Here is a 230,686-nt window from a genome sequence, read left to right on the forward strand (position 1 = left end):
TTGCGGGAGCGCTCGATATGATCCCTCATAGCCGCCTCGGCCCCTTTAGGATTCCTGTCTTTGATTGCGGCTAAAATCCGCGCATGCTCCTTGTTTGCATCGGAAGTCGCCCGCGTGTGAAAATAGAGGCGGAAAAGATGCACGTGGGTGTGAAGACGTGCCAGCGCCTCATGAATAAGTCCGTTCCCGCTGCCGACAGCAATTGCATCATGAAAGGCGCCGTCGCTTTGCGCGAAGCGGCTGTAGGCTGAACGCGCATCCTCGTTGCGGATTTGACGCATATCCGAATCGATGGCTTCGAGCGATGTGATGGCCTCGTCAGACATAAGCTTCGCCGCCTGGGCTGCCGCAAATGGCTCCACCAGCATGCGAAGGTCGTAAAGCTGCTCCAACCCCGAAAGATCCATCTGCGGCGCCGCGCTGTACCCGATGAGGTGCGTGTTTACCACCAGCCCCTGAGCTTCAAGCCGTGAAAGCGCTTCACGGATGGGTGTTTGCGAGACGCCGAGTTCCCGCACCAGATTGTCCACGGCAATGCGACCACCAGGCGGGATCTTCAGTGACATGAGCTGTGAGTAGATTGCCCCATAGACCTCATCGGCGAGACGGGTGGGTCGCCGTAGCAATCCTGTGTCGCCGTTCTTCAACTCACCATTCCGATTCGTCATTTTCAAAATTCCTTCTTGACGCAGCAATTTCTTATCAACATAGTGCGGAAAATGCAATCAGATATCCGATCGGATTTGATCTATGATTACGGTTTCCGTGGATAATATTCGTGAAGTTGCCCGGCTGGCTCTCCACCGCGCCGGCGTACCGGAAGAGCACGCATCAGAACAGCTTGATCTCTTGCTGGAAGCCGATTTGAGGGGGGTACCCTCCCACGGACTGTTGCGCCTCAGGCGCATCATTCGCCGGATTGAGAACGGCGTTACGGACCCGCACGCCCGGGGTGAGCATAGATGGCGCAAGGAGGCGTTTCTGGCCGTCGACGGTCAGCGCGGTCTAGGGCCTGTCGTCGCGAACCGGGCGATTACTTCGTTGATAGAGCGTGCGAAGGTCACCGGCATTGCCGTCGCTGCCATCCGCAATTCCAATCACATAGGGATGCTCGGCTGGTACGCAGAGCGTGTCGCAGAACACGGTTTATCGATTATTGCACTGTCAACGAGCGAGGCGCTTGTTCATCCCTGGGGCGGGCGCAAGGCCATGATCGGGACCAATCCGATCGCAATAGGCGTGCCGACGGGTGGCGCTTCCTTCATGATGGATACGGCGACGAGTGTTGTTTCGATGGGCGAGATTCACGATCACGCCAACAGGCGCCAGCCAATCCCCTCTCATTGGGCGCTGGATGAAAACGGAAATCCCACCACAGACGCAGCCGCCGCGAAGAAGGGGGCAATCGCTCCCTTCGGTCAAGCAAAAGGATACGCCTTGGGCCTCGCCTTTGAACTGCTTGTGACAAGCCTGGCCGGAGCCGCGATCGGACGAGACGTCACGGGAACGCTCGACGATACGACGGTGTGCAACAAGGGAGACCTATTCATTGTCATCGACGGTCCGCAGCGGGACCTGCAGGCCTATCTCGAGGCACTCCGCGCGTTGGAGCCAGCAGATGGTTTCCCGGCCGTCGTGATACCTGGAGAGCGGGGGCGAGCTTGTCGCGACCAGCGCCTGAAGGAGGGCGTGCCGCTTGCTGAGGAAGTCTGGCAACAAATTCAAGTTCTAGCCGGCCTTGGTGCTGCTGAATGAAACAGGAGGTTTTATTGACCCTATTTGGAGCCCTGCGCACCCCGCGCAATCTCGTGTTCGGGGCCGGCCAACGCGCCGCCCTACCGGGCTATGCCGCAAAGCTCGGTCGTCGTGCGCTAGTTGTCACGGACGCTCGTTTGAGCAACGAGGCAGATTTTCGCAAGATGGTGGATGCTCTGGCGTCGTCAGGTGTGGCAGTGCACGTATTCGACGGCACCATTGCGGAACTGCCGCTTGAGTGCATCGCTCAGGGTGTGGAAGCCGGCCGCAAATTTGGTGCAGACCTCGTCATCGGCATCGGCGGCGGCAGCTGCCTGGACGCCGCCAAGGTTTGTGCACTGCTTATCGCACACAAGGGTAAGCCCAGCGACTATTATGGCGAGTTCAAGGTCCCCGGTCCCATATTGCCGCTGATTCTTCTGCCAACCACCTCCGGGACCGGCTCTGAGGTAACGCCGGTGGCAGTCATCACAGATCCCGATCGAGCTGTGAAAGTCGGAATTGCAAGTCCGGAACTGATTTGCCACACGGCGATTTGCGATCCAGAACTGACGTACTCCTGTCCGCCCAGCCTCACCGCAGTTTCCGGCGCCGACGCGCTCACACATGCAATCGAGGCCTACACGACCATTCGTCGCACACCGACCGATACGATCGTGCATGATCATGTTTTCCTGGGCAAAAACGCCCTGAGCGATGCCTATGCGCTGATGGCCATATCCCACATCTCTTCCAGCATTAAAAGTGCTTATGATCATGGCGACGATCACACAGCGCGCGAACGCCTGATGCTGGGGGCGACGACAGCAGGTCTTGCTTTCGGGACGGCCGGGACTGCGGCGGCTCACGCCATCCAGTATCCGATTGGAGCCATGACCCACACGGCCCACGGCGCGGGCGTCGCTGTCATGATGCCCTACGTAATGGAGCTGAATCGCAATTTTTGCGAGCCGGAATTGGTCGAGATTGGCAAGGCCATGGGACTTGATCTTCAGGGCCGATCCTCGTTCGACGCTGCCAGCGAGACGATAGATGCGGTTGCAGCACTCTTCGCGTCGATTGGAATCCCGAAGTCGATTGCCGACTTGGGGATCGTGGAGGCTCAGTTGCCGCAAGTTGCCGAACAGGCGATGGGCAGTGCCAGACTGATCAAGAACAATCCGCGCCTCCTCGATCCAACAGTTATGACCAGTCTGGTCGGCGCTGCCTTCACGGGTGATCGAATTGGACTGAGGAACGATGCAAAAGCATGGAAGGTAAATTGACAATGACGCCGACAATCACGTCCCAGATCAGCTTTGACCTCAAACAAGTCCCTACTGACCTCTATATTGCTGGAAAGTGGCGCCCTGGAGCCTCGGCTAGGCGGATTGACGTTCTTGACCCGTCTACCGGTCTTGTCATCTCAGACGTTGCCAATGCAACGATCGAAGATGCTCTAGACGCTGTTCAGGCGGCGTACGATGCGGGACCCGCCTGGGCGGCGACCCCGCCGCGGAGGAGATCAGAGATTCTGCGCCGATGCTTTGAGCTGATGGTCGAGCGAAAGGACATGTTGGCAGAGTTGATCAGCCTCGAAAACGGCAAGGCCTTGAGTGACGCCTACGGTGAAGTGACCTACGCCGCTGAGTTCTTTCGCTGGTTCTCGGAAGAAGCAGTTCGCCTGAACGGCGAAATCTCGACCGCCCCCTCAGGGGCGAACAAGATCGTGGTTCAACATCAACCAATTGGCGTTGCAGTCCTGGTGACACCCTGGAACTTTCCCGCAGCGATGGCGACGCGCAAAATCGCACCGGCCCTTGCCGCCGGCTGCACCTGCGTGCTTAAACCGGCGACAGAGACGCCGTTGACCGCCTATGCGCTTGCCGCACTGTATGCTGAGGCGGGGGTGCCAGATGGCGTTGTCAATGTGATCACGACTGAACGGTCAGGCGCCGTGGTCAGCAAGATGTTGCATGATCCGCGTGTCCGCAAATTGTCATTTACCGGTTCTACTGAAGTCGGTCGAAAGCTCCTGCACGAAGCGGCCGACACAATCATCTCCTGCTCAATGGAACTTGGTGGCAATGCACCATTCATTGTTTTCGATGACGCTGACCTGGATGCCGCCATCGAGGGCGCGATGGTTGCTAAGATGCGCAATGGCGGCGAGGCCTGCACGGCGGCCAACCGCTTCTATGTGCAAACCGGCATCGTCGAGGCTTTCTCGCAAAAGCTTACTGAACGCATGGCGGCACTGACGGTCGGAGCAGGCTACTCCAAATCCACCCAGTGCGGACCGGTCATCAACAGGAAGGCACTTGATCGAATTGGTGGCCTGGTGACGGACGCGACCGAGCGCGGGGGGAAGGTGCTGACGGGAGGCACTGCCCTTGATCAAGACGGCTTCTACTTCCCACCCACGGTTATTCGCGACGTCCCAGCTGATGCGGCGATCGCCAACGAGGAAATCTTTGGGCCGATCGCCGCCTTGAGCACCTTCGAAAGCGAAGATGAGGTTATCGCTGCGGCCAACAACACAGAATACGGCCTGATTGCCTACGTCTTCACGCGTGATCTTGGCCGCGGCCTCCGCGTTTCGGAGAGACTCGAGGCTGGAATGATTGGTCTCAACCGTGGCCTGGCATCAGATCCAGCCGCGCCGTTCGGCGGCGTGAAGCAAAGCGGACTTGGGCGAGAAGGGGCTCATCATGGCATCCTGGAATTTTGCGAGACCAAGTACATTGCTGTGACCTGGTAATAGCTTGAGAAACTCCTGATCCGGGAACAACAAACAAACCGAGGTAAAGATGTCGCTGACAAATCCTATCAGATCTGAAATCGCCGACGAGGTGTTCCGAACGCGTGGTGTGTTGACAGAAGTCGTGCCCTTTTCACAGCGGTACCCTCATTTCGAGCTGGCGGACTCCTATTGGGTGGTGGAGGAAATGCGTCGGAGGCGAGAAGCAAATGGGGAGAAGATCATCGGTCGGAAGATCGGCTTCACCAACTCCGCCGCTTGGGCAGGCTACGGCATCGCGGGGCCGCTCTGGAATTATCTCTATGATACGACGACGTTTGAGCTCAGCGAGACGAGCACCCTTGAGGTCCGCAATTGGCCGAATGTCCGTATGGAGGCGGAGGTTGCGCTGGGTCTCAAGGCTGCGCCCAATACTCAGATGAGCGAAGAAGAGCTGCTGGACTGCGTGGAATGGGCGGCACTCGATTTCGAGGTCTGCACGTCAATCTTTCCAGATTGGCAGTTCAAGGTCGCCGACGGCGCAGCCACTGGTGTGCATGTCGCATTGCTTCTCGGCAAGCGACACCCGATTGCTGGCGACCACGGGAAGTGGGCAGCGCAACTTGAGAGTTTTACTGCCACGTTGTCCAGCGACGAAGGTTCTTCCGCGACCGGAGGCGGAGCTCAAGTGCTTGGGGGCCCGATCAAGGCCTTTCGCTATCTGGTGCGTGAGCTGGAGCGCTTTGGTGGCCAGCCGTTGGCTTCCGGCGACATCGTCACCACTGGTACATTAACGGTCGCTCTGCCTGCCCAATCTGGCCAACGATGGAAGGCGACGACGTCCGGAATCGCATTCGAGGAGATCAGCCTGGATCTTGTCTAGCAGGCACAACCGCCCGCCTGATCAAACAACCGGAAATCAAGAAAGGAAATGAGGGGATGACCTATTTTTCAAGATCCGAAATGTCCCGCCGTATCGAGTCTCTTCGGAAGAAACTCGCTGCCGCAAACATCGACTTCGCGTTCATGCATACGGCTGACAGCGTCTTTTATATGAGCGGTGTCCCGCTGCTTTCGGAGTGGGGCCGACCCATGTGGGCGATACTGCCCGTATCCGGCACCAGCGCCGTTTGCGGGGCAGCGCTCGAACAAGAGACCATGGAAGCTCACAGCGTTTTCGACGAGGTGCTCGCTTATGGGGATGACGAGAATGTCGTCCATACCAGCCTCAGGATGTGCGCCGATTTCATTGCCCGACAGAGTTCAGGCACAGTTCGCATCGGGATCGAGGAAGCGCTGATGCCGGTCGGCATCCATCGCGCTCTGACTGCCAGGTTCTCACAGGCGGAATTTGTTGAGATCAGCCCACTGATTGAGGACCTGCGTCTCATCAAATCCGATGAAGAGGTCCGTCTTCTCGAACTCGGCGGCCAGTTGGCAAAAATTGGCGCAAATGCGTTTCTCGAAGCTCTTCACGAGAACGTCACCGAGCTTGCGGTGGCAGCGCACGCAGTCGCTGAGACGAACAAGGCAATGGGAGCATTGTCCATCAATGGTCTCACGAGCACCTATGCCTACGCCCAGTTTGGCGATCACACACTCACGCCGCATCTGCATCCGACCAGTCGGCGGCTGAAACGTGGCGATCTGATTGCACTGAACATCTTCCCCGTGATGTGGGGCTACTGCACGGAACTTGAACGCACTTTTGTGTTCGGTGAGCCGACGCAGGCTCAGAAGAAGCCGCTCGACGCGGTGAATGAAGCCTTCGATGCCATCAAGCTGGCGCTTAAGCCGGGCGTCACCATGTCAGACATGGCGCTTATGGAACGCGAGATTTTCCGAAAGGTCGATCTTGCCGACTACGTGCGCCACGGAACCGGACACGCGCTCGGTATCATGATCGGTGCTGGCGGACGCGAAGAGCGTGGAGAGTTGCGGATCTACAATTCCGGAAAGCTCATGGCCAACATGGTCAATTCGGTCGAGCCTGCGGTCTACATACCGGGTGTCGGCGGCTTCCGACATTCTGATGTGATGCTCATCACCGAAGACGGTGCCAGGAACACTACCGACTTTCCGCGTAACATCGGTTTTTGAGATGTGGTGAGCGCGGCGCCAGGAGGAATTGCGCCCCATCTAAGAGCAAAGAAGGAGGCAGGATGACGCCGCCCAAGGCGTCTGTCGCAGTGCATCTTAATCAGCATAAATTCAACAGAGGGAACTCAAAAAATGACAAATGCAGAGATGAAATCCACCGGCTGGGCAATGTCTTCACGCCGTCTCTTCCTGGCAGCCTGCGTCAGCGCAGCCGCCATTGCCTCTTTGCTGGGTCCGAGCCCAGCTGCGGCAGACGACAGCGAGATCGTTTTGGGAGCGTTGATGCCTCTTTCTGGCGCGGGCGGTCCATTCGGTCAGGAAATGCTCGCTTCGGCGAAAGTTGCACTCGAGGAGATCAACGCGGCTGGCGGACCCTTGGGCCGTAAGATCAGACTTGTTGAGGAGAACGACGAGACCAACGCTGAGGCTGGCGTTCGCGCTGCGCGCAAGCTCGTTGACGTCGACAAGGTGAGCGCAATTTTCGGAACCTGGGCAAGCAGTGTCACGCTTGCCGTTGCACCCATTGTCCAAGAGAAGGGCTTGATCCTTTTGTCCAATTCGGGTGCGAGCCGCATCACAGAAGTCCAGAAGAAGGGACATGTGTTCCGGCTTGAACCGGACGACCTGCTGTTCGGAAAGGCTTACGCCGAATACGCCGCCCAGCAAGGCTGGAAAAAGGCAGCGGTCCTCGGCTTGAACGTACCCTTCACCCAGAGCACAGTTGACGCTCTGAAGCAGCGCTTCGAAGAGCGCGGCGGCAAGATCACGAGCTTCGTCACGTATAACGAGGAGCAAACGACTTTCACCACGGAAGTTGCGCGCGTCCTGTCTGACCAGCCCGACTTCGTCCACATTTCTGGCTACGAACCGGACACGATCGCGATCCTGAAGGCTGCTTACCAGTCAGGCTTGACAACCCGCTTTATCGTCCCGGGCTTTTCTGTCAGTGCCGACTTGATCAAGAATGCCGGTCCTGCAGCGGACGGCCTGCTTCTGGTCGAAGAGGGCGTTTCCGAGGACTCGCCCGCCTATCAGCGGCTCGCGAAACAGCTAGGCTCTGATCGCTACTACTCCTTCGGCGCGCAGGCCTATGACGAAATGGTCATTCTTGCGCTTGCGATCGAAGCGGCAAAGTCGACAGACGGCAAGGCGCTTGACAAGGCGATCCGTGAGATCACCGGCACTGGCGGCACCAAGGTCACGTCGTTTGCTGAAGGGGTGGCAGCGCTGCGAAAAGGTGAGCGCATCGACTACGACGGTGCGTCGGGACCGCTCGACTTCGATGCCAACGGCAACATTGCAAAGGCGAACTTCCGCGTTTCCGAGGTCAAGGACGGCAAGACCGCTCCTGTCGGGAAGATCAGCGAAGTGCAGTTTTAATCGCACCGATCAAGGCGCCGCATTGGTGCGGCGCCTTCAGCCGAAGGTAACGCCACGATGGAATTCAAGATCTACCTCATCTCGGCGCTCGTGATGGCTGCGATATGGAGTCTGCCGGCGGCAGCCATTTCGCTCATCTACGGTGTGCTGCGCTATCCCAATTTTGCAATCCCCGAGTTCATGACGCTCGGTGCCTATCTCACGCTTCTTCTCTGCGGTTTCTCATTGCCGCTGTGGACGGCTGGGCTTCTGGCGGCGGTCGTTACAGGCCTTATTGCGCTTGCAGTCGACCAGACGGCTTTCCGTTTCGTGCGCAAGGCTGGAATTCTCCCGCCGGTGCTGCTTTCCTTGGGGCTGATGCTGGTCCTGCAAAATTTCGTCCGTTTCGGATGGGGCAACGGAAATCTGCAGTTCCCGATCCTGCCGATGCGACCGTTCATCATTGCCGGCTTCATCATCACCCCGGTGCAAGCAGCAATTATCGGGCTTGTCATCGTCATTCTCGCAGGGATTTTCCTGGGCCTGCGCTACACCGAGTTTGGTCGCGCGGTACGAGCAACGTCGACCAATCCCGAGCTTGCCATCGTAACAGGTGTCCAGCCTGAACGGGTTTATGGCGCCGTCTTGTTTGCAGCCGGCTTCCTCGCTGCCGTCGGCGGAATTGTGCTGGCGACCGAGACGTCTCTTAATCCGCTTCTTGGCTGGCGCGTCCTGATACCCCTTTTCGCAGTCGCGATCCTGGGCGGTCTTGGGAGCGTTGTCGGTGCAGCACTTGCCGCGGTACTGGTGGGCCTGACGTCAGAGTTCAGCCTCTTCATCCTGCCATCGAGCTACAAAACCGCGCTGGCATTTCTCGTACTTACCCTCGTCTTGCTGGTTCGCCCAAGCGGCCTTGTGAAATCCAGGAGCTAAGCCATGATCGACTATCTCATCGCGATCCTGATTTTTGCGGGCATCTACGGATTTGTGGCGCTAGGTCTCAACATCCAATGGGGCCTGACCGGGCTTATCAATCTGGGTCAGGTCGCATTCTTCGCAGTTGGCGCGTACACGTTTGCCCTTCTTTCGAAAGCGGGCGTCCCCTTTCTGCTGGCGGTCGGAGTGGCGACGGCCTTGAGCGGCGTCTTCGGTGCTGCCGTTGCAATGTTCACACCGCGTCTGCGCGAGGATTACCTCGCCATTGTAACACTCGGTTTCAGCGAGTTCGTCAGGTTGGTCCTGCTGAATGAGAAATGGCTGGCGGGGGGACCTGACGGGATTGCAGGCGTACCGCGTCCCGCATCATTCCCCGGACTTGGATCGGAGACTTCCTTTCTGGTCGTCACGGCACTCGCGCTTGCGCTCGCCTTCTGGTTCACCCGGCGTATCGAGCGTTACCCCATCGGGCGGACGCTCAAGGCGATCCGGGAAGACGAGGGCGTTGTCACCTCCGTCGGCAAGGTCGCACTGGCATACAAGACAAAAGCATTCCTGTTGGGCGCAGCTTTGGCTGGCTTGGGTGGTGCGTTTTTTGCCAGCTACCTCAGCTACATCTCGCCGGATATGTTTGGTCCGAACGTGAGCATTTACGTCCTTGCGGCCGTCTTGATTGGCGCACAGGGCTCGAGCGTGGCAACTCTCCTGAGCACGGCTCTGGTTGCTGCGCTTCTTGAAGGGACGCGCCTGCTCAAGGACTACATCACATTTGTCGATGGTGTGGAATTGGCGGCTCTGCGCCTGATGGTGCTCGGACTTGCACTGATCGCGATCGTAATGGTTCGCTACCGCCCGGGGAGGGCATGATGAAACAGATACTCGAGATCAAGGACGTCAGCCGGCGTTTTGGAGGCCTGCAGGCCGTCAACAAATGCCGGTTCTCCGTCCGCGCCGGCAGCATAACCGGGCTCGTCGGGCCGAACGGAGCCGGAAAGTCCACCCTTTTCAGTTTGGTCAGTGGTTTCGTTCGCCCCGACAGCGGCGAGGTCCTGTTCGATGGGAACCACATCGAAAAGCTGAGCGCGCACGATATCGCCCGGCTCGGCCTTCGCCGCACGTTTCAGATTCCGCGCGAACTTAAACAGATGACCGTGCTTGAGAACCTCCTGCTGGTGCCCGAGGGGCAGTTCGGCGACCAGGTGCGGTCGGTCCTCTTGCCCGGCAAGCGCGTTCGCGACGAGGAAAGGATCAACCTGCAGAAGGCGCAGGGGGTCTTGGATATGGTCGGCTTGGGTGAAAAGGCTCAACACCCGGCAGCCCTACTTTCGGGTGGTCAGAAAAAGCTTCTTGAACTTGCCCGCTGCCTGATGGCTGACCCAAAGCTGTTGTTGCTCGATGAGCCTACCGCCGGAGTCAATCCGACCCTCATACGACATCTGATGGCGGTTCTCAGGCGCATTCATGCCTCTGGTGTGACGCTGTTGATCATCGAGCACAACATGACGGTCATCATGGAACTGTGCGAGCGGGTGATCGTCATGGACAGGGGGCAGGTAATTGCCGCAGGCACGCCTGTTGAGATTCAATCGAACAAGGAAGTGCTGGACGCCTACCTTGGAGGGGTGAGCGCATGAACAAGAAGATCATTTTAACAGCCGAGTCCCTTGTCGCCGGTTACGGCGAGATGCAGATCTTGCATGGAGTGAGCCTAGAGTTGGCCGCAGGTGAGATCGTCACCATTATCGGTCCGAATGGTTGCGGTAAGTCAACTTTACTGAAGACACTTGCGGGCCTGTTGAAGCCCAAAGGGGGAACCATCAAGCTTAAGGGGATCGATATCACCCACGCTCCGACGCGTGATCGTTTGCGCTCCGGTCTGGGATATGTCCCTCAGGTGCGCAATGTCTTCGCCACGATGAGCGTCGAAGAAAACCTGCGTATGGGTCTTTTTGCCGTCCCGGGTTCGGTCAAGGAGCGGCAGGCGGTGGTGCGTGAAATTCTGCCCAACCTGGCCGATTACTGGACAGCGACCGCTGGTAAGCTAAGCGGTGGCCAGCAGCAGGTCGTGGCGCTCGGCAGAGCGCTCATGGCTGGACCCTCGGTCTTGCTGCTTGACGAACCAAGCGCTGGCCTGTCGCCAAAGGCAACAGACGAAGTATTCCAGCACATACGCGAGATAAGTCATAGACAAGGCGTCGGCGTGCTGCTGGTTGAGCAGAATGCTCATAAGGCGCTGGAGATTTCCGATCGCTGCTACATTCTTGCAGAGGGAAAAAACCAGATTGATGGGAGCGCCGAGAGCATCATGAACAATCCCGTCGTCGGAAAGATCTATCTCGGCGCCCACGCTGAAGCAGTTTGAAGGACGGTCAGGTGCGGCCGCAGCCGCCAGCTTCTGAAGTTTTCGACTTTGTCGAGAAAGCGGAAGCAGCGCGATCCGTTGACTGCTCAAGCGGCTGCTAACGGTAGCCGCTTGATAGATTCTCTAAGACGAACTCTCTTTGGACACCAGCGGACTGCAAATCTGGACGCCCAGCGCCCAGCAAGCTCTAAAGGAGGATCGATTACCTAAATCAGTCTTCCGCTGAACCAGGGATATCACCGGACAGGAGCTGTTTCGAAAGCCCGAAGCGCAATTTCATGAAAGCGCCTGCAGATAGCGGGGGACCCTTCCGTTGCTGGCAGCTTGAGCCGCGTGCATGATCGCATTTGTATCAAGACCATGATGCCGATAAAGGTCTGCAATTGTGCCGGTCTGGCCGAAATGTTCGACCCCCAGCGACTTGACGCGGTGACCATTGACCCCCCCAATCCAGGAGAGCGTGGCTGGGTGGCCATCGATCACCGTGACGATCCCGCAATCCCGTGACAAAGGCGCCAGCAGGCGTTCAATATGGCTCATCGCCCCGGGACGCGACCTAAATAAGCTGGTGCAAGGTGTGCGAGTGCTCGGGGAAGTAATGGCTGATTGATTGCGCCCGCCCGGTAAGCGGCTGAGGGGGGCGAAGCCCGGAAGGGGTTGTGATTGGCTGCCAATCCATGGTGATGCTCCACTTTGGCAGATACTCTATACTGATTGTCAGTCCATTGAAGTACAGCCAAACGTCTTTACGCTAACTTACCCTCACAGAGATCAATGCTGCGCTCATATCCGCGCCTTGTGACGGAGTACCGGCCTTTTCCAGCAACTTTGCCGCAAGCAGGCAAGCAAAATCGGTATACGCAATTGGCAAGGCCAACCGTGCGCTCAGTGTTTGGTCAAACATCCACACCGGAACTTGGAGCAACCGGCATGACATCGAACCCGGTAAGCTGCAGCGGAACACAGCAGACCCCTTGTCCACCAGTCCATGGGTATGGACATGCCGCCCAGACCAAGGGTGCCACGGATATAGAAGCTCTCGAACCTCGGTCCCGTGGGTGTTCAGTCGCCCTGTTGTACAACGAGGTTCGCCCTCACAGCGCCATCGGGAACAAACCGCCGATATCGCTCATGAACGGCTCCCGCGCACCCGGTCCGCCATGAGCAATACCCTACGGGAAATCCCAGCCGGGTGGTCCAAAATCGGGTTCCACTTCATGAAAACCCAAGACTCTCCCGAAAGCTGGAGGGAATATAGGTCTCAGGTCAAAGACGTCAGGCTTACACCTTGGCTGAGATGCTACACATGCGTCGTGTTTGTCGGCTCTCCGCCGCACGGATAGACTTACGTGTCTTGGGCAAACGGCTGATATCAAAGCAAAAATCCTCTTCCTGCTCTCAGTCTCACGCGTTGGCACAAATCTTGAAGTATATGGTGAGCCGATCGGCGGTGCGCCGATCACAACAAGGAAAAAAACGGGAAACAGTCACGACCGTTTCCTCCCTTTTGGTCATTCATCGGAGATAAGTCAATGGTCAGGATCTCAGATAACTCCAACCCCACTGAAAGAATCGACAGCCGTTCCCCTGAAGCGACTGGATACCCTCGCGTCGCTGCCACGAGCCCAACCGCAAGCCTGGAGGGCGGCATTCAGACCCTCACCTCAAGCGCTCGCGCAGGTCAAGAAATGCAGAAACAGATCTCAGAAATCACAGTTCGGGCTAACAATGAACTATCGTTGCGATCAACAGCAGCCCTGCAAGCGACTATCGAGGCCGATCTAGGTCACCTTCAGGCGTTAGCTGCAGCAAAAACGCCCTCTCAGATTTTCGAACTCCAATCGAAGTTCGTCCGGGAACGACTCGAACTAACCTTCGGCCATGCGAGAGATTTTCAGGCCATAGCGTCGAAATTTCTAATAGACATAAACAAGTCATTGAGAGGAATGTTCGACACATCCTCCCTACCTTCGGAATAGCCGCGCGGGTTGCCCGGCACTTAGCCGCCTGTCATGCCGTCCGAATCTGCTCGGCATCCAGGACAGGGCAGAGAACGCAAACAGCGAGGAATGAAATCGGTCATTCCTCGGGCTCCCACAATGCGCCTCCGATCGGGGCAGATCGGATGTTGCTGCAGTATTGGAGGCTGTCATGGAAAGACTCAAGGCGACCATTCTGACCGGCTTTCTTGGGGCTGGCAAGACAACGCTGCTCAACCGAATTCTGGCCGAGCGGCATGACGAACGCATTGCCGTGGTCATCAATGAATTTGGTGACGTCGGTATCGATGGCAGGCTTCTCATCGAAACAACGGCGCACGTTGTAGAACTGAACAACGGCTGCATCTGCTGCACGGTTCGTGACGACCTGATCGGCGCACTTCACGATATCCTCGCATCCGATCGCGTCTTCGATCGCATTGTCATCGAAACCTCGGGTTTGACCTGGCTCGCGCCTGTTATCGAGTCCTTCGTAGTGGACGAGGTCTTGTCGAAGTATGTTCAACTCGATGCGATTGTCGTTGTGGTCGATGCTCATCATGTCAGTCGGCAGTTCGGCCACGACGAAGCCACTCTGCAGATTAGCCTTGCCGATGTCATCCTACTCAATACAACCGACCGCGTCTCCAGCAACGAGCCTGCTGTGGTTGAGAGACGCGTCCGACAGCTTAATCCGCTGGCTCGGCTCCTTCGGACGAAGGATTGTGAAGTCTCTATGGGCGCTGTTTTGGACATTGGCGCTTTCGATCTCAAGAACGTCTTGTCGAAAGTGCCATTCATCCTCGAGAACCATTATCATGAACATGACCAAAACCTTTCTTGTGTCGCGCTGCGGCAAGCGGAACCGCTGGATCCGACAGCCTTCGATAGCTGGCTGAAGCACCTCGCGCAGGTGAAGGGAACCGACATGCTGCGTATAAAAGGGGTGGTGAATTTCCCTGGCGCAGCCTACCGTTATGTCTTGAACGGCGTTTATCTGATGCGCGAATTGCGTGCTGGAAAACCATGGAGGGAACATCCCCGCCTCACCGAGATCGTCTTGATTGGTCGAGATCTCGATGAGTCAGAGCTGCGCCGTGGGCTCCAGAGGTGCTCCCCTCAAGGGATTGCAACCTTGACGAATTGAAGAACTGCGCCCTCACTGGTTTGCGGTCGCGTTAGTTTCAAGCGCCGCTCCGACCTGATGCAGAGGCCGGAGCGGCGCTTTTCGAGAAGGTAGCTGTCGCCGCGGATGGTATTCAACGTTGATTGGTGCAGCAGGCGATTGAATATCGCGGTGACGATCGCATTCTTCCGCGGAGTTGTTTGAGGTGTCGATGCGTGCATCGGTACAAGACGTGACTTTCTGAACTTCGTTCCGCGGATCGTCAACACCGCAGCGTCGAAATCAACATCCGCGAGCTTGAGGTTGCGCGCCTCGCCGAGCCGAAAACCGGAAACGCTCAGCAGCCCGAACAGGCAATAATATGTCCATGGCCTGAGGTTGCAGCGGGTATATCGACGGCATCTCCAGAGCGGCCGACAGGAGGCGTTGGATGTCTTCCTCGAATAGAGATATGGTCGAGCCCGCTTCGGGCGAGAGGAAGCAAGCTGCTTGGGGAATCTGAGTTCGCGGATCGGCGGCGGCTCGAGGAAGCGCTCGATGCCGTTCGCAAGGATTGCAACATTGGCGTTGTGACACGCGCCGAAAGAGGATCATTGATCGTTTGCGGGAAGGAGACAGTGATCATCAAGGCGACGGACATCACAGAACTGGTCGACACGACAGGGGCCGGGAACTTCTACGCTGCCGGCTTCCTCTACGGCTATACGAGCGGGCGTAGCCTCAAGGTTTGCGGTGATCTGGGATCCTTGGCGGCAGGACTCGTTATTCAACAGATCCGTCCGCCCTCGGCAAAATCTCCGCCGCGAGGCTTGAGCAGGCAGGGTTGCTGTAACGCCAGCGAACCTGCTGTTTTCTTTCGTGGGTGAGGAGAATAGCATAGCACCATTTGGGCAGTTCTTGCACGCCAGTGACCTGACCGCACGGGGCGGCGAGTTAATTTGTGTCATGACTGGATCATTCTGCAATTGAAGCGTGGGAGGATTGGACCAAGCCGCTGAGGGGGGAGTCGGCGCGTGCGGGGGCTTCGTCGCGGCATCGAAGGCGCCGATCCGTTGATCGAGCTGAGTAAATGCTTGCAGCATGTCGCCAACTAGATGCCGTAATGGGCCGGCGTCTCATGAGTAGCCAGTTGGGTGGCTGTCCCTCAGAATGATGATGTTTGGAAACGAGGTCCGAGCGATCGGCCTCAAGCATCATGAGAGGAACAGCCATGGAATATTATGCAGGAATCGACGTCTCGCTGAAAGAGAGCAGCGTGTGCGTGGTCGACGCGACGGGCAAGTTGGTTCGCGAGGTCAAGGTAGGCAGCGAGCCTGAATGCCTGGTCGGGTATTTTGATCAACTGGACTTTCCGGTAGAGCGCATCGGCCTTGAAGCGGGGCCGTTGTCCCAATGGCTACACGCGGCTCTCGTTGCTGCGGGTCATGAGGTGGTTTTGCTGGAAACGCGGCATGTGAAGGCGGCGCTTTCGGCGATGACGGTGAAGACCGACCGCAAGGATGCACGGGGGATCGCGCAACTGCTCCGCATGGGGTGGTATCGTCCGGTCCACGCCAAATCGTCGCCGGCCCAGGACACTCGGGCTCTCCTGGTTGGCCGCAAGCTTCTGCAATCCAAGCTGCTCGACGTCGAGCTCAGCATCCGGGGTATCCTGCGTGGCTATGGATTAAAGGTCGGCGAAGTCAGCCGAGGGCGTTTCGAGGCGCGCATCCGCGAACTGATTGCAGGGCATGCGATATTGTCGATGGTGATTGACGCGATGCTGACGGCGCGAGCAGCGCTGTGGAGCGAATTTACGAAGCTGCACCGCGAGATGCTCAGGATCGCCCGCGCCGACAGAGTTTGCCAACGGCTGATGAGTGCGCCGGGTGTCGGTGCCTTGGTTGCGCTGACCTACCGCTCCGCGGTCGATGATCCAGCCCGGTTCGAAAAGTCCAGCACAGTGGGTGCCTACTTCGGGCTGACGCCGAAGAAATATCAATCCGGCGAAACTGATCGCGATGGCGGTGTCAGCAAGGTCGGCGACGCGATGGTGCGAACCGCATTGTTCGAGTCTGCGCACATAATGCTGACGCGGGCGACGCGCTTTTCCAGTCTAAAGCGCTGGGCGCTCGATGTGGCCAGGCGTCGCGGGATGAAGCGCGCGAAGGTTGCCCTCGCACGCAAACTGGGTGTCGTACTTCACCGCATGTGGATGGATGCGACGGACTTTCGCTGGAGCGCAAACCCTATGGCGGCATGAAGAGAGCTACGTGATTGACGCGGGCAAGTGCAAGGCTTGCGTCTGATGAGGTCCGGTAATCCCCCCGCCAATTAACGGGCTTCAAAAGTAGAATTTTCTCGGGCTTTATGAACGAGGAGATTTTGATGAAGACGAGCAGATTTAGCGAACCCCAAATCCTTGCCATCCTGCGCCAGGCAGAAGGCGGCGTTCCGGTGCCGGAGTTATGCCGGGAACATGGAATGAGCACCGCCTCCTTTTACAAGTGGCGTTCGAAGTATGGCGGTATGGACGCCTCTATGATCAGCCAGATGAAGGCTCTGGAGGATGAGAACCGTCGGCTGAAGAAGATGTATGCGGAGATGAGCATGCAGGCGGAACTGCTGAAGGAGGCTTTGGGAAAAAAATGACACGGCCATCTCAACGCCGAGAGATGGCCGGGAAAGCTGTGGCGTTGCGCGGGGTGAGCATTGCACTTGCCTGCCGCACCTTCGAGGTCAGCGAGACCTGCTATCGTTACAGCGCCAAGCTGAACGACGAGAACGAGCAGATCGCCGATCTCCTGATCGGGCTGACGCGGGCAAAGAAGACCTGGGGCTTTGGCCTGTGCTTTCTATACCTGCGGAATGTCCGAGGACATCGCTGGAACCACAAGCGCGTCTACCGCATCTACCGCGAGCTGGAGTTAAACCTCAGGATCAAGCCACGCAAGCGTTTGAGGCGGGACAAACCCGACGCTCTGACTGTGCCGGATGCGCCTAACCTGGTCTGGTCAATGGATTTCATGGCGGATCGTTTGGAGGATGGTCGGCAATTCCGACTGTTGAATGTCCTGGACGACTTCAACCGCGAGGGACTGGGCATCGAGGTGGACTTTTCGCTGCCTGCTGAACGCGTCATCCGCAGCCTGAACCAGATCATCGAATGGCGAGGCAGACCATTCGCCATTCGTGTGGATAACGGACCTGAGTATGTCAGCGGCAAACTGATGGAATGGGCCGAAAAGCAAGGAATTGCCTTGAGCCACATTCAGCCCGGAAAGCCGCAACAGAATGCCTATGTCGAGCGCTACAACCGCACCGTCCGACATGAATGGCTTGATCAACACATCATCGAAAGCATTGAGGAGGCGCAGGAATTCGCCACGCAGTGGCTATGGACCTACAACAACGAACGGCCCAATATGGGCATCGGCGGCATCACACCCGCCCAGAAACTGAAAATGGCCGCGTGAATTCTACTGCGAAGCCCCGTTCAAAACGGGGGGATTACCGTCCCGTCGCTGGGACGCAGGCTTGGCAAGGTCGTGTGTAGTGCTGTGACCGCTTCGGCGAAGCACGCTTTCTAGATTGACCTGTCGGCTTGTTGATCTGATGGCATAGTGTGGCGGTCTTCGTGCTGACCACGGACAGAAGCATGGCCTCAGCGACGAGATAATCATTCAGAGGGACTTGACGAACAAAGGCCCATTACAGAAGCATTACAGTTGCATTTTAGTTTTCAGATGAGCTCGTCGAGCGGCGGCCTGATGGGCTCGCCTCCAGCATGACCATGCGATGATGTAGGCTGGCTTTATGCGACGCTTGGCAAGCCTGGTGGCAATGCGCCGGATTTCCTGGACGGACCAGCGGATCAGATCTTGATGGTCGGCATCCTCGGTCTTTTTTGGGGTGTCGCGTCGTTGGCGCGGTACCGGATCACTGCCAGCATGGCGAATGCGAGCATGACGAGGGAGACGTGGCGATGCCAGCCATGCCATGATCGGGTCTCATTGTGATCGAGACCAAGCTCGTTTTTGGCAGTCTCGAAGCTGTCTTCGATCGCCCAACGATGGCCTTCCACCGTCACCAGCTTTTCCATGGACGTGCCAACCGGGCACCATGTGGAGAAGAAAGCAAGATCGCCATCGGCGATGCTGCGGCGGATCAGCAGTCCGCGTGTCCAGATACCGGGGAATGCCGCGTCGAAAACATCGGCGTCGAGATCGGCCAGTTCGAGATATGCCCAATCATGCAACCGTGCGCCTTTTGTGCCATCGCCTGCCGACAGGCGTCGCCAGAAATTCTCAGGCAGGGCTTCAGCGATGTCCTTCGCCGTGCCGGCCACAGCAAGCGGCTTACCCCAGGAGCGGAAGGGATGGTTGGCGTTCACGCCCAGCACATAGCCCTTGGCGGCTCGCTTGAGTGCCATTTCGATGTCGCCCACGCCATAAACACTATCGGCAGCCACCCAGGAAAACGGCGCATCCGAAGCGATCGCCCGCTCGATCATCGTGAGCGCCAATGCCGGCTTGGTCAGAAAGCCGATATTGTCCGGCACATGGGTCCTGGCCATACGTTCCCGGTCATCCGTCCAGGCTTTCGGCAGATAGAGTGCCCGGTCGATGAAGGCATGACCATGCAGGGAGACATACGATGCGAACACGCCGATCTGGCAATTGGTGATCTTGCCCGCCGAACCTGTATATTGCCGACCGACCCCGCAGGACGCCTTGCCTTGCTTGAGAAAACCAGTCTCGTCGATCACCAGGACTGCATCAGGATCAGCCAGTGTCTCAAGGACATAGCCACGAACGATGTCGCGCAAAGCATCCGCATCCCAGTGTCCCCGGCCCAAAATCGCCTGTTGCCGCCACGGGCCGGGATCGCCAGCCGCTTCCGCGCGCATCCATCCCGTCTTGCGCCGCTCGTCACCCAGCAAGCCGTCCAGAAAAAGGTTTGCCGATGCGGCAACGCGCTCCTGCGTAAACAATCCGCTCATACGACCCTTCACCTCGCGCAGCGAGGATGCCCAAAGCTCCAGCGTCGTCTCTATCGATGCACCAATCATCCATGACCTCCGAATCATGGAGACCTATAGATTCAGGCAATGCAAATAAATGCAACTGTAATGTTAGGCCCCTCGGCTAACACTCTTCTGACGCGAGAAGAAATTCTCCCTGCCTGAAGCAAGGCATGACGAAACGGCGCGCCGCGTAATGGACGGAGCTCGCCGTAGCGATTGGTGATGCGCAACCACCTTCCGGCGCGGTCGCGATCTCGCTGCTTGGTCAGGTTTTGCTCCGCGCGGATGACCAGTAAGTGCGCAGTCTAGTACCACGAGCGCGATCTGTGTAAATTTCGTAGCGCCGCCGATTGTGCAGTTCCGCTTTGTCGTGGTCCGCCCGTCATCGACATGTCCGATACTCCTGTCGCCTTTGTCTGTATTGAGACGCAGGCGTATGTGATACGCGCTCCCTGATTATTGAGCCAACCGGCCGAAAAGTAACCATAAAGCGTTCGATTTGACTAAAGCAGCCGTAATTGGCACGAGCCTTGAATCTTCCAATCGGCGGCGGCGAGTTGCCGAGCTGTTTTATATCGCCGAACTCCAAGTGATGGGCCGAGGAGGGGAGGAACATGTGAGTGCTACGTGAGATCGGGCTACGGAAAGAGGCGATCGGCGAGTCCACCGCCTCGCGAATTCTGAACGACCTACAGTCTCACTGGAATACACACGTCACCACGCAGCTAGTGCTTCAAACGGTGCGTAACTGATTATATACTGTGGTCACCTTGGAACAACGCGATGGAGCTCAAAGTGAACGGAGAAATCTCGGCGATCTCAAATGTAATGTCGGATTTTTTTTCAGAGACATCTAGCGCGACAAGCAAGGACGCCCTGTTGTTATCATTTGGCAAGATTTCACGATACTTTGGATTTACCAGCTTTGCGATCTCCGGGATACCATCGCCTAACGAGCGTATCGATCCCTATTTGTTTTTCAGCGATTGGTCAGGGGAGTGGTTCGACCGCTATTTGGAAGGCAACTTCGTACACATCGACCCAGTGGTCCACCTCAGCAAAACATGCGATCGCGCATTTATATGGTCGGAGGTTCTGATAAATCAAAAGCTCGATCGACAGGGCCGGCGGGTCATGAACGAGGCTAGCGAATTCAAGATGATCGATGGCTACACCATTCCTTTGCATACCGCCGCTGGATTTCAGTCGATAGTCAGCTTTGGAGCTGAAAAGGTGGACTTATCGAACACCGCTAGAAGAGCTCTGTATGTGTTATCAGCTTACGCGCATAGTTTGCTTCGTGATCAGATCGTGAAAGACGCGAAACAAAAGGCTAAAGAACTTCCTAGGATTACAGCAAGAGAGCGCGAGATCATACATTGGTGCGCCGCTGGTAAGACGGCGATAGAGATCGCTAAGATCCTGGGGCGATCGCATCGAACAATTCAAAATGAGGTTTTCAACGTTCAACGAAAGCTCGATGTCGTAAATACACCTCAGATGGTCGCCGAAAGTTTTCGGTTCGGAATAATTCGCTAAAGTCAATGCCAGAGGCACAACTGCTCAAATGCGGCGATACCCAAGGCGCTATATGGAGTGACGCTTAGTTTTGACGCTATCAGTGAATCTGTGCGCAATTGATGGAGCAAGTTCCGGGCTGGCCTATATTAAACGGCGAGTAGATGCCGACTCCTCTGAGGTGGATCCGCCTACTAAGGACCAGAGCAAACAGGAGTTCAGTTGCCTGTCGGATCAGGGCACATCCACACTACTAGGAGACAGGATGTGCCCGGACGCTGTTGCGTGCCGCGCGGGGTTCGCGAGTTATTGCTTATCGCCAGACGGCACCTCTAAATTGGCCCGTTGCATCCTTCGGAGTGATGCCGGAGAGATCGCAGTGGTTGGCATTATCCGGTCGCGAGGCTTGAATGAGTCTCGCGCTCTTAACCGGTGCCTGGATCATGCAATAGGCGTTGAACCGTGCGGGCAGTCCAAGCAGTGTATTGGCAAGATTGCCGTTTGGCCTGCAGTTGACGCTTGCCCCTTCCATGCGCCCAGACGGATCCACAGGCTCACCGCTGAAGTCGCATGTCTTGCCTGTTGGCGTGCCCGGAGCACCGACCGGGCCGGCGAGGGTGACGCCGCGTATAACCACTCCCGTGGTCACGGGATTTACGCCGATCTTTGCCTTGTGATGGTCTGCTGCTGCGACTGTCTGCGCTGCGGTGACGGCCAGCCCAAAAACCCAAGCGAATCCTAGCATTCTTACTGTCGGAAACATTACAATTTCTCCTCTTTACGGATCGGTCGAATGCGATCCATTGCCACTTACGCTTCGTGAAAAGGAAAGACTTAGTGAAGTCTTATCGCGATTTACCGAAACTTGATGAGGTAATTGACGGCAACATTCCTGGGGCGCGTTTCAGAAGCTGTACGCGCGCGGGATTCCGGTGAGCCTGTAGACTTGCTGGAAATGGATGTTCCCGCGGCACTCCCCTGCTGCGAAATTCCCGACGGCGTCGTCACCCCGTAGGAATGCGAATGGGTCTGCATTGCATCGCACTGAAGCGACCCAACAATGTTTGAGACATTGTTGCCGGTCGGATCCAGTCGCTGTTTTGCATCAGGGTCTATTCCCGCGCCGGCATCAAAGCCACGTAGGAACAGCCCGCGATAGTCCGGGATACGAAACTCCAGACCCGTCCCCGAATTCCGTTCTCCATAGAGACCCCCGATCACGGAATAGAGTTCCGGATAGGCGAGCGTACTAAGATAGCGCCCGTCGCAAAGCATCCAGCCCTGAGCCTCGACGTAGTTGAGAGGAGCGTTGGCCTTTGTTCCCGCCGTTGCGCCCGAGCTTGCGCAGGCCGCATTTGCCCAGATCGTGTTCTGCGAACCCGACACCGGATCGACTTGGCCTGCAAAAGGGCACACAGTACCGATAGGAGGTCCTGAGAACATTGTTCCGTCCTTTGATTAAGATGCTTGTTCGGAAGCGAGTGCCTACGCCAATTGCATCAGGAGCTGGCACTCCCTTCCCTGGGGCTCCGTCCAATTTACGGAGCGACACCTAACCGCAGCGGCCGTCAGGCCGGACTGATATCCCAGGTATTGGTTTCATCCAGAACCCCTACAAGATTGAACACAGCGGAGGGAAATTTGGCCTCCTTTGTTTGGGTAATGGTGTCGATGCTGAGAACTGTGCCGACTTTGACATTCGTTCCTGCGGCGATCCAATAGCTCGGAGTCGGCGTAAAGGTGTGTTGCAGATTGGTACCTGCTTGAACGACATACGTTCCCGTTCCGGACATTCCGATGCCGACTGAGAACCGACTGTTTGGGACAGTTGAGTCGTCGTTGATGAGTAGGGATCCGGAAGGCGGACCCTTGACCGAATTGGAGAGGCCGGGGCCACCCTTCAAGGAAAACGTTGTCGTGTTCTGACCGTCGGGGCTGCAGTCCTGAACGCCGGAAGCGAGAAAATCCACCCCGGCTATCAGTTCCCCAGTGTCGCTCCAGACGAAATTATATGCGATTTCCCAGGTAAACTTGATCTGGTTCCCGACGCGGATCTGGTACGGAGAGCAAAACCAAGCCAAGGAGAAAACGTCGGCGGACGGCTGCGGCATTTTTTGATATACGTAGAAGGTCCATGGCTGGGCCGATTGGTTCTTGAGTAGCAGAGAGTATTGCGTGCCCTGGGCGAGCGCTGCACTTGCGGACTGCGATGCACGAGCTTGATCGGTTATTTCTTTGTTGGCATAACTGACGTGCAAGGTCATTTCATTGTCCTTTCTGTGTGGATTGTCCGTTTGACGCTGGGCCGATCAAGTCGGCTCCATATAAATTGACATTAGCGCGTCACTCGACTTCAACTCTGTCGAGCGCTCATTCTCTGTAGCCACAAGCTATTTGCTATAATCATTGCTGCATGAGGTAAATGAGTAGATTTACTCTCTGGCGGCGACAGCATCGTAAGCCCAGATTTCATCTGGTGGACGCTCATGCAGGCTACGTTGTCGGTCGTGCAAAATTCATCAGACTCTGAAACTGAGTAGTTCTACTCATTTTTCAGCGGAAAGAGATCATACACACTGACTTCCGATGTGAGGTGGAGCGATGATCAAGATTTGCATTGGGCAGTCGGATGCGAACAGTGCCTTGATGGAGGAAATCTGGCGATTCCGGCATCAACAGTTCGTCGAACGACGGGGCTGGGAAGCACTGCGTAAGAGTGATGGGCGAGAAATCGATCAATTTGATCACGACAGCGCGATACATTTTGCGCTCCTCAAGAACGATACGATAATAGGGTATTCTCGATTACTTCCTACTATTCAGCCGCACCTTCTTTCAAACGTTTATCCCCAGATCATGAAAGGTCGGAACTGGCCACGCTCGCATGATGTTTTCGAATGGACGCGATGTGCCGTCACAGATGCGAAGGAGATGATTGACGGCGTTTCCGCGTCACGCGTCCTGATGGTTGGGGTGCTGGAATTCTGCCGTGCCGCCGGCATTTCATCGCTCATCGCACAAACGCACCCGAAGCTGATAAACTCACTCCTCGCTAGCGGTTGGCAAGCTCAGATGCTCTCAGAGGTCACAGTTTTCGATAATCAATTGATCGTGCCGATTGAAGTCAAACCGTCCCCATCGCAACAAACGCTGTTGGCGACTTGAGACGGCCGCGACTGCATTTTGCAGAAACTCACCTCCATGGAGGCAGCCTGCAATGTCCTTGCGCGCCGGGCGTAGCAGATCGCCTCCCTTCAGCGAAAGAGGAGGTTCGCACGCTCCGCAAGCCCCATGCTGCGCCCAAAGCTGCTGCTGTGACGTCTGTCAGTCCAATCGCGAAGTAGACCCGCGCCCAGGAAAGAAAACTGCAGCGGCGAAGGCGCAGCCAAGCGGCCACGCGAGGTTGAATCGGCACCGCTTGAGGTCGATGCCTTTACTGATCTGTTGAAGCTCGAAGAAGAAAATCAGAAGCTTCGCAAAGCCCTCGACGATCTCTAGGCGCGCCAGTGGAAAGTGCCGGTCGGCTTACCGGGGGCGGCCGTGCTCGACGCGGCTTGATCGCCATCGAGCAATCACAGCCAAGCGAGAAAGCGGCCCGCACTAGGCCATACACGGGAGTTGCGGAGCCGCCATTGGCTTTGATACCAAAAGATCAATCCAGCTTAGCAGTGAAGACGTAGCCCACGCCGCGCACGGCTTTGATGAATTGCGGCCTCTTCGGATCAGTCTCGATCTTTCGCGCAGCCGGACAATTTGGGCATCAATCGTCCGATCGAAAGCTTAGGTCTCAGCCCCTGGTTAAAGCCACCAGCAGGTCGCGGCCGAGAACCCTGCCCGTATGCCGAACAAAGATCGTCAGCGTCTCGAATTCGCCGGTCGTCAGTTCTACCTCCGCACCCTCGGGTCGAGTAGCTGGCGGCGATTGAGATTGAGCTTCTAACCCGCGAAACCGATGACTTGGTCGCTGACGGGCTCGGCATTGCGTGCCGACGATTGCCGCTGACGCAGGATCGACTTCAAACGCGTGGACTTCCCCGAGGTGGAAGGGTTTCGTCATGTAATCGTCCGAGCATGTCAGCATAATAATCGGGACATCGGACTGGGCGCAAATTTCTCCGGCGAGATCAAAGCCGTCCGAATCGCCGGGAAGGACGAGATCGAGCAGGATGGCATCGAAATTCTGATGACGCAGATATATCCGCATCTCGATCCCGTCGGAGGCGGAAGACACAGCGTAACCCTCTTCTTCGAAATTGTGCGTCAACATCATTCGAATGCGCGGATCGTCGACGACGACGAGAAGATGTGCACCATGCTGAGGTATTGCCATCGTCCATCCATCACGCCAATGCCTGTTACAGACCGTTTCCCAACTTGGTGACGCCGCAATGCCACCCATGTTAAACATCGTGCGAAAAGCAGATTAATTGTCCCCATCCAAAAGCGGGGAGCAAAGACTGTGCCGCGGGAAGAGGATTTTCGCCCCGATCAGGAATCACCAATGTCGCGCTTTTCGGCTCGGAGCCGAATTGCCTGCTGGTGCTGGGGTTTTCAGCAATTTTGGCCGAGTGAATGGCGTCCGCGGCGACGACCCTCAGACTTCAAAGTCGAGGGTCTTCTTCGGGTGCCGCCGCCGCAGTCGCTTACGGATCGATGGCGGCCGCTCGGACCAATTGCCCGCTCCGTTAAGTGCTGTTGATGCCAACAATTCCGTTGGTCGCAGCCCTGGTTTCGTCACTTTCGGACCCGGACCAAGCAAAGAGGATCGAGTTCACAATCGGCAGAAATAACGATCCCGCCAACTTCTTCGATTGCTGCGCGGCGACAGTTCCATGTCAGCTAATTGGAGAGCTTTCGGTCGGCTTTTTGACGATGGCCAGGAATGGTGACGACCGGCGTGTTCACACCGTCGCAAATGCGGTCGAGGCAGTTTTCAGAACGCTGGGGCCGGGATCGACGAGCCTTCCATCAATTAACCTATTAGAGTTCAGACAAGGATTCAGGAAACAGAGAATTTGCGCTTGTGGCTCATCTTACAGCCGGTGGCGGATGGCAGGCGAGCGCCGCCATCCGCAGTGCCGATATAGTTACTGCGTGATCTGCGCAAGGCCGGCATCAAGCCGCTTGCGCACCATATTCGGCACTTTCGCGTTCTTGATCACGTCGAGGTTGGCCGGGTTATCGCCAACCTGGATCAGCGCGACCATACCCATGCCGACATGCGGAGTGCATTTCAGCACGTAAGCGCCCGGAATATCGAACTTCGCCTGGTACTGCTCGCTCGACTTGGACTTAAATTCAGGGACGCCGTCGGGAATGAGGCCCTTGAAGGTCTCGACATTGTGGCCCTTGTCCTTGGGAATGAAGGTTACGGTGTCGCCGGGAGCGATCTTGAGGAAGCCCGGCTCGAACACCATCGCGCCATCCGCACCTTTGTTCAGCATCTGAATCTGATGGTCGGCCGCCATCGACGGCGCGGCCGAAGCAATCAAGACTGCCGTAGCTGCGATCGGACAGAATTTCAAACGCATTGCATGTCTCCTGTTTCTTAAGTCGGTTTAGCCCCTTGAACACCTTTTAAGACATGCTGCGCCCGCTTCTTTGATGCGCGTCAAATCGAGAGGAAAAGCAGCCGGAGGATGATATTTGTCAGCGACCGGGCGGGCATGCAAAAGGGTAGGGAATCGAAGCACCAGGAACAATTATTCTTCTTCCCATTACGGCAAGCGTTTTCGCGCGTCTCATCTTGCGGTCGCGCATGGCGTCAAACTCGCCTCGGCGACATGGGCGCTCAACCTTGCTATTCGGCTCTCGGGCACTGGATCGGCTTCTGTCGCGGCTGCGGAAGTCCGGCTGTCGGCCTTAACTACTTTGCAGTATCTCAAGGGGCTGATCATCGGACTGACGATGATTCCTCCCGTACAGCAGTCATCGGCGACAACACCGGTCGCCCATTCGTTGGGGAAGTTGAAGCTGCGACAGTAATGGTCAAGGACGCTGTTAGTCACTTGCCCGTAGAGGTTCATGTCTTCGAACGCAGGTCAGCTCCCGGGATTAGCCGCGGGTTATTCTTCATTTTTGTCTGCCGTGAATGTCCTGTATTTGGCAACTGGTGCGGCCGCGCGCTCGCCGTTGCTTGCCTTGATAACTTGATTGTCGAACAAATCCCGCGGATCGTTTACCATCACCGCGAGGTTATGGCGCGTCGAACAGCCCAGCGGCTGGTCAACGTCATTGGGCAAAGTGCTGGACAATGACGGGCAGTCAGAAGGTCTCGCATCATAGACGATCGCCTCTATTCGCGCTGAATGGCCGCCCTCGTGTTGGTTAAATAACTGAATATTGGAAGCGTAGATGCCCATCTGTTTTGCCTGATGCACTGCCTCTGTGCTGAGCGGGGGCGACCCGCTGATTAGCAGATGAAGTGCGTCGCGCCGACCACCGCTGGCCCTCCCAAGGAAAATACGCAAGCGCTGCAGTTCGGAGGCGCGAAGGCTCTCTAGAATCAAGACGCTGGTCTCCTGCTGGATTATGGTGGGTGTCGATGGCTCAACATGGATCGGCGGGCTTGCGCAGCCACTCAGGCTTGCTGTTAGAGCGACTAGGTGAACTTTGCCCCGGAACGTCATTCGATGATAAAGCCGACACTGCTCTTGCCGCTTGGCATGCCAGTGCGGCCAGTAGCGCGGCTCTGCGGCAGACGTAGCGAATTCGATCCAGTGGCCCCCCCATCCAAGGGCGACGCCATCGTGGGTGCGCTCATCTGGTCCGGGTTTGACCCCGGTCTGACGATGTAAGGAGTGACCAGAATGACCAATTCCGACTCCTCTTTTTGAAACGACGACGAACGGAATAGGACGCCAAGGATCGGCACCTGACCGAGTCCGGGAAATGCACTGATATCATTGGTTACGGTATGCCTGATGAGCCCACCAATTGCAAAGCTCTGCCCACTGGCGAGTTCGACGACTGTATCGGCTCGGCGGGTAGAAATTGCGGGCACGGAAATTCCGCTGAATTGAACGGCACCTTGTGACGTGAGTTCACTGACTTCCGGCTTTACGCGAATATTTATCTGGTTGTTGCTGAGAACGGTGGGTATGAATTCCAGGCTAACGCCGAAGCGACGAAATTCAATTGAGACTTGCCCATTTTCCTGTGGGACAGGAACGGGGAATTCCCCGCCAGCGAGGAAGCTGGCGGTTTCGCCGGACATCGCAGTGAGATTCGGTTCCGCTAAGATGGAAGCGACGTGCTCCTTGGCCAGCGCGTCGAGAACCCCGCCGATGTTGATATTACCATCATTGTATCCAATTTCTGCTGTACCACCACCACTAGCGGCACCAGAGCTGGCGCCTCTACCGCCGCCGCCTAACAAACCCACCTTGAAACTTCCGATTTGCCCGAGGGCCGACAGGTTAATCCCAAGCTCCTTCATCGCGCCACGGGAGACCTCCGCTACCCGCACACTGAGATTCACCTGCAGCGACCCTGCGACCTTGATCTTATTGACCACCTGCGCACCGTCACCGAGAAATTGCTCGGTAATTCTTTTCGCAGTGTCGACGGCTTCGGCATCGGGCGCTGTACCACTAAGGATCGCGCCGCGCGGGGTGTACTTGACACGGATCGGATAGTCTCCGACCTGATCCCTCAACATGGCTCGCAGCTCGCCGATTGGATCCGTAACGACGATCTGCATCTGGGCGAGAGCCACGCCTCTGTCGTTCAAGGCGAACAGGGTAGTCCGCCCGGGTTTCTTGCCAAAGACGAAGATGGTTTCGCTCGAGGGTGCCTGGTAGTCCGCAATCGTCGGGTCGGCAACAAAGATCGTAGCGGCTGGCGCGGGGAGACGGACTGTCTGGCCGAGCGAAGAGGAGAGGTTTAGCGTGGCATTGATACTACTGGAAGTGGCACGCAGCGCCCCTTCATCCCCGCTGGTTTGGGCCGCGGTAGAGAGCGGAGATAACAGCATGAGCGCGCAGATGAGAGGGCCCAAGTAAAGACGACTAGGGGGCCTCGGTCCTCCGATGAGAGCCAGCGGCCGATGGGTGTCAGGATGATGAATTGGAACAATCTTCAAGGCAGTCTTTCTTTCACATTCGACCAATCATGCTGATACCGCGCCAGGCAATTCAAGAATGTAGCCAATGCCACGAACAGTCTTTATCTGTGGCGTCGCACCTGACCTACTCAGATGTCCACGTAAGCGATAAATCCCGACTTCGAGCGCGTTGGTAGTCACCTCCTCGTTGAACGAATAGAGGTGACCTTCCAGCTGCGCACGCGGCACGATGCGGCCGGCACGCTTAAGTAGATGCTCAAGAATACATAGCTCCCGACGTGCGATCGTCAGCCGATCACCTGCAACGGTAAGCGCTCGACTGATTGGGTCGAAGTTGAGATTTCCAAATACAAGGATGGGATCGGTCAACTGTATCGCCCGGCGCTGAATGGCCCGCATTCTAGCGATGAGCTCAACAGGAGAGACGGGCTTGCGCAGGAAATCGTCCGCGCCACCATTGAAAGAGGCAATTCGCTTCTCGCGATCGTCGAAGCAGCTCATAACGACGGCGGGAACTGAGTGGCCCTCGCTTCTTAGTTGCTTCAACCAGCCTAAGCCGTCGCCATCGGGCAGAACCAACTCCAGCAGGAGAATTTCATAGCTCGCGCAATGAAATGCACACGAGGCCTCCTCGAGAGTGCAAGCTACATCAACGGCAAACCCGCTATCCGCGAGCGCAGCAAGTACCGCGCGTGCAAGTTCCGCATGATGATCAACGAGTAGCGTTCGCATTTCGCCTCATAATCAAACTAGAAGAATCGGAGCAGGTCGCCGCCGGCTATTGAGCTAAGGTGACAGCAGAATTCACGCAACTCGTTGCCTTGGCACGAGCATGCAAACGCCGAAAAGCTCGCGGGCAGCAGCATGTGAAGACTATTGGATCGGAACCGTCGGTCGGCGGGCCCAAAACACTACCAACCTCCCTGATGATTTTTTCTAGCATCGATTCTCCTCAGTGCGGCCCAAGGTCTACGAGCTCCGGCATTGTCCAGGTGCCCATCGTTCGGATGGTTGAAAGGGTTATCTTCGAGAAGCGGTTTAGAAAAATCCATTCTTTCAATCAGTTACATTCAGGGGGTGGATGCATGCCGCAGGCTCTATCCCAGCGTGAGCTGCTGTCCACACGCTGCTCGGGGCTGAACGCCAGTCTTCTGGTCAGCGGGATCGATCCCGACGGGATGCGGCCGCTGGTCGAAACCGGCTGAACGGAAAGGGCTATTTGGAGGCCGGGCGAACAAATCGTCCGCAACAGCGCGCCATACCGTCGCCGGCAATACGAAAGCCATTCGCCCCATGGCGACGGGCATTGTTGCTTAACGACCGGCACTTGGCGCGTGGCTTGGCCTAGTGCTGTATCAGCAATTAAGTCCGTCTATTCGACGCAAACGCGATGAACATATTTGCGCAGGTTAGGCGCGCGCGCAGTTCCGGGATTGTCGGCGAGCAAACCAAGATTCGCCAAACCTTTAGCCGCAAGTTAAGGCACGGGCGACGTCGCGGCGGTCTGACCAATAAAGCGGGACTTCTCTCGCCCATGCTCTGAGCAAACTGGGCCGCACGCGCGTCATCGTGTGGAAGTCTGCCTGGCTCCGCATTGTACTCCATCAGGCCACACTACAGTTGCACACCGGCTGGCTAATCGATACCACGATCATGCACATGCACATGCACATGCACATGCACCTGCAATCGCAGATCGCTCCCGTGCAACTCAAGGCTAGCCCGCAGGCGAACGGGTTCGAAGCACCCGTCGGGGAAATCCTCCCGCGTCAGAACGGGCATGTTCGTCCGCTGGCAACCTCCATAGACGACGTTTTCCCGGCATTCATCTCGACGGACGAAGCTGTAATGTTGAGCAAGGGGGCGGCAGCTCGAGCCAGAGCGCTGCGCCGATTTGGAAGGGGTCTTAGAGAGGCTATCGGAGTTTGCGTCGGTGTCGCACGGTCTGCTCGCAAAGCTAAGCGACCACCGAACAACTGCCGACCTCCATTAGATCTGTTGGGCCAGATCGAAGACGGTGCGTGGATCACTGCGGAGAGGTCGTCCACCTCCTAGAACTGCAGCCGGAGTTGCCAGCCATCGCTCCATGGCCGGCCTCGGCGGAGACCCTGGGCCAGCTACTCGCGCGCTTGGATGAACTTTTGCAGATCGATCTTGCTGATGAACAAAGGGCCGTCTTCCAAGGGCGTCAGTCGAAATCCCACCGCGGGCGGGCCGATGCATGCCCGTCAGCTGACAACGCTGTATGACGCCGCCTTCACCGCCTATCACGTTAAGTCTAATGAAAAGCGGGGCTACAATCGGAAGCGGCAGGACGCTTGCGTTGCAATTTACCGCGTCAAGCTTTCCCCAGCGTTCACCCGCGTCATCCGTTTGCCCACACGGAGCACCGGCAAATGCTGGCTGCTCGACAAGGAAGGTAGTTCAGGCAAGCCGGTTTGGCAAAGAGCTAGTGCGCTTCTATCTGATAAATAAGGGCCCGTTTCAACCACTTTCGACATGCGCATCGAGGGTATCCATCCGAGGTGGGCCGCGGGACTTGGGGTCTCGCGCGTGGTAGCATAGCAGAATGGAGATCGACGAGGACAAAATCGATGACGCGGTCCTGTGTGATCCGTTGAACAAGTCGAAGTCGCTGGTCCTGACGGACGAAGGTCTACGGCGTTCGGAAGAACTATTCCGCCGGTTGTTTACACGGTAAAATCCAGTTTCGGCTTTCACCCACAGCCCGGTGTTCAGGTTTTGCGTCGCGCTTTTCGGACCCATTTTGCGGCGAGGTCATCGACGGCTTTGTTGAGCTGCGAGAAGTTGGCGCTGTTGGGATTGTAATCGCTGCTGCCCCACCATTCTAGGATTTCGGCATGTCGCTCGTGCGCCGGGTCTGCAAGCGCCTCGCGGAACTCCTGATAACCCCATGGACCACCAACGTCTTCAGGCGGGCAGTGTCCCGTTGCTTCGAGGAGCATCGGTCCTTCCGTGCCGACTGCAGGAAAGGTGCGCTCGATCTTGATGCTGTGTTCCCAACCGTCGCCAAAGTCGTAAAGGTATTTGAACGATTTCGCACCGGTGTCCTGGACTGCCGACAGCAGCGAGACCCTGCGGGCATCGATCGGACCATCCCCCCATTCCTCGTCTGGCAAACCAAAGCCGACGTCACGCATGCGGAATTCGTAAAGGTGGCTGTTGGTCCAGCCCATCGCCGCCTGCAATACCTCGTGCAGCCGACTGAGCCTGATGGTGAACGGTACGACAACGCGCCGCATCACTATCGGCTCGACATGATCGAGGGTGACCTTCAGGCGGACGGCAGAAGCCACCATCGTCAGGCCGCCAGCATTACGGTTGCCGGCGATGCACGTTTCCACTCCCAGGGCAGCAGTTCGTGCAGGCGCGTCACAGGATGGTCGGCGATGCGAGCCAGGACATCGGCAAGCCACGCCTTTGGGTCGACATCGTTGAGGCGGCAGGTGGTGATGACGGTCAGCATGACAGCGGCACGATCGGCCCCACGCTGGGAACCGGCGAAGGTCCAGTTCCGTCTTCCCAATGCGACACTTCTCAGCGCCCGCTCGGCTGCGTTGTTCGTGAGACAAACTCTACCGTCTTCGAGGAAGAGGGCAAAGCCCTCCCAGCGCTTGAGCATGTAATCGATCGGCTCGATGACCTCGGACGATCTGCTGAGCGTGGCGCGTTCCTTCGTCAACCACTCGTGCATGTCATCGAACAGCGGCTTGCTTCTCTCCTGCCGCGCAGCCAGTCGTTCTTCGGCACTCAATCCGTTGATCTGCCGCTCGATCCCGAACAATTCGTCGTAGCGCTTGACGGCCTCAAGCGCGATCGGCGAGATCGGCTTGCCCTTGCGTTTGCGATCCCGCGCATTCTTCTGGATATCGGCCAGCTCAAAGAATTTACGCCGCGCATGCGCATGGCAAAAGGCGAAGGTGATCGGCACCTCTTTCGTTGCGGCAACAGCGATCGGCTCGAAGCCATTGTAGCAATCGCTCTGTAGAATGCCGCCGTATCTGGCCAGGTGCTTCTGCGGATGTTCGCCGCGCCGGTCACTCGACGCATAATAGATTGCGGCTGGCGGCGCTGTTCCCCCGAATGGCCGGTCATCGCATACGTAAGTCCATATGCGTCCGGTCGTGCATTTGTCCCTGGCCTGAATGGGAATGGTGGTGTCATCACCGTGAAGACGCTCGGCCGCAAAGACATGCGCCTCGATCAGATCGAAGACAGGCATGAGAGCGGCTGTTGCGTACCCGACCTGGTCGGCCAGCGTCGAGGTCGAAAGATCGATCCCCTCGCATTTGAACCGGGCACTCTGCCGGTTGAGCGGGCTGTGCATGCCGAACTTGTCGAACAGGATCGTCGCCAACAGATGAGGACCGATGAAGCCGCGCGGCGTGGCATGGAACGGTGCCGGCGTCTGACTGATCGCCTCACAGTCACGGCACGTGAACTTTTCCCGCACCGTCTCGATCACCTTGAACCGGCGCGGAATCTCTTCCAGCGTCTCGGTGACGTCCTCGCCCAGCTTCGACAAGCGTGAACCACCACAGCAGGCGCAAGTCGTCGGCGGCTCGATGACGATACGTTCGCGCTCGATATCGTCCGGCCATGGCTTGCGCACCGGTCGTTTGCGCGTGAACGAACGTACGCTCGAGGTTCTGGCGCTTGCTGCCTGTGCCGCGACCTCGTCCTCCGTCGCCGCCGTCACGAGTTCCTCGAGCTGCAGTTCCAACTGGTCGAGCAGGCGCGCCGTGCGTTCAGAGCGCTGGCCTCGCAACTCGCGCCTGAGCTTCTCGATCTTCAATTCCAGAGCAACGATCAGCGCCTCGTTGTCAGAGAGCATCGCCTGCGCATTGGCCGCTTCCGCAACTGCGATAGCGTGTTTAGCCTGCAAGGCTTCATGCTCGCCAAGCAGCGCCAGGTAAGCGCCAACAACATCCACAGGAAGATCGACAGGCTTTGAGATCATGAAGCCATTCGATCAGATTTCCCCTGTATTTTCAATTGAATAATGCTAGCCGACCTTCGTCGGCCGCCAGGTTTCTTGAGGGTGCCTCCAGTCGATCCCGGACAGAAGATAACTCAGCTGCGCGGGTGATATCGCGATCGCGCCGCCTTCCGCAGACGGCCAGACGAACCGGCCGCGGTCCAACTTTTTTGTAAAAAGGCAGCTCCCCTGGCCGTCACTCCAGATCACTTTTATCAGCGATCCGCTACGACCGCGGAATACAAAAAGATTGCCGTCCAGAGGGTTCAGTTTCAGCACCTCCTGCACCCGCAACGCAAGCGATGGAAACCCACACCGCATGTCGGTATGGCCCGTTGCAATCCACACCCGCACATTTTGACCGGAAGGAAGCGTGATCACCGCAACGTCTCCAGACCCCGCATGATCCGCAGCAGCGCCTCAACGTCGACGCTGCCGTCCACGACCACACGACGGCCGTTCGCCGCGACAATCTCCATGCGGCCGGAAGGAGGCGCTACCGGATGCTCCATCGCAGCAGGTGGAGTGACCTGCTTCACCGGCACAAAAGTTTCCGGCATGACGAACGCCGGCACAAAACCATCGGTTTGTTTCTGGCTGTGCAAACCCTGGCGAACCGATTTGCGCCAACGGTTTAACAGCGAGCGGCTGATGCCGTACTGACGGGCCGTGGCCGACGCCCGGCCTCTCCCCGCAAAGCTTTCTGCGACAATCCGCAGCTTCTCATCCTCAGTAAATCGACGCCGCCGTCCGGTGTTGATCACCTCAAGACGGCTCACCCGAGACCCGCTGTCCCCTTCAAAAATCTCCATCTGCCCAACTGTCCTTATGCCTGGGAATAAGGACAGGGTCTGAACAGTTTTATCCAATATTCAAAGGCGGTCTCGCTCGGACGGATACCATCGAGGCTGTGCTGCGCACAGTTATGCTACGGTGCCAACGCACGTGGATCGGACTTCCCGTCTGTATCCAAGGACAGGTTCAAATTGTGTTGCAACATCTGATTGTCTGGCTCTGCTTTGAGAGCTTGCCGATATAGCACTTGTGCGGCGTCATGCCGGCCCTGAAGATCCAAGACAACTCCTTTCGCGTTCAATACACGCAGATTACTTGGATCCGTAGCAAGCACTCCGTCGAGTACCTGAAGCGCCTCATGTCCTCGTTTCTGCGCCAGCAATATCTTGGTAAAACTGATTGCCGCATCAATATTATCTGGATGCTGCTTCAGATTGTGTAACGCTTGCTCTTCAGAAATTTTGCCAACTGCGCTCAATATGCGTTCGCGCATTGCCGGGTCGATATGATTGGCGCCGAGCAACGATGGGGGCGACGTCTCCTTCACCGAAAGAGCTGGCTTATTCCAGCTGGCGCAACCTCCGAGAGGCAGGATGGCGAGTACTGCGAAGAGGACTGAGTTCAATCGATATGAAACTAATGTTGCAGCGACTGTATTCTTATGCGAAGTCATCTTCAGTTCTCACCTATCATCGAGGTCTTGGCTATCAACTTGCGGCAATGCGGAAATCGCGAGCCCCTGACGGTCCACTGTTGTTTCAAGGCGGAGCTTAACGGATCCGGCGGGCTGGATGGTGAAGTCGGGCGCGAGGTCCTGGTAAGACAGCACAGCAAGATCAATCTGATTTCGTGCGAGAAAGCCGCGGACGAAGCGTCGGATATCCGTTGCAGTTAATACGACAGGCCGGGTCTGATCAGGCGCTGTGCTGGATAGGATCTGACGCATCTGTGACAGTAGTGCTTCGCTTTGCCGATCCTCTAGGGCGAGGTAGGGCCCCGCGGCCGATTCCCGAACCGCGCTGCGCACCACATCCTCAGTCTCACGTTCGATAATGAACGCGGGCACGATTCCGTGTTCATTGGCATAGCGGTGACAGATCTGCCGCTTCATATCAGAACGAACGTACTCGGTGAGAAGGGCGACATTTTGCTCACGTTCGCTCCGTTCGGCCAATGCCTCCAAGACAACGCGGGTGTTGCGGATCGGGATACCTTCATCCAGCAGACGGCGCAGTACGTCGGCAATCCGAGGAATCGGTGTCGTGCGCAGCACCTCCTTTACCAGATCAGCATATTCCTGCTCCATCCGCCCCAACAATTGGCTGGTCTCCTGAATGCCGACCAAGCGCGGTGCATAGCGGGTTAACGCCCCTTGCACACGCAACGCGAGGAGTTCGCTGGGGCGATGATGTCGGATGCTGGCAGCCTTAAGAGCCTGCGCATGGCATTGTTCGACCCAGATTATGTCCTTTTTAGAATCTTGGCGAAAGGGGATGCCGCTCAACTGAATGTTCGCCCGATCGTCTTTAAGCATTAGCTGTGTCGAATCAATCAGATTCTGTTCTACCGGCACGCCCTCGATATCTATTCTGAATTTCGACTCGGGCAGCCGCTGATCGACCGCAACAGGGATGCGGGGAACAATGATGCCAAGATCGGCTGAGACCAATTGCGACACGCGTGCAATATGCTGTTTTAGTTCGACCTGGTCGATGGCTTGCATAACGTTCGGCGCAAGGAAGAGAGCGATTGGACATGCCTCCGCAGGCATCGTTTGGTTTTGAGGCTCCACTGGAGCTGCAGGTGTAGCATCGACACCGCCGGCGCCCAGCACATCACCCTTTAGAAGGCTTGCCGCGGCGAATACCGCGGCCAAGATAAAAAAGACGGGTAGAGGGAAGCCAGGAATGAACCCCATCGCAACCAAGACGGAAGCCGCCAACCGTAATGCTCGCCTGCTCGCCGTGAGTTGATTGACTATGTCGGTCCCAAGGTTGAGGCTCCCGGCCCCAGTTACACGAGTGACGATGGTCGCCGCGGTAATTGAGAGCAGCAGGGCCGGGATCTGCGAGATTAGCGCATCACCGATGGTGAGAAGGGTATAATGTCGCAACACCTCGCCGAAGGGCATACCTTTCGAAAGCAAACCGATCGAAATCCCACCCAGCATGTTGATGAAAATAACGACGAGCCCCGCGATCGCGTCACCCTTCACGAACTTCATCGCGCCGTCCATAGCGCCGTAAAGTTGGCTTTCCTTCTCCAATGCGCCGCGCCGCCTGCGAGATTCGCTGGCATCTATATCGCCGTTCCTTAACTCTGCGTCGACCGCCATCTGCTTGCCCGGCAGGGCGTCGAGCGTGAAGCGGGCGGCCACTTCTGCTACGCGTTCAGCGCCCTTCGCGAGGACCATGAACTGCACCATGGTCACGACTAGGAATATGACGATACCTACGACGATATTGCCTGAGATTACGAAATCGCCGAACGTGTGGATGATGCTGCCCGCCTCGCCTTCGGCCAGGATCAATCGCGTCGTTGCGATGGTGAGCGCCAGACGGAAGACCGTGGAAATCAAGATGACGCCTGGCAAAGAAGAGAATTCAAGGGGTGTGCTGATATACAAAGCAACCATTAGCAGCAGTATGGCCAAACCCATATTGAATCCAATCAGTGTGTCGATCACTGCGGTTGGTACTGGCATCACCATCATAGCCACTGCCATAAGCAGCATCAGCGCAACCATTAAGTCCGGGCTGGCCGGCGCGCGCTCGATGAGGTTACGAATGATATTTCCCATGGAGGCCCTTTTTATCGTTTGAGAATTGCTCTGCTTTTACGCAGCTTTCGAAGGTCCACCAGCGCATGGCGACGCTCGAGACTGAGACTGCGAAAGCGGTGGCCCCGGGTGTATACAGCGTGTCCAGGCCCGTCAGGCTCCACCGCCAACATCGGCCGTTACGAGCGCAGAGGCGAGAAGTCGCAGCAGTTGAACATCCCGAAAATGATCGGATGTAGGTGCCGCAACCGGGGCAAGTTTCCTGCGCTCTTTTCACATGCGAGGCAGACGTAAAAGAGGGAGCACAGGAAATCGCGCCTTGCCTGGGGATAAGCGCGCGACACCACCTGCTTCGGAGACCTTCGTCGTTCACGCTGGGTCCTGTGCCGCTATCGTCTCGCCCTTGATTAAGCTGGTGGCCGATCTGCTGGAGCAGGAGCAGCCGCCGTAACGGGACAACAATTTACTCCTGCATCTCCGGATGATACCGAGTGCAACAGGGCAGGTGGGGCAGCTTGAGCATTGGAGTTCTCCTATGGCCTGCGAACCGGAAAGCACTTAATAGGGGAGAGAAGCAACGTGGCCATTCCGGCTCAGCAGCACGCGGCTGTCTTCGATCCGATCGATTGTCCATCCATCATCCAAAAGGGCCCCGACGAAGTACTTCTCGTCATCAATGACAACATACGGCGAGGACCCGCGCCACACTGCTTCAATCGCGATTGCCGACGGTGCCTTCTCCTCTTTGGTGATCACTTTATTGACCAGTGTTAGAGCTCCATTTGTGCGATGATCGAACCACTCCTGAACCTTCTGCCAACTGGTGGCCGATGCAGACGAGACGGTGCCTTCAGCTGTAACAACCCCCTTGGCCCAGTCGACCTTAATATTGAGCAGGCCTGCTCTAGCCGCTTCCCGTTGCAGATCTCTGGCCGCTGCAACGGCCGTCTGATTGTCAGCGTGGTTTTCGGTCAGCTTGGGTTTAGGGATAGCAGCAGGTGAATTGGCGCTCGATACATCGGCGCTAACGTAGTAGGAGAAAATCATTGCGAGCGCGCCGATCCCGACGGAGCCCAATAGTACGAAGGCCAGTATGCGGATCGAGAGGCGTGGTGTGTCGACTGATTCAGCGGGCGCTGCACCCTCTGCCGACCAGAGCATGGACATCGCGCCTACGTCGATCACGACCGGAATAGGAAGCACAACACGCTCGCCGGCGGCAATATTCCCTTTGCCCTGAACGCTAATTCCGGCTCCAAGGGTTTCGACTTCGATCGAATCTGCAAGAAAAGTGATGCGAAGATGTTGAGGCGCTAATCCTTGCTCGATAAAGATTATGTCGGCGTCGAGGCCACTACCGATTACTTTCGCTTCTGGATCCAGCACACCGGTCAGCCCGCAATAGAGGCCAGACAGGATTTCGAAATGAAGAGCAATCGTGTCATTCAAGGATATTCTTCCGCACAAGGATAGAAGCCGCACGGCAATTGCCGTGCGACTCATTTCAGTTCCACATCGCGTCACCAAATGCTGCGACCGAGACTACGTGAGTCACGCTTCAAACATTATTGAACGCGCTCGTCGGCGACCTTCTTGACCGTCGAGAGTTGCGTTGTAACAGTGCGTAGCAACATACTCCTATTCGTAGCCTCGGTGCTAACCGCCGCCAGCTCCTCCATTTGCGCTTTGAACGCATCAGCCCCATCATTCTTGGCCTTTGTATTTGTAGATCCCGTGGCTCCTGAACTACCTTTGCTACTATTGGACCCAACTTTACTTGACATATTGCTTTCCTTTCTCCAATTGTGCCGTCATCAACGACACGCCGACTCCTGACGAGGACCTCTATCCAGCATCAGGTATCCTCTTCTGTCTCTGCCATAGCCTCCTCGGCATCAGCCATGACATCGTTCATGATAGTTAACGCTACGGCGTTGAGAGCCAGCTGAAAGGCTTCTTGTTGAGATGCAGTTTGCGAGCCGTCGCCAGAAGTAAGCGGAATGTCCGTCCAATCGTGCCCCCTTTCGGACCTCTTGGGGTCTGGCTGCGTGTTAGGATCGGCCGGCCTTTTATGATCAGGTACGTCCGACGGTTGTCGGTTCGAACGCTCATGACCCCCTGTACGGGCCAAGAGAGCACCGAAGCTGCCAAAACTTCCATTTACTGCGACCATCAGGTACTCCGGCGTTTATCTTATTTGTCAATGGGCGGCGATGCCGTCTTCTGCATCCACCTCCTCAAGCTAAGCTCGTCACCTTTCGACAAGCTGACGAGCTTAGAAAAAAATCGCGCCCTGCATAAATGTGAGCGCGACAAACACCCCACCTTTCCTTTTGAGATTGAGGCCGCGAGATAAGCTTCTTCATCGATAGGAGCGGAATGGAATGGTTGGAGATCGCGCTGATGCCATGCTTGAAGGCATGCATGAAGCCAGGCATGAGGGAAAGGTCGGATCGAGGTGATCACCGGTCGGCGGCAGCGGCGGAATTGGACTGACGAGGAGAATGCGCGGATTCTTGCGGAAAGCGCAGAACCTGACGTGAACATCTCGGCCGTTGCCCGGCGCTGGGGCGTCAATCGCGGCTTGCTGAACGTCTGGCGTCGGGAAGCTGGCCTGACCTCTCTTCGCTCTGCCAAGACCTGCGCGCAGCAGGCGATGTTCGTGCCGGTGACGGTGGTTGGCGATCGAACGCCTCCCGAGAGCTCGCCGTCGGATTTTGCCCACTTCGCCGCGGGTCGGATTGAGATCGAGCTTGCTGGCGCGCGCATGACGGTTATCGGCTCGGTAGCGCCTGAGCTGGCACAAGCGATGGTGGCGGCGTTGAGAGGGTGCCGGTGATCGGAGTTTCGCCAAATGGCGTGAAGATCATGGTTGCGACGCAACCTGTCGACTTCCGGCGCGGCATGAATGGCCTGGTGGCTTTGGTGGCGTCAGCTCTTGCGGCCGATCCCTATTTATGTGTCGGGCGAGATTATGTGGCGGATCCGTCCCGGCGCCAGCCGAGGCCCGTCTAATCTGGAATTCTCCGCTACATAATATTTTGTGCCTCTTGAGATGGGTGCGGGATCCCCCGCGCCGCTATTCGGAGGGACAACATGCTCGAGTTCTATTTCTCGTATCGTGGGGTGCTCAAGCGCCTGCGTAGTGGTGCGCTTGGTGGCGAGATGGATCGCCTCGCGGAGCATTTTTTCGCGCTCGGTTATAAGCGAGCGTCCGCCAAGATTTTGAACCGCGCCGGGTTTGCCGGAGGCTGTTTGGTTTAAGTTATGCAGCCATGGCTGGTTCGTCCAGCATGGCGTAATACTGCTCCTCGGCTTCGGCGGGGGGAATGTTGCCGATGGGCTCCAGAAGCCGTCGATGGTTGAACCAGTCGACCCATTCCAGAGTGGCGAATTCAACCGCTTCGAAGCTGCGCCACGGTCCTCGCCGATGGATGACCTCGGCCTTGTAGAGGCCGTTGATCGTTTCGGCGAGGGCGTTGTCGTAAGAGTCGCCGACGCTTCCGACGGAAGGCTCGATGCCTGCCTCCGCCAATCGCTCCGAATACTTAATCGACACGTATTGAACGCCCCTGTCCGAGTGGTGAATCAGGCCGCCACCATGAACGGGACGCCGCTCATGAAGCGCCTGTTCCAAAGCATCGAGGACGAACCCGGCATGCGCCGTCCGGCTCACCCGCCAGCCGACAATCCGGCGCGCGAAGGCGTCGATGACGAAGGCCACGTAGACGAAGCCTTGCCAGGTGGCCACATAGGTGAAATCCGAAACCCAGAGCCTGTTCGGCGCAGGAGCCTTGAACTGGCGGTTCACCCGATCGAGCGGGCTCGGAGCCGTCTTGTCCGGGATCGTCGTGCGGATCGGCTTGCCCCGGATGATACCCTGAAGTCCCATCGATCGCATGAGCCGGGCGACGGTGCAGCGGGCTATATCGAAGCCCTCCCGCTTCAATTGCCGCCAGACCTTGCGCACGCCGTAGACGCGGAAGTTCGCCTCGAACACACGGCGTATCTCGATCTTCAAGGCAATGTCGCTGCGGGCGCGGACCGATAACCGGTCCACGTCCAGGCGTTTGGCAACGTTCTCGTAGTAGGTTGATGGGGCAATCGGCAGCAGCCTGCAGATCGGCTCGACCCCGAATACGGAGCGGTGTTCGTCGATAAAGGAGATCATCGCTTCAATGGGCGGTCGAGCTCCGCCATCGCGAAATAAGCGGACGCTTTGCGCAGTATCTCATTGGCCTGCCGAAGCTCGCGGTTCTCCCGCTCCAGAGCCTTCATCTTCTCGGCGACTTCGCTTGGGAGTCCAGGCCGGGAACCATCGTCCACTTCCGCCTTCTTCACCCATTCATTGAGCGTCTGCGCCATGCAGCCGATCTTGGCGGCGATCGAGGAAACCGCCGCCCATCGCGAGGAATATTCCCCTTGGTGATCCAAAACCATCCGCACTGCTCGGGCGCGGACTTCAGGTGAAAATTTGTTTGTTGTCTTGCTCATATCGGCTCCACTTTCTCAGAAGTTGGAGCCTCCGGCAAACCCGGCGCGGTTCATTTACCTGAGCCGGATTGCGCGTTTTAGCCAGTTTGCCTTGACGCACTGTGGTCCGATGCCGATCCATCAAGATGTAATTGACAGCTATTTGGGCGCGTTTACTAGTGATACTCCGCGCATTGGGGCAGTATCGGCTCTGGCTCATGCACGGCGAGTGGCTCCGGAGCGGTTTATTATTTCCGTTTCAGGTGAAGAGAATGATCCGGATGCTCCGCTTCTGGCCTCCTTTTCGGACTATCTGCGCAGGGTACGGGGCCTGGAGCCGAAGACCCGCGAAGGCGTTCTTCTGGGCGGCCGCCGTTTTCTGGATTGGTTCCGCCATCACCGCCCCGGCCAAAGTCTTGAGGCGTTGACAGCTGAGCACGTGCTTGCTGCTGTCGAGTATCGGCTGTCGCTATCGGCGACCTCCGGCACCCGCACGGCAGCGACTTCTCACATTCAAACATTTCTTCGGTTCTTATGTTGGGCTGGCCACCATCACCAAGATCTTGCCCGCATCGTGCCGAGAACGCCGTATTGGCGTTTGGCGCATCTGCCGCCACGCCTTGCATGGGGTGACGTTCGGCGCGCAATCGATGCGATCGACCCAACGACGCCGGTCGCTATCCGCGATCGAGCCGTCCTGCTGCTGCTCGCCACCACGGGCATTCGCAACGGCGAGTTACGTGCCATTCGACTGCAGGATATCGACTGGCGTACTGGCGAGGTTTTTATCCGGCGGACCAAAGGCAAGCGTGATCGGGTGGTGCCACTCCTCGAGGAGACCGGCGCGGCGCTCGTCGACTACATCCTGCGCGCTCGACCGAAGGTGGACAGTCCGTATCTGTTCCTGTCGTTCACGCCGCCGGTGGGAGCGTTCAAGTCTGCGGCGCCTGTTTCAAGAATCGTGAGGAAGCGGTTGCGGCATGGCGGGGTCGAACTCGGGCGGGTCGCCGGTGCACATCTCCTGCGCCACAGCCTCGCCACCCAGCTTGTCGGGCAGCGAAGGCCAATCAACGAGGTCGCCGATCTTCTTGGTCACCGGAGTATCAACACAACGGCGCTGTACGTGAAGGTTGCGGCCTCGCAGCTCGCCGAGGTCGCACTCCCCTTTCCCGGAGGCGCTGCATGACCGCCTTCGCCCGATTCCTCGGCGAGAAGGTCGAGCGTTACATCGAACTGCGCCACTCGCTCGGCTACTCTTTCAGCAAACAAGCCGGTACGTTGCACGCCTTCGTCCGCTACGTTGAACGCGCTCAATTCGATGCGCCCGCCACCCGGACGATGGCGCTGGACTTCGTCCTGTCGTTCGGCGGCGCCGCCAACAGCCGCGCTACTCGTCACGGCGTGCTCCGCCGCTTCTACGAGTATCTCGCGGTCTATGACGCCCAAACCGAATCCTTGGAGCGCAGAGCCTTTCCTAGATCCAGGGCGATTCCACCTCCACGTATCCTCAGCGAGGCAGAGTTGGCGTCGCTCATCGACGCATGCACCCGCATTTCGCCAGGCATCCCCCTCAGGGGGCGGACGATGGAGACGCTGATCGGATTGTTGGCAAGTACGGGACTGCGATCGGGCGAAGTGGTCAGGCTTGATCGTTCCGACGTCGATCTGACCAACGGGGTTCTTCTCATTCGGAAGACGAAGTTCCGCAAGGACCGTCTCGTTCCAGTTCACACGACGACCCAAACAGCGCTTCGCCGCTATGCCCGTGCGCGCGATGCCGCTTTTCCCAGTCCCAAGGACCAGGTTTTCTTCCTCAGCTCTCGTGGCAACCGCCTCTCGGCGACTGGCTTGCAAAGCGGATTTGCTCAGGTCCGCAAGTTCGCAGGGCTTGATGACGGCAAGCCGTTGCGGCCGCACGATCTTAGGCACCGGTTTGCCGTGACCCGCATGAGCCTTTGGCATCAACAACGCGCCAACGTCCAGGCGCTACTCCCGGTGCTCGCCACCTATCTCGGCCACGCCAACTACAGTGACACAGCCTACTACCTCACTGGCTCGGTGGATCTTCTCGCCATGGCGGCGGAGCGCGCCTTCCTCGATGGAGGCGCAGCATGAGTGAACACTTACTCCTGGCACCGCTCTTGGAGTCCTACTTTCGCCGACGCCTGACCAAGCAACGCAACGCGACTCCCGCGACCATGGCCAGCTATCGCGACGCCTTGCGCATGCTCATCCTCTTTGCCGCCACGCGGTTGCGGAAGAAGCCGGCGGCGTTGGTGCTCGAGGAGCTCGATCGAGACCTCATTCTCGCCTTTCTCGACGAACTCGAGGAGAAGCGGAACAACACCATCTCCACGCGCAACGCCCGCCTAGCGGCGATCCGATCGTTCTTCCACCATGTCGCAGCCTCCGATCCAGCGTCCTTCGGTGTCGCCCAACGCGTGCTGACGATTCCCATAAAACGGGCGCACGTCGAGGTGACGCATCACCTCATCAAGGCCGAAGTGGACGCCCTCATTGAAGCGCCTGATCCAAGGTCGCCCCGCGGTCGGCGTGACCGCACGTTTCTACTGTTCCTGGCACGGACCGGCGCGCGGGTCTCCGAAGCTACCGGCGTCAACGCAAACGACCTTCAGTTGGAACGGTCGCACCCACAAGTACTGCTGCGCGGCAAAGGGCGCAGAGACCGCATCATCCCCATTCCTCGGGATCTGGCGCGAGCACTGACAGCCTTGTTGGCCGAACACGGATCGCGAGCCACGAGCCGCGACCGATATTCGTCGGCGCCCGCAACGAGCGCCTGACGCGCTTCGGAGCAACCCACATCGTGCGGCGAGCGGTGGCCCAGGCCGTGAACATCAGGCCGGCCTTGGCCCAAAAGCCTATATCGCCGCACATCTTCCGACACTCACTGGCCATGAAGCTTCTCCAGTCGGGCGTTGACCTTCTGACGATCCAAGCCTGGCTCGGGCACGCACAGGTCGCTACAACCCACCGCTATGCCACTGCCGATGTCGAGATGATGCGTAAAGGTCTCGAGAAGGCTGGAGTCGCCGGCGATCTTGGCGTCCGTTTCCGACCAAATGACGCCGTGCTCCAACTGCTGAACAGTATCTAAATATTATGTGGCGGAGAATTCCAGATTAGACGGGCCTCGGCTAGCGCCGGGACGGATCCGCCACATAATCTCGCCCGACACATAAGAACGGATCACTGCCGGCATCCCGCACGAGCGACAGCAAGCTGTCCGGGCCCTTGCGCTTATGCGGAGCTCCGCATAACCGCAATTATGTGGAGTGGCGGATTATGCAGAGTCCGCAGCAAGCGTGCCAATTTACTCCATCCATTTCAGTAAGTTAGAGAAGTCAGTCGGCTTTCTCGGGCGACATAATTGTTGTCATCTCTCGTCGTTCATTTGACCTTGAGAGGAGACCACACATGTCAAAGTCGAAGGAAGTTTTACCAGAGTGCATGCAACTGATGGACCCGGGCGTCTTACGGTCGTTCGTGAAGGAGTTCACGATTCGCTTGTCGAACCTGGGACACACGCGCCTGACGGTGTCAGGCTACGAAGCCTCGGCCCGTCACTTCGGGCAATGGCTGCAAAACACAAGGATTGCGGTCGGTGAGATCGATGATGGTGTAATGCGCCGTTTCGCGCGACATCGATGCCGTTGCCCTGGCACCCGACGCGTCAGTCGCCTATCCACCAAATACCTGAACAGGGCGCAGCGGTTCGTGGATTTCCTGGCAGAATGCGGGGTTGTGACGCCGTTAAAGCAGGAAGTGGAGTGCGCCCACGACGACCAAGTCCTCGGCTTCCAGACCTGGCTGAGACGGCACCGGGGCATTTCTGAGCACACAATCCGTCGCCATTGCCTGATGGTCATGCGGCTGCTTCCCGCCTTGGGACCCGATATAAGGCACTATGATTCCGGTCTCGTTCGGCAAGTGATTTTGGATGAGGGCAAGCAAAGTTCGCCAGCCTACCTCAAGACCATGACGATGGCGCTGCGGGGCTACCTGAGGTATCTGGCAGCCCATGACTTGTGTCATCCGGGGCTCGATCAAGCCATACCGACGATCCCGCAATGGCGACTGTCGGCGTTGCCGCGCTACATCTCTGCGGCAGAAGTCGAGCAGGTCATCGCGTCGTGCGACGTCACGATGCCAATGGGTGTTCGCGACCGCGCGGTGCTACTGTTGCTTGCGCGTCTCGGCCTGCGCGCCGGCGACATCTCTGGCATGCGCCTCGACGACATTGATTGGCGCGAAGGGACCTTGTGTGTCCGCGGGAAAGGTCGCCGTGAGATACGGCTTCCGCTGCCCCAGGAAGCCGGTGACGCGATCATCGACTATTTGCGAGACGCCCGTCCACCTGCCGTCTGCGACCGCATTTTCCTGCGGACCATAGCACCGTTTCGGCCATTGGCCGGCGCGAGCGTTTCGGGCATCGTCAGTCTTGCGCTCACGAGAGCTGGCATCGATGCACCATCGCGAGGTGCAAATCTTCTCCGCCATTCGGCCGCGACTAGCATGCTGCGGGCTGGCGCTACGCTGGACACCAACGGAGCCGTGCTGCGCCATCGGTCGGTCGACACGACCGCCCATTATGCGAAGGTTGACGTCGACATGTTACTTGACGTCGTTCAGCCCTGGCCGGGGAGTGTCGCATGCTGAGCCGGGACCTCGCACGCCATGCGGAACTGCAGCATCAGCTCGGCTTCAAATTCCGCGTCCAGCATACGCTGTTGAAGAACTTCGTTGCCTTCGCTGAGCGGCATGGTGATCGACATGTCCGAAGTGCGCGCGTGCTTGAATGGGCGACGCTCGCTCCGTCGCCGCAGCAGAGCCGCAACCGCCTGCTGGTGGTCCGTCGTTTTGCTTTGGCGCTATCCGCCGAGGATCCATACCACGAGGTCCCGGCTGCCGATGCCTTGGGGCGCGGCCTTTTTGAGCGCCGGATTCCACATATCTACACCGCCGATGAGATCACTGCACTGATGCAGGCTGCCGCCTCGCTCAAGCCGGCTGGTTCGATCAGGCCGCTGATGTACGAGACCCTGTTTGGTTTGCTCGCCGCCGCCGGCATGCGCATCTCCGAAGCCCTCGCGCTTCAGCTCGATGACGTGACCGACGATGGTTTGATCATCCGACAAACCAAGTTCCAGAAGAGCCGATTGCTACCGCTCCACCGCACGACATGGGATGCCTTAGATCGATACTTGGCGGCCCGGCACCGGGTCGGGACTTTGAGCGGCGCGCTGTTCATCTCCCTCGCAGGCACGCCGCCGTCCTATCATACTGTGATCGCCATCTTTCTCCGCCTCGCACGGTCGATCGGCTTGCGCGGAGGCCTCGGTCAACCGGGACCCCGCATTCACGATTTGCGGCATACCTTCGCCGTGCGCTCGCTGGAGCAATGCCACCACGATCGCGATGCAGTTGGCCGCCATATCGTCGCCCTAAGCACCTACCTCGGCCACGCGCACGTCACCGATACCTATTGGTACCTGCAGGCGACGCCGATTCTGATGACGCAAATCGCGGCCGCCGGCGAAGCGCTGCACCAAGGAGCCATAGCATGACTACGCTGGCTCCGCATCTCACTGCCTTCCTACGCAGGCACCTGCCGCATGAGCGGCGGGCAAGCCAACATACCTGCGCGGCCTACGCCTACAGCTTTCAACTGTTACTCACCTTCGCGGCCGCTCGATTGGGGATCACTCCGTCCGGAATTGAGGTCGAGCAGATCGATCCGCCGCTGATTCTTGCCTTCCTGGAACACATCGAGGAAAGTCGTGGCAATTCGGCGCGCACTCGCAACGCCCGTATTGCTGCCATCAAAACCTTTTTCCGCTTTCTCGAGTACCGGCTTCCGTCCTGTCTGGATCAAGCGCGCCGGGTCCGGGCGATCCCGATGAAGAAGGTCGATGAGGCCCTCGTCAGCCATCTCAGCCGCCAGGAGATGCAGGCTCTGCTCGATGCACCGGATCTCCGTCAGGCGTCCGGCATTCGCGATCGGGCGATGCTGCATCTGGCTTTCGCCGCCGGGCTGCGCGTGTCCGAACTCGTCAGCCTTCGCATCGACCAGATCGATAGGCAGACGGTCGCCAGTATCCACGTGATGGGCAAAGGACGCCGGGAGCGGGTGCTGCCCTTGTGGAAGGAGACCGCAACGACGTTAAAGGCTTGGCTGGCGGTTCGACCAGCAAGTGGTGACCCAGAACTTTTTCTCAATGCGACGGGACGCGCGCTGAGTCGGTCCGGATTTGAATACATCCTGGCCAAGCACGTCACCACAGCGGCACGGAAGCAGCCCTCCATCGCCAGCAAGCGGATCACTCCTCACGTCTTGCGGCACACTTGCGCCATGCATACGCTGCAGGCGACCCGAGATGTTCGCAAAGTGTCGCTCTGGCTCGGCCACGCCAGCCTTCAAAGCACCGAGATATATCTCCGGGCCGATCCGACGGAAAAACTCGAGGCGCTCGCCACAATGGTGCCGCCAACACTCAAGCCTGGCCGCTTCCATGCTCCCGATAAGCTGCTGGGCATGCTGAAGTCCGTCAGTCGATCAGGAGATTATGTCGATTAATCGCCTCTTAAACACCAAGGCGGCAAGCATTTGCCGCTGCGGACTCTGCATAATCCGCCACTCCACATAATTGCGCTTATGCGGAGCTCCGCATAACCGCAAGGGCCACGATGGCCTAGCGGCGCTGGTCAAAAACGAGTTGCACAGGGACCCTTTTACAGGGACGGTCTTCGTATTCCGGTCACGGAAAGCAGACCGGCTGAAGCTGATCTACTGGGATGGCAGCGGCTTGGTGATGGCCTACAACGATCTGCATTCATACTGCATCTCTCTTTCGCATTCAGTTGAAGGTTTTGGCGTGTCCGGCATTTTGCTTACGGGCGGCGACGCGATCGATGAGCTGGTTCCATCGACTGCATTGCTTTTGCGGTAAATCCGTCTTCGGAAGCTCGTACAGGTAGTAGTGCCCGTTGTAGGCGTGGCTGGTGACGAGGCCGTGTTCAGCCCATCTGGCGAGTGTATGTTCATGGATATTGAGGTGTTCAGCCGCCTCCTTTTTTGTCAACATCCCGCGATCCCGGAGCCGGTCATAGCGTGATCTCAGCCTATATTCGCGAACGAGATAGGTGACGCGTTTGGTTGTGAAGCGTGCATTGCGCTGGTCACGGCGCGTCACCGAGCCCGGACGATATCCCTGATCGTTGAGAATCTCTGCGATCTCGGAAAAAATATGATTGTCGAGGAGGTTATCGATCAGTGCGATGATATCGGGGTTCGTCTTGATCTGCTGGCTGGGAGATTTTGGGCTCATGGTGACGAGTGTCTCGGTTTTACCGCCCTTGAAGCGAATATGAGCCTTGGTTGTGCCTCTTTTCGGTAGTTTGAGGAGGGTGACGTCCTCGATGATGTGGGCAAGCAGGCGCTTTCGTTCGCGGTTCGGGGTCTCTGGATTGGTCCAGAGTTTTTTGAAGTCCGCCGTCATTGCGACCAACCGCTCGTGGACGGCCTTATCGAGGATGAATTCGTGCTCCCGGGCGCGCTCGCGCTCTTCGCGGGCATTGGCCAGGATGCGGAGCTTCTCGTTCCATTCGCCTTCGAGCGTGTCGGCGACGAGGCGGTTATTGGGATCGACGAGCATGAAACGGCGCTGGGCGAGATCGGCTTCAGTTTGCGCGCGCTCGATCGCGCGACAGCGCAGCCGATCCGCCTCTTCATGTCGCGCTTCGATCTCTTTGCGGACTTCAATCGCCAGTTCGATGGCTGCCGGCGTCATCTGCTCGGCGATCAGCATACCGATGGCTTCGTCGACAGGAGGTGCAGCGATCGCCTGGCACAGGGGTTCACCGCGATCGCTACGGGCGCGATCACAAACGTACCAGGCTTCCTGCCGGCCGCGTCGGGCAGCGTAGCGCATGCGAAAATGCCTGCCGCATTGCCCACACACGGCCCGCCCCTGCAGCAGTGCCGGACCTTCGCGCGGAGGTGATGCGACCCCCGCGTTCCATTTATGGCAGATGTTCGACTTCAGAATCCTCAGGTTCTCCTGATGCTGCTCCCAACTGATGTAGCCGGGATGGGCATCTGGAATACATGCCGTCCAATCATCATTATCTTGTTCACGCACAATCCTCTTGCCATCAATGGTGCGTCGATAGCGGCGGCGGCCATAGGCATAGGCTCCGGCGTAACGTGGATTGTGCAGCACACGCATCGCCGTCGAAGTCGTCAGTGGCCGGAATACCGTCTGGCTGTCGTGCAGGCGTGAGGGAAAGAGAATGCCTTCCTGACGAAAGGCCTTGACGGTCTGGGAGGCGGATCCGACGCGAGAGAACGTCTCGAAGAAATGGACGATCGTCTCTCTGACTTGCATGTCTGGTTCAAGTGCCACATTGCCGGAATGGTCATAGACCAGCCCGGTTGGCAGGGGGCAGCGGAACTCGCCGCGCCGCGCCTTGTTGAGGATGCCGCCGCGCAGCCGGGCCTTGATCACATGCAGTTCGGCCTCACTCATTGTTCCCTTGAGGCCGAGCAAGAGGCGGTCGTTGAAGCTTGCCGGATCGTAGACGCCGTCCTCATCGAGGATCAGGGTGTCGGCAAGGGCGCAGATCTCCAGCAGACGCTGCCAGTCGGCATTGTTGCGGGCCAGACGGGAGACCTCCAGGCCCATGACGATCCCGGCATGCCCCATGCCGACATCGCTGACCAGCCGCTGAAATCCCTCGCGCCAGACCGCCGATGCGCCGGATTCACCCTGATCGTTATCGATGACGATAATCTGCTCCTCGCGCCAACCAAGGGCGATAGCGCGCCCGCGAAGCGCATATTGCCGCATGGCGCTCTCGGTATTGTCGATGACTTGCCGCATCGAAGATTGGCGGATGTAGAGGTAGGCGCTGCGTTCGAGGTGATGAGGCTGGACTTTGAGATGTACATTCATCGTGATCTCCGATCGTTGATGCTCATGGCGATTGTCGCAAGGACGTGGACGACGGCGCTGTGTCCGCGGTGCAGCGGCCAAGCAATTGACGATGGGTAATTCTGCTCTCGCGGGGTGCTTGCTGTTGCGGTCAGCGTCTGAGCCCATCCCCACATGCCCCGGCGCAAAAAGAGCATCAGGCCGCTACGGGCCATAAGCGGCAGCGCTGCGCCGAGAGCAGCCTTGCGCAAGACCTCGTACTGGGAGGCGATGGTCGACGGTAGGATCGGGCATGCCGCCGTCGCGGCAATGTTTACCTGCCGCTTTTTTTTAGAACCCGCTCGATCGATCTGGGATGAAGCTCGATGTCGAGTTCCTGGCGAAGCAGCTTGGCAAGTTCCCGGGCGCGAACGGGTTCTCCTGGAGCGAGCTGCGCCTGCAGAAATGCCACGACCTTGTCGTCGATCTTGTGGGGACCGCGGGGCCCCGGCTTCGTCGGCACCAGTCCGGCAATGCCGGCCATATCGAAGTTCACCTTGGCCTGGTAGTAGGTCGGCCTGGAAACACCGTACTCGTCGGAGGCCTCCGTCACCGACACCTTGTCGATGGAGACGCGACGCAGCATCTCGTATTTGACCTGCACGGCGTCGTGCGGATCGAAGAACTCGCTGCCCCGAAACTTTGGATCGCGCACCTTCTCGGGGGTGGGATTGAACGTACCCTCTTCGATGAGGGCATCCGTCTTTGTGCGCTTGCTGTCGTACTTCGCAGACATCGATGGCTCCGAGGACATGAAGCGACGTAATCGTAATGTTAATTATGACGTATTTTTCTGCCTCGTCAAGGTGGTCCTCATGGTTTAGCATCATTCAGTCCTGTAATTGCGGGAATAATTCCACAAAAATAAGACATATGCGGCATAATCCGCTTTACAGATGCGGCATATTTATCTTTACACATCCGCACATCATCGTGTTCTGGAAAGGCGCTCTACCAGGGCGGCCAATTCCATTAAGTCGGCGACCCGCAAGAGCGACCGTCCGTTGCCCATGACAACTTCAGGATCTGGGCTCACAAGGTCAGTCCATTGCGGGGGAACGGACCAAACGGTGGCATCCTCTGTCTGCAGTAAAAGACGCTCCCCATGCGAATTGCAGCGCCTGCCGACACACGGCAACTGCTGTCCAAGTAGTGGATGAAACGGATGTGTGACCCGCACTAGCTGCTCATCTGCGCTGGTCGCGGCTGCATTCTCTTGTGAGGTACAAGCGGCTGGAAGAGCACACCTTCACCTGGCCCAGCATACGGGATGGATTGATGACGCTGACCCACGCCCAGTTCGAAGCCCTGTTTGCGGGCCTCGATTGGCGGCGGGTTCATGCCGTCAAGACGAGAACGCCGGAGACTGTCGAATAGCTGCGGCACGATGACTCAGCGCGAAAGATTCCGAAGGCAAAACGGGCCGGGATTTGGTAACTTCTGGGCATGCTTGATGCCGCCGATCTTCCCGATGATGTTGCCGCCCTGAAGGCGATGCTGATCGCGGCGCAGGCACGCGAGGCAGGCAAGGACGCGCAGATTGCTCGTAAGGACGAGCGGATCGAACGGCTTGAGAGGCTGGTCGCGGCCTTCAAACAGGCAGCTTTCGGGCGCAAGTCCGAGAAGACCGATTCCGAGCAGTTCGATCTGGCACTGGAAGACCTGGAAACGGCGATGGCAGCGATCCATGCCGAGGAAGAAGCCGACGTCGTTCAAGGCAACAAGGTCTCAAGATCACGAGCGACCAATCGCGGCTCCCTTCCTCAACATCTTCCCCGTGTGGAAGAGGTAATCGAACCGGAAAGCCTAGTCTGTGCCTGCGGCGGTTGCCTGCATTGCATCGGCGAGGATGTCTCCGAGCGGCTGGATGTAGTCCCGGCGCAGTTCCGCGTCATTGTCACCCGCCGCCCCAAATATGCATGCCGTGCCTGCACCGACGGCGTCGTTCAGGCCCCGGCTCCAGCGCGGCTGATCCAGGCAGGAATGCCGACGGAAGCGACCGTCGCCCATGTGGTGGTCACCAAATATGCCGATCACCTTCCGCTCTATCGGCAGGCTCAGATCATGAGCCGCCAGGGCGTTGATCTTGATCGCTCCACACTTGCCGACTGGGTCGGGCGAGCAGCGTTCGAATTGCGCCCCGTCTTCGATGCATTGACCACCGACCTGAAGCGCTCGACCAAGCTCTTCATGGACGAGACCCGTGCCCCGGTTCTCGATCCCGGCTCGCGCAAGACCAAGACCGGATACTTCTGGGCGCTGGCGCGGGATGATCGCCCTTGGGGCGGCGGTGCTCCGCCGGGCGTCGCCTTCACCTACGCTCCCGGTCGCGGGGGTGTTCATGCCGAACGAATATTGCAGGGCTTCTCCGGCGTTCTGCAGGTCGATGGCTATGCCGGATACAACAGGCTGATCGCACCGGACAGGGTCGGTCCCGACATTCGGCTTGCCTATTGCTGGGCACACGCTCGCCGCAAGCTGGTGGATATCACCCGCAAGGCTACAGCACCCATTGCCGAGGACGGCGTCAAACGGATCGGTGAACTGTATCGGATCGAAGCCGAATTGCGTGGCCTTGATCCGGAGGCTCGCCTTGCCGGACGGCAGGAGCGGTCAGCGCCGCTGATCGCCGACATGCAGACCTGGCTCATCCATCACCGTGCCCGTGTAGCGACCAAGTCCCCTCTCGGCGAGGCTCTGGCCTACATCGCCAAATATTGGGACGGCCTGAAGCTCTTCCTGACCGACGGCCGCATCGAGATCGACAACAACAGCGTCGAGCGAACCATCCGGCCCATCGCCCTCAATCGGAAGAACGCACTCTTTGCTGGGCATGACGCTGGAGCAGAGAACTGGGCGATGATCGCCTCGCTCATCGAGACCTGCAAACTCAATGCCGTCGATCCGATGGCCTATCTGACCAGCACACTTACCGCCATCGTCAGCGGCCACAAGCAGAGCCGGATCGGTGAGCTACTGCCGTGGAATCTGAAGTAATCAATTGCTTAGACTGAGATTACGCATTGCTCGTCGTGGATAAATCGGTCAGTCATTTAACGTAGTTGATTGAGGACACCACATGCTTCGCTTTTTCGGTATGATAGTTTTGTCTTTTTTTGCGCTAACAGAAGCTCATGCAGAACCCCCACGTTTTTGTAGAACCAGCTTTGCGCCTGGCGAAAAGACTGAGACCCGTTTCATGGGCATTAGCTACGCGATTATGATGCATGCACTCGCGGAAAAGTATTGCGGTGCCAAGCCCGTCTCTATGGGGCAAAAGTTTTTAGGATATCTGAATAGGCAAGGCTGCGGTTCCAAAACAGAAATTTATCAAGATGTTGCAGTTTCAATCGATAAGCTGGAAAGCGCGACCTTAAAGCTGATGGCATCAGGTGGTGATAAAACCCTAGCCCTTTCCGAACAGCAGGCGAAGAGTTGGGCCAAGGAGGCATCCGAACAACTTGGTGGGTGCGAGCGCCTCATAAAACTGCATGACAGCAAACCAGACTCTTGGAAATAAAATCCCCAGTGTGACTGGCACACCGCTTACGGCTTGGATCTCTTTTCGGGCTCCAATTGCAGGTTCGACGGCCGCCGGCGTCATTTGCTCAGCAATCAGCAAACCGATGGCTTCATCCACGGGAGGCGCGGCAATCAACTGACACATGGGCTCAGGCCAGAGACAAATGCACGACCGGACGCATATGGACTTACGTATGCGATGACCGGCCGTTTGGGGGAACAGCGCCGCCAGCCGCAATCTATTATGCGTCGAGTGACCGGCGCGGCGAACATCCGCAGAAGCACCTGGCCAGATACGGCGGCATTCTACAGAGCGATTGCTACAATGGCTTCGAGCCGATCGCTGTTGCCGCAACGAAAGAGGTGCCGATCACCTTCGCCTTTTGCCATGCGCATGCGCGGCGTAAATTCTTTGAGCTGGCCGATATCCAGAAGAATGCGCGGGATCGCAAACGCAAGGGCAAGCCGATCTCGCCGATCGCGCTTGAGGCCGTCAAGCGCTACGACGAATTGTTCGGGATCGAGCGGCAGATCAACGGATTGAGTGCCGAAGAACGACTGGCTGCGCGGCAGGAGAGAAGCAAGCCGCTGTTCGATGACATGCGCGAGTGGTTGACGAAGGAACGCGCCACGCTCAGCAGATCGTCCGAGGTCATCGAGCCGATCGATTACATGCTCAAGCGCTGGGAGGGCTTTGCTCTCTCCTCGAAGACGGAAGGGTTTGTCTTACGAACAATGCAGCGGAAAGAGCGTTGCGCGGTGTGGCGTTAAGAAGGAAAAACTGGACCTTCGCCGGTTCCCAGCGTGGGGCCGACCGTGCCGCCGTCATGCTGACCGTCATCACCACCTGCCGCCTCAACGATGTCGACCCAAAGGCGTGGCTTGCCGATGTCCTGGCTCGCATCGCCGACCATCCTGTCACGCGCCTGTGCGAACTGCTGCCTTGGGAATGGAACCGTGCATCGGCGGCAACCGTCATGCTGGCGGCCTGACGATGGTGGCTTCCGTCGTCCGCCTGAAGGTCACCCTCGATCGTGTCGAGCCGATAGTGATGCGGCGCGTTGTCGTGCCGTTCACCATCAGGCTCAGTCGGCTGCACGAGGTATTGCAGGCGGCGATGGGCTGGACCAACAGCCACCTTTACGAATTCCGCATGCGTGACGTCGGCTTTGGTTTGCCAGACGAGGAATGGGGGGATGGTCCGATCGATGCCCGCAGGGTCTCGCTGCTGTCGGCAGTCCAGGACACCGGTGCGAAATCGTTCAAGTACCTTTACGACTTTGGCGACGGTTGGGAACACAGCATCAAGATCGAGCGCACCTTTCCTGCAGTCGGCACGGAAGGACCGATGCTCCTCGAAGCAACGGGACACTGCCCGCCTGAAGACGTGGGTGGTCCATGGGGTTATCAGGAGTTCCGCGAGGCGCTTGCGGATCCGGCGCACGAGCGACATGCCGAAATCCTCGAATGGTGGGGCAGCAGCGATTACAATCCCAACAGCGCCAACTTCTCGCAGCTCAACAAAGCCGTCGATGACCTCGCCGCAAAATGGGTCCGAAAAGCGCGCCGCAAAACCTGAACGCCGGGCTGTAGGGGAAGGCCGAAACTGGATTTTATCGTGTAAACAACCGGCGGAACAGTTCTTCCGAAGGCCGTAGACCTTCGTCCGTCAGGACCAGCGACTTCGACTTGTTGACCGGATCACAGATCAGTCCCTTCTCATGCAACCGGTCCGTCGTCGCCCAGTCAAATCCCTTCCAGGCGCAACGTTCGTTGTGGAGCGTCAGCCATAACAGGGCCAGGACCGCGTCATCGATTTTGTCCTCGTCGATCTCCATTCTGCCATAATATCACGCGCGAGACTTCAAGTCCCGCGGCCCTCCTCGGATGGATACGGTATACTTTACCCGCTGGCAGTTTGGAACTCGGTGATATCGGTAAGCCATTTCTCGTTTGGCTTTCAGCGTGGAAATCACGATTGAGCAAATTTTCCGGCACAGGATCTAGTTCGCCTTGGTAACACGTATACCGCCGCCGCCTGGCAGTGGTCACGATGAGCTGCTCCTGCTTCATCAAGCGGCGTACTACCTTTTCGGAGACCTGTTCTGCGCCTCTGGCCAGTGCAACATGAATGCGTCTGTAGCCGTAGCAGTTACGGTTGGTTTCGAAGAGCACCGCAATGGTGTGGCGAAGATCTGCGTATCGGTCCTCGAGAGAAAGCAGAGACCGATGATAAAGACAGGAGCTGCGGGCGAACTCAAGCTGAGTGAGGAGTTCCGGTAATGCATATGTCGGTCGCAGGGCATCAACCAGCAGTGTCTTTTCCCGATTTCCCAGGAGCCGCAGATCGATGCCCAGATCTTTTTTAATGAGTTCGTTAGCCTTCGTAAGCAAGTCATGTTCAAGTTGAAGGCGCTTCACATCACTGCGCAGTGCCTCGAGTTCACGCTCGAGTTCGCCTCGGCTGGCAGTCGGTGGTAGTTTGCGACGGCGTGTCATGGATGCAGGGACCTCACGACCAAGTTGCTGGTTCTTCCAGTCGTACAACGTCTGCCGGCTCACACCTACCTTCTGAGCCACCGAACGGGCACTCTCACCTCGAGAGTACAAGCCGATCACGGCTGTTCGCTTCTGCTGCTCCGATCTCGTGCCAGCGCTTGAGTTGCCGGTGAGAACTCGCCGCCTGCCGCCGGGTTCATATTCATCGATCCAAGCCGAAGCTTTCCACGGCAAGCGGAAGCGCATCGGTGATCTGCAGGGGTTGCGGCGGGAGGCGGATTGCGGCTTCGCGCCGCAACCCCTGCAGATCACCGAGGCAGAGCAGACGCCGTGATCGAGCGCTTCCTGGCAGGCGGCCTCAACGGCGGCGAGACCATCAGCAGGCACACATCCGAGTATGGCGACCATCTGTCGATAACCGTCATCGGCGCTCTTCAACCGTTTGCGGACCTTCTCCCTCGCAGTTGGCAAAACCCATTCCCGGAATGGAACGCCGTGCGCAAGGCACCGGGTTTGCGAGCGAGAACGGCAACATAGTGCCAGGGATTATAGACAGTCTCGCCGCGGCCGAAGTTGCGCTGGTGTTCGGCAACCGTCACATCATCCTGCTTGATGACAAGCCAATCAGCATAACCGTGGCGTCAATCGCCATTTCTTCTCCTCTCAGCGTGACCGCCCTGCTTCACCAACTCGTCCCGTGATAGAGAGAGTGTCGTGGGCACCTCCTTTCCCGGGTGGGGCCTTGCGAACTCGACTTCGGACTCCCTTCAGAAATAATGAGTAGCTGGCTCTGCGGCCGTATGTCACGTCGAGCTCACGGAGCAATTCTTGAAGTTGAATTTCATCCCGCCTGGGGACGATGTAATCTCGACGCCGTATTGAACGCTGTCGACGTCTACGTCGCCAAAGTGGCCCTTCGACTTGAGCCAATCTAGGATACTCTTTATGTCCACCGTCCCGGTATCGGTCTTGGAAGTGAGCAGCAGTGAGATGACCTTGTGACCATTATAGCCTTCGAACACGTTCCAACTCGCTCCGCCTACATTGACATTGTGGTAGATCGGAACCGCCGCCCCGGAAGCGTCATAATGTTTTGAGATGGGCTTGACATTGCCGCTGCCGTCCGGATGTCCGGTATAGTTTGTCCAGAGCATTATCTCATTCTGTTGTGAGCTGTCCCAGATGTCGTAGGCGGTGTTCCAGGCGCCACCAGCAGGAACTTTCTGATTGAAGCTTGACGTCAGACTGTTGATTGAACTGAGCGGCTTCCCAATATCGACAGCCTGATGGGGGTAGCTCTTGATGCCATCAGTGTTAGGCTGGTTCGACCACACGCTCCACTGGTTGTCTGCATGGACTGAAAGCGTCTGAGGTCCAGCGCTCTTACCATATATGTCGTTGTTCCAAGCATAGCGACCGTGTGAAAAGCCTGCATATGGAGCGCTCGATCTCCAAATCGGAGCATTCGATAGAAGCGCGTCAGTCGGTGATTTGGTTTCATTCACAGCGTGCCTGAATAGTTTATCATCCTGTGTGTCGACATACCCCAGCGGGGAGGGCAAGGACCCTGTACCATCTATCCGATTGGAAGACATAAGGCTCTCCTTCTGTTACGAGAACAAAGATCTGGCGCTTGTGCGAGGACACTGACATTGATACTGGGCACTGGGAAATTGTGTTTTTGCATGTCACCATTCAACTAACGGATAACGGAGCGATCTCTGAAGTGTGGCGTCGGGGCAACCGCTGGCGAGGGGTATCCATCCGAGGTGGGCCGCGGGACTTGGGGTCTCGCGCGTGGTAGCATAGCAGAATGGAGATCGACGAGGACAAAATCGATGACGCGGTCCTGTGTGATCCGTTGAACAAGTCGAAGTCGCTGGTCCTGACGGACGAAGGTCTACGGCGTTCGGAAGAACTATTCCGCCGGTTGTTTACACGGTAAAATCCAGTTTCGGCTTTCACCCACAGCCCGGTGTTCAGGTTTTGCGTCGCGCTTTTCGGACCCATTTTGCGGCGAGGTCATCGACGGCTTTGTTGAGCTGCGAGAAGTTGGCGCTGTTGGGATTGTAATCGCTGCTGCCCCACCATTCTAGGATTTCGGCATGTCGCTCGTGCGCCGGGTCTGCAAGCGCCTCGCGGAACTCCTGATAACCCCATGGACCACCAACGTCTTCAGGCGGGCAGTGTCCCGTTGCTTCGAGGAGCATCGGTCCTTCCGTGCCGACTGCAGGAAAGGTGCGCTCGATCTTGATGCTGTGTTCCCAACCGTCGCCAAAGTCGTAAAGGTATTTGAACGATTTCGCACCGGTGTCCTGGACTGCCGACAGCAGCGAGACCCTGCGGGCATCGATCGGACCATCCCCCCATTCCTCGTCTGGCAAACCAAAGCCGACGTCACGCATGCGGAATTCGTAAAGGTGGCTGTTGGTCCAGCCCATCGCCGCCTGCAATACCTCGTGCAGCCGACTGAGCCTGATGGTGAACGGTACGACAACGCGCCGCATCACTATCGGCTCGACATGATCGAGGGTGACCTTCAGGCGGACGGCAGAAGCCACCATCGTCAGGCCGCCAGCATTACGGTTGCCGGCGATGCACGTTTCCACTCCCAGGGCAGCAGTTCGTGCAGGCGCGTCACAGGATGGTCGGCGATGCGAGCCAGGACATCGGCAAGCCACGCCTTTGGGTCGACATCGTTGAGGCGGCAGGTGGTGATGACGGTCAGCATGACAGCGGCACGATCGGCCCCACGCTGGGAACCGGCGAAGGTCCAGTTCCGTCTTCCCAATGCGACACTTCTCAGCGCCCGCTCGGCTGCGTTGTTCGTGAGACAAACTCTACCGTCTTCGAGGAAGAGGGCAAAGCCCTCCCAGCGCTTGAGCATGTAATCGATCGGCTCGATGACCTCGGACGATCTGCTGAGCGTGGCGCGTTCCTTCGTCAACCACTCGTGCATGTCATCGAACAGCGGCTTGCTTCTCTCCTGCCGCGCAGCCAGTCGTTCTTCGGCACTCAATCCGTTGATCTGCCGCTCGATCCCGAACAATTCGTCGTAGCGCTTGACGGCCTCAAGCGCGATCGGCGAGATCGGCTTGCCCTTGCGTTTGCGATCCCGCGCATTCTTCTGGATATCGGCCAGCTCAAAGAATTTACGCCGCGCATGCGCATGGCAAAAGGCGAAGGTGATCGGCACCTCTTTCGTTGCGGCAACAGCGATCGGCTCGAAGCCATTGTAGCAATCGCTCTGTAGAATGCCGCCGTATCTGGCCAGGTGCTTCTGCGGATGTTCGCCGCGCCGGTCACTCGACGCATAATAGATTGCGGCTGGCGGCGCTGTTCCCCCGAATGGCCGGTCATCGCATACGTAAGTCCATATGCGTCCGGTCGTGCATTTGTCCCTGGCCTGAATGGGAATGGTGGTGTCATCACCGTGAAGACGCTCGGCCGCAAAGACATGCGCCTCGATCAGATCGAAGACAGGCATGAGAGCGGCTGTTGCGTACCCGACCTGGTCGGCCAGCGTCGAGGTCGAAAGATCGATCCCCTCGCATTTGAACCGGGCACTCTGCCGGTTGAGCGGGCTGTGCATGCCGAACTTGTCGAACAGGATCGTCGCCAACAGATGAGGACCGATGAAGCCGCGCGGCGTGGCATGGAACGGTGCCGGCGTCTGACTGATCGCCTCACAGTCACGGCACGTGAACTTTTCCCGCACCGTCTCGATCACCTTGAACCGGCGCGGAATCTCTTCCAGCGTCTCGGTGACGTCCTCGCCCAGCTTCGACAAGCGTGAACCACCACAGCAGGCGCAAGTCGTCGGCGGCTCGATGACGATACGTTCGCGCTCGATATCGTCCGGCCATGGCTTGCGCACCGGTCGTTTGCGCGTGAACGAACGTACGCTCGAGGTTCTGGCGCTTGCTGCCTGTGCCGCGACCTCGTCCTCCGTCGCCGCCGTCACGAGTTCCTCGAGCTGCAGTTCCAACTGGTCGAGCAGGCGCGCCGTGCGTTCAGAGCGCTGGCCTCGCAACTCGCGCCTGAGCTTCTCGATCTTCAATTCCAGAGCAACGATCAGCGCCTCGTTGTCAGAGAGCATCGCCTGCGCATTGGCCGCTTCCGCAACTGCGATAGCGTGTTTAGCCTGCAAGGCTTCATGCTCGCCAAGCAGCGCCAGGTAAGCGCCAACAACATCCACAGGAAGATCGACAGGCTTTGAGATCATGAAGCCATTCGATCAGATTTCCCCTGTATTTTCAATTGAATAATGCTAGCCGACCTTCGTCGGCCGCCAGGTTTCTTGAGGGTGCCTCCAGTCGATCCCGGACAGAAGATAACTCAGCTGCGCGGGTGATATCGCGATCGCGCCGCCTTCCGCAGACGGCCAGACGAACCGGCCGCGGTCCAACTTTTTTGTAAAAAGGCAGCTCCCCTGGCCGTCACTCCAGATCACTTTTATCAGCGATCCGCTACGACCGCGGAATACAAAAAGATTGCCGTCCAGAGGGTTCAGTTTCAGCACCTCCTGCACCCGCAACGCAAGCGATGGAAACCCACACCGCATGTCGGTATGGCCCGTTGCAATCCACACCCGCACATTTTGACCGGAAGGAAGCGTGATCACCGCAACGTCTCCAGACCCCGCATGATCCGCAGCAGCGCCTCAACGTCGACGCTGCCGTCCACGACCACACGACGGCCGTTCGCCGCGACAATCTCCATGCGGCCGGAAGGAGGCGCTACCGGATGCTCCATCGCAGCAGGTGGAGTGACCTGCTTCACCGGCACAAAAGTTTCCGGCATGACGAACGCCGGCACAAAACCATCGGTTTGTTTCTGGCTGTGCAAACCCTGGCGAACCGATTGCGCCAACGGTTTAACAGCGAGCGGCTGATGCCGTACTGACGGGCCGTGGCCGACGCCCGGCCTCTCCCCGCAAAGCTTTCTGCGACAATCCGCAGCTTCTCATCCTCAGTAAATCGACGCCGCCGTCCGGTGTTGATCACCTCAAGACGGCTCATCCGAGACCCGCTGTCCCCTTCAAAAATCTCCATCTGCCCAACTGTCCTTATGCCTGGGAATAAGGACAGGGTCTGAACAGTTTTATCCAATATTCAAAGGCGGTCTCGCTCGGACGGATACGGCGAGGGCGGCCATTGAGCGGAGGACATTCCTGAGTCTCGATTATCAGAGCGCCGGCCCTGCATGACCGAACTGAACGCCGAGCAATTCTTTCGAGAGCCAATATTCGATTCAGCACCGGCGTCGCTGCTGTCATGCCGGATGGTCTTTGTAAGCTTCTCCCGCGTCCCGGCAAGAAACGGCTTTTCTTCGAGATAGGCGACTCCGTGTTCGAGCGTCTCAAAACCGTTGAGGGAGCGGATGAGCGTTGTCTTGCCTTAACCAGAGGGTCCGATGATCGAGACGACTTCGCCAAGGTTGACCGTAACCGGTGTTTTGATCCCACGTTGCCCGCTGTTGCTGGATCTGTGATCGAGTTTCTGTCAAGCGAAGCGAAGAATTGAAGAACTGACCCCCTCATTGATTTGCAGTTTCATTGGTTTCAAGCGCAGTCGATAGCTGTCGCCGCGGATAGTGATCACGGTCGAGTGGTGAAGCAGACGGTCCAATATCGCCGTTGCCACGACAGGGTCGCCAAATACGCTTCCCCATTCCCCTACAGAACGGCTCGAGGTGATCAGGATCGAGCCCTTTTCGTAACGGCGGGACACCAGTTGGAAGAACAGATGGGCGGCGTTGGCCTCGAAGGGCAGGTAACCCAGCTCGTCAATAATCAGCAGCTTCGGTCGCGACAGGATGGTCAACTGCTTATCGAGTGAGCCGTCGCTATGGGCCTTCGCCAGCATTGCCACCAGCGTCGCCGGCGTGACAAATTGGACGTTGTAGTTTTGACGGATGGCTTCCCGGCCAAGGCTCACGGCCAAGTGGGTCTTGCCTGTGCCCGGCGGCCCAAGGAATAGCACCGTGTCGCCATGGGCAATCCAGCGGCAGGTCGCGAGCTCCCGGATCTGGCCCTGATCCAGTGATGGCTGCGCCTCAAAGTCGAAGCCATCCAATTCCCGAACGAACGGGAATTGCGCCAGTTTGCTCGACATCGATATTCGTCGCTCGTCGCGCCGGGCAATCTCGCGCGATACAAGGAAAGCCAGCGCCTCGCGCAGGTTCATCTTTGAACGAGCTGCTTCGTTCAGCAGAGTGTCGAGCTGGTCGCGGATCGCCGTAAGCTTCAACCGATCGAGCGTCGCGATCAACAGGTCATGATCAACATTCGCCATCACCAGCCCCCTCCAACAACTGCCTCGTATTCCGCAAGCGGACGCAAGAGGCTGGGGGGCGAACGCTCGATCGGTGCAGCGGCTCGCACGAGACCCTCGGCGCCGGCAACGCCGACAAAATGCGCTCGGTCCACAATCCGTTGTCGTCGTCCCTCGCAAACGGCATGGTCGGCGACCACTTAGCCGGCATGCCGTATAATGACACGGCCAGCCAAGACCACCACCTGGACACTCTCACCGATCAGGCGCCAAGGGACCGAATAGCTGTTTGTATCGAGGTCAACGGCACAATCCGACTGAACCTTGCGGACCAAATCGCGCAACTGTCCAAATGGTGCCCGGCCGGCCAATGGGCTTAACGCCTTCGCCTCTTCAGCAAAACGATCAGCCGGTTTTATGCCGGTGATCCCGTGTTCACGCTGATCAGCAACCTCACGCGTCCACCGATCCAGATGTGCCTCGAATGCAGCCCAGCTTTCAAAGCGGCGGCCGGCAATGGCGTTCTTCTTGACGAAGCCGACACCCCGCTCGTCCTTGCCTTTCGTACGTGCCCGATAGGGTGCGCAGGCCCGCGGCATGAACCCCCAGTACCGTGCGAAAGCATGCAGACGCGGGTTGAATCTTACCTCCCGTGTCACACGATCATGGTGCTCGACGAGCGCCTTCGCATTATCGATCAGCACTTCTGCCGTTACTCCGCCGAACCGTAAGAAGGCGCCTTCCATCCCCTCGAACCAATCCGTCTGACGCTCGCGTAGCGATACGCGGGTGTGCGAACGCCGCGAATAACTTAGTGTCCCGACAAAAACGTGGATGCGAATGGTTGCGCGGTCCGTACCCGATGCGATCCTGACGATCGCGCCACCGACTTCCAGCTCGATTGCCGCTATTGGACGAGAGCTTCTCGCCGTCTTTCTCAGCGTTGGGGGTAGCTCTGCCGGACGATCAATTACCGCTGGCACAAACATAGGCGGTGCTTCTTGCTTCGCCTGACTTCGCACCTGGGCGCCAGGTAAACAATTGGCCGGGCGGCAATCCATGCCGACGCGCAACAGCACTGACCGACATCTCGCCGCTATAACTCTCGGCGACAATGCGGTCCTTCTCCTCGTCGCTCCAGTCGCCGCGACGCCCTGTTCCGGTGAAAACTGCGTATTCCGACGAAGCCGGCCATCGATTCCGATTTGAAGCCGGCCAGTCATTCCGATTTCATTCCGGCCGGCGTTCCGATTTGAAGGCGGCCATTTCTCGGACTGATCCTGGGTCTGTCTGATGTTTGGATCTGGTTTCGTTTCAGGTCAAGCTTTGGTGTTTTCGGGTGCGACTGGCGAGCGCTGTTTTCGCATGCTTTCGCCGGTGAGATCGATGCGATAGGCGTTGTGAACGAGGCGATCCAGGATGGCATCGGCAAGCGTTGGGTTTGCGATGATTTCGTACCAGCGATCCAGGGGCACCTGACTGGTGATGATCGTCGAGCGCCGCTCGTAGCGGTCTTCGATGATCTCGAGGAGATCGCGCCGCTGATCATCGTTGAGTTTTTCCGGTCCCCAGTCATCAAGGATCAGCAGGTCGGTCTTGGCCAAGGATTTGAGGATCCTGCCGTATCGCCCGTCGCCTCTTGCAAGTGCGAGCGTGGCGAACAGCCGAGGAACCCGGTGATAGGCGACGGAGAAGTCTTCGCGGCATGCTTTGTGACCAAGCGCGCAGGCAAGCCAGCTTTTGCCGATGCCGGCTGGCCCAGTGACGAGGAGACTGTGATGCTTTCTGATCCAGTCGCAGCCGGCAAGCGCCATGAACAGGTTGCGATCGAGGCCGCGAGCGGCCCGAAAGTCGGCATTCTCGATCTGTGCATCATGGCGTAGTTTGGCGGCCCTGGCACGGGCTTCGAAGCGCTTCTGTCGGCGCATGGTGGCCTCCCGTTCGAGCAGTATGGAAAGCCATTCTCCATGCTCAAGACCGCGGGCTTCGGATTGTGCGTCAAGCTCCTGGAAGGCTGTTGCCATGCCGTAAAGGCCGAGTTCGCGCAGCATGTCGATGGTGGGATTGCTCAGCATTGGTTTGTCTCCTCAATGAAAGTAGTCGGGGCCACGCAGATTTGCGTGATCAACGATGGCCGTCGGTTCGGTGGAATGGCGCGCGGCCCTGTGGTTGGCCAGGAGCGAGGCGATGCTCTTGCAGTTCAGACCGCCGATCTCGACAGCGCGAGCTGACACCGCCTCGGCCCGATCTCGCGTGATATCGCGAAACAGGCGCAGAATGCCCAGGCATGTTCGAAAGCCCTGTTCAGGATGCGGACGACTGGCAAGAACAGCAGTGATCAAACCTTCGGTCTGCGGCCCAATGGATGCAGCCCAGCGCCGAAAGCGATCGGGTGTCCACTCGGCATATCGCCGATGGGAACTGGGCATATGATCCGGGTCGGTTCCATGCCGAGTGCCGCCATACCGCCGCTGATGAACGGCGACGCGCTTGCCGCGGTGGAAGATCTCGATGGTGCGTGCCGTCGCTCTCAAATCAACCTGCTGGCGAATGAGGCCATGCGGTACGGAATAGAGGAAGGTCTTGAACTCGACGTGATAATCGGTCGACACGCGGACCAAACGCCATTCGGCGAATTCGTAGTCTTCACCGGGAAGATTGGCGAGCGCGGCGCGCTCGACACTCTCAAACAGCTGCCGGCGACTGACGCCGAGCCGGCGCATGACATGATCATTGATGCGATCGAGTGCCTGGCCAATGGCAGCATTAGCCTCAGCAAGCGAGAAGAACGTGTGATTGCGCAGACGCCCTAAGATGCACGATTGGGCAAAACGGACCCCGTTCTCAACTTTAGATTTGTCCCTGGGCTTTCGTGGCCGTGCTGGAAGAACGCCGACGCCATAGTGAGAAGCCATCATGCCGTAGCTGCGGTTGATCTCGGGATCATAGAAACTGGCGCGACTGACGCCTGACTTCAGATTGTCGGGAACGATCAGCCGGGGAACGCCGTCAAAGAAGCGGAACATCCGGACATGTGAGCCGATCCAGTCCGGCAGTGTTTGCGTCCAGGTCGCCTCCGCATAGGTGAAGCTAGACGCGCCCAGCACCGCCACGAATATCTCCGCTTCGCGGATCTCGCCGGTCTTGCGATCAACGATCGGAATCTTCTTGCCGGAATAGTCGACGAAGACCTTGTCGCCGGCCGCATGCTCCTGGCGCATCGTCGGCGAAAGCCGTTGCTCAAAGCCACGGAAGAGCTCACAAAAGCGACTGTAGCCGTAACCCTCTGGATGCGACCCACGATACTCCTCCCAGAGGATAAGCAGGGTGACGCCGGGCTTCTTGAGCTCGACGGCAAGCTCGGCCCAGTTGGGTTCGACGCGTCGTCTCGTGCCCTGTTTGACGCCATTGCGCGCAAAGAGCTTGTTCTCGAGCGCGTCATCGGTCAGTTCCCCCGGTAGGGGCCAGCTCAACCCAACTGCTGCTGCGCGCTGAAGATTATCCTGCACCGTACTGCGGGCTATTCCCAATACGACGGCGATCTCGCGGGAGCTCGTCCCGCTTCCGGCAAGCCGAAGCATTTGTCTTAATTGTCTCATGGTCAGCCTTCTCTTTGCCGGCATCAAAATGTCCTCGTTCATCGCGAGGTGATTGATGCCAAAGTTGCTGACCCAGGGGGTATCTTCAGTGTCGAAAACTGGCCGGATTTTGATTGGAATGGTGGCCGGCTTCAAATCGGAATGGTGGCCGGTCTTTGGTCGGATTGGCGGCCGGCTTCACGTCGGAATCCGCACAGTGCGGATGGTTTTGGATCACCAAGGGGAATATTCCTCGCGATGGGCGGCGGTTTCCTCGATCGCCGCCAAGATCGGCTGCATGGCGCAGACGCTCAATGAATGGGTGAAGAAGGCGGAAGTGGACGATGGTTCCCGGCCTGGACTCCCAAGCGAAGTCGCCGAGAAGATGAAGGCTCTGGAGCGGGAGAACCGCGAGCTTCGGCAGGCCAATGAGATACTGCGCAAAGCGTCCGCTTATTTCGCGATGGCGGAGCTCGACCGCCCATTGAAGCGATGATCTCCTTTATCGACGAACACCGCTCCGTATTCGGGGTCGAGCCGATCTGCAGGCTGCTGCCGATTGCCCCATCAACCTACTACGAGAACGTTGCCAAACGCCTGGACGTGGACCGGTTATCGGTCCGCGCCCGCAGCGACATTGCCTTGAAGATCGAGATACGCCGTGTGTTCGAGGCGAACTTCCGCGTCTACGGCGTGCGCAAGGTCTGGCGGCAATTGAAGCGGGAGGGCTTCGATATAGCCCGCTGCACCGTCGCCCGGCTCATGCGATCGATGGGACTTCAGGGTATCATCCGGGGCAAGCCGATCCGCACGACGATCCCGGACAAGACGGCTCCGAGCCCGCTCGATCGGGTGAACCGCCAGTTCAAGGCTCCTGCGCCGAACAGGCTCTGGGTTTCGGATTTCACCTATGTGGCCACCTGGCAAGGCTTCGTCTACGTGGCCTTCGTCATCGACGCCTTCGCGCGCCGGATTGTCGGCTGGCGGGTGAGCCGGACGGCGCATGCCGGGTTCGTCCTCGATGCTTTGGAACAGGCGCTTCATGAGCGGCGTCCCGTTCATGGTGGCGGCCTGATTCACCACTCGGACAGGGGCGTTCAATACGTGTCGATTAAGTATTCGGAGCGATTGGCGGAGGCAGGCATCGAGCCTTCCGTCGGAAGCGTCGGCGACTCTTACGACAACGCCCTCGCCGAAACGATCAACGGCCTCTACAAGGCCGAGGTCATCCATCGGCGAGGACCGTGGCGCAGCTTCGAAGCGGTTGAATTCGCCACTCTGGAATGGGTCGACTGGTTCAACCATCGACGGCTTCTGGAGCCCATCGGCAACATTCCCCCCGCCGAAGCCGAGGAGCAGTATTACGCCATGCTGGACGAACCAGCCATGGCTGCATAACTTAAACCAAACAGCCTCCGGCAAACCCGGCGCGGTTCAGTAGACCTGTGTCGTCGATCACCAGAAAAGCATCTGAAGCCCCGACAATCTTGTCGGCCTGCACCGCCAGTTCCGCCTCAAGAGGACCGGCATCCCAAATCCCATCCGAGATGAAATGATGCAGGCGGTCGTAGCGATCAGGTGCCAGACGTTCCGCCATCGGCTCGATACTCTTGCGATCGCCAGGTCCGATGAGGCCCGAAATATAGACCGGGCACATCTGCCGCCGCTTCTTGTGACCAAGCTTCTCGACGAACGGCTTCAGCCAATCTGCCAGCGCAACATCCAGTTCCGACATCTCGCACACCCCTGTGAAAGTGCCCAAGATGGCCCATCATCGTAAATGGCCGGTTAATCTGCCAAAGTAGTGCTTCTGTAATGGGCCTTTGTTCGTCAAGTCCCTCTGAATGATTATCTCGTCGCTGAGGCCATGCTTCTGTCCGTGGTCAGCACGAAGACCGCCACACTATGCCATCAGATCAACAAGCCGACAGGTCAATCTAGAAAGCGTGCTTCGCCGAAGCGGTCACAGCACTACACACGACCTTGCCAAGCCTGCGTCCCAGCGACGGGACCTCATCAGACGCAAGCCTTGCACTTGCCCGCGTCAATCACGTAGCTCTCTTCATGCCGCCATAGGGTTTGCGCTCCAGCGAAAGTCCGTCGCATCCATCCACATGCGGTGAAGTACGACACCCAGTTTGCGTGCGAGGGCAACCTTCGCGCGCTTCATCCCGCGACGCCTGGCCACATCGAGCGCCCAGCGCTTTAGACTGGAAAAGCGCGTCGCCCGCGTCAGCATTATGTGCGCAGACTCGAACAATGCGGTTCGCACCATCGCGTCGCCGACCTTGCTGACACCGCCATCGCGATCAGTTTCGCCGGATTGATATTTCTTCGGCGTCAGCCCGAAGTAGGCACCCACTGTGCTGGACTTTTCGAACCGGGCTGGATCATCGACCGCGGAGCGGTAGGTCAGCGCAACCAAGGCACCGACACCCGGCGCACTCATCAGCCGTTGGCAAACTCTGTCGGCGCGGGCGATCCTGAGCATCTCGCGGTGCAGCTTCGTAAATTCGCTCCACAGCGCTGCTCGCGCCGTCAGCATCGCGTCAATCACCATCGACAATATCGCATGCCCTGCAATCAGTTCGCGGATGCGCGCCTCGAAACGCCCTCGGCTGACTTCGCCGACCTTTAATCCATAGCCACGCAGGATACCCCGGATGCTGAGCTCGACGTCGAGCAGCTTGGATTGCAGAAGCTTGCGGCCAACCAGGAGAGCCCGAGTGTCCTGGGCCGGCGACGATTTGGCGTGGACCGGACGATACCACCCCATGCGGAGCAGTTGCGCGATCCCCCGTGCATCCTTGCGGTCGGTCTTCACCGTCATCGCCGAAAGCGCCGCCTTCACATGCCGCGTTTCCAGCAAAACCACCTCATGACCCGCAGCAACGAGAGCCGCGTGTAGCCATTGGGACAACGGCCCCGCTTCAAGGCCGATGCGCTCTACCGGAAAGTCCAGTTGATCAAAATACCCGACCAGGCATTCAGGCTCGCTGCCTACCTTGACCTCGCGAACCAACTTGCCCGTCGCGTCGACCACGCACACGCTGCTCTCTTTCAGCGAGACGTCGATTCCTGCATAATATTCCATGGCTGTTCCTCTCATGATGCTTGAGGCCGATCGCTCGGACCTCGTTTCCAAACATCATCATTCTGAGGGACAGCCACCCAACTGGCTACTCATGAGACGCCGGCCCATTACGGCATCTAGGCCGTCGACTCATAAACTTTGGCACCAGATTCTCGTGGCGACGAGCTTTACGGCAGCGAGGTAGTTTTCGGGGCGCTTGTCGTATCGGGTTGCAATGCCTCGGAACTGTTTGATCCTGTTGAAGAACCGCTCAACGAGGTTGCGCTGCCGACGAAGCGGTTGTAGCAGGTGGTCGACGGACCGTAGCGCTCTGGGATTTCCGCCCAGGGCGAGCCCGTCCGGAACGGCCAGAGAATGCCATTTAGCACCCGCCGATCATCGACGCGGGGAACGCCGCCGGCCTTGTTGGGCAACAGTGGCGACAGGATCGACCATTCGTGGTCGGTGAGTTCGTAGCGGCGACGCGTCATAGAGGCTCCCTCTTTCGGAAGCCTTGAATCACGACAGCCGGTAAACACCAAGCAATTTTATGAGTTTACGCCCTAGGACTAGCTATAGGCGCAGACATAGATGCTCGCAGTCTGTGAAATCGTCTCTCCGCCATACCGTACCCAACCCCGATGCTGATAGACGGGGTCTCCTTGTCGCTTACCGAGTTCCTGGGCGAGCCCGATGAGAAGGCCATCAGCCCACGGAGCCTACAAGCTTCGCGCCCGTCTGCGGGCCTTTCAAGCGTCTCGTTAAGGTCGTATACGGTGAACATGGCCCGGAGGTACTCTCGCGCGGTGACCGGCATTGGCCACCTAACACGCCCGCAATGTCAGCCCGGCCCCCCTGGCTGGCAACGGCCGCGGCTTGCACAACTCAGGCGGCAAGCCGTTCTTGCAGGTTGTTTAGATAATCTTCTGCGTAGGTTTGCGCCATCGTAATCGGCAGATTGATCCCGGCCGTGGCCGCCTCTTCCAGTGCCTTCTTTACGAGCCCATTGCGAATTGCCAGCTTGACCTCGGGGCCTGCGACCAGGCTGAGCGCCTGCGCTCCAATACTGATGCCAGCTTGTTGCAGCGCCTGCTTCATATTGCCTCCGGTAATGGCTGTACGGAGAAGATTTGCCGCTTGCGCTTCGCACGCAAGAGCCATTGAAGCCGCGTCGGCCACTTGGCCTAAGACAGGAACGAAGCTCAACAAACCCACCGCCGTCGCAGCCCAATCGAGCACCGGCGAGACCACCTTGAGCACATCGCCGACTGCGTGGACAAAGGCTCCTCCGTTTTTTTTGGGCGTTTTGGCATTAGGCTGGTCCGTCCGACCCATCATCATATCTGAGACGGCGTCCTGTTGTGCAGCGGTTTGGGGAGCATGAGCCTTCCACTGCTGAACGGTGCGGTTCGCTGACGACATGCTGTCGCAAAAATGTGCAAAGTCCTTTTTGCTGATGTCACCGGAGTCCACCGTGTGTCCGCCGCCGAAGTCGAAGAACGAATTATGGGTCTTATACCCCGTAATCGTATTGTTTAGCAGACCAAATAATAGAGGATCTGAGAGTAGTTGCGAGGCTGCTTTCTGTACTTTCGGATCACAGCGGTTATCCTCTGCCATGCTCGCGAGCTTGTCACGAGTGAGATCACCACTTCCAAAGAAGGCGTCCTGATTGCCTTTTATCGATTCAATTGTGTCCAGCTCGGTTTGCGTGAGACTCATTGCCGATGAAGCAACCTGCAGAAAATCCTCTTTGTGCACCTGGTCTATCGCACCACCGTATAACTGCTTCCATTCGTCCGGGCGCTCGACGAAGTACTGAGCCGCCGCAATGACCTGAGGCGGACATTTGCCCGTTTTCGCTTCGCCTTCGACGATCCGCTTAAACTCAGCGACACTGAGGTTTTTGGGCAGGTTTTCGGAGTACCGGTAAAGCTCGCGTAACGCATCGTTCCGTGTCATGGCCGATGGATCGGGATTCCCAATGCTGTCGGATGGAATGTAATTCTGCGTATAGCTTTGCGCCTGATTCTCCAGAAATTCAGTAATTTGTGAATGGTGGTCACAGAATGCTGACAAGTCTTGAGCCGTAAATCTGCCGCCGCAGCGGCCATCACCCTGCGAGCCGATAGCATAAAAGAGCTCTGGATCCTCCTGCAATCCCTCGATAGCCGCTTTCAGATCCGGCGGCGTTGAGGGATCATTCGCTTTGTCTCCCAGCGATTCCCACTTGAGCGGACATTGGTCCTTATGACGGTTTAGCACTGCTACAATCTGTAACTCGACTGAGGTGAGCGTCCCGCCGTCCCACTTGATTCTCTCGCTTTTTACGGGCGTCGTTGCGACTGACGAAGATTCGATCGATGAAGTTTCCGGGCGCTGACCCATTGATTCTAGTGCCGCCTTCATATGTGGCGGCAGCAGGTCCAATGGGTGCCGCGTCAATTCCTCCAACGACGACCCGGCTGTCGGCGACAGCGATTCCGACGCATGCTGGCACAACCGTTCCAAAGGCAATGCGAGGCTCCGGAGCGCGAACTGACCGGTCCTTCCTTCAGGCCGGCAAATGGAAAGCATCGCATCGAAGTTCTGCTGAGTCTTACCGAGCGCGGGTACTGAACCATACCAACCCCGTGCCGACTGCGAAAAAACCTTGGCGATATTGTTTGACATTGTGGCTCCTCGGACGAGATTGCAATCCCCTGGGAGATGCAAGATTAGTTCACGAACGTTGGCAAAACCGGGCATTGAAGAGGTCGCTGCATTTTCGCCGCGCCGTGCTTAGTTGCCCCGCCATTTTAGGGCTCTCAGTTCATTCTGGCACTCAATGGCCAGGATTGTTGGAGATCCTGAATTGGATCATGAGCGGTTCAGCTTTCGAGAACCTGACGAATCCATGCGAATTCACTTAGGACCGCTGTCGGTTACGTTTTCTCCAGACACCGGGGCATGTTCATCGATGTCATTTCCGCTTCAGCTGAGGCTTCTCGGCAACACCATCCTGTTGCGGCACGTCAGAAGAATAAGACGATTCGGGTCGTCCACCTCGCACGACCATGGTCGAGGAGCCCCGAAACAACAACAGCAAGGGTTCCTCACTCGGTGCCGGCGCGACATGCGGCTGCGCTTGCGCCTCCGCAAGCAGCCCGTTGAACGTCTCCTCCACGAGCGCGAGGAACCGCGGTGGACCAGAAACCAAAACGAGGTCACTTCCCGCCGCGGATTTCACGACAAAGCGCTCATCTGAGATGCCGAGCTCATCGAGGGCCGCCTTGAACGCATCGAAGCGAATCGGGGTCAATACAAACATCTTAGATCGCGCTTCTTTGGCGGCAGATACATAGAGTACAAGCCCATCATAGTACCATTGTAGATCGTACAGCTTACTCAAGCGATCGAGGAACTCCCGCGGTGGCAAATCGGGCATACGTCCGCGAATCCGCCCCCTCACCTCGGCGCTGATACTGACCCTGATATTTAGGTTGTTTCCGAATTGCTGCAGCGCGGCAGCGAGATCCTGGTCCAACACCGTATACCTATAGGGTGTAGAGGGGAGCGACAGAGGGGCGCCGACGGCTGTATGTATTCCGGCCGAGAGAAAAATCCCGACGCAGAGAACTCTGGTCAGGTTGTGCAGGATCGTGGATAGAATGAACGATGTGGACATCTCGTCCTGATAATCGAACGGCCGAAACTCTCACAAGTACAAAAATCGCTAAGTTGAGTTTTTAGATAATGATGCGCTCTCGTCAGCTTACAGTCAGCTCACCTCTCTAGGTACAGGCGCAACAGCTGGTGATCGCCGGCTAAACGCAATCCGCGAGACGCAAACAATCGAGTCGTTGCATTATGCTGCCTGTTAACTCAATCTCTGCCAGTCTGATTGACTTTGTACCCAAGGTTGCTTCCCCCTCATTGGGAGAGCAGGCTCAGTTTGAGCGCGCGCTAGCGCAGGCGGCCGCCTCTACAAAAAATGATACCGGATTGTCGCCAGCTACGGCAGCGCCAGTTCCTCCGCAGTTGGATGTCCAGCGCGCAACTCCACAGCCAAGCTCGCCCGGCGACCGTGTGCTCCAAACTCTTTCTTCCATGTACCGCGAACAGACGGTTGGTTCTGTCGCGCTTGACCATCAGGTAGACCTTGCAAAAAACGCTCCACTCCGGGCGGCACAGAGGCTCCCTGTCGAAGGTGGGACGCCGGCAAGATCGACGGGACCCGATTTCGGGTCGACAATCTCTAATCTACGGGATCTCTACAGTGGCGTCACTACAGTTTCTCTAATTTCTAAAGGTGTCAGCGGCATCACCTCATCTGTGAACACGCTAATAAAACAAGGATGAACCGCTCGTATGATTGGCTCAGCACTTGGCGAAATCCGGCATAGCCGCCTGTCGGGTCTTCGTTCGCTTCGTTTGGTCGTTCTGCCACTTCTCTTCACCTTGAGTGGTTGCAAGACCGATCTGTATACGCAACTGCAGGAGCGCGAGGCGAATGAGATGCTCTCGCTTCTAATCGACAACGGGGTTGATGCGGTCCGGGTTGCCGCGAAGGATGGGACCAGCGCGATCCAGGTCGACGAAAAGCTGCTTGCGTTGTCAATCAACCTCTTGAATGCCAAGGGGCTACCCCGCCAGTCGTTCAAAAACCTCGGGGATATTTTCAGCGGATCAGGCCTGATCGCCTCGCCGACCGAGGAGCGTGCTCGTTACATCTATGCCCTAAGCGAAGAGTTGTCGCGTACTATCAGCGACATCGACGGCGTCTTGTCAGTACGTGTTCATGTCGTTCTGCCGAATAACGATCTGTTAGGTTCGGATGGCACGCCATCCTCGTCCTCGGTCTTTATACGGCACGACGCCAAATCGAATCTCCCAGTTCTCCTGCCGAAGATAAAGTTGTTGGTCGCCGACAGCATCGAGGGCCTGTCCTACGAAAAGGTGGAGGTGGTTTTGGTGCCAGTGGAACCGTCCGGACCTGACTACCGGCGCGCTCCGGCGACTGTTTCGGCCCAAACATCCAGCTCTTTTCCACCGCCACTTCTGCCAATCGTGATGGGTGTTGCCGCAGCTGCATTCGCAGCGGCGTGCTATCAATTAGTCGGTGGTCTAGTGCGTCGGCCCAAGCAATCATCGGGCCAACTATCCAAGGTCGAAGGTTCCTCCGGGGCTTCCGCTGTCGAGGCCATTCGCAAAGAGATCAGCGCATAGGTAATAATCCCAATGTCGATACCGATACAGGCTGCCGGACTCCATCGGTCCCTCCAACTGAATTCCATGTGGCTAAACGACCTTGCTGCTATGGCTCACCCGACTCGTCTTGCCGCTCGTCTTGACCCGGCGTTGTCCGCTGCGACGTTGGAACAGTTGCAGAAGCGTCCCAGGCTGCAGCCAAGACTGGCGGAGTTGCTGTTTGATAATGAATTGCATTCGGACGGAACCGGCCTTGGGCCAGATCTGCTCCGCGGACATGATCCGCGTCAGACTGCTATCCTTGCCGGCAGTATCTGGCATGCCCGTTCGCTGTTGAAGCTTGTCTCAAAGCCCCACCTGACTGCGCTTATTGACCATATCGGCGCTGATGCCCACGCGTTCGGAATTCGGCATCTGGCGCAGGCGATCGCAACCAGCTTGATCGCTGATCCGAACAGGCTCGCGCAGCAAATCGAACACGATGGACATGCCTGTCTTGGAGCTTGGCTCAATGACAGTTCCGCGCTTGAGCGTAGCCATGTGCTTCTTCGATTGCCGGTCGGGACCGCTGCGGAGAATCCTTTGCCCGAACACAGTAAAGCCTCCGGGCAATTGTTTGCGCTTGTCCTCGCCCATCTTGATACGGAGAACCCGACGAAATGACGGGAGATTATTCCGCCAAGCTCGTCGCGCCGCAAATGCGCCCGGTTGGGCCACTGATCCCGGCGAGTGAGCTTGAAATCTGGCATATCGCCGCAAAAGCGCGTGACGCAGCACAACGGTATCAACAGCGGGTTCGGAGCTGGGCACGCGAGGCCTACGAGCGTGAGCGGGCGCTCGGCCATGCCGAGGGCTTGAATGCAGGGGCCGAGGAAATGGCTAGCATAATTGCGCAGGCAGCCTCCGATGTGGCGCGACGAAAGGCGGTCCTCGAGCAGGAATTGCCGCAGCTGGTGATAGAGATACTAAACGATCTTCTGGGCGCTTTCGATCCGGGCGAGCTGTTGTTGAAAGCTGTTCGCCACGAGATTGAGCGCAAATATACCGGCGCGGAAGTTTGCCTCCACGTGTGTCCCACGCAAGTCGATATGCTCGCGCGCGAATTTGCGCGTTGCGATGGGCGGGAAGGTCGGCCGAGGGTGCGGATCGATCCAGATCCGACTTTATCGCCCCAACAATGCGTGCTGTGGAGCGAGTACGGCAATGTAGATCTTGGACTTGATGCACAGATGCGCGCGCTCCGCCTCGGCTTCAGGCCGTATTCTGAAGAAGGAGAACTGTGATCACGCCGCTATCACAGCATAAAAATCTCGCCGGCAAGCGGAGTCTCGTTTCTGCGATCTCATCTTTGAGGTCCACAGCAAAGCAGATCGACACGCGTGTCGTGCGCGGCCGGATCACGCGGGCTATCGGTACACTGGTCCATGCCGTCTTGCCAGACACTCGGATTGGGGAACTTTGTCTTCTGCACGATACGCGAACCGGCCTGTCGCTCGAAGCCGAGGTGATCGGCTTTTCGGACAATGGCGTGTTGCTCACGCCGATCGGTGACCTGGTAGGCCTGTCCAGCCGCTCAGAAGTCGTGTCCACTGGACGAATGCGTGAAGTGCCAGTCGGGCCCGATTTGCTTGGCCGTGTGATTGACAGCCGTTGCCGCCCACTTGACGGCAAGGGTGAAATCAAAACCGTCGAAACTCGACCGCTGCACGGCAGGGCGCCCAACCCAATGAACAGGCGCATGGTTGAGCTCCCATTCCCGCTCGGGGTTCGTGTTCTGGATGGTCTCCTCACATGCGGCGAGGGCCAGCGAATAGGGATTTATGGCGAGCCTGGCTGTGGCAAATCGACGTTATTGTCGCAGATCGTAAAAGGTGCCGCCGCCGACGTTTTCGTAGTCGCGCTCATAGGCGAGCGTGGACGTGAAGTTCGTGAGTTCATCGAGCGTCATCTTGGAGAGGCGGGCCTCCGTCGTACGGTCGTTGTGGTTGAAACCTCCGACCGCTCGGCAGTGGAGAGGGCGCAATGTGCTCCTATGGCGACCGCGCTCGCGGAGTACTTTCGCGAACAAGGGCTACGCGTCGCCCTCATGTTGGACTCGCTGACGCGCTTCTGCCGCGCCATGCGCGAAATTGGCCTTGCTGCGGGCGAGCCACCGACCCGGAGGGGCTTTCCTCCCTCCGTGTTTGCCATGCTGCCAGGTCTCCTTGAACGTGCCGGTATGGGTGAGCACGGCTCAATCACGGCCTTTTATACTGTGCTTGTCGAAGGTGATGGCACAGGCGATCCAATCGCGGAGGAATCGCGGGGCATTCTCGATGGCCATGTCGTCCTCTCACGCGCTATCGCTGCGCGGTCGCATTTCCCAGCTATTGATGTGCTGCAGAGTCGCAGCCGAGTCATGGATGCGGTCGTTTCTGGGACACATCGCAAGGCAGCATCTTTTTTCCGTGATCTCCTCTCGCGCTATGCCGAGTCCGAGTTTTTGATCAAAGTCGGCGAGTACAAGCAGGGCGGCGATCCGTTAACTGACCGAGCTGTCGCTTCGATTGGCGACCTGAGGGAATTTTTGTGTCAGAGCGAAGGCGAGGCGTCGGATTTTGAGGAAACGGTCGCATGGATGTCGCGTCTGACCGCGTGACTCGTGTTCACACTTCGAGGTTGCGGCTTCTTAAGGATATGCAAGAGCGTAGTGCCTTTAGAGAGCTGTCCGAGAAGCAAGCCCAACACGATATGGCCACCTTAGCCTTGCAGAGTGCCTCCCAGGAGCTTGCAAACGCACAGCAACATTTTGCACGGGCCGAAGCGGCGCTCTACGAGGAGCTGATGTCCCTTGACAAATGGTCTAGCGCAGCACTCGACCATCACCACCTTCAAATTGAGCGGCTTGCCGCTGAGGTCTCTTCGAAACGTCAGATGCTCGACGATGCGCACATCGCTCAAAAAGAGGCCGAGGCAGTGTTATCTAAGATGAGAACCGTGTGGGTCAGACGTTCGGCCGCAAGCCACAAATGGCAACAAATCGAGGACGAAGTCAGGCGCGCCGTCGAAATACAGTCCGAGGCGGCAGGCGAGATAGAGGGCGACGATGAGATATCGCTTCGATATGGCAGTTTTGCTCGCCCAGATGTCGCGCGATCAGACCCGATGATGGGAGCTTCTGTGGAAACGCTATACCCCAGCCTTGAGTCGCCTTGGTAACCACAGTGGTCAGACCTGCTATATTCGAACCTGCGCTAACACTGTCCCACGTGGTCGTCTCGTGGCTCAATGATGTTGCCGCTTTCCGCAGCCCCTTTCAGAGCTGGATTAGCGAGAAGCCGCTGTCGGTGCGTATACAAGGGCTTATTTGGCAGCAGAAACCTTCTGCCATTCCGATGCTTGACTGTGTTTGGCGCTTGGGAACTGAAACGATCGTCTTATCGCTGTCACGAGGCCTTGTTGAGGCGCTTATCGCGACGGTGCAGAGCGGTCTTGCATTCCCTTCCGACCCAACTGCTTCACTCATTCTCGAGCTTGCACTTGAGCCGCTTGTCGCTCGATTAGAGGATCAGACGCAGCTGGATGTGCAGCTCTTGAAGGTGCGTGAGGCTTTGACAAAGGCTCCTTGTCTGGAACTTGATATCGCCTTCGGCTCAGTCAATGGCAAGGGCCGTCTATTCCTGTTTTCTCCCCTTGATGGCTTGGTCCCGCCTGCATTCCACGCCTTAGGCGAACTGCTTGGCCAATTGCCCCGACAGCCGCGCGAGCACTTCCCAGAGCTACCGGTTGCAGTTGCAGGAAGAATCGGCACGCTTTCCGTTCCGGCAGTGGTTCTTCGCAAGGCATGTGTCGGTGATGCTCTGTTGCCAGACATATCGCCGTTCGGCCACGGCAAGATAACGCTATCCGCGGGCCAGCTATGGGCCTGTGCAGATATTGAAGGCGACGACCTCATCCTGCGGGGGCCCTTCCGCCCACTATCATCCCCCTTGGAGACTGTGCATATGACGACACAACCCGAATTACAGCAGGATCCCTCGGAAGCCGATCTCGATGATCTCGAGATCGTGCTTGTCTTTGAATGCGGCCGCTGGGCTATGCCTCTAGGCGAATTGAGGAGTGCGGGCGAAGGGCATGTTTTCGAACTTAGTCGGCCGATCGATGGTCCGGTCGACATATTGGCCAACGGGCGGCGTATCGGGCGTGGCGACATCGTGCAGATCGGAGATGAACTGGGCATTAGGCTGCGCGGCAGGTTGGCATGCAATGACTGAGATTCAACCAGCGATTCTGTCGCTTCTCGCGATTACAGCCGGAATCGGCCTGCTTGTTTTAGCGCTCGTCACAACCACGGCATTTATAAAAATCTCAGTTGTTCTCTTCCTGGTCCGCAATGCGCTGGGGACCCAGACAATCCCACCGAACATCGTGCTTTACGCTGCGGCACTCATCCTAACAATTTTCATCAGCGCACCTGTAGTCGAACAGACCTATGAACGGGTGGCCGATCCAAAGTTCCGCTACCAAACGTTCGACGACTGGGTAAATGCCGCCAAAGAAGGGCGTGAACCGCTGCACGATTACCTTAAGAAGTTCACAAACGAAGAGCAGAGCCGCTTTTTCCTATCTTCGACGGAAAAAATTTGGCCAGGGGAGATGCGCGACAGAACCACCCCGGATGATTTTGCCATTCTTGTGCCGTCTTTTCTAATATCAGAACTCAAGCGTGCGTTCGAAATAGGTTTTCTTCTCTACCTTCCCTTCATCGTGATCGATCTTATTGTAACGACAATCTTGATGGCGATGGGCATGTCAATGGTATCTCCGACAGTCATATCTGTCCCGTTCAAGCTCTTTCTATTTGTCGCTATTGATGGTTGGTCGAGATTAATGCACGGACTTATTTTGAGTTACGCCACACCTGGAGGTTGATCATTACTCAGTCCAGCATTGTTACTTTTATGAACCAGTCGTTGGTGGTTTTCATGATCTGGATTCTCCCACCGCTCATTGCATCAGTGATTGTTGGCCTGGTCGTCGGGATCATCCAGGCGGCAACGCAAATCCAGGATGAAAGCTTGCCACTTACCGTGAAGCTTTTGATCGTTGTGGCGGTGATCAGCCTGTTTGCCCCTGTTCTGAGCGCTCCGCTCGTAAGGTTGGCCGACCAGATCTTTGCGGAGTTTCCCACAATGACCCCAAGCTACCAGCCTAGATCGTGATTGCGTCCGAAATTCAATCCCTGATCCATGGGGCTATTGAGCTCGTCCTCGCAGCCGGCATAGGCGCGGCCCGCGCAATGGGCCTCATGATGATTCTTCCTGTATTTACACGGGCTCAAATAGGCGGGCTCATCCGCAGCTGCCTGGCTGTAGCCTTCACGCTCCCGTGTTTTGCACACGTCAGTCACTGGTTGCAGACGCTGGATCCTGAGACACGTCTGATTCAAGTAACACTACTTGGAGTTAAGGAGATCTTTGTCGGCTTGCTACTTGGCATTTTTCTTAGCATCCCGTTATGGAGCCTTCAGGCCGCCGGTGAGCTTATCGACAACCAACGCGGCATTAGCAGCCCATCAGCTTCGTCAGACCCCACAACGAACAGTCAGGCTTCCGCTATGGGAATTTTTCTCGGGATCACGGCACTGACGATCTTCGTGGCGTCGGAAGGCCTAGAAGGTGTGGTCAGTACCCTCTATGGAAGCTTTCGGATCTGGCCTGTGTATCGATTTCACCCCACGTTCACCGCGCAGGCAGCTATGGAGTTATTGAGGCTCCTGGATCACACAATGCTCACGACCTTGCTGGTCTCTGGACCCGTAGTGTCCTTCCTTCTGTTAGTTGACATATCAATGATGATATTGCGGCGCTTTGCGCCGCAGTTCAAGTCCAGCCAACTGTCACCAATGATCAAGAATATCGGGTTTCCGATTATTATGATTGCCTACACTGCCTATCTCATCGAGGGGATCAGCCTGGAGATCACACAAGCGAATGGCGCGCTTGAGTGGATGGACAAGCTGCTGAAATGAGTGACACGAGTGAAGAGAAGACACACGCCGCCACCCCGCACAAGCTAAACGAAGCGCGCAAAAAAGGGCAGATTGCGCACAGTTCCGATTTCGTCCGTGCGGTCGCCACTTGCGCTGGGTTCGGCTACCTTTGGCTGAGAGGGAGCGTCGTACAAGACAAATGCCAGGAAGCGCTACTAGTAGTCGACAATCTGCAGAATCTGCCCTTCAATCTAGCGGTCCGGCAGGCACTGGTCCTCCTGATCGAACTCACATTCGAGACGGTTGGACCACTGCTTGGAACTCTCGTCGCCGCGGTGATTTTGGCCGGGCTGATAGCCAATGGTGGATTTGTCTTCTCACTGGAGCCGATCAAGCCCAACCTCGAGAAAATTAACCCGTTTGAAGGGCTTAAGCGCGTGGCCTCTGCACGTTCTGCTGTGGAAGCCGGCAAGACGCAGTTTAAAGTGATGGTCCTGAGCGCGAGCTTTCTCCTCTTCCTTCTCGGAACGTGGAAAACGATGGTCTATTTGCCTATCTGCGGCATCGGCTGTATCGGTCTCGTTTTTACGCAGGTGAAGCTGCTGAGCGCGATTGGCGCCGCTGCACTTTTGATCGGCGGACTTATCGATCTGCTGTTGCAGCGTGCTTTGTTTCTGCGAGAAATGCGCATGACAAAGAGCGAAGTGGCGCGCCAGCTCAAGGAACAGGAAGGCACGCCGGAGCTGAAGAGTGAACGACGTCGCCTACGCGAGGAGTCCGCGCACGACCCTCCCCTTGGCGTGCACCGGGCCACGTTGGTGGTGAGGGGGAAGGGCATACTCGTTGGTATGCGTTACGTTCGCGGCGAGAGCGGCGTGCCCGTCTTGGTTTGCCGCGCCGCGGGCGAGGCTGCTTCAGAATTGTTGAATGAAGCGCGGGCGCTACGCGTCTATGTTGTCGATGATCATGTGCTTGCGCATCAGCTCATCAGCACAACGAAGCTGGGCGACGCCGTTCCTGCGCAATGTTTCGAGTCTGTCGCCAAAGCACTCTTTGCCGCAGGCGTGGTATAGGTGTGACCACCGCCTTGGCCGGCCAATGTCGGCCGCATGATTTCGCCGCGATACGGCGCGCGATGGGCCGATCCTAGGCCATCGACTCATAAACTTTGGCACCAGATTCTCGTGGCGACGAGCTTTACGGCAGCGAGGTAGTTTTCGGGGCGCTTGTCGTATCGGGTTGCAATGCCTCGGAACTGTTTGATCCTGTTGAAGAACCGCTCAACGAGGTTGCGCTGCCGATAGACCCAGCGCGAGAATACGAAGGAGCCCTTGCGGTTTGACTTCGGCGGAATGTTGGCCCAGGCCTTTCGCTCGGCCGCCTTGGCCCGAATGACATTGCTGTCATACCCGTTATCGGCCAGTAGGATGTCTCCCTCGCCGAGCTCGTCCGTCAACGCGTCGGCCTCGGTGCAGTCAGCGATCTGCCCGCCGGTCAGGCGGAGGGTGACGGGGCGGCCGTCTGCGTCGACGAGCGCATGGATTTTGCTCGTAAGTCCGCCGCGGGAACGTCCCATGCCGCCATTGTCTCCATCCCCCTTTTTCCCGTGGCCGCATGCTGGTGAACGCGGACACAGGTCGAGTCGATCATGACGATGTCGCCATCGTAAGCCTCCGAAACCGCCTCAAAAAGCCGATCCCAGACCCCGGCTTTCCGCCAGCGGACGAAGCGGTTGTAGCAGGTGGTCGACGGACCGTAGCGCTCTGGGATTTCCGCCCAGGGCGAGCCCGTCCGGAACGGCCAGAGAATGCCATTTAGCACCCGCCGATCATCGACGCGGGGAACGCCGCCGGCCTTGTTGGGCAACAGTGGCGACAGGATCGACCATTCGTGGTCGGTGAGTTCGTAGCGGCGACGCGTCATAGAGGCTCCCTCTTTCGGAAGCCTTGAATCACGACAGCCGGTAAACACCAAGCAATTTTATGAGTTTACGCCCTAGTCTTGCAAGGCGCGACCGTATCTACAGCCGCGCCCAGCCGCGCATGCCGTCAAGATCGAAAAAGGCCTTTGCAATGTTGCGCGCTTCAACGGTCCGGTCCTTCTCGACGTGATCGAGCGGTGCCCTCCAGAGGACGTCAGCGGTCCGTGGGGATCCGAGCAATCCCTGTGGCCCTTGCCGTCAGCAACCATGAACTGCACGACGAATTGGTCACACTACGATCCCACAGTGAGCGCGACGAACAGCCCACCTTTTCTTTGCTGATTGCGACCGCGAGATAAGCTTCCTCCTCCATCAACAGACGAAAGCCGTGGGATGCTCGTCGCGCACACATCCCATGAAAGTCCATGTTGCGAAACTCAGCGACAACGGCGACTCAATAGCCGCAAAATGGAAACGCCGATCACGCAAGAGAACTCGAGCCTGCGTCCCTCGGCGAATGCTTACAGTCTGGCCGTCACCCTCGCTGGCTGTGGATACGAACGAAATTCAAGGGAACGCTCTCGCTCAAGCAGCTCGTCAATCTCGCGCGCGTGCAGATCGAGACAGCGACATCTACGAGCTCTATTGCGCCACGTAGGACCTTGGTACCGCCTTCCTCGTGCGGGCGCAGACGAACAGGCTGCCCGAGTGTCGCCCCAAGATCCTGGCGTTCGCGCCTTCGCCCAGTGCTCTTGGACGGGATGTCATCGCATCACAACGACCCGACTTGGCTGCAGGTGAAGTGCTATCAAAACCTTGACCGGTTTGCACGACATCGCTTTCGGCATCTCTATTGGATCAAGCTCGACGATGTGGGTCAATCGGCAGCCCTGCCGGATGGATGACCGTGCATCCGGACAACGCCTTCGTCAGCCAGTAGTCAGCCAAGTCGTCTATCTAGGGCTGCCGCGCCAAGCAACCTAAACTCACGTCAAAACACAGGAGCGAATCGTCATGTATGGTCGAATTGGTGACTCTTCTGATATCCAATACACGCGTAGGGGGAGGCGGCAAACGGATGCAGGAAGCTAAGAGTTCGCGGCCACGTTTGCCCGGATGCACATAACCGCATTGGCTTCCAGCGGCGGCTCATCGTCAGCGGCTACGCAAGCTTACTCCCTCCAAGCCAACCCTCCGGTGGTGCAGATCGACAGATCTACTTTCTGGAAGGAGGCGAGGCAATTTCACGGCGCTGAGATCACGCGCATTGCAGACAATCCACAAGAGTATTCGGAATTCATATCATCACGCGCCAGACGCACTGCGGACGTTGCTAGTCAATACGGCGTGAGTCGAGACTCGGAGCACGCGCGCCGGAAAGTTCGGCAGCTTCCCGGCCTGGCTGTGCGTGGCGGTCACTCCGATCGATCTCGTGGTGAAACTCGCGCCGCAGGCAGTGCAACTTCCAGAGCGTCCGCTGGCCTAAACCCGCTCAGGCGGGATGGGATGGGATATTGGCGATGAGATTTACGTGTGCATCTGGGCGATTGCACATGTCAGCCAAACCCTGGCCAACGAGCGCTGAACGACACCAGCCCGCAAAATGATAGGCACGGCATTTTCGCCGTTTCGGAGATGGAATATGACGGTCATTGGCCCACCTGGGAACTCGCGTGTTAGGAATGCTGGGGCCGACAATATTTCGGGATCAAGCAGTTCGCGCTCGCAATCAGGCCCTCCCCTGCCGGAGGGCCGCGAAAAGTTCAATTCCATCCTGGAGGTGATGCACTCTGGGTCTCAAGGCACAGGTGCGTCCTGCGCACGCACTGCCGACGAAGACCCTGGGGAGAGGTCGTCCGGCCCTTCCGCGGGCGCACGGCGAGTGCTGGCCGCTGTTGTTCGAGCAACCGCGCTGACAAGAGCAGGCGCCGTGCGGCGGCGCCGTCTTCCCTCAGTCCCGGAGGGTGATGCCACAGTTCTAGTCGCTGACCAGCCATCCAACTCGTACATGGCAGTCCCGCTTTGTATAACCGCCGGACAAATCAAGGCAGAAGATCAACAGATGAAAGGCTTGCTTGCAGAATTTGAGTCTAGCCGCCTTGAAGCTAGCCTAACCGCCAACCGAGGCCCTACCCTGGAGGAGAAGCAAGAGGCGCTCGATCGAATCGTCGATGCAGGCTCAACAGTTCTGGAATATCACGCGAGTCTGGCCCCAGGGAGCGATAGCATTCTGTCCAATGATCATGCGCGTCTAACCCGGGATCTGGTGCTCGATGCGGCATCGGAATGCATGGAACTCGCCAAGGACGGCATGCAATTGCTAGAGATTCGTAACAAGGCGCGCGCCGTGCTCGCCTTGGTCCTCCGATCCAACCCTGGCCCCGCCAAGCTGAGCCAAGCGGTTTCCAGTGTGGCAAGGCACTATATAGCTTGCGTGGAGTTTTGGGAAAAGAAGACATGGCGCGCGGAACGCATCCAGTTAGCCTATGCCGTCACTGCCAACCTACCAAATACAAATGCCGAGATCCAGCAGGCCGAAGAGGCCAAATTGCGACTGCATACCGGCTCGACACTGATGTCGAGGTTCATGGTTCTGCAATCGCGGATCGAGCTGGCGCAGTTGTTAATTGAGCCACGAGCGAGCAGTTTCCAAGCGCCACTGAGGGAAATGCTTATCGGTGAGAACGGGCGAGTACCGCTGTTGGATGCCCTCAGCGCCTCAGTTTTGCCGGCGGTGCATCGGACGCGCGGCGCTCTTCAGGCCAAGGCAGGGCGCCCACTCGACTCGATAGACTGCTCCGTTCTGCAAGGCGTCATGCAAAGGCTTTTGGATTTTGCATCGGCGTTGCCCGACTTGCTTGGCAGGCTAAGCGATGACCGAACAGGTGCCGACCTCCCGTTGGAATTGTTGGGTCAGATAGCGGAAGGCGCGCGAGGCACTGCGGACCAGGTCCTGCAACTCTTGGACCTGCAGCCAACGAGATCATCCATCAGCGAATGGCCGGCTGCCGCTGTGACTGCGACCGACACTACCGGCCAGGCTGTGACGGAGAGGGCTGCACCGGCCGAAGGCACTTCGACCCGCAGGAAGGGGAAAAGCAGGCGCAAGCCCTCCGCTGGCGCCCCAAGTTCGGCCCCCGGGCGACCGGAACCGCAAGTCGTTTCGGGCAAGAGCGGCACGGCGCAAGCAACCGAGGTTCTCTCCCTTGGCAACAGTTCATCGGGCCCCTCCATTAGTCCACATCGAATTGCGGACGCTGCGCCCCGTGCAGGCATTACCGCGGGGCGTGTTCTTCCCTCGTTGTCGGTTGATGGAGTGCGAGCTCGAGAAAAAAGCTTCGTGGGCGAACCCCGGCCCGGCGATCAAGGACCCGGAACATCGCAACCGGACGCGCTCCCAACTGGTAGCCAGACTGTGGGCATTGGGGAAGCTGGATCAAGCAGCTCGCCCCCGCAATCAAGTCACGACGTTGGACAGAGCAGCCAATCGTCCGATGTCGGCGTGCAGCGGACGCTCGCTGGCTCCCAGTATAAACGAATGTCCTATGCTCGCGTTGTGCTAGGGGCCGACGAAGCCCTTGGCGGCAAATCCGCCGATTCATCCATAGGTCCCGCCCGAGCCCTCACGACTCCGCGACGGGCAGCCAGTGGGCCTCAACATCATTCTACCCAAGGTCCGCAAGGCGAAGTAACGGCCAGGGAAAAAAAGTCTTTGCGTTTTCATGAGAACTGGCGGCTCCGCGATCCAAAGCCGAGTCGCTCGCAACCAGACACGCTCCCACCTCAGGAGCAAAGCGAGCCCAGGCCAGCGGCAGGAGCGGGACGGCGGCGTTTCGACAATGTAGCCGCACAGAGCTACAACGAAGCACTACTTAATGACGCTTTACATGAGATTTCCTTCGCTCCCGGCATCACTGAATTCTCGTGCGCTGTGGTGAAATACGACAAGAGTCTGCAAGGCCAGGCACATCATGCAACATTCCTCCAAAGGGCCGCTTCCGAGTTCACTCGTCAATTTATTCCAAGATGGGAGCAAGATGTCCGCGTCCGCAATACCTGGGGGTACGCCACCTCCTGCAACTCGATCAGCCGGGAAACTGGCGGTCAGGCAGGCATGGAAGCTTGCCGCGCCATGGCAGCTCAGGTGTCGAGACTCGGCAGCGCGCTGAAAGACGTTGAAAGTAAAACGCTTTCACTGTTCGTATTGTCTTTCAGTCGCTATCCCCGAGTAGCGGAATGTCGCAATGGAATGATTGGTATCGCCAAGGTTTTTCATGAGCAACGCGGAGCGCTTTCGGAGCTCAACGGTCAAAGTCTGGCACTGCTGGTCAACGGCTTTAGCAAATGGCCGGAACACGAGAACGCTCGTAAAGCCGCGATAGCAGTTGCCGCCGAGATTCGCCGCCGCCCCGCCGGGCTGTCTGATTTTGGTCCGCAGAACTTGGCTAACGTTGTGAACGGTTTGAGCAAGTGGCCGCAAGAGGCGGAGTGTTGCGGCACTATCAATGCAATCGCCGATAAGGTCTGTCACCGCGCCGATAAAGACGCCAATCTATCCGGGTTTAATCCGCAGGCTCTGGCAAACCTGGTGAACGGCTTCAGCAAAGCGCCGGAACTGGTACACTCATGCCAAGCAACCGTCGTCATAGCCGATGCGGTCTGTCGCCGCGCCGATAAAGACGCCGATCTATCCGGGTTTCATCCGCAGGATCTGGCGAACCTGGTAAACGGCTTCAGCAAGTGGCCCGAGGACTGCCGCGGAGCTATCGCTGCGATCGCGCGTGCGGTGCCTTGCGCCGCCGGTGAGCTGTCGTGTTTCATTGGGCAGGATCTGGCGAACCTGGTGAACGGCTTCAGCAAGTTGCAGGCGGCGGAGTGCTCACGCGCTTCCGTCGCAATTGCCAGTGAGGTCTGTCACCGCGCAAGCCGCCCCGAGGTCGGGCTCTCTGATTTCAATCCGCAGCATCTGGCGAACCTGGTGAACGGCTTCAGCAAATTGCAGGCGGCGGAGTGCTCACGCGCTGCCGTCGCAATTGCCGGTGAGGTCTGTCATCGCGCCAGCCGCCGCGAGGTCTGGCTTTCTGATTTTGATGGGCAGCATCTGGCGAACCTGGTGAACGGCTTCAGTAAATGGCCGCAAGAGGAGAATTTGGGTCACGCCACCAACATCGTCGCTGACGAGGTGCTTCGCTGCGCCGACCAGCTGCCTATGTTTGATGCGCACCACCTGGCGAGCCTGGTGAACGGCTTCAGCAGGTGGCCGCAATCGGAAAACTCCTATCAAGCCACAGTTGCGGTCGCAGGTGCCGTGGTTAGCCGCCCCGGGCGCCTGCAGGGATTCACTGGGCAGGATTTGGCGAACCTGGTGAACGGCTTCAGCAAGTGGCCCGAGGACTGCCGCGGAGCTATAGCCGCGATCGCGCGGGCGGTGGCTCGCGCCGCCGGCGAGCTGTCGGGATTTAATGAGCTAGATCTGGCGAATCTGGTAAACGGCTTCAGCAAGTGGCCCGAGGACTGCCGCGGCGCCATCGTTGCGGTCGCGCGTCAGGTCGGTGGCCGGGCCGACCAGCTGCCTGTGTTTGGTCCGCAGGCACTGGCGAACCTGGTGAACGGCTTCAGCAAGTGGCCTGACGAGGCTGGCTGCTGCGACGCCGTCGTTGCCATCGCTGCGGAGGTGGTCAGTCGCGCCAGCCCCAGCGACCTGCTGCCTGGATTCGATCCGCAGGCACTTGCGAACCTGGTGAACGGCTTCAGCAAGTGGCCGCAAGAGGAGAAATCACGCCAGGCCGCCGCGGTAATCGCCGGCGAGGTAATTCGCAGCGCTAACCAGCTCCCTGATTTTACATCGCAGCACCTTGCGAACCTGGTGAACGGCTTCAGCAAGTGGCCGCAAGAGGAGAAATCACGCCAGGCCGCCGCGGTGATTGCCGGCGAGGTGATTCGCGACGCCGATCGGCTCTCTGGTTTTAGCTCGCAGCAGCTGGCAAATCTGCTCAACGGCTTCGACAGGTGTGCGGAAGAGGAGGCATGCAGCCAGGCGGTTTTGGAGATCGCCCGCAGACTTGGCCCGGCCGGTCGACCATACCGTCATTTTACGACGCACGGGCTCTCCAGTATCGCCAACAGTTTGGCGCGTGGGGTTATGAGGAGAGAGGACGCCGGAGAGATCGCAGAGGCCGCGCTGCTGAAAGATCGACTACACAAACTGGCTCATTATCTTCATTATGCGAGCGATCGCATCGGCGAGGCCGACGCGGTGGCCGTCACGAGCATCTTGAAGGCGTTGGCCAAGGCCCAGTTGCATGACGATCTTAGCTTGCTCGCAGCCCCTGGAATAAATCGACTGAGGCAATTGCATCAGGCCCCTGGCTTTGCCGTTGAGAACAACCTCGAAATTATGGGAAACATTTGCGCCGTTCTGCTGCCGCTGGCGCGCAGCCCGCGCAAGCAGCTGCGTTGGCACCGAAGGCAGGCTTTGAACTTGCTTAATGATATCCAACCTATCGTGGAGCACAAGATCGAGGCCCATCTCAGGGCAAGCAATGCCGAGCGGAACCGGGGGCCGAACTCGACACGCCGTCCCGCGCTGTCGATTTATCAAGTGCTCAAGGCCCGTGCGAACCTGGCAACATTGCTGCGGCGGCCGTATGTTGAGGGCAGCAAGTCTGATTTGCGTGTGAGGCGCGACGAGCTGCAGTCCAAGACCAAGGAAATCCTGGACAGCACGCGCGAGCTCATCGAAAGCGACCTTTCCAGCATGAGTTGGAACTTGATCGCGCAAATCGAGGCTGAACGTCCGATCGATGCGCTCGACACGTTCGTGGCGCAGAATGCCGCGACGGTCCAAGCCCAACATTCGGCGTCCGTCTTCGACGTCCATCAGGTTCTGCGAGCCATGGACCATGAACCAAAAGCGCCGCAGGGTGAGGCGGGATTGATGCGATTGCCGGTAGTCGACATGCAGGGCCGGCAACTGGCCACGGACCCCGAGACGCGCTATTCGATCTTTCATCGCCTGACCTCGGGGGCAGTGAAGATGGTTGCGGTGCAACTGCCAGGAAAGCCGAGCCCGTTTATGCTGGCACGCATGTTAACCGTCGAGGGCGTGCCATACCGCATGGATCTGTTCGGCGGAAGCAAGTTAAAGCCGCCGCGAAAAACCCTTTCCCAGATCGCGGCCAAACTTCCAGGTCGGGGGGAACCAGAGCCTTCCGGCGGGAAGCTGCTGGCGATTCCCTATGCCGAAACCGCACCAGGCACTTCCTTTGAGAAGCTGTCGCGCGCCTGGGCACCTTTCAAAGAGGCATATTATTACACTCAGCGCCGGGGTTTTGCCGCGCCGCCGGCTCTCAAGGACTTAGGTCCTCACGATTATGCGCTGGAAGGCACATTCAAACTGTCGTTGCTGCCGGACCGCCCTGCCAGTGAACATCCCTTCAAGCTAACTGGACGGGAAGGCCCGATTGCGTTGCGACCGCATGACGGCTGCGGCTTCATCAAGGCTTCGCTGGCCACTCGTATGAAGGCTGTTCGCCTGGCCGGTGGGCAGGAAGGTGCTGCTCGGGTGCCTGCGTTTGGTGAAGGAAGGAGATCGTCCCTGCCTGCCACGGCGCTGCAACATTATCCGCGAAGCGAGATGGTGGCAAATGAGGTGCGAGAGAAAGCTAAGATTTGGCTCGATAGTCGACAGGGGCAACGACTGACGGCCGAGGAGTTGTTTCGAACCCTGACTAGCGGACATATCGACGGTCCCGGCGCGATTGCGGTACCGTCCGGTGATGAATGTCTCCATGTGCCGACGCTCAAAAGCGAGACCTTGACGGGGACGAACGGCGTGCTGATCGGGCGCTCGCCGTACGATAAGCCCAACCTGCGGCCAATCGCCACCGACCTGGTCAGGTCAGCCGCTGGTGGGGACCCGACAGCAGTGTTCCTAGGCGCGTGTGTGGCCATGCAATACAGCTTTAATGTCGCCCAGAAATCGGGCGAGGAACTCGCGGCCGACGATCCGACTTTCTTTGCTAAAGGCATTCTGATCGTCGTGCCGGACAAGATGTGGCCGGCGAACTACGCCGATCGTGCGCTGGTGATGTCTGCGGAGGACGTTAAGTGCCATTCGCAGTGGACGACAGGCAAGGACCGCGTCAAGGAGGATACGGCACTCGACTGCCTCGGCGTCCTGCAGGCCACCGAGGTGTTTGCCCCGGGGTCGTTGATCGCCGTGCCGACCGGTGAACAGAAAAAACTTGACGGTGACTTCGACGGCGACACCGTCATCATCATCGGGGACCGGCCGCAGCTTTATGAGCATGTGCGTGAATTCGATGAAAAGGAGCAAGCTCTCGGACTTCCATCCCTTAAGCCGCCAAAGTCGCATACCCCAGCACTTGACGGCGACACCTACCAGTTTGGTCGCGCCAGCCAGATTCTCGCTGCCACCCAGGATGTCTTGGAAACTTACAGCGGTCTACAGCGAAACTTTCTGGCTCAGTCTCATGAATCACGGCGCTGGTTTGCGGAGCGAGCCATCTTTGGCACCTACGAGGGCGTCCACCATGAACTCCGACGCGACATTGGTCAGTTGCTAGGCCGGGAAGAGGTGAGCGGCCAGGATATCGAGAACCTGTTTGCGAGAGCGCGGCGCGAGATCGAGATCGCTCAACATCCGGTTGCTCGCGAAATGGCCGAGTTGCTCGTTGCCGACCTTGAAGCATGGGCAGAGGGGCATGAGGTGGAGCCAATTCCCGAGACAGTCGAACACGCGGAGGGCATCGAAAGAACGACGCTCAGCGCAGCTGTCTCGGATCTTCTCCCGGATTTGGCGGATGCCTATCCGGCAACTTCTCAACCAAGAGACCGCATCCGGGCTTTGATCGACAACTATCCGGCGCGGATCGATCCTCGCCCGGACGGTTACAATCCGGATGACCTGGTGCAAAGCGCAAACAACCTCCTGAGCCTCGGAATCAAGGTCGGCACCGACGCCTACAAATCCAATACTGGCGCTCAGCTGTTTTCGAAGAAGAGCCGGGACCTTCAGCGGCTGCTGCATACAACGCCTGGCTTGAGGTCCGTGCCATACGTCAAGAGCCTGGCAACGTCTCTCAACCATGGAAGTTTTGACTTCAGGGCAGCCTTGAAGGATCTGGAGGACAATCCCACGCTGACGGCTTCAGTCATGCAAACCTCGATCAGTCTCGCTGTGGACGAGCGCATCTTGCGCGAGCCCTCGGGCTTACCGCCCGCAGCAGCGAATTCCGATGAGACGATTACGCTGACCCGCGAGGAGGCCTCAGAGCACGCTAGAAGTGAGGTTGCCCGCGCAATGAAAGAAGAGGGCAAAATCACCGCAGCGGCACTCAACGTCGCTGCGAGCCTCAGAAAAATGGGCATTCAGGTGAAAATGCCTCATTTGGAGCGCCGGCTGAGATCGGAACGCTCCATACGAGAGCAGCTCGCCGGAACGAGCGTTTCATCCGACAGCACCCAACAGCTGATCAGCAGTGCGGTACGCCACGTCTTCGAAATTCCTGACAAGGATTTTACACGTGCCTTCAAGGCAGCCATTCTGGCGTTCGAGGAGCAGGATTATACCGAAATCGAGGTGACCAACTGGTTCAAGTTCGAGCGTCCCGCTTATCTCGGCATCCACGCGGTACTTGCCACAGCAGCAGGCTATCGCTTCCAGATGGAGTTCCACACCCCGGCCAGCTACAGCGCCAAAGTTGACAACCACGATACTTATAAAGAGCTGCAGCAGCTGAAGCGCCGCGATGCGCCTGAGAAGACAGAGGAACTCGAGCAGAAGGTAATGGAGAGCTACAAGGCCGTTAGCAGACCCGATGACGTGCTGAGCATAACACACTGGAGCGATGGTAAGGGTAGCGTCGCAGTAGCTGGATTGCGAGCTGCGGGACAATCAAGAAAGTCGGAGATCGCCAGGCCACCGGAGGCTACGGACATTGTCGCTGCCCTCGGCGGGCGGCCGATCGTGCTCGTCGGAATGTCGGGCGCTGGCAAATCCACTATTGGCCCAGGTCTCGCGGGTCGGTTGGGGCTGCCCTTCATTGATACCGACAGAAGAATCGAGCAGAAAATCGGCAAATCGATATCGGAGATCTTTAGGGAGCACGGCGAGGATTATTTCAGGAGGTTGGAGGCAGGTGAGATCGCGAAGTTGCTCGAGGCCGGGACAGGGGTGATCGCGACCGGCGGCGCCGCGGTCTTGAATGAGCAGACCCGACACCTCATCGGCAGCAAAGGGCTCTCGATCTGGTTAGATACCGACCTAGACGCAATCCGAAAGCGAACAAGAAATGACCCCAAACGCCCCCTGCTGCAAGGCCCCGATCCGGACCAGAAGCTCGCCCGGCTGATGAGCGAGCGCCGGCCGCTCTATCAACAAGCCAACCTCAGGTTTGTCCCACCCCACAGAAACGATCGAAAAAACGCAGACCCATGCTTGAAGGCGCTCCACACGTACCTGTGCGCGCCCAACGCAGACCGCAGCCCCCCAGGTACCGCATTGCGCGACGATATCCATTCTGGGCCGACGCCGACGCCCCCCACCTTCGAGGCTCGGATCGGGAGGTCCGATGCGCCAGCTTCGAAACGCTCGGAGGCGTCGGTGCTCGGGACCACCGAGTGGCTGAGCGATGCCCATATTCAGAGGGATTACGATTTCCTCGAGCAGCAGCTGCAGGGGATCGATCCAACGCTTGCCGCCAGCGTAAGGCTGGTGGATCCGTCGGTATCCCATCTGCTGCGCCACATGGAGCTGCAACACGCGCGAGGCATGCTGCGGTCGATCTATAATCGAAACGCCGCCCCGGCCGACTTCCTGTTCCTTCCAGTGAACAATGGCGCTCTTGATGGCCGCGGCACCCATTGGTCGCTGCTGCTCGTCGATCGCCGCGATCCGGAGCGGCAGGTCGCCTATCATTACGACTCCCTCCAGCAAAGAAGATACAACGATGAGGCCGCAACACAGCTGGCAGAACGGCTGGACGCCACCTTGGCGCCAGCCCGCATGGCCGCACAGCCGAACGACTACGATTGCGGCGTCTTTGTCGTGGACGGCACGCGGGCGTTGGTCAAGCGATTGGTGGACGGGGAGCGGCCAGCCCACGAGCCACTGCACCTCGACACCCTCATCGCCGATCGGCAGGCGCTGCAAAGCCGACTGACGAGGTATTGATACGTATGCTGGAAACATGCACACCAAGCCAGTCGAATTTGCAAACCCTGGTCTTTGCGACAGGATTGAACGAAGCAGCCGCTGGCGCCAGTCGCGCCGAGCTAAGGGCAGTCGAATGAGCCAAGATCTGCCAGCAATCATGCGGTGTTTCGTTCACAGCACCAGAGCAAGCAAACCAGTGCAGTAGCGAGCGGTACATCGACTGAGCTGGTCGGCGAAGGGTAAGCGGCAAGGAGACCCCGTCTGGCGTAGGGGGTTGGCTGTCGGATATCGATAGCGCACGTTGTGAGCCGATGTGAGCTTCTATGTCTGCACCTAGTTCTGGAACTAGAACCTTCCACATGATCGAAGCTGTCGCCGAGCGCCTCGAGGGTGCGCCACGGCAGCTTCGCCGACGGTGGTCGGATGAGTTCAAATCGCAGGTGGTGGCCGAGGCGCTGTAAGCGGTGTCTTGACCCCACCTTCCGGATCAGTGCGCGAATGTTGATGTTGTCGCCGAATGAGGCTTCGACATATGACGATTACAGGGTTTACGCATGGCACCAGTGAAGATGTGCCGTTGCAGCGGTTTGAGGTTTTCTGCGGATTCCGACGTGAAGCCGGCCGCCAATCCGACCAAAGACCGGCCACCATTCCGATTTGAAGCCGGCCACCATTCCAATCAAAATCCGGCCAGTTTTCGACACTGAAGATACCCCCTGGGTCAGCAACTTTGGCATCAATGGTAATCCCCCCGCCAATTAACGGGCTTCAAAAGTAGAATTTTCTCGGGCTTTATGAACGAGGAGATTTTGATGAAGACGAGCAGATTTAGCGAACCCCAAATCCTTGCCATCCTGCGCCAGGCAGAAGGCGGCGTTCCGGTGCCGGAGTTATGCCGGGAACATGGAATGAGCACCGCCTCCTTTTACAAGTGGCGTTCGAAGTATGGCGGTATGGACGCCTCTATGATCAGCCAGATGAAGGCTCTGGAGGATGAGAACCGTCGGCTGAAGAAGATGTATGCGGAGATGAGCATGCAGGCGGAACTGCTGAAGGAGGCTTTGGGAAAAAAATGACACGGCCATCTCAACGCCGAGAGATGGCCGGGAAAGCTGTGGCGTTGCGCGGGGTGAGCATTGCACTTGCCTGCCGCACCTTCGAGGTCAGCGAGACCTGCTATCGTTACAGCGCCAAGCTGAACGACGAGAACGAGCAGATCGCCGATCTCCTGATCGGGCTGACGCGGGCAAAGAAGACCTGGGGCTTTGGCCTGTGCTTTCTATACCTGCGGAATGTCCGAGGACATCGCTGGAACCACAAGCGCGTCTACCGCATCTACCGCGAGCTGGAGTTAAACCTCAGGATCAAGCCACGCAAGCGTTTGAGGCGGGACAAACCCGACGCTCTGACTGTGCCGGATGCGCCTAACCTGGTCTGGTCAATGGATTTCATGGCGGATCGTTTGGAGGATGGTCGGCAATTCCGACTGTTGAATGTCCTGGACGACTTCAACCGCGAGGGACTGGGCATCGAGGTGGACTTTTCGCTGCCTGCTGAACGCGTCATCCGCAGCCTGAACCAGATCATCGAATGGCGAGGCAGACCATTCGCCATTCGTGTGGATAACGGACCTGAGTATGTCAGCGGCAAACTGATGGAATGGGCCGAAAAGCAAGGAATTGCCTTGAGCCACATTCAGCCCGGAAAGCCGCAACAGAATGCCTATGTCGAGCGCTACAACCGCACCGTCCGACATGAATGGCTTGATCAACACATCATCGAAAGCATTGAGGAGGCGCAGGAATTCGCCACGCAGTGGCTATGGACCTACAACAACGAACGGCCCAATATGGGCATCGGCGGCATCACACCCGCCCAGAAACTGAAAATGGCCGCGTGAATTCTACTGCGAAGCCCCGTTCAAAACGGGGGGATTACCCAATCACCTCGCGATGAACGAGGACATTTTGATGCCGGCAAAGAGAAGGCTGACCATGAGACAATTAAGACAAATGCTTCGGCTTGCCGGAAGCGGGACGAGCTCCCGCGAGATCGCCGTCGTATTGGGAATAGCCCGCAGTACGGTGCAGGATAATCTTCAGCGCGCAGCAGCAGTTGGGTTGAGCTGGCCCCTACCGGGGGAACTGACCGATGACGCGCTCGAGAACAAGCTCTTTGCGCGCAATGGCGTCAAACAGGGCACGAGACGACGCGTCGAACCCAACTGGGCCGAGCTTGCCGTCGAGCTCAAGAAGCCCGGCGTCACCCTGCTTATCCTCTGGGAGGAGTATCGTGGGTCGCATCCAGAGGGTTACGGCTACAGTCGCTTTTGTGAGCTCTTCCGTGGCTTTGAGCAACGGCTTTCGCCGACGATGCGCCAGGAGCATGCGGCCGGCGACAAGGTCTTCGTCGACTATTCCGGCAAGAAGATTCCGATCGTTGATCGCAAGACCGGCGAGATCCGCGAAGCGGAGATATTCGTGGCGGTGCTGGGCGCGTCTAGCTTCACCTATGCGGAGGCGACCTGGACGCAAACACTGCCGGACTGGATCGGCTCACATGTCCGGATGTTCCGCTTCTTTGACGGCGTTCCCCGGCTGATCGTTCCCGACAATCTGAAGTCAGGCGTCAGTCGCGCCAGTTTCTATGATCCCGAGATCAACCGCAGCTACGGCATGATGGCTTCTCACTATGGCGTCGGCGTTCTTCCAGCACGGCCACGAAAGCCCAGGGACAAATCTAAAGTTGAGAACGGGGTCCGTTTTGCCCAATCGTGCATCTTAGGGCGTCTGCGCAATCACACGTTCTTCTCGCTTGCTGAGGCTAATGCTGCCATTGGCCAGGCACTCGATCGCATCAATGATCATGTCATGCGCCGGCTCGGCGTCAGTCGCCGGCAGCTGTTTGAGAGTGTCGAGCGCGCCGCGCTCGCCAATCTTCCCGGTGAAGACTACGAATTCGCCGAATGGCGTTTGGTCCGCGTGTCGACCGATTATCACGTCGAGTTCAAGACCTTCCTCTATTCCGTACCGCATGGCCTCATTCGCCAGCAGGTTGATTTGAGAGCGACGGCACGCACCATCGAGATCTTCCACCGCGGCAAGCGCGTCGCCGTTCATCAGCGGCGGTATGGCGGCACTCGGCATGGAACCGACCCGGATCATATGCCCAGTTCCCATCGGCGATATGCCGAGTGGACACCCGATCGCTTTCGGCGCTGGGCTGCATCCATTGGGCCGCAGACCGAAGGTTTGATCACTGCTGTTCTTGCCAGTCGTCCGCATCCTGAACAGGGCTTTCGAACATGCCTGGGCATTCTGCGCCTGTTTCGCGATATCACGCGAGATCGGGCCGAGGCGGTGTCAGCTCGCGCTGTCGAGATCGGCGGTCTGAACTGCAAGAGCATCGCCTCGCTCCTGGCCAACCACAGGGCCGCGCGCCATTCCACCGAACCGACGGCCATCGTTGATCACGCAAATCTGCGTGGCCCCGACTACTTTCATTGAGGAGACAAACCAATGCTGAGCAATCCCACCATCGACATGCTGCGCGAACTCGGCCTTTACGGCATGGCAACAGCCTTCCAGGAGCTTGACGCACAATCCGAAGCCCGCGGTCTTGAGCATGGAGAATGGCTTTCCATACTGCTCGAACGGGAGGCCACCATGCGCCGACAGAAGCGCTTCGAAGCCCGTGCCAGGGCCGCCAAACTACGCCATGATGCACAGATCGAGAATGCCGACTTTCGGGCCGCTCGCGGCCTCGATCGCAACCTGTTCATGGCGCTTGCCGGCTGCGACTGGATCAGAAAGCATCACAGTCTCCTCGTCACTGGGCCAGCCGGCATCGGCAAAAGCTGGCTTGCCTGCGCGCTTGGTCACAAAGCATGCCGCGAAGACTTCTCCGTCGCCTATCACCGGGTTCCTCGGCTGTTCGCCACGCTCGCACTTGCAAGAGGCGACGGGCGATACGGCAGGATCCTCAAATCCTTGGCCAAGACCGACCTGCTGATCCTTGATGACTGGGGACCGGAAAAACTCAACGATGATCAGCGGCGCGATCTCCTCGAGATCATCGAAGACCGCTACGAGCGGCGCTCGACGATCATCACCAGTCAGGTGCCCCTGGATCGCTGGTACGAAATCATCGCAAACCCAACGCTTGCCGATGCCATCCTGGATCGCCTCGTTCACAACGCCTATCGCATCGATCTCACCGGCGAAAGCATGCGAAAACAGCGCTCGCCAGTCGCACCCGAAAACACCAAAGCTTGACCTGAAACGAAACCAGATCCAAACATCAGACAGACCCAGGATCAGTCCGAGAAATGGCCGCCTTCAAATCGGAACGCCGGCCGGAATGAAATCGGAATGACTGGCCGGCTTCAAATCGGAATCGATGGCCGGCTTCGTCGGAATACGCACGCACTGCTCGGGCGCGGACTTCAGGTGAAAATTTGTTTGTTGTCTTGCTCATATCGGCTCCACTTTCTCAGAAGTTGGAGCCTCCGGCAAACCCGGCGCGGTTCATACCGAAGAAAGGCGACCATTCTGTTGGGGTCGCGCCGCAGTACGCGTCGATGCTCGGCAAAGCGCGCCAATTGCCAGACGCTGGTGTCGTTGACGCTGGCCCGCGACGAGGTTCCCGTCCCAGTGGGCTTACGATTGTTCTTGCCCGACAGTTGGACCAGTGATCAGGATCGGATGGCGAAGGCTGGTGTTCCCGAGGAGATGCGTCTACCCCGCACCAAACCGGAGATCGCGCTCGACGAGATCGATCGGCGGATGGCCGCAGGCGTGCGGTTTGGCACCGTGCTTGCGGATGCCGGCTATGGTCTGTCGGCTGCGTTTCGCCAGGGGCTCAGTGCACGCAATCTCACCTGGGCTGTCGGTATTCCCAAGCATCAGAAGGTTTATCCTCATGATGTTGCATTGATCTTTCCTGTCGCCGGCCATGGAAGGCCGCGCAAGCATTCAATCCCCGACACCCTTTCGACCGCAGCCGAAATGATCCTGGAAGGAACCACCTGGAAGAAGGTCAGTTGGCGTCACGGCACAAAAGGTCGACTGACCGCACGCTTCGCTGCCCTGCGCATTCGGATTGCTGATGGCAACCCGCAACGCATCCTCGACAAGGGACAGCAGCATATGCCGGGCGAAGAGGCGTGGCTCGTTGGTGAATGGCGCTCAAACGACGAGCGCAAGTATTATCTCGCCAATCTACCGGCCGAGGCGACCTTAAAAGCGCTCGCGGCGGCCATTAAGGCGCGATGGGTCTGCGAGCAGGCCCATCAGCAGATGAAGGAAGAGCTCGGCCTCGATCACTTTGAAGGCCGATCATGGCAGGGCCTCCACCGACACGCGTTGATGACGATGATTGCCTATGCCTTTCTTCAACATCAACGCCTCAAGAAGGCAAAGCGGGAAAAAAAGGAAGAGGCACGGCCCGCCTAAGCCGACACTGCCGGCCATCCGACGCGCTGTCATAGCCGCGCTCTCAAACCACTATCCACCACAACGATGTCCTCACTGCCGTATCAGGTTCCTAATGACCCCAAATTCAATTCTGCCAAAGTAGTGCTTCTGTAATGGGCCTTTGTTCGTCAAGTCCCTCTGAATGATTATCTCGTCGCTGAGGCCATGCTTCTGTCCGTGGTCAGCACGAAGACCGCCACACTATGCCATCAGATCAACAAGCCGACAGGTCAATCTAGAAAGCGTGCTTCGCCGAAGCGGTCACAGCACTACACACGACCTTGCCAAGCCTGCGTCCCAGCGACGGGACCTCATCAGACGCAAGCCTTGCACTTGCCCGCGTCAATCACGTAGCTCTCTTCATGCCGCCATAGGGTTTGCGCTCCAGCGAAAGTCCGTCGCATCCATCCACATGCGGTGAAGTACGACACCCAGTTTGCGTGCGAGGGCAACCTTCGCGCGCTTCATCCCGCGACGCCTGGCCACATCGAGCGCCCAGCGCTTTAGACTGGAAAAGCGCGTCGCCCGCGTCAGCATTATGTGCGCAGACTCGAACAATGCGGTTCGCACCATCGCGTCGCCGACCTTGCTGACACCGCCATCGCGATCAGTTTCGCCGGATTGATATTTCTTCGGCGTCAGCCCGAAGTAGGCACCCACTGTGCTGGACTTTTCGAACCGGGCTGGATCATCGACCGCGGAGCGGTAGGTCAGCGCAACCAAGGCACCGACACCCGGCGCACTCATCAGCCGTTGGCAAACTCTGTCGGCGCGGGCGATCCTGAGCATCTCGCGGTGCAGCTTCGTAAATTCGCTCCACAGCGCTGCTCGCGCCGTCAGCATCGCGTCAATCACCATCGACAATATCGCATGCCCTGCAATCAGTTCGCGGATGCGCGCCTCGAAACGCCCTCGGCTGACTTCGCCGACCTTTAATCCATAGCCACGCAGGATACCCCGGATGCTGAGCTCGACGTCGAGCAGCTTGGATTGCAGAAGCTTGCGGCCAACCAGGAGAGCCCGAGTGTCCTGGGCCGGCGACGATTTGGCGTGGACCGGACGATACCACCCCATGCGGAGCAGTTGCGCATCCCCCGTGCATCCTTGCGGTCGGTCTTCACCGTCATCGCCGAAAGCGCCGCCTTCACATGCCGCGTTTCCAGCAAAACCACCTCATGACCCGCAGCAACGAGAGCCGCGTGTAGCCATTGGGACAACGGCCCCGCTTCAAGGCCGATGCGCTCTACCGGAAAGTCCAGTTGATCAAAATACCCGACCAGGCATTCAGGCTCGCTGCCTACCTTGACCTCGCGAACCAACTTGCCCGTCGCGTCGACCACGCACACGCTGCTCTCTTTCAGCGAGACGTCGATTCCTGCATAATATTCCATGGCTGTTCCTCTCATGATGCTTGAGGCCGATCGCTCGGACCTCGTTTCCAAACATCATCATTCTGAGGGACAGCCACCCAACTGGCTACTCATGAGACGCCGGCCCATTACGGCATCTAGGGAGAAGTACGATATGAGCAGCATACTTGCAGATCCCGACCGAGACGAGGTTCTCGAAACTGGGCTTTTTATCAACAATCAGTTCCGAGGCGCGTCGAACGGTGCAGTCTTCGAGCGGGGTAACCCCATCAGTGGGGAGATAGTGAGCACGGCGCCTGCCGCGACCGAGGCGGATGCAATCGCTGCAGTGAGGGCCGCGCACAGCGCGTTTGCGCGTTGGGCCAAGCTCGGACCTCACGAGCGGCGCAACATGCTGATGAAGGCTTCGGCCGGCATCCGCGCTCGGCATACTGATTTTGCCGATGCGATGAAGGCTGAGATCGGCGCGACCCAGGTCTGGGCCGATTTCAACGTGCATCTCGCAGCTGACATGTTGGAAGAAGCCGCGGCTATGACGACCCAGATCGGTGGCGAAGTCATTCCTTCGGACGTGCGCGGTTCGCTGGCGATGGCAGTACGGGTGCCTGCAGGTGTTACTGTGGGCATTGCGCCCTGGAACGCGCCGGTCATCCTCGCTGTCCGGGCGATTGCGGCGCCGCTCGCTTGCGGCAATACTGTTGTTCTCAAAGGTTCGGAGCAGTGCCCCCGCACCCACGCCTAGTCATCGAGGCGATGGCCGAAGGTGGACTGCCTCCTGGGGTTGTCAATTACATTACCAACGCACCTGCCGACGCCAGCCGCATCTTTGAGGCGATGGTCGCTGATCCGGCGGTGCGGCGGGTGAGCTTCACCGGTTCAACGAAGATCGGTCACGCGGTTGCCCTGACCTGCGCGAAATATCTGAAGCCCGTTGTGCTTGAGCTCGGTGGCAAGGCCCCCCTTATCATTCTCGACGATGCCGACGTGGATGCTGCGGTTCAGGCGGCAGCTTTCGGCGCATTCATGAACTCGGGCCAGATCTGCATGTCCACGGAGCGGATAATTGTCGACGAGAAGATCGCCGACGGCTTTGTTGAGAAGCTGGTGGCGAAGACGAAGACGCTGCCTGCGGGCGATCCCCGTCGAGGGCCGGTCGTCCTAGGTTCGGTGGTCAATCACTCGACGGTGGAGCGCTGCAACGAGCTAATCCACGATGCAGTCGCCCGTGGGGCTACGGTGATTATTGGCGGTAAGAGCAATTCGACGCTGATGCCTGCGACCCTCATCGACCATGTCACGCCGGACATGCGTATGTTTCGGGAGGAAAGTTTTGGGCCAGTCAAACCGATCCTACGGGTGAACGATGTGGAAGAGGCGATTGCGATTGCCAACGATTCTTAGTACGGCCTCTCGGCTGCTGTCTTCGGTGCTGACATTGCACGGGCCTGGCAGGTGGCGTTGCGGATCGAAAGCGGTATTTGCCATATAAACGGTCCGACCGTTCACGACGAGGCGCAGCTGCCACTCGGCGGTGTAAAGTCATCTGGCATCGGCCGTTTCGGCGGACGGGCAGGCATCGCTGAATTCACTGATTTGCGTTGGATGACGGTACAGACGTTAGAACGTCATTACCCGTTTTGATTGCACAATACGGCCAGGTCAATGGTACTAACTGCTGTGGCCCATGCCAATAATGCCTTCACATAACCTCTTGCCAAGAGATTACAGAGCGCAATTCAATGACCGCGCGGCCGGATACAAGAGGTGGCTCGGTGCTCACGCTGAAGCAGTTTCGTAACACCATCTAGAGGCAGTTGCGGGCGTGCTTCTGAAGCATGAACCGATCACCGACAACACAAAACTCTCGAACCGGCGACCGATCAAGTGGCTGCTTTTCACAGCCGCTTGATTATTTCCCTTCAGACGATCTGGTCCTTTGGCTGATGAACAATTCCTTACGGCGATTGAAGAGCAATCGCAGGCGATCCCATCCCGACCAAGACGTCTCTGAGACAGAAGGTTGCCAAGCAGCCGGTTCAGCTTCATGAAAGGGCTTGAAGATAACGAACGGTCCGTCCGCCGCTTACGGCTTGAGCTGCGTGCATGATCGCATTTGTATCAAGACCATGATGCCGATAAAGGTCTGCAATTGTGCCGGTCTGGCCGAAATGTTCGACCCCCAGCGACTTGACGCGGTGACCATAGACCCCCCCAATCCAGGAGAGCGTGGCTGGGTGGCCATCGATCACCGTGACGATCCCGCAATCCCGTGACAAAGGCGCCAGCAGGCGTTCAATATGGCTCATCGCCCCGACCGCTCCACGTTGCCGGGCGCGTTCAGCAGCTTGCCAGCCGGCATTGAGCCGGTCCGCTGAGGTGATCGCCAACAATCCAACGTCCCGTCGATCTTCGGCGAGCAGACCTGTTGCGGCGATCGCCTCGGGCGCGATGACTCCCTGATAGGCAATGATCACACTGGCGTTGGGACCTGGCCGACGCAACCAGTAGCCACCATTGATAATGTCTTGCTCCAGATCAGGCGCCATTTGGCGTGCTGGCTGCTCGAGCGGGCGCGTCGACAGGCGGAGATAAACGGATCCACCGGTCTGATCGCGCAACCACGTTGTTTCATCGGGGTCACCTTCGCCGTCGCGCTGCATGTAGTCGAAGGCAAAGCGCATGATGACCGAAAGCTCGTCGACGAAGGCAGGCTCGAACGAGCACAGCCCGTCCTGTGCCATACCTATCAGTGGCGTGCCGATCGACTGGTGCGCGCCGCCTTCCGGAGCAAGCGTCACGCCGGACGGTGTTGCGACCAGCAGGAAGCGCGCATCCTGGTAACAGGCGTAGTTCAACTGGTCGGCCGAGCGGTAGATGAACGGATCATAGACAGTGCCGATGGGCAGGAGCCGGGCGCCGTTGATCGAATGGGAAAGGCCGAGCGCACCAAGCATGATCATCAGGTTGGATTCGGCAATCCCCAGTTCGAGATGCTGGCCTTTAGGACCGAACTCCCAGTTGTAGGTCGACGGAATCCGCTCCGCCTTGAAGAGGTCGGACATGCCCTCACGGGCAAACAACCCGCGCCGATTGACCCAGGGGCCGAGGTTGGTTGACACAGTCACGTCCGGAGAGGTCGTGACGATGCGCTCGGCGAGCAGCGTGTCGTCACGCGCGATATCGTTCAGAATCTGGCCAAAGCCCATCTGGGTTGAAAGCAGTTTGCCTGGCTGCCCAGGGGAGGGAAGCGTAGGAGGAATCGGGATCGCCGGCGAAGACAGTCTGCGGCGGCCCTCGCTGAAGAACGATACTTGAGCAAGGAAGGATTCGAGCTCACCAGCCGGCAGTGTAGCCGCCGCCCATTTCTCCCATTCCTGTCCCTGCTTTACGCCCATCTGCTGGCGGAAGCCCTCGATTTGCGTCGGGGTCATCTGACCGGCGTGGTTATCCTTGTGGCCTGCAAGCGGCAAGCCATATCCCTTTATCGTATAGCAGATGAAGCAGACCGGGCGGTCGTGCTGCGAAGCTTGTCCAAAGGCTTCGAGCAGGCTCGGCAGATCATGTCCTCCGAGATTGCCCATAAGCACTTGCAGTTGCGCATCGGAACGTCGCTCTATCAAGGCAGTCACAGGCCCCTGATCACCGATCTCGTCCAGCAACCGTTTGCGCCATGCCGCGCCACCCTGGAAGGTCAGAGCGGAATAGAGCTGGTTCGGGCACGCCTCGATCCATTGCCGCAGCTTGTCCCCGCCGGGCTCGGCAAACGCGGCTTCTTGCAAAGAGCCATGGCGTAGGATAACGACGTCCCAGCCGAAGTTTCTGAATATCTGTTCGAACCGCTCCCAGAGGCCTTCGCGGACCACAGCGTCCAGCGACTGGCGATTGTAGTCGACGACCCACCAGCAGTTTCTCAGGCCGTGTTTCCAACCCTCAATCAGGGCCTCATAGATATTGCCTTCGTCCATCTCGGCATCGCCGATCAAGCTGACCATGCGTCCTTCAGGCCGGTCGTTCATCCAGCCGTGTGCCGAGACATAGTCCTGAACCAATGAAGAAAACAGCGTCTGCGCCACACCGAGACCGACCGAGCCGGTGGAGAAGTCGACGTCATCGACATCCTTGGTCCGTGATGGATAGCTCTGTGCGCCCTTGAAACCTCGAAAGTTTTCGAGCTTCTCCCGGGTCTGGTTCCCTGCCAGATATTGGAGAGCATGAAATATCGGTGCTGCATGGGGTTTGACCGCGACCCGATCCTCAGGACGAAGCGCCGAGCAGTAGAGCGCGGTCATGATGGTGCTAAGCGACGCTGACGAAGCCTGGTGCCCGCCAACCTTCACCTCGTCTGCTTCGCGGATATGGTTGGCGTGGTGGATCGTCCAGGCGGCAAGCCAGGAAACGCAGCGTTCAATTTCGTTCAGATAGCTGATCTTGGAGTTCATCACTCCCCCTCTTTTACAAGTCGAGTTTCAGAACGCCCGTCGCGCGTGATACGCATGGGATAAACCGACGGTCACGCGCGTCGTTTGAAAGCACTGCATCGCGATGAATTGGCTGTCCTTCCAAATACCCGCACTCGCAGGTTCCGCAGACGCCGTTCTCGCAGGACGCCATCAGCAACACGCCGGCGGCGCGAATGGCCGATAGCGCTGACTCGTCTGCAGGTACCGGAACAACCGTCCCGTTACGAAGCACAATCGTGAACGGTTCGGGTGGAGCATCATCCCGGGCCGGCGGCTGAAAGGCTTCGAAATGGACCGTGCCATCCGGCCAGTGCCTTGAAGCCTGGGCAACGGCTGCCATGAAGCCGGGAGGCCCGCAGTAATAAAGCTGCGCACCATCGGGCCGCGCCAACAACAGGCTATCAATGTCCTGCCGGGTTTCGACTTGATCGTCGAAGTGGGGCCTCAGGCTTTCGGAGCCGATGATCTTCTCTAAAGTTCCCAGCAACGGTGTCAGGCTTCGGCTCCGCGAAAAATAATGGAGCTCAAAAGCCTTGCGCTGCCGACAGAGAGCCCGCGCCATGGCAAGGATAGGTGTGATCCCTATGCCTCCTGCCAGCAAAAGGACCGGCCCGTCACACTCCCTGAGCGGGAAATGATTGCGCGGGGCGGATACGGGCAGCTCGGCGCCTGCTGCAATAGTATCGTGGATCCATGCCGAGCCGCCCCGGCCATCGGTTTCGCGCTTCACCGCTATCGTGTAGCGGCTGAGATCTTCCGGGTCACCGCAGAGCGAGTATTGGCGTACCTTCCCGTCGGGGAGGTGGACGTCGACATGCGATCCTGGTTCAAAGGGCGGCAGAAGAGGCTTGCGTGGGTGTCTCAGCTCAATCACGCGGACGTCGCCCGGCTCGTCGTGGACGCCGGCAACGATCAGTTTCATGATGATACGTGGAGATCCCATGTCGCGTCACTCGTCGATTGGCAGGATCGGGTCGCCAGGGCGGATTATACCACCGACCTCGATCGAACAGTTGAGACCGGAACGGTTCAGCAGTCCTTCGTAGAGGCCCGACATGCCGAGAAGCTCCTCGATGTATTTGCAGGGAAAGTTCATCCGTGCCGCTCGCAAGATCGTTTCGCCGACCCGGAAGCGCTCGCCGACCAGATGATTGAGCGGAACGCCGCGGGTCGTCAGGTTGCGCCTGTGATCTTCGGGTTTAAGCATGCCTTTGAACCCGGGAATCTTCGGCTCTCCCTTGGCAATCGCCTCGAGAACCTCAACCTCGATCAGCGTGACTTCGCGGACGTCAGGCTTGGGCGAATAAGTCCCGGTTCCGAGATAATAGCGGTCGCCCGCAATGCCGCGGCCAGCGATGAGTTGCGCCTCGGCGAGTTCTTCCATTTCGTAGGAAGCGGCCGGCGCAATGTGAATGTGGAGCAGACTCCCCCGCCAAGTCATGTATCGGCTCCCGCAATGCCTTGCCTTTGATCGAAATGGATCTCCGCGCCGGCGGCCTGGTGCTCTCATCATGGGATCATCCCATGTCTCACCGGTCCCGGCTGATGGGGAAATCTGCCGTGAAACTGGCTTCGTCAACAGTGCCAGTTTACCAGCATGTTCCTAGTCCAGTTTGGCGAAGGTTGGAGGCGTGCCAGGAGAGGATGCAATAAGATGCTCGGCGAGCCGGGTATTGCTGTCAGCCCGAACCCTTCACCGCATCGACGGCCGAGGCGACAAGTTGAATGCCCTTCTCGATCTGCCTTCCTGTCAACGCGGAATAGCCCATTACCAATCCGAGCCGCTCTCGTGGCGCCTCACTTGCTTCTGGTGCAGAATCGTAGAGCGGTGAAATACCGTAGAGGCCGACGCCGCGTTCGCGAGCAGCATCCATCAGGGCGATCTCAGCTGATCCCGGCAGGTCTTTGAACCAGACGACGACATGCAATCCGGCATCCGCACCCTCGACCGTGACGCGGTCGCCGAATGCAGTCCCAAGAGCGCTCAATAATATCTCCCGGCGCTCCCTATTCAGTCGTCTGACGCGACGCACATGGCTCTCATAGGCGCCACTTTCGATCAGAGAGGCGAGCGCTTCCTGCTCGGTCATGGGTGTATGGCGGTCGGTCAATTGCTTGGCGGTTGCGAACACCTCCTGCAATTGTTTTGGCACGACGAGGTAGCCAATGCGCATCATCGGCGACAGTGTCTTTGAAACGGTGCCCAGATAAATGACGTTGCGCCCGTCCGCCAGGCTCTGGAGGGGCGGAACCGGGCTGATGTCGTACCGGTACTCACTGTCGTAGTCGTCCTCAACCACGTAGGCGTCTCTATCCCGAGCCCAAGCGAGAAGCTGGTGGCGTCGGCTGATCGGCATGACACCGCCCAAGGGAAACTGATGGGATGGTGTGACATAGGCCATCCGGGCGTCGATTCCTGATAAGTCCGGGGTCTTCAGGCCGCCCGCATCCGCGTCCACTGCCACGGCGCAAGCCCCGGTGCTTGAGAAGATCTGGCGAGCCATTCGGTAGCCGGGATTCTCCATCACAAATGCGCTGTTCGCGTCGAGGAGGATCCGCGCGCAGAGATCCAGCCCCTGCTGGGAGCCGTTGACGATGATGATTTGCTCAAGATCGCATTGCAACGTCCGTGCCCGCCAAAGGTAACCCTGAAGGGCTTGCCGCAGGCGCCGGGATCCTCGTGGGTCCTCATAGGCCAGCCGCCCGGGTCTTTGGGCAATCACCGAATTGATAGCGCGCTTCCACGCCAGTGCCGGAAAGTCAGATGGGGCAAGGTCTCCGTACCGAAAATCAACCGCCAGGTTGGTTGGCAGATAGTCGAGCCACGGCGAAAGCGCCCGAAGTCTTTCGCCGTAAGCAGAAAGCGGCCCGAACGCCTCCTGTGTGGTGTCGGATTCTCGCGGCCGCTGTCTCGGCTCCAGCGCTGTCACACGCGGGCGAGCGCCTTGGCGCAGTTCCACAAAGCCTTCAGCGGCAAGCTGTTCATAGGCAACGGTAACTGTTGTCCGCGACACATGCAGTTCATTCGCCAGGCTGCGTGAAGACGGCAGTTGGCTTCCCGCTTCATAGACACGGCTAAGGATCTGACTCTTGAGTGCCTCGTAAATCCTGCGTGCGCCCATTCTGGGTGCGTGCACTGCCGCCGCTTGGTTTTCCGACTGGACCATATTCTTTCTGCCAAACTGGATGTTTCATGCCAACCAGTATGATGCCAGTCTGGGCCAAAGCAAAGAGGATACGATCCAGCTATGACAGGCGGCAGCGAGCATGACGACCAATTTCACGCGGCAAGCTACGCATTCGACACGCGAGCCATTCATCATGCGTTCAGCCCGGGGGACTACAAACGGGCAGTCCAGCCGCCAGTCTTCCTGACCTCGACCTACGGCTTCGAGAGCGTCGAGGCCAATGACGCCGCAGCAGCGCTTGGCGGCCGACTTTACGCGCGGGAATACAATCCGACCACAGAGATCCTCGAGCAGAGGCTTGCGAACCTGGAAGGGGCGGAGGCGGGCCTTGTCGTATCGACCGGTATGGCCGCCTTCGGCACTCTGATCCTCTCCTTGCTGTCGCAGGGCGACGAGCTTGTCGTTCACAAAACGCTTTACTCGAATACTGTGGCAATGGTGGAGCAGGGGCTGCCGCGCTTCGGCATCAAGGTCGTTCCCGTGGACCTCTCCGATCCGTCAAACCTCGACGCGGCGATCACGGAAAAGACCAAGCTTGTCTATTTCGAGACGCCCGTGAACCCGCTCAGCAGCATTCTCGACATTGCGGCAATCTCAGAGCGCGCGCACGCGCGTGGGGTGAAGGTCGCAGTGGACAGTACCTTTGCTTCTCCCGCGCTCCAGCGGCCGATCGAGCATGGCGCCGATATCGTGCTTCACTCTCTTACGAAATACATCAACGGTCATGGCGACACGTTGGGTGGGGCGCTACTCGGCGACGCCGAAACGCTCCACCGCCTGCACGAAACGGGTCTGCGTTACATTACCGGCGCCACCTTGGCGCCACACTCCGGCTTCCTGATCATGCGCGGTCTGAAAACACTTTCGCTTCGAATGGATCGGCACAGCGCCTCTGCTCTGGCGATCGCCCGTATGCTCGAAGCGCATCCCGCCGTGTCCTGGGTGAGCTATCCCTTCCTGGAATCGCATCCCGATCAGGCGATCGCGCGCATGCAAATGGCGCAGGGGTCGGGCATGCTCGCCTTTGGGCTTCACGCCGGGTTTGACGGAGCAAGAAATATGCTCGATCGCTTGCAACTAATGACACGCGCGGTGAGCCTCGGCGACACCGACACCCTGATCTATCATCCGGCCAGCATTACGAGGGCGCGGCAATCGATCCGAAAAGACGCCCATATGGTCTCGGGCGTTGGTGACGACCTCATCCGTCTTTCTGTCGGTCTTGAGGACGTAAATGACCTGATTGGCGACCTGAGGCAGGCGCTCGCGACCCTGTAACGCCCGCATTGACGACTGCGAATATAGAAGCACAGAACCGGATCCGGAGCATCGAATGGCTTTCCTGAGCGGGCTTTCCGCATTTCCCATGACGCCGAGTGACCTGGACGGTCGCGTCGACACTGCCGCTCTCAAGAGGCTTGTGGCGCGGCTTTGCATCGCAGGCGTCGACTCCATCGGCCTTCTCGGGAGCACCGGAACCTACATGTATCTGTCCCGCGAGGAGCGGCGACGAGCCTTAAGCGCGGCCATTGAGGAAGCCGGCGGGGCGATACCGGTCGTGGCAGGCGTCGGCGCCTTGCGGACCGACGAGGCGGTCAGGCTGGCGCAGGACGCCAAGGCCGCAGGCGCGACCGCAGGTCTTCTTGCCGCCGTTTCGTACGCGCCGCTGACGGAGGATGAAGTCTTCGAGCATTTTTCCACCGTTGCTCGAAAGAGCGGCCTTCCCATCGTGATCTATGACAATCCGGGGACGACCCATTTCCGCTTCACGGCGGTCCTGGTGGAACGGTTGGCTCAGGTGCCTGGCATCTTGGCGATCAAGAATCCGACGGAAAAACCCGAGGAGATCGCGAGCCACCTGGGGCAGCAGAGATCCGCCACACCCAAGAGCTTCTCGATCGGCTATAGCGGCGACTGGAATGCTGCCGAAGCCATGACCCGTGGGGCCGATACCTGGTACAGCGTGCTCGCCGGCATTCTTCCGGACGTGTGCCTGCGCCTCGTGAGAGCAGCTCAGAACGGCGATACTGAAGAGGCACTCCGGATCGATGCAAGTCTTGCCCCTATCTGGGAGCTCTTCAAGCAGTTCTCCAGCCTGCGAACCGTCTATACGATGGCCGATCTGCTTGGCGTCTGCCGGGCCGAGCCGCCCCGTCCCATCCTCCCAATACCGCCGCTTGCAAAAGAGAAGGTAGCACACTGCCTGACCTTGCTCGAGCAGGATCTGGCGTGACGCTTAGCTAGGTCAGACGCCGACGGAGGATCACGACGGCATTGCTTTACATCGTCTGGGCATTGCCCGCGCTCATCGTCATCGGCCTGCTGGCAAGCGGTCGGGCTTCCACGCTCGTTGCCGCAAGCATCAGCCTGCTGGTGGCAATCGTTGTCGCGCTTGGCGCGGCGCCCGGCGAATTTCAGTTGCGCGACGGCGCCAGCGCGCTCTTTCGCGGCGCATGGATCGGGTGGATCGTCGTACCATATATACTGGGCGGGCTGTTATTCTGGCAGATGGCTATTCGGCCCGGGGATGCAGCGATGCCGGTCGAGAGTCTCCGGCAGAACAGGCAGTCCAAGCGACGTCTGCTGTTTGCTGCGTGCTTCCTGATCGGCCCGTTTTCAGAATCCGCGACCGGCTTCGGCGTCGGAATCGTCGGGACGATGCTGTTGTTGCGCAGGCTCGACCTGCAACCGGTCTATCTCATGGCCTTCAGCCTGCTCAGCCAGACAATGATCCTGTGGGGCGGCATGGGCAACGGCGCGATCGTCGCTGGCGCCTTCTCTCGAAGCGATCCGACCATGCTCGCTGTCAATGCCAGCTTTTTTCAAGTCGCCCTGAATGCGCTCTGGTTGCCGCTCTACTGGAGGATGGCCGAAAAAGCAGGCGTCGGGGCTTCATCCAGCGAGTGTCTCAGCGAGGTCGTCTGGCTCGGCGGAAGCCTGTTTCTGCTGATTGCGGCAACGCGAGCACTGGGGCCTGAAGTTGCGATGCTCTGCGCCTATGGACCGGTCATCGTGCTGCGTTATCTTGTCGATGAGCGCCCCAATGCGGGCCGACTCCTTGACGCCCTGCGGAGAATGGCGCCGTTCGCGATCCTCATCACATGGCTCATGGCGACCCGGCTGATCTCGCCCCTGAGCGAATTCCTGCTGCAAACTGGGCGGCTCGAGCCGTTCGTCGGAGCCCCGGCCTGGTCGCCGCTGTTTCATGCGGGCACGTGGTTGGCTTTAGGCGCTGTCATCTGCGCATTCGTCTATGGTCATGTTTCCAGCTTAGGATCGCAAGTCCTGACAGCCTGGAGAACCGGACGGCTCGCAATTCTTGCCATCATCATCTTCTCGATGATGGCAGAGCTGCTATCCAGCTCCGGGATTGCCGCGGCATTGGGAGAGGGGATACATTCCGCAGCCGGCGGAGGCGCGTTGACATGGCTTGCTCTTGTCTCGGCAGTGTTCGGAGCCCTTGCAAACAGTGGTAACGCCGCAAACGGCCTGTTCATGAGTTCGCAGGTCAGTCTTGCGAAGGAAGCGGGCCTCAATGTCGCGGCCGTGATTGCCCTGCAACATACCGCCGCCCTGGCGCTGAACCTGATTTCACCAGTTCGCATGTCCATTGTTTGCAATATGGCAGGTTGTCGCGGACAAGAGCGCGCAGTCTACCGGGCCATGTTGCCTTTTGGCGCCGCGGTCATAGCCGTTTTGCTGATAGGCTCGCTGATGATCACGTATCGTGTACTTTAGCGGGACCCGGTCCTTGTTGCGGATCAAATGCAGCCCCTGTGGCACGAGATGCCAGCAAACTTCTCCATTTCTGAACGAGCCCCAATAAAAGGAGGTCGAGCATGTCCGAATTCAAACTGCATTGCTTTGCAATGTCAGGCAACTCCTACAAAGTGGCTCTGTTTCTCGCCTTGGCGGAAATGGATTGGACGCCGGTGTTCGTCGACTATTTCGGTGGGCAAACGCACCGAGAGCAATGGCGACAGGAGGTTAATGAACAGGGCGAGGTTCCGGTCCTCGAGCACAAGGGGGCAAGGCTCAGCCAGTCGGCGCTCATTCTCGACTATCTGGCTGAGGCGACTGGAAAATTCGGTCCCGAAAACGTCCGTGAGAAACAGGAAATCTGGCGGTGGATGTTGTTCGATAATCACAAATTCACCAGCTACTATGCCACCTTGCGCTTCCTGTATGGCATCAAGAAAACTGGGGAGACGGCGGTGACGCAATTCTTGAGGGAACGTGCAATTGCGGCCTACCGCATCGTGGATGATCACTTGCGGCAAACACCGTTCCTTGTGGCTGCTCGGCCCACCATCGCGGACCTGTCTCTTGCAGGCTACGTCTACATGCCCGAAGATGCGGGCCTGCCTCAGGAGGAGTTTCCTCACATCGCCAAGTGGAAGGACAGGATCCGGGATCTGCCAGGATGGCGACACCCCTACGATCTAATGCCCGGTCCGACATCGCTATAGTCGTATTTTTTCAGATCGCGACCGAGCGTTTCAATTTACTGCTATCGGCGGGCTTATACGCGCTCCTTTGACCAAGCCAAGGTCCTGCCAATTATACCTCTGGGTCTATCAGGCCTTTCGAACGACGGAGGAGAGCGCGAATGCCGTAAGCGTGTCGCGTACCCCTGGAAGTTCGGATATTTGCTGCCAGATCTGGCGAATACGATCGGCTTGCGAAGACTCGACCCTCACCACCAGGTCGAAATCGCCGGTCATGACGTCACAGGCGACAACCTCCGGGATTTTGCGTAGGACGTTGATGACGTCACCGCCCCTCATGCGGTCATGGCGATAGACGAACATGAGTGCGGTGGTCACCTGCCGGTCGTTTCCGCCCTCACCGGTGACGATCGTGTAGCCTTTGATGAAACCTTCTCGTTCGAGCCGTTCGATGCGCACCCGCACGGCGTTTCGGGACAGGTTCACCTTTGCCGACAATTCCGCGTGCGAAATGCGGGCGTTGTTTTTGAGTTCGGCAAGTACCAGTTCATCTATTCGGTCCAGAAGATATTTCATCCCGTTGCCGCCTCTATTGGTCGAAGATATCTGGCGTGACCGAATGATAGGCGACAAGGGCACACTCAGGGACCGAACTCCTTCTCGCGTCCGCGGCGGCGCGCTTGGCTGTTGAGGCAAGAACAAACGCAGGCAGAGCTGCTTTTTCTGCTGCCGAGAGCTTTCTGATGGTTTGATAACCGCTCAAGAGCGCATGGGCTTTGCGCCGGTCCAAACCGCCGCCGGGCACGCCTGTCCAGTCAACGAGAACGTCGGCGATCTCGGCGATGAGGGCGTCATCATGGCGAAGCCTGAAATTGATGACACCGCTGACTTCATCGCCAAGAAAAAAGACATTCGCGAAGACCAATGCACCATGTACGGGTCCCGATGGTAAGTCAGGCTGGCGGTTGAGCCCACTCTGAAAACTCATGTGTATCTGGCCCATAAGGCAGCCCACACTGCCACATTTGGCTGGCGAAGGATCACTTGTCGATGACCCGGACACGAAGCTTACAATGGCCACAAGCCGACCCGCAGCCTGAAACGTGGCATTGCCGTCGACGGTGCGCCTGGGTTCGGGGCAGGGGACGCCCGCCCGATGCAGCGTTTCCATCGTCGTGAAAGCGCGTTCGAGATCAAGCGGCTCGGCCCCGTTTTCAAACAGGGTCACGATGAACTCGCCTTCGGCAGACCGGAACAGATAGGTCGTTTCACGATCGCCGTCGGCGATGCCGATCACCGAGGACAGACCTGTCAAGCCGTATGCTTCCACGATCGCGTGGCGGTCTTCGTCAGACAGTTCGGTAAATACCGCCATGACTTCCCCTCAAGCGGGCGTGCGCTGCGGGACGTTTGCAAACGCCGCGTAGTCGCTGAAGATTTCCTCGATCTGCCGTTTGGTCAGGCATCCGTCTTCCTCGACGATGGAGCGCAGAGTTCTCTTTTCAGATAGTGCTCTCTTCGACAGCCAAGCCGCCTTGGAGTAGCCGATCAGCTTTGCTAGCGGGGTAGCCAGAACGAGAGACTGGTCCAACAAAGCCTTACAACGATCCTTATCGACCTCGATCCCCGCCACACACCGGTTGGCGAAGATTTCCATCCCTCTGGTCAGCATGCGTATTGACAGCAGGATGTTCAGGACAATGACCGGCTCCATCGCATTGAGTTGCAGTTGTCCGGCACTTGCGGCAAGCGTCACCGTCAGGTCATTGCCGATCACCTGAAATCCGATCTGATTCATCATTTCCGGAATGACCGGATTGACCTTGCCGGGCATAATCGAGGAGCCTGCCTGCATCGCCGGCAGCCGGATCTCACCCAGTCCCCCGATTGGGCCACTGCTCAAGAGCCGCAAATCGTTGCAGATCTTCGTCATCTTGACGGCAATTCGTTTGAGAATGCCTGAAAAGGCGACAAACCCGCCTGTATCCGATGTCGCTTCCACCAAGTTACGAGCTGTGATGAGCGGCAGACCGGAGATCTCGGAGAGTTTTCTGCACGCAACGCTCGGAAAGGCCGGCGGCACATTGATCGAGGTTCCGATTGCAGAGCCGCCAAGATTGACCTCCTGAAGAAGTTTCTTGGCAGACTGCACTTGGATGATGTCCTCGTCGATCAGTTCCGCAAAGGCTTCGAACTCCAGGCCGACAGTCATGGGCACGGCGTCCTGGAGCTGCGTGCGTCCAACCTTTATGACATCCACGAATTCAGCACCTTTCCGACGGAAAGTGTCCCGAAGATTGACCTGCGCGGCGATGAGCGCGTCGCAGGTGCGCAACAGGGTCAACCGGATCGCTGTCGGGTAGACATCGTTAGTCGACTGCGAGAGGTTGACGTCGTCGTTTGGGTGAAGCGTGGAATAGTCTCCGACGCTGGCGCCCAGCTTGAGAAGAGCAAGATTGGCCACGACCTCGTTGACGTTCATGTTGGTGGAGGTGCCCGCTCCGCCTTGCATCATGTCCACGGGAAAATTGTCATCAATCGCTCTTAGTTCGATGAGATCGTCGCACGCCTCTGCGATCGCAAGAGCTTTCTCAGAAGACAGCAGTCCGAGTTCCATATTGGTCAGCGCTGCGGCTTGCTTCACCATCGCCATCGACTGGATGAGCTCGGGAAAGTCTCTCAGGCGGAAGCCTGTGACGTTGAAATTCTCCTCCGCGCGCTGGGTATGCACGCCAAACAGCTTACCCGCGGGAATGGAGAGAGGCCCGATGAGGTCAGTTTCTATGCGATCGATCTTCATCGGTGACCTCAACTCAAAACGCCAGCGTGGAGCATCGCCCGATCGATCTGTTCGCGAACCGAGCTGCTGACGGGAACAAGAGGCAATCGCAGGTCCCCACGGATGCGGCCCAGCCGCTCCAGGGCATATTTCGGCCCAGCGGGGTTTGTTTCCAGGAAGAGCGCCCGGTGCAATGGCATCAGACGATCCTGGATCTCCAAGGCCGAGGTGAAGTCGCCCCCAAGGCAGGCGCGCTGGAATTCAGCGCACAGGCGCGGTGCAATGTTGGCGGTCACAGAAATGCACCCGTGCCCGCCCTGGGCCATGTAGCCGAGGGCGGTGCCGTCTTCCCCGGTCAGCAGGTTGAAGTCCTTGCCGCAGGCCATGCGCTCCAGTGAAGGTCGCAGGAGATTGCCGGTGGCGTCTTTCACACCGCTCACATTCTTGCAGTCGCTAAAAATGCGCGCCAACGTCTCGACCTGAATGTCGATCACACTGCGACCTGGAATATTGTAGACGATGATCGGGAGCTCGGCCTCCGCATCTATGGCTTTGAAATGCTGATAGATGCCCTCCTGCGTCGGCTTGTTATAATAGGGTGAGACGACCAGCAATCCATCGGCGCCGGCTTCCTGTGCATGGCGGACGAAGTCGATTGCCTCCGCCGTGCTGTTTGAGCCTGCCCCTGCAATGACCGGGATACGGCCGCCGACCGTTTTGACCGTAATCTCGACAACTTGTTTGTGCTCGGCATGCGTGAGTGTCGGACTTTCGCCTGTCGTTCCACATGGGACCAGTCCGGATGATCCCTCCTCGATCTGCCAGTCGATAAGGGCGCGCAGCGCGCCTTCATCGACACGCCCATCAGCAAAGGGTGTAACAAGTGCGGTGATGGAACCTTTGAACAAAATGGTACTCCTGATGTTGCTGATGGGCTTGTTGGCTGGTGATCTATTGCCGTTTGAGCCTGTTGATGCAGACGACCTTTGGTTGGGTCATGTCTTCAAAAGCAAAGCGCACCCCTTCGCGGCCCATGCTGCCATACTTGAAGCCGCCGAACGGCATAGCGTCGAACCGGTAGTCGGAAGAGTCGTTGATCATGATCCCTCCGGCATCAATCCCGCTGGCCGCCTCGAGGGCTCCCTCGAGGTCATTAGTGAATATACCGGCGTGCAGACTGTAGTCTGGCGCATTCGCAAGGCGGATGGCATCGCAGAGCGCATCGAAGGGTTCGAGGATTACGATCGGGGCGAACACCTCTTCGCTCCATAGGTCGCAACCAAAGGGAACATTTTCCAAGACCGTCGGTGGGTAAAGGTTGCCCGCCGGGCTGTGGCCGCAAAGGAGGTCGGCGCCAGAAGCAATGGCGCGGTCGACCATCGCCGTTGCGCGTTGAACGGCACGTTCCGAAATCATCGGGCCGACATCAGTGTCAGGCTCAAGTGGGTTTCCAGTCTTGAGCATTTTTGTGGCTGCAACGAACTCCGACTTGAACCGCTCATAAATGGAGCGCTGGATCAGGATCCTCTGGGTGCCAATGCAGTTCTGACCGGCCGCCCAGTAGGCTCCAGACAGGCAGCCGTCGACCGCAGCGACAAAATTGCAGTCTTCCATGACGATGACTGGTGCATTGCCTCCCAGATCCATCGCCAGCTTCTTGATGCCTGCAGCCTTGGCGATTGCCTCCCCCGTGGCAAACCCGCCCGTGAACGAAATCATTCGCACGTCTCTTGCCACGACGAGTGCCTTGCCAAGATCCGCGCCACCGATGACAACCGTAACAATCTCTTCCGGAAGGCCGCTTTGCACCAGAACGTCGACCAGTTTGAGCGCCGACAGGGGAGCAAGCTCAGACGGCTTGAGGAGCACGGCGTTTCCACCGGCAATCGCCGGCCCAAGCTTATGGGCGACCAGGTTCAGCGGGTCATTATAAGGGGTGATGGCCGCAATGATCCCGAGCGGCTCCCGGGTGTACCAACCCTGCCGGGCTTCGGACCCAGCATAGGACTCGAACGGAATGACCTCGCCGGCGTTGCGTTTGGCCTCATCGGCCGAGAGTTTTAGCGTGTTGACGCATCGGGTCGCCTCTTTGCGGGCCTGGTTTACCGTTTTGCCGGCCTCTTTGACGATCAGAAGCGCGAATTCTTCATGCGCCGCCTCGATGGCGGCGGCTGCCTTTTCAAGGATTGCAGCTCGCTTGTGGCGCGGCAGAGCTTTGGCGGCCTGCGCTCCGCGGCCGGCACGTTCGATAAGGCTGCCCACGCAAGAAGCATCGCTGCTGGGAACAGTTCCGACGACCGATCCGTCGAAAGGGTTGCGCACGACGATCTCATCGCTCGGCATGGGGCTGGTCAGGGCGAGGCTGTGCATCATGCAGCCTCCCTGGCAATGGCGGACGTGCTTTGCGCGTGAATTGCCACGATGTCGGACAATAGAGCATACGCAGTCTCAATTCGTCCCGCACCGGGTCCGGTAACCGTCACGGAGCCGAGCAGCTTCGTGCTGAACGAAACGGCATTGGTTGGACCGTTGACGGCGGCGAGAGGATGCTCCAACGGCAGTTGCTTCGGCATGACGCTTCCGACGACGCGGCCGTCTTCCCCCCGGGAGGCGGAACCAATGAGTTTCCAGCGGCTGTTGGCCTTGGCTGCATCCCTGATGTCAGAAGGCGAAAGCTGCGAAATGCCCTTGCAGGAGACATCATCCGGTTTGAGTTGTGCGCCAAGCAGCTCATTGGCAAGGATGACGACCTTCAAGCGGACGTCGAAGCCTTCGACATCCGCCGTGGGATCGGCTTCCGCGTAGCCGAGCTCCTGTGCTTGCCTGACGGCGGTATCGAAATCCAGGCCACTTTCCATCCGTCCCAGAACGAAATTGGAAGTGCCGTTCAGAATTCCCTCGAAGCCATCGACCTCAGCGCCCGCGAGCGTCTTCTCGGCCATCCGGATCACCGGCGTTCCGCTCATCACGGAACCCTCGTACTCAAATCGGACGCCATTTGCCTCAGCGAGGGCCTTCAGCTCCGACGCCGCAAGTGCCACCGGACCCTTGTTCGTCGTGACAACATGCTTGCCGCTTGCAAGCGCTGAGCGGCAATGGGAGACTGCGGGCTCGCCGTCCGTCGGGTTGGTGAACGTTGCCTCTACAACAATGTCTGCCGGTGCGGTCCTGATGATCGTTTCGTTGTCCGCTTCCGCACTCCCGCCTGAGAGTTGGCCGAACCCACCCTTGGTGAACTTGGCTTCAATCAGCGTCTTCGCGTCGAGCCCGTTTGGTGAGATCACGGAGCCGAGATAAAGATCGCTCACAGCGACAATATTCAGACGGAACCCAAGCTCCCGCTCCCACAGCGGGTTCCTTGTCGCGATAAGCTCGGCCAAAGCGCGGTTTACGCCGCCAAAGCCGATGAGAGCAATGTTGTAGACGGTCATGACAATCCTCCAATGACACCAATGACGTTCTCTGCTCGCCGAAAATGCGAGGCAGACCGCTCAGTGGGAACGGCGCAAATCGGCCAAAGGAGGAGGCATTTCGCCCAAAATGCCAGCGTCACGACGCTTGCGCTCATTGCTTCTTTTGCGAGCAATCCGGCGAGCTGCTGGAGGTCCTGCAACAACACTGACATCTATGAAATTCCATCGAGTTCAAGGCTTTGCTGCGCAAGACGAACGATGGCCGCGGTCAGCCCCTCCAGCTGGTGGACTGCTACGCGATGAACCTGCCATCGCACCGGCAAGTCGACACCTGTCCCTTTGATCAATTCTGTCAGAGTGCCGGACCTGAGATGGGCCGCAGCAAGGTGAGCCGGGACAACGCCCCATCCGATGCCTGCGAGGGCTGCATCGAAGATGCTTGCGCGCGAGGGCAGCCGATGCACCGGAAACTCGACATCATCGCCGAGCGCAACTTTGACCCATCGCTTCGGAAAGGGGTCCGTCGACCCCATGGCCAGACCAGGCGCTTTGGCCATCGCCTCGGCGCTTGCCCCTTGTGGAAAATGGCGGCTGCTATAGCCCGGGGTTGCCACGGCTACCAAGCGAAGGCTGCCCAACGAACGGCTGTCGTGATCCTCAAGCAGTTCCTCGCCTAAGGTGACCGCAGCGACAACCTCGCCGGCTCGCAGCCTTTCTAGCGTCCGAATGGTTTCATTCAGAACCAGGTCGACGAGAAACGGTGCGGATCGTACGAAGTCGGAGACGGCATCCAGGATCCAGCTCCCGAGCCATTCCGGATTGGCGGCAATCCTGATGGTCATGCGTTCAGGCAGTGAGCCAGGACCGATGAGACCGGGCATTCTGGAGGCCAATTGGCGCTCGAGCAGTTCGACGCGCTCGAAATGGTAGACGAGCTGAGCACCCGCCGTGGTGGCGGAACACGGGCTTCCTCTGACGATCAGCGCGACGCCGAGGCGTTGTTCCAACTGCTTGACCCGCTGCGACACAGCTGATTGCGTAACCTTCAGTTCGCGAGCAGCTCTGTCGAAACTGCCCAATCTGATGACAGAAACGACGGCCTTGACTGCCTGGTAGTCTATCATGGCTCGAGTCCAGTCTGCATGTGACGGTTGGCGAAGTTTGTTCTTGTCTGGGCTTGGCGCGCAAAATTGCTGCCACCGGAGCGCGCGAATGACCGTCGCTAACCTTCTTTCATCCGGCGTTCGACAGCTTCATCATCAGAAGACCGGAGAGTATCATGGCGCCGGCGAGAATGCGCATTGGGGCAGCTGGCTCGTTCAAGACCAGGACGCCAAGCAGGAACGACCCGACGGCTCCAATGCCAGTCCAGACAGTGTAGGCCGTGCCAAGCGGAAGAACGCGCATCGAGAATGAAAGCAGCACACCACTTGCAATCATTGCGACGACCGTGATTGCCGACGGAACAAGCAGTGTGAAGCCTTCGGACTTTTTCATATAGAAGGCCCAGACCACTTCGAGCAGCCCGGCGATGAGCAGAATAATCCAATGCATAGTGTGTTTTCCTTGAGAACGTCGCTGACATAGCGGGAAGATCCCGACGAGAGGGCTTCCCGCTGCACCTGGCGTCGGAACTCGCGTCTTCAGGACCGGTCGAAGGTCTCGTCGAGAGCGTTATTGATATCGGCGATGAGATCCTCGGGATCCTCCAGGCCGATGGAAAGACGCAGATGTCCATATTTCTGGAAATTCAGCGGATAGCGTTCGGCGCCTCCGCGGCCGCTTCCCCCGACGTGCACGATCAGGGTCTCGTCGTGGCCGAGCGAGACCGCCGAGGTGATCACCTTCAGATTGGAAACGAAGCGGTTTTGGGCGTCCGGGTCCCCCTCGACCGCGAAGGCCATGACGCCGCCATAACCCTTGCCTGCAAATTGAGCCTTTGCCAGTTGGTGCTGGTCGTGGCTTTCGAGCCCGGGATAAGTGACGTAGGCAACCCGCTCGTCGCCAGCAAGGGAATTCGCAACGACCTGTGCGGTGGCGAACTGCTGTTTGAGGCGCAATGGAAGCGTGACCGAGCCGCGGGTAATCAGCCAGGCATTGAAGGGGGAGATTGTTCCGCCGAGATCGACAAGGGCGTCCGCCTTGACATGATGGATGAGTTCCTTGGAACCGACCACCACACCGCCCATCGCATCACCATGGCCATTGATGTACTTGGTCAGGGAGTGGATGACGAGATCGGCGCCGAGCGCCAGCGGCCGGAAAAATGGGGGAGGCGTAAAGGTGGAGTCGACCGACAGAAGCGCGCCAGCCTTCCTGGCTATGGAGACCAGTGTCGCGATGTCGGCAACCTTCGTCGTCGGATTGGCGATCGTTTCCGTATGGATAAGCTTCGTGTTGGGCCGGACGGCAGCTCTGACTGCCTCCATGTCGCCCATATCGACGAAGGTTGCCTCAATCTTGTAGCGCTGAGGCAAGAGCTCGGCGAAGAGCCGCCAGACGGCTTCATACGTGACATCGCCGACGATCACATGATCGCCGCTTTTCAGGAAGGTGAAGAACACGGCGTGGAGGGCAGCTACACCGGTTGCGAAGACGGCTGCGTCCTCTCCACCTTCCATGGCCGCCAGCTTGCGCTGCAGGCAGATCTGGTTATGACCGGAATTGCGTGTATAGGAAGGCGCCTCCGTGTCCGACCAGTCCATGGTCGAGGGGTCGTAGGGCAGAAGATAGGAATTGGCCATGACGATCGGTGTGCGGATCGCGCCGGAGGTCTTGTCGATCTCGTTGCCGCCATGCACCGAAAGCGTGTTGAAGGAGAGCGTCGAAAGCTCGTGTTTGTCTGGTCTGGACATGTCGTGGGTCTCTGGTTGTTCGGGGTTTAGGGGCCGCGCTAGCGGCGCGTCGGCACAGCATTTTCGAGCTTCTGGAAGGCCTGGGTGATGAGAAAGGTCAGACCGACATAGAAGAGGGTGACGAGGAGCAGCGGTTCATAGACGAGCAGCGTGTCCTGGCGGATCTTGTAGGCGGCGCCATAGAGGTCCATGACCGTCACCGAAAACACGATCGGTGTGGCCTTGAGCTGAAGGACCACTTCTCCGGCAAAGGTGGGCAAGCCGATGCGGATTGCACGGGGAAGCCAGATCCGGCGCAGGATCATGGCGGGCGACATGCCAACGGCGCGAGCAGCCTCTAGTTCACCCTTCGGAACCGCCAACATGGCGCCTCTGAGGATCTCACCTTGATAGGCTGCAAAATTCAGCGTCAAAGCAAAGGCGGCGAAGAACAGGCCTTCTCGCAATATCGGCCACAGGAAACTTGTTCTCAGTCCCGGTACGTAAGGCAGATACGTGCCCAGGCCGTAGTAAATGAGCCAGAGCTGAATCAGAAGCGGTGTGCCGCGGAAGAACGTGCAGTATCCCTTCGCAACCCAGCGTGCGCCGGGGCTCTTGCCCACCTGGGCAATCGCAAGGAAGATCGCCAGGCCAAAGCCGCAGGTCACCGAGATCACAAGCAGCAGGCAGGTGAGGAAAGCACCTTGCAGAATGAGATCGCGGTAGGGGAAAATCCAGCTGAAATCCATGTCCGCTTCCCTTACGCATTCGGTCTTTGTCCGCGACGGAAGTAGGCTTCCAGCGCAGCGAAGAGCATGTTCGAGACTATGGTGATGACGAGGTAGAGCACCGCAGCAGCTAGAAAGAACACCATGTATTCCTTGGTGTTGCTTGCTGCGACGCGCGCGGCAAGCGCCAGTTCCTGGTAACCAACGACGGCGATCAATGCACTGTCCTTGATGACCGACATCCAGAGATTGGCAAAGCCCGGCAGCGCGTTCGGGATGAGGCCTGGCAAGACGATCCTGCGGAAGCGCAACGCCGGACGCATTCCGAACGCTTTCGCGGCTTCCAGTTGCCCGACAGGGATTGCAACGATTGCGCCGCGCAGCACCTCTGTCATGTAGGCACCCTGCACAAAGCCAAGGACCGCAATAGCCGCGACAAGACCGTTGATTTCGATAGGTCCCAGTCCCGCCCAGGCAAGGATACGGTTCACGCCGTCTGTTCCGGCGTAATAGAGGGCAACGATCAGTATCAGCTCGGGTACGGCACGAATGATCGTGGTATAGGCATTAAGCAGGAGTTGGAGCGGCCGAAACCCACTCAGTTTTCCGAGCGCGCCGAACAGTCCGATTAGCATCCCGACCAGATATGCTCCGGACGAGATCAGGACAGTGGCCAGGGCACCCGCAAGGAGCACGCCTCCCCAGCCGGGAGGCGCGATGGACAGAAGATCCAGCGCTGAATGTGTGGGGTTCATGGGAAGCCTTCCAGTCAAGGCAGGGATCGCCGCACAGCTGTGTGGCGATCCGCAACCGCCTTGGTCTCAATAGGGGTCGTAGTCGAAGTACTTCTTGCTGAATTCGGCATACTTGCCGCTGTCCCTGACGGCCTTGATGGCGGCGTTCAGTCTTTCGCGCAGCGCGTCGTCGCCCTTGCGCACACCACCGCCGACCCCCGCGCCGAGGATGGTGTCGTCCGGCTCGACATTGCCCTTATACTCGCAGCACTCTTCTCCGAGGTCTGTTTTCAGGAATTCCTTGAGCGGGCCGGTGTCGGCAAAGACGTAGTCGATGCGTCCGGAGGCAAGGTCCTGGAAGGACTCATCGACCGTCGCATAGCTCTTCTCGCTCGCGACGTCGGCGAAGTGTTTCTTGAAATAGGCGGATTGGGTGGTCGAGACGGCAATGCCCACCGTCTTGTCCTTCAGCTCCTTGGCCGCAACCCCCATGGCGCCGTCCTTCGGGCCGATCATCCCCGCCAGCGCTGAATAGTACTTGTCGGTGAAGTCGATCCGCTTCTTGCGCTCGTCGGTGATCGACATGGAGGACCAGATCACGTCGATCTTCTTGCTTTCCAGCGCCGGAATGAGGCCATCCCAGGCAACGTCGACGATCGCGCATTTTTCCTTCAGCTCCTCACAGACGGCGTCCATCAGGTCGATCTCCCAGCCGATCGCCTTGCCGGAGGCGTCCTTGGTCGTGTAAGGCGGATAGGCCTCGTTGACGATGCCAAAGCGGATGTCGGCGTGCGCATTTGCCGCCATCATGATCATGCCGATGGCCAGAGCTTTTCCCAGATGCTTCATTTGCATTCCCCTTTTTGCTGTTGAAAAGATTGATTGGTCAGTGCGAACCGGCTGCAACGAATTCTTTGCAGCGAGCGCTCGTGGGCGCGCCGAAGACCTGTGCGGGGGAACCTTCCTCCTCAACCTGGCCTTGGTGCAGAAACATGACGCGTGTCGAGACATCCCGAGCGAACTTCATCTCGTGGGTAACCATGATCATGGTGCGGCCCTCCTCGGCGAGGCCGCGGATGACCTTCAGCACCTCCCCGACAAGCTCGGGATCAAGAGCCGATGTCGGCTCATCAAACAGCATGACAGCGGGATCAACGCAGAGTGCACGAGCGATGGACGCGCGCTGCTGTTGTCCGCCTGACAGGAAGGCGGGGTAGGCGTCCTTTTTGTCGTAAAGACCGACCTTGGCCAGCAGTGCTTCGGCCTTCTCGATGGCTATGGCCCGCTCGACCCCGAGCACATGTACCGGCGCTTCGATGACGTTCTGAAGGATGGTCATGTGCTGCCAGAGGTTGAAGCTCTGGAAGACCATGCCCAGGCCGGTTCTCAGCCTTTCGATTTGGCGCCAGTTGGCGGGTTGCGATTTTCCGCCGCGCCCACTTCGCAACGCGACTTCTTCGCCATTGATGCGGAGGGAACCACAATCCGGAATCTCAAGGAAGTTGATGCAGCGCAGGAAGGTGCTTTTGCCCGAACCTGACGATCCAATAATCGAGACGACATCGCCCTTCTCGGCCGACAGGGAAATGCCCTTCAGGACCTTGTGGGCTCCATAGCTCTTGTGAACATCACTCACGACCAGAGCGGGCGGGTGTTTCTCAGTGCGCATTGTTCCTCCTTTACGATGCGACGAGTGCCCGCTCCTCCGGGCAAAGCTTCGCCGCCGCCGCGACGCCGCGACGCAATTTTTCTTCCGTGTGGCGAGTGACGCCGGTTGTCAGCTGCTTTCCACCCCCAGCCAGCGGCCACCGGTCAATATCTTGACTTTCGCCACTTGCTCCGTAGGCGCCAGCTATGTTGGGAGAAGGTTCTGCCTATAGACGTCGCACCCCGGCGCCAGTTGCCGAAGACCACTGACCAGCATGTCGGCGGCCGCCTCAAGTGCCTCCTCTGGCATCGTTTCGAGGCTCTCCAGGATGAACCACATTCGACCACCGATTGAATCCAGGCGCGTGCGCGTTCCCTGTCGCCAATTCCACCGGCGGCATGTCACGCCGATATCGTCGCGCCAGATCACCTCACCAACGGACGGATGTTCGACGATTGCCTCGCCATTCGCGACCGTGTCGAACGCTTCCGTACCGTCGGCAATCGCCAGCCGCGGCTTGCCGACATAGGCATCAAAATTCTCGCCCCCGACGGGCACGGCAAAACGCAGGCTGACGGCATTGTAGAGGTCGACCAACGGATTAATGGTGGGTAGGCGACCGTCCTTTTCAACCCGCTTCTTCAGCGCCTGTGCAGAGCACGGCGTCCGGTTGGGTTTGGCCCCGAAACGGCTATAGACGTCCGCCCAACTGGCAAGATGGGCGTCGCCCCATTGTGGTCCACCGGCGCGGACGAAATCACAGGCTTCCCCAAGCACGTCGCGCGCCATTGGCCCGCGGGTCGGATCGCTGGCATCAACCAAGATGCTGATCGCACGGAAATCCGGCGCTATTTCTGCGACAGACCTGTCGATGAGCGGAAAATCCAACATGCCCTCTAGCTCCCATTGACCAATTTAGTCTATAATACCGACCATGGAAAAGAAAGTCAATATATCGACCGACACGGTCGCCGATGTCGAGCGCGTCAGCGCAACCGTCTCCCAGAACCTGAAAACCTTCAGGCGCCAGAGCGGCCTGACGCTGGACGAACTGTCCCGGAAGTCCGGCGTGAGCAAGGGCATGCTGGTCGAGATCGAGAAGGGAACAGCCAATCCGAGCATCGCCACACTGTGCCGGGCCGCTACCGCCTTGGGCGTGTCGGTTGCGGATTTCGTCGGGGTGGCGTCGAGTGTTCCTGTTCGCATAGTCCCGGCACAGGACGCATCGACCCTGTGGCACGGTCCGAAGGGCGGAAGCGCAACACTTCTCGTTGGAACCAACGGGCCGGACGAGATCGAGCTGTGGCGCTGGACGCTTTTCCCGGGCGAGATATTTGAATCTCCCGGCCATTCGCCCGGCACACTCGAGCTCATTAACGTCGAAACGGGTGAGCTCACCCTGAAGTTTGCAGACAGCGAGCACTTGGTTCACGCGGGTTCATCCGTTCTGGCGCGAACCGAAGACAAGCACGCCTACATGAATTGTGGAAACGATGAACTACGGTTCGTAATGGCTGTGGCGGAACTGCAGCGACCTCGGGTGAGGACGGGTCTTTAGCGATCGACGATCGGGGCGCAGATGAGCAGCAAGATAACGACAAATCAGCCAGTTTCGGCCAAGGCCTCGCCTGACGTCAATGATCTCGGCTTTTCGACCCGCTCCATACATGAGCCGTTCCCGTCTACTGCGATTGCCTCCCTTCGGAGTAGACCATCGGCTTCTGTCTGCGGTCGGACCACCCTTGTCCAGCCAGGCGGGGCGGACGGGGATCGGTCGGCGACATGGCTGCTCGAGCACAAGCTTGCCCGTCTTGAAGGGGCGGAGGCCGGTCTTGTCCTCTCCTCAGGTCTGGTTGCCTTTCGCACGCTTGCCCGGTCATTTCTTGCTGCCGGAGACGAGATTATTGTTCACAGGCCGGTCTGCACCGACACAGCGTACCTAATGCTGGAGATTGTTTCGGCGGTCGGCGCAAGGCTTGTCGCGGTGGATCTTTCGGAGCCGGACGTGATCGGCCGTTCGATAACCGAACGGACAAGATTGGTGTATTTCGATACGCCCACCAATCCTTTGAACAGCGTTCTGGATGTCTCGGCCATTTCTGAACACGCTCACGCGTTCGGCCTCAAGGTGGCAGTTGATAGCACATTTGCAACGCCGGCCCTTCAAAGGCCGCTTGAACATGGGGCGGACATCGTGCTGCACTCGCTGTCGAAATACATGAACGGGCACGGTGATACGGTCGGCGGCGCATTACTTGGGACGGCGGCGGATATTCGAAAATTGCGCCACGAAAGCCTGCGCGAGCGCCATGACACCACCATCTCGCCGCAAGCTGCGTTCCTGATCCTGCGCGGGCTCAGTACTCTGGCGCTCAGAATGAATCAGCATTGCAACACCGCGCACGTCCTTGCTCTGACACTGGAGGCCCATCCCTCGGTTGCCTGGGTGAGATATCCTTTCCTCACGTCACATCCCGATCATGAAATTGCGCGCCGTCAGATGTCGGGCGGCTCCGGGATGCTCGCCTTTGCGCTTGAGACAGGCCCGGAGGGCGCCACGGCAATGATCAAGAGACTGAGCCTGATCAAGTCAGGCGGAGATCTGGCGGAGGTTGGTAGTTTCATTTGTGGCTCAGCTCGGCTCACCGGTGCCCGTCATCTGTCCCTTGTCGGCAGCCAGTTCTGCGTCAACCTCGGCGAGGACGCAATTCGATGCTCGGTCGGTCTCGAGGACGCCGAAGATCTCGTTGAAGATCTTCTGACGGCGCTCGAATTTGCATAACCTGGTTCCGACCAGCCGGACCTCAGGCTCAATATCGCATTCGGCGGCTTAAGCCTTTCGCGACTAAAGCGCTCCTTGCTAGGCGGGGCCTTGTTCTTTCAACAGCCGATAGAGTTGCGCCCGGCTGATGCCGAGCATCTCGGCTGCACGTTGCTTGTTGCCTCCGGCCTGCTGGAGGGCGGCGCGCAGGGCTGCATGGGCTTCGGATTTCATGCGACTCTTCAAGTCGCTCTTCGCATTCGCAGAGGGTGACGGGCGACGACTATCGAGCGATGCAGTGGATAGATGCCCCGTCACGATCATGCGCGTGAGGGCATTCTCCAGTTCCCGGACGTTACCCGGCCACGTATGAGCGACAAGCCGCTCATGATCCTCAGCTGTCAATACTGGCGCCGGGACGGACAGCCGCGTGGCGATGCGTGCAAGGAGGTGTTCGGCAAGATGAGCCAGATCGCCCCTTTCTCTCAGGACCGGGACCTCGATCGGCAGAACGTTGAGCCGGTGATAGAGGTCCTCGCGAAAACGCCCTGTCTGCACCAGTTCGACGAGTGGCTTGTTGGTAGCGCAGATGATGCGAAGATCGATGCCGACCGGGTTGGTGCCGCCGACGCGGACGATCTCGCCGGTCTGGAGCACGCGCAGAAGACTGCCCTGCAGGGCCAGCGGCATGTCGCCAATCTCGTCAAGGAAGAGCACGCCGCCAGTCGCCAGTTCGAACTTGCCAGGTTTACCTTGGCTGCGCGCACCCGTGAAAGCCCCGCCCTCATAGCCGAAAAGCTCTGCTTCGATAAGTTCGCTGGGAATGGATGCGCAGTTGACCCACACGAATGGCCCGGTAGAGCGGTCCGACAAGGAATGGATTGCCTGCGCGGCCAGTTCCTTGCCGGTGCCTGTCTCACCGCAGATGAGAACCGGCAGATCATACGCGGCCGCCAGTTTAAGTGCGTCGCGATGCGCTTCCATCAACGGATCAGTCCCGATGACATCGTCGAGACCGAACTTCGACTGCCAAGCTTTCGGCTTCGAAGGAATGGCGAGTTCCGCCTTCGAAATCCGGCCGTAGGTTTTTTTCAGGGCATCGTAGTCGGAGAACAGCGCCAGACCCACGGCGCCGATGATCCTTCCGTCCTTGTGCACAGGGACCTGCTTCGTCACCAGCTTATGGCCGCGCACTTCGAGCGGATAACCAATATGAGTGCCAATACCCCGCGCGACGAAATGAAGTCTAGTTTGCGGCCCCACCACATCGGTGATGTGCCGCCCGAGAAATTCCTCGGCCTCACCGCCAAGGAGGCGGCAATAGGGGTCGTTGATCAGGACGATCGTTCCTTCCGTGTCGACGGCGACAAGGCAATCGGAAACGTGATCGAGGACAAGCCGGAGGAATCCGGCTTCCTCGGAAGAACCTGCTAGCCATTCGGGAAGGGTCATATCAGCTGCCTGACTACTACTGAGATATCGCAAATCGCATGTTAGCGGGTTTTGTCTCAGATGCGAGAATTTTTGTGCCGCAAACGAGACAAAGAGATGGAGCTCACCTGGTCAGCAAGACAGTGGGAATCCACCTTCCATTCCCAATAATCGTTTGTCTTGAGGGTGTTAGATTGAGCAAGACTGGCATACGTGGAACTGGCCCATGGCTTGCGATGCTCCTTGGCGTAAAAACCGAAAGGGGAGCAGATATCATGCATACAGAAACAATAGAGATAGGCGATACGATCGTCCGGGTGTCGGGCGCGGGCCAACCGCTCGTCTTCGTGCACGGATTTACGACGACCGCGGAATTCTGGCGCGGGCAGGTCGAGGCCTTCTCATCCCGCTACAAAGTCATCCGTATCAACCTGCCGGGGCACGGCGTGTCGCCAAGACCTGCCGGTCGCAGCTATACCATCGACGCCTTCGCAAACGACGTGCTCCAAGTCTTCAGCAAGCTCGACATCCGCCAGGCCGTCCTTGTCGGCCTCTCGATGGGCGGAACCATCGCACAGAGCTTTACGCTGGCGCATCCGGAGCGCGTACAGGCGTTGGTGCTCGTCGGAGCGACGCCGCATGGACTTGGAGAGGACGTCAATGTCGATAATGTTCTGAAGGCGATTGACGACCTCGGCGTTGTCCAGGCCAGCCAGAACGTCATTGATCGGTCGTTCGGCAGCGCGGCCAGTCAGGAACTCCTGAACTTTGCCAGGCAGGAGGTCGCACAGACCCCCGATTTCGTGGCGCGCGAAGCGATCGCGTCACTAAATGCATCCGACAGTCGTTCGCGTCTTGGCGACATCAGGGTCCCGACCCTGGTGGTCGTCGGAAACGAGGATATCATCACGCCGCCGGCGGAGTCGGTGATCCTGGCTGAGGGCATACCGGACAGCAGGCTGGAGGTGGTCGAGAATGCGGGACACTTCCCGATGCTCGAGCAGCCTCACAAATTCAATGAAATGCTGGCAGCATTTCTGCGGGCCTGTGAAGATCCGGTTTCTCAGACGAGCGGCCAAGGCCTCTCGCAACATGCCATCTAGGGGAGGGCTCGAAATGTCTGTTCATGAACTTTCGTCTGGAACCGTAGCAAAGGCCGAGGGCCTCGACCGGAACACAAAACGCACGGTCTTCGCTGCTGCGCTCGGGACCGTTTTCGAGTGGTACGACTTCTTCATCTATGGGTCGCTTGCCGCATTCTTCAGTACGCTGTTCTTCCCCAAGGGTAACGAGACCGCGGCACTTCTTGCGGCACTTGCGACCTTTGGCGCCGGCTTTGTCCTTCGGCCCTTCGGCGCGGTCGTCTTTGGACGGCTAGGCGACCTCGTCGGCCGGAAAAAGACCTTCCTCGTCACCATGCTGGTCATGGGCCTTGCAACGGCTGCAATTGGTCTCTTGCCGACCTACGAATCGATTGGCTGGGCTGCCCCTGCATTGCTGGTGGCCTTGCGTCTTCTCCAGGGATTGGCTGTGGGTGGCGAGTTCGGCGGCGCCGTGACCTATGTTGCCGAGCACGCCGATCACAATCAACGTGGTTTAACGACCAGCTGGATCCAGATCACGGCGACGCTCGGTCTCTTCCTGTCGTTGCTCGTGATTGTGCTGTGCCGCAGCTCGATGTCGCCCGAAGCCTTTGCAAGCTGGGGCTGGCGCTTGCCTTTCGTCGGCTCGATCGTGCTTCTGGTTCTTTCGCTCTACATCCGACTGAAGTTGCATGAGTCGCCTGTGTTCCAAGAGATGAAGGCACAGGGTAAGGGCTCGAAGAATCCGATCGCCGAGACCCTCGGTGATAGCCGGAATCTTCGGCTGATTATGGTTGCGATCTTTGGTGTCGTCGCAGGCCAGGCTGTGATCTGGTACACGGGCCATTTCTACAGCCTCTACTTCATGACGACGACGCTGAAGATGACGCATGATCAGGCCAACTTTTACCTCCTGATCGCGCTGACGCTCGGTACGCCCTTTTTCCTGTTCTTCGGCTGGCTTTCCGATCAAATCGGACGCAAATGGATTGTCGTGACAGGTTGCGCACTGTCGGCGTTCCTGATCATGCCACTCTTCCAGGCGCTGGGGACCTACGGCAACCCCACCCTTGCCGAGTTCCGTGCAAAGACGTCGGTCACGCTCGTTGGAAACGACTGCGACCACGATCAGTCATTCATCGGGCAATTGTTCAGTCCCCAGGCGACGACTGATTGCCAGAAGGCGAAGGCGCTTCTGACAGCCCGGGCGGTCCCCTACACGGTCAAGACCGACGCAGAACCCCTGCGGGTTCAAGTCAACGGCGGCGAGGCGAAGCCGTATAACGAAGCCGAACTGCTCGCGGCTTTGACTGCAACTGGCTTGCCTGATCCGAAAGCACCCGTTCAACCGAACGGACCCGCAGTGATCGGCATCTTGTTCTGCCTCGTGTTCCTGGCCACGATGGTGTACGGCCCTCTCGGAGCGCTTCTTGTGGAGCTCTTCCCTGTCCGTATCCGCTATAGTGGTGTTTCCGTCGCCTTGCAGCTCGGGAACGGCTGGATCGGGGGATTCGCTCCCTTTGTCGCGACGGCGGTGGTGATCGCCACCGGCAACATCTTCGGTGGACTTTGGTACACCGTCGCGTTTGCCGGACTGACGGCCGTGATCGGTGCGCTTCTCCTGCCTGAAACGCGAGGCCGCGATCTGAACAGCTGACGCGGCGAAGTGGTTCACTCGGCAAGTCGACTGTCAAGTCGCCTGGTTTCCTGAGCCGCCAACAGATCGACGTAGACGAAGTCCGGGCAACTCGCCCGGACTTCTCTTAGGGGTCCGCGGAACGCCCCGTCAAAAGAGTCTGATCAACTCACAAATTAGGCGGACCACGAGTTGAGCTCTGGCCGGTGCAGCCGCGGGCCCTGAAATGCTTGAATATCTGCGAGGACATCCTGCGGCGGTCTCGTGCAGCGACCACAAAAAGCAAGCTGCAGGGGGCTCCTGAGATTCACCCTCCAATGAAGTGCCTGATGCTTCAGGAAAATCGCTAATTTATGAGGAGGAGTTCATGTCAGCCAAAACCTATCCGGTGCTGAAATCGGCAAAAGTTCGTGCCCTGATCGATGACGAGAAGTACCAGAAGTGGTATCAGGAGAGCATCGAGGATCCCGAGAAGTTCTGGGGCAAGCACGGCAAGCGGATCGACTGGTTCAAGCCCTATACGAAGGTCAAGAACACGTCCTTCAAGGGCAAGGTCCCGATCAAGTGGTTCGAGGACGGCCTGACCAACGTCTCCTACAACTGCATCGATCGTCACCTGAAGACGCATGGCGAACGCACCGCCATCATCTGGGAAGGCGACAACCCCTATATCGACAAGAAGATCACCTATAACGAGCTCTACGAGCACGTTTGCCGCATGGCGAACGTCCTCAAGAAGCACGGCGTGAAGAAGGGTGACCGCGTCACCATCTACATGCCAATGATCCCGGAAGCGGCTTATGCCATGCTCGCCTGCGCCCGCATCGGCGCGGTGCATTCGGTGGTCTTCGGCGGCTTCTCGCCAGAAGCCCTCGCAGGTCGCATCGTCGACTGTGAATCGACCTTCGTCATTACCTGCGACGAAGGTGTTCGTGGCGGCAAACCGGTTCCGCTCAAGGAAAACACCGATATCGCGATCGAAATCGCCGCCAAGCAGTATGTGATCGTCAACAAGGTCCTGGTCGTGCGCCGCACCGGCGGCAAGATCGGCTGGGCACCGGGCCGCGATATCTGGCACCATCAGGAAGTGCACACGGTCAAGGCCGAATGCCCGCCGGTGAAGATGAAGGCGGAAGATCCGCTGTTTATCCTCTACACCTCGGGTTCGACAGGCAAGCCGAAGGGCGTCATGCACACGACCGGCGGCTATCTCGTCTATGCCTCAATGACGCACGAATATGTCTTCGACTATCACGATGGTGACATCTACTGGTGCACGGCCGATGTGGGCTGGGTGACCGGTCACTCCTACATCGTCTACGGGCCGCTTTCGAACTGCGCCACGACGCTGATGTTCGAGGGTATCCCGACCTTCCCGGATCAGGGCCGCTTCTGGGAGGTGATCGAGAAGCACAAGGTCAACATCTTCTACACCGCACCGACCGCGATCCGCTCGCTGATGGGTGCCGGCGACGAGTTCGTGAAGCGCTCGGACCGTTCGTCGCTCCGCCTTCTCGGCTCCGTGGGCGAACCGATCAATCCGGAAGCCTGGGAGTGGTATTACAACGTCGTCGGCGAGCAGAAGTCGCCCGTCGTCGATACCTGGTGGCAGACGGAAACCGGCGGCATCATGATCACGCCGCTGCCGGGTGCGACCGCGCTGAAACCCGGTTCGGCCACGCGACCTTTCTTCGGGGTCAAGCCGGAGCTGGTGGACAATGAGGGTCAAGTGCTGGAAGGCGCGACCGACGGAAACCTCTGCATCACCGACAGCTGGCCGGGCCAGGCCCGCTCCGTCTATGGCGATCACGATCGCTTCGTGCAGACCTACTTCTCCACCTACAAGGGCAAGTATTTCACGGGTGACGGCTGCCGCCGCGACGAAGACGGCTACTACTGGATCACGGGTCGCGTGGACGACGTCCTGAACGTCTCCGGTCACCGCCTGGGCACGGCCGAAGTCGAATCGGCGCTGGTCTCGCACCACCTCGTCTCCGAAGCGGCCGTCGTGGGTTACCCGCACAACATCAAGGGCCAGGGCATCTATTGCTACGTCACCTTGATGTCGGGCCACGAAGGCAATGACGCGCTGCGGGCGGACCTGGTGAAGCATGTCCGTACGGAAATCGGCCCGATCGCCACACCGGACAAGATCCAGTTCGCGCCCGGTCTGCCGAAGACCCGTTCCGGCAAGATCATGCGCCGTATCCTGCGCAAGATCGCCGAGGATGATTTCGGCGCGCTCGGTGATACCTCGACGCTCGCAGATCCGGCTGTCGTGGATGACCTGATCGCGAACCGACAGAACAAGGTGGCACAGTGAACCCAACGTCACTGGTACGTAAGGGAGAAGGGTAGTCACTATTGGCTCTTTTCATCCGACAACTTCCAAGACGCATTTGCACCTCCTATGGCTTTGCAGAACAATGCCTCGCAATTTGAGCGCTGTGTTGCCCCGGTGGGGGTCCACTGCCTCCGGCGGCACGAAGCCGTCGAAGGCAGTGAAGTTTCATTTGCGGTAAAAGCAGTTCATTCACCGAACGCGCTCGCGCGTTACGCAGCCTCAGAAAGAAGAGTGTCACGATTGCTGGCTTCGGTTTTGAAGTTGGCAATCAAGCTGAGCAGGCCTTCGGTATCAGTTGCCAAAGCCGCTGCAATTTCGGTCGATGCCTGCGCCATGGCAGCATTTTTCTGGGTTGCCACGTCAAGTTCATTGATCGAGCTTGCCACGCTGGAGAGTGTCGTGTCCTGTTCTTTGGCGCTACGGGCGATACTTGCTACGAATTCATCGGCTTCTTCTATCTGTCTCGATATGCGCTGGAGCGCCTGACCGGCATTGCCAACATGGCTCACACCTTCGGTGACCTGAAGCGTCGACTTGGAGATTTGATCCTTGATCTCTTTCGCAGCAGAGGCTGAACGCTGTGCCAGCTCGCGCACTTCCTGGGCAACAACTGCGAAGCCCTTACCGCTCTCACCTGCTCGAGCGGCTTCGACGCCAGCGTTTAGTGCAAGGAGGTTGGTCTGGAACGCAATCTCATCGATGACACTGATGATATTGGAGATCTCTCTCGCAGAATGTTCGATTCCAGCCATCGCGCTGATTGCTTTCACGACAATTGCTTCGCTTTGGGTAGCTTCCTGGCTGATGGCGCTAACCTTGGCTGCTGCGCTATGCGCTCCCTGCGCTGTTTCCCGGACGGTAACCGCCAGTTCATCAATCGCAGCTGAAGCCTCTTCGAGGTTCGCTGCCTGAAGCTCGCTTCGGCGTGCAAGATCGGCTGACGCGCGATAAATTTCATCCTTGCTCATCGAAATGACCTGGCCTTTCTGGTTGACGACAGCCAAGGCCAGTTCGAGTTTCTCTATCGCAGTGTTGAAGTTCAAGCGCAGGGCAGCATATTTCTCGCCTAGATCAGCGCATCTGACGGTAAGGTCGCCGCGGGATAATGCTTCCAGTGCCCCACTGATCGTGGAAACAACATGCGCTTGGACCGATCGCTCAGCCTCTTCGAGCTGCAATCGCTGCTCCCGTTCGGCTTCTAGGGCGAGTTTGTTCTCGGCATCGCGACGCTCCAACTCCAGCCGCCTTCTCACTCTGTCTTGAAGGGTCTTGATCGAAGTGGCCATCATGCCGATTTCACTTGGCTGATCAGTGTAGGGAATTTGATAGGAGATGTCCTGTGCGGCTATTGCACCGAGCGCCTTGCGGATCTCCGAAAATGGCACCGTGATGCTTCTCAGCAAAGCAACTGCAATAGCCACGCTGACAGCAAGTACTGATAGGCCAATAATCGCAGCATTCTTGTAAATCTGGTAGTTCTTGCCGTCGATATCGTCCATATAGGTACCTGTCCCCAGCACGATCTGCCATGGCGCAAAATCCCGCGCATAAGCCGTTTTCACGACTTGTTCCTCGGCAGGACGTCCCGGCTTTGGCCAGTAGTACTGCAATGATCCGCCCCCATTGCGAGCAAGCTCTATCAATGTTTTGACGACGGGGACCCCGTTTTTGTCCTTGGTGCCAATAAAGTTCGTCCCGACGTCCTTTTTGTCCGGCATCAATACGCGCACCCCATTGTAGTCGTACCCGAATATGTAGCCGGTTGGTTCAAAGCGGATCGCTTCAATTGCGTTGGCAGCCGAGGACAGGGCCGCTTCATGACTTAACGCTCCGGATTTCTCGGCTTCGTAGAAGTGATTCATGATCGAATAGGCAATATCCACTTGGCTCTTCAACGCCTCGATCCGCTCACCTGAGACATTGTCCATGGCGGTCTTGACCAGGCCGGCCGCCGTTATGGACAACGCGAATGCCAGGCCACAGATGAACAGAACCAGCTTATTCCGCATTGAAATATTACGCATCCTTCTCTCCGGGTATTGAACGGGTTTTAAGACTCTCGGGGCCTTACGATTATTGTTTGCCGCGCATTCCCTACTTGGATGCGTTGTCAACAGATCGAGCCCGACATGTTGTGGATTTGAGTCGCTAAGTATTAACAGTGTCATAGAGACGAGATCGACGTGCATGGTTCGCGGCGTTATCTGGACAATGTTCGCAATATGGACAGAGATGGCGTGGATTGAGCCAGTGAGCGTTGACCGGTCGCATTTGCATCGTCATTTCAAAGAAATGGCTGTCGCCAGGTCGTATTCTTCGTCGAGCGGAATGAGTGGCGAGCTCCCCCGCCGGCTCGAACCGGCGGAGTTTCACTTGACGCTCCCGTTCGACGACGGTCGCCCGGCCGCAAACTCCAGGATCGGCTTGTGGGGATGCTTCCTCCAGCATCTTGCCTGAATGTTTCAGCGATGATACCGCGCGTCTCAATTGTGGGACATTCTGTGAGGAAACTGGATCCCGGAGAGGCGCTTTCCGACTCGATAAGGCAATTATTTCAAAGTATTAATAAACGGTTTCGAACTGGCCTGAGGATTGCTGACCGATCTTCGACTGATTGATGGTTGGGGGTGGAAGGCTGTGCGTCGCCTACCTCCGCGACTATCTGCTTGGCGGAGGGCGATTGTGCGGCTTATTGAGATTGCTGCTACCGGATGTGGGCAGCCTGGGTTTCATGGTCGGTCCGGTCTAAATCAGGGCACACTCAAGCTGGGAGATCAGGACCACGCGATCGCAGGGCACAGATTCTTGATTGGCCGAACGGGTTCGGCCGGCGAAGACCGTGTTTCAGAAATCATAAATGCTCTGAGTAAGATGTCCGGGCTTTGTATCCTGTGCCTGCCAATAATCGACGCGGATAAAGCAGCCAGCGGCGTCGGATCCGCTATGAAGACTCAAGCCCGCGGTTTCCTTTCAAGTAGCTGGAGCGCCACCAGAGAACGCCTGCTGGTCGACGCGGGCAACCACTTGGTTTTTGCGTTCGAGGCGGCCGCATTAGGGAAAGCCTTGAGTGTGCTCCTCGGGAAGTCTGCACTTTCAGGTTCCGAATTGGATGAGGAAATCGACCTGGACTTGCCGACCGGATCACACTTGGCAGGGCTTGTCGATCTCATCTGGGATTGTATCGACGCCCCGGAAGCACATCGGCTTGGGTGCAAGGCTGTCCACTGCCTCGTCCAGTCCGTTGTTACCGCCCTCTGTTGGGCAATCGTCGCAAGTCCTCTTCGACGAAAGGGGCGATCTGCGTCGCCGGCAATGCCTTGGCACGTAAAGCGCGCTATCGGATATATGCGCGCCAATCTCGGGCACTCCATGACGGTGGCATCCATTGCGCGCGAGGCTGGGATAAGCGTCAGGGCCTTGCAGCTCGCGTTCAGGCGGTTCAAAGGAACTACACCTCTCAGCTATCTCCAAGCGATGCGGCTCGCGGCTGCACGCGAGGAGTTGCTAAACAGCACGTCCCCTCCATCGATTTCTACCGTGGCGCGGAAGGCTGGATTCACGCACATGGGACGGTTCGCTGCAGCCTATAGTGAAGCGTATGGGGAGACTCCGTCGGAGACGTTTGCTTCGTCAGGGCGCATCGTCGCGAGAGGCGATCGACAAGCTCGCGAAAATCGACTTCGGTGAACGCCGGCTCCCCAAGATGTACCGATACCGACGCTTCAAGTCAGATGGCGCGATACTCCAGCGTCCGTCGACGTTCTTTGAGGGACGCCTCCGTGAATCGGGTTTGGGCAGAGCGGCGAACGACGACAAAGCGGGTTGATCTCGCAATCCACCTACTCCCAGAGTTTATCGGCATGCTACAGCGCATTGGCAGTTGGGTAACAGCATCTCCAGCCAACGCCCACATTTTGCTCATATGCTCAATTATTAGCCGTGTATATATTTTGGGCGCAGATTGGCGTATTCTGCATGTGATTTGGCTGAAACTGCATTCATGGACCCATTGTGAGCCGGGCACCTTCGTAATGTAATGATGGCCAATACTGCAATCCAGACAGGCTTACTGACCCCACCATCTGAAGCCATTCTCCGGATCTCACGGGATCGGGCTGGTCGAGTGTTGTTTTGAACTGGAGACAAAAATGAGAAAAATCAACGCGACCATTCTCACCGGCTTTCTGGGCGCGGGCAAAACAACGCTGCTCAACCGTCTTCTGACCGAACGCCCCGATGAGCGTATCGCGGTCGTCATCAATGAGTTTGGTCAGGTCGGTATCGACGGCAAGCTTGTCATCGAAACGACGGAGGACGTCGTCGAACTGAATAACGGCTGCATTTGCTGCACGGTGCGCGACGACCTGATCGGCGCCCTTCGCAATCTTCTTGCGTCAGATCGCGCCTTCGATCGCATCGTCATCGAAACGTCGGGTCTCGCCGATCCGGCGCCCGTCATCCAATCCTTCGTTCTGGACGAGGTCTTGTCGAGCCATGTTCAACTGGACGCGATCGTCACGGTTGTCGATGCCTGTCACGACGATCAGCAGCTCGGTCAGGATGAAGCCGTCGAACAGATCAGCTTTGCCGATCTCATCCTGCTCAACAAAACCGATTTGGTGTCCTTGGATAAGTTGGCCGTGGTGGAGAGACGTATCAGGCAGCTCAATCCGCTGGCTCGGGTCGTTCACACCAAAGACTGTGCTATTCCGATGAGCTCGGTTCTCGACCTTGGTGCCTTCGACCTCAAGAACATCTTGTCGATCGATCCGGCCATCCTCGAAGATCATGAGCATGAACATGACCAGTCCATTTCCTGCGTCGCATTGCAGCGTGCAGAACCATTGGACCCAGCCGCCTTCAATAGCTGGCTGAACCGCCTCGTACAGGCGAGCGGCGCCGATATCCTACGGATGAAGGGGGTGGTGAACTTCGCCGGCGAAGCCCGCCGCTATGTATTCCACGGCGTCCATATGACGCTCGAGGGCCGTCCGGGAAAGCCATGGATGGGCGATCCCCGCCTGAGCGAGATCGTCTTTATCGGCCGCAATCTCGACGAGGCAGAGCTTGGCCGCGGTCTCGAAAGTTGTGTTCCTTGCGCCCTGGCCGTGGCCACATGAGAAGTGCCTCACCACAACAAGGAGAAGCCTCATGCCACCTCTTGTCGCTGCAATGATCAGTCTCGGTGTTCTGGGTGCACTCGACACCTATATCACGGCGACCCTGTTTCCGGTTCCGGTCTGGGTCACCTTTATTGCCTGGGCATCGTTCTTCGCTTGTGGAGGCGGCCAGGCAGGACTGATCAAATCGCTCGCCTCTAACTGGGCGGGTGTCACGATTGCCTCAATCACCCTGTTGATCGTCGAGTTTGGCCCCGCCCATCCCCTGTTCGCAGCCATCCTTGTCGGTGCTGAAACTTCGCTCGTGGTTCTCACCTCCGCAGTGCCAATCTTGAATTTCACGCCTGCTGTCGTGTTTGGCTATGCCTCCCTCGTCGGCACGTCGGCGGCAACCGACACCACCATCGTCACGTCAAGTCTGTCCCATCCAACTCTCGTGACCATGGCCGCCATGCTGATTGGAGCGATCTTTGGTTTCGTCTCGGAGCTTGGCACGCGCCTGCTCGCCGGCTCAAAGGCGATGGCGGCCTGACTCATCGTCTGCTCTAACTAGGATAAGATCATCATGAAGATCCAACATTATCTTGGCGGACTGGAAGGACTCGGTCCGGTCAACACAGAAACAAGGGTCTTCGTTGAACCCTGGGAAACGCGAATCTTCGGGATCCACACGGCGATGATGGCTCTGTCGGCTCAATTGCCGCTTCCCCAAACGCCATCGGCCTTCCATACGATCTGGACCTGGGCCGATCTGCGCAAGGGGGCCGAAAGCCTCAATCCCTTCGACTATTTCAGGTATCGCTATTACGAGAAGTGGCTGGGCGGAATTTCGGGCTACTTTATTCAGCATGGCTACATCACTGAGGAGGAGCTCGACGCTCTGACGGAGGAGTATTACGCCGACCCCTCGAAGCCCCTGCCAAGCGCAGGCGACGCTGCAATCGATGACCGTGTCGTCCAGTATCTGGTCGAAGGCGACAGTCCAGCACGCGACGTGCCGGTGGCGGCTAAGTTCTCCGTCGGCGACGTGGTCCGGATCGCGAATGTCCCGAGCGTCGAGCATACTCGTCTGCCTGGCTTCTTGCGGAATAGGACGGGAGTCGTCGAAACCGTGTATCCCGGCGCTTACACGTATCTCTGCGACACCGGCCCCGACGGTATCGGCGAAGCGATGACCGTCTACTGCGTCCGCTTCGATCCGAACGAACTGTGGCCGGGCAATGCTGAACCGAACTTCAGCCTCTATGCCGACCTTTACGCGCGCTACGTCGCCCCGGCCGATGTTCCGCTATCGGTCAAGGCCGCCTAATCAATTCATCGGGGAGAAACAAATGACTGAACGTTTCAAGTATCGCGATGACCGCGAAGCTTACAGTGCGGCGCGCGTGCGGGCTCTCGAAGCCTTGCTCATCAAGAAGGGCATTATCACCGACCGGACCGTCGATACCGTGCTCGAGTTCTTCGAGACCAAGATGGGGCCTTTCAACGGCGCAAAGATCGTCGCCCGCGCCTGGGTGGATCCAGCCTTCAAGGAACGGCTTGTCGCGGATACGCCAAAGGCGATCGCTGAACTCGACCTGCCGGACGGCATGGCCGGCGCGGAAGGCGAGCACATGCGTGCCGTCGCAAATGCTCCGGGCGTCCACAATCTGATCATCTGCACGCTTTGCTCCTGCTACCCTTGGCCGGTTCTTGGGCTGCCGCCCTACTGGTACAAGGATCCGACCTTCCGTAGCCGTGCTGCCCGCGAGCCGCGTGCGGTGCTTGCCGAATTCGGCTTGCCGATCTCGGAGGATGTTGAGGTCAAGGTATGGGACTCGAGTGCTCAGATCCGTTGGTTTGTCGTGCCTGAGCGGCCAGCAGGAACCGAAGGTTTGTCGGAGACAGAACTTGAAGCTCTCGTCACACCGGAAGCCATGATGGGCGTTGCCGTCGCCAAGGCAGCCTGAGGTCCCGATGCTGACGCAGTTCGAACACTTTGCCGTCACCGAAATGCTGGGCCAGCCGGACAGTCCGCCTCGGGCCAATGGCACTCTTTGCTTTGGGTCCGACTGGGAACGTACGTCCTTCGGGATTGCGCTCGCGCTCGCAAAGGAAGGTTATTTCGAATGGGACTATTTTCGCGATGAACTGATTGCCTCGATCAAGAGGTGGGAAGATGAACATCCCGCCGATTATTCATCGTGGAATTATTACGATCAATTTCTGACGGCGCTTGAGAGCGCCGTCGTCAAGACCAACCTTTTGACCGCCTCGGAACTGCGTGAGTTCTTCTCTCTCGGCGATCAAGTCAACCAGTAACAGCTTTCACGGAGACACCCACATGCATATCGAACCTGGTATCGTGAACGGCGCCAAGATCGTCCTGAGTTACGCCACCGCCTCCGGCGCTGCGCTCTTCACCCTGAAATATGCGCGCGCCGAGCTCCGGCGTCGAGGGCTGTCCTCACTTATGGGGCGAAGCGCCATCGCAACGGCCCTTGTCTTTTCCTTCTTCGAGATCCTTCCGCATTATCCGGTCGGCGTGTCGGAGGTGCATCTGATCCTCGGTTCGACGCTCTTCCTGCTGTTCGGCGCAGCGCCGGCGGCAATCGGCCTTGCTGCTGGATTGCTGCTCCAGGGATTGTTCTTCGCGCCGTTCGACCTGCCCCAATATGGTATGAACGTCACGACCCTGCTCGTGCCGCTCTTCGCGCTGCAGGTCATTGCAAGCAAGGTCGTCACGCCGAATACCGCTTATGTCGACTTGAAATATCGACAGGCGCTGACACTATCGACGGCCTACCAGGGCGGGATCGTTTCCTGGGTGGCGTTCTGGGCGCTTTACGGTCACGGCTTCACGTTTGAGAACCTGCTGTCCATCGGGAATTTCGGTCTTGCCTACATGGCAGTGATCCTGATCGAGCCGCTCGTCGATGTCATGGTGCTCGCTGCCGCAAAGTCCGCCAGGGACATGTCGCGCACCGGCTTTTTCGACACCCGACTGACCTCGGCCAAGTGATTTCTGAAGGTGACCATCGCCCGCGCCCGGGCGGTGGCCTTTTATTGGCAGGAATTTTGCTTCGGACTTCAGATAGACAAACCTGTTCAAGGGTACGCCAATGCGGATCGTTATTCTCGCGCCACCGGGCGTCCAATCCTTGGATGTTGTGGGTCCTGCAGAGGTCTTCTGGGAGGCCGCGCGGCGCTGCGGCGACATGAGCAGATACGACATCCAGATTATGTCCACCGGCCAACCTTCGATCGGAGGCACCGGCCAGTTGCGGTTCCTTGCAGATCGTACGATCTTTGACAGCGATGAACCAATCCATACCTTGCTGGTCGCAGGCGACCCGTCGTTTCAGGCAATCGATCCGAAGGTTATTTCCTGGCTGCGCCGACGCGTGCCCACCGTCAGGCGATATGGATCAATCTGTACCGGTGTCTTCCTGCTTGCTGCGGCAGGACTGCTTGAAGGAAAGCGGGTCACGACCCACTGGGAATGCACGCCACGCTTCCGCAAGGAATACCCCCACATCGAGCTTGAACCGGACGCCATCTATATCCGTGACGGCAAACTCATCACCGCCGCCGGGGTCACCGCCGGCATCGACCTTGCTCTCGCGCTTGTGGAGGAGGATCTTGGGCGCGAGGTCGCACTGGCCGTGGCCAGATACATGGTTATGTTCGTGAAGAGGCCCGGCGGTCTATCGCAGTTCAGCACGCACCTTGTCGGCCAGATGTCCGAAACGAGCTTCATTCAGAAGGCGCAAGACTTCATACTGGCCAATCTTGAGAGGGAGTTGCATGTCGATGCAATCGCCAGGAATGTCGGAATGAGCACACGCAACTTTGGCCGCGTATTCAGACATGAGCTCGGAATGACCCCGCTCGACTTCATCATCGCTGCGCGGACCGATGCTGCACGCCGGCTCCTGGAGGATACCGAGCGCCCACTTCAGGCAATCGCCAAGGCATGCGGTTTCGGAGATGTCGCAGCCATGCGGCGGGCCTTCGCCAAGACTATCGGCGTCACTCCGAACGAATACCGCGCCCCGATTCCAGATTCTGCGCGACCACAGGTCTGCCTTCCGGACATCCGACAATGCTCTTGCGGCGCAGCTTCTTGGCGCCGACAACCTATCGAAAGCTGCTATCGTGAGCTGAACTGCGTGGAACGATCACGTCGTCAACCGCGGCAAGAAGCCTGAGCTTACAAAACCATCAAGACTTGGCGAGAATCCGTGCGACATCCAACAGGAGGTTGGCACCCGCGATCAGATCAATGTCATGAGTAAGTTCGGCTGGGTTGTGACTGATACCGGCAACGCTTGGTACGAAGATCATGGCGGTTGGGGCAATCGTCGCCATCATCTGCGCGTCGTGTCCAGCCCCCGACGTCATCCGCCGATAGGATAACCCGCGCTTTTTCGCCGCGTCCTCTATGACGGCGACGATCTCTTGGTCGAACACAACGGGCGTCGAGCGCGCCAGTCGCTCGGTGCTGATCGACAGTCCCTCGTCGGCGGCCAGCCGCCCCAGGAACTCCGACAGCGCTCGTTCTTCTTCCAGCAGCCGATCTTCGACCGGGTGGCGAAGATCGATTGTCAGGGTCGCCCGGGACGGGATCACGTTGATCGCATTGGGCTCGAATTCAATACATCCCACAGTCGCGACCATCGGCGAAGTGGAGGCCAGAGCCCGCTCTCTCAAATAGGTGACGACGCGCGCAGCGCCGTATCCCGCGTCGCTGCGCATGGTGATCGGCGTGGTGCCGGCATGATTGGCGGTACCGTTGATTGTAACCTTCTGCCAAGAGATGCCTTGCAGGTTTTCGACCGCACCGATGTCGATACCCTCACGTTCAAGGACTGGCCCCTGTTCGACATGGAGTTCCACATAAGCAACAGGTTTGAGAAACCCCGGCTCCTTTGGTCCGGCGAAACCGATCCGGCCGAGTTCATCGCCGAGAAGGGCCCCGTCGGTTCCGACCGTAGCCAAGGCTGTGTCCGTGTCCATCCCACCAGAGTAGACGACGGAGCCCATCATGTCGGGTGCGAAGCGAACGCCTTCCTCATTGGTGAACGCGGCGACCACGACCGGACGAGACGGAACGAAGCCTTCGTCCTGCATGGCTTCGATCACTTCCAGCGCCGCAAGGACACCGTAGCATCCGTCATAGATGCCGGCGTTGATGACTGTGTCGATATGGGAGCCCATCATGAATGGCAGTTTGCCTTCGCAACCCGGAGGCTCCCAGATGCCGAAGATGTTGCCGATGCGATCCACCGCCACATCCAGGCCCGCCGTCCGCAGCCAGGAGACGAAGAGGTCTCGTCCAAGCTTGTCGGCGTCGCTGGCGGCGAGGCGCGCCAGGCGCCCGTCACCATCTCGTCCAAGACTTCCGAGTTCCTGGATCCGGCCGATCAACCGCGCGCCGTCTATCGAAATGTCGGTCATGTTCATTCCTCCGAGCAAGTCGGTCATTTTTAAGCGGTGGCTAATCAGGGGGTTGCCGTGGGTCAAATCCGGACAAACTCTGCGATACGGCCATCTTGCTTTCTGCGTTCCTCCAGCAGTGACGGGGAGCCGTCGAACACGACTTTGCCTTTTTCCATGAAGATCACCCGGTCGGAGACTTCCATCGCGAACTTCATTTCGTGGGTGACGATCACCATGGTCCGGCCGGACTTGGCGAGAGCAGCCATGATGCGGAGCACTTCGCCAACGGTCTCGGGGTCGAGTGCCGAAGTCGGCTCGTCGAAAAGCAGAATGGAGGGATGCATGGCCAGCGCCCGGGCGATAGCAACGCGTTGCTGCTGTCCGCCGGAGAGCTGGTGCGGGTACTTGTTCTCGTGGACCAGCATGCCAACTTGGGCGAGAAGCGACCGTGCGTCTTTCCGAATGTCCGAAAGGCTGCCGCGATGATGGTAGACCGGGCCCATCATGACGTTTTCAAGAGCCGTCTTGTGGGGAAAACAAGTTGAAGTTCTGGAACACCATTCCGATCCTTAGTGCATCAGCGCTGTCATGCCGGATGGTCTTCGCGAGCTTCTCCCGGGTCCCGGCAAGAAACGGCTTTTCCTCGAGATAGACGACCCCGTGTTCCAGTGTCTCAAGACCGTTGAGGGAGCGGATGAGCGTTGTTCTTGCCGGAGCCGGACGGCCCGATGATCGAGACGACTTCGCCCGGCTTGACCGACAGGTCTAGGTCCTTGAATACCTGGTGAATACCGTAGGACTTCCCGCCCTTTTCGAGGCGGATGGCGGGTTCGGCGGCCGAGGTGCGGACGTCGTCCACGATCTGCTTGACGACAGCGCCGCTAGGCTCGGCCTCTTCGGTGGTCAGCTCGGCAAGACGCCGCGAGAAGTCGAGGCGGCGCTCAAACGCCTTGAGCGCAAGACGGTGACGATCAGGACGTAGTAGCAGGCGACCGCCACCATGGTTTCGATGACCTTGAAGTTTCGGGTATAGTAGCGCTGCCCGACAAGCAGGATTTCGGCAAGCGAGATCACCGACACGAGAGACGTCAGCTTTACGATGGAGACGAATTCGTTCCCGAGCGAGGGCAGGGCAATGCGCAGCGCCTGCGGGATCACGATGTGCCGCTGGACGCCCGTGCGCGAAAGCCCAAGGACCTTTCCCGCCTCATATTGGCCCTTGCCGACCGCGACAAGCGCTCCGCGGTGGATTTCCGCGATGTAGGCTGTCTCGCTCAACACCATCGCCAGAAGGCCTGCGACGAATGGAATGGACAGAAGACCTGAGGTCGACGGGAACGCCTGCGGAAGATTGTAGACGAAGATCAGCAGGACCAGGAGCGGAAGGCTTCTGAAGAACCAGACGTACAGTCTGGCAGCCCGACGAACCACCATCAGGCTGGAGCGGTCCGCGAGCGCGACGAAGAACCCGATCGTGTAAGACCAATCGAAAGCCATTGTCTTTTTCCCAGTGAAGTTGACCGGGCCGCCGGTAGCGGCCCGGGAGGATGGATCAATTGCTTTCGACGAGAGCCGCGGCGACCTCGGCGTCGGTCGGCAGAGCGAGGTTGTACTTGGCGAGAATAGCCTTGTATTCATCGCTGTTCTTGAGAGGCTCGAAGGCCTCCTTCAGGCGGTTAAAGAGCTCGTCGTTACCCTTCTTCACCGCCAGACCCATGACGACGGGGAACAGGATTTCCGTGGACGTGATCTTGAGACGGTCGCCCGAAGCCACGACGGCAGCCTTGGAGACGCCGGCATCGTCGAACACCACATCCGCACCGCGCGACAGCAGCGCCTGTGCCGCCTCGGCCGACGTGGCGAATTCCTTGACGTCGATCGGGTTGGATCCGCATTTGGCCTGAGAGACCTTCTGGAGTTCCGGCACCCAGGCCGCGCCCTTGAGATTGGCGACGCGCTTGCCGCAAAGGTCTTCAGGCTTCCTGGGCTCGAAGGTGTCATCGGAGGGGACCGTCAGCGAGCCGCCCGTCCTTTGCATAGGCGATATAGTCCACGACCTGCGCACGGGCGGGCGTGACATAGAGCGCGGAGGCGATCATATCGAAGCGGTTCGCCTGAAGCTGGAATCAGGCTGGCGAACCTGGTGTTCATGAACTGCACTTTAACGCCGAGCTTTGGAGCGAGCACGGCCATGACATCGGCATCAAAGCCCTTTGTCACACCGTCCTCGAGATAGTCATAGGGCGGATAGACCTGGTCGGAGCCAACCGAGATTATACCTGGCGTGATCGTCTTGAGATCTTGGGCGACGGCGGCGGACGCTGTGCCGAGAGTCGTCATCGCGGCGAGCAGGATAGCGGTCTTCATTGCGATTTTTTTCATTTTCATTCCCCTTTTTGATTGCCCGGACGGACCATCCGCCCGAGTGACGATTTCTGTCTCCGTCAACCTTGGGTCACCGGATGATCGGCATCTCTCTGGGGGCGCGTTTCGTCAAAAGCCGCGGTCCGTCCCTGGTGATGGCGATGTTTTCTTCGTGGACAATCATCTTGCCGAGGGCGTATTCCATCCCCGGCTCGATCGTCAGCACCATGTTCTCGACAATGACGGTCCCGTCGCCGAGCCTGTGCGATGGCGGTTCCGTCAACTGCATGCCGAGGCCATGTCCCAGTCGGCCAACATTGTTGCCGATGGCTCCGGCCTCCTCGATGATCTCGGCCATTGCGCGGAACACGTCATCGGTCTTCGCGCCGGGAACCGCGGCCTTGATCCCCGCCTCAGTGGCAAGCCAAAGGGCATCGTGGACCCGCTTGGCATCGTCGGAGATGTTGCCGATGGCGTAGTTGCGGTCGAAGTCGCAGAAGTAGCCGTCAAAGGTCGATCCGGTGTCGATGAAGAGCACGTCGCCTTCCTGCACCAAACGATCATGTGGACCGCAGACGATCTGCGGGACGCCGCCGGGTCCGGAAATTGCCGGCATGAACGGCGTGGAGTCCGCGACGCGACGCGCGATGTCGATCCTGAGCTTTCTCACGATCTCGCGTTCGCTTTCGCCGACGGCGATGCTGGCGGGGAGGGCCTCGTAGGCATCGCTTGCGATCTGGCAGATATAGTGGATGTGGTCGATCTCGGCCGGGGTCTTCACCATCCGGATTTCCCAGATGCACGGCGAGCCGTCGGCGATCTCAAGGGCGAGTACGTCGCGCAGCTTGAGGAAGTCGGAGACGGGCAACGTCCGCGACATGGCGGAATACAACGAGCTTACGAGGACCCTTTTCTTCGAAGGTGGAAATGTCAGAAGTTTCCGCACCTGTGTGTCGATGGAGAACGTGAAGACGTATGGGCCAATTCCTGTTTGAACCTGTATACCCGGACTGGTGAGTATTCTTCGAGGGAACAGTCAAGCACTCGAGTGACCACGAGCGCTGAGGACCTGCTGTCACGGATCGGTACCGACACCATTCGAGCCGTGGAATTCGCTGGACAGCCTTGCGCGAACCTCAGCGGTAAGCCACCCCGCGGCCGGCCCCGGCGGGTTGGCGACATTGTGGATGGCGTAGATCGGATACTCGCCCTGGTCGAAAGTGGGAAACCAAAGCTGGACAAGGCGGCCATTGATGATGTCATCCTTAACCAGGGATGCCGGGAGCCCGCCCCAGCCCAATCCGCCGCGGATAAACTGATGCTTCGTTGCGTTGTCGCTGACCCGCCAAGTCTTGAGTGAGAAGACGTTGAAGTCGCGTCCCTTTGTCAGCCCAGAGGCGTCGTATACCACGAGCTGCGTCTCGTCCCTGACGTCGGCGAGGCTGATAGTCCGACCCAGCATTCCAAGGGGATGGTCCGGAGCTGCGACGGGTATCATCGCCGAATGGCCGATCCGTTCGGAAACGATCTGATGATTTCCCGTCGCCATGGAACCGCCGAAGCCGACGGTCGCCCTACCGGTAATGACCGCATCCATCACGATCCCGAGCGTGCCGACGGTGACATTCACAGACACGGTCGGGTACAGGTTTCGGAAGGCGCGCAGCACAGCGACAACGATGTCTGAGGGCACGGCGCTGCTGATGGCGATGGGCAGCTCTCCCTCAAGGCCCTCGTTTAGCGCCTTCACCCGCGCCCGCATCAAATCGAGATCGCCAAGCAACCGGCGCGCGTCCTCGAGAACGGACCTGCCAGCCTCCGTAAGTTGCGGCCGCTTCGTCCCGGAACGGCCGAAGAGCGCCACTCCTAGCTGCGCCTCGAGATTGGCGATCGTATAGCTAATGACCGATTGGGTGCGATTGAGCGCGCGGGACGCCGCCGAGAAACTGCCTTTCTCCACTACGGCAAGGAATACCTGAAATTGATCCAAGGTTGGGTGGGGCTGCATATCTCATCGACCCTATCGATATGTTGGTTCGAATTTATGCCGATTTTCCCGATGACCAGCAAGCTTTATGTCATGGCTAATTCACCTGCCGCATTCTTTCGAAGGGAACTGCACATGTCATCCATCCTGCTTCTCACCGCCAGTCCGCGCCCCGGCTCCTTCTCGACCCAGATCGCCATCGAGCTTGCCGAGCGGCTTCAAGCAGTCAATCCTGCCGGCGCCCTTGTTCACCGTGACCTCGCCGCCAACCCGTTGCCGCATATGGATGGTGGGTTCACGACCGGAATCCACAAACCTGCCAAAGACCTGACCGCTGCTGAAGCGGCTGCACTCTGCCTGTCGGATGAACTGGTGGCAGAGATTCTGGCGGCAGATACGCTGGTGATTGGGACCGCCTTCATCAACTTCAACATCACCTCGAATCTGAAATCCTGGATCGACTATATCGGCCGAGCAGGCAAGACCTTCCAATATACGGCTAGCGGTCCCGAGGGACTGGCCAAGGGAAAGAAGGCTTACATCGTCTTAGCCTCGGGCGGGATCTACTCCGAAGGCCCGGCGGCAGCGCTTGATCATGCCACGCCCTACCTGAAGTCAGTGCTCGCCTTCATCGGTATCACCGATGTCGAGGTGATCCGTGTCGAAGGTGTGAACCGAGGCGCCGATGGCGCCGCAAATGCCGTGACCGCCGCGCGGGCGCGGATCGCTCGTATCGCCGCCTGAAGCCGCCTTACTGAAACAGGAGTTTTCCATGCAAGCAAACACCGTCTCCACTCCCATCCAGCCAGCCGGGAAAGTACTGCAAATCAGCCTCTGGAGCGTTCAAACGCTGATATTCGCCGCCTTCACCCTGTTCGGTTTTCAGAAACTCTTCATGCCCGCCGAGGCGTTGGCAGCTATGTGGCAGACGCAATGGCCAGTCGAACATCCAACGCTATTGCGCTTTACCGGATTGATCGATGTAGCGGGTGGGATCGGCATCCTCTTGCCTGCTCTTACCCGCATCCAGCCGCGCCTCACCGTGCTTGCGGCGCTGGGCTGCACAATATTGCAAATCTGCGCAATCATCTTCCATGCCATGCGGGGTGAGTTTGCCGCCCTGCCGCTCAACTTCATCCTGCTTCCCCTCGTGACCTTCATCCTGTGGGGCCGCGGCAAGCGGGCGCCCGTCGCACCGCGTCGATAAAGGCCTGTGCCTGAAAGGGAGCAATCCCCCAAGCGATGTCATCATCCCAACTACCCTCGCGTTTCCCCGGAGTTCTGCCCGAAACTTTACTACAGCCCCGGCGTTTGCTCGCTTGCCTCGCACGTTGTTCTCGCGAAGCCGGACTGCCCTTTACGCCCGTGCCTGCACCCAGAATTGAGCGGATGAGCATGGAGTGTTACCAAGCGCTCCGTGAGCATATCAGACGCGAGAGCGGCAGCCTTGATTTCACGCAGGCGCTGTCGCAGCTGCAACGCCGTGACCCCGTGCACACCCGCCATGGCGCAGTTCCAAGAAGCGCCTTCAGCGGCAAGCTGCTCATAGATGACCGTGACCGTTGTCCGCGACACATGCAGTTCATTCGCCAGGCTGCGTGAGGATGGCAGCTGGCTTCCCGCTTCGTAGACGCGACGGAGAATCTGATGCTTGAGCGCTTCAAAAATCCGGCGCGCACCCGTCTTGGGCGCGCGCCCGGTCGCCACTTGCTTTTCCGACTGGACTATCTCCTTTCTGCCAAACTGGATGTTTCTTACCGGCCAGTATGATGCCAATCTGGGCCAAAGCAAAGAGGATACGATCGAAGTGCGGCTGAGGGCCAGCATCCACCATGCCTTTGTAGCGGGAGCCGTGGTCGTCGCATCGCTTGTTTCGGCCGTGTTCGGAGCGCTTGCCAACAGCGGCTGCTGTCAATGGCATCTCCATGAAATTGGTAGCCGAAAAAGATCCACAGTATGGATGGTTTCAAACGTGCGATTCAAAGGCCTTGATCTAAATCTTCTCGTCGCGCTCGACGCGCTGATGACCGAACGGAATCTTACGGTGGCGGCACGCAACATCAATCTGAGTCAGCCCGCCATGAGTGCGGCCGTCGGCCGGCTAAGAGAATATTTTCGCGATGACCTGTTCACGATGAACGGCCGTGAACTTTGCCTCACACCCCGAGCCGAAGGACTCGCCCCGGCGGTGCGCGACGTTCTCCTGAAAATTCGATGTTCAATTATTTCTTGGGAGCCATTCAACCCAGCTCAATCCGACCGTCGGTTCAGGATCCTTCTTTCGGATTTCATGACGCTTGTTTTTCTTCATAGGGTCATTGCCCGTGTTGCGCGGGAAGCACCTGCCGTCAGTTTCGAGCTTCTGTCTCTCGATAGTGACCCGAACGAGCTCCTCCGGCGCGGTGAGGTTGATTTTCTCCTGCTACCGGATCTGTTTATGGCGAACTCGCATCCCGCCGCGAAGCTCTTCGACGAGAAACTCGTATGCGTGAGTTGTCCAACCAACAACGCGGCACCGCGGGAGCTCACATTCGAGCAATACATGTCGATGGGACACGTCGCAGTTATGTTCGGGCGCTCGATGAGGCCCTCGATCGAAGAATGGTACTTGCTCGAACATGGGATCAAGAGACGCGTCGAAGTCGTCATGCAAGGTTTTAGCTTGATACCACAGGTGCTGAGCGGCACAAACCGCATCGCCACTATGCCCTTACGATTGGTCAAGTATTTTGAGAAAGCGATACCCTTGCGAGTTATGAATCTTCCGCTGCCGCTTCCTGCTTTCACGGAAGCAGTTCAGTGGCCCGCACTTCATAACGGTGATCCGGCCAGTATCTGGATGCGTCAGATATTGATCGAGGAGGCGTCACGCATGGCGGTTCCGGATAATGCATAGGAGAGCCTGCCTTCACATGCTGGCCAGCAAGATCTGTACTTTTTCGTCGGTACTGATGCGGTGAGACCGCAACATAGGGCATTCAAGTTTCGATATGGCTACACGAACTGAAACACATCATTTCCGAATGGATATCGAGGGGCTGCGTGCCCTTGCCGTTTCGGGAGTAATCGCATTTCACTTTGGCATGACCAGTGTGCCCGGCGGCTTTGTCGGTGTCGATATCTTCTTCGTCATATCTGGCTATCTCATCACCAGGCACATCCAGCTGGAAATCGAGCGAACCGGCTCGCTCGACCTCCTGCGGTTTTACGCGCGACGAGCTCGCCGGCTTCTTCCTGCATCCTGTTTCGTCATCCTGGCGACGCTCTTCTTCGGCTACTTCATTCTTTCGCCGCCCGAGCAGCAGCTCTATTCTAAGGAGTCGTTCTACGCGTCCGCCTATATGATTAATGTGTGGCTTATCAGCTGGGCCGCCGACTATTTCGCCCCGGACGCGTTTAACAATCCGTTCATCCATTTCTGGTCGCTCTCAATCGAGGAGCAATTCTATCTCGTCTGGCCGGCCCTGCTGCTCCTATTCGCTCGGCTCCGCCTCGGCAGATACGGGCTTTTCCTCCCAATGGCGCTAGTGGGCGTCATCTCCTTCGCCTTCTGCTGGCGCTATACCGCCATATCCCAACCATGGGCATTTTACTTTTCACCGCTCCGGGCGTGGGAGTTCGCCTGCGGAGGACTCGCCTCGATGATCTCTCAGGAAGCGGCCAAGCGCTTTCGGCTGACGCCCGTCTTTGGCTGGACTGGAATCGGCCTGATCGTGACGGCCTATCTCGGCATGTCAGAGGACGTGCCCTTTCCAGGACTGACTGCTCTGGTTCCGGTGGCCGGCACAGTGATGGTGCTTCTCAGCGGCACCCGGCCGGGCCCGGCGGGACCGCAAGTCCTCCTTTCGCTACCGCCGCTGCAGTGGCTCGGACGGATATCCTATTCGCTTTACCTCTGGCATTGGCCGGTGATCGTCTATTCCAGCATCTTGAAACCCGAGCTCACTATCTTCGAACGGTTCCTGTGCCTCGCGCTGATCCTAGGCCTTTCAGTCTTCAGCTACTGCTTGGTCGAAAACCCGATGCGGAGGAACCCCTGGCTGTTGGCAAGGACGAGCCGCTCCCTCGGTTTTGCCGCGCTTCTGACCGCGTGTGGTGCAGCGGCAGCCTATGGAAGCGCACAGGTGGCCAATCACAACATCGATCCCCAGCAGAATCTTATCCTCCGAAGCGCTGAGCTCGATTCGTCCGCCCGGCAGTTCGACGATGGCTGTCTTCTCAACGCCCAACAGGTGCAGCCCAAACCCTGTGAATTCGGCGCCAAAAACCCCGGCAAGACGATCGTTCTCTTCGGGGATTCACATGCCGACCACTGGTCGACGCCGCTGATCAGCATCGCCAAAAGTAACCAGTGGCAGCTCGTTACCTATCTGAAATCTTCCTGCCCAGCGGCGGACATCACGATCTGGAATTCGATGCTCATGCGGAATTACGAGGAATGCGATCGATGGCGGCAGCTCGCGATGCGTGAGATTGCCACACGCAAGCCCGACATGGTGATCATTTCGGAATATTCCTCGTCCTACGTCAAGAATGACGCCAACGTCATATCTGCCCACCAGATCGACGCCGCCACATGGGCTCGGGGGCTCCGCAGGACCGTGGACGCCCTGGGAAGCTTTGTCACAAAGATCGCCGTGCTCCGGGATGGGCCCGTGCACAAGACCTATCTCGACAAATGCGTCGCGCGCGCGCTCTGGCAAAAAAGGGCGCCCGAGACCTGTGACACGCCGCGCAGCGGGGCGATGGAAGAGACGATCCCGGACGCGGAAAGGAAGGCCATTTCGGATATCGGGAATGTTTCTTACGTCGACATCACCGACCTATTCTGCAACAGAACGACCTGCCCCGCCATGATTGGCGGCAAGCTGACTTTCCGCGACCGCCACCACATCGCGACCCCTTTTGCGGCGACGCTTGCCGCGCCGCTTCAGCGGGCGCTCTTTGGAACTATGAATGCCGGCACACCGACCAACTGAGGCAGGGGACACGCAGGCTGCGGTCGAGAATTTTTGCTGCGGGTGCTGGCCGCCGTTGTTGGGGCGGGTGGCATTAGCTGCTGTGTCACATATCAGAAGGTCGATGCAGACCTCTTGAGCTGGCATGAGGCCAATCCGCGTCGGAGGTTGCATGCCGTATTTCCGTAATCGATACCACGTCGAGATACTTGCGTGGATTGCCGTCTATGTGGTGGTCACCGCGCTTGCGGTGGAGTTCGATGCGCATGAGGCGCTCGATCGGCTCTTCCTCTCGCATGAGGCTTACCAGCTCGACGACGTATTTTCTGCGCTGACCGTCGCTGGCGTTCTTGGTTTCGCCTATTCGATTTTGCGTTTGAAGGATCTGAGGGTCGAGGCCAAACGACGCAGCGACGCGGAGCGAAAGATAAACTGGTCCGTCTTCCATGACGGCCTGACAGGGCTTCCCAACCGGCGGATGCTCGACATCGAAATTGCACGTCTCGCGGCGACGACACCTGATGACCGTAAGCGCATCGCGTTCAACGGAGCGGGCGCGGGCGGCTGAACAGGAACGTCGGCGCGCGGAGGATATGGCGCAGGCGACCTCAGGCCTTGCGAAAGGTCTGAAGCATATGTCTGTGACTTCTAATGTAAATGCAACAAGGGCTTAAAGGCTACTACAGGGCAGGGAGATCAGCCCCCGATCCGACCGGCTGGGCCGGGTTGAAAGGGCGGAGCGGGGGCGGGTGATGACGCACCCCTTCGGCTTTAGCTTTCTCACTAGCAATTGTTCTTTTACCGCTCGATACTCGCTGGGACTTGCATGGCGCAGTTGGGGATCAAAGCCGCACGATGCTTCCGGAAATCAACCTGCAAGGTGACGTCGACATCGCCGCGCTGTCACCACTTCTTCGCGGCATGCTTCTTTCGGTTGCCTATGCTGACGGTGAGGGTGGCATAGGATTGACGGCGACCGGCGCCATGAACCGCAAGTTCGTGCATTGGGCCGCTGTGCACTTCCTCTGGCCAGGATTCACAGCCGAGGACCTCTACAGCATGAACAAGGTGCTCAATGAAAGCGACATGCCGCCGCTTTGGGTCGTGCGCGACATGGCCCGTCATCTGAAGCTTCTTCGCGGGAAAAAGGATGTGCTGCTGCCAACCAGACGCGGCCGGGAGTTTTTGGTGAACCCGCAAGCCTTCTTCGATCTGGTCGCCACGGATTATCTCTATTCCTATGTCCACGCCACCGAGCGGGAAGAGGAGGTCCGAGCGCGGTTACGCTGGTGGCGCATGTTCCTCAATCTTCTCAATATCAAGGCCAGAGAAGGTTGCACGCCAATGGACGTTGTGAAAATCCTCTATCCAGACCTGGCGCCTTTGTCGGACACCGAAATGACCATAGGAGCCTGGGAGTTGAAATCCGATCTTCAGTATGGCGTCTTCCAACGCTTATGCTGGCTCGGCTTGCTCTACGAGGCACGAGAGGGGCTCACTCTTCTGCAGGATGGATCCTTCCACAAGACGCCACTTTGGGCAGCTTGCCTGCAGTTGGAATCGGATACGCAAAGCGATATCGGCGTGCATTGACGATCTCTATTCTGCCGCTGGCTGCCTAATAACACTTTCTCTCGCCGCGCAATCACCGCAGGATCATTCATGAAATCCGTCCTCCGCCCCGGCTTGCCGTCATTTGTTCACTTCACGCCTGAACACTTCAGCTGGGGTGCGGAACCCAAGGCATTTTCTCGGCGTACTGTTCAACCGATCGATCAGTGATCGTATCGATTCATCAGGAACGGACAGGACAGCAGTATCCCTCGGCAGGTAACGCCGAATCCGCCGATTCATGTTCTCAACGGAGCCTTTTTGCCAGGGCGCAGACGGATCGCAGAACCATGCATCGGTTCCCATTCCTTGCTTCAGTCGCCGCCAGGAGACGAATTCAAATCCGCGATCAAACGTCAAACTTTGCCGGGCATGCCTGGGCAGGGGGCTGAGCACGTTGATGAGCCGCTCCATGATCGGCTTGGACTGCCGGTCGTTGTTCTTGAACAGCATGGTGAACCGGCTCATCCGCTCGACAACCGTTGCCACATTGGCATTGCCCTGAACCCTTTCGAAGATCATCAGATCGGCTTCCCAGTGACCGAATTCCTTGCGATCGTTGATGGCTTCCGGCCGATGTTTGATCGAACGCTCATCTGGAAAGACCGGGTTCTGCGGTTTGCGAGCATATCTCGGCCGGCGCTTTCTCCGCCGTTCCGGAAGAAGCCGCGCCAGTTGCTGCCGTTGTCCTTCCGGTGAATAGACATATCGGTAGATCGTCTCGTGACAGACGCTTGCCTTGGCCGCTGGTTCGATCTTCAGTCGTCCAGCAATCTGTTCCGGCGACCAGCCGGATTCCAACTTTCCGATCACTTCGTTCCGCAGATCCTCGCGACGAAAGAGCTTGCCGATCCGCCGGCGCCTGTCGCGCGCCATGTCGTTGGCGGTCATCGCCCAGTAGCCCTCGGCATCGGGGAATTCCTGATCGTGCCAGTAGTTGCGTTTGATCTCCCGGGAGATGGTCGCGCGGTCCCGGCCGAGGCGTCTGGCGATCTCAGACTGGCTAAACTTCTGATCCAACATCCTGGAAATCGATCGGCGTTCGTCAAAACTCAAATGCGAAAAGGTACGGATCAAACCATGGCTCCCGAAAAGCAGGCAGCTTAGCGCCTTTGTTGCAGTTCGAGATAGAATGTGCCGTCGAATGGTGATTTGACATTCCGCCTGAGCGAGCCTTTTGCTGGAGACTTCGAAACGCTTCGGTCCGATTTCAACGCAGCTGTGGACCAACTTGCCGAAAGTCTTCGCGCTGTCTCCGAAGCTACAAGTTCAATAGACAATGGCGCGCGCGAGATCAGCGAGAGTGCGTCGGATCTGTCAAAGCGCACGGAGCAACAAGCCGCGTCGCTGGAGGAAACCGCAGCCGCGCTGGACGAAATTACGACCAATGTGGCCAATTCTTCAAAGCGAACTGAAGAAGCGCGCCACGTCGCGGCAGAAGCGAACAAGTCGGCGCGCCATTCCGGCGAGGTCGTTTCCAATGCCGTGAACGCCATGCAGCGGATCGAGCAGTCGTCGCAGCAGATTTCCAGCATCATCGGCGTGATCGACGAAATTGCTTTCCAGACGAACCTCCTCGCTCTGAACGCTGGCGTCGAGGCTGCCCGAGCGGGAGAGGCTGGCAAAGGGTTCGCGGTCGTTGCTCAGGAGGTCCGCGAACTCGCTCAGCGGTCGGCGCAGGCCGCGAAGGAAATCAAAGATCTAATTCGCAATTCGGTCGATGAGGTTAGCACGGGCGTCACGCTTGTGCGAGAAACCGGCCAGGTTCTGAAAGTGATCGAGGAGCAAGTCGCCTCGATCAACAGCCAGCTCGACGCTATTGCAACGTCGGCAAAGGAACAATCGGTCGGTCTTGCCGAGGTGAATACTGCGGTCAACCAGATGGATCAGGTTACTCAACAAAATGCTGCAATGGTCGAGGAGTCGACTGCGGCAAGCAGTTCGCTGGCAGGCGAAGTCAACCGGCTGAGAAGCATCGTCGGCGAATTTCGCATCGAGCTTGGTGCCGCAAGGGCCGTCAATCGGAGCCCGGAACCAGCGCGAGCCGACCATGTTCCTTTTTCTTCGCCCGCCCGTCGGATGCTCTCCAAGGTCGCTGGTGCCGTCGGTTTCGGGGCTGCCGCGCAAGTCGGAAGCTGGGAGGAGTTTTGATGAGCCCAAGCTGGCCAATTCCCGAGCGGCTCTTCCCGTATCCTTCAAGGGAAATGTCGACGTCAAACATTCTGGTCTTTCCCCATCGCGGTGCAAAGGATCACCATTCTGCGGATGCAGCGGAGGCGAAAGCCGATGAGAGCACCAATGATCTCACGGGTTGCCTAATGCAGTTGCGACATCGTCTTGCTGCTATCACCACAACGCTTGAGGCTATTGTTACCGAAACCTTGGAGAATCGAGCGCCATAGAACGGGGATCTTTAAACTCAAAAGCAGCCTTAGACAAAATCAGACTGCGGGTTCAGCAACCGTTTTAAGCAGTCTTCTAACCCAAGGAACGACATTAGATGTTCGGTCATGCCAGCAAGACCCTTATGCAAACGAATTCGCTCGATCTGATCACGGCGAACGTCATGATCGCTGACGCAAGTCTCAACATTCGGTACATGAACAACGCCGTTAAGGAATTGCTCAGGGAGGCGGAAGCGGACCTGAAGAAAGAGCTTCCCCGTTTCGATTTCGCCAAGCTTATCGGCAGCAACATCGACATCTTCCACAAGAATCTGTCGCATCAACGCAACATGCTCGCCGCGCTCAAGTCACAGCACAGGGCAACGATCTGGATCGGCCATCGGGCCTTCGACCTCATCGTGACCCCGTTGCGCTCCGGCAGCAAAATAACCGGTTTTGCCGTCGAGTGGGCGGACGCGAAAGAGCGGTTGCAAAACATGGACTACCAGGGACAGATGACCGCAATCAGTCGCTCCCAGGGTGTGATAGAGTTCACGACCGAAGGCGAAATAGTGACCGCTAACGAGAACTTTCTCAAGGCCATCGGTTACCGTTTGGATGAGATCAAGGGCCGGCCGCACAGTATGCTGGTCGATCCGGCCTATGCGCAGTCGCCGGAGTATAGCGAGTTTTGGGCAGCACTGCGCAGGGGCGAAGTCCAGTCGGCGGAGTTCACCCGCTACGGCAAGAATGGCAAGATCGTTGTTATTAATGCCGCCTACAATCCGATCCTCGACACGAAGGGAAAAATTACCAAGGTGGTAAAGTTCGCGACTGATGTCACTGAGCGCGTGCATGCGGTAACCACGATCGGCGCTGCGTTGACGAAATTGGCGCAAGGCGACCTATCCTTCAGCCTCGACGAGCCTTTCACAGCAGACTTCGAAGACCTGAGGCGCACGATGAATGAGGCGCTCAGCCAAATGCGAAATGCGCTGAGTGCTGTGGCGCATTCGACGGACCAGATCGACGTAGGTACGCGCGAGATCAGTCAGAGCGCAGAGGACCTGTCCCGCCGCACCGAACAACAGTCCGCCTCGCTCGAGGAGACGGCGGCAGCGCTTGACGAAATCACCCTCAACGTCACGAATGCAGCCCGACGGGCGGACGAGGCCCGACATGCTGCAGCGACCGCAAGCGGCAATTCCGAGCGCTCAGGTCAGGTCGTTGCCGATGCTGTTGCAGCCATGTCGCGCATCGAAACTTCATCAAACCAGATCTCGAACATCATCGGCGTGATCGATGAGATCGCCTTCCAGACAAACCTCCTGGCGCTCAACGCCGGTGTCGAGGCCGCACGCGCCGGCGAGGCCGGCAAGGGTTTTGCCGTTGTCGCGCAGGAAGTCCGTGAGCTGGCGCAGCGGTCTGCTCAGGCCGCCAAGGAGATCAAGGGCCTGATCCGCAATTCGAGCGAGGAGGTCAGCACCGGCGTCAAGCTGGTCAGCGAGACCGGGAATTCCCTGCGCACCATCCAGGACAATATTGCAGCGGTGAACGACCATATGGAGGCGATCGCCAGTTCCGCCAAGGAGCAGGCCACCGGGCTTTCTGAGGTCAATTCTGCCGTCAATCAGATGGACCAGGTGACTCAACAGAATGCGGCGATGGTTGAGGAAACGAATGCCGCCGGCGCGACTCTGGCTCAGGAGACGGCGCGGCTGCGCGGCTTGGTCGAGGGTTTCCAACTCGGGCGTCGGTTCGAAGGAAAGAGCCAGAGGCAAATCGGTCTCGCCACAACGACTGACAGGCCGGTAGCGTCTCCCGCCCTCAGAATGTTAAAAAGAGTAGCGGGCGCCGTTAGAGGTCCCGCGACGGCTGCGTCAGACGGCGGGTGGGATGAGTTTTGATGGATTCGCCGGCGTGGGCTGTGCCGCAAATAGTTTGTTCCTGCTTTCGCTGATGAAGGAGCAATAGGCACGCGGCACAGAAGGACGGTGAACGAACGGCCTCGGCCTCAATCATCTAAGAGAAGCCGAGCCGCCCGGCCGGTCCTCCTCGACGCGTTGTTGTAATAGCTGGAGGCCTGCTGCACCGACCGATGCCTCGATTGCTCCATGGCCTCAGGGAGAGGGATGCCGCGGTTCGCCGCTTCGGTCAGATAGCCCGACCTCAACCCATGAGCCAAAAAATCCCCCTTGGCCAACCCCGCCATCTCCGCCCGCTGCTTCAGGATGGCATTGATCGACTGCGGATCGAGCGCGCGCCGCGACACCGTGCCCCAGCGCCCGATCGCCCGAAACACGCTGCCCGTCTCGATCCTGGCAACCGCAAGCCAGGCGTTGAGCGCCTCGACAGGTCGGCCGGTCAGATAGACCACCTCATCCTGTTCGCCATCGGACGTCTTGGTGCGGCCGAGATGAATGGCGAGAGAGGGGAGGGGAGCGCCGCCGGGCACCGCGATCGGCGGCTCGACTGTCAACTGCTCGACGCGTAGCCCGGCAACCTCGCTGCGCCGGCGGCCGCCGGAGCCGAAGGCGACCATTAGGATCGCCCGGTCCCTGACATCGCGAAGGCTGTCGGTCGCGCAGGTGGTCAGCAGTTTTGCCAGCACGTCGCCGGTAACGGCCTTGGCGCTCTTGCGTCGGCGCTGACTCGGGACGGCTCGCACGGAGAGCCGAATGGCGGATTTGAGGGCAGGGGAGGCGAAGGCACCAGAGAGGCCGCGCCATTTTGTGAGGGTCGACCAGCTGGCCAGCCGCCGGCGCACGGTATCCGGCGCATGCGGGCCAACGGACTTCAGGAACCCCTGGTGCCGAAGCTTGTCGTCGACGTCTACAGGCATCCCATGATCGGGATCGTTCGCGCGCTTTTCCGGATCCCAGAGATGATGGGCGACGAATTTGAGCAGCAGCGCTTCGGGCGCCGGCCAGGGCAAGGAGCGGCCGGTCGCGGCCAATCCCCAGGCTTCGAGATAGGCGAGGTCGGAGGTGAGAGCCCGCAGCGTATTGTCGCCCATGCCTTGGTTGACGAGATGCTTGAGCGTTTCGACATCCTGGTCGGTCAGCAGCTCGGCCCGGTGCGTACGTCGCTGCGAAAACGGCCAACTGAAAGAACAATCAGCGAACGGCTACTTTGGCCTCAGCGCCGATGCGTCCGACGGTAGCCCTATGAACGCGAAAGAGACGGGCGATTTCAGCCGCGGGGCGGCCGTCATTCAGCATGCCGATGATTTCGGAGCGCTGATCGGACGTCAGCTTCGGGCGACGACCGCCTTTTCGCCCGCGCTCCCTGGCCGCCTGTAGTCCCGCCATGGTGCGTTCACGTACGATGGCGCGCTCGAATTCGGCGAAGGAGCCGAGCATCTGCATCATCATGCGGCCTGCCGGCGTGGTCGTGTCGATTGCCTCGGTCAGTGACCGGAACCCGGCGCCAGCGGCTTCGATCTTCTCGAGGATAAGAAGCATGTCCTTGAGCGACCGGGTTAGTCGGTCAAGTTTCCAGACAACCACGATGTCGCCTTCGTCGAGTTCGCCAAGAAGCCGATAGAGTTCGGGTCGATCCCAGCGTCTTCCCGATGCTCGCTCCTCCGCAATCCGCTTGCAGCCAGCAGCTTTGAGCGCACGAAGTTGCAGACCAGGGTCCTGATCGTCTGTCTTGGAGACACGAGCATAGCCGACGAGCATTGCTGTCACATAAATCTGTTGCCAATGCTTATTGTTATGCAACAGGTTTGCGCGCGCATCAAGCTCCTGTTTCTGCTGACGCCGGGAAACCGTTGCGCAAACGAACGTTTGCGCTCGGCCGTTTTGCCCAAATCGCGTTTCTCGACGAGGGGCTTGGCAAGGCCTGCGTCCGTCTCGTCGGCCTGCACTGAAAACGAGGTCGGGAGAATGTGGCGAACCTTCAGACCGCGACTACGAAAGTGCCTCGTTGCGCCGATCCAAACCATGTGGTCCGCGCGTTCCTACTGTGTTGACGCAAACCGTCGTCAGGCAGGGAACAGCTGGTAGCGCGGTTCAGAAACTCCAAGAAACGTGGAGTTTGCCCTCCCATACATCGAGATCGTCCTGGCCGAAACTCAAGTAGCCGCCGGTCGCTTCGATCTGGAGATTGTTATTTACTAGCATCCGGAAGCCCGAGCGCAGTGAGAACGACCAGGGCGAGGGCGTTACTTCCGACAGGTCGCCGGTCAGGATCTTGCCGTCGTTGGGTCGCTCGAACTGGTATTCGCCCCCGAGTTCGGCGAAGACGAGAAACGGCTGTCCGTCTGGCAGGCGGAAGTAGCGGCTGACCTCGGTCGAGAGACAAGAACGCCATAATTGTAGCTGTCACCGGGAAGGGAGATGCTGACCGGTATGTCGAGGATGCTGCCCGAGAGGTCGTAGTCGTCACTGTTGATATGCGACCAGGTGACCGATAGCTTGGGTCGGATGTCATAGGCATCGAGCTTGTACTGACCGTGGAGCGCGATCTCGCCGGCAAGTCGCTCTGAATCCTGTTCGCCGTTCAGCGCGCTTAGTTCGATGTCGTTGTTGTAGCGCCCATAGGTCAGCGATGCGTCGATCGCCCAGTGTTTCGAGAGGCGATAGGCCGCGTAGGGACCGAAACTGAAGCCGTCGGTGTCGATGCCCAACGTGCCGTCGAAGGTATCGGTCGAACTGTCCTCCAGCGAAACGGTCATGCCGACGACGAAGTTGTCGGCGATCCGGCGATCGAGACCCATCGTCAACGAGCGGGCGAGCGTGTCGCTGTCGCGGTCATAGCGTTCGTCGGAAATGTCGGTGAACTGGAGGTCCGACCAGAAGTTCCAGAGCGAAGGCGCCGGCAGATCGCGGCCGGGTGTCAATGGCACCTGTGATCGGTCGGCACTTCGCGCGGCGGCTTCCTCGGCAGCGAGGTCCCTGCAGATCGGCAGATCGCGCCGTTCTTGGGCATCGGACGACCGCTGGTCGATACAGGTATCCGGTGTCCTGGCTGCGACCACGCGGCCGCCTCTGGTCACAGTCGGCGTACGCGGCTTGAACCCTGGAAAGACCGGCTGCGGCCCGACGTCCGGACGGCCAATCGAAGCCTGGGAAGACCGGTTGTGGTCCGACATCTGGCCGACCGTCGGGCCAGTCTATGCTCGGGAGTATCCCGCCGCGCACCTGGTTCTGGGTGTTGAGCCGGCATGGCTTTCCGCCCGAGAGGTCATAGAGCTTGTGCGTGCCTCCGTTGCCATTTGAAACAACCGGTGAAAGCGAGAGATGAAGGCCGCGTCTGGTCTTGTTCCACGTATCAACAGTTTGATTGCCTTGCGCCGCTTCAAGACCGAATGATCCGGCGCTCGTGCCCGAAAGCCAGACGGAGTTGGCAGCCCCTTTGGTGTTTCCGAGATAAGCCAAACCACCGCGAGCACTGCAATTGGCTGCATATGCCTGGTCTGACACAGCCAGCCAGGAGAAGCCGGCGATGGCGGCAGCGATAAAAGCACTGATTCCAACACGAATGGTACGCATATTTCCCCCGTTTATACGCGTGTCATCGCGACTCTCGCTTACAGACAGCTCCTACTCCCCCAAAAGGTTTTCAGAATCGACCTTTAGTTACACTCTTCCTCAATACTGAACTCGCGCCTACCCCAAGTATTCAGTGGGCGTGGCTAGCCGAGGCCTGCCGCCACAGCTGTGGGACGTGAGGCTGCTTCTCTGGCTGATTTCAGGCCGCCCCAAGGCCGGCTGTTGAGCGATGATTCATCGGAAAGTAAGTGCCGGTGCGAAGCTTTGGAATCCGCAGATCGACGGCGCCAACTCGGGTCTCCCAGTCGCGATCGCGATAGCCGTTACGCTGAGTAAGTCGAAAGTGGGTCGATCCTGATGTCATTCATTCCGGGAAGACCCGGCCCCAGTCGTCCTGCATGCTGACGATGGTCCAACCCCGTTTCGGCCCCTCGTTGAGGCCGCGGTCGAGCTTGCCAAAATGCGATTCCCGATCATAGGCGACCTCTCGAATGCCATCGTCATGGTGCACGAGCAGGCCGAAGCGCCTGCCGGAACCCGCCGTAGTCCATTCCAGCATCTGGAAGTCGCCGTCGGAATTGCCGAAGGCTGCGATCGGGCGCTTGCCGATGAACTTCTGAATGCCGACCGGCTTGCCTTCCTTATCGTCGATGAAATCGATCTCGGGTAGGCGAACGATGACAGGCGTGCCTTCCTTGACCTCGTATTTGGTCTTGATCGAGGAGCCGATGACGTTCTCCGGAGGGATTCCGTAGACTGTCTCGGTCCAGGGCCGCATGAACTCGACGCCGCCCCCGGAAACGATGAAGACCTTGAAGTCGTTGGCCCTCAGATAGTCGACGAGCTCCAGCATCGGCTGGTAGATCATCTTGGTATAAGGCTTGCCGGTCTTCGGATGTGTCGCCGTGGCGATCCAGTCGGTGGCGATTTTGGTGAACTCCTCGCCGGTCATGCCGGCATGCGTCGTGGCGACGATCTCCGTGAGACCTTTCTCGCCAGCAGCCGCCACGCCTTTTATGTCGTTTGCGATCACCGACTTGAAGGGCTCCTGGTCTTTCCATTCGGGATGATCTGCAGCCATCGTCTTGATCCGGTCAAGCGCGAAGGCGAGCTGCACATACATCGGCTGCTCGCTCCAAAGTGTTCCGTCATTGTCGAAGGTGGCGACGCGATCGGCCGGTGCGACATAGTCCGGTCCGCCCTCGGTCGTCACCGCAGTGACGAAATCGATGATGCTCTTCTTCGTCGCGCCGTCGTTCCAGGACGCAAGATCTGCCGCAAGCGCGGATGAGATGGTCAGGCTAGTCATCACGATCGCTGCGAAGGTAGCCTTGGGAAGGCAAAGGAAATGCTGAGACATGGGTTGCCTCTGGTTCAGGTCAAAGAGATGTCGCCGCCGACGAGGGGCCGGCGACGGCGGCTTTCGTCAGTTGCCAGTGGGCAGCGGTATGCTGATGCCTTCCGTGTTCAGCCGCTCCCGCACATATTGCAGTCTTTGGTACTGTGAGAGCGTGACCGGACCGGTGTAGACCTCGCTCTGCAGCTTGCGCGGCGGTTCCTTGACATAGGTTTTCATCAGCTCTTTGACGGCATCGTTGATAGTCACCAGCGTCCAGGTGCGCTCCGTGAAGTTGTTCATGAAGATGTCATAGCGTTCCTGGGGATCGGCCCAGAGGTCGAAGACCTGTGGAACGGTTGCGACATATTTGTCGGGTCCCTTCCAGCCCTGGTTAGAATCGACGGCGAGGCCGCCGGTGGCGACACCGTTGTCGCCGCGCAGGTTGAAGACGGCCTTGTAGTTTCCGACGCGGGCAGCGCCCGGTGTGAGCTCATTCTCCGTGAAGTAGAACCAGGCCTTGCGCTCCGACTTGCCGCTGCCGAACAGGACCGGCGTCATGTCATAGCTGTCGAAGACGATCGGCTTGTCCTCGCGGTCGTTTTCCGGCAGCGGCACACCGCCGACCTTGGCGAAGGTCGCCATCAGGTCGAGGCCGCCGACGATGTCGTGGTTCTTGGAATTGGCCGCGATCTTGCCGGGCATCCAGGCGATCGCCGGTACGCGGTTGCCGCCCTCGCGCACAGTGCCCTTGGTTCCGCGGAACGGCGTGTAACCGGCATCGGGATAGACATCCTGCCAGGCGCCGTTATCGGTGGTGTAGAAGACCAGCGTGTTCTGGTCGAACTTCAGCTCACGCAGCTTGTCCATGATGTGACCGATGCGTGAGTCGAGTTCGACGACGCTGTCGGCATATTTGCTCTTCGACAGAGACTTGTGCTCGTATTCGGGCGCCGGCAGGTTGGGCTGGTGCACCTTCATGAAGTTGACATTGATGAAGAACGGGGTGTCGGGCTTTTTCGCCGCTTCGTCGAGGAACTCCAGTGCCGCCTTCTCGACATAACCGTCGAAATAGGGGATGCCGACGACGCCCTTGGCGGGCGTGTCGACGTACTGTCCGTTGATCTTGAAGTCTTCCTTGGCGGGCTCGCCGGCCTTGCCGGAGAGCGAGCCCTTGGTCACTTCCGTGAACATCTTTCTCAGCTCCGGATCCATGTCCGGGAACCAGGTCGGGTCGGCATAGGTGTAGGCATTGAGGTGATAGAGGCCGACATATTTCATCTCGTCGTAGCCCTGCGCGTTCGGAAGCGCGTAGTCGGCTTCGCCGAGGTGCCACTTGCCGGTGAAATAGGTGTCGTAACCGCCCTGTTTCAAGACGGAAGCGAGCGTCCATTCCGCTGCGGGCAGACCGCCGCCTTGCCCTTGGAAGGCCACGGTCGTCATGCCGCTGCGGTTGAGGATCCGACCGGTCTGCATGGCGGCCCGACCGGGCGTGCAGCTCGGCTGGGCGTAGAACGAGAAGAAAGTCATGCCCTCATTGGCCAGCCGGTCGATGTTGGGCGTCGGCATGCCGCGCCCTTCGCCCCCACCATAGGGGCCGAGGTCGCCATAGCCGGTATCGTCCGAAACGATGAACAGGATATTCGGTTTTGATTGCGCATCCTGCGCAAGTGCTGTCGCGCTCGCGAGCGAAATCGCCCCGCAAGCGAGAAGCAGTCTGGCTGCCGTCCGTCTTAGCATCGTCAATCTCCGTGGTTGGATGGCCGGGTTTATCCCGACCCGTCATCTGTGCGCGGTCCAGCCTCGATCAGGTCGAGGATCTCCTCTCCGAGCTCATTCAGGATTTGGCGGTAGTCACTTGCCTTGGCCGGATCCTCCTTCCATGTATCGAGGGCGCGACACGCCGTGGCGTAGGCCTCGCAGAGAGACTTGAATTCCGGCATCGCCGCATAGAGTCGTCGGACCGCCAGCTCGTGTCTTGGGAAACGTCCGATGACAAAAGCCACGTCCGGCATCACCTGCCCCCCGGATTTGATCGTCACGGACGTGAGTGTGGCCGTCGCACTCCGTCACAAACAAGGTGCGAACAGGTACGAACAGGTGATTCGCCTGCCTACTTCGACTTCTCGGCGCTTCCGGTCTGGCTCGAGTTGGAATACACTGCGCCCGCAACGGGAGATTGAGAGGGGCGTCTCTTGCGCGGCAGCTTCAAGCTTTTCCAGATAGCATCTGCGCGGCAAACGGGACCAGGAACTACGGCTCCGGGCAGCAATGTCTCGCCCCCCGACATCCGGGTGGAACTCCAGCGCATTCTCGACAGCAGCGAATTTCGCGCCACACCAAGGCGCCGCGCGATGCTGCGCTTTCTCGTCGAGGAAACACTTGCCGGTCGCGGCGAGAACCTCAAGGGTTATTCGGTCGGCGTCAGCATCTTCGGCCGTGACGAGAACTTCGATCCGCAGGCCGATCCAGTCGTCCGGCTGGAGGCCCGCCGGCTGCGCCACGACCTCGACGGCTACTATGTCTCCGAAGGCCGCGACAGTCTGCTGCGCATCGTCATTCCCAAGGGTCAATATGTCCCGGAAATCATCGTCCGGGAGGCGGAACGCCATTTGCCGCCGCAGGCTGCCGCAAATCCCATGGAGGCTGCTTCCGCCGCAGCCTACACAAGCAATCCCGCAACAGCGTCGGTTCCGCGCAGCCTCCCGTTCTGGACCTGGGCCGTCGCCCTTGCAGGCCTCCTGGCGATCGCGGTCCTCTCGTATATTCTGGGCAGGGAGCATCGCCAGGAAACAGCCGTGGAACCGGCGGAGCGCGGAACGGCGCTGATGGTCATGCCGTTTTCGGCGGAAGGTGACGGCGAGCGATATCGACTAATGGCCACCGGCATCGCCGACCAGATCACCGCCGAACTCAGCCGTTTCCCGATATCCGCCTCTATCTGCCTCAGCCGACGACAAGTCCGCAGGCAGCCGAAGATCCAATGCAGGCCGGCAGACGTCGTGGCGTCTCCTATGTCGTCGACGGCAGCGTGCGCACCGATGCAGATACGGTGCGTATTGGCGCCAAACTGGTGGACGTATCAAGCGGGCGCATCCTATGGACCGGCACCTATGATCGCAAGCTAACGGCGGCGAGCCTGCTCGACGTTCAGGGCGAGATCGCCGCAGAGGTCGCGACGGTGCTCGGACAACCCTATGGCGTTGTCCACAACGACGAGACGAGCCACCTTCCACGGGATATCACGCCGAGTATGCCAAGCTATGAATGCGTGCTGCAGGCCTATGCCTATCGTCGCAGCTTCACGCGCGTCCTGTATGGACCGGTCCAGACATGCCTTGAGGCGGCGGTCAAGCGCGACCCGGATTATGCCGAGGCGTGGGCCATGCTCGGCTGGACGCATCTCGATACTGGGCGCTTCGGCTGGACGGCCGACGGCAATCTCGAACGGGAATACAATCTTGCACTCGATGCTGCCTCCCATGCAGTGACCCTGAACGGCCGTAGCGTGCTGGCCCTGAAGGCGCTTTCCTCGATCAACCACTACATGGGCAACTTCGAGGAGGGCGAGCGCATACAGCGGCGGGCGCTGTCGCTCAATCACAACGACCCCGATACGCTGGCGCAACTCGGCTGGCGATTGGCTGTGCGCGGAAAGTTCGCAGATGGGATCCCCTATCTCAAACAGGCAATCGACCGCACGGTCAATCCGCCTGGCTGGTACTTCCACCTCGTCTCTATCGACCACTACCTGAACGGGCGCTATGCGGAAATGCTGAACGCCGCAAAGAACGGCACCGTTGACGGTTCCGGCGTGAGTTGGTCACTGGTGGCGATCGCTCAAGGCGCGCTTGGAAACGAGGCGGCCGCCCGCGACGCGCTCGAAAGGATGGCGGCAGTCGCGCCGGCGCTCAATCGCGATCCAGCCGCCGTCTATCGCCGCCACCAGGCGACTGAAGACATTGTGGACGCACTGGTCAAGGGCCTCAGAAACGCGGGCTGGAGGCCTCCCGAAAGCCACTAGCGCGGATCGCAAGTGCCATCATGTACGATCCGCGCGTCCCTATCTTCCGGCTCCAGCGATGGCGCGTAGCTGCCGCAGCAGATCTTGGACCTGCGTATTCCCCGGCTGCATGCGATTGAAGGCCTCGGCCAGCTTCAGCGTCTCGTCGAATCGTTGGAGCTTGAGACCGAACTGGATCGCTGTGCCGAGCATGTTGGCGTCGCTGGCGCCCGAAACAGCCGCCCAATAGAGCATATCGAATGCCTCACCGGTTCTGCCGACGTCGTCAAGCGCGATCGCCAGCGTTGTGCGGTAACGCGAATTGGCCGGATCAAGCCGGGACGCCTCCCGAAATTCCTGTAGGGCCCTTGCTCGCTCCTGCGTCCGCACCAGCGACAGCCCGTGACCATAGCGCAATTCTGCGCTGTCTGGCAGAGCGGCGACCGCGTCGGCATAGACGCGCTGGGACTGTGCGTTGTCGCCCTGGCTGCGGTAGAGTTCCGCAAGATTTGCGTGCGCGCCGATAAGTGATGGATCCAGTGCGATCGCGCGCCTGAGAAGCGTCTCCGCCTCGCCCGGGCGACCCTGACGGGCGAGAAACAGTCCGTAATCGGTTTGTGCCCCGGCAACGTCGGCATTAGCCTTGGCATAGGTCTCGAGTTCCGCCACAGCCGTGTCGAAGGCGCGACGCTGGTCTCCTAAAAGCGAAAGTGACGGCACAGGACCGAGTGCCGTGACGGCAGCGATGCGAATCGCCCTAGCCTGGTCGGAGAGGAGGCTACCAATCGCCGCCAGCCTGTACTCCGGCGGCAGGTTCTCGGCTGCGCGTGCAGCGCCCAGTCGCACCAGCGCATCCGGATCGGACGCCGCTCGCTTGACGTCATCCACTGACGCCGCTCCGCTGAGCCTGGCAATTTCGGTGACGGCGCTGCCCTTCACAAAACCGGGCTGCCCGCGGTCGGCGAGAAAGCGGCGCAACGCGTCGACGGCGCTGATGTCGTTATGGCCGGCGGCTGCAAAAGCATGGGCGATCGACGGCCGCTTACGCCAGTCGCTTCCGTACCAATCGTCCAGCCGTTCCGCCGCCCAGATGTTCGTCTTGTCCTGGTGGCAGGTGGTGCAGGCATTGGGCGTGCCGATCGTTTCCGAAAGATCCGGCCTTGGGATGACGAAGGAATGATCGCGCCGGGGGTCGACCTTCATATAGGTGCGCTTCGGCATGTGGCAGTTGGCGCACTCTGCGCCGGGCGAGCCCTTCGTATGATGGGTATGCGCCGGCGTGTCGAATTCGCCACTCGGATCGAAACTCGTGTCGGCAAAGCGGTCCGGCGCCGTCTCGGCGTGACATTGGGTGCAGAGCGCATTGCCCTCGGCCTTTACCCTTCCCTCATGAGGACGGTGACAATCAAGGCAGGTGACGCCAGCGCGCGCCATCTTGCTCCTCTGGAAGGAACCGTACTCAAAGACTTCGTCGAGGATCTGTCCGTCCGGGAAATAGAGTTCGCTGCGCATCAGATCAGGCGCGTACTGGTCGAGAAAGGCGCGGTCGGGTCGGGACATCTCGACAAGCCGCACACGCCGTGCATGACAGCCGAAGCAGGCGTCCGGCCCGACCTCGGGCAATCCCTTGTCCCCACTCATGCTGCCGGCCCTCGCCCAGGCGATATGCGCAGCGCCCGGCCCATGGCACGACTGGCAACCGATGCTGGTCGCGACATAGGAGGAGGCGTAGGAGCCGGTCGTCGGCGCAAAATTGCTGACCGGGTCGGTGGAGTGACAGTCGATGCACGTCCGGTTCCAGCGATAGAACGGTCCTGTCCAATGATAGGTGGAGCCCGGATTTGCTGGATCTCCATTGCCGAGCCAGAACCACCGTCGCGCTTCTGTATCCCAGGCGATGTCGAAGGCTTGCAGCTTGCCGCCGCCGAGATCGATCAGGTATTGTTGCAGCGGCTCGTAAGCGAAAGTGTATTTGATCGCGAATTCGCCTTGCTTGCCATCCGGCCCCTGGGTTCGGACGAAATAGTCCCCGTCGCGGCGGAAGAAGGTTGTCATGATGCCGTCATGCTCAAAGGTCACATCGTCGAAATCGCCGCGCACCGTCCTGTCGTTGGCGACCGCCATCGCCTTGGCGTGGTGCGACGTCGAAAGAGCGTCTACCTCGCTCTGGTGGCAGGTGGCGCATTCCGCCTCGTCAGCGAAGCCTTCGTGGAGGGAGATCAGCGGGTCGCTTGAGGACATGTTCCCTCTGGCCGCCGGCGCCACCGAACAGGTGAGCAGGATGGCAAGGCCGAGACTGAAGGTGGTCGAGCGAGCTCTCTGGATCGACATGGCCACGTGATTGTAGATGAGGCGTGTTTACACGCAAGAGCGACATTTTGTTTATAAGCGGCCTTGTTTGTAGGCTCGGGGGTACGCTTCCGGCTAGGCGGCGGATCTCGCGTCGAAGTCGATCCGGCGCGCAAGATCAAGATCGAAGGCGCCATACGGGTTGATGTGAGCGTAAATTAGCGGCGTCAGTCCCCGGTAGTCTTCGACGGCCATACGTGCCGCCCAGGCCGGTTCGGTCAGCACATTCTGCATCATCAGGGTATTGACGTAGACAAGGCAGTTCTGCAGCAGGTGCAAAGCCAGAACCGAGATTTCCTGGTCTTCGAGCCGGTTCGTCGCGACCTCGCCGCTCTTGCCGAAGAAGATGAAGCCGTTGGCGCTGTTCCAGTTTTCGACGACGTTCAGCCCCTCGTTGATTTCGCGCCGGAAGGCTTCCGAGTCGAGATAGCGGGTGAGGAAGATCGTCTTGACCGCCTTGCCGAGCTCGGCCAACGCCTTATAGGTCGGGTGCTGGATGTTTGTCCGCGCGAAACGGCGCAAGATCGATTCGGCATCGGCTGTACGATGCTGCAGGGCCGCCGCATATTTGATCATTTCGTCATATTGCTGCTCGATCAGTTTCCAGTCGATCGCCCGCGTCAGGATCGGCAGCAGGTTTTGAAGCTCCTGCGCCATTCCGGCATCAGGCAGGTAGAGCTTCTGGCGGGCGATCGCCTTGAGGCGCGGCGCGAGTTCGAAACCGAGCAGCCGGCAGAAGGCGAAAGCGACCTCGCTCTGCCCATGGCTGTCGACATACTGGCTCTGAATTTCAGCGTCCGTGCAATGCCGCAATACCCCTTCGATCATCGCTGCGACTTCGGAAGAGGAGCAGCGCTTGAGCTGCGAATAAATGCAGGTTGCCTGGCGTGCGACGTGCCAATAGATCATCACACCGCGCCCGCCATAACGGACATGCCATTCGGCCATCAGGTTCTGATCCCAGGCGCCGAACTTTTTCGAGTCCGACGCGCACGACGTGGTGCCTTCGCCCCAAACAAGAGGGTCGCGCACGGCAAGCAAGGCGTTGGTGACAGAGGCAGTCGCTGCCTTTAGCGCCTCTTTTTGAATGAAGCGACGACGGACATGGAGCGACTCGGCATAGGTGACACCCTCCGTGCCGGAACTGACACGCTTCAGCCCGGCATTGGTGCCGAGACCGTAAAGGCAAAGCAGCAACCGGCGTTGCAGGGTGTCAGGGTCGAGGATAACGCGATCGCCGGAGGTCCTGAACTGCTCCAGAAAACCTGTCCGCAGCGCGGCTTCCTTGAGCACGTCCAGCAGACCGGTCGCTGGCCAGCGGCGTTCGATCTCCGCCTTCACCGTATCGAGATTTGGTTGGGCCGGCAGTGGCTCCAGAGGCGATAGCGAAATACGGTTGCGGCCGCGCCACAAGAGCCGAACATGTCGATTGCCGGGGAGGCCGGCATCCAGGCGACGCAGCCCCGTCGTCATCTCCCCCTTGAGACGGGCAACGAATGCTTGTGCGTCCATGGTCTGGCCGAGATCGCGATAATAGTCGGCACGTCGCTCGCCGAAATCCTGGGGCAGGTCCTCGTCCGGGTTGCGGTAGCGGTCGGCTCCAACCACCCAGATTTCCTTGCAGCGAATCCGCTCTCGCAGCGATGTCAGCACGCAGATTTCATAGTTGATGCGGTTGACACGCCAACCGCCAGCATCGTCCGACTCCACGACCAGGTCTCGCCACCGTGCGGGAACCACGCCCTCAATCGGCAGACCGTTCTGCGGGCGAACGATGCGTCGGTCGTCGCCCTCGTCGAGCAGACGCTTGAGCCATTCCAGCGCCGCGATGACGGGCCGATGTGCTGCATTGTTCGACCGGAATTCGAGCAGGCTCAACAACTTCGGCAGCATGCGTCGATAATGACCGCCGTAGGAGGAACGCAGGACCGCATGGACTCGCTGTTGGTAGGAACCGCCAGCCTTGTATTCGCGGACCAGAGCCGCAAGTATCGCTTGGTCGGCAATCGGAAAGATGACCTCGCGCACCGCTCCATCCGGCGCGTCGATCGCCGCCTCGGCGATCCGAGCCAGCAGGCGCTCCTTGCCCTGCACTTTCTGAATGTCCTTGGCGATCGACGCCACGACCTTGCGTTCCGCCTTCGCTGCCATCTTGTGCACCGTCTCGACCAGGAGATCGACGACCGCGTCAACGATTTCCGCCTCGCGGCAGGCAAGGAAGATGGCGTAAAGACCCAGGCGCCGCGGCTGAGGGTGGCGCCGAACTTCTCGCGCGGTTTCCTGGCTGACGCGGCGGTACAACCGCTCCACAGTAGCGGCGCCTGCACCGGCAATCAGGCCGGCCTGAAGCTGCAACGAGCGGATAAAGGAAAGCCGCTCAGCCACGACGAAGATGCTTTCCAATCCAACCCGCCCCGGATCGGCCTTCATGGTATTGAAGCCAGTCGGGCTGTCGGCGTCGGTCAGCGAAACCTCCAGTTTTGCGGCAGCATCCGAGCTCAAGACGGAAGCAATCCGCTGCAGAAAGCCCCCTTCAAATGTGCGGCGCGCCGAGCGCGTAAAACGGTCCACCTCGCCGATCGCCGGCGTTTGGATGTCACGGTCGCGGCACCACAGACAAACCTCGTCAACCATCGCCGCAACCGACATCGCTTTGGGGCAGATCTCAGCTTCAAGCCAGGTTGCGAGATCGTTTCGATCGTCCTCCGTCATGCGACGGATGGCAAGAAACGCCAATATCTCTTCGCGGTGTCGTCGGCCGGTGCGACCGGCCCAGTCATATTCCTCCAGATCGGACGGGGCGGCCGCGAGTTGTTCGGCCAAATAGGCGACGGGTTCCGCCGCGACTTCACCCACATGTTCGGCGAAGCGGCCAGCAAGGCGGTACATCTTCAACTGTGCGGCAAAACCAAGCCGGGTCCGCGGCGGTTTCGTTTCGATCAGCTCCAGTTCGTCAAAACTCAGGCTCCACCACCTGGAAAGCTCTGCTCCATCCCAATCTCGTTTCACGCCACGCTCCCACACGACTCGGCCTGCGTGCAGGCATCTTTGCGTGCGGACATCCCCCATTCAACTCACGAGCAGAATATTCCCGATCTGTTCTCTCAGTTGGCCGTTTTCGCAGCGACGTACGCACCGGGCCCTTTCGCATGGCTCGGCCATGCCTGCACCTCGACAAGGACTTGGAAGCGTCAATCGCCTCATCCGAGCCTTGGCTCTTGAGCGCATCAGTCCGGCAAACGGCAAGAGCAAATCGCGCGAGCCCAGAAAGGATAACTATTGATCGAGCATACTCTTAGGACTTCCGGCCCCGCTGGCTGGTTGCCGAACTGATCAATCCGAAGATCCGCCAGATCAAGTAGTCCAGTGGTTTCGGTCGCTGGCCATTTTCGCTTCCTTCAACTGCTAGTTCTGTGCTGAAAACAATTCGCTTGTATCCATAGTGTGAATGCCAACCATCCAAACAATCAATTTTCCTGATTCTGTTCAATCTTGCATAGCAGAAGCTTCTAATGTGGTGAGGCCGCCCCGTCGAACCAGTTGGTCTCATCGCAACCAGGCAGATACTGAGTTCGGATCGGCCTTCCGACTGGACCATTTCTATGGTGCTCAACTGGATGTTTTTTGTAAGCCAGCTTGATGCCATTTTGGCTCAAAGTGAGAGGATACTATGAGTGTCGGCAGCAAAGACGAGAAGGCTCATGTACACCCAAGTCCAGGTGACACTGGGACCATCGGGTTCGAGCCCCACATCACCCACCATGCATTTGACTCCACGGTATTCAAGAGAACAGTTCGGCCGCGGGTGTTTACCGTCGCGCCCTATGGTTTTGAGAACGCCGGGGCAAATGATGTTGCCGCAATGCTCGACGGTAAGTCTGATGCCTGCGATGGGTTCGCCGATACCCATTGCGGGGGTGGCCAGACAGTGTCGGAAACGACTATAGCTGAAGCGAGGTCCTTCAAGCCCTACGTCAATGCATTTCGGCCGCACCAATGGCTGAAGAATGTGTTGGTGTTCTTGCCGGCCCTCGCTGCACATAAACTCGATTGGCCGACGCTCCTCTTATCACTGGAAGCGTTCGTCTGCTTCAGCTTGGTGGCTTCTAGCGTTTATGTCATGAACGATCTCCTTGATGTCTGCGCAGATCGGGCGCATCCGCGCAAGCGGTACCGCCCGTTTGCCTCACACAGCATCCCCACCGCACACGGAACCTGGATGGCAGCGGGGCTCATTCTTCCAGGCGGACTGATAGCAATGTTCATCGGCTGGGGCTTTTTCCTGGTGGTGGCGGGCTATTTCCTTGTGACCACGGCCTATTCCCTGCATTTGAAACGACGCATTGTAATCGATATCTGTATTCTCGCAGGTCTCTACACCATTCGCATCGTTGCCGGTGGAATCGCGACATCAACTCCGTTATCCGTCTTGCTCATTGCCTTTTCAGTATTCTTTTTTCTGTCGTTAGCCGCGGTGAAGCGACAAAGTGAATTGGTTGACGGCGCCGAGCGTAGGAGTCTGCAGGCTACGGGTCGAGGTTACCACGTCAACGACCTGCCAATCATCTCCATGATCGCGGTTGGGGCGGGGTACGTATCTGTGCTGGTGATGACATATTATGTGAATTCGCCTCTCGTAATGGAGCTCTATCCCCATCCTCAAATGCTGTGGGGCGTCTGCGTAATCCTGCTCTATTGGATCACCCGCACAGTGATGGTGTCGCACCGCGGCAATATGCATGACGACCCGGTGATCTACGCCGCGAAGGATCGGACCAGCCAGGTATGCCTAGCGATCATTCTGGTCTTCGTTGCAGGCGGAGTGCTGAGGTGAAACGGCAGGGTCTAGCGTTACGCTATGCGGCATTCGCCGCCATCGCAATGGTGGTCAATGTCACCATGCAACATTCCGTCCTTCAGTTCGGGAATAGGAGCGCCATTTTTGTGCTTGCCATGAGCGTAGGCACCATTGCCGGGCTGATGATCAAATACCTGCTCGACAAGTTTTGGATTTTCGACGATCAGGAAATCGGCCTCAAAAACGATGGGTGGAAGTTCTCACTCTATACGGCAGTGGGCGCCCTCACCACAATCATTTTCTGGAGTGCTGAGGCGGCTTCCTGGTGGGTCTGGAGAACTGAGCTGATGCGTGACTTGGGTGCTGCCGTTGGTCTGACAATCGGCTATCTGGTCAAGTACCAACTAGATAAACGCTTCGTGTTTGCAGGTCACCGAGTGAGGATTGCTCCATGAAGCTCTCGGGTTGGGGAAGGTCTCCGCTCGTGAACGCGCAAGTCTATGTGCCCCGTGACCTCGAAGCTCTCCAGAAGCTGTTAGCTTCAAAGCCGAGTGTGATCGCGCGCGGCTGCGGTAGGGCCTATGGGGACAGCGCCATCAATTCATCAGCAACAATTGATATGCGGCGTTTGAACCGAATGTTGGCCTTTGATCCGAAAACGGGACAGTTGATCGCGGAAGCTGGAGTTATTCTTTGCGACATCATCGCGGCTTTCCTGCCCCGAGGTTGGTTCCCGATGGTCACGCCGGGCACGAAGTTCGTGACGTTGGGCGGCATGATAGCCGCCGACGTTCATGGCAAGAACCATCGCAAGCATGGAAGTTTTCGGGGATGCGTGGACTGGATCGATGTAATGGGGGTCGATGGCTCCATCCAGCGCTGCTCACGCAAAAGCCACGTAGAGCTCTTTGAGCACACTCTCGGCGGCATGGGGCTGACCGGAATCATTTTGCGGGCGGCAATCCGTTTGCGCTCAGTCGAAACCGGATGGATCCGCCAGACAACAATACCCGCGCCGAACCTCAAATCAGCGATGACAGCTCTAGAACGGGCTCAAGATTCGACTTATTCTGTGGCGTGGATTGACTGCCTTGGGACGGGGAAAAACCTGGGGCGCTCCCTTGTCTTCCTGGGAGATCACGCGAACGCCTCTGATCTTCCAACATATCGGTCTCTGCACCCTTTCGCTACTCCGGCAAAACGCAAACTTTCCGTTCCGTTCAATTTTCCAGGCTTTGCTCTCAATCGGTTTAGTCTTCGGGCCTTCAACGCGCTATACTATCGAATTGGCGTTTGGAATCGAGGTCAGCAACTCGTTGACTGGGATAGCTACTTCTATCCCCTCGACGCAGTTGCCGAATGGCATCGGATCTACGGGCGCAAGGGGTTCGCCCAGTTCCAGTGCGTCATTCCCATAAAGCGCTCGGAAGAAGGGCTCTCGGCTTTGCTGCAGACAGTCGCCAAGGCAGGCTTTGGATCGTTCTTGGCCGTTCTCAAGCGGTTCGGTCCGCAGGAGAGCCGCTTTTCATTCCCAATGGAAGGCTACTCCCTTGCTCTTGATTTTCCCATCACGACCAAAACCTCCCATCTATTGGCAAACCTTGACCGAATTACAATCGAGCACGGCGGGCGCTTTTATCTCGCAAAGGACAGCCGCATGTCTGCTGAAACGCTACGTGCTTCCGATGGCCGGGTTGCAAGCTTCGTTCGAATGAGGGCGAAAAACGGCTGGAAAAGCTCGTTCCAATCGGCGCAAGCGGAAAGACTTGTGCTGTGATGAAGCCGTCCGTTCTTATCTTGGGTGCACGTTCGGATGTAGGCAATGCCGTGGCGCACAAGTTTGCAGCGCTGGGCCATCCGATCCAATTAGCCGCGCGCCAATCAGAAACACTCGATGCTGAAAAGACTAATTTGCAGCTACGATATGGAGTCCCAGTCACCCTACATGAATTTGATGCACTTCTGACGGAAACTCACGCCCAGTTCCTGGCCATGCTGCCCGAGTTGCCCGAGGTCGCCGTAAGCGTCGTCGGCTTGATGGGGAGCCAGGAACGAAGCGAGCGCGATCAGCTCCTCGCCAGTTGCATTATGCGTAGCAACTACGAAGGGCCTGCCAATATCCTGGCATTGTTGGCCAACCGGTTCGAAGAACGCGGATCCGGCACTCTGGTTGGCCTCAGTTCGGTCGCGGGCACGCGCGGACGCGCGACCAATTACGTCTACGGCTCCGCGAAGGCGGGCTTCACTGCCTTTCTGTCCGGGCTTCGCAGTCGTTTGGCGAAACGCGGCGTACATGTTGTGACTGTGCTACCGGGTTATGTCGCGACCAAGATGACTGAAGGCATGAATCTCCCAGCAAGGCTCACGGCGCAACCGAGCGAGGTTGCCGAAAGTATCGTCGTCGCCGTCGAGCGAAAGAAGAACGTTATATACGTTCGTCCAGCCTGGCATATGATCATGCTGATCATCAGACTTATCCCGGAGGGGCTTTTCAAGAGGGTAAGGATGTGATCGGCTTCGTTCCAACAACAAAGCAAATAGAATACTTTATTGCTGGATCTTTCATCATTGCTGGCATGTTCGGCGTGATATGGATTTTCATTGCTCAAGAACCGTTCCGCATATCGAATGGCTCGGAGTGGGATGCAGTATACTATGACAGACTTCTTCGGTTCTTAGCTGCTGAGGGTAGCTTGCGGTCGCGCATAGCCTTTCCATATTGTGCCCGCGTTGGGACACCTTGGATCCTCGTGAACATTTTTCATAATCGCTTCGGCTTTTATGGGTTCAACTTGGTTGCCTCGGGGTTGTTCTCCGCCACTTTGCTACTTGCAACACGCTCACTCTGGCATGGGAGCATGAAAGGTTTGACGGCAGTGATTGCGGCGTCGTCCTTCCTGTATTTTGCGCCGGTAAAATTTACAAACTTCTATCCGGCTTACATGGACCCCCCGTTTCTCCTTATCCTTTCGTTTTGTCTGATTTTCATCATAAAGAAGAACTATCTTCTCGCAAGTATTATATGCTTGGCAGGAATTCCATTCAGGGAAGCTGGTTTTTATCTTCTGCCACTGCTGGTAGGTTTCTATATCAAAAATGCACAGAGAAGCAGCGCCGCTTGGATGACATGTATATCTATTATCATCTCGGGGTATGCTCTAAAAGAACTGATGCTTTTAGTATCCGAGTGCGAACCCCAATCGCAACTCATTACCGCACTCTTTTGGTTCTATCGCTTTCTATCTGAGCCCGCTCATGTCTTAGGCTCGCTCGCTGCTATATCGCTTACTCTCGGTCCGCTGTACGTTGTTTTGGATAAGCGGACATTTAACCACATTAAATCGGACGACACCGTGATATTTTCCATCGTCGCATCAGTATACTCCGGATTTTTGTCAATAGGTGGCGGATCGGACGTGACCAGGATATTTTATAGTTTTCTCCCCTTTTATGTACCTTTGTTGATAAAGTGCTTCGGGGTGTCAAGCCTGACGTCGTTTTTCCTTGCCTGTTTTGGCTGGCTACTCACCAATCATATGCTCCAAAAGTATGAACAGCCGATCTCCGAAGGGTTGAATAATGACATCTCAGGCTTCTTTGCTCAGTTTCCCGACTATGGACATCCCACTATAGCCTTGGTTGTCTTGGGAATGTGGATCGTTCTGGCGACGTTCAGGAGACTAATTGAGCCACTAGAAGTTCATTTGGAGTAACTTGTGGCTTTGACGCCTCGGCGTTGATGAGTTGGGCCATCTTCCGTCGGGGACCGCAGCTTGGGCGAATGGAGAGGCTTTTGTTGCCGTATGTCGCCGTCATGAACCGCGCCGGGTTTGCCGGAGGCTGTTTGGTTTAAGTTATGCAGCCATGGCTGGTTCGTCCAGCATGGCGTAATACTGCTCCTCGGCTTCGGCGGGGGGAATGTTGCCGATGGGCTCCAGAAGCCGTCGATGGTTGAACCAGTCGACCCATTCCAGAGTGGCGAATTCAACCGCTTCGAAGCTGCGCCACGGTCCTCGCCGATGGATGACCTCGGCCTTGTAGAGGCCGTTGATCGTTTCGGCGAGGGCGTTGTCGTAAGAGTCGCCGACGCTTCCGACGGAAGGCTCGATGCCTGCCTCCGCCAATCGCTCCGAATACTTAATCGACACGTATTGAACGCCCCTGTCCGAGTGGTGAATCAGGCCGCCACCATGAACGGGACGCCGCTCATGAAGCGCCTGTTCCAAAGCATCGAGGACGAACCCGGCATGCGCCGTCCGGCTCACCCGCCAGCCGACAATCCGGCGCGCGAAGGCGTCGATGACGAAGGCCACGTAGACGAAGCCTTGCCAGGTGGCCACATAGGTGAAATCCGAAACCCAGAGCCTGTTCGGCGCAGGAGCCTTGAACTGGCGGTTCACCCGATCGAGCGGGCTCGGAGCCGTCTTGTCCGGGATCGTCGTGCGGATCGGCTTGCCCCGGATGATACCCTGAAGTCCCATCGATCGCATGAGCCGGGCGACGGTGCAGCGGGCTATATCGAAGCCCTCCCGCTTCAATTGCCGCCAGACCTTGCGCACGCCGTAGACGCGGAAGTTCGCCTCGAACACACGGCGTATCTCGATCTTCAAGGCAATGTCGCTGCGGGCGCGGACCGATAACCGGTCCACGTCCAGGCGTTTGGCAACGTTCTCGTAGTAGGTTGATGGGGCAATCGGCAGCAGCCTGCAGATCGGCTCGACCCCGAATACGGAGCGGTGTTCGTCGATAAAGGAGATCATCGCTTCAATGGGCGGTCGAGCTCCGCCATCGCGAAATAAGCGGACGCTTTGCGCAGTATCTCATTGGCCTGCCGAAGCTCGCGGTTCTCCCGCTCCAGAGCCTTCATCTTCTCGGCGACTTCGCTTGGGAGTCCAGGCCGGGAACCATCGTCCACTTCCGCCTTCTTCACCCATTCATTGAGCGTCTGCGCCATGCAGCCGATCTTGGCGGCGATCGAGGAAACCGCCGCCCATCGCGAGGAATATTCCCCTTGGTGATCCAAAACCATCCGCACTGCTCGGGCGCGGACTTCAGGTGAAAATTTGTTTGTTGTCTTGCTCATATCGGCTCCACTTTCTCAGAAGTTGGAGCCTCCGGCAAACCCGGCGCGGTTCATCACGTTTTGCCGCCATGACAGCCAATTCAAACCAAGCGACTATTAGAGCACGTCCACTTTACTCGGGGTCATACCCGCAAGTGATCTGAACCCTTCAAACTGGACCAGTTTTGGCTAGAGTTTTCCGGTGCATTTTTCCTGGCTGGGAAAGGAACGGAAGACGATGAAAGCATCGCAGTTTTCGGACGCACAGAAGGCGTTCATTTTGAAGCAGGGTGATGAAGGCGTGACGGTCGCCGAGATCTGCCGGAAGGCGGGGATCAGCCAGGCGACCTATTTCAACTGGAAGAAAAAATACGCGGGCATGCTGCCTCCGGAGATGAAGAAGCTGAAGCAGCTCGAGGACGAGAATGCGCGGCTGAAGAAGATCGTCGCGGATCTGACGTTGGACCGCGAGATGTTGCAGGACGTCATTCGCCGAAAGCTCTAAGGCCTGCTCGCAAGCGGGAGATGGTGAAAGGCATGTGCCAGGACTGGGCGATATCGATCCGGCGTGCCTGTGGGGCGCTGGACTTCGATCGGTCGACCCATCACTACACCTCCCGCCGTGCCGATCAGGCCGGTCTTGAGCGTCGTATCCGTGAGATCTGCGAGACCCGTGTCCGCTATGGTTATCGTCGTGTGCATGTGCTGCTGGAGCGCGAGGGTTGGGGTGCCAATATCAAGCGGACCTACCGCATTTACAGGGACTTGGGCCTGCAATTGCGTAACAAGACACCGAAACGCCGGGTGAAAGCCAAGCTGCGCGAGGATCGGCAAATAGCCGTCGGACCGAATGATGTATGGGCGATGGACTTTGTTCACGACCAGCTCGCCACCGGCAAGAAGCTACGCGTTCTGACCGTGGTGGACACCTTCTCACGCTACGTCCCGGTGCTTGATCCAAGGCACAGCTATCGCGGAGAAGATGTTGTGCAAACGCTCGAGCGGGTATGCCGCCAGATCGGCTATCCCAAGACGATCCGCGTCGATCAGGGCACCGAGTTCGTATCACGCGATCTCGATCTCTGGGCCTATGCGAAAGGCGTCACGCTGGACTTCTCACGCCCTGGCAAACCGACCGATAACGCATTCATCGAGGCGTTCAACGGCCGCTTCCGGGCAGAATGCCTGAACCAACATTGGTTCCTGACCCTTGCGGATGCCCGCGAAAAGATGGAGGATTGGCGTAGAGACTACAATGAGGTTCGGCCACATGGTGCGATCGGAAACAAGGTCCCGATCGCACTGATGAATCCGGGAAGCGTAACCAGCCCGCCTCCCTGACTGAAGCCGGAAAACTCCAGCCTCCGCTGGTCCAACGTTTGGGAGCGGTTCAAAACCACCGAGACTCTAATCGCCGCTCGATGAAAGTTCAGTGGCAGGTCAACCTAAACGCACACCTCGAACCCTTGGTCGGATGTTGGACAATGTTCGGAATGAGCCATTGTGTTTCAGCGCGATCATGTTGTTACTAAAGAGTTTCTCGTTTGGCATGCCACGTGCGGTTCAAAAGATGGGCGAGATACGTCTCACGATTAGCGATCCGAGGAGATCAACAATCTCGGAACTGCTCGCCGCAAAGTTGTTGAGGTTGCCTGTTGGTAATGGGATCACGACCGAGGACTTCGACACATGCAAGGATCGACTCGCGTGATGACCGAAGAGGTGGGCAGGCAGACTGCTGCCCAAGCCGTACCATTCGGCTCACATCCGTCGAACGAGTTTATGTCGAACCTGAGCCTGCCGACCATCGACAGCGGCAAACGAGCGAAGGAGAGCATATCATGGCAAACCAATTTGCAATGCACGATCCGGTCCGCCGTTCGAAAGCGACATCAAGTCAACTAGAACAGTTCTGCATTCCACGTTGCTTTGGGACCTTCCTAGAAGACATTGTGGCTGCAACCAATGGCGCTGCGTTCACCATATTGATCGCCCTACATCGGCGCATTCAGCGCATAGTCAACGCCCAATTGGAGAGCAACGCCCACAAACTCCGGAGTAATAAGGAGTTGTTAGCGCGGCTGCTCGAAGTGAACGAAAACGGAAAACTTGAGGCGTTTTGGTGGGAATACCTTCAGGACGCGGCCGAACGCTCCGCGTTAACTGCGGATGTCTTCAGAGTGACTGGCGACCTCTTCAACGAACATGAGGCGGCCGGATGTCCCCCCGTACTGTTCTACGAACATGAAGTAATCATGGATGGACGGGATTTGCCCGTAAAGTCCAATTATTTGTTGCTTCGTATAATCCCGCCAGATGATGTAGTGGTCGATGAAACTCGTCGCCCAGTTATTATAATCTGTCCGCGCGCTGGACATGGTGTAGGCGCTGGCGGCCACAACGCCGAAAGCCAAGTTGGTTGGGCACTGCGCTGCGGACATCAGGTCTACCTTATTTCGTTCCGACGCCTGCCGGAGGAGGGGCAGAATCTCTCTAGCGTCATGGAGACCGAAATGGTATTCGTCCGCGAGGTCGCGCGTCGGCATCCAAACGCCAGCAAACCAGTCTTGATTGGAAACTGCCAAGGTGGTTGGGCGACTCTTAACCTCGTTGCAACATACCCCGACTTGGAAGGTCCCGTCGTGGTCAATGGCGCTCCAGTGTCGTTCACCGCGGGCAAGCTCGGACACCACTCCTTCCGTTACAATGCAGGTCTACTCGGTGGGACTTGGACAGTCATGTTCCTGTCCGATCTTGGGGGCGGACTATTCGACGGCGCCCATCTCACATTGAATCTCTTGATGTTCAGACCTGATCGTCAGCTGTTCCGCTATTTCGATCTGTTCCGCGACGTAGACACGGCGCAGGAGACTTTTATTCGAGCCGAGACATGGTGGAGTAGCTTCTGCCTTCTCGCTGAGAACGAAATCCGTTGGATCATTGAACATCTTTTTGTCGGCAGTCGGCTCGTGAAAGGCCGAGCTCGATTGGAGCCTGGGCGACCAGCTATCGATCTGAAGGAAATCCGCGCACCCCTTGTCGTCTTTTCCAGCCACGGCGACCAAATTACTCCCCCAGCACAAGCAAGAACTACGCTTGCTCGGCAAGCGCATCATCTACTTACTAAACGATGAAGTTGGCCATCTCGGAATTTTCATCTCGTCAGATGTCATGAGCAAAGAGTACCACGAGGTCGTCACAACGCTAGATGCAATCGAGTTGCTGGCACCCGGTATCTATGAGCTATGCATTAAGAATTTCAAAGAGGTTGGAGCAAACGAGCCTTATTCTGTCGAAATCGCGGAGCGCAGCTTTGACGACATTAGAGCTCTCTGCGACAATTTTGATTGCGAAAGCGCCTTCACCGCCGTCAGCCGCGTCTCCGAGTTTCAGGCGCAGCTCTATCAGATGCTGGCACGCCCGTTTGTAAAGATGGCAGTCACGAATTTTGGAGCAGAACTCGGCCGGGCCATGCACCCGCTGCGTCTTTCGCGGACGTTAACGTCTTCAAACAATCCGTTCACTGGCAGCGTCGAGTATGCAGCCAAACTGGTAAGAGAATGCCGCCACAAAGCCTCAGAGGATAACCCCTTTCTAGCTGTGGAAGCTGCCTGGGTCCTGAGCGTTAGGTCGACCCTGGAGTTCTGGCGCGAGTGTCGTGACATGTCCAGTGAGATGTTGTTTCTCACCCTCTGGAACACGCCTTGGGTATGCTACATTGAACATTTCCGCAAGTGGAACGAAGAAAGCACCCTTGTTGATGATCGGCAGCAGGTATCCGGATCCATTACAGCGCTTTCGGACAGCAAAGCCGGCGGCTTCGTCGAAGCTGTCATTCGCATGTTGGTGCTCCTTGTGAAAGATCGTCACTCAGTACGCCGCGATCGTCTCAGGCGCTGGGTGGATGTCCTCAAAATTGAACCTTTTAAGTCGCTAGACACTGAACGCCTGCAAACCATAATTCGTCAGCAGGCATCTATAGCCAGCGATGAGGTGGAGCACGCGATCCAGACCCTGCCGATTCTGTTGCCCGAGTGCGAGAAGCGACGCCTTGCCTATCGCCTCGTATGCCATATCATCGGCCCAGCGAAGGAAATGCTTCCGGGAACTCGTGCATTGTTGCAGCAGTTCGCCGAAGTGCTCGAACAGCCTCGCGCCGAAGGCGATGTTGCTGAGAATCCATTGTCGATTGTCCCGGATCAGCGCCCATGAGACAGCGTTGGTTTAGTTGAGAAAAGAGGATTTTCGGCTCATCGTAGCTCTATCGAAGGAAGTGAACATGGGACATAAATCCGGGCCGCAGACATCGGCGGCCGAGAAGACAATCAAGGACATTCGGCGCCCCACGCGCAAGCATCATTCGGCCGAGGACAAAATCCGTATCGTGCTGGAGGGCCTTCGCGCCGACGACAGCATCGCCGCGATCTGCCGTCGCGAGGGGATCGCGGAGCGCCTGTATTATAGCTGGTTGAAGGAATTCCTGGAGGCGGGCAAGAAACGGCTTGCCGGTGACACCGCCCGCTCGGCGACCAGTGATGAGGTGAAAGCGCTGCGTCGTGAAAGCCGCGATCTGAAGGAGGCGCTAGTCAACGGCCGCCTTGTTGTTGTGCATTCGGGATTGGAGGCTATCCAGCTATGACCCAAGACGGTCGCGGGCTCGATTGAGGTGGAGCAAGCACGTTCGGGCACCATGGATCAACAATCTACGCAGATAGGAGCTGCTTGCTGATACCGAGCAACGTCGTCTTGCCTCCGGTTGAATACTCTCGGGGAACCAGACCGAGCCAAGCCGCCATGTCGCGTGCTCTGCGGAACTGCCGCCCAGTCCCGGCTGCAGCCATGAGACCCGTTGCCGCCAGAGCGCCAATGCCGGGAACGGTCATCAGTCGGCGTTCGGTGTCGCTGCCATCGGCGACGGCTTCAATCTGTCGACTTGCCTCTGCGATCCGGCTCTCCAGGTAGCGCATGTCCTCGAACACCGTCCAACGCGCGTCACGATCCTTCTGGGCAAGCTTGGCCGGCCTTGTCCTTCCAGGCCTCGGGGATCTCGCCCGCTTTGATCGCCTCTTTCTCGTCCTGGCTATTGTGCTGCTTGGGGGCCTGGATGATCGTTGCACCAACGATCTGACCGCCCTTGGCCAGGTAGCCGGACCGCAACAGATGCTTGTCGAAGCGGGGCGAACAGATTGTCGATGGCACCGGCCCGCACCAGGTTATCGCGAAACAGCCAGATCGTCTTGGCGTCCGGCACCTTCTCGGACAGGGAAAGGCCGAGGACCCGCATGAACGACAGCCGGTCCTGTATGACGAATTCAGCCTGGTTGTCGGAGAGATTGTAGAGCGCCTGTAGCACCAGGATCTTGAACATCAGCACCGAAGGAAAGGCAGGCCGTCCCCCCCTTCGATCCGTCGGATCGCTTCAGCGCCTTCGCCAAAGACTTCTCGAATACAGCCCAGGGAATGATGGCGTTGAGCTTCTCCAGCGGATCGCCGACGGCACTCACCTGCTGATACCGCTCGTCCAGATCCCAAAAACCAGGCTGTCCCCGCATCGTCCGTTCCCTGCAAGTCACGCAAGCCGGATTGAACAGGCCGTGTGATCATCCGTCACGCGGGCCAGGTAGTGGCCGATCATGCTCTCTGCCAGGGACGGCGACAACGGATCGTGGACCGGTCCCATTTTGTTGGCGTGGCTGGTAGCGAAGGACTGGTGCGCACAGCTCCAGTTGAGATAGCGCCAGCCGCCTTGCTGCGGCCGCTCGCCGAATACGAGGCGGTTGTTGGAGGAGGCTGGTGATGACGAACGTGGATCACGACCTGCTCATCGCAACACTCGATCGACTGAAACTGACGGCGATCCGCGATCAGCTCGACACTCTGCTTGACGAGGCGGCCCGCTCGAAGATGAACTTGCGCGAAGCTCTGGCATTCCTGGTATCGCGAGAGATTGCCCGGCGCGATGAGCGGCGCATCTCCATGTCGAGCAAGCTGGCGCAGTTCCCGTTCGTGCGCGAACTCGACGGCTTTGACTTCGAGGCGCAGCCGTCGCTTGATCATGGGCAAATCAGGGAACTGGCGACCTGCCGCTGGATCGCTCACGGCGATACGGTCCTATTCCTTGGGCCTCCTGGTACGGGTAAAACCCACCTTGCTGTCAGCCTTGGCCGCGAGGCGATACGTCAGAACTACAACGTGCAGTTCGTGACCGCTGCCACGTTGGTAGCGATGCTGGCCAAAGCACACAACGATGGTTCGCTCGACAAGCAATTGACGATCTTGTCGCGGCCGAAATTGCTGATCATCGACGAGCTCGGCTATCTTCCGTTCGAAGCCAACGCCGCCCACCTGTTCTTCCAATTGGTCTCTCGGCGCTATGAGAAGGGATCAATCCTGATCACCTCCAACCGCTCTGTGGGAGAATGGGGAAGCGTCTTTGGTGACCCAGTGGTTGCCACGGCGATACTGGACCGCCTGCTTCATCATTCGACCGTGATCACCATCCGAGGCGACAGCTATCGGCTTCGCGAAAAGCGCCGCTCCGGCCTTCTGCAGAAGGCCGGAGCGGCGCTTGAACCAAACGAAACGACCAATCAATGAAGGGGGTCAAATCTTCGTTTCGCCCAAGGGGTCAATTCCTCGCTTCGCTTGACAGAAGCGGGTGGCAAAGCCTATTCCGTCAGATCGATTGGCTCTCGGTGGCGGCCCCTCTTGGGGTAGTGCCGCCGGCGGCGGCGCGCGCCGAGCTCGGCCAGCTCTTCTTCGAATGGCAAGGCGAGGACCAGCCAGACCTGCTAGAAGGAGCCAAGTCGACGAGCAGACCACGTAATGGATGGCTACATTAAGTGCAAGGGCGAGAAGGGCCTCGTGCAGCGGCGACACCTAGCACACCATGAGAACTGTCAAAGTCTGTGAAATGCATTTCTCAAACGCCGCTGGGCCCAGGACGTCCGCTGGCGTTAGTCAGGGCAGCCATGCGACCGGCCTCCTGTAGCAAAATCTCTTGCATCCAAATGCTTGCCTGATCCCTGTTGCGACGGGCGGGCCACTGGACGGCCATGGTAAATGCTGGAAGTGCCAGCGGGAGCTCGACGATCCGCAAGGGAATTAACTTTGCGAAATGACAGGCGAGCCGCAAGGGTATGGTCGCTATACGCTCGGTCCCTGACAGCAGCGGCGGGATCAAGCTGAAGCCGGGCGCGACGACCTCAATGCGCCTCTTTAGACCGTGCTCGACCAGTAACCATTCTTCGATGGAGGGCTTCAGCGCAGGCCCGAACTTGGCTACAACATGCCCCATCGACAGGTATTTCTCAGGGGAAAGCTGCTGTGAAAGTTGTTTGTTCATGGCGCAGCCCACGCAGACGAGTGTCTCCTCAAACAGTCTCGCTTGGGGATGCGCGTTCGACATGAACTGCTCAGGAAGGATTAGGAAATCGATTTCACCGCGCCGGAGTAGCTCATTGGGTTCATCGGCGGGAGCCAGCAATTCAAAGCCGACGGCTGGAGCCTCCCGCGCCACACGCTCTACAACCTTTTCGAAGAAGACAAGTGTCACGAAATCGGACACAATAATTCTGAAACGTCGCTCGGACATGGCAGGATTGAACACGTCGCATGAAATGATGGAAAACTGAATATGAAGCAGAACATCGCGGACTGCGGGGGCAAGGGCTTTGGCACGCGGAGTTGGGAGGAATTTGCGGCCCTGCATTGTAAACAGCTCATCACCGAAATAGGTGCGTAGCCGGGCGAGAGCAGAACTCATGGCCGGCTGACTGAGGTTAATGCTACGTGCAGCTGCGGTGACGCTTTGTTGTGACATCAGAGCATCGAACGCAACTAGAAGATTGAGATCGAGGCCCTTAAAACGCATGCTTTGACGTGTCCACAGTGCGGGTCATTGACATCCAAACAGTAACTCTTATTGCCAAATGACGCCGTCGGGGTAACGGCGCTCAGGGCAAGTCACGGGTCTCTATGAAACCGCGAAACAGGGATCAGGCGCTCAGTAGAACTCAACCTGGCGTGTCTTAGACACCCTCATGCGAATGGGCGCTCGACCACAACGTGGCCGAGTCAATTTGACCGCAGCTAATCGTCATGATCATTTTAGCGGCGATGCAATTGCCATGAAGTGCGTGGCTGAATAGGCACCCGCGCGTCAAGATTCAGAATAGCTTTTGGTGTCGTGCAGCCTTGGTCTAGCGTATGGCCGCCTTGGTGCGTCAGCTCGCCGGCAGAGCACGCAGCCCCCATTTGTGCGTCCCACCGCCCACTGCTAAACCGCATCATCTTTGTTGGGCCTGGCTCCGGGCTGCAATGTCGTGGACACATCAATGGGATCTCTCTCCGATAAATGAATAGTAAGGACATCCTAGTGCTTTCTGACGTTTCCTTGCCATGCAAACTTCAAATCCCAACATGCGCTGCGGACATGATTGAGGAACTCCTTGCGAAGAAGCGTTAGCGAAACAGCGCTGGCGTAGGGCTCATCAACGCGGCCGGACAGGGCCGCTGGCGCGACACAGGTCCTGAGCGTCGGAGGTGAGGGCCTCCAGTTAGTACGAGCACATTGACCAAGAAGCATGAAAACGAATGTATCCATGGCGTGGATGACAGCCATGCGAAACTCGATTTTTGCACTCTCGGGGAATTCGACTAGAAAGGCGTGTGCACTATCGCAGGCAAAGTGGAATCACGCCGAGAGGCATTGTTGCAAAGGGATCATAATTGGCAGTTCGGGCATCCAATAAACTGAGTTCAGGAAACGAATATAATTTCGGCATATGTCGGGCATGCTGTTTTGGCGCGTTGAGCTAAACTCAAGTTAGGGAATGCCTGCAAATGTCTATACCGCGCCGGACCCTTGAACGCATCGTCATAGCCTAAGTGCTTCCAACCGACCCGCCGTTCGCTATCGTGAAAGGCGGAGGAAGGATTTTCTTAATCCCTCGCAAACGGCCAAGGGTGTGGGGTGAGAACATCATTGTCCGAGGAGAGAAAATTATGGATCACTCCGTTTGGAAGAGGTCACATTCGTTCATCGTTGACGGTGACGCCGCACAGCAACGACAGATGCCGAGCTTGACATCAATCGACCTGAACCTGCTGGTGGAGCTCGAAGCGCTATTGCAGTACCGGAATATAACACATGCGGCCCAACACATCGGCCGAAGTCAACCGGCAATGAGCCGGGCACTATCAAGACTGCGTGGCATGTTCAATGACGATCTGTTGGTTCGCGGCTCGCGCGGTTTGGTGCCGACGCCGCGGGCCGAACGCCTGGGCAATATGCTGCCGTCTGTATTGAACGCGATCCGCGAAATGGTGAATCGTAGCTTAACCCCCAGAGACATGCGCTGGAAGGCAACTATCGCGATTCCCGACCATCAAGCGCTCATCTTGCTTCCGCGTCTATTGCCCCGTCTGCAGGAGCGTGCACCTCATCTCGACATCGTCACCAATCCGCTGTTGGACTGTGCGCTGCGGCGGCTTGAGCAAGGTGAGATTGATTTAGCTGTTGGGCAGATCAGTGCCGCACCGCCGGGCTTCTTGCGGCGTAAGCTTTACGCGGACCGCCTCACCTGTCTGCTACGCCACGACCACCCAGTGCTAGAGCGAGAGTGGAGCATAAGTGCCTTCGCTGAGTTGCGTCACGCCTCCATTTTGTCAGACGCCAACGACCGCTTCGGTCAGGTCTATGACGAACTTTCCAAGCTGGGGATATTGGGCCGGTATCCGATCGCGGTCTCCAATGTGCTGACGGCGGCAGTTGTGATTGCGGCGACCGATCTTGTCCTCGTCATGCCGCATCGCATCGCTACCCAGATCGCTACCATGCTGCCGCTCGCGGTTCTCCATCCTCCCGTGGACCTGACGCCATATGAGGTTGCGTTGATCTGGCACGAGCGTTCCCATCGTGACCCGGAACATCAGTGGCTCCGCCACGAAATCGCCGCGGCAGCGCGACCTGACCGGAACGCACCAAACGACAAATCAAGGGGTGAGGAGACTGAATGATAGGCTTTGGGCTTTTGGACCGGGCGCGTCTCTCAGGAAGCCGGCCGCAGGACAATGCCCTCGGGCACCTCGCCTGCAGTGGCAAGAGGCCAGAGTGCAATCGGCAACGTGCAGGCAAGCGCCGCGATCATTTCTTCCAGTGGTTTTGCGGTCGTAGGCACGCTTTCGTCGAATCAGCGGGCACGGCGCCGTCCTTCTGGAACTGGAGAAAGCGCCAAGCGAGCTGAATAGTGCCACGCCGCACAGGCACTGCCGGTGCGCGCGCGAGCCCCTTCTCGCGGCGGCGCTATCGGGCCCAGGCACACCAGCGATGCTGGATATAAGGCTTCTGCAAAGGCTCACATTTGATCGCGGGAACAAATGTGGCGGCCGGACATTGCACCTAGGTTATCTCGATCAGAGTAACGAGTATGCCACCGTGGTCAAGAGCTGTGAGGGAAGGGCCTGTGGCAAACGGCTTTGCCATCAAAGTGGCTCAAATCCTGCGCTCGCGCTGCCCGAACGCACCGGGTCTGAGACTGAATATCTTAAGCGACTGAAGCACCCGGAGCTAATAGCGACTGCCTCGCTATTAGCTCTCACCAAGGTGTGCCCATCCATCGCACGCCTCAACTCGCGCAGGCTGGTCGCGCTTTTCTAGCGCCCTCACACCAGACGTTTCTACGGAGCTCAAGGTCGACGCTCCATAAGCCCGATGGGTAAGCCGACGCTTTTGTGCAATTGAAATGCTTGTCGCTGGCCTCGCGACATCGAACCTGGCACAAATCCGGACTTCGCGAAGGCCTGTTCGGCAAGGGCGATCAAGCTCTGCTATGATTACGCGAACCTGATGCATGCCTTGGCGCATTCACGGCACCGATGGTTGCCATGCAAACAAGCGATTTCTCGCATCTCGCCGCATGCTGCATAATCCTGCGACAGCACCATAGATCGCAGCAATGGGCACGCTGTTTCGTTTACCCCGTTGGGTGAGGCGGCTCGAGGAAGATTGCTTCCTAAACAAAGGAGTAATCCCATGCCGGACCAGTTGCACGTGCACACCGACATAGTGATCCGCAATGGCGCAGACCCGGTGAACTCCGACGCCCTGAAATGTGCTTTGCGCAGGATGGGCGGTGGCGTTAGCATCATCACCGCAGGGGAGGGTGAAGAGCGTACAGGAGCAACTGTTACTTCCGCGACTGCCCTCTCGATCGAGCCACCATGCATGCTCGTTTCCCTCAATCGTTCCTCGTCGACGTGGCCTGCCGTCGCGCGGTTCGAGCATTTTTGCGTCAACATCCTGGGCCACGCCCACGAGATACTGGCGAACCAGTTCGCCGGTCGAGGCGGGCTGAAAGGCGCGGAACGCTATCGCGGTGCTGAGTGGACGCAATTGATCAGCGGCGCGCCTGTCCTTAAGGATGCCGTGGCGGCCGTGGACTGCAAGGTTGAGGAAGCCATAGAACGATACAGCCATGTAATTGTGCTCGGCCGCGTCGTCGGCATTTGCATCGGCAACGGCGGCTCATTGGTTTATCGTGGCGGCCGCTATTTTCCACTAGCCGAGTAATGAGAGAGGCGAAGCTCACCGTGTTGAAGCTTTGGGCCTAATCGGGCCGCGAAGTCCTTGCCCTTATGGAGTTCCTACGCATCCGCTTTGCATTCACGAAAAGCGTACCATAGCCGCCGAGATTGCCCCCTGCACATGCACGATGGAGATGGCGGAAGCCTTGGGAGAAGCCAGCGCGACCATTGCTTCGATCCTTTGTTCAACACAGGTCAACCGGCTCTAGGACTGAGCAGCAGATCGGCGCTGCCGTGGAAAATCTGCGCCAACATGGAATGATAGCAACGACCCGAGCTGAAGGAGGTTTGGATGGCAGGGATTGCAGTCACAGGGATGGACCTGACGGCGGCGCAAGTTCGGGCTGCTGCAGCGAAGATGCGGGATGCCCTGGGGCGCGTCGGATGCTGGCGACTGCTCTGGTCTTGGAGGGCGTCGACCATAAGACGGCGGCCGAGACCTGTGGCATGGATCGCCAGACGCCGCGCGACTGGGTCCATCGCTACAATGCGGACGGGCTGAGCGGGCTTTCCAACCGTAGGTCACCGGGGCGCCCGCCATGGCTGACGCCGGCGCAGAAGGCCGCGTTGGTGGCGCTGGTGGAACAAGACCCCGATCCCGAGCGCTACGGCGTAATGCGCTGGCGGCGCAAAGACCTGAAGCGACGGATCGAGGAGATGCTCGGGGCTGTCATGCAGGAGCGCACTGTGGCCGCGCAACTGGCCGAACTCGCGTTCGTGCGGCTGACGCCGCGTCCCCGTCACCCGAAGCCAGGGGAAGGGACCCAGGGGGATGCAAAAAGACTTCCCCGCCGCAGTGGCAGAAATCGCCGGTGGCCTCGCCAAGGGTAAAATGATCGAATTGGTTCGAGTGTATGGTTCGCCTCCGCTTTGCAAGAAGAAACGACAGTCCCGTCAGATCCTGCTTCAGCGAATCCGGCTTATTTGGGCGAAATTGCCCAAGCCACAATGGGAGCCGCTGGAATGCCAGCCAACATGCGCCGGAACAAGCCTGGAAGGCGACGAAACGCTTTTGGCCATTTTGTTCGAAGAACGTGATCAGCCGTGATCTGGTGAATTATTGACGAAAAACGATGTCGGCCCCGATCTGCCTGATTTGCATGCGGTGGCTCCTTCTTTTTGGATGACGAAGCGTAGTCGCCCGAGAGGAGGCGACCTCATTCAAAAACATGAGGCAAATCGGCCAATAAGGAACATTGATACGGGTCTAGCCCCACGTGGAGCCTGTTCGCGCGGCCGCGGGACCGGCTACAAATGCCTACACCTTCGCCACCGTCTGCCCGGCGCGCCGCCCTAGCTTTCCGGTTTCGGCCCGGATTTCCTGCGGCTGGGGTCTCGAACCTGGCGCCCCAGCTCTAGATGCCGTAATGGGCCGGCGTCTCATGAGTAGCCAGTTGGGTGGCTGTCCCTCAGAATGATGATGTTTGGAAACGAGGTCCGAGCGATCGGCCTCAAGCATCATGAGAGGAACAGCCATGGAATATTATGCAGGAATCGACGTCTCGCTGAAAGAGAGCAGCGTGTGCGTGGTCGACGCGACGGGCAAGTTGGTTCGCGAGGTCAAGGTAGGCAGCGAGCCTGAATGCCTGGTCGGGTATTTTGATCAACTGGACTTTCCGGTAGAGCGCATCGGCCTTGAAGCGGGGCCGTTGTCCCAATGGCTACACGCGGCTCTCGTTGCTGCGGGTCATGAGGTGGTTTTGCTGGAAACGCGGCATGTGAAGGCGGCGCTTTCGGCGATGACGGTGAAGACCGACCGCAAGGATGCACGGGGGATCGCGCAACTGCTCCGCATGGGGTGGTATCGTCCGGTCCACGCCAAATCGTCGCCGGCCCAGGACACTCGGGCTCTCCTGGTTGGCCGCAAGCTTCTGCAATCCAAGCTGCTCGACGTCGAGCTCAGCATCCGGGGTATCCTGCGTGGCTATGGATTAAAGGTCGGCGAAGTCAGCCGAGGGCGTTTCGAGGCGCGCATCCGCGAACTGATTGCAGGGCATGCGATATTGTCGATGGTGATTGACGCGATGCTGACGGCGCGAGCAGCGCTGTGGAGCGAATTTACGAAGCTGCACCGCGAGATGCTCAGGATCGCCCGCGCCGACAGAGTTTGCCAACGGCTGATGAGTGCGCCGGGTGTCGGTGCCTTGGTTGCGCTGACCTACCGCTCCGCGGTCGATGATCCAGCCCGGTTCGAAAAGTCCAGCACAGTGGGTGCCTACTTCGGGCTGACGCCGAAGAAATATCAATCCGGCGAAACTGATCGCGATGGCGGTGTCAGCAAGGTCGGCGACGCGATGGTGCGAACCGCATTGTTCGAGTCTGCGCACATAATGCTGACGCGGGCGACGCGCTTTTCCAGTCTAAAGCGCTGGGCGCTCGATGTGGCCAGGCGTCGCGGGATGAAGCGCGCGAAGGTTGCCCTCGCACGCAAACTGGGTGTCGTACTTCACCGCATGTGGATGGATGCGACGGACTTTCGCTGGAGCGCAAACCCTATGGCGGCATGAAGAGAGCTACGTGATTGACGCGGGCAAGTGCAAGGCTTGCGTCTGATGAGGTCCCGTCGCTGGGACGCAGGCTTGGCAAGGTCGTGTGTAGTGCTGTGACCGCTTCGGCGAAGCACGCTTTCTAGATTGACCTGTCGGCTTGTTGATCTGATGGCATAGTGTGGCGGTCTTCGTGCTGACCACGGACAGAAGCATGGCCTCAGCGACGAGATAATCATTCAGAGGGACTTGACGAACAAAGGCCCATTACAGAAGCATTACAGTTGCATTTTAGTTTTCAGATGAGCTCGTCGAGCGGCGGCCTGATGGGCTCGCCTCCAGCATGACCATGCGATGATGTAGGCTGGCTTTATGCGACGCTTGGCAAGCCTGGTGGCAATGCGCCGGATTTCCTGGACGGACCAGCGGATCAGATCTTGATGGTCGGCATCCTCGGTCTTTTTTGGGGTGTCGCGTCGTTGGCGCGGTACCGGATCACTGCCAGCATGGCGAATGCGAGCATGACGAGGGAGACGTGGCGATGCCAGCCATGCCATGATCGGGTCTCATTGTGATCGAGACCAAGCTCGTTTTTGGCAGTCTCGAAGCTGTCTTCGATCGCCCAACGATGGCCTTCCACCGTCACCAGCTTTTCCATGGACGTGCCAACCGGGCACCATGTGGAGAAGAAAGCAAGATCGCCATCGGCGATGCTGCGGCGGATCAGCAGTCCGCGTGTCCAGATACCGGGGAATGCCGCGTCGAAAACATCGGCGTCGAGATCGGCCAGTTCGAGATATGCCCAATCATGCAACCGTGCGCCTTTTGTGCCATCGCCTGCCGACAGGCGTCGCCAGAAATTCTCAGGCAGGGCTTCAGCGATGTCCTTCGCCGTGCCGGCCACAGCAAGCGGCTTACCCCAGGAGCGGAAGGGATGGTTGGCGTTCACGCCCAGCACATAGCCCTTGGCGGCTCGCTTGAGTGCCATTTCGATGTCGCCCACGCCATAAACACTATCGGCAGCCACCCAGGAAAACGGCGCATCCGAAGCGATCGCCCGCTCGATCATCGTGAGCGCCAATGCCGGCTTGGTCAGAAAGCCGATATTGTCCGGCACATGGGTCCTGGCCATACGTTCCCGGTCATCCGTCCAGGCTTTCGGCAGATAGAGTGCCCGGTCGATGAAGGCATGACCATGCAGGGAGACATACGATGCGAACACGCCGATCTGGCAATTGGTGATCTTGCCCGCCGAACCTGTATATTGCCGACCGACCCCGCAGGACGCCTTGCCTTGCTTGAGAAAACCAGTCTCGTCGATCACCAGGACTGCATCAGGATCAGCCAGTGTCTCAAGGACATAGCCACGAACGATGTCGCGCAAAGCATCCGCATCCCAGTGTCCCCGGCCCAAAATCGCCTGTTGCCGCCACGGGCCGGGATCGCCAGCCGCTTCCGCGCGCATCCATCCCGTCTTGCGCCGCTCGTCACCCAGCAAGCCGTCCAGAAAAAGGTTTGCCGATGCGGCAACGCGCTCCTGCGTAAACAATCCGCTCATACGACCCTTCACCTCGCGCAGCGAGGATGCCCAAAGCTCCAGCGTCGTCTCTATCGATGCACCAATCATCCATGACCTCCGAATCATGGAGACCTATAGATTCAGGCAATGCAAATAAATGCAACTGTAATGCTTCTGTAATGGGCCTTTGTTCGTCAAGTCCCTCTGAATGATTATCTCGTCGCTGAGGCCATGCTTCTGTCCGTGGTCAGCACGAAGACCGCCACACTATGCCATCAGATCAACAAGCCGACAGGTCAATCTAGAAAGCGTGCTTCGCCGAAGCGGTCACAGCACTACACACGACCTTGCCAAGCCTGCGTCCCAGCGACGGGACCTCATCAGACGCAAGCCTTGCACTTGCCCGCGTCAATCACGTAGCTCTCTTCATGCCGCCATAGGGTTTGCGCTCCAGCGAAAGTCCGTCGCATCGTATCCGTCCGAGCGAGACCGCCTTTGAATATTGGATAAAACTGTTCAGACCCTGTCCTTATTCCCAGGCATAAGGACAGTTGGGCAGATGGAGATTTTTGAAGGGGACAGCGGGTCTCGGGTGAGCCGTCTTGAGGTGATCAACACCGGACGGCGGCGTCGATTTACTGAGGATGAGAAGCTGCGGATTGTCGCAGAAAGCTTTGCGGGGAGAGGCCGGGCGTCGGCCACGGCCCGTCAGTACGGCATCAGCCGCTCGCTGTTAAACCGTTGGCGCAAATCGGTTCGCCAGGGTTTGCACAGCCAGAAACAAACCGATGGTTTTGTGCCGGCGTTCGTCATGCCGGAAACTTTTGTGCCGGTGAAGCAGGTCACTCCACCTGCTGCGATGGAGCATCCGGTAGCGCCTCCTTCCGGCCGCATGGAGATTGTCGCGGCGAACGGCCGTCGTGTGGTCGTGGACGGCAGCGTCGACGTTGAGGCGCTGCTGCGGATCATGCGGGGTCTGGAGACGTTGCGGTGATCACGCTTCCTTCCGGTCAAAATGTGCGGGTGTGGATTGCAACGGGCCATACCGACATGCGGTGTGGGTTTCCATCGCTTGCGTTGCGGGTGCAGGAGGTGCTGAAACTGAACCCTCTGGACGGCAATCTTTTTGTATTCCGCGGTCGTAGCGGATCGCTGATAAAAGTGATCTGGAGTGACGGCCAGGGGAGCTGCCTTTTTACAAAAAAGTTGGACCGCGGCCGGTTCGTCTGGCCGTCTGCGGAAGGCGGCGCGATCGCGATATCACCCGCGCAGCTGAGTTATCTTCTGTCCGGGATCGACTGGAGGCACCCTCAAGAAACCTGGCGGCCGACGAAGGTCGGCTAGCATTATTCAATTGAAAATACAGGGGAAATCTGATCGAATGGCTTCATGATCTCAAAGCCTGTCGATCTTCCTGTGGATGTTGTTGGCGCTTACCTGGCGCTGCTTGGCGAGCATGAAGCCTTGCAGGCTAAACACGCTATCGCAGTTGCGGAAGCGGCCAATGCGCAGGCGATGCTCTCTGACAACGAGGCGCTGATCGTTGCTCTGGAATTGAAGATCGAGAAGCTCAGGCGCGAGTTGCGAGGCCAGCGCTCTGAACGCACGGCGCGCCTGCTCGACCAGTTGGAACTGCAGCTCGAGGAACTCGTGACGGCGGCGACGGAGGACGAGGTCGCGGCACAGGCAGCAAGCGCCAGAACCTCGAGCGTACGTTCGTTCACGCGCAAACGACCGGTGCGCAAGCCATGGCCGGACGATATCGAGCGCGAACGTATCGTCATCGAGCCGCCGACGACTTGCGCCTGCTGTGGTGGTTCACGCTTGTCGAAGCTGGGCGAGGACGTCACCGAGACGCTGGAAGAGATTCCGCGCCGGTTCAAGGTGATCGAGACGGTGCGGGAAAAGTTCACGTGCCGTGACTGTGAGGCGATCAGTCAGACGCCGGCACCGTTCCATGCCACGCCGCGCGGCTTCATCGGTCCTCATCTGTTGGCGACGATCCTGTTCGACAAGTTCGGCATGCACAGCCCGCTCAACCGGCAGAGTGCCCGGTTCAAATGCGAGGGGATCGATCTTTCGACCTCGACGCTGGCCGACCAGGTCGGGTACGCAACAGCCGCTCTCATGCCTGTCTTCGATCTGATCGAGGCGCATGTCTTTGCGGCCGAGCGTCTTCACGGTGATGACACCACCATTCCCATTCAGGCCAGGGACAAATGCACGACCGGACGCATATGGACTTACGTATGCGATGACCGGCCATTCGGGGGAACAGCGCCGCCAGCCGCAATCTATTATGCGTCGAGTGACCGGCGCGGCGAACATCCGCAGAAGCACCTGGCCAGATACGGCGGCATTCTACAGAGCGATTGCTACAATGGCTTCGAGCCGATCGCTGTTGCCGCAACGAAAGAGGTGCCGATCACCTTCGCCTTTTGCCATGCGCATGCGCGGCGTAAATTCTTTGAGCTGGCCGATATCCAGAAGAATGCGCGGGATCGCAAACGCAAGGGCAAGCCGATCTCGCCGATCGCGCTTGAGGCCGTCAAGCGCTACGACGAATTGTTCGGGATCGAGCGGCAGATCAACGGATTGAGTGCCGAAGAACGACTGGCTGCGCGGCAGGAGAGAAGCAAGCCGCTGTTCGATGACATGCACGAGTGGTTGACGAAGGAACGCGCCACGCTCAGCAGATCGTCCGAGGTCATCGAGCCGATCGATTACATGCTCAAGCGCTGGGAGGGCTTTGCCCTCTTCCTCGAAGACGGTAGAGTTTGTCTCACGAACAACGCAGCCGAGCGGGCGCTGAGAAGTGTCGCATTGGGAAGACGGAACTGGACCTTCGCCGGTTCCCAGCGTGGGGCCGATCGTGCCGCTGTCATGCTGACCGTCATCACCACCTGCCGCCTCAACGATGTCGACCCAAAGGCGTGGCTTGCCGATGTCCTGGCTCGCATCGCCGACCATCCTGTGACGCGCCTGCACGAACTGCTGCCCTGGGAGTGGAAACGTGCATCGCCGGCAACCGTAATGCTGGCGGCCTGACGATGGTGGCTTCTGCCGTCCGCCTGAAGGTCACCCTCGATCATGTCGAGCCGATAGTGATGCGGCGCGTTGTCGTACCGTTCACCATCAGGCTCAGTCGGCTGCACGAGGTATTGCAGGCGGCGATGGGCTGGACCAACAGCCACCTTTACGAATTCCGCATGCGTGACGTCGGCTTTGGTTTGCCAGACGAGGAATGGGGGGATGGTCCGATCGATGCCCGCAGGGTCTCGCTGCTGTCGGCAGTCCAGGACACCGGTGCGAAATCGTTCAAATACCTTTACGACTTTGGCGACGGTTGGGAACACAGCATCAAGATCGAGCGCACCTTTCCTGCAGTCGGCACGGAAGGACCGATGCTCCTCGAAGCAACGGGACACTGCCCGCCTGAAGACGTTGGTGGTCCATGGGGTTATCAGGAGTTCCGCGAGGCGCTTGCAGACCCGGCGCACGAGCGACATGCCGAAATCCTAGAATGGTGGGGCAGCAGCGATTACAATCCCAACAGCGCCAACTTCTCGCAGCTCAACAAAGCCGTCGATGACCTCGCCGCAAAATGGGTCCGAAAAGCGCGACGCAAAACCTGAACACCGGGCTGTGGGTGAAAGCCGAAACTGGATTTTACCGTGTAAACAACCGGCGGAATAGTTCTTCCGAACGCCGTAGACCTTCGTCCGTCAGGACCAGCGACTTCGACTTGTTCAACGGATCACACAGGACCGCGTCATCGATTTTGTCCTCGTCGATCTCCATTCTGCTATGCTACCACGCGCGAGACCCCAAGTCCCGCGGCCCACCTCGGATGGATACGTCGCATCCATCCACATGCGGTGAAGTACGACACCCAGTTTGCGTGCGAGGGCAACCTTCGCGCGCTTCATCCCGCGACGCCTGGCCACATCGAGCGCCCAGCGCTTTAGACTGGAAAAGCGCGTCGCCCGCGTCAGCATTATGTGCGCAGACTCGAACAATGCGGTTCGCACCATCGCGTCGCCGACCTTGCTGACACCGCCATCGCGATCAGTTTCGCCGGATTGATATTTCTTCGGCGTCAGCCCGAAGTAGGCACCCACTGTGCTGGACTTTTCGAACCGGGCTGGATCATCGACCGCGGAGCGGTAGGTCAGCGCAACCAAGGCACCGACACCCGGCGCACTCATCAGCCGTTGGCAAACTCTGTCGGCGCGGGCGATCCTGAGCATCTCGCGGTGCAGCTTCGTAAATTCGCTCCACAGCGCTGCTCGCGCCGTCAGCATCGCGTCAATCACCATCGACAATATCGCATGCCCTGCAATCAGTTCGCGGATGCGCGCCTCGAAACGCCCTCGGCTGACTTCGCCGACCTTTAATCCATAGCCACGCAGGATACCCCGGATGCTGAGCTCGACGTCGAGCAGCTTGGATTGCAGAAGCTTGCGGCCAACCAGGAGAGCCCGAGTGTCCTGGGCCGGCGACGATTTGGCGTGGACCGGACGATACCACCCCATGCGGAGCAGTTGCGCGATCCCCCGTGCATCCTTGCGGTCGGTCTTCACCGTCATCGCCGAAAGCGCCGCCTTCACATGCCGCGTTTCCAGCAAAACCACCTCATGACCCGCAGCAACGAGAGCCGCGTGTAGCCATTGGGACAACGGCCCCGCTTCAAGGCCGATGCGCTCTACCGGAAAGTCCAGTTGATCAAAATACCCGACCAGGCATTCAGGCTCGCTGCCTACCTTGACCTCGCGAACCAACTTGCCCGTCGCGTCGACCACGCACACGCTGCTCTCTTTCAGCGAGACGTCGATTCCTGCATAATATTCCATGGCTGTTCCTCTCATGATGCTTGAGGCCGATCGCTCGGACCTCGTTTCCAAACATCATCATTCTGAGGGACAGCCACCCAACTGGCTACTCATGAGACGCCGGCCCATTACGGCATCTAGTCTAGGCGCGCATCCGCTCCATCCGCCTCAACAAAGAGATCCTTCCATCCAGGGTATGGATGGCTGCAATCGAAACAATAGATTTTTCTTATCCCCATCAATGCTGCATAGCAAAAGCAACTGATGCTCAGGGCAATGGCAACCCTCGATGGTCTCGATGCTCAGCCAAGATCCGGCCGGCTCACATCCGATTTCCATTCACAATCGGCTTGATCGACGGCACGAGCTTGCTGGGTTCAATTCAGCAACGAGTTCAGGATCAGGCGGCGTCTAAATTGAAACTTATGATGAAAGGAACAGTATGTCTGATCAACTTGCTAGGGAGGTTATTGCCACAATCAACAATCGCGCGCTAGCGGAGCGAGATGAGTCGACAACCGCCACTCCGAGCGCCGAATTGACTATGGCAACCGAGTTGACCTCGCTCGGCCTCGATTCTCTTGCGTTCGCTGATATCCTCTGGGACCTTGAGCAAGCCTACAACATCAAGATCGAGATGAATACGGCGGATGCTTGGTCGAACCTACAGACGGTCGGCGATGTGGTCGTGGCTGTCCGAAGCTTGCTTGCCAAGGAGGCTTGAATGGATGGGCGCGTCGTTATCACCGGAGTTGGTGGGTTGTGCGGGCTCGGTACGGATGCCGCCTCTATCTGGCGTAGCATGTGTAAAGGCGTCTCCGCCATCGGGCCGATGGCCAATCCTCAGCTCCGTGAGCTGGCGGGTGTCGTTGGCTCTGAGATCAAGACGTTGCCGAAGCACGACATCAGTCGAAGGCAGCTCGCGACCATGGACCGCTTCAGTCTTCTTGCCGTGCTTGCCGCGCGAGAAGCAATGCAACAGGCCGGGCTCTCCGGTGAAGAAGGAAATCCGCACCGCTTTGGTGCCGCCGTTGGCGTCGGTGTCTGCGGCTGGGAGGCGATTGAGGAGAATTACCGCGCACTCCTTCTGAGTGGCGCGAAGCGGGCTGAAGTTCTTACGGCGCCAAAGGTGATGCCTTGCGCAGCTGCCGGCCAGGTCAGCATGCAATTCGGTCTGCGCGGACCAGTTTTTGGCGCAACGTCTGCCTGCGCTTCGGCTAATCACGCGATTGCTTTGGCGGCGGATCAGATCAGGCTTGGACGGGCCGACATCATGCTCGCCGGCGGCAGCGATGCGCCGCTTGTGTGGGGCGTGCTGAAATCATGGGAGGCTCTGCGCATACTTGCCCCGGACACTTGTCGCCCCTTCTCCGCGGACCGCAAGGGAGTGGTGCTTGGAGAGGGTGCAGGCATGGCCGTCTTGGAAAGCTATGAGCACGCTTCACGACGTGGCGCATCTATCCTCGCTGAGATCGCCGGTATCGGCGTTTCGGCGGATGCCTTCGACATTGTGGCGCCGGCGGCTGAGGGACCCGAAGCAGCGATGCGCGCCTGTCTCAAAGATGCGAGGTTGAATGTTGACGACGTCGATTATCTTAATGCGCACGGCACTGGCACCAAAGCGAATGACGAAGTCGAGACGGCAGCGATCAAGCACGTCTTCAGTAAGCGCGCATATTCAATGGCGATCTCGTCTACCAAGTCCATGCACGCACATTGCCTGGGTGCGGCGAGCGCCCTCGAAATGATTGCGTGTGTGATGGCGATCCGCGAAGGGATCGTTCCGCCCACGGCAAATTACAATGAACGCGACCCCAATTGCGATCTCGACGTCACGCCAAATGTTGCGCGTGAAAGGAAGATTCGAATAGCGCTAAGCAACGCCTTTGCCATGGGGGGCCTGAACGCAGTTCTAGCGTTCAGGGAAGTATAGCAACGACCGCGAGTTTACCATCTCGGCTTTACCGAAGCTAGAGTAGCAAGACATCCATGCGCAGCTCCAACTGGACCATCTGCGTTCGGAAAAAGTTTGATGCTTGATTAACCAAAGCACGCAGGAGCTGCAAGTGGAGAAGAAACCGATCGCGGGCCAAACAGGTTCTGCACATATGCTCCATCCACGGGATGGATGAGTTTCATCCAAACAATCAATTTCACTGATTGCAGCCATTACTGCATAGAACTAATACCACTGGTTATTCATATGCTGCATACTAGACGCGTGCGGATAACCGCAAGTTTTGCCAGAAGCATAGAGAGACAAAAATGCCTGCTGACGTGCAATGGAAACTTTGTTGGGAAAATGAGCTGCAGGTCGATGATCACGCAGAACTTTCTGCATTCTTTCGTAATACCTACGGGCCGACAGGCGCGTTCAATGCAATGCCCTTCGAAGGTGGCCGGAGTTGGGCCGGAGCGCGGCCTGAAATGCGCGTGATTGCTTACGACTCGCATGGCGTTGCCGCCCACATGGGCATGTTGCGGCGTTTCATCAAGGTCGGGGAGGTGGATCTCCTGGTGGGGGAACTGGGGTTGTGGGGAGTGCGTGCCGATCTTGAAGGACTTGGGCTTAGTCATTCAATGTTTACGCTGTATCCGGAGTTGCAGCGGCTCGGCGTCCCATTCGCGTTCGGCACGGTTCGGCACGCGCTGTACAAGCACGTTGAGAGACTGTGCCGCGGCGGTATTGCGACCATCCTCCCAGGGGTCCGCGTCCGCTCCACTCTCCCAGAGGTCTACCTCGATCTGCCAGCCACGCGAATTGAGGACCCCCTCGCTGTCGTGTTTCCCATAGCGCGCTCAATGAACGAGTGGCCTTCCGGCACGCTAATTGATCGTAATGGCCCAGAGCTATGAAACAGCTGGATTGTAGTTGCAAAGTCTCGGGCAACAGCGCCAACCGTAGCGTTTATCTGACGTTCGACGACGGACCAAACCCATATTGCACGCCTGATATCCTGGATGTTCTGGCGGAGCAACGCGTACCCGCTACGTTCTTCGTCATCGGTGCTTATGCCGCGGATCAACCAGAACTTATCCGACGAATCGTTGCCGAAGGGCACGAGGTTGGCAACCATACTATGACCCATCCGGATCTGACGACATGCGGAATCGAGGAAATAAAATATCAGATCACCGAAGCAAGAGAGGCCATCAAGTCGGCCTCTCCTCAGGCTGAACCCAAGTTTATCCGCGCTCCATACGGGCTCTGGAACGAAAACGTGCTAAGCATCTCAGCGCGCATGGGGCTCCAAGCTGTACATTGGTCCGTAGATCCGCGGGACTGGTCGCGCCCTGGTGTCAACGCCATTGTTGATGCAGTGCTGGCTTCAGTCGAGCCAGGCGCCATCGTGCTGTTGCACGACGGGTGCCCCCCTAACGAGCTTGTAGGACACAAGCTTTCTGGCTTGCGCGACCAGACGCTCATGGCGCTTTCCCGTGTCATTACCGGGTTGCACGACCGTGGTTTTGTCATCCGAACGCTCTCCCAGGATAATTAACGGACGGTATCTGCATGGATCTATTTGGTACAGCCGGCACGGTGGCAATTTCGTTGTATGCGCTTCTTTCTGGCGTCTATAAGGGCATGCAGGTCCTGTATGCCCCAACGGCAAGTTCTTTTTCTGCCTCTTCCGAAAGCCCCCCCCCCTCCGCCGCGCTGGCAAGCGTCGACGTGATTGTTCCCTGTTTCAATGAACACCCGGACATTCTCTCGGCGTGCCTCGAGTCTGTCGCAAATCAGGATTATTCTGGGCAGCTGCAGGTTTTTGTGGTAGATGATGGTTCTACAAACCGCGAGGACCTCGCACCCGTACACAACACATATGCGGGAGATCCGCGGTTCAACTTCATTCTGCTCCCTACAAATGCCGGAAAGCGCAAGGCGCAGATCGCCGCGATACGCCGCTCATCCGGTGACTTGCTTCTAAACGTCGACTCAGACACCACGCTTGCTCCCGACATGGTCACGAAGCTCGTCCACAAGATGCGCGATCCATCGATAGGCGCGGTTATGGGACAATTAGTAGCCAGAAATCGCAGCGACACATGGCTGACACGACTGATCGACATGGAATACTGGCTGGCCTGCAACGAGGAGCGGGCGGCACAGGCACGTTTTGGTGCGGTGATGTGCTGTTGTGGTCCATGCGCCATGTACCGCCGATCTGCACTGCTTTTGGTGCTCGACCAATACGAGACGCAACTGTTTCGCGGCAAAACAAGCGATTTTGGTGAGGACCGTCATCTTACAATCCTAATGCTCAAAGCTGGTTTTCGGACCGAGTATGTTGCGGATGCCATTGCAGCCACAGTCGTGCCAGACCGGCTCGCATCGTATCTGCGCCAACAGTTGCGCTGGGCGCGCAGCACCTTCCGAGACACGTTGCTAGCGCTGCGCTTGTTACGCAGGCTTGACCGGTATCTAACATTGGACGTGATCGGGCAGAATCTCGGGCCGCTGCTTCTTGCTGTGTCGGTATTGATGGGGCTTGCGCAGATTGCGGTGGCAGCCACGATACCGTGGTCGACGATAACGATGATAGCATTCATGACGGTGGTGCGCACCTGTGTGGCTGCGCTTCGCGCTCGCCAGCTTCGATTTCTAACTTTCGCTGCCCACACGCCAATCAACCTTTTCCTCATTCTTCCCCTTAAAGCATATGCGCTGTGTACGTTAAGCAATAGTGCTTGGCTCTCTCGCACTGATGTCTTGCAACCCCCCCCCCGCAGCGCGGAAACATCATCCCTTAAATCTCTACCGATGGATTAACCTTTTCGCGAGCATCCGAAGTCTTGGTCGGCTTTGGATGTTCCAGCTGACGGCGAGGCTGAAGGCGGACAAACCTAACATCAGTTGCGGGATTGGCCAAAAGAGGTGCAGGAAGTTGAATCAGAAAAAGCATTATCAGTTGCTGCATGATGAGTTGGCTGAAGACGATCCATGGCGGCTTGACAGCAACCCGTTCGAGCAGGAGCGACATAGTCAAATGCTACGGCTGGCGCTTGCGCAGCAATCAATAACAAACGCGCTCGAAGTCGGATGCGCAGCCGGGGCGTTCACCGAAAGACTTGCGCCGCATTGCGAGCAACTCACCGTAATTGATGTGGTGCCCCATGCGCTCGCTCGAACGCGTCGACGACTAAAGGATCCGCCGAATATCTCCTGGATAAGCCGCGATATCCTCCAGTTCTCGGCACGAAAACTCTTTGATCTGATCGTGGTAGCTGAGGTGCTCTATTACCTTGAGAGCGTTGCTGAGATGCGAACGGCTGTCCGCAACTTGGCACAAATGCTCGCGCCATCCGGGCATCTAATATTCGGATCGGCAGGTGATGCGAGCTGCCAACGTTGGGGTCACGTGGCTGGTGCCGAAACCGTCATTACGATGTTGGATCAGGAATTGGTCCAAATTGATCGTGTGCGATGCGTCGGCCAAACCACCAACGAAGACTGTTTGCTTACCCGATATCGCCACCCCGTTTCTCAATGATCCGGCTACCGCGTTAGATATGGAGATCTTATGCGCATCTGCGGAATTAAACTCACACACGACGGTGCAGTTGCCCTCATCGAAGACGGGAAACTTATCTTCTGTATTGAGCAGGAGAAGCGCAACAACAATCTCCGCTATCAAGCTATCGACAGCCTTGACGCGATTGTCCAAGCCCTGAACGAACACGGTTTGAGCGTAGGGGACGTTGATCAATTCGTCATCGACGGGTGGGACGGAGAACTTGAATCAGAGTTCCAGGTCTTCAGCGAAGGCCTCCCCATAACTCTCAGTGGAGCTCCCTATATCGAACGGTGGCCAGAGAGCCCTCTAAAGTCCCATGACAGCTCGGGTCTCTCGCTCAGCGGTTCGATCCTCCCCTACAAAAGTTTTCCGCACGTCATAAGCCACGTCGTCTCCGCGTACTGCACCAGTCCGTTTGCCAGAGCCGGAGAACCTTCGTTCTGCTTGGTATGGGATGGCTGCATATTTCCACGGCTCTACTATGCGGAGCCCAAAGGGATCCGATCAATCAAGTGCATGTTCCCGATGATAGGTCATGCCTATGCTGTCGCCGGCCATCACTTCGGGCCGTACAGGAAGGCGGATCCAAAAAGCTGGGACCTGGGTGTCGCTGGAAAGCTAATGGCCTACATTGCACTTGGCGCGGCTCAGGAGAACATCCTAAACGTGTTTCGGGAGCTCTACAAGGAACACTTCGCCGGAGAAACGCTGCGCGCGGTCGGTTATAGGGAAAACATTCATAATGCAGACGCATTGCTTGCACGCGTGAATGATTACTTCGACGCAAGCGCGTCCCGGTTACAGTCTGAAAAACCCCAGGATGTACTTGCTTCATTTCATGTTTTCCTTGAACACCTCCTCGTTGGAGAGATGACGATTGCTTTACAGACGCAGTCGCAATTCGAATCCCGAAACTTGTGCGTGGCCGGCGGATGCGGCCTTAACATCAAATGGAACAGCGCGCTCAGAGCCAGTGGTCTGTTTGAATCAGTCTGGGTGCCCCCATTTCCCAACGACAGCGGATCGGCTATTGGCGCCGCCTGCTGCGCGCTTGCTGTCGAGCGTGGTCTCGCTCCGCTTGACTGGTCAGTTTACAGCGGCCCTGAGCTGAAGAGTAGCGCGATCCCGCCAGGGTGGAAAGCTGCTCCATGCACCTTGGCCGAACTCGCCAGGATATTGGCATCTAACAAACCGGTTGTTTTTCTTGCCGGCCGTGCAGAACTTGGGCCACGGGCGTTGGGAGGCAGAAGCATCTTGGCCGCCGCGACTTCCCCGCAAATGAAGGATCATCTCAACGAAGTGAAATTCCGCGAGCATTTCCGGCCTGTAGCCCCAATTTGCTTCGAAGACCGCGCACAGGATATCTTCGACCCCGGCACTCCAGATCCCTACATGCTCTTCGATCATACGACACGCCCGGAATGGCGAGCACGGATCCCTGCTGTAGTGCACCTTGATGGAACTGCGAGACTTCAAACGATCTCGCGAAACTCCGAGCACGAAGTCTCGAAGCTTTTGGCCGAATATGAAAGTCTCACCGGTATTCCGCTGCTTTGCAACACGAGTGCCAACTATCACGGCCGGGGTTTTTTCCCCGACGCTGCAGCGGCTTGCGAGTGGGGACAAATAGGCCACGTATGGTGCGATGGCTTGCTGCTTACAAGGACGAGCGAAACCGATGTATCCCCGGTGGACTGCACGGCTTTCTCGGCAAGCACATGGCCGCGATAGCAATCAGTTTGATTGACGTCACGAAAACCTATATCGACCGAACTGTTGTCGATCGGTTTTCGTTCGCCGTCAAAAAAGGAGAGTGCTTCGGGCTCCTCGGGCCCAACGGTGCCGGCAAAAGCACGATTGCGCGCATGGTCCTTGGTATGACGCCGCCCGACGCAGGCAAGATCACGGTGCTTGGCGCACCAGTGCCTGCGCAGGCTCGTCTGGCGCGGGCAAGCATTGGGGTGGTTCCGCAATTCGACGACCTTGATCAGGAATTCACAGTGCGTGAGAACCTGTTGGTCTTTGGGCGCTACTTCAATATGAGCACCCGTCAGATCGAAGCCGTTATCCCGTCACTCCTAGAGTTTGCCAGACTTGAGAGTAAGGCGGATGCGCGGGTCGCAGGCCTTTCCGGTGGTATGAAACGGCGCCTGATGCTGGCACGCGCGCTCATCAACGACCCACAACTGCTCATATTAGATGAGCCCACCACCGGTCTCGACCCGCACGCGCGCCACCTGATTTGGGAGCGGCTGCGCTCGCTGTTGGCACGCGGCAAGACGATCCTGCTTACTACGCATTTCATGGAGGAGGCAGAGCGGTTATGCGACCGGCTATGCGTCCTTGAAGAAGGACAGAAGATCGCCGAAGGTCGGCCCCAAGAGCTGATCGACGAGCAGATTGGCTGCCAAGTCATTGAGATCAATGGCGGCAATCCACATGAACTGCGCGCGCGTATCAAAACATGCGCGCAGCGCATTGAGGTAAGCGGAGAAACCCTCTTTTGTTACTCCTCCGCTCCTGAGCAGGTGCGAATACAATTGCGGGAGCGTACGGATCTGCGTCTTTTACAGCGCCCCCCCAATCTCGAGGACGTTTTTCTACGACTGACTGGGCGCGAGATGAAGGATTGAAAGATGTGGGAAAATTATGCGGCAGTTCTGCCTGCCAATGGCTGGAACTGGACTGCGATGTGGCGCCGCAACTACCTCGCGTGGAAAAAAGCCGCGCTTGTGTCAATTCTCGGCAACCTAGCAGATCCCATGGTCTATCTTTTTGGTCTGGGGACCGGTCTTGGTTTGATGGTCGGACGAGTCGAAGGCATGTCATATATTGCTTTCCTGGCAACTGGCATGGTCGCGGCTAGCGCGATGACGGCGTCTACGTTCGAAACCATCTATGCGGCCTTCGCGCGCATGCGCGATCAACGCAGTTGGGAGGCGATCTTATACACGCAGATGACCCTTGGCGACGTAGTGCTGGGAGAAGTCGCCTGGGCAGCCACCAAGGCCCTTTTGGCCGGAACTGCGATTGCGGTCGTCGCAGCCATTCTGGGTTATGCGGTTTGGTCATCCATTCCTTATGTGGTGCCGGTGATAGCCCTGACCGGAATCGCGTTTGCGAGTCTGGCAATGATCGTTGTGGCGCTCGCGCCCAGCTACGACTATTTCATCTTCTACCAGACCCTCATTCTCACGCCGATGCTGTTCTTGTCCGGTGCTGTCTACCCGGCAACTCAATTGCCCGGTAAAGTTCAGCAGATGGCGACATTCTTGCCGCTGGCACATGCGATCGACCTCATTCGCCCGGCAATGTTCGGCCGGCCAGCCGCCGACGTGATGTTCCATTTTGGTATACTTTTCATTTTTGGCGTATTGCCCTTCTTCGTATCGACTGCCTTACTTCGGCGACGCCTAATGTCATAAAATCGGCGCCAAACATCAAGTCGCGTTGCCTCAGTGAAAATGTTACCAAGCGCGTTCGTTTCCTCATCTAGAATGTTACTTGTGACTGCACGTGATGGATACCCTGACCGCCAGGGAGGGTATCACGATGACAACAGCGATGCCGCGCACGATGCGCATGGAACTCGCCAATGCGACCGGAAAAGAGAAAAGCAGGATCCTGGAGGAGTTCATTGCCGCGACGGGATATCACGAGAAATCCGCCATCCGTGTTCTGAATCATCAGCCGGCGCCGACGAGCCGGCAGGTCCGTCAGCGCCGGCCGCTTTACGACGAGGCCGCTCGGAGCGCGATGATCGTGCTGTGGGAGGCTTCCGATCGAGTTTGCGGCAAGTGCCTCAAGGCGTTGTTGCCGGTCTTATTGCCCGCGCTGGAACGCAATGGTCACCTGAAACTCGAGGAGGAGATTCGGCACAAGACGCTGTCGATGAGTGCCGCGACGATCGACCGCCTACTCAGGATGCCGAGGCACAGCAGCCGAGCAAAAAAGCCGCGCATCGTACCAGAACCAAAACGTCAGATCAAAATGCGGACGTTCGCCGATTGAAATGAACCGCTTCCCGGCAGCATGGAAATGGACTTGGTTGACCATTGCGGGAATGCCAACCGCGGCAGCTTCATTCACAGCTTGGTGCTGACCGATATCACCACCGGCTGGACGGAGGCTGCCCGATTGTGGTTCGGAAAGGCAGTTTCGTCGTTGAGACACTCGAGCGCATCCGCGCCGGTTTGCCTTTTCCCCTTCTGGTCCTGGACGTGGATAACGGCAGTGAGTTCGTCTAGATCATGCGCCAGACCAGCAAGTCGAAGACCTGCGTGCGGCGCTGAACGTTTCGCGCGGCCGGCGTGCGCCTCGGCTACGTGCTTGCAGATGGCGGTCATGTGATAGCTCGCTTTCAAGCGATTTCCACCCCCGCTGTCGATTGCGCGCCCACAGCCCCCACATTCCACATGGCGACTACATCACTGACCGCCTCATGTATTTCTCCACCTCACTCGCCCAGCTGTTCATAGCTACGTCCATCGAACCATGACACATGCCAACAGAAAGAGTGCGTTCTTCAGCAGCGGTATTGTCGGCGCAAGCCCCAAGAACGCAGGAAGCGGTTAGGTTGTCACAGCCTTTTAGGCCCCAGTATACATTCATTTCCTTGGTAATGCCGTGGTGACCGGCGGGATCCTGCCGCAATGACTTGTTGCGGGCTTGATTAATGAAGTACGCTGTCCCAGATCGGCTTCAGTCGGGACAAGTGACGTCAACAACTCGCTCAGTCCCGGTCCAGTACGATTTTCAATGACCCAAGGACGTCGGCTGCGTCCATGAGAGCGTCCTGGACTTGTTCCGGCAGCAGGTCGCGAGCGCGCTCCGAGGATAACCTGAGATCAATCTGAACGTCTCGAGCACTGTGTATTCCTGCGACGCCAGTCTGCCTACGCTTGTCGCGGATGGTATCGATTGATAGCTCTAAGAGGCGGCTTACCTCATAATGCGTGAGTTTCTCTACGCCGTTTGCAGCCCTGCTCAGCTCTGCAATAAAATCCGTCGTTAAGCTCATGGCCCAAATCCTGCCGGCTCATCCTTGAGACAACTGCGACGAGCCTCGCGGCGGTGCTAATTGTCTCCTCCGGCCTAAATGCGATTCTAGTCGTAACATTGGAGAAGAGGGGTCAAATTAATTATCCGCATGGTACCATCCGCGCCCTGCATAAATGTGAGCGCGACAAACACCCCACCTTTCCTTTTGAGATTGAGGCCGCGAGATAAGCTTCTTCATCGATAGGAGCGGAATGGAATGGTTGGAGATCGCGCTGATGCCATGCTTGAAGGCATGCATGAAGCCAGGCATGAGGGAAAGGTCGGATCGAGGTGATCACCGGTCGGCGGCAGCGGCGGAATTGGACTGACGAGGAGAATGCGCGGATTCTTGCGGAAAGCGCAGAACCTGACGTGAACATCTCGGCCGTTGCCCGGCGCTGGGGCGTCAATCGCGGCTTGCTGAACGTCTGGCGTCGGGAAGCTGGCCTGACCTCTCTTCGCTCTGCCAAGACCTGCGCGCAGCAGGCGATGTTCGTGCCGGTGACGGTGGTTGGCGATCGAACGCCTCCCGAGAGCTCGCCGTCGGATTTTGCCCACTTCGCCGCGGGTCGGATTGAGATCGAGCTTGCTGGCGCGCGCATGACGGTTATCGGCTCGGTAGCGCCTGAGCTGGCACAAGCGATGGTGGCGGCGTTGAGAGGGTGCCGGTGATCGGAGTTTCGCCAAATGGCGTGAAGATCATGGTTGCGACGCAACCTGTCGACTTCCGGCGCGGCATGAATGGCCTGGTGGCTTTGGTGGCGTCAGCTCTTGCGGCCGATCCCTATTGCGGCGACGTGTTCGTGTTCCGCGCCAAGCGTCTGGATAGACTTCGCTGCATTTACTGGGATGGATCAGGCATGATCCTGGCAACGAACGATCTGCATTCATACTGCATCTCTCTTTCGCATTCAGTTGAAGGTTTTGGCGTGTCCGGCATTTTGCTTACGGGCGGCGACGCGATCGATGAGCTGGTTCCATCGACTGCATTGCTTTTGCGGTAAATCCGTCTTCGGAAGCTCGTACAGGTAGTAGTGCCCGTTGTAGGCGTGGCTGGTGACGAGGCCGTGTTCAGCCCATCTGGCGAGTGTATGTTCATGGATATTGAGGTGTTCAGCCGCCTCCTTTTTTGTCAACATCCCGCGATCCCGGAGCCGGTCATAGCGTGATCTCAGCCTATATTCGCGAACGAGATAGGTGACGCGTTTGGTTGTGAAGCGTGCATTGCGCTGGTCACGGCGCGTCACCGAGCCCGGACGATATCCCTGATCGTTGAGAATCTCTGCGATCTCGGAAAAAATATGATTGTCGAGGAGGTTATCGATCAGTGCGATGATATCGGGGTTCGTCTTGATCTGCTGGCTGGGAGATTTTGGGCTCATGGTGACGAGTGTCTCGGTTTTACCGCCCTTGAAGCGAATATGAGCCTTGGTTGTGCCTCTTTTCGGTAGTTTGAGGAGGGTGACGTCCTCGATGATGTGGGCAAGCAGGCGCTTTCGTTCGCGGTTCGGGGTCTCTGGATTGGTCCAGAGTTTTTTGAAGTCCGCCGTCATTGCGACCAACCGCTCGTGGACGGCCTTATCGAGGATGAATTCGTGCTCCCGGGCGCGCTCGCGCTCTTCGCGGGCATTGGCCAGGATGCGGAGCTTCTCGTTCCATTCGCCTTCGAGCGTGTCGGCGACGAGGCGGTTATTGGGATCGACGAGCATGAAACGGCGCTGGGCGAGATCGGCTTCAGTTTGCGCGCGCTCGATCGCGCGACAGCGCAGCCGATCCGCCTCTTCATGTCGCGCTTCGATCTCTTTGCGGACTTCAATCGCCAGTTCGATGGCTGCCGGCGTCATCTGCTCGGCGATCAGCATACCGATGGCTTCGTCGACAGGAGGTGCAGCGATCGCCTGGCACAGGGGTTCACCGCGATCGCTACGGGCGCGATCACAAACGTACCAGGCTTCCTGCCGGCCGCGTCGGGCAGCGTAGCGCATGCGAAAATGCCTGCCGCATTGCCCACACACGGCCCGCCCCTGCAGCAGTGCCGGACCTTCGCGCGGAGGTGATGCGACCCCCGCGTTCCATTTATGGCAGATGTTCGACTTCAGAATCCTCAGGTTCTCCTGATGCTGCTCCCAACTGATGTAGCCGGGATGGGCATCTGGAATACATGCCGTCCAATCATCATTATCTTGTTCACGCACAATCCTCTTGCCATCAATGGTGCGTCGATAGCGGCGGCGGCCATAGGCATAGGCTCCGGCGTAACGTGGATTGTGCAGCACACGCATCGCCGTCGAAGTCGTCAGTGGCCGGAATACCGTCTGGCTGTCGTGCAGGCGTGAGGGAAAGAGAATGCCTTCCTGACGAAAGGCCTTGACGGTCTGGGAGGCGGATCCGACGCGAGAGAACGTCTCGAAGAAATGGACGATCGTCTCTCTGACTTGCATGTCTGGTTCAAGTGCCACATTGCCGGAATGGTCATAGACCAGCCCGGTTGGCAGGGGGCAGCGGAACTCGCCGCGCCGCGCCTTGTTGAGGATGCCGCCGCGCAGCCGGGCCTTGATCACATGCAGTTCGGCCTCACTCATTGTTCCCTTGAGGCCGAGCAAGAGGCGGTCGTTGAAGCTTGCCGGATCGTAGACGCCGTCCTCATCGAGGATCAGGGTGTCGGCAAGGGCGCAGATCTCCAGCAGACGCTGCCAGTCGGCATTGTTGCGGGCCAGACGGGAGACCTCCAGGCCCATGACGATCCCGGCATGCCCCATGCCGACATCGCTGACCAGCCGCTGAAATCCCTCGCGCCAGACCGCCGATGCGCCGGATTCACCCTGATCGTTATCGATGACGATAATCTGCTCCTCGCGCCAACCAAGGGCGATAGCGCGCCCGCGAAGCGCATATTGCCGCATGGCGCTCTCGGTATTGTCGATGACTTGCCGCATCGAAGATTGGCGGATGTAGAGGTAGGCGCTGCGTTCGAGGTGATGAGGCTGGACTTTGAGATGTACATTCATCGTGATCTCCGATCGTTGATGCTCATGGCGATTGTCGCAAGGACGTGGACGACGGCGCTGTGTCCGCGGTGCAGCGGCCAAGCAATTGACGATGGGTAATTCTGCTCTCGTGGGGTGCTTGCTGTTGCGGTCAGCGTCTGAGCCCATCCCCACATGCCCCGGCGCAAAAAGAGCATCAGGCCGCTACGGGCCATAAGCGGCAGCGCTGCGCCGAGAGCAGCCTTGCGCAAGACCTCGTACTGGGAGGCGATGGTCGACGGTAGGATCGGGCATGCCGCCGTCGCGGCAATGTTTACCTGCCGCTTTTTTTTAGAACCCGCTCGATCGATCTGGGATGAAGCTCGATGTCGAGTTCCTGGCGAAGCAGCTTGGCAAGTTCCCGGGCGCGAACGGGTTCTCCTGGAGCGAGCTGCGCCTGCAGAAATGCCACGACCTTGTCGTCGATCTTGTGGGGACCGCGGGGCCCCGGCTTCGTCGGCACCAGTCCGGCAATGCCGGCCATATCGAAGTTCACCTTGGCCTGGTAGTAGGTCGGCCTGGAAACACCGTACTCGTCGGAGGCCTCCGTCACCGACACCTTGTCGATGGAGACGCGACGCAGCATCTCGTATTTGACCTGCACGGCGTCGTGCGGATCGAAGAACTCGCTGCCCCGAAACTTTGGATCGCGCACCTTCTCGGGGGTGGGATTGAACGTACCCTCTTCGATGAGGGCATCCGTCTTTGTGCGCTTGCTGTCGTACTTCGCAGACATCGATGGCTCCGAGGACATGAAGCGACGTAATCGTAATGTTAATTATGACGTATTTTTCTGCCTCGTCAAGGTGGTCCTCATGGTTTAGCATCATTCAGTCCTGTAATTGCGGGAATAATTCCACAAAAATAAGACATATGCGGCATAATCCGCTTTACAGATGCGGCATATTTATCTTTACACATCCGCACATCATCGTGTTCTGGAAAGGCGCTCTACCAGGGCGGCCAATTCCATTAAGTCGGCGACCCGCAAGAGCGACCGTCCGTTGCCCATGACAACTTCAGGATCTGGGCTCACAAGGTCAGTCCATTGCGGGGGAACGGACCAAACGGTGGCATCCTCTGTCTGCAGTAAAAGACGCTCCCCATGCGAATTGCAGCGCCTGCCGACACACGGCAACTGCTGTCCAAGTAGTGGATGAAACGGATGTGTGACCCGCACTAGCTGCTCATCTGCGCTGGTCGCGGCTGCATTCTCTTGTGAGGTACAAATGGCTGGAGGCGGGCAAGTTCGTTTGGCCGCCGATCCGCGATGGCGCGATGCAGATGAGTGCCCAGGAGTTCTCGCTTTTGCTGGCCGGCATTGACTGGACGCGCGTCAAACGAAACGCGGTGAGGAAACCCTCAAAAGCAGGCTGATTCGATTGGTTTGGCTTAAAGATTCAGGCTCATATGACAGGGTCTGTCATGCCGCTTCGACCCGATCCCTTGCCCCAGGATGCTGCGCGATTGACCCGGATCATTCTCTCGCTCGACGAAGAGAATGCCGATCTCAAGGCGCGCGTGGCCTTCCTCGAGCGCCAGCTCTTCGGGACGAAATCGGAGAAGATGACAATCATCGATCCGACGCAGGCAATGCTCGACCTTGGCGATGTGAGCGACATTCCCGTTGCTGCCAATGACGATGTCGCGCCGGTCGGTGACGACAAAGCGCAGATACGGCGATCACCAGCCCGCAATATCGGCCGCTTGCCCAAGCACCTTCCGCGTTATGACGAGGTCATCGAGCCGGAAAGCAAGACTTGCCCGTGCTGTTCGTTCGAACTGCATTGCATCGGCACGGACGTCAGCGAGGCGGTCGACATCGTGCCCGCGGTTGTCCGGGTCAAACGGACGATCCGGCCGCGCTATGCATGCCGGGCCTGCGAAAGCGTTGTTGTGCAGGCGTCGGCACCAGCGCGCGTGATGGACGGTGGCATGGTGACCACGGCGTTTGCCGCGCATGTCGCTGTTTCGAAGTTTGCCTGACATCTCCCGCTCAATCGACAGGCGCAGATGCTGGCCTCCTGCGGCGTCATCATCGATCGCGGGACGCTCTGCGCCTGGGTCGGGCGGGTCGCCTGGTAGCTGGAGCTTCTCTATGATGCGCTCACTGCCTTCATCCGCTCGCAGCCGAGGGCATTCGGTGACGAGACGCCGCTCCCGCGGCTCGGGGCGTAAACGAACCAAGGTCTGCCAGTTATGGGCACAAGCGGTTGACGACCGCCCCTGGAATGGTCCGGCGCCGCCGGCGGTCGCCTATATTTTTGCCGAAAGCCGCAGCGCGCGCGAGATCGAGCGACAATTGTCGTCATTCGCCGGCGTGCTGCAAGTCGATGGATACCAAGCCTATAAAACAATGGTCAAACGTCGGGGCAAGAGCAATATCGCCCCGATGCGGCTGGCCTTCTGGCTTGCCCATGCCCGGCGGAAGTTCGTCGATGTCGTCAAGCTGACCGGCTCTTCGGAGGCTTTGTCAAACCTTGCCAGGATTGCCGAGATCTATCGGATTGAAGCGAGACTGCTCGGCGAAAGTGCCGATATCCGGCTCGTCGTGAGGCGTCGCGAGGCAGCTCCGGTCATGAGAGAACTGAACGTCCATCTCACCGAACTGCGCGACGAGGTGTCGGCTAAATCGGCGCTGGGCTGGAGCGGACTGGCAGCCTTCCTGGAGGATGGCCGGATCGAAGTGGACTCCAATGTGGTCGAGCGTTCGATGAAATCGGTGGCCCTGACGAGGAAGAACTCGTTGTTCGTGGGCAACGAGCGCGGTGGCAAGACCTTCGCGGTCCTCGCATCGCTCGTCAACACCTGTAAATTGAACAGCGTGGACCCCGAGGCTTGGCTTGACGATGTGCTGGAACGCATCATTGCGGGCAAGGTGAAAGCCAACGAGATGGAAAGTCTCCTGCCTTGGACCTGGAAGGCTGAGCGCGAGGCGATGACAGAGCAGGAGCGACGGGCGGCATGACGCACAACGGCCAAGAGACGACCGCACGACCGAAGCTTGATGATGAGGCGTTCGAGGCGTTTATAAGGCACGTCGTCCAGCATCGCCAATCTGGTCAATGAGCGGTCTCGATGGTTATCTTACGGCTCTCATCATCGGTCCCAAGTTCATCGACCCACGCAAATGGATACCGGAACTGACCGGTCCGGATGCCCTCAACCTGCCGATGGAGACAACAGAACATCAGGCCGTACAGACGATCGTTGCAGAGTATAACCGCATCTCTGCGAGCCTTTCCGAAACACCGAAAGACCACCGGCCCAGGTTCACCAGGATTGATGATCAGACCTTTGATCCATTCGACTGGGACCTCTGCTTTTTGCTGGGAACAGGATACGCGCCGAGGCTTTGGCAGCCGGTTCTTCGAGGCCATGCCGTCACGGGCGATATCATCGCGCCCATCCGCAAGCTCGGCGAGACAAAACGGAAAGCGACCCGCCAGGATGCTGGTGCCGTGGCAGAAGCACTCGTCAATATCCGAACCTACTTTATGCCGAAGCGGGCAAAGCAGAAGTTCTGAAAGAAAGCGCTATTGCGATCCCGTCAACGCCGAAAGCCGTGGGCTGTTCGTCGCGCTCACTATTCATCGCATCTATGGCTGCGATGCAAACAAATGATTTTGCTGGAGCGGCAGACCTGAACTAGAAGAATCGTCCATTGAGTTTTTAGGCCAGTAACCGCACGGCACCTGATAATCGGCTCGCGGTGAATGGCTGAGAAAGCGACTATCGTCTGCGACTGCAAAAGATAAGAACTATGTCTGACACCAAACTGCAACGCGTGCTTTCGTCTCTTTCAGAGGTGTATAGACAGCTGAATCCTCTTCCGTCCGGTCGTCCGGGACCAGATGCCGACTGTGTCAAACTAAACACAAACGAGAATCCATTTGCCTTGCCGGCAGCGGTAATGCAGAGCGCTGTCGCTGCTCTCGAACGGCAGTATCTATATCCGGAGGATGATAACGTCAGCTTGAGGGAAGCAGCTGCCGCATCCTATAACCTTTCCCCGGATCAGGTGATCGCCGGCAACGGTTCCTCCGAACTTCTTTCGCTTCTATACAGAGCATTCCTTGACCCGGGTGACAGCGTCGCGATGTTGTCCCCTGGCTTTGCATACAACCACAAGCTCGCGCTGCTGCAAGGTGCTCGATTGCTTGAAATCAGATCCGGCGAGTCTTGCTCGTTGCCGATACACAAACTGCTTTTCGGTCCTGCAAAGGAGGCCAAGTTTATTCTCTTGGCTAATCCGAACAATCCTACCGGCACTTTTGTCCCGATTGCGGATATTGAAAGTCTCGTCGCACAATCTGACCGGTTGATCGTGCTGGACGAAGCCTATGTAGACTTTGCGCCTGACAGCGCTCTCCGTTTAATTGACCGCAATTCGAACCTTCTGATCTTGCGAACGTTCTCTAAGAGCTATGCGGGGGCCGGCCTTCGCGTTGGCTTCGGATTCGGCCATCCTGAGGTTGTAGGGCGGCTGCGCAATCTCCAGAACATGTTCAACATGAATGTGATCGCCCATGCGGTTGGTGTCAGCATCCTTGCTCACCGCACGGCCTACGAGGAGAACCGTAGACATATTAAGTTTGAGAGAGAGCGCGTGATGTTCGCACTGTCGCAACTTGGGTTCTCTGTAACTCCCTCTCATGCGAATTTCCTGCTGGCCCGTGTGCCACCAGGGCGAGACGGCGCTTGGTGGCAAACCTACTTGAAGCAAAAAAAGATACTAGTGGCCGTCCTCCCTGATGAGGGTCTGGAAGATTGCATTCGCGTTAGCATCGGGACAAAATCGCAAATGGATGCGTTCCTTGAAGCTGTCGATGAGATTTTGGGAGCTGAGAGCTCCACACGATCGGCCGTTTAGCAGCTACATATTCCATTCTGTGCGAATGATCGCGGCAATAAGACACAGAGCAACGATCGCAAGATCTCCCCACAGCGTTGACCAGCTCTACCGCTCCCTGGGAGGAGGAGGCAGATGCATAGCCCGCTTGCACGTGTCGTACGTCATGTTCTCCAGCCGTCAAACTGCAGAACAGCATATAGCCGCGAAGGCAATGAAGCTTTCCCCGGCAGAAGCACTAAAGATGTTGAGCAACAGCCGAGCGTGGAAGGACGTGTGGCCCGGACTCTGCATCAGTAGCGATGTCCGGCCAAGAAAAGCCCCAAATCTAATTTCGCTTGAATCAAGGTCCGGAGCTATCGGAACAAAGTCGGAGACAGTTCAATGAGAAAAGCCCTTCCTTCAAACCTAACTTTCGGCATATTCGACCATCTGGACGAGGATGGTAACGCCGTTGCGCGACAATACGCAGACCGTCTCAAGCTGGCGGAAGCGTATGATCGGCTCGGCTTTTATGCTTACCATGTAGCGGAGCACCATTGCTCGCCGCATGGAAGAGGCCCATCACCGAACCTGTTCTTATCGAGTGTCGCGCAGCGCACCCGTCACCTTCGTCTTGGCCCCCTCACCATGCTGCTTAGCCTTTGTCATCCGCTGCGTGCATTTGAGGAGATCTGCATGCTTGACCATTTGAGCGGTGGCAGGGTCGAGTTGGGCATAGGGCGCGGGTCCCTTCCAATCGAGCTAGCTTACTTCGGGATTGGTGCGGACGCAGTGCCAGGACGCTATCTCGAAGCCAGCGAAATTCTGATGGAGGCGATGAGGGGCGGCACTCTTTCCTACAGCGGCCACCATTTTGAGCTAAACGATGTTCCTTTGACACTGAAGCCTCATCAGCGCCCGCACCCGCCGACATGGATCGCCACCAACAAACCCGAGTCTGCACGCTGGGCCGCTGCAAACGGCGCGAACATCGCGTCTCTAGGTCCTGCCACATTCGTCCGCAAGGTCACCGACGCCTTCCGCTGCGAGCAAGGACACAACAGTGACGCGAACAACCAGGCGCCATTCCTCGGACTGCTTCGCATGATTGTGGTCGGGCAGTCTGCAGACCATGCATATTCGCTCGCCGCTCCTGCTTTCGAACGATGGCTTGAAACTTTCAAATTCCTGTACGTCCTAAATGGAATCCCGGTTCCACCGAATCTCCCCTTGAGCTTCGATGCAGCAATCGAAAATGAATTGTGCGTGGTGGGAACGGCGGATTTTGTCCGACGGGCTCTGCTAGATCAGGTCGAAGAGGCGGGAGCAAACTATCTCCTTTGTCAGGTGGCGTTTGGGAACCTGCCCTTGGACGCTTCGCTGTACACCGCGAGGACGCTTCAATCCGAACTCATGGATCGGGTTGGCTGAGTACCATGGTGCCTTGTCGAACTCAGATATGCGGAAACGCACTTTCTCTCCCCATGCGTGGCGCAGTCCATATGCTTGATTAATTATAAGATCAGGCCCGAAACGGGTGTTCCTTATCCGCGAGTTGAATGTTGAATGGCCGTCATGCGCGATCAAAAAGCGGGTTTGAGCACGAGGCGCGGAGAAGAGGGGAGGTGGTTTTAACAGCCAGAATACTGATGACGTACGGCGAGCGGGCATGAAAGTCCACGCCAATGAAGCGGACTCTAGGCTGGAGGGGACAACCGCACTGTTGTCCGACGCATTCTTGCGTGTCAATCGGCTTCGTAACGGGACCCCATATCAGCTTCCAAAAGGGACCCCTTCCTCTGGTTGCATAGGGTCAGCGCGCGTAGGCCCGGAGCTGTCCATTTAGCGCAGGGGCCTGCGGGCGCGGGTTGTTTGTCTTTTCGGCTTTAGCTTTGAGAGCGGTTTTTGAAGCGCCAGGATTCATTCCCGGTCTCAACGATTTCGCAATGGTGGGTGAGCCTGTCGAGCAGAGCGGCGGTCATCTTCGCGTCGCCGAACACGGCCGGCCACTCGCCGAACGCCAGGTTCGTCGTGACGATGATCGAGGTCCGCTCGTAAAGCCTGCTGATCAGATGGAAGAGGAGCTGTCCACCGGCCTGGGCGAATGGGAGATAGCCGAGCTCGTCCATGATGACGAAGTCGAGCCTGGTGATGAAGTCGGCAAGCCGCCCCTGTTTGCCGCTACGTGCTTCTGTCTCGAGCCGATTGACGAGGTCGACGACGTTGAAGAAGCGGCCTCGTGCGCCGTTGCGGATCAGGGCACGGGCAAGCGCGATGGACAGGTGGGACTTTCCCGTGCCGGTCCCGCCGACCAGAACGATGTTGTGCTGCTCGGCGAGGAAGGCTCCGGTCGCGAGTTGGCGCACCAGCCCTTCGTTGACCGGCGTGTCGGTGAAGTCGAAGTCGTCGATGTCCTTGGCCAGCGGCAGCTTGGCAACGGTGATCTGGTATTTGATGGAGCGCGCCTGCTTCTCGGCGATCTCCGAGTTCAGCAGGTCACCGACGATGCGCGGCGGTTCGTGCTGGCGCTTGATGCCGGAAGCCATGATCTCGTCATAGGCGCTGCGCATGCCGAACAGCTTCAGCGTGCCCATCATGTCGAGGATTTGCGAACGTTCCATAGGCATGTATCTCGGCTGGGCGACCGACCGCGGTCGACAGCACTGAGTATTTGTTGTTGTCGAAACGCACGAGGCAGGTCTTGCCGATCGAGGCTTGCACAGCATGGAAGCCGTCGAACTTACCCGGATAGCTGACCAGATGCGGCTTCTCCGTTTCGAATACCTCCCAGATCGTGCGCTCCGTCTGATCGACATGCTTATGAGCACGGGCGTAGCTGATGCACTTGTCCAGCAGCCAGCCATTCAGCTCGTCGTAGGATTTGAAGCGCAGCCGCGGCGTGAAGAAGCGTTCCCGCACCAGATTGACCTGGTTCTCGACCTGGCCCTTCTCCCACCCCGACGCCGGCGTGCAAGCCACCGGTTCGATCAGATAATGGCTGCACATCTGCAGGAAGCGGCGATTGTATTGCCGTTCATTGCCGACGAAGACCGTCTCCACCGCGGTCTTCATGTTGTCGTAGATGCCGCGCGTACAGGCCCCGCCGAAGAAGGAGAATGCCCGGTCATGGGCGTCGAAGACCATCTCCTGCGTCTCGCGCGGGTAGGCTCTCACATACATCATCCGGCTATGGCAGAGCCGGACATGCGCCACCTTCACCGTCGTCGTCACACCGTTCAGCACGACGATCTCGTGGCTCCAATCGAACTGGTAGGCCTCGCCCGGCGCGTAATAGAGTGGCACATAGGCCTCCGCCGTCACGGACCCGCGCTCCTTCGCCCACGTCCGGGCATAGCGTCGGACGGTGTCGTAACCGCCTTCGTAGCCCAGATCGCGCAAATCCTCGAATATCCGGATCAGCGTCAGCCGTTCGCGGGAGGATTTGGCTTCATTGGCAAGCAGCATTCCATCGAGCTGATCGCGCCAAGGGCCGAGCTTCGGCTGAGGCTGACGGGTCCGCTCGTATTTGAATTCCGTCTCATCGGTGCGCAGAACCTTCCGCACCACTTTCCGCGATATGCCCAGCTCCCGGCAGATCGCCTTGATCGACTTACCCTGCACACGGGAAAGCCGCCGTATCTTCAGAATTGTCTCCACAACAAGCATCCAAATAAAAAGCCTCCGATGAAACCGGAGGCTGTTGTAACCCCATCGCAGATGGGGGTCCCGTTTGGACGCCGATCACCCCATTTGCGGGGTCCTTATTCCATGCCTAATCACAGTTATCAGTCAGGTTAGTATTCTGGTGACGGGGCCTGCCCCGGAACAACTGGGAGATGTCCTGGCGAAATTCGGCTTTGGTGACACCGCCGCTTCAATAATTGGGGCAGGGGCCGGCCAAGTATGTTCGGACTTTCGTGTTCGTTCAGACGGATGGAGCCATATTCTGCTCTTCAACAGGGATTTGAACGCCTATCGCCTCGGCCGAATGGTCCGCAGGATCTACGAGATAGAGACCTACCGTTCAATGGCGCTGCTCGGCCTGCCACTCGCGCGGCGTCTCGCGCCGCGCCTTGCCGAGTTCGAGGCGCGCCTTGGAGACCTGGCAGACCGCAATCAATCGACGCCGGCGGACCAGCACAAAAGCCTCCTCAACGAAATCTCGGAATTCTCTTCCGCCATTATCACGGCTTCGGCGGAAACCCGCAGCCGCTTTGGTGCGACCGCAGCCTATGCGAAAATCGTCGAGGAACGCATCAGCGAGCTGCGCGAGACGCATCTGCCGGGCTTCCAACGATTTGGCATATTCGTCACAAGACGCTTCAAACCAGCGGTTCGCACTTGCGAAGCCACGTCCCATCGGCTTGAACAGTTGTCTGGCGCCACTATGCATCTTCTGAATCTGCTGCAAACCCGCATTCAGGTCGAAATCGAATTCCAGAATGCAATCCAGATCAAGTCGGTGGCGGAACGGGCGGCGACGCAGGTGAAGATCCAGCGCGCGGTCGAGGGATTTTCGATCATTGCCATCAGCTATTACCTCATCGGCCTCATCAAAACTGCCTTCGAGGCATGCCAGCACGCCGGATGGGAAGTCAGTCCGCTGCTGATTCTCGGGTCGATCCCGCTCGTATTCGTCGCGGTGGCGGCCACGGTGCTTCGCGTGAAGCACGCACTCGCCACCCACGAATAGGCCGACATTCCAATGATGAGAAAGGGAACGCCCATGCCACCGAATGCCCCGTGCTCCAAAGAGCGGGACGCCATCCTGCAAAACTACGGGTCCATCGGCATCAAAGCGGTCGCAGCCGCATGCAAGAGTTCTGCAGCTGCCACCTGGCTAAGCCGAGGCAAGATGGTGTCTGACAATGATCGTCCCTGCGAATGGCAAGAACGCAATCAACCCTACGAAAGTGACTAGCTCCCAAACCAATGGGTCACGCGTACGACATGGGCTTCCGTCATCTCCGATAGGTCGCGGCCGCGGCACGAAACGGGAGCTTCAGCACCAACGAATTGACGTTGACCAGCCGACAATTAGCGAGCGCAACCGGGACCGCGAGCGGCGCTGCACCATCGATCGCTCCGGTCTGCCGGATCGCCGACCGTCCTTGTCAACGGCAAGGGTCTTGATGCGTTAGATCACGGAAAGGCGGGCCAACATGTTCCGAAGCTCAGCATTCTCCGCATGCAGATGCGCCCGCCACAGCGCCTTCAGCCGGCGGTTTTCGGCCTCGAGCGCGTTGAGGTCGTCGGCGCCAGCCTGCTGCGATATCCCCGCGGAAGCGGATCGGGCTTGCGTTTTCTTCCTCGGCCCCATCGCTTTCGAGGCGGCGCGGCGCCTCGCAGGAGCGGCGGGAGCTGTCTCTTCTTGCGCGGGGACGAGCACTGGCACGTTTGCAGCGTCATCCGTTTTCGCCGATGGTTGTGGCAAATCCGCCGGCTGCGTCGGCAAGTCAGAGGTCGTCGCCTTCACGAGGGCCGCCCCGGACGGTTGTTCGTCGGGTTTCACGATCGTCTCGAGAATTCTGGACTCGGATCGATGGGGTGCAGGTGATGGCCGCACCGCACCGAGCTCTGCGTCAGCGCTACCGCCGGTCACCGCCAGATCGGATTCCACCGCACGCGCGATCGCCTTGAGGTCGGTATCACCCCAGATCGAGGCGCCTTGGCGTCTTTGCTGACGCCGGCCCGACTTGAATTCGACAATGAAATTGCGTCTTGCTTTCATGCGGACCTTTATCCGGAAATGAAGGAAGTGACCCGGTGACACGTAGGGTTCACCGCACAGATAGGCAAAGGCGTGCGTTTTTGCCACGCGGGCGGTATAGCCTGTCAGCCTAGTCCAGACCGAGCCGCTTGCGCAGTTCGGCATTCTCAGCGCGAAGCTTTTCCGCGAGCTGCTGGCGCAGCCGCTTGTTTTCCTCTTCGAGCGCGACCAGGTCCGCCAGAGTATCGACGCCGGCGCTTGGCTCGACCCTGGCGTCTGGCTGGGGTTTGGCGGCTGGCGCCTCCACCGCGCCGTCGGTCCGTTTCCACTGGTAATAGGTCTGCTCGGAAATCCCGGCGTCCTTGATCGCCGCCTTCAGGGTGTCACCGGCCGATGCGCGCGCCTCGATCTGCGCGAGCTTTTCGGCGCGCTCGCTGTCGGAGTAACGGCGCTGCCGCACACTGATCGCCGCCGGCTCAGCCTTGCTCGCTTTCGCGCCGGCAGACAAACGTTTCCCCTTCGCCGATGATGTGCGCTTCTTCGGGGGAGGAGCCGTCTCGGTCTCGGTCAAGGGCTCGGCTTGTTCCAGAATTTCTTCGTCCGCCATGGTACGCTCCCGGTTGGAAACTTCTTTTCAAACGGTTGAAGGTGGGAGTCAACAGCATGCGGTTCCAATTGCGCGTCGACAAGGTGATCGACCGTTGCAGCAGATCTTCGCTTCCCCCGGTGAAACGGATGGCGGGCTTCGATGGTGCCGTCGCAGTGACCTGGCGGTAGCATGGGAACCGAATGAGCGAGGCGGTTCATGCGCCAAGCGGAAGGGACACCGCGATCGTCACCACTCACCTTCTTTTAGCAACTCAGGCCAAGGAATGGAGTTGACTGATTGAGCAAGACGCGGCCACGGAATCCGTTGGATATCTGTGACGTTGATGAGCATGGCCCGCGGACTAAAGCCCGCCCATGCAGAGATACTTCATCTCGAGATAGTCCTCGAGGCCGTGCCGAGATCCCTCGCGACCGATGCCTGACTGCTTGACGCCGCCGAAGGGGGCTGCTTCCGACGACATACGGCCGGTGTTGATGCCGACCATGCCGTATTCGAGCGCCTCGGCGACCTTCCAGACGCGTTTGAGATTGGAGGCGTAGAAATAGGCGGCAAGACCGTAGATCGTGTCATTGGCTGCGCGCACCACCTGGTCGGCATCGTCGAAGCCGATGAGCGGCGCCAGCGGCCCGAACGTCTCCTCCTTGGCGACCCGCATATCGCCTGTCACCCCGGTGATCACGGTCGGTTTGAAGAATGTTCCGGACTGACCGATCCGCTTGCCACCGCAGCGGATCGTCCCGCCTTTCGCCACGGCATCTTCGACATGGGCTTCGATCTTTTGAAGTGCTGCTTGATCGATCAGCGGACCGATCGCGGCGTCGGCGTCAAAGCCGTCACGGACGCGTAAACGCCGGACCCGATCGGCGAACTTTGCTGCGAACTCGTCGTGCAGGCTGGCATGGACATAGAGCCGGTTGGCAGAAACGCAGGTCTGGCCGCCATTGCGGAACTTCGTCTGGATCGCGCCGTCGACGGCGGCATTGACATCCGCGTCGTCGAAGACGATGAAGGGCGCGTTGCCGCCGAGTTCGAAGCTCACCTTCTTGATCTGGTCGGAGCACTGCCGCATCAGCAGCCGGCCGACCTCCGTCGAACCGGTGAAGCTGATCTTGCGCACCTTGGGTTTTGAGCAGAGTTTGCGGCCGACCGCGTCGCCCTCGGAGGCATAGATGAGGTTGAGCACTCCGTCCGGAAAGCCGGCGAGCCGCGCCAGGACAAACATCGCGCCGGCGATGAGCGGTGTCTGCTCGGCGGGTTTGAAAACGACGGTACAGCCGGCGGCAAGCGCCGGCGCGATCTTGCGCGCCACCATCGATGCGGGGAAGTTCCATGGCGTGATCGCACCGACGATACCGATCGGTTGTTTGATCACCAGCATCCGACGGTCGTTGGATGGCGCCCAGATCGGCTCGCCATAGATGCGGTTGGCTTCCTCGGCATACCATTGCAAATAGGCCGCAGCATGGGCGATTTCGGATTTCGCCTCGGCAAGCGGCTTGCCCATCTCGGCGGTCAGGATGGCGGCAAGATCATCGCTGTGCTCGAGGATCAGCTGATGCCAACGCCACAGGGCTTCGGAGCGCTCGCGAGCGGTGAGACCGGCCCAGGGCTCCCGTGCGGCGTCAGCCCGATCAATCGCCACGGCGACGTCCGCCTCATCCATGTCGGGAAGCTCCGCCAGGTGTTCGCCGGTGGACGGATTGAACACCGGAAAGCGCCGACGCTTCCCCAAAGCGGTGAGGTCGACAACGGATACCAGGTCCGCGAACAGGTCTGGCTTGCTCAGATGCCGCATCAGTGACTGCGAAAGCGTCAACGGTGATCCCCCTCTTGGGTTTGCAACAGCCGCACTCTATAGCCGGTCGTCCTCAAAACGGCAGCACCGGAGCGATCCTTTCCGATCGCTCCGGCCAAGCAGCGTCAGAACTCTCTTCAACCCAATCAGTCGATGGCGATGACGGCCTCGATCTCAACCTTGGCGCCCTTTGGCAGCGCCTTGACCTCATAGCAGGCACGGGCCGGGTAGGGGGTCGAAAAGAAGCCGGCATAGACGCGGTTGACCTCCGCGAAATCCCCCAGATCGGTCAAAAGCACAGTGGTTTTGACCGTCTTCGAGAGGTCTGTTCCGGCTTGCCTGGCAATGGCAGCCATGTTCTTCAAGCACTGCTCGGCCCGCTCGATGGCATTGGCGGAGTTGAATTCGCCGGTCGCCGGATCGATCGGCAGCTGTCCGGAGACGAACAGCAGATGGCCAACCCTGATCGCTTGCGAATAAGGGCCGACAGCGCCCGGTGCTTCGTCGGTGGAAATGGCGGTGATCATCGTTCTTTACTCCATGTGTGCATTGTCGGAAGGTTCGTCAGGCGTATCGGGCGACCGCGAGTTGTGTGGCGTCGATCTCCGGCTTGCGGCCGCTGACGAGATCGCTGATCAGGCGGGCCGAACCGGTGCTCATCGTCCAGCCGAGCGTGCCGTGTCCGGTATTGAGATAGAGGCCGGCGATCTTCGTCGGGCCGATCACCGGTGTGCCGTCCGGCGTCATCGGCCTCAGCCCCGACCAGAAGCTCGCCTTCGAAACATCGCCGCCGGGAAAGAGGTCGGTGACGGAATGCTCAAGCGTGCGGCGGCGGGCCTGGCCGAGATCGTTGGTATAGCCGGAGATCTCCGCCATGCCGCCGACCCGGATGCGGTCACCAAGCCGGGTGATGGCGATCTTGTAGGTCTCGTCCATCACGGTCGACTTCGGCGCCCGCGACGCGTCGGTGATCGGGATCGTCAGCGAATAGCCCTTAACCGGATAGACCGGTAGCTTAATGCCGTAGCGCTCAAGGAAGACCGACGAATAGCTGCCGAGCGCCACCACGACCGCATCCGCACCGAACCGCTCATGATCGGTGACGACACCGCGCAACTGGCCACCCTCGACATCGAGCCGCTTGACCACCGTATTTTAGACGAAGCGGACGCCGATCTCTTCGGCCTTGGCGGCGAGCGCATTGGTGAACTTGAAGCAGTCACCTGTTTCGTCCTTGGGCGTCAACAGGCCGCCGACGATCTTGTCGCGGACATGGGCGAGCGCCGGTTCGACCCACACGCAGCCGTCCCGATCCAGCACCTCATAGGGAACGCCGTCGGCAGCAAGCGCCTTCACATCCTTCGCGGACGCATCGAGCTGCTGCTGGGTCCTGAAGAGCTGCACCGTGCCCTGCATGCCCTCGTCATAGGCAAGCCCGGTCTCCGAGCGCAGTTCGGCGAGCGCGATGCGGCTGTAGTTTGCCAGGCGCAGCATCCGGCTCTTGTTAATGGCATAACGCTCCGAAGTGCAGTTCGACAGCATCCTGAGCAGCCAGGAAAGCATGGCGGCATCTAATTTGGGCCTGAGGATCAGTGGCGTATGCTCCATGAACAGCCACTTCAGCGCCTTCATCGGAATGCCGGGTGCGGCCCATGGCGAGCAGTAGCCAAACGAAACCTGGCCAGCATTGGCGAAACTCGTTTCCAGTGCAGGACCGGGCTGACGATCGATGACTGTGACCTCATGGCCTGCTTTTGCCAGTTGATAGGCGGATGTGACCCCGACAATGCCGGACCCGAGAACAACGACTTTCATGATTTCCTCAAGACTGAAAAGCAGTATGGCTCTCAGCGATACTGACGGTGATAGCGATGACCGAGACCGGTCAGGATTTCGTAGGCGATGGTGCCGGCGTCGCGCGAGACGTCTTCAAGCGTCTGGTGGGGGCCGATGACCTCGACGAGGCTGCCAAGTGTCAACGTGCCTTCCGAAGCGCAGAGATATCGATGGTGATGCTGTCCATCGACACGCGGCCAATGATGGGCAGGCGGATCCCTTGATAGTAAACCGCGCCGCGACCGCTCAAACTCCGTGGCAGCCCGTCGGCATAGCCAGCGGCGATGGTCGCAAGCCGTGTTTCGCGCTCTGTCACGTGGGCGCCACCGTATCCGACCTTGGTGCCGACCGGCGCGGTGCGGGTCTGGACGACGGCAACATCGAGGCTGACCACCGGCTCCATCGGATTTGGCACGCCTGTCGTCGGCGCACCGCCATAGAGCGCGATACCGGGGCGGGCGAGAACACCATGATAGGCTTCGCCAAGTAACACACCGCCGGAAT

182 protein-coding genes, 34 pseudogenes and 3 other annotated features (2 of these 219 only partly in view) are annotated in these 230,686 nt (G+C 58.4%); of the genes and pseudogenes, 116 read left to right on the forward strand and 100 right to left on the reverse strand.

Translation table 11 applies throughout. The annotated features are described in order from the left end of the window. Positions 1–725, reverse strand: the 5' portion of a protein-coding gene (locus ACK9YZ_RS33360; RefSeq protein WP_416068677.1) for a GntR family transcriptional regulator. 37 nt of this gene lie to the left of the window's left edge; 725 of the gene's 762 nt are visible here — the first part of the coding sequence; it begins with the start codon at positions 723–725; the stop codon falls past the left edge of the window. Positions 726–750: 25 nt separating this feature from the next. Between ACK9YZ_RS33360 and ACK9YZ_RS33365 the strand changes: the two genes are divergently transcribed. From ACK9YZ_RS33365 to ACK9YZ_RS33410, 10 genes are all read left to right on the forward strand, one after another. Beyond that, on the forward strand, positions 751–1,755 hold the full coding sequence (locus ACK9YZ_RS33365) for an Ldh family oxidoreductase (protein WP_416068678.1): 1,005 nt from the start codon (positions 751–753) through the stop codon (positions 1,753–1,755). Between the two features lie 14 nt (positions 1,756–1,769). Further along, on the forward strand, positions 1,770–3,020 hold the full coding sequence (locus ACK9YZ_RS33370; RefSeq protein ID WP_416068769.1) for an iron-containing alcohol dehydrogenase: 1,251 nt from the start codon (positions 1,770–1,772) through the stop codon (positions 3,018–3,020). 2 nt (positions 3,021–3,022) lie between these two features. Continuing rightward, the gene (locus tag ACK9YZ_RS33375) at positions 3,023–4,495 is read left to right on the forward strand and encodes an NAD-dependent succinate-semialdehyde dehydrogenase (protein WP_416068770.1); all 1,473 of its coding nucleotides are present in this window, start codon (positions 3,023–3,025) and stop codon (positions 4,493–4,495) included. A 49-nt stretch (positions 4,496–4,544) separates the two neighbouring features. Beyond that, complete coding sequence (locus ACK9YZ_RS33380) at positions 4,545–5,357, forward strand: 2-keto-4-pentenoate hydratase (RefSeq protein ID WP_416068679.1); 813 nt, start codon at positions 4,545–4,547, stop codon at positions 5,355–5,357. Next, positions 5,300–6,574, forward strand: a complete 1,275-nt coding sequence (locus ACK9YZ_RS33385; protein ID WP_416068680.1) for a M24 family metallopeptidase — start codon at positions 5,300–5,302, stop codon at positions 6,572–6,574. The genes ACK9YZ_RS33380 and ACK9YZ_RS33385 overlap by 58 nt, the downstream gene beginning before the upstream one ends. A 132-nt stretch (positions 6,575–6,706) precedes the next feature. Continuing rightward, positions 6,707–7,954, forward strand: a complete 1,248-nt coding sequence (locus ACK9YZ_RS33390; protein WP_416068681.1) for an ABC transporter substrate-binding protein — start codon at positions 6,707–6,709, stop codon at positions 7,952–7,954. Positions 7,955–8,011: 57 nt separating this feature from the next. Next, positions 8,012–8,866 (forward strand): branched-chain amino acid ABC transporter permease, encoded by an 855-nt coding sequence (locus ACK9YZ_RS33395; protein ID WP_416068682.1) that lies wholly within the window; start codon positions 8,012–8,014, stop codon positions 8,864–8,866. Between the two features lie 3 nt (positions 8,867–8,869). After that, complete coding sequence (locus tag ACK9YZ_RS33400; protein ID WP_416068683.1) at positions 8,870–9,736, forward strand: branched-chain amino acid ABC transporter permease; 867 nt, start codon at positions 8,870–8,872, stop codon at positions 9,734–9,736. After that, entirely contained in the window at positions 9,733–10,503 is a 771-nt protein-coding gene (locus ACK9YZ_RS33405) for an ABC transporter ATP-binding protein (RefSeq protein WP_416068684.1), read from the forward strand. Before ACK9YZ_RS33400 ends, ACK9YZ_RS33405 begins: the two co-directional genes overlap by 4 nt. Then, entirely contained in the window at positions 10,500–11,231 is a 732-nt protein-coding gene (locus tag ACK9YZ_RS33410) for an ABC transporter ATP-binding protein (RefSeq protein ID WP_416068685.1), read from the forward strand. Before ACK9YZ_RS33405 ends, ACK9YZ_RS33410 begins: the two co-directional genes overlap by 4 nt. Before the next feature lie 276 nt (positions 11,232–11,507). Here the strand turns inward: ACK9YZ_RS33410 and ACK9YZ_RS33415 are convergent. Next, positions 11,508–11,810 (reverse strand): annotated as a pseudogene (locus tag ACK9YZ_RS33415) (transketolase); the annotation flags it as partial. Between the two features lie 1,109 nt (positions 11,811–12,919). Here ACK9YZ_RS33415 and ACK9YZ_RS33420 point away from each other — a divergent pair. Together ACK9YZ_RS33420 and ACK9YZ_RS33425 are read left to right on the forward strand one after the other, a co-directional pair. Beyond that, the gene (locus tag ACK9YZ_RS33420) at positions 12,920–13,210 is read left to right on the forward strand and encodes a phasin family protein (RefSeq protein ID WP_416068771.1); all 291 of its coding nucleotides are present in this window, start codon (positions 12,920–12,922) and stop codon (positions 13,208–13,210) included. Between the two features lie 172 nt (positions 13,211–13,382). Beyond that, complete coding sequence (locus ACK9YZ_RS33425; protein WP_416068686.1) at positions 13,383–14,357, forward strand: CobW family GTP-binding protein; 975 nt, start codon at positions 13,383–13,385, stop codon at positions 14,355–14,357. Here ACK9YZ_RS33425 and ACK9YZ_RS33430 read toward each other — a convergent pair. Next, positions 14,330–14,890, reverse strand: a complete 561-nt coding sequence (locus ACK9YZ_RS33430) for a tyrosine-type recombinase/integrase (RefSeq protein WP_416068772.1) — start codon at positions 14,888–14,890, stop codon at positions 14,330–14,332. The two genes, ACK9YZ_RS33425 and ACK9YZ_RS33430, sit on opposite strands and share 28 nt — an antisense overlap. On the opposite strand from ACK9YZ_RS33430, the pseudogene ACK9YZ_RS33435 reads away from it, so the two are divergent. From ACK9YZ_RS33435 to ACK9YZ_RS33445, 3 genes and pseudogenes are all read left to right on the forward strand, one after another. Next, positions 14,861–15,168 (forward strand): annotated as a pseudogene (locus ACK9YZ_RS33435) (PfkB family carbohydrate kinase); the annotation flags it as partial. The gene ACK9YZ_RS33430 and the pseudogene ACK9YZ_RS33435 sit on opposite strands and share 30 nt — an antisense overlap. 378 nt (positions 15,169–15,546) lie before the next feature. Next, complete coding sequence (locus tag ACK9YZ_RS33440; protein WP_099086550.1) at positions 15,547–16,578, forward strand: IS110 family transposase; 1,032 nt, start codon at positions 15,547–15,549, stop codon at positions 16,576–16,578. Positions 16,579–16,703: 125 nt separating this feature from the next. Next, positions 16,704–17,791 (forward strand): IS3 family transposase gene (locus ACK9YZ_RS33445; RefSeq protein WP_416068687.1). Its coding sequence is split into 2 segments (ribosomal slippage): positions 16,704–16,953 and positions 16,953–17,791, totalling 1,089 coding nucleotides; the frame shifts between segments, so codons are not numbered across the junction. 398 nt (positions 17,792–18,189) lie between these two features. On the opposite strand, the gene ACK9YZ_RS33450 is transcribed toward ACK9YZ_RS33445, so the two are convergent. Next, on the reverse strand, positions 18,190–19,404 hold the full coding sequence (locus ACK9YZ_RS33450) for an IS701 family transposase (RefSeq protein WP_416068529.1): 1,215 nt from the start codon (positions 19,402–19,404) through the stop codon (positions 18,190–18,192). Between the two features lie 732 nt (positions 19,405–20,136). On the opposite strand from ACK9YZ_RS33450, the gene ACK9YZ_RS33455 reads away from it, so the two are divergent. Then, the gene (locus ACK9YZ_RS33455; protein WP_416068773.1) at positions 20,137–20,880 is read left to right on the forward strand and encodes a helix-turn-helix transcriptional regulator; all 744 of its coding nucleotides are present in this window, start codon (positions 20,137–20,139) and stop codon (positions 20,878–20,880) included. 292 nt (positions 20,881–21,172) lie between these two features. Here the strand turns inward: ACK9YZ_RS33455 and ACK9YZ_RS33460 are convergent, their stop codons facing one another. The 3 genes from ACK9YZ_RS33460 to ACK9YZ_RS33470 all read right to left on the reverse strand — a co-directional run bounded on the left by ACK9YZ_RS33460 (position 21,173) and on the right by ACK9YZ_RS33470 (position 23,123). Further along, positions 21,173–21,604: a protein rhiC gene (locus ACK9YZ_RS33460; protein WP_416068688.1), complete on the reverse strand. Its 432-nt coding sequence runs from the start codon at positions 21,602–21,604 to the stop codon at positions 21,173–21,175. A gap of 110 nt (positions 21,605–21,714) precedes the next feature. Then, positions 21,715–22,302 (reverse strand): phage tail protein, encoded by a 588-nt coding sequence (locus ACK9YZ_RS33465; protein WP_416068689.1) that lies wholly within the window; start codon positions 22,300–22,302, stop codon positions 21,715–21,717. A 125-nt stretch (positions 22,303–22,427) separates the two neighbouring features. Continuing rightward, positions 22,428–23,123: a protein rhiA gene (locus tag ACK9YZ_RS33470; protein ID WP_416068690.1), complete on the reverse strand. Its 696-nt coding sequence runs from the start codon at positions 23,121–23,123 to the stop codon at positions 22,428–22,430. 337 nt (positions 23,124–23,460) lie between these two features. On the opposite strand from ACK9YZ_RS33470, the gene ACK9YZ_RS33475 reads away from it, so the two are divergent. Then, positions 23,461–24,024: an acyl-homoserine-lactone synthase gene (locus ACK9YZ_RS33475; protein WP_416068691.1), complete on the forward strand. Its 564-nt coding sequence runs from the start codon at positions 23,461–23,463 to the stop codon at positions 24,022–24,024. A gap of 487 nt (positions 24,025–24,511) precedes the next feature. On the opposite strand, the pseudogene ACK9YZ_RS33480 reads toward ACK9YZ_RS33475, so the two are convergent. The 5 genes and pseudogenes from ACK9YZ_RS33480 to ACK9YZ_RS33500 form a co-directional block, all read right to left on the reverse strand. Continuing rightward, positions 24,512–25,189: pseudogene (locus ACK9YZ_RS33480) on the reverse strand (winged helix-turn-helix domain-containing protein). A 757-nt stretch (positions 25,190–25,946) separates the two neighbouring features. Beyond that, positions 25,947–26,390 (reverse strand): pseudoazurin, encoded by a 444-nt coding sequence (locus ACK9YZ_RS33485; RefSeq protein WP_416068692.1) that lies wholly within the window; start codon positions 26,388–26,390, stop codon positions 25,947–25,949. A gap of 534 nt (positions 26,391–26,924) precedes the next feature. Then, positions 26,925–27,488: a CpaD family pilus assembly lipoprotein gene (locus ACK9YZ_RS33490; RefSeq protein ID WP_416068693.1), complete on the reverse strand. Its 564-nt coding sequence runs from the start codon at positions 27,486–27,488 to the stop codon at positions 26,925–26,927. Further along, complete coding sequence (locus ACK9YZ_RS33495) at positions 27,485–28,942, reverse strand: type II and III secretion system protein family protein (RefSeq protein ID WP_416068694.1); 1,458 nt, start codon at positions 28,940–28,942, stop codon at positions 27,485–27,487. Before ACK9YZ_RS33495 ends, ACK9YZ_RS33490 begins: the two co-directional genes overlap by 4 nt. A 27-nt stretch (positions 28,943–28,969) precedes the next feature. Then, entirely contained in the window at positions 28,970–29,656 is a 687-nt protein-coding gene (locus ACK9YZ_RS33500) for a response regulator (protein ID WP_416068695.1), read from the reverse strand. A gap of 1,422 nt (positions 29,657–31,078) precedes the next feature. On the opposite strand from ACK9YZ_RS33500, the gene ACK9YZ_RS33505 reads away from it, so the two are divergent. Both ACK9YZ_RS33505 and ACK9YZ_RS33510 read left to right on the forward strand, forming a co-directional pair. After that, entirely contained in the window at positions 31,079–31,399 is a 321-nt protein-coding gene (locus ACK9YZ_RS33505; RefSeq protein WP_416068696.1) for a hypothetical protein, read from the forward strand. Positions 31,400–31,493: 94 nt separating this feature from the next. After that, a complete protein-coding gene (locus ACK9YZ_RS33510; RefSeq protein WP_416068533.1) occupies positions 31,494–31,625 on the forward strand; it encodes a DUF6429 family protein in 132 nt (43 codons plus the stop codon). Between the two features lie 34 nt (positions 31,626–31,659). Here ACK9YZ_RS33510 and ACK9YZ_RS33515 read toward each other — a convergent pair whose 3' ends face one another. The 7 genes from ACK9YZ_RS33515 to ACK9YZ_RS33545 all read right to left on the reverse strand — a co-directional run bounded on the left by ACK9YZ_RS33515 (position 31,660) and on the right by ACK9YZ_RS33545 (position 38,946). Then, positions 31,660–32,244 carry a plasmid pRiA4b ORF-3 family protein gene (locus ACK9YZ_RS33515; protein WP_416068532.1) on the reverse strand — a complete coding sequence of 195 codons (585 nt, stop codon included), beginning with the start codon at positions 32,242–32,244 and terminating at the stop codon, positions 31,660–31,662. 2 nt (positions 32,245–32,246) lie between these two features. Continuing rightward, the gene (gene tnpC / locus ACK9YZ_RS33520) at positions 32,247–33,905 is read right to left on the reverse strand and encodes an IS66 family transposase (RefSeq protein WP_416068531.1); all 1,659 of its coding nucleotides are present in this window, start codon (positions 33,903–33,905) and stop codon (positions 32,247–32,249) included. A gap of 45 nt (positions 33,906–33,950) precedes the next feature. Next, positions 33,951–34,244: an IS66 family insertion sequence element accessory protein TnpB gene (tnpB, locus tag ACK9YZ_RS33525; protein WP_112982801.1), complete on the reverse strand. Its 294-nt coding sequence runs from the start codon at positions 34,242–34,244 to the stop codon at positions 33,951–33,953. A 56-nt stretch (positions 34,245–34,300) separates the two neighbouring features. Further along, positions 34,301–34,735 (reverse strand): IS66-like element accessory protein TnpA, encoded by a 435-nt coding sequence (gene tnpA, locus ACK9YZ_RS33530; protein ID WP_416068530.1) that lies wholly within the window; start codon positions 34,733–34,735, stop codon positions 34,301–34,303. A gap of 116 nt (positions 34,736–34,851) precedes the next feature. Beyond that, complete coding sequence (locus ACK9YZ_RS33535) at positions 34,852–35,391, reverse strand: hypothetical protein (protein WP_416068697.1); 540 nt, start codon at positions 35,389–35,391, stop codon at positions 34,852–34,854. A gap of 9 nt (positions 35,392–35,400) precedes the next feature. Then, positions 35,401–37,518, reverse strand: coding sequence for a type III secretion system export apparatus subunit SctV (gene sctV, locus ACK9YZ_RS33540; RefSeq protein ID WP_416068698.1), 2,118 nt, complete (start codon positions 37,516–37,518; stop codon positions 35,401–35,403). Positions 37,519–38,055: 537 nt separating this feature from the next. Further along, entirely contained in the window at positions 38,056–38,946 is an 891-nt protein-coding gene (locus ACK9YZ_RS33545) for a hypothetical protein (RefSeq protein WP_416068699.1), read from the reverse strand. Positions 38,947–39,881: 935 nt separating this feature from the next. On the opposite strand from ACK9YZ_RS33545, the pseudogene tnpA (ACK9YZ_RS33550) reads away from it, so the two are divergent. The 3 genes and pseudogenes from tnpA (ACK9YZ_RS33550) (at position 39,882) to ACK9YZ_RS33560 (ending at position 40,761) form a co-directional block, all read left to right on the forward strand. Further along, a pseudogene (tnpA, locus tag ACK9YZ_RS33550) lies at positions 39,882–40,336 on the forward strand (IS66-like element accessory protein TnpA). After that, positions 40,333–40,452: pseudogene (gene tnpB / locus ACK9YZ_RS33555) on the forward strand (IS66 family insertion sequence element accessory protein TnpB); the annotation flags it as partial. The pseudogenes tnpA (ACK9YZ_RS33550) and tnpB (ACK9YZ_RS33555), both read left to right, overlap by 4 nt. Positions 40,453–40,593: 141 nt before the next feature. After that, positions 40,594–40,761, forward strand: a complete 168-nt coding sequence (locus ACK9YZ_RS33560) for a hypothetical protein (RefSeq protein WP_416068700.1) — start codon at positions 40,594–40,596, stop codon at positions 40,759–40,761. Between the two features lies 1 nt (position 40,762). On the opposite strand, the gene ACK9YZ_RS33565 is transcribed toward ACK9YZ_RS33560, so the two are convergent. Next, a protein-coding gene (locus tag ACK9YZ_RS33565) for an IS3 family transposase (RefSeq protein WP_416068522.1) occupies positions 40,763–41,991 on the reverse strand; the annotation gives its coding sequence in 2 pieces (ribosomal slippage) (positions 40,763–41,697 and positions 41,697–41,991; 1,230 coding nt in all). Beyond that, positions 41,594–41,710 (reverse strand) — a sequence feature (AL1L pseudoknot). (Overlaps the previous gene by 117 nt.) Between ACK9YZ_RS33565 and ACK9YZ_RS33570 the strand changes: the two genes are divergently transcribed. The 7 genes and pseudogenes from ACK9YZ_RS33570 to tnpB (ACK9YZ_RS33600) all read left to right on the forward strand — a co-directional run bounded on the left by ACK9YZ_RS33570 (position 41,972) and on the right by tnpB (ACK9YZ_RS33600) (position 48,941). Then, positions 41,972–43,156, forward strand: a complete 1,185-nt coding sequence (locus ACK9YZ_RS33570) for a site-specific integrase (protein WP_416068701.1) — start codon at positions 41,972–41,974, stop codon at positions 43,154–43,156. The genes ACK9YZ_RS33565 and ACK9YZ_RS33570 overlap by 20 nt on opposite strands. After that, positions 43,153–44,085: a tyrosine-type recombinase/integrase gene (locus tag ACK9YZ_RS33575; RefSeq protein ID WP_416068702.1), complete on the forward strand. Its 933-nt coding sequence runs from the start codon at positions 43,153–43,155 to the stop codon at positions 44,083–44,085. The genes ACK9YZ_RS33570 and ACK9YZ_RS33575 overlap by 4 nt, the downstream gene beginning before the upstream one ends. Before the next feature lie 83 nt (positions 44,086–44,168). After that, positions 44,169–45,088, forward strand: a pseudogene (locus ACK9YZ_RS33580) (tyrosine-type recombinase/integrase). Between the two features lie 320 nt (positions 45,089–45,408). Next, complete coding sequence (locus ACK9YZ_RS33585) at positions 45,409–46,650, forward strand: tyrosine-type recombinase/integrase (protein ID WP_416068703.1); 1,242 nt, start codon at positions 45,409–45,411, stop codon at positions 46,648–46,650. Continuing rightward, the gene (locus ACK9YZ_RS33590; protein ID WP_416068704.1) at positions 46,644–47,558 is read left to right on the forward strand and encodes a tyrosine-type recombinase/integrase; all 915 of its coding nucleotides are present in this window, start codon (positions 46,644–46,646) and stop codon (positions 47,556–47,558) included. The genes ACK9YZ_RS33585 and ACK9YZ_RS33590 overlap by 7 nt, the downstream gene beginning before the upstream one ends. After that, on the forward strand, positions 47,555–48,568 hold the full coding sequence (locus tag ACK9YZ_RS33595) for a tyrosine-type recombinase/integrase (protein WP_416068705.1): 1,014 nt from the start codon (positions 47,555–47,557) through the stop codon (positions 48,566–48,568). Before ACK9YZ_RS33590 ends, ACK9YZ_RS33595 begins: the two co-directional genes overlap by 4 nt. A 139-nt stretch (positions 48,569–48,707) precedes the next feature. Then, positions 48,708–48,941, forward strand: coding sequence for an IS66 family insertion sequence element accessory protein TnpB (tnpB, locus tag ACK9YZ_RS33600; protein ID WP_416068706.1), 234 nt, complete (start codon positions 48,708–48,710; stop codon positions 48,939–48,941). Here tnpB (ACK9YZ_RS33600) and ACK9YZ_RS33605 read toward each other — a convergent pair. From ACK9YZ_RS33605 to ACK9YZ_RS33615, 3 genes are all read right to left on the reverse strand, one after another. Then, a complete protein-coding gene (locus ACK9YZ_RS33605; protein ID WP_416065937.1) occupies positions 48,849–50,945 on the reverse strand; it encodes a recombinase family protein in 2,097 nt (698 codons plus the stop codon). The genes tnpB (ACK9YZ_RS33600) and ACK9YZ_RS33605 overlap by 93 nt on opposite strands. Before the next feature lie 292 nt (positions 50,946–51,237). After that, a complete protein-coding gene (locus tag ACK9YZ_RS33610; protein ID WP_062369699.1) occupies positions 51,238–51,699 on the reverse strand; it encodes a helix-turn-helix domain-containing protein in 462 nt (153 codons plus the stop codon). 192 nt (positions 51,700–51,891) lie between these two features. Next, positions 51,892–52,143, reverse strand: coding sequence for a DUF5372 family protein (locus ACK9YZ_RS33615; RefSeq protein ID WP_416065938.1), 252 nt, complete (start codon positions 52,141–52,143; stop codon positions 51,892–51,894). A 38-nt stretch (positions 52,144–52,181) separates the two neighbouring features. On the opposite strand from ACK9YZ_RS33615, the gene tnpB (ACK9YZ_RS33620) reads away from it, so the two are divergent. The 5 genes and pseudogenes from tnpB (ACK9YZ_RS33620) to ACK9YZ_RS33640 all read left to right on the forward strand — a co-directional run bounded on the left by tnpB (ACK9YZ_RS33620) (position 52,182) and on the right by ACK9YZ_RS33640 (position 56,064). After that, a complete protein-coding gene (gene tnpB / locus ACK9YZ_RS33620; protein ID WP_416068707.1) occupies positions 52,182–52,340 on the forward strand; it encodes an IS66 family insertion sequence element accessory protein TnpB in 159 nt (52 codons plus the stop codon). Positions 52,341–52,409: 69 nt separating this feature from the next. Next, entirely contained in the window at positions 52,410–53,960 is a 1,551-nt protein-coding gene (gene tnpC / locus ACK9YZ_RS33625; protein ID WP_416068708.1) for an IS66 family transposase, read from the forward strand. A gap of 82 nt (positions 53,961–54,042) precedes the next feature. Then, a complete protein-coding gene (locus tag ACK9YZ_RS33630) occupies positions 54,043–54,483 on the forward strand; it encodes a hypothetical protein (protein WP_416068709.1) in 441 nt (146 codons plus the stop codon). A gap of 152 nt (positions 54,484–54,635) precedes the next feature. Beyond that, positions 54,636–55,477, forward strand: a pseudogene (gene tnpC, locus ACK9YZ_RS33635) (IS66 family transposase); the annotation flags it as partial. Between the two features lie 2 nt (positions 55,478–55,479). Then, a complete protein-coding gene (locus ACK9YZ_RS33640) occupies positions 55,480–56,064 on the forward strand; it encodes a plasmid pRiA4b ORF-3 family protein (protein ID WP_416068710.1) in 585 nt (194 codons plus the stop codon). Between the two features lie 34 nt (positions 56,065–56,098). Here ACK9YZ_RS33640 and ACK9YZ_RS33645 read toward each other — a convergent pair whose 3' ends face one another. The 4 genes and pseudogenes from ACK9YZ_RS33645 to ACK9YZ_RS33660 all read right to left on the reverse strand — a co-directional run bounded on the left by ACK9YZ_RS33645 (position 56,099) and on the right by ACK9YZ_RS33660 (position 58,579). Then, a complete protein-coding gene (locus ACK9YZ_RS33645; protein WP_416068711.1) occupies positions 56,099–56,323 on the reverse strand; it encodes a DUF6429 family protein in 225 nt (74 codons plus the stop codon). 58 nt (positions 56,324–56,381) lie between these two features. Next, a pseudogene (locus ACK9YZ_RS33650) lies at positions 56,382–57,209 on the reverse strand (IS3 family transposase); the annotation flags it as partial. Positions 57,210–57,238: 29 nt separating this feature from the next. After that, positions 57,239–57,622 (reverse strand): annotated as a pseudogene (locus ACK9YZ_RS33655) (IS21 family transposase); the annotation flags it as partial. A 165-nt stretch (positions 57,623–57,787) separates the two neighbouring features. Further along, complete coding sequence (locus ACK9YZ_RS33660; RefSeq protein WP_416068712.1) at positions 57,788–58,579, reverse strand: GH12 family glycosyl hydrolase domain-containing protein; 792 nt, start codon at positions 58,577–58,579, stop codon at positions 57,788–57,790. Positions 58,580–58,797: 218 nt separating this feature from the next. On the opposite strand from ACK9YZ_RS33660, the gene ACK9YZ_RS33665 reads away from it, so the two are divergent. Beyond that, positions 58,798–58,929 carry a DUF6429 family protein gene (locus ACK9YZ_RS33665; protein ID WP_416068533.1) on the forward strand — a complete coding sequence of 44 codons (132 nt, stop codon included), beginning with the start codon at positions 58,798–58,800 and terminating at the stop codon, positions 58,927–58,929. A gap of 34 nt (positions 58,930–58,963) precedes the next feature. Here ACK9YZ_RS33665 and ACK9YZ_RS33670 read toward each other — a convergent pair whose 3' ends face one another. The 9 genes and pseudogenes from ACK9YZ_RS33670 to istA (ACK9YZ_RS33710) all read right to left on the reverse strand — a co-directional run bounded on the left by ACK9YZ_RS33670 (position 58,964) and on the right by istA (ACK9YZ_RS33710) (position 66,858). Further along, positions 58,964–59,548 carry a plasmid pRiA4b ORF-3 family protein gene (locus tag ACK9YZ_RS33670; protein ID WP_416068532.1) on the reverse strand — a complete coding sequence of 195 codons (585 nt, stop codon included), beginning with the start codon at positions 59,546–59,548 and terminating at the stop codon, positions 58,964–58,966. Between the two features lie 2 nt (positions 59,549–59,550). Further along, positions 59,551–61,209 carry an IS66 family transposase gene (gene tnpC, locus ACK9YZ_RS33675; RefSeq protein ID WP_416068531.1) on the reverse strand — a complete coding sequence of 553 codons (1,659 nt, stop codon included), beginning with the start codon at positions 61,207–61,209 and terminating at the stop codon, positions 59,551–59,553. Positions 61,210–61,254: 45 nt separating this feature from the next. Next, positions 61,255–61,548, reverse strand: coding sequence for an IS66 family insertion sequence element accessory protein TnpB (gene tnpB, locus ACK9YZ_RS33680; RefSeq protein ID WP_112982801.1), 294 nt, complete (start codon positions 61,546–61,548; stop codon positions 61,255–61,257). Between the two features lie 56 nt (positions 61,549–61,604). Next, a pseudogene (tnpA, locus tag ACK9YZ_RS33685) lies at positions 61,605–62,038 on the reverse strand (IS66-like element accessory protein TnpA). 450 nt (positions 62,039–62,488) lie between these two features. Then, entirely contained in the window at positions 62,489–63,280 is a 792-nt protein-coding gene (gene istB / locus ACK9YZ_RS33690; protein ID WP_416068713.1) for an IS21-like element ISSme2 family helper ATPase IstB, read from the reverse strand. Then, positions 63,280–64,215, reverse strand: a pseudogene (gene istA / locus ACK9YZ_RS33695) (IS21 family transposase); the annotation flags it as partial. The gene istB (ACK9YZ_RS33690) and the pseudogene istA (ACK9YZ_RS33695), both read right to left, overlap by 1 nt. Before the next feature lie 10 nt (positions 64,216–64,225). After that, positions 64,226–64,375, reverse strand: a complete 150-nt coding sequence (locus tag ACK9YZ_RS33700; protein ID WP_416068774.1) for a transposase — start codon at positions 64,373–64,375, stop codon at positions 64,226–64,228. Between the two features lie 203 nt (positions 64,376–64,578). Then, on the reverse strand, positions 64,579–65,334 hold the full coding sequence (gene istB / locus ACK9YZ_RS33705; RefSeq protein WP_416068714.1) for an IS21-like element helper ATPase IstB: 756 nt from the start codon (positions 65,332–65,334) through the stop codon (positions 64,579–64,581). Between the two features lie 12 nt (positions 65,335–65,346). Beyond that, positions 65,347–66,858, reverse strand: a complete 1,512-nt coding sequence (gene istA / locus ACK9YZ_RS33710) for an IS21 family transposase (RefSeq protein WP_416068575.1) — start codon at positions 66,856–66,858, stop codon at positions 65,347–65,349. Positions 66,859–67,060: 202 nt separating this feature from the next. Between istA (ACK9YZ_RS33710) and ACK9YZ_RS33715 the strand changes: the two genes are divergently transcribed. Continuing rightward, positions 67,061–68,235 (forward strand): IS3 family transposase gene (locus ACK9YZ_RS33715; protein ID WP_416068715.1). Its coding sequence is split into 2 segments (ribosomal slippage): positions 67,061–67,301 and positions 67,301–68,235, totalling 1,176 coding nucleotides; the frame shifts between segments, so codons are not numbered across the junction. After that, positions 67,288–67,404, forward strand: a sequence feature (AL1L pseudoknot). Its footprint overlaps the gene before it by 117 nt. Positions 68,236–68,275: 40 nt before the next feature. Here the strand turns inward: ACK9YZ_RS33715 and ACK9YZ_RS33720 are convergent. From ACK9YZ_RS33720 to ACK9YZ_RS33740, 5 genes and pseudogenes are all read right to left on the reverse strand, one after another. Further along, positions 68,276–68,572: pseudogene (locus ACK9YZ_RS33720) on the reverse strand (transposase); the annotation flags it as partial. A gap of 327 nt (positions 68,573–68,899) precedes the next feature. Then, a complete protein-coding gene (locus tag ACK9YZ_RS33725; RefSeq protein ID WP_099086550.1) occupies positions 68,900–69,931 on the reverse strand; it encodes an IS110 family transposase in 1,032 nt (343 codons plus the stop codon). Positions 69,932–70,060: 129 nt separating this feature from the next. Next, positions 70,061–70,401, reverse strand: a pseudogene (locus ACK9YZ_RS33730) (transposase). A 394-nt stretch (positions 70,402–70,795) separates the two neighbouring features. After that, positions 70,796–72,583, reverse strand: coding sequence for an HrpF/NolX family T3SS translocon protein (locus ACK9YZ_RS33735; RefSeq protein ID WP_416068716.1), 1,788 nt, complete (start codon positions 72,581–72,583; stop codon positions 70,796–70,798). A gap of 289 nt (positions 72,584–72,872) precedes the next feature. Then, positions 72,873–73,577, reverse strand: a complete 705-nt coding sequence (locus tag ACK9YZ_RS33740; RefSeq protein WP_416068717.1) for a nodulation protein NolW — start codon at positions 73,575–73,577, stop codon at positions 72,873–72,875. Between the two features lie 182 nt (positions 73,578–73,759). Here ACK9YZ_RS33740 and ACK9YZ_RS33745 point away from each other — a divergent pair, with 182 nt between their 5' ends. From ACK9YZ_RS33745 to ACK9YZ_RS33795, 11 genes are read left to right on the forward strand one after another with little or no spacing between them, the layout of a single operon-like run. Next, positions 73,760–74,251, forward strand: coding sequence for a nodulation protein NolB (locus ACK9YZ_RS33745; protein ID WP_416068718.1), 492 nt, complete (start codon positions 73,760–73,762; stop codon positions 74,249–74,251). A 9-nt stretch (positions 74,252–74,260) separates the two neighbouring features. Next, on the forward strand, positions 74,261–75,118 hold the full coding sequence (gene sctJ / locus ACK9YZ_RS33750; RefSeq protein ID WP_416068719.1) for a type III secretion system inner membrane ring lipoprotein SctJ: 858 nt from the start codon (positions 74,261–74,263) through the stop codon (positions 75,116–75,118). A 12-nt stretch (positions 75,119–75,130) separates the two neighbouring features. Continuing rightward, complete coding sequence (locus ACK9YZ_RS33755) at positions 75,131–75,763, forward strand: nodulation protein NolU (RefSeq protein ID WP_416068720.1); 633 nt, start codon at positions 75,131–75,133, stop codon at positions 75,761–75,763. After that, on the forward strand, positions 75,760–76,383 hold the full coding sequence (gene sctL, locus ACK9YZ_RS33760; protein WP_416068721.1) for a type III secretion system stator protein SctL: 624 nt from the start codon (positions 75,760–75,762) through the stop codon (positions 76,381–76,383). Before ACK9YZ_RS33755 ends, sctL begins: the two co-directional genes overlap by 4 nt. Beyond that, on the forward strand, positions 76,380–77,738 hold the full coding sequence (sctN, locus tag ACK9YZ_RS33765) for a type III secretion system ATPase SctN (RefSeq protein WP_416068722.1): 1,359 nt from the start codon (positions 76,380–76,382) through the stop codon (positions 77,736–77,738). Before sctL ends, sctN begins: the two co-directional genes overlap by 4 nt. Continuing rightward, positions 77,714–78,298: a hypothetical protein gene (locus ACK9YZ_RS33770; RefSeq protein ID WP_416068723.1), complete on the forward strand. Its 585-nt coding sequence runs from the start codon at positions 77,714–77,716 to the stop codon at positions 78,296–78,298. The genes sctN and ACK9YZ_RS33770 overlap by 25 nt, the downstream gene beginning before the upstream one ends. Positions 78,299–78,303: 5 nt before the next feature. Continuing rightward, positions 78,304–79,353 carry a type III secretion system cytoplasmic ring protein SctQ gene (sctQ, locus tag ACK9YZ_RS33775; protein ID WP_416068724.1) on the forward strand — a complete coding sequence of 350 codons (1,050 nt, stop codon included), beginning with the start codon at positions 78,304–78,306 and terminating at the stop codon, positions 79,351–79,353. After that, positions 79,346–80,011 carry a type III secretion system export apparatus subunit SctR gene (sctR, locus tag ACK9YZ_RS33780; protein ID WP_416068725.1) on the forward strand — a complete coding sequence of 222 codons (666 nt, stop codon included), beginning with the start codon at positions 79,346–79,348 and terminating at the stop codon, positions 80,009–80,011. Before sctQ ends, sctR begins: the two co-directional genes overlap by 8 nt. A 29-nt stretch (positions 80,012–80,040) precedes the next feature. Further along, the gene (locus tag ACK9YZ_RS33785) at positions 80,041–80,301 is read left to right on the forward strand and encodes an EscS/YscS/HrcS family type III secretion system export apparatus protein (RefSeq protein ID WP_416068726.1); all 261 of its coding nucleotides are present in this window, start codon (positions 80,041–80,043) and stop codon (positions 80,299–80,301) included. Continuing rightward, positions 80,298–81,110: a type III secretion system export apparatus subunit SctT gene (gene sctT, locus ACK9YZ_RS33790; protein ID WP_416068727.1), complete on the forward strand. Its 813-nt coding sequence runs from the start codon at positions 80,298–80,300 to the stop codon at positions 81,108–81,110. Before ACK9YZ_RS33785 ends, sctT begins: the two co-directional genes overlap by 4 nt. Then, the gene (locus ACK9YZ_RS33795; RefSeq protein WP_416068728.1) at positions 81,107–82,144 is read left to right on the forward strand and encodes an EscU/YscU/HrcU family type III secretion system export apparatus switch protein; all 1,038 of its coding nucleotides are present in this window, start codon (positions 81,107–81,109) and stop codon (positions 82,142–82,144) included. The genes sctT and ACK9YZ_RS33795 overlap by 4 nt, the downstream gene beginning before the upstream one ends. Positions 82,145–82,230: 86 nt before the next feature. Here the strand turns inward: ACK9YZ_RS33795 and ACK9YZ_RS33800 are convergent. After that, positions 82,231–82,994 (reverse strand): IS5 family transposase gene (locus tag ACK9YZ_RS33800; RefSeq protein WP_416068729.1). Its coding sequence is split into 2 segments (ribosomal slippage): positions 82,231–82,679 and positions 82,679–82,994, totalling 765 coding nucleotides; the frame shifts between segments, so codons are not numbered across the junction. Between the two features lie 2,060 nt (positions 82,995–85,054). On the opposite strand from ACK9YZ_RS33800, the gene ACK9YZ_RS33805 reads away from it, so the two are divergent. From ACK9YZ_RS33805 to ACK9YZ_RS33825, 5 genes are all read left to right on the forward strand, one after another. Continuing rightward, positions 85,055–94,189: a shikimate kinase gene (locus ACK9YZ_RS33805; RefSeq protein WP_416068730.1), complete on the forward strand. Its 9,135-nt coding sequence runs from the start codon at positions 85,055–85,057 to the stop codon at positions 94,187–94,189. A gap of 794 nt (positions 94,190–94,983) precedes the next feature. Then, positions 94,984–96,071 (forward strand): IS3 family transposase gene (locus ACK9YZ_RS33810; RefSeq protein WP_416068687.1). Its coding sequence is split into 2 segments (ribosomal slippage): positions 94,984–95,233 and positions 95,233–96,071, totalling 1,089 coding nucleotides; the frame shifts between segments, so codons are not numbered across the junction. A gap of 94 nt (positions 96,072–96,165) precedes the next feature. Then, the gene (istA, locus tag ACK9YZ_RS33815) at positions 96,166–97,677 is read left to right on the forward strand and encodes an IS21 family transposase (RefSeq protein ID WP_416068575.1); all 1,512 of its coding nucleotides are present in this window, start codon (positions 96,166–96,168) and stop codon (positions 97,675–97,677) included. A 12-nt stretch (positions 97,678–97,689) separates the two neighbouring features. Next, positions 97,690–98,445 (forward strand): IS21-like element helper ATPase IstB, encoded by a 756-nt coding sequence (istB, locus tag ACK9YZ_RS33820; RefSeq protein WP_416068714.1) that lies wholly within the window; start codon positions 97,690–97,692, stop codon positions 98,443–98,445. A gap of 174 nt (positions 98,446–98,619) precedes the next feature. Beyond that, positions 98,620–99,624, forward strand: coding sequence for an IS701 family transposase (locus ACK9YZ_RS33825; protein WP_416068731.1), 1,005 nt, complete (start codon positions 98,620–98,622; stop codon positions 99,622–99,624). Positions 99,625–100,005: 381 nt separating this feature from the next. On the opposite strand, the pseudogene ACK9YZ_RS33830 reads toward ACK9YZ_RS33825, so the two are convergent. Then, a pseudogene (locus ACK9YZ_RS33830) lies at positions 100,006–101,036 on the reverse strand (IS110 family transposase). A gap of 133 nt (positions 101,037–101,169) precedes the next feature. Here ACK9YZ_RS33830 and ACK9YZ_RS33835 point away from each other — a divergent pair. Next, positions 101,170–102,656: pseudogene (locus tag ACK9YZ_RS33835) on the forward strand (aldehyde dehydrogenase). 401 nt (positions 102,657–103,057) lie between these two features. Here the strand turns inward: ACK9YZ_RS33835 and ACK9YZ_RS33840 are convergent. The 4 genes from ACK9YZ_RS33840 to ACK9YZ_RS33855 form a co-directional block, all read right to left on the reverse strand. Beyond that, entirely contained in the window at positions 103,058–105,454 is a 2,397-nt protein-coding gene (locus ACK9YZ_RS33840) for a transketolase (protein ID WP_416068732.1), read from the reverse strand. Positions 105,455–105,467: 13 nt separating this feature from the next. Then, positions 105,468–106,397 carry a PDR/VanB family oxidoreductase gene (locus ACK9YZ_RS33845; RefSeq protein WP_416068733.1) on the reverse strand — a complete coding sequence of 310 codons (930 nt, stop codon included), beginning with the start codon at positions 106,395–106,397 and terminating at the stop codon, positions 105,468–105,470. 27 nt (positions 106,398–106,424) lie between these two features. Beyond that, positions 106,425–106,916, reverse strand: coding sequence for an MOSC domain-containing protein (locus tag ACK9YZ_RS33850; protein ID WP_416068734.1), 492 nt, complete (start codon positions 106,914–106,916; stop codon positions 106,425–106,427). Between the two features lie 238 nt (positions 106,917–107,154). Then, a complete protein-coding gene (locus tag ACK9YZ_RS33855) occupies positions 107,155–108,642 on the reverse strand; it encodes a PLP-dependent aminotransferase family protein (RefSeq protein ID WP_416068735.1) in 1,488 nt (495 codons plus the stop codon). Between the two features lie 81 nt (positions 108,643–108,723). On the opposite strand from ACK9YZ_RS33855, the gene ACK9YZ_RS33860 reads away from it, so the two are divergent. The 4 genes from ACK9YZ_RS33860 to ACK9YZ_RS33875 all read left to right on the forward strand — a co-directional run bounded on the left by ACK9YZ_RS33860 (position 108,724) and on the right by ACK9YZ_RS33875 (position 113,132). Beyond that, positions 108,724–109,941, forward strand: a complete 1,218-nt coding sequence (locus ACK9YZ_RS33860) for a trans-sulfuration enzyme family protein (protein ID WP_416068736.1) — start codon at positions 108,724–108,726, stop codon at positions 109,939–109,941. A gap of 55 nt (positions 109,942–109,996) precedes the next feature. Next, positions 109,997–110,896, forward strand: coding sequence for a dihydrodipicolinate synthase family protein (locus tag ACK9YZ_RS33865; RefSeq protein ID WP_416068737.1), 900 nt, complete (start codon positions 109,997–109,999; stop codon positions 110,894–110,896). A gap of 41 nt (positions 110,897–110,937) precedes the next feature. After that, entirely contained in the window at positions 110,938–112,401 is a 1,464-nt protein-coding gene (locus ACK9YZ_RS33870) for an L-lactate permease (RefSeq protein ID WP_416068738.1), read from the forward strand. A 101-nt stretch (positions 112,402–112,502) separates the two neighbouring features. Continuing rightward, on the forward strand, positions 112,503–113,132 hold the full coding sequence (locus tag ACK9YZ_RS33875) for a glutathione S-transferase family protein (RefSeq protein WP_416068739.1): 630 nt from the start codon (positions 112,503–112,505) through the stop codon (positions 113,130–113,132). 108 nt (positions 113,133–113,240) lie between these two features. Here the strand turns inward: ACK9YZ_RS33875 and ACK9YZ_RS33880 are convergent, their stop codons facing one another. The 14 genes from ACK9YZ_RS33880 to ACK9YZ_RS33945 all read right to left on the reverse strand — a co-directional run bounded on the left by ACK9YZ_RS33880 (position 113,241) and on the right by ACK9YZ_RS33945 (position 126,138). Continuing rightward, positions 113,241–113,687, reverse strand: a complete 447-nt coding sequence (locus ACK9YZ_RS33880; protein ID WP_416068740.1) for an Lrp/AsnC family transcriptional regulator — start codon at positions 113,685–113,687, stop codon at positions 113,241–113,243. Between the two features lie 13 nt (positions 113,688–113,700). Beyond that, a complete protein-coding gene (locus ACK9YZ_RS33885) occupies positions 113,701–114,486 on the reverse strand; it encodes a phosphotransferase (RefSeq protein ID WP_416068741.1) in 786 nt (261 codons plus the stop codon). 9 nt (positions 114,487–114,495) lie between these two features. Then, positions 114,496–115,911 carry an aspartate ammonia-lyase gene (locus ACK9YZ_RS33890; RefSeq protein ID WP_416068742.1) on the reverse strand — a complete coding sequence of 472 codons (1,416 nt, stop codon included), beginning with the start codon at positions 115,909–115,911 and terminating at the stop codon, positions 114,496–114,498. An 8-nt stretch (positions 115,912–115,919) separates the two neighbouring features. Then, positions 115,920–116,798 (reverse strand): 4-hydroxy-tetrahydrodipicolinate synthase, encoded by an 879-nt coding sequence (gene dapA / locus ACK9YZ_RS33895; protein ID WP_416068743.1) that lies wholly within the window; start codon positions 116,796–116,798, stop codon positions 115,920–115,922. A gap of 43 nt (positions 116,799–116,841) precedes the next feature. Further along, positions 116,842–118,263: an aldehyde dehydrogenase family protein gene (locus ACK9YZ_RS33900; RefSeq protein WP_416068744.1), complete on the reverse strand. Its 1,422-nt coding sequence runs from the start codon at positions 118,261–118,263 to the stop codon at positions 116,842–116,844. Next, the gene (locus tag ACK9YZ_RS33905; protein ID WP_416068745.1) at positions 118,260–119,321 is read right to left on the reverse strand and encodes a homoserine dehydrogenase; all 1,062 of its coding nucleotides are present in this window, start codon (positions 119,319–119,321) and stop codon (positions 118,260–118,262) included. The genes ACK9YZ_RS33900 and ACK9YZ_RS33905 overlap by 4 nt, the downstream gene beginning before the upstream one ends. Before the next feature lie 194 nt (positions 119,322–119,515). Further along, positions 119,516–120,382, reverse strand: coding sequence for an ArgP/LysG family DNA-binding transcriptional regulator (locus ACK9YZ_RS33910; protein ID WP_416068746.1), 867 nt, complete (start codon positions 120,380–120,382; stop codon positions 119,516–119,518). 154 nt (positions 120,383–120,536) lie between these two features. After that, positions 120,537–120,857 carry a DMT family transporter gene (locus ACK9YZ_RS33915; RefSeq protein ID WP_416068747.1) on the reverse strand — a complete coding sequence of 107 codons (321 nt, stop codon included), beginning with the start codon at positions 120,855–120,857 and terminating at the stop codon, positions 120,537–120,539. An 89-nt stretch (positions 120,858–120,946) separates the two neighbouring features. After that, positions 120,947–122,158: a trans-sulfuration enzyme family protein gene (locus ACK9YZ_RS33920; protein WP_416068748.1), complete on the reverse strand. Its 1,212-nt coding sequence runs from the start codon at positions 122,156–122,158 to the stop codon at positions 120,947–120,949. 38 nt (positions 122,159–122,196) lie between these two features. Continuing rightward, positions 122,197–122,886, reverse strand: a complete 690-nt coding sequence (locus ACK9YZ_RS33925; RefSeq protein ID WP_416068749.1) for an ABC transporter permease — start codon at positions 122,884–122,886, stop codon at positions 122,197–122,199. A gap of 11 nt (positions 122,887–122,897) precedes the next feature. After that, positions 122,898–123,620 (reverse strand): ABC transporter permease, encoded by a 723-nt coding sequence (locus ACK9YZ_RS33930; protein WP_416068750.1) that lies wholly within the window; start codon positions 123,618–123,620, stop codon positions 122,898–122,900. A gap of 66 nt (positions 123,621–123,686) precedes the next feature. Then, positions 123,687–124,448 carry a transporter substrate-binding domain-containing protein gene (locus ACK9YZ_RS33935; RefSeq protein ID WP_416068751.1) on the reverse strand — a complete coding sequence of 254 codons (762 nt, stop codon included), beginning with the start codon at positions 124,446–124,448 and terminating at the stop codon, positions 123,687–123,689. A 37-nt stretch (positions 124,449–124,485) separates the two neighbouring features. Continuing rightward, positions 124,486–125,268 (reverse strand): ABC transporter ATP-binding protein, encoded by a 783-nt coding sequence (locus ACK9YZ_RS33940; RefSeq protein ID WP_416068752.1) that lies wholly within the window; start codon positions 125,266–125,268, stop codon positions 124,486–124,488. A 183-nt stretch (positions 125,269–125,451) separates the two neighbouring features. Then, the gene (locus ACK9YZ_RS33945) at positions 125,452–126,138 is read right to left on the reverse strand and encodes a B3/4 domain-containing protein (protein ID WP_416068753.1); all 687 of its coding nucleotides are present in this window, start codon (positions 126,136–126,138) and stop codon (positions 125,452–125,454) included. 43 nt (positions 126,139–126,181) lie between these two features. On the opposite strand from ACK9YZ_RS33945, the gene ACK9YZ_RS33950 reads away from it, so the two are divergent. Then, positions 126,182–126,805 carry a helix-turn-helix domain-containing protein gene (locus ACK9YZ_RS33950; RefSeq protein ID WP_077981883.1) on the forward strand — a complete coding sequence of 208 codons (624 nt, stop codon included), beginning with the start codon at positions 126,182–126,184 and terminating at the stop codon, positions 126,803–126,805. Here ACK9YZ_RS33950 and ACK9YZ_RS33955 read toward each other — a convergent pair. Next, positions 126,746–126,916, reverse strand: a complete 171-nt coding sequence (locus tag ACK9YZ_RS33955; RefSeq protein ID WP_416068754.1) for a hypothetical protein — start codon at positions 126,914–126,916, stop codon at positions 126,746–126,748. The two genes, ACK9YZ_RS33950 and ACK9YZ_RS33955, sit on opposite strands and share 60 nt — an antisense overlap. A 117-nt stretch (positions 126,917–127,033) precedes the next feature. On the opposite strand from ACK9YZ_RS33955, the gene ACK9YZ_RS33960 reads away from it, so the two are divergent. Beyond that, positions 127,034–128,029 (forward strand): trans-sulfuration enzyme family protein, encoded by a 996-nt coding sequence (locus tag ACK9YZ_RS33960; protein WP_416068775.1) that lies wholly within the window; start codon positions 127,034–127,036, stop codon positions 128,027–128,029. Between the two features lie 78 nt (positions 128,030–128,107). Here ACK9YZ_RS33960 and ACK9YZ_RS33965 read toward each other — a convergent pair whose 3' ends face one another. Beyond that, a complete protein-coding gene (locus ACK9YZ_RS33965; protein ID WP_416068755.1) occupies positions 128,108–129,460 on the reverse strand; it encodes a sigma-54 interaction domain-containing protein in 1,353 nt (450 codons plus the stop codon). A gap of 254 nt (positions 129,461–129,714) precedes the next feature. Here ACK9YZ_RS33965 and ACK9YZ_RS33970 point away from each other — a divergent pair, with 254 nt between their 5' ends. The 3 genes from ACK9YZ_RS33970 (at position 129,715) to acs (ending at position 134,480) form a co-directional block, all read left to right on the forward strand. Further along, positions 129,715–130,542, forward strand: a complete 828-nt coding sequence (locus ACK9YZ_RS33970; RefSeq protein ID WP_416068756.1) for an alpha/beta fold hydrolase — start codon at positions 129,715–129,717, stop codon at positions 130,540–130,542. 13 nt (positions 130,543–130,555) lie between these two features. Beyond that, complete coding sequence (locus tag ACK9YZ_RS33975) at positions 130,556–132,178, forward strand: MFS transporter (RefSeq protein WP_416068776.1); 1,623 nt, start codon at positions 130,556–130,558, stop codon at positions 132,176–132,178. 346 nt (positions 132,179–132,524) lie between these two features. Next, positions 132,525–134,480, forward strand: coding sequence for an acetate--CoA ligase (gene acs, locus ACK9YZ_RS33980; RefSeq protein WP_416068757.1), 1,956 nt, complete (start codon positions 132,525–132,527; stop codon positions 134,478–134,480). Between the two features lie 230 nt (positions 134,481–134,710). Here acs and ACK9YZ_RS33985 read toward each other — a convergent pair whose 3' ends face one another. After that, positions 134,711–136,525: a methyl-accepting chemotaxis protein gene (locus ACK9YZ_RS33985; RefSeq protein WP_416068758.1), complete on the reverse strand. Its 1,815-nt coding sequence runs from the start codon at positions 136,523–136,525 to the stop codon at positions 134,711–134,713. Between the two features lie 1,345 nt (positions 136,526–137,870). On the opposite strand from ACK9YZ_RS33985, the gene ACK9YZ_RS33990 reads away from it, so the two are divergent. The 8 genes from ACK9YZ_RS33990 (at position 137,871) to ACK9YZ_RS34025 (ending at position 143,811) form a co-directional block, all read left to right on the forward strand. Then, complete coding sequence (locus tag ACK9YZ_RS33990; RefSeq protein ID WP_416068777.1) at positions 137,871–138,188, forward strand: helix-turn-helix transcriptional regulator; 318 nt, start codon at positions 137,871–137,873, stop codon at positions 138,186–138,188. A 461-nt stretch (positions 138,189–138,649) separates the two neighbouring features. Beyond that, entirely contained in the window at positions 138,650–139,621 is a 972-nt protein-coding gene (locus ACK9YZ_RS33995) for a CobW family GTP-binding protein (RefSeq protein WP_416068759.1), read from the forward strand. 31 nt (positions 139,622–139,652) lie between these two features. After that, entirely contained in the window at positions 139,653–140,153 is a 501-nt protein-coding gene (locus ACK9YZ_RS34000; protein ID WP_416068760.1) for a DUF1097 domain-containing protein, read from the forward strand. Positions 140,154–140,186: 33 nt separating this feature from the next. Next, a complete protein-coding gene (nthB, locus tag ACK9YZ_RS34005) occupies positions 140,187–140,930 on the forward strand; it encodes a nitrile hydratase subunit beta (protein WP_416068761.1) in 744 nt (247 codons plus the stop codon). Positions 140,931–140,952: 22 nt separating this feature from the next. After that, positions 140,953–141,570 carry a nitrile hydratase subunit alpha gene (gene nthA / locus ACK9YZ_RS34010; protein ID WP_416068762.1) on the forward strand — a complete coding sequence of 206 codons (618 nt, stop codon included), beginning with the start codon at positions 140,953–140,955 and terminating at the stop codon, positions 141,568–141,570. A 7-nt stretch (positions 141,571–141,577) separates the two neighbouring features. Then, on the forward strand, positions 141,578–141,922 hold the full coding sequence (locus ACK9YZ_RS34015) for a nitrile hydratase accessory protein (protein WP_069457464.1): 345 nt from the start codon (positions 141,578–141,580) through the stop codon (positions 141,920–141,922). Positions 141,923–141,944: 22 nt separating this feature from the next. Next, the gene (locus ACK9YZ_RS34020; protein ID WP_416068763.1) at positions 141,945–142,622 is read left to right on the forward strand and encodes an energy-coupling factor ABC transporter permease; all 678 of its coding nucleotides are present in this window, start codon (positions 141,945–141,947) and stop codon (positions 142,620–142,622) included. Between the two features lie 100 nt (positions 142,623–142,722). Further along, a complete protein-coding gene (locus ACK9YZ_RS34025) occupies positions 142,723–143,811 on the forward strand; it encodes a GlxA family transcriptional regulator (protein ID WP_416068764.1) in 1,089 nt (362 codons plus the stop codon). 13 nt (positions 143,812–143,824) lie between these two features. On the opposite strand, the gene ACK9YZ_RS34030 is transcribed toward ACK9YZ_RS34025, so the two are convergent. The 5 genes and pseudogenes from ACK9YZ_RS34030 to ACK9YZ_RS34050 all read right to left on the reverse strand — a co-directional run bounded on the left by ACK9YZ_RS34030 (position 143,825) and on the right by ACK9YZ_RS34050 (position 148,286). Then, positions 143,825–145,060 carry a Zn-dependent hydrolase gene (locus tag ACK9YZ_RS34030; RefSeq protein ID WP_416068498.1) on the reverse strand — a complete coding sequence of 412 codons (1,236 nt, stop codon included), beginning with the start codon at positions 145,058–145,060 and terminating at the stop codon, positions 143,825–143,827. Positions 145,061–145,122: 62 nt separating this feature from the next. Next, positions 145,123–146,539, reverse strand: a pseudogene (locus ACK9YZ_RS34035) (amino acid ABC transporter permease/ATP-binding protein). A 55-nt stretch (positions 146,540–146,594) separates the two neighbouring features. Then, positions 146,595–147,080: a hypothetical protein gene (locus ACK9YZ_RS34040; RefSeq protein WP_416068499.1), complete on the reverse strand. Its 486-nt coding sequence runs from the start codon at positions 147,078–147,080 to the stop codon at positions 146,595–146,597. Further along, positions 147,056–147,424, reverse strand: a complete 369-nt coding sequence (locus ACK9YZ_RS34045; protein ID WP_416068500.1) for a transporter substrate-binding domain-containing protein — start codon at positions 147,422–147,424, stop codon at positions 147,056–147,058. The genes ACK9YZ_RS34040 and ACK9YZ_RS34045 overlap by 25 nt, the downstream gene beginning before the upstream one ends. A 73-nt stretch (positions 147,425–147,497) precedes the next feature. Next, complete coding sequence (locus ACK9YZ_RS34050) at positions 147,498–148,286, reverse strand: M24 family metallopeptidase (protein ID WP_416068501.1); 789 nt, start codon at positions 148,284–148,286, stop codon at positions 147,498–147,500. Between ACK9YZ_RS34050 and ACK9YZ_RS34055 the strand changes: the two are divergent. Next, positions 148,273–148,401: pseudogene (locus tag ACK9YZ_RS34055) on the forward strand (Lrp/AsnC family transcriptional regulator); the annotation flags it as partial. The gene ACK9YZ_RS34050 and the pseudogene ACK9YZ_RS34055 overlap by 14 nt on opposite strands. A gap of 80 nt (positions 148,402–148,481) precedes the next feature. On the opposite strand, the gene ACK9YZ_RS34060 reads toward ACK9YZ_RS34055, so the two are convergent. Then, a complete protein-coding gene (locus ACK9YZ_RS34060; protein ID WP_416068502.1) occupies positions 148,482–149,414 on the reverse strand; it encodes a LysR family transcriptional regulator in 933 nt (310 codons plus the stop codon). A gap of 114 nt (positions 149,415–149,528) precedes the next feature. Here ACK9YZ_RS34060 and ACK9YZ_RS34065 point away from each other — a divergent pair, with 114 nt between their 5' ends. Next, positions 149,529–150,137 carry an FMN-dependent NADH-azoreductase gene (locus ACK9YZ_RS34065; protein ID WP_416068503.1) on the forward strand — a complete coding sequence of 203 codons (609 nt, stop codon included), beginning with the start codon at positions 149,529–149,531 and terminating at the stop codon, positions 150,135–150,137. A gap of 28 nt (positions 150,138–150,165) precedes the next feature. Continuing rightward, the gene (locus tag ACK9YZ_RS34070) at positions 150,166–150,600 is read left to right on the forward strand and encodes a DoxX family protein (protein ID WP_416068504.1); all 435 of its coding nucleotides are present in this window, start codon (positions 150,166–150,168) and stop codon (positions 150,598–150,600) included. Positions 150,601–150,689: 89 nt separating this feature from the next. Here the strand turns inward: ACK9YZ_RS34070 and ACK9YZ_RS34075 are convergent, their stop codons facing one another. Continuing rightward, entirely contained in the window at positions 150,690–151,220 is a 531-nt protein-coding gene (locus ACK9YZ_RS34075; protein WP_416068505.1) for a GntR family transcriptional regulator, read from the reverse strand. A gap of 145 nt (positions 151,221–151,365) precedes the next feature. Here ACK9YZ_RS34075 and ACK9YZ_RS34080 point away from each other — a divergent pair, with 145 nt between their 5' ends. From ACK9YZ_RS34080 to ACK9YZ_RS34095, 4 genes are all read left to right on the forward strand, one after another. Continuing rightward, entirely contained in the window at positions 151,366–152,289 is a 924-nt protein-coding gene (locus ACK9YZ_RS34080; protein WP_416068778.1) for a LysR family transcriptional regulator, read from the forward strand. Positions 152,290–152,383: 94 nt separating this feature from the next. Next, complete coding sequence (locus tag ACK9YZ_RS34085) at positions 152,384–154,372, forward strand: acyltransferase family protein (RefSeq protein WP_416068506.1); 1,989 nt, start codon at positions 152,384–152,386, stop codon at positions 154,370–154,372. Positions 154,373–154,523: 151 nt separating this feature from the next. Continuing rightward, positions 154,524–154,919 (forward strand): hypothetical protein, encoded by a 396-nt coding sequence (locus ACK9YZ_RS34090; protein ID WP_416068507.1) that lies wholly within the window; start codon positions 154,524–154,526, stop codon positions 154,917–154,919. A gap of 287 nt (positions 154,920–155,206) precedes the next feature. Then, on the forward strand, positions 155,207–155,944 hold the full coding sequence (locus ACK9YZ_RS34095; RefSeq protein WP_416068508.1) for a hypothetical protein: 738 nt from the start codon (positions 155,207–155,209) through the stop codon (positions 155,942–155,944). Positions 155,945–156,043: 99 nt separating this feature from the next. Here ACK9YZ_RS34095 and ACK9YZ_RS34100 read toward each other — a convergent pair whose 3' ends face one another. Next, positions 156,044–157,039 (reverse strand): IS30 family transposase, encoded by a 996-nt coding sequence (locus ACK9YZ_RS34100; protein WP_210633345.1) that lies wholly within the window; start codon positions 157,037–157,039, stop codon positions 156,044–156,046. Between the two features lie 63 nt (positions 157,040–157,102). Between ACK9YZ_RS34100 and ACK9YZ_RS34105 the strand changes: the two are divergent. Both ACK9YZ_RS34105 and ACK9YZ_RS34110 read left to right on the forward strand, forming a co-directional pair. Next, a pseudogene (locus ACK9YZ_RS34105) lies at positions 157,103–158,113 on the forward strand (methyl-accepting chemotaxis protein); the annotation flags it as partial. 376 nt (positions 158,114–158,489) lie between these two features. Beyond that, complete coding sequence (locus tag ACK9YZ_RS34110) at positions 158,490–160,253, forward strand: methyl-accepting chemotaxis protein (protein WP_416068509.1); 1,764 nt, start codon at positions 158,490–158,492, stop codon at positions 160,251–160,253. Between the two features lie 107 nt (positions 160,254–160,360). On the opposite strand, the pseudogene ACK9YZ_RS34115 reads toward ACK9YZ_RS34110, so the two are convergent. The 7 genes and pseudogenes from ACK9YZ_RS34115 to ACK9YZ_RS34145 form a co-directional block, all read right to left on the reverse strand. After that, positions 160,361–161,437: pseudogene (locus ACK9YZ_RS34115) on the reverse strand (site-specific integrase); the annotation flags it as partial. A gap of 25 nt (positions 161,438–161,462) precedes the next feature. Beyond that, positions 161,463–162,029, reverse strand: a complete 567-nt coding sequence (locus ACK9YZ_RS34120; RefSeq protein WP_416068779.1) for a recombinase family protein — start codon at positions 162,027–162,029, stop codon at positions 161,463–161,465. A 506-nt stretch (positions 162,030–162,535) separates the two neighbouring features. Further along, positions 162,536–163,444, reverse strand: a complete 909-nt coding sequence (locus ACK9YZ_RS34125) for an autotransporter outer membrane beta-barrel domain-containing protein (RefSeq protein ID WP_416068510.1) — start codon at positions 163,442–163,444, stop codon at positions 162,536–162,538. A 638-nt stretch (positions 163,445–164,082) separates the two neighbouring features. After that, positions 164,083–164,184 (reverse strand): annotated as a pseudogene (locus tag ACK9YZ_RS34130) (transposase); the annotation flags it as partial. 24 nt (positions 164,185–164,208) lie between these two features. Next, a complete protein-coding gene (locus ACK9YZ_RS34135) occupies positions 164,209–165,204 on the reverse strand; it encodes an HAD family hydrolase (RefSeq protein ID WP_416068511.1) in 996 nt (331 codons plus the stop codon). A 66-nt stretch (positions 165,205–165,270) separates the two neighbouring features. Then, on the reverse strand, positions 165,271–166,920 hold the full coding sequence (locus ACK9YZ_RS34140) for an arylsulfatase (protein ID WP_416068512.1): 1,650 nt from the start codon (positions 166,918–166,920) through the stop codon (positions 165,271–165,273). Between the two features lie 29 nt (positions 166,921–166,949). Next, positions 166,950–167,195, reverse strand: a complete 246-nt coding sequence (locus ACK9YZ_RS34145; RefSeq protein WP_416068513.1) for a hypothetical protein — start codon at positions 167,193–167,195, stop codon at positions 166,950–166,952. Positions 167,196–168,163: 968 nt separating this feature from the next. Here ACK9YZ_RS34145 and ACK9YZ_RS34150 point away from each other — a divergent pair. After that, a complete protein-coding gene (locus ACK9YZ_RS34150; RefSeq protein ID WP_416068514.1) occupies positions 168,164–169,204 on the forward strand; it encodes a hypothetical protein in 1,041 nt (346 codons plus the stop codon). A gap of 39 nt (positions 169,205–169,243) precedes the next feature. Here the strand turns inward: ACK9YZ_RS34150 and ACK9YZ_RS34155 are convergent, their stop codons facing one another. Continuing rightward, positions 169,244–171,514, reverse strand: a complete 2,271-nt coding sequence (locus ACK9YZ_RS34155) for a tetratricopeptide repeat protein (protein WP_416068515.1) — start codon at positions 171,512–171,514, stop codon at positions 169,244–169,246. A gap of 93 nt (positions 171,515–171,607) precedes the next feature. Next, positions 171,608–174,541, reverse strand: coding sequence for a Tn3 family transposase (locus ACK9YZ_RS34160; RefSeq protein WP_416068516.1), 2,934 nt, complete (start codon positions 174,539–174,541; stop codon positions 171,608–171,610). A gap of 661 nt (positions 174,542–175,202) precedes the next feature. On the opposite strand from ACK9YZ_RS34160, the gene ACK9YZ_RS34165 reads away from it, so the two are divergent. Genes ACK9YZ_RS34165 through ACK9YZ_RS34185 form a run of 5 tightly spaced genes read left to right on the forward strand, consistent with a single transcriptional unit; the run spans position 175,203 to position 180,043 of the window. After that, a complete protein-coding gene (locus tag ACK9YZ_RS34165) occupies positions 175,203–176,366 on the forward strand; it encodes a UbiA family prenyltransferase (protein ID WP_416068517.1) in 1,164 nt (387 codons plus the stop codon). Beyond that, positions 176,363–176,785: a GtrA family protein gene (locus ACK9YZ_RS34170; protein WP_416068518.1), complete on the forward strand. Its 423-nt coding sequence runs from the start codon at positions 176,363–176,365 to the stop codon at positions 176,783–176,785. Before ACK9YZ_RS34165 ends, ACK9YZ_RS34170 begins: the two co-directional genes overlap by 4 nt. Next, the gene (locus ACK9YZ_RS34175; RefSeq protein WP_416068519.1) at positions 176,782–178,107 is read left to right on the forward strand and encodes an FAD-binding oxidoreductase; all 1,326 of its coding nucleotides are present in this window, start codon (positions 176,782–176,784) and stop codon (positions 178,105–178,107) included. The genes ACK9YZ_RS34170 and ACK9YZ_RS34175 overlap by 4 nt, the downstream gene beginning before the upstream one ends. Continuing rightward, positions 178,107–178,841 carry an SDR family oxidoreductase gene (locus ACK9YZ_RS34180; RefSeq protein ID WP_416068520.1) on the forward strand — a complete coding sequence of 245 codons (735 nt, stop codon included), beginning with the start codon at positions 178,107–178,109 and terminating at the stop codon, positions 178,839–178,841. The genes ACK9YZ_RS34175 and ACK9YZ_RS34180 overlap by 1 nt, the downstream gene beginning before the upstream one ends. Beyond that, positions 178,838–180,043, forward strand: a complete 1,206-nt coding sequence (locus ACK9YZ_RS34185) for a hypothetical protein (protein ID WP_416068521.1) — start codon at positions 178,838–178,840, stop codon at positions 180,041–180,043. Before ACK9YZ_RS34180 ends, ACK9YZ_RS34185 begins: the two co-directional genes overlap by 4 nt. 141 nt (positions 180,044–180,184) lie before the next feature. Here ACK9YZ_RS34185 and ACK9YZ_RS34190 read toward each other — a convergent pair. Further along, positions 180,185–181,413, reverse strand: a protein-coding gene (locus ACK9YZ_RS34190; RefSeq protein ID WP_416068522.1) for an IS3 family transposase whose coding sequence is annotated in 2 segments (ribosomal slippage) — positions 180,185–181,119 and positions 181,119–181,413 — 1,230 coding nt in all. Because the reading frame shifts where the segments join, the coding sequence is not laid out codon by codon here. Continuing rightward, positions 181,016–181,132 (reverse strand) — a sequence feature (AL1L pseudoknot). (Overlaps the previous gene by 117 nt.) Positions 181,414–181,630: 217 nt before the next feature. Between ACK9YZ_RS34190 and ACK9YZ_RS34195 the strand changes: the two genes are divergently transcribed. The 3 genes and pseudogenes from ACK9YZ_RS34195 to ACK9YZ_RS34205 form a co-directional block, all read left to right on the forward strand. After that, positions 181,631–182,733, forward strand: a protein-coding gene (locus tag ACK9YZ_RS34195) for an IS3 family transposase (RefSeq protein ID WP_416068523.1) whose coding sequence is annotated in 2 segments (ribosomal slippage) — positions 181,631–181,892 and positions 181,892–182,733 — 1,104 coding nt in all. Because the reading frame shifts where the segments join, the coding sequence is not laid out codon by codon here. Positions 182,734–183,251: 518 nt separating this feature from the next. Continuing rightward, a pseudogene (locus tag ACK9YZ_RS34200) lies at positions 183,252–185,604 on the forward strand (DUF3141 domain-containing protein). Between the two features lie 67 nt (positions 185,605–185,671). After that, positions 185,672–185,983 (forward strand): annotated as a pseudogene (locus ACK9YZ_RS34205) (transposase); the annotation flags it as partial. 45 nt (positions 185,984–186,028) lie between these two features. On the opposite strand, the pseudogene ACK9YZ_RS34210 reads toward ACK9YZ_RS34205, so the two are convergent. Next, positions 186,029–186,944 (reverse strand): annotated as a pseudogene (locus ACK9YZ_RS34210) (transposase); the annotation flags it as partial. Positions 186,945–186,982: 38 nt separating this feature from the next. On the opposite strand from ACK9YZ_RS34210, the pseudogene ACK9YZ_RS34215 reads away from it, so the two are divergent. Both ACK9YZ_RS34215 and istB (ACK9YZ_RS34220) read left to right on the forward strand, forming a co-directional pair. Beyond that, positions 186,983–187,189 (forward strand): annotated as a pseudogene (locus ACK9YZ_RS34215) (IS21 family transposase); the annotation flags it as partial. Further along, a complete protein-coding gene (gene istB / locus ACK9YZ_RS34220; protein WP_416068524.1) occupies positions 187,189–187,989 on the forward strand; it encodes an IS21-like element ISSme2 family helper ATPase IstB in 801 nt (266 codons plus the stop codon). The pseudogene ACK9YZ_RS34215 and the gene istB (ACK9YZ_RS34220), both read left to right, overlap by 1 nt. 325 nt (positions 187,990–188,314) lie before the next feature. Here istB (ACK9YZ_RS34220) and ACK9YZ_RS34225 read toward each other — a convergent pair whose 3' ends face one another. Then, entirely contained in the window at positions 188,315–189,265 is a 951-nt protein-coding gene (locus ACK9YZ_RS34225; RefSeq protein ID WP_416068525.1) for a LysR family transcriptional regulator, read from the reverse strand. Positions 189,266–190,398: 1,133 nt separating this feature from the next. Here ACK9YZ_RS34225 and ACK9YZ_RS34230 point away from each other — a divergent pair. The 4 genes from ACK9YZ_RS34230 (at position 190,399) to ACK9YZ_RS34245 (ending at position 195,485) form a co-directional block, all read left to right on the forward strand. Further along, positions 190,399–191,412 carry a LysR family transcriptional regulator gene (locus tag ACK9YZ_RS34230; protein WP_416068526.1) on the forward strand — a complete coding sequence of 338 codons (1,014 nt, stop codon included), beginning with the start codon at positions 190,399–190,401 and terminating at the stop codon, positions 191,410–191,412. 1,015 nt (positions 191,413–192,427) lie between these two features. Then, positions 192,428–192,964, forward strand: coding sequence for a flavin reductase family protein (locus ACK9YZ_RS34235; RefSeq protein ID WP_416068527.1), 537 nt, complete (start codon positions 192,428–192,430; stop codon positions 192,962–192,964). Between the two features lie 398 nt (positions 192,965–193,362). Continuing rightward, positions 193,363–193,809 (forward strand): helix-turn-helix domain-containing protein, encoded by a 447-nt coding sequence (locus ACK9YZ_RS34240; RefSeq protein WP_416068528.1) that lies wholly within the window; start codon positions 193,363–193,365, stop codon positions 193,807–193,809. 644 nt (positions 193,810–194,453) lie between these two features. Continuing rightward, on the forward strand, positions 194,454–195,485 hold the full coding sequence (locus ACK9YZ_RS34245; protein ID WP_099086550.1) for an IS110 family transposase: 1,032 nt from the start codon (positions 194,454–194,456) through the stop codon (positions 195,483–195,485). A 409-nt stretch (positions 195,486–195,894) separates the two neighbouring features. On the opposite strand, the gene ACK9YZ_RS34250 is transcribed toward ACK9YZ_RS34245, so the two are convergent. After that, entirely contained in the window at positions 195,895–197,109 is a 1,215-nt protein-coding gene (locus ACK9YZ_RS34250; RefSeq protein WP_416068529.1) for an IS701 family transposase, read from the reverse strand. A gap of 433 nt (positions 197,110–197,542) precedes the next feature. On the opposite strand from ACK9YZ_RS34250, the gene tnpA (ACK9YZ_RS34255) reads away from it, so the two are divergent. Genes tnpA (ACK9YZ_RS34255) through ACK9YZ_RS34270 form a run of 4 tightly spaced genes read left to right on the forward strand, consistent with a single transcriptional unit; the run spans position 197,543 to position 200,618 of the window. Continuing rightward, complete coding sequence (gene tnpA / locus ACK9YZ_RS34255) at positions 197,543–197,977, forward strand: IS66-like element accessory protein TnpA (RefSeq protein ID WP_416068530.1); 435 nt, start codon at positions 197,543–197,545, stop codon at positions 197,975–197,977. 56 nt (positions 197,978–198,033) lie between these two features. Then, complete coding sequence (tnpB, locus tag ACK9YZ_RS34260; RefSeq protein WP_112982801.1) at positions 198,034–198,327, forward strand: IS66 family insertion sequence element accessory protein TnpB; 294 nt, start codon at positions 198,034–198,036, stop codon at positions 198,325–198,327. 45 nt (positions 198,328–198,372) lie between these two features. Beyond that, positions 198,373–200,031 carry an IS66 family transposase gene (gene tnpC / locus ACK9YZ_RS34265; RefSeq protein ID WP_416068531.1) on the forward strand — a complete coding sequence of 553 codons (1,659 nt, stop codon included), beginning with the start codon at positions 198,373–198,375 and terminating at the stop codon, positions 200,029–200,031. A 2-nt stretch (positions 200,032–200,033) separates the two neighbouring features. Further along, positions 200,034–200,618: a plasmid pRiA4b ORF-3 family protein gene (locus ACK9YZ_RS34270; RefSeq protein WP_416068532.1), complete on the forward strand. Its 585-nt coding sequence runs from the start codon at positions 200,034–200,036 to the stop codon at positions 200,616–200,618. Between the two features lie 34 nt (positions 200,619–200,652). Here ACK9YZ_RS34270 and ACK9YZ_RS34275 read toward each other — a convergent pair whose 3' ends face one another. Together ACK9YZ_RS34275 and ACK9YZ_RS34280 are read right to left on the reverse strand one after the other, a co-directional pair. Continuing rightward, positions 200,653–200,784 carry a DUF6429 family protein gene (locus tag ACK9YZ_RS34275; protein WP_416068533.1) on the reverse strand — a complete coding sequence of 44 codons (132 nt, stop codon included), beginning with the start codon at positions 200,782–200,784 and terminating at the stop codon, positions 200,653–200,655. A 56-nt stretch (positions 200,785–200,840) separates the two neighbouring features. Next, positions 200,841–201,836 (reverse strand): annotated as a pseudogene (locus ACK9YZ_RS34280) (IS110 family transposase); the annotation flags it as partial. A gap of 421 nt (positions 201,837–202,257) precedes the next feature. On the opposite strand from ACK9YZ_RS34280, the gene ACK9YZ_RS34285 reads away from it, so the two are divergent. From ACK9YZ_RS34285 to ACK9YZ_RS34330, 10 genes are all read left to right on the forward strand, one after another. Then, entirely contained in the window at positions 202,258–202,539 is a 282-nt protein-coding gene (locus ACK9YZ_RS34285; RefSeq protein WP_416068534.1) for an acyl carrier protein, read from the forward strand. Beyond that, positions 202,540–203,748, forward strand: a complete 1,209-nt coding sequence (locus ACK9YZ_RS34290) for a beta-ketoacyl-[acyl-carrier-protein] synthase family protein (protein WP_416068535.1) — start codon at positions 202,540–202,542, stop codon at positions 203,746–203,748. A 332-nt stretch (positions 203,749–204,080) separates the two neighbouring features. Beyond that, positions 204,081–204,671, forward strand: a complete 591-nt coding sequence (locus ACK9YZ_RS34295) for a NodA family N-acyltransferase (protein WP_416068536.1) — start codon at positions 204,081–204,083, stop codon at positions 204,669–204,671. After that, on the forward strand, positions 204,668–205,315 hold the full coding sequence (nodB, locus tag ACK9YZ_RS34300; protein ID WP_416068537.1) for a chitooligosaccharide deacetylase NodB: 648 nt from the start codon (positions 204,668–204,670) through the stop codon (positions 205,313–205,315). The genes ACK9YZ_RS34295 and nodB overlap by 4 nt, the downstream gene beginning before the upstream one ends. Positions 205,316–205,329: 14 nt before the next feature. Next, the gene (nodC, locus tag ACK9YZ_RS34305; protein WP_416068538.1) at positions 205,330–206,586 is read left to right on the forward strand and encodes a chitooligosaccharide synthase NodC; all 1,257 of its coding nucleotides are present in this window, start codon (positions 205,330–205,332) and stop codon (positions 206,584–206,586) included. 115 nt (positions 206,587–206,701) lie between these two features. After that, the gene (gene nodS / locus ACK9YZ_RS34310; RefSeq protein ID WP_416068539.1) at positions 206,702–207,307 is read left to right on the forward strand and encodes a nodulation methyltransferase NodS; all 606 of its coding nucleotides are present in this window, start codon (positions 206,702–206,704) and stop codon (positions 207,305–207,307) included. 30 nt (positions 207,308–207,337) lie between these two features. After that, complete coding sequence (gene nodU, locus ACK9YZ_RS34315) at positions 207,338–209,062, forward strand: nodulation protein NodU (RefSeq protein ID WP_416068540.1); 1,725 nt, start codon at positions 207,338–207,340, stop codon at positions 209,060–209,062. Further along, positions 209,050–209,964 (forward strand): nodulation factor ABC transporter ATP-binding protein NodI, encoded by a 915-nt coding sequence (nodI, locus tag ACK9YZ_RS34320; RefSeq protein ID WP_416068541.1) that lies wholly within the window; start codon positions 209,050–209,052, stop codon positions 209,962–209,964. Before nodU ends, nodI begins: the two co-directional genes overlap by 13 nt. A 3-nt stretch (positions 209,965–209,967) precedes the next feature. Then, on the forward strand, positions 209,968–210,756 hold the full coding sequence (locus ACK9YZ_RS34325) for an ABC transporter permease (RefSeq protein ID WP_416068542.1): 789 nt from the start codon (positions 209,968–209,970) through the stop codon (positions 210,754–210,756). A gap of 127 nt (positions 210,757–210,883) precedes the next feature. After that, a complete protein-coding gene (locus ACK9YZ_RS34330; protein ID WP_416068543.1) occupies positions 210,884–211,342 on the forward strand; it encodes a hypothetical protein in 459 nt (152 codons plus the stop codon). A gap of 74 nt (positions 211,343–211,416) precedes the next feature. On the opposite strand, the gene ACK9YZ_RS34335 is transcribed toward ACK9YZ_RS34330, so the two are convergent. Together ACK9YZ_RS34335 and ACK9YZ_RS34340 are read right to left on the reverse strand one after the other, a co-directional pair. Beyond that, complete coding sequence (locus ACK9YZ_RS34335) at positions 211,417–211,677, reverse strand: hypothetical protein (protein WP_416068544.1); 261 nt, start codon at positions 211,675–211,677, stop codon at positions 211,417–211,419. A gap of 386 nt (positions 211,678–212,063) precedes the next feature. Then, complete coding sequence (locus ACK9YZ_RS34340; RefSeq protein ID WP_416068545.1) at positions 212,064–212,351, reverse strand: hypothetical protein; 288 nt, start codon at positions 212,349–212,351, stop codon at positions 212,064–212,066. Positions 212,352–212,588: 237 nt separating this feature from the next. Here ACK9YZ_RS34340 and tnpA (ACK9YZ_RS34345) point away from each other — a divergent pair. Together tnpA (ACK9YZ_RS34345) and tnpB (ACK9YZ_RS34350) are read left to right on the forward strand one after the other, a co-directional pair. Further along, positions 212,589–213,043: pseudogene (gene tnpA / locus ACK9YZ_RS34345) on the forward strand (IS66-like element accessory protein TnpA). Continuing rightward, positions 213,040–213,261, forward strand: a pseudogene (gene tnpB, locus ACK9YZ_RS34350) (IS66 family insertion sequence element accessory protein TnpB); the annotation flags it as partial. The pseudogenes tnpA (ACK9YZ_RS34345) and tnpB (ACK9YZ_RS34350), both read left to right, overlap by 4 nt. A 21-nt stretch (positions 213,262–213,282) precedes the next feature. On the opposite strand, the gene ACK9YZ_RS34355 reads toward tnpB (ACK9YZ_RS34350), so the two are convergent. From ACK9YZ_RS34355 to ACK9YZ_RS34365, 3 genes are all read right to left on the reverse strand, one after another. Next, a complete protein-coding gene (locus ACK9YZ_RS34355; RefSeq protein ID WP_416065937.1) occupies positions 213,283–215,379 on the reverse strand; it encodes a recombinase family protein in 2,097 nt (698 codons plus the stop codon). Between the two features lie 292 nt (positions 215,380–215,671). Then, positions 215,672–216,133 (reverse strand): helix-turn-helix domain-containing protein, encoded by a 462-nt coding sequence (locus tag ACK9YZ_RS34360; RefSeq protein ID WP_062369699.1) that lies wholly within the window; start codon positions 216,131–216,133, stop codon positions 215,672–215,674. 192 nt (positions 216,134–216,325) lie between these two features. Continuing rightward, positions 216,326–216,577, reverse strand: coding sequence for a DUF5372 family protein (locus ACK9YZ_RS34365; protein ID WP_416065938.1), 252 nt, complete (start codon positions 216,575–216,577; stop codon positions 216,326–216,328). A 44-nt stretch (positions 216,578–216,621) separates the two neighbouring features. Between ACK9YZ_RS34365 and tnpB (ACK9YZ_RS34370) the strand changes: the two are divergent. The 5 genes and pseudogenes from tnpB (ACK9YZ_RS34370) to ACK9YZ_RS34390 form a co-directional block, all read left to right on the forward strand. Then, a pseudogene (gene tnpB, locus ACK9YZ_RS34370) lies at positions 216,622–216,774 on the forward strand (IS66 family insertion sequence element accessory protein TnpB); the annotation flags it as partial. Positions 216,775–216,822: 48 nt separating this feature from the next. Further along, positions 216,823–218,365 (forward strand): annotated as a pseudogene (tnpC, locus tag ACK9YZ_RS34375) (IS66 family transposase). Next, positions 218,362–218,924: pseudogene (locus ACK9YZ_RS34380) on the forward strand (UPF0149 family protein). The pseudogenes tnpC (ACK9YZ_RS34375) and ACK9YZ_RS34380 overlap by 4 nt, the downstream one beginning before the upstream one ends. Positions 218,925–219,160: 236 nt before the next feature. Beyond that, the gene (gene hisC, locus ACK9YZ_RS34385) at positions 219,161–220,270 is read left to right on the forward strand and encodes a histidinol-phosphate transaminase (protein WP_416068546.1); all 1,110 of its coding nucleotides are present in this window, start codon (positions 219,161–219,163) and stop codon (positions 220,268–220,270) included. 363 nt (positions 220,271–220,633) lie between these two features. Next, positions 220,634–221,662 carry an LLM class flavin-dependent oxidoreductase gene (locus ACK9YZ_RS34390; RefSeq protein ID WP_416068547.1) on the forward strand — a complete coding sequence of 343 codons (1,029 nt, stop codon included), beginning with the start codon at positions 220,634–220,636 and terminating at the stop codon, positions 221,660–221,662. 455 nt (positions 221,663–222,117) lie between these two features. On the opposite strand, the gene istB (ACK9YZ_RS34395) is transcribed toward ACK9YZ_RS34390, so the two are convergent. Together istB (ACK9YZ_RS34395) and istA (ACK9YZ_RS34400) are read right to left on the reverse strand one after the other, a co-directional pair. Then, a complete protein-coding gene (gene istB, locus ACK9YZ_RS34395) occupies positions 222,118–222,852 on the reverse strand; it encodes an IS21-like element helper ATPase IstB (protein ID WP_416068548.1) in 735 nt (244 codons plus the stop codon). Further along, positions 222,794–223,897, reverse strand: a pseudogene (gene istA / locus ACK9YZ_RS34400) (IS21 family transposase); the annotation flags it as partial. The pseudogene istA (ACK9YZ_RS34400) and the gene istB (ACK9YZ_RS34395), both read right to left, overlap by 59 nt. Positions 223,898–224,012: 115 nt before the next feature. On the opposite strand from istA (ACK9YZ_RS34400), the pseudogene ACK9YZ_RS34405 reads away from it, so the two are divergent. Continuing rightward, positions 224,013–224,924: pseudogene (locus ACK9YZ_RS34405) on the forward strand (DUF3422 domain-containing protein); the annotation flags it as partial. Between the two features lie 444 nt (positions 224,925–225,368). Here ACK9YZ_RS34405 and ACK9YZ_RS34410 read toward each other — a convergent pair. The 6 genes and pseudogenes from ACK9YZ_RS34410 to alr all read right to left on the reverse strand — a co-directional run. Beyond that, a complete protein-coding gene (locus ACK9YZ_RS34410; protein WP_416068549.1) occupies positions 225,369–225,962 on the reverse strand; it encodes a hypothetical protein in 594 nt (197 codons plus the stop codon). 109 nt (positions 225,963–226,071) lie between these two features. Continuing rightward, entirely contained in the window at positions 226,072–226,548 is a 477-nt protein-coding gene (locus ACK9YZ_RS34415) for a transposase (RefSeq protein WP_416068550.1), read from the reverse strand. Positions 226,549–226,891: 343 nt separating this feature from the next. Next, positions 226,892–228,346 (reverse strand): NAD-dependent succinate-semialdehyde dehydrogenase, encoded by a 1,455-nt coding sequence (locus ACK9YZ_RS34420; protein ID WP_416068780.1) that lies wholly within the window; start codon positions 228,344–228,346, stop codon positions 226,892–226,894. A gap of 146 nt (positions 228,347–228,492) precedes the next feature. Continuing rightward, entirely contained in the window at positions 228,493–228,873 is a 381-nt protein-coding gene (locus ACK9YZ_RS34425) for a RidA family protein (protein ID WP_416068551.1), read from the reverse strand. Positions 228,874–228,910: 37 nt separating this feature from the next. Continuing rightward, a pseudogene (locus ACK9YZ_RS34430) lies at positions 228,911–230,161 on the reverse strand (D-amino acid dehydrogenase). Between the two features lie 32 nt (positions 230,162–230,193). After that, positions 230,194–230,686, reverse strand: a pseudogene (gene alr / locus ACK9YZ_RS34435) (alanine racemase); its annotated part runs 249 nt beyond the window's last position; the annotation flags it as partial.

This window comes from Rhizobium sp. ZK1 (assembly GCF_047782645.1).
In the GTDB taxonomy this organism is placed as follows: Bacteria; Pseudomonadota; Alphaproteobacteria; order Rhizobiales; family Rhizobiaceae; genus Rhizobium.

Excerpts from the sequence above, each read along its gene's own strand:
- ACK9YZ_RS34000 (WP_416068760.1), top strand. The coding sequence starts at position 139,653 with ATGCCACCTCTTGTCGCTGCAATGATCAGTCTCGGTGTTCTGGGTGCA.
- istB (WP_416068548.1), bottom strand. The coding sequence starts at position 222,852 with ATGGAACGTTCGCAAATCCTCGACATGATGGGCACGCTGAAGCTGTTC.
- ACK9YZ_RS33400 (WP_416068683.1), top strand. The coding sequence starts at position 8,870 with ATGATCGACTATCTCATCGCGATCCTGATTTTTGCGGGCATCTACGGA.
- ACK9YZ_RS33920 (WP_416068748.1), bottom strand. The coding sequence starts at position 122,158 with ATGTCCAGACCAGACAAACACGAGCTTTCGACGCTCTCCTTCAACACG.
- ACK9YZ_RS33460 (WP_416068688.1), bottom strand. The coding sequence starts at position 21,604 with ATGCTAGGATTCGCTTGGGTTTTTGGGCTGGCCGTCACCGCAGCGCAG.
- ACK9YZ_RS34325 (WP_416068542.1), top strand. The coding sequence starts at position 209,968 with ATGTGGGAAAATTATGCGGCAGTTCTGCCTGCCAATGGCTGGAACTGG.
- istB (WP_416068714.1), top strand. The coding sequence starts at position 97,690 with ATGCTGAGCAATCCCACCATCGACATGCTGCGCGAACTCGGCCTTTAC.
- ACK9YZ_RS33740 (WP_416068717.1), bottom strand. The coding sequence starts at position 73,577 with ATGTCCACATCGTTCATTCTATCCACGATCCTGCACAACCTGACCAGA.
- ACK9YZ_RS33660 (WP_416068712.1), bottom strand. The coding sequence starts at position 58,579 with ATGTCTTCCAATCGGATAGATGGTACAGGGTCCTTGCCCTCCCCGCTG.
- tnpB (WP_112982801.1), top strand. The coding sequence starts at position 198,034 with ATGCGGTGTGGGTTTCCATCGCTTGCGTTGCGGGTGCAGGAGGTGCTG.
- ACK9YZ_RS33735 (WP_416068716.1), bottom strand. The coding sequence starts at position 72,583 with ATGTCAAACAATATCGCCAAGGTTTTTTCGCAGTCGGCACGGGGTTGG.
- ACK9YZ_RS33990 (WP_416068777.1), top strand. The coding sequence starts at position 137,871 with ATGACGGTGGCATCCATTGCGCGCGAGGCTGGGATAAGCGTCAGGGCC.
- istA (WP_416068575.1), top strand. The coding sequence starts at position 96,166 with ATGAGACAATTAAGACAAATGCTTCGGCTTGCCGGAAGCGGGACGAGC.
- ACK9YZ_RS33995 (WP_416068759.1), top strand. The coding sequence starts at position 138,650 with ATGAGAAAAATCAACGCGACCATTCTCACCGGCTTTCTGGGCGCGGGC.
- ACK9YZ_RS34425 (WP_416068551.1), bottom strand. The coding sequence starts at position 228,873 with ATGATCACCGCCATTTCCACCGACGAAGCACCGGGCGCTGTCGGCCCT.
- ACK9YZ_RS33965 (WP_416068755.1), bottom strand. The coding sequence starts at position 129,460 with ATGACCCTTCCCGAATGGCTAGCAGGTTCTTCCGAGGAAGCCGGATTC.
- ACK9YZ_RS33725 (WP_099086550.1), bottom strand. The coding sequence starts at position 69,931 with ATGGAATATTATGCAGGAATCGACGTCTCGCTGAAAGAGAGCAGCGTG.
- ACK9YZ_RS33890 (WP_416068742.1), bottom strand. The coding sequence starts at position 115,911 with ATGAAGATCGATCGCATAGAAACTGACCTCATCGGGCCTCTCTCCATT.
- ACK9YZ_RS34020 (WP_416068763.1), top strand. The coding sequence starts at position 141,945 with ATGCATATCGAACCTGGTATCGTGAACGGCGCCAAGATCGTCCTGAGT.
- ACK9YZ_RS34060 (WP_416068502.1), bottom strand. The coding sequence starts at position 149,414 with ATGCAGCCCCACCCAACCTTGGATCAATTTCAGGTATTCCTTGCCGTA.
- ACK9YZ_RS33485 (WP_416068692.1), bottom strand. The coding sequence starts at position 26,390 with ATGCGTTTGAAATTCTGTCCGATCGCAGCTACGGCAGTCTTGATTGCT.
- ACK9YZ_RS34145 (WP_416068513.1), bottom strand. The coding sequence starts at position 167,195 with ATGCCGGACGTGGCTTTTGTCATCGGACGTTTCCCAAGACACGAGCTG.
- ACK9YZ_RS34045 (WP_416068500.1), bottom strand. The coding sequence starts at position 147,424 with ATGAAAAAAATCGCAATGAAGACCGCTATCCTGCTCGCCGCGATGACG.
- ACK9YZ_RS33475 (WP_416068691.1), top strand. The coding sequence starts at position 23,461 with ATGATCAAGATTTGCATTGGGCAGTCGGATGCGAACAGTGCCTTGATG.
- ACK9YZ_RS34085 (WP_416068506.1), top strand. The coding sequence starts at position 152,384 with ATGGCTACACGAACTGAAACACATCATTTCCGAATGGATATCGAGGGG.
- ACK9YZ_RS33410 (WP_416068685.1), top strand. The coding sequence starts at position 10,500 with ATGAACAAGAAGATCATTTTAACAGCCGAGTCCCTTGTCGCCGGTTAC.
- ACK9YZ_RS33865 (WP_416068737.1), top strand. The coding sequence starts at position 109,997 with ATGGCTTTCCTGAGCGGGCTTTCCGCATTTCCCATGACGCCGAGTGAC.
- ACK9YZ_RS34065 (WP_416068503.1), top strand. The coding sequence starts at position 149,529 with ATGTCATCCATCCTGCTTCTCACCGCCAGTCCGCGCCCCGGCTCCTTC.
- ACK9YZ_RS33945 (WP_416068753.1), bottom strand. The coding sequence starts at position 126,138 with ATGTTGGATTTTCCGCTCATCGACAGGTCTGTCGCAGAAATAGCGCCG.
- ACK9YZ_RS34140 (WP_416068512.1), bottom strand. The coding sequence starts at position 166,920 with ATGCTAAGACGGACGGCAGCCAGACTGCTTCTCGCTTGCGGGGCGATT.
- ACK9YZ_RS34050 (WP_416068501.1), bottom strand. The coding sequence starts at position 148,286 with ATGTCGCGGACGTTGCCCGTCTCCGACTTCCTCAAGCTGCGCGACGTA.
- ACK9YZ_RS33975 (WP_416068776.1), top strand. The coding sequence starts at position 130,556 with ATGTCTGTTCATGAACTTTCGTCTGGAACCGTAGCAAAGGCCGAGGGC.
- ACK9YZ_RS34390 (WP_416068547.1), top strand. The coding sequence starts at position 220,634 with ATGAGAAAAGCCCTTCCTTCAAACCTAACTTTCGGCATATTCGACCAT.
- ACK9YZ_RS33880 (WP_416068740.1), bottom strand. The coding sequence starts at position 113,687 with ATGAAATATCTTCTGGACCGAATAGATGAACTGGTACTTGCCGAACTC.
- ACK9YZ_RS33510 (WP_416068533.1), top strand. The coding sequence starts at position 31,494 with ATGGAGATCGACGAGGACAAAATCGATGACGCGGTCCTGTGTGATCCG.
- ACK9YZ_RS33855 (WP_416068735.1), bottom strand. The coding sequence starts at position 108,642 with ATGGTCCAGTCGGAAAACCAAGCGGCGGCAGTGCACGCACCCAGAATG.
- ACK9YZ_RS34120 (WP_416068779.1), bottom strand. The coding sequence starts at position 162,029 with ATGCTCGTCGGCTATGCTCGTGTCTCCAAGACAGACGATCAGGACCCT.
- ACK9YZ_RS33470 (WP_416068690.1), bottom strand. The coding sequence starts at position 23,123 with ATGACCTTGCACGTCAGTTATGCCAACAAAGAAATAACCGATCAAGCT.
- ACK9YZ_RS34110 (WP_416068509.1), top strand. The coding sequence starts at position 158,490 with ATGCAAACGAATTCGCTCGATCTGATCACGGCGAACGTCATGATCGCT.
- hisC (WP_416068546.1), top strand. The coding sequence starts at position 219,161 with ATGTCTGACACCAAACTGCAACGCGTGCTTTCGTCTCTTTCAGAGGTG.
- tnpC (WP_416068708.1), top strand. The coding sequence starts at position 52,410 with ATGCTTGATGCCGCCGATCTTCCCGATGATGTTGCCGCCCTGAAGGCG.
- ACK9YZ_RS34015 (WP_069457464.1), top strand. The coding sequence starts at position 141,578 with ATGCTGACGCAGTTCGAACACTTTGCCGTCACCGAAATGCTGGGCCAG.
- nthA (WP_416068762.1), top strand. The coding sequence starts at position 140,953 with ATGACTGAACGTTTCAAGTATCGCGATGACCGCGAAGCTTACAGTGCG.
- istB (WP_416068714.1), bottom strand. The coding sequence starts at position 65,334 with ATGCTGAGCAATCCCACCATCGACATGCTGCGCGAACTCGGCCTTTAC.
- ACK9YZ_RS34335 (WP_416068544.1), bottom strand. The coding sequence starts at position 211,677 with ATGACCGCCATCTGCAAGCACGTAGCCGAGGCGCACGCCGGCCGCGCG.
- ACK9YZ_RS33985 (WP_416068758.1), bottom strand. The coding sequence starts at position 136,525 with ATGCGTAATATTTCAATGCGGAATAAGCTGGTTCTGTTCATCTGTGGC.
- tnpB (WP_112982801.1), bottom strand. The coding sequence starts at position 61,548 with ATGCGGTGTGGGTTTCCATCGCTTGCGTTGCGGGTGCAGGAGGTGCTG.
- ACK9YZ_RS33610 (WP_062369699.1), bottom strand. The coding sequence starts at position 51,699 with ATGTCTGCGAAGTACGACAGCAAGCGCACAAAGACGGATGCCCTCATC.
- ACK9YZ_RS33845 (WP_416068733.1), bottom strand. The coding sequence starts at position 106,397 with ATGAAACTGATCGTTGCCGGCGTCCACGACGAGCCGGGCGACGTCCGC.
- ACK9YZ_RS34330 (WP_416068543.1), top strand. The coding sequence starts at position 210,884 with ATGACAACAGCGATGCCGCGCACGATGCGCATGGAACTCGCCAATGCG.
- ACK9YZ_RS33915 (WP_416068747.1), bottom strand. The coding sequence starts at position 120,857 with ATGCATTGGATTATTCTGCTCATCGCCGGGCTGCTCGAAGTGGTCTGG.
- ACK9YZ_RS33900 (WP_416068744.1), bottom strand. The coding sequence starts at position 118,263 with ATGATGCACAGCCTCGCCCTGACCAGCCCCATGCCGAGCGATGAGATC.
- tnpC (WP_416068531.1), bottom strand. The coding sequence starts at position 61,209 with ATGATCTCAAAGCCTGTCGATCTTCCTGTGGATGTTGTTGGCGCTTAC.
- ACK9YZ_RS33575 (WP_416068702.1), top strand. The coding sequence starts at position 43,153 with ATGACCGCCTTCGCCCGATTCCTCGGCGAGAAGGTCGAGCGTTACATC.
- ACK9YZ_RS33375 (WP_416068770.1), top strand. The coding sequence starts at position 3,023 with ATGACGCCGACAATCACGTCCCAGATCAGCTTTGACCTCAAACAAGTC.
- ACK9YZ_RS34270 (WP_416068532.1), top strand. The coding sequence starts at position 200,034 with ATGGTGGCTTCTGCCGTCCGCCTGAAGGTCACCCTCGATCATGTCGAG.
- ACK9YZ_RS34360 (WP_062369699.1), bottom strand. The coding sequence starts at position 216,133 with ATGTCTGCGAAGTACGACAGCAAGCGCACAAAGACGGATGCCCTCATC.
- tnpA (WP_416068530.1), top strand. The coding sequence starts at position 197,543 with ATGGAGATTTTTGAAGGGGACAGCGGGTCTCGGGTGAGCCGTCTTGAG.
- ACK9YZ_RS34095 (WP_416068508.1), top strand. The coding sequence starts at position 155,207 with ATGCTTCCGGAAATCAACCTGCAAGGTGACGTCGACATCGCCGCGCTG.
- ACK9YZ_RS34040 (WP_416068499.1), bottom strand. The coding sequence starts at position 147,080 with ATGCAAAGGACGGGCGGCTCGCTGACGGTCCCCTCCGATGACACCTTC.
- ACK9YZ_RS33380 (WP_416068679.1), top strand. The coding sequence starts at position 4,545 with ATGTCGCTGACAAATCCTATCAGATCTGAAATCGCCGACGAGGTGTTC.
- tnpA (WP_416068530.1), bottom strand. The coding sequence starts at position 34,735 with ATGGAGATTTTTGAAGGGGACAGCGGGTCTCGGGTGAGCCGTCTTGAG.
- ACK9YZ_RS33785 (WP_416068726.1), top strand. The coding sequence starts at position 80,041 with ATGAACCAGTCGTTGGTGGTTTTCATGATCTGGATTCTCCCACCGCTC.
- ACK9YZ_RS33490 (WP_416068693.1), bottom strand. The coding sequence starts at position 27,488 with ATGACGTTCCGGGGCAAAGTTCACCTAGTCGCTCTAACAGCAAGCCTG.
- ACK9YZ_RS33405 (WP_416068684.1), top strand. The coding sequence starts at position 9,733 with ATGATGAAACAGATACTCGAGATCAAGGACGTCAGCCGGCGTTTTGGA.
- ACK9YZ_RS33905 (WP_416068745.1), bottom strand. The coding sequence starts at position 119,321 with ATGACCGTCTACAACATTGCTCTCATCGGCTTTGGCGGCGTAAACCGC.
- ACK9YZ_RS34295 (WP_416068536.1), top strand. The coding sequence starts at position 204,081 with ATGCCTGCTGACGTGCAATGGAAACTTTGTTGGGAAAATGAGCTGCAG.
- ACK9YZ_RS34235 (WP_416068527.1), top strand. The coding sequence starts at position 192,428 with ATGCCGGACCAGTTGCACGTGCACACCGACATAGTGATCCGCAATGGC.
- ACK9YZ_RS33745 (WP_416068718.1), top strand. The coding sequence starts at position 73,760 with ATGCTGCCTGTTAACTCAATCTCTGCCAGTCTGATTGACTTTGTACCC.
- ACK9YZ_RS33605 (WP_416065937.1), bottom strand. The coding sequence starts at position 50,945 with ATGAATGTACATCTCAAAGTCCAGCCTCATCACCTCGAACGCAGCGCC.
- ACK9YZ_RS33535 (WP_416068697.1), bottom strand. The coding sequence starts at position 35,391 with ATGACTTCGCATAAGAATACAGTCGCTGCAACATTAGTTTCATATCGA.
- ACK9YZ_RS33440 (WP_099086550.1), top strand. The coding sequence starts at position 15,547 with ATGGAATATTATGCAGGAATCGACGTCTCGCTGAAAGAGAGCAGCGTG.
- ACK9YZ_RS33755 (WP_416068720.1), top strand. The coding sequence starts at position 75,131 with ATGTCGATACCGATACAGGCTGCCGGACTCCATCGGTCCCTCCAACTG.
- ACK9YZ_RS34340 (WP_416068545.1), bottom strand. The coding sequence starts at position 212,351 with ATGAGCTTAACGACGGATTTTATTGCAGAGCTGAGCAGGGCTGCAAAC.
- ACK9YZ_RS34275 (WP_416068533.1), bottom strand. The coding sequence starts at position 200,784 with ATGGAGATCGACGAGGACAAAATCGATGACGCGGTCCTGTGTGATCCG.
- istA (WP_416068575.1), bottom strand. The coding sequence starts at position 66,858 with ATGAGACAATTAAGACAAATGCTTCGGCTTGCCGGAAGCGGGACGAGC.
- ACK9YZ_RS34420 (WP_416068780.1), bottom strand. The coding sequence starts at position 228,346 with ATGCGGCATCTGAGCAAGCCAGACCTGTTCGCGGACCTGGTATCCGTT.
- ACK9YZ_RS34025 (WP_416068764.1), top strand. The coding sequence starts at position 142,723 with ATGCGGATCGTTATTCTCGCGCCACCGGGCGTCCAATCCTTGGATGTT.
- ACK9YZ_RS33425 (WP_416068686.1), top strand. The coding sequence starts at position 13,383 with ATGGAAAGACTCAAGGCGACCATTCTGACCGGCTTTCTTGGGGCTGGC.
- nodU (WP_416068540.1), top strand. The coding sequence starts at position 207,338 with ATGCGCATCTGCGGAATTAAACTCACACACGACGGTGCAGTTGCCCTC.
- ACK9YZ_RS33670 (WP_416068532.1), bottom strand. The coding sequence starts at position 59,548 with ATGGTGGCTTCTGCCGTCCGCCTGAAGGTCACCCTCGATCATGTCGAG.
- ACK9YZ_RS33665 (WP_416068533.1), top strand. The coding sequence starts at position 58,798 with ATGGAGATCGACGAGGACAAAATCGATGACGCGGTCCTGTGTGATCCG.
- ACK9YZ_RS34165 (WP_416068517.1), top strand. The coding sequence starts at position 175,203 with ATGAGTGTCGGCAGCAAAGACGAGAAGGCTCATGTACACCCAAGTCCA.
- ACK9YZ_RS33930 (WP_416068750.1), bottom strand. The coding sequence starts at position 123,620 with ATGAACCCCACACATTCAGCGCTGGATCTTCTGTCCATCGCGCCTCCC.
- ACK9YZ_RS33955 (WP_416068754.1), bottom strand. The coding sequence starts at position 126,916 with ATGTATGGAGCGGGTCGAAAAGCCGAGATCATTGACGTCAGGCGAGGC.
- ACK9YZ_RS34180 (WP_416068520.1), top strand. The coding sequence starts at position 178,107 with ATGAAGCCGTCCGTTCTTATCTTGGGTGCACGTTCGGATGTAGGCAAT.
- tnpC (WP_416068531.1), bottom strand. The coding sequence starts at position 33,905 with ATGATCTCAAAGCCTGTCGATCTTCCTGTGGATGTTGTTGGCGCTTAC.
- sctV (WP_416068698.1), bottom strand. The coding sequence starts at position 37,518 with ATGGGAAATATCATTCGTAACCTCATCGAGCGCGCGCCGGCCAGCCCG.
- ACK9YZ_RS34245 (WP_099086550.1), top strand. The coding sequence starts at position 194,454 with ATGGAATATTATGCAGGAATCGACGTCTCGCTGAAAGAGAGCAGCGTG.
- ACK9YZ_RS33365 (WP_416068678.1), top strand. The coding sequence starts at position 751 with ATGATTACGGTTTCCGTGGATAATATTCGTGAAGTTGCCCGGCTGGCT.
- ACK9YZ_RS34075 (WP_416068505.1), bottom strand. The coding sequence starts at position 151,220 with ATGCTGGCCCTCAGCCGCACTTCGATCGTATCCTCTTTGCTTTGGCCC.
- ACK9YZ_RS33970 (WP_416068756.1), top strand. The coding sequence starts at position 129,715 with ATGCATACAGAAACAATAGAGATAGGCGATACGATCGTCCGGGTGTCG.
- ACK9YZ_RS34290 (WP_416068535.1), top strand. The coding sequence starts at position 202,540 with ATGGATGGGCGCGTCGTTATCACCGGAGTTGGTGGGTTGTGCGGGCTC.
- ACK9YZ_RS33395 (WP_416068682.1), top strand. The coding sequence starts at position 8,012 with ATGGAATTCAAGATCTACCTCATCTCGGCGCTCGTGATGGCTGCGATA.
- ACK9YZ_RS33795 (WP_416068728.1), top strand. The coding sequence starts at position 81,107 with ATGAGTGACACGAGTGAAGAGAAGACACACGCCGCCACCCCGCACAAG.
- nodI (WP_416068541.1), top strand. The coding sequence starts at position 209,050 with ATGGCCGCGATAGCAATCAGTTTGATTGACGTCACGAAAACCTATATC.
- ACK9YZ_RS33465 (WP_416068689.1), bottom strand. The coding sequence starts at position 22,302 with ATGTTCTCAGGACCTCCTATCGGTACTGTGTGCCCTTTTGCAGGCCAA.
- ACK9YZ_RS33595 (WP_416068705.1), top strand. The coding sequence starts at position 47,555 with ATGACTACGCTGGCTCCGCATCTCACTGCCTTCCTACGCAGGCACCTG.
- ACK9YZ_RS33560 (WP_416068700.1), top strand. The coding sequence starts at position 40,594 with ATGCTCGAGTTCTATTTCTCGTATCGTGGGGTGCTCAAGCGCCTGCGT.
- ACK9YZ_RS34155 (WP_416068515.1), bottom strand. The coding sequence starts at position 171,514 with ATGTCGATCCAGAGAGCTCGCTCGACCACCTTCAGTCTCGGCCTTGCC.
- ACK9YZ_RS33640 (WP_416068710.1), top strand. The coding sequence starts at position 55,480 with ATGGTGGCTTCCGTCGTCCGCCTGAAGGTCACCCTCGATCGTGTCGAG.
- ACK9YZ_RS33390 (WP_416068681.1), top strand. The coding sequence starts at position 6,707 with ATGACAAATGCAGAGATGAAATCCACCGGCTGGGCAATGTCTTCACGC.
- nodC (WP_416068538.1), top strand. The coding sequence starts at position 205,330 with ATGGATCTATTTGGTACAGCCGGCACGGTGGCAATTTCGTTGTATGCG.
- sctJ (WP_416068719.1), top strand. The coding sequence starts at position 74,261 with ATGATTGGCTCAGCACTTGGCGAAATCCGGCATAGCCGCCTGTCGGGT.
- ACK9YZ_RS34090 (WP_416068507.1), top strand. The coding sequence starts at position 154,524 with ATGCCGTATTTCCGTAATCGATACCACGTCGAGATACTTGCGTGGATT.
- ACK9YZ_RS34070 (WP_416068504.1), top strand. The coding sequence starts at position 150,166 with ATGCAAGCAAACACCGTCTCCACTCCCATCCAGCCAGCCGGGAAAGTA.
- ACK9YZ_RS33590 (WP_416068704.1), top strand. The coding sequence starts at position 46,644 with ATGCTGAGCCGGGACCTCGCACGCCATGCGGAACTGCAGCATCAGCTC.
- ACK9YZ_RS34285 (WP_416068534.1), top strand. The coding sequence starts at position 202,258 with ATGTCTGATCAACTTGCTAGGGAGGTTATTGCCACAATCAACAATCGC.
- ACK9YZ_RS34415 (WP_416068550.1), bottom strand. The coding sequence starts at position 226,548 with ATGGCGGACGAAGAAATTCTGGAACAAGCCGAGCCCTTGACCGAGACC.
- ACK9YZ_RS33630 (WP_416068709.1), top strand. The coding sequence starts at position 54,043 with ATGCTTCGCTTTTTCGGTATGATAGTTTTGTCTTTTTTTGCGCTAACA.
- istB (WP_416068524.1), top strand. The coding sequence starts at position 187,189 with ATGACGAACGTGGATCACGACCTGCTCATCGCAACACTCGATCGACTG.
- ACK9YZ_RS33840 (WP_416068732.1), bottom strand. The coding sequence starts at position 105,454 with ATGAACTCCAAGATCAGCTATCTGAACGAAATTGAACGCTGCGTTTCC.
- tnpC (WP_416068531.1), top strand. The coding sequence starts at position 198,373 with ATGATCTCAAAGCCTGTCGATCTTCCTGTGGATGTTGTTGGCGCTTAC.
- ACK9YZ_RS33770 (WP_416068723.1), top strand. The coding sequence starts at position 77,714 with ATGGATGTCGCGTCTGACCGCGTGACTCGTGTTCACACTTCGAGGTTG.
- ACK9YZ_RS33940 (WP_416068752.1), bottom strand. The coding sequence starts at position 125,268 with ATGCGCACTGAGAAACACCCGCCCGCTCTGGTCGTGAGTGATGTTCAC.
- istB (WP_416068713.1), bottom strand. The coding sequence starts at position 63,280 with ATGGCGAATGTTGATCATGACCTGTTGATCGCGACGCTCGATCGGTTG.
- ACK9YZ_RS34150 (WP_416068514.1), top strand. The coding sequence starts at position 168,164 with ATGCAGGCCGGCAGACGTCGTGGCGTCTCCTATGTCGTCGACGGCAGC.
- ACK9YZ_RS34175 (WP_416068519.1), top strand. The coding sequence starts at position 176,782 with ATGAAGCTCTCGGGTTGGGGAAGGTCTCCGCTCGTGAACGCGCAAGTC.
- ACK9YZ_RS33385 (WP_416068680.1), top strand. The coding sequence starts at position 5,300 with ATGGAAGGCGACGACGTCCGGAATCGCATTCGAGGAGATCAGCCTGGA.
- ACK9YZ_RS33950 (WP_077981883.1), top strand. The coding sequence starts at position 126,182 with ATGGAAAAGAAAGTCAATATATCGACCGACACGGTCGCCGATGTCGAG.
- ACK9YZ_RS33450 (WP_416068529.1), bottom strand. The coding sequence starts at position 19,404 with ATGATTCGGAGGTCATGGATGATTGGTGCATCGATAGAGACGACGCTG.
- ACK9YZ_RS33850 (WP_416068734.1), bottom strand. The coding sequence starts at position 106,916 with ATGACTTGGCGGGGGAGTCTGCTCCACATTCACATTGCGCCGGCCGCT.
- ACK9YZ_RS34135 (WP_416068511.1), bottom strand. The coding sequence starts at position 165,204 with ATGTCTCAGCATTTCCTTTGCCTTCCCAAGGCTACCTTCGCAGCGATC.
- nodB (WP_416068537.1), top strand. The coding sequence starts at position 204,668 with ATGAAACAGCTGGATTGTAGTTGCAAAGTCTCGGGCAACAGCGCCAAC.
- ACK9YZ_RS33925 (WP_416068749.1), bottom strand. The coding sequence starts at position 122,886 with ATGGATTTCAGCTGGATTTTCCCCTACCGCGATCTCATTCTGCAAGGT.
- ACK9YZ_RS33515 (WP_416068532.1), bottom strand. The coding sequence starts at position 32,244 with ATGGTGGCTTCTGCCGTCCGCCTGAAGGTCACCCTCGATCATGTCGAG.
- ACK9YZ_RS34230 (WP_416068526.1), top strand. The coding sequence starts at position 190,399 with ATGGATCACTCCGTTTGGAAGAGGTCACATTCGTTCATCGTTGACGGT.
- ACK9YZ_RS33420 (WP_416068771.1), top strand. The coding sequence starts at position 12,920 with ATGCAGAAACAGATCTCAGAAATCACAGTTCGGGCTAACAATGAACTA.
- ACK9YZ_RS34125 (WP_416068510.1), bottom strand. The coding sequence starts at position 163,444 with ATGTCGGACCACAACCGGTCTTCCCAGGCTTCGATTGGCCGTCCGGAC.
- sctR (WP_416068725.1), top strand. The coding sequence starts at position 79,346 with ATGACTGAGATTCAACCAGCGATTCTGTCGCTTCTCGCGATTACAGCC.
- ACK9YZ_RS33885 (WP_416068741.1), bottom strand. The coding sequence starts at position 114,486 with ATGGCGGTATTTACCGAACTGTCTGACGAAGACCGCCACGCGATCGTG.
- ACK9YZ_RS34250 (WP_416068529.1), bottom strand. The coding sequence starts at position 197,109 with ATGATTCGGAGGTCATGGATGATTGGTGCATCGATAGAGACGACGCTG.
- ACK9YZ_RS34030 (WP_416068498.1), bottom strand. The coding sequence starts at position 145,060 with ATGACCGACATTTCGATAGACGGCGCGCGGTTGATCGGCCGGATCCAG.
- ACK9YZ_RS34355 (WP_416065937.1), bottom strand. The coding sequence starts at position 215,379 with ATGAATGTACATCTCAAAGTCCAGCCTCATCACCTCGAACGCAGCGCC.
- ACK9YZ_RS34240 (WP_416068528.1), top strand. The coding sequence starts at position 193,363 with ATGCTGGCGACTGCTCTGGTCTTGGAGGGCGTCGACCATAAGACGGCG.
- nthB (WP_416068761.1), top strand. The coding sequence starts at position 140,187 with ATGAAGATCCAACATTATCTTGGCGGACTGGAAGGACTCGGTCCGGTC.
- ACK9YZ_RS33585 (WP_416068703.1), top strand. The coding sequence starts at position 45,409 with ATGTCAAAGTCGAAGGAAGTTTTACCAGAGTGCATGCAACTGATGGAC.
- tnpB (WP_112982801.1), bottom strand. The coding sequence starts at position 34,244 with ATGCGGTGTGGGTTTCCATCGCTTGCGTTGCGGGTGCAGGAGGTGCTG.
- ACK9YZ_RS33875 (WP_416068739.1), top strand. The coding sequence starts at position 112,503 with ATGTCCGAATTCAAACTGCATTGCTTTGCAATGTCAGGCAACTCCTAC.
- sctL (WP_416068721.1), top strand. The coding sequence starts at position 75,760 with ATGACGGGAGATTATTCCGCCAAGCTCGTCGCGCCGCAAATGCGCCCG.
- ACK9YZ_RS33645 (WP_416068711.1), bottom strand. The coding sequence starts at position 56,323 with ATGGAGATCGACGAGGACAAAATCGATGACGCGGTCCTGGCCCTGTTA.
- ACK9YZ_RS33860 (WP_416068736.1), top strand. The coding sequence starts at position 108,724 with ATGACAGGCGGCAGCGAGCATGACGACCAATTTCACGCGGCAAGCTAC.
- ACK9YZ_RS34225 (WP_416068525.1), bottom strand. The coding sequence starts at position 189,265 with ATGCGTTTTAAGGGCCTCGATCTCAATCTTCTAGTTGCGTTCGATGCT.
- ACK9YZ_RS33935 (WP_416068751.1), bottom strand. The coding sequence starts at position 124,448 with ATGAAGCATCTGGGAAAAGCTCTGGCCATCGGCATGATCATGATGGCG.
- acs (WP_416068757.1), top strand. The coding sequence starts at position 132,525 with ATGTCAGCCAAAACCTATCCGGTGCTGAAATCGGCAAAAGTTCGTGCC.
- ACK9YZ_RS33805 (WP_416068730.1), top strand. The coding sequence starts at position 85,055 with ATGAAAGGCTTGCTTGCAGAATTTGAGTCTAGCCGCCTTGAAGCTAGC.
- ACK9YZ_RS33500 (WP_416068695.1), bottom strand. The coding sequence starts at position 29,656 with ATGCGAACGCTACTCGTTGATCATCATGCGGAACTTGCACGCGCGGTA.
- ACK9YZ_RS34410 (WP_416068549.1), bottom strand. The coding sequence starts at position 225,962 with ATGAAAGCAAGACGCAATTTCATTGTCGAATTCAAGTCGGGCCGGCGT.